At 41.8% G+C, this 185,717-nt stretch carries 167 protein-coding genes, 1 tRNA gene and 2 pseudogenes; 91 read left to right on the top strand and 79 right to left on the bottom strand.

The genetic code is table 11. From position 1 onward, the window contains the following. Positions 1–375: 375 nt before the first annotated feature. From BW976_RS22480 to BW976_RS30100, 7 genes are all read right to left on the bottom strand, one after another. A complete protein-coding gene (locus BW976_RS22480) occupies positions 376–1,230 on the bottom strand; it encodes a BadF/BadG/BcrA/BcrD ATPase family protein (protein WP_076376724.1) in 855 nt (284 codons plus the stop codon). Beyond that, positions 1,227–1,607 carry a response regulator gene (locus BW976_RS22475; RefSeq protein WP_076376722.1) on the bottom strand — a complete coding sequence of 127 codons (381 nt, stop codon included), beginning with the start codon at positions 1,605–1,607 and terminating at the stop codon, positions 1,227–1,229. The genes BW976_RS22480 and BW976_RS22475 overlap by 4 nt, the downstream gene beginning before the upstream one ends. A 66-nt stretch (positions 1,608–1,673) precedes the next feature. Then, positions 1,674–2,990, bottom strand: coding sequence for a TolC family protein (locus BW976_RS22470; RefSeq protein WP_076376720.1), 1,317 nt, complete (start codon positions 2,988–2,990; stop codon positions 1,674–1,676). A 122-nt stretch (positions 2,991–3,112) separates the two neighbouring features. After that, positions 3,113–6,238, bottom strand: a complete 3,126-nt coding sequence (locus BW976_RS22465) for an efflux RND transporter permease subunit (RefSeq protein ID WP_076376718.1) — start codon at positions 6,236–6,238, stop codon at positions 3,113–3,115. 200 nt (positions 6,239–6,438) lie between these two features. Continuing rightward, positions 6,439–7,521 carry an efflux RND transporter periplasmic adaptor subunit gene (locus BW976_RS22460; RefSeq protein WP_076376716.1) on the bottom strand — a complete coding sequence of 361 codons (1,083 nt, stop codon included), beginning with the start codon at positions 7,519–7,521 and terminating at the stop codon, positions 6,439–6,441. A 34-nt stretch (positions 7,522–7,555) separates the two neighbouring features. Further along, positions 7,556–7,990, bottom strand: a complete 435-nt coding sequence (locus tag BW976_RS22455) for a MarR family winged helix-turn-helix transcriptional regulator (protein WP_076376714.1) — start codon at positions 7,988–7,990, stop codon at positions 7,556–7,558. 280 nt (positions 7,991–8,270) lie between these two features. Further along, the gene (locus BW976_RS30100; protein ID WP_084192311.1) at positions 8,271–8,684 is read right to left on the bottom strand and encodes an endonuclease domain-containing protein; all 414 of its coding nucleotides are present in this window, start codon (positions 8,682–8,684) and stop codon (positions 8,271–8,273) included. Between BW976_RS30100 and BW976_RS22445 the strand changes: the two genes are divergently transcribed. Beyond that, a complete protein-coding gene (locus BW976_RS22445) occupies positions 8,675–10,480 on the top strand; it encodes a M61 family metallopeptidase (RefSeq protein WP_076376712.1) in 1,806 nt (601 codons plus the stop codon). The genes BW976_RS30100 and BW976_RS22445 overlap by 10 nt on opposite strands. A 487-nt stretch (positions 10,481–10,967) precedes the next feature. Then, entirely contained in the window at positions 10,968–12,293 is a 1,326-nt protein-coding gene (locus BW976_RS22440) for an APC family permease (RefSeq protein WP_076376710.1), read from the top strand. Between the two features lie 11 nt (positions 12,294–12,304). On the opposite strand, the gene BW976_RS22435 is transcribed toward BW976_RS22440, so the two are convergent. The 3 genes from BW976_RS22435 to gltX all read right to left on the bottom strand — a co-directional run bounded on the left by BW976_RS22435 (position 12,305) and on the right by gltX (position 15,918). Beyond that, entirely contained in the window at positions 12,305–12,718 is a 414-nt protein-coding gene (locus BW976_RS22435) for a hypothetical protein (protein ID WP_076376708.1), read from the bottom strand. Between the two features lie 294 nt (positions 12,719–13,012). Next, positions 13,013–14,323 (bottom strand): Xaa-Pro dipeptidase, encoded by a 1,311-nt coding sequence (locus BW976_RS22430; RefSeq protein WP_084192313.1) that lies wholly within the window; start codon positions 14,321–14,323, stop codon positions 13,013–13,015. A gap of 71 nt (positions 14,324–14,394) precedes the next feature. Continuing rightward, positions 14,395–15,918 carry a glutamate--tRNA ligase gene (gene gltX / locus BW976_RS22425; protein WP_076376706.1) on the bottom strand — a complete coding sequence of 508 codons (1,524 nt, stop codon included), beginning with the start codon at positions 15,916–15,918 and terminating at the stop codon, positions 14,395–14,397. A 165-nt stretch (positions 15,919–16,083) separates the two neighbouring features. Here gltX and BW976_RS22420 point away from each other — a divergent pair, with 165 nt between their 5' ends. Together BW976_RS22420 and BW976_RS22415 are read left to right on the top strand one after the other, a co-directional pair. After that, positions 16,084–17,304 (top strand): sensor histidine kinase, encoded by a 1,221-nt coding sequence (locus BW976_RS22420; RefSeq protein WP_076376704.1) that lies wholly within the window; start codon positions 16,084–16,086, stop codon positions 17,302–17,304. Then, entirely contained in the window at positions 17,282–17,800 is a 519-nt protein-coding gene (locus BW976_RS22415; RefSeq protein WP_076376702.1) for a DinB family protein, read from the top strand. The genes BW976_RS22420 and BW976_RS22415 overlap by 23 nt, the downstream gene beginning before the upstream one ends. A 65-nt stretch (positions 17,801–17,865) precedes the next feature. Here the strand turns inward: BW976_RS22415 and BW976_RS22410 are convergent, their stop codons facing one another. Next, positions 17,866–18,240, bottom strand: coding sequence for a DUF6249 domain-containing protein (locus BW976_RS22410; protein ID WP_084192310.1), 375 nt, complete (start codon positions 18,238–18,240; stop codon positions 17,866–17,868). A gap of 234 nt (positions 18,241–18,474) precedes the next feature. Then, on the bottom strand, positions 18,475–19,164 hold the full coding sequence (locus BW976_RS22405; protein WP_076376700.1) for an SIMPL domain-containing protein: 690 nt from the start codon (positions 19,162–19,164) through the stop codon (positions 18,475–18,477). A gap of 317 nt (positions 19,165–19,481) precedes the next feature. On the opposite strand from BW976_RS22405, the gene BW976_RS22400 reads away from it, so the two are divergent. Continuing rightward, positions 19,482–20,063, top strand: a complete 582-nt coding sequence (locus BW976_RS22400; protein ID WP_076376698.1) for an RNA polymerase sigma factor — start codon at positions 19,482–19,484, stop codon at positions 20,061–20,063. Then, entirely contained in the window at positions 20,060–20,566 is a 507-nt protein-coding gene (locus tag BW976_RS22395; RefSeq protein WP_076376696.1) for an anti-sigma factor family protein, read from the top strand. The genes BW976_RS22400 and BW976_RS22395 overlap by 4 nt, the downstream gene beginning before the upstream one ends. A 255-nt stretch (positions 20,567–20,821) precedes the next feature. Here the strand turns inward: BW976_RS22395 and BW976_RS22390 are convergent, their stop codons facing one another. The 3 genes from BW976_RS22390 to dapF form a co-directional block, all read right to left on the bottom strand. Next, the gene (locus BW976_RS22390) at positions 20,822–22,201 is read right to left on the bottom strand and encodes a serine hydrolase domain-containing protein (protein WP_175614158.1); all 1,380 of its coding nucleotides are present in this window, start codon (positions 22,199–22,201) and stop codon (positions 20,822–20,824) included. A gap of 95 nt (positions 22,202–22,296) precedes the next feature. Next, positions 22,297–23,418, bottom strand: coding sequence for a helix-turn-helix domain-containing protein (locus BW976_RS22385; RefSeq protein ID WP_076376692.1), 1,122 nt, complete (start codon positions 23,416–23,418; stop codon positions 22,297–22,299). A 65-nt stretch (positions 23,419–23,483) separates the two neighbouring features. Beyond that, positions 23,484–24,269: a diaminopimelate epimerase gene (gene dapF / locus BW976_RS22380; RefSeq protein ID WP_076376690.1), complete on the bottom strand. Its 786-nt coding sequence runs from the start codon at positions 24,267–24,269 to the stop codon at positions 23,484–23,486. Positions 24,270–24,455: 186 nt separating this feature from the next. Here dapF and BW976_RS22375 point away from each other — a divergent pair, with 186 nt between their 5' ends. Continuing rightward, a complete protein-coding gene (locus BW976_RS22375) occupies positions 24,456–25,994 on the top strand; it encodes a Do family serine endopeptidase (RefSeq protein WP_076376688.1) in 1,539 nt (512 codons plus the stop codon). Between the two features lie 539 nt (positions 25,995–26,533). Here BW976_RS22375 and BW976_RS22370 read toward each other — a convergent pair. From BW976_RS22370 to BW976_RS22355, 4 genes are all read right to left on the bottom strand, one after another. Further along, positions 26,534–28,231: a peptidase associated/transthyretin-like domain-containing protein gene (locus tag BW976_RS22370; protein ID WP_076376686.1), complete on the bottom strand. Its 1,698-nt coding sequence runs from the start codon at positions 28,229–28,231 to the stop codon at positions 26,534–26,536. 147 nt (positions 28,232–28,378) lie between these two features. After that, positions 28,379–29,362, bottom strand: a complete 984-nt coding sequence (locus tag BW976_RS22365; protein WP_076376684.1) for a FecR domain-containing protein — start codon at positions 29,360–29,362, stop codon at positions 28,379–28,381. Beyond that, positions 29,355–29,996 carry an RNA polymerase sigma-70 factor gene (locus BW976_RS22360; RefSeq protein WP_245834766.1) on the bottom strand — a complete coding sequence of 214 codons (642 nt, stop codon included), beginning with the start codon at positions 29,994–29,996 and terminating at the stop codon, positions 29,355–29,357. The genes BW976_RS22365 and BW976_RS22360 overlap by 8 nt, the downstream gene beginning before the upstream one ends. A 25-nt stretch (positions 29,997–30,021) precedes the next feature. Then, positions 30,022–30,702 carry a DUF6134 family protein gene (locus BW976_RS22355; RefSeq protein WP_076376682.1) on the bottom strand — a complete coding sequence of 227 codons (681 nt, stop codon included), beginning with the start codon at positions 30,700–30,702 and terminating at the stop codon, positions 30,022–30,024. 285 nt (positions 30,703–30,987) lie between these two features. On the opposite strand from BW976_RS22355, the gene BW976_RS22350 reads away from it, so the two are divergent. Continuing rightward, positions 30,988–31,815 (top strand): N-acetylmuramoyl-L-alanine amidase, encoded by an 828-nt coding sequence (locus tag BW976_RS22350; protein WP_076376680.1) that lies wholly within the window; start codon positions 30,988–30,990, stop codon positions 31,813–31,815. A gap of 34 nt (positions 31,816–31,849) precedes the next feature. On the opposite strand, the gene BW976_RS22345 is transcribed toward BW976_RS22350, so the two are convergent. The 6 genes from BW976_RS22345 to BW976_RS22320 all read right to left on the bottom strand — a co-directional run bounded on the left by BW976_RS22345 (position 31,850) and on the right by BW976_RS22320 (position 36,900). After that, the gene (locus BW976_RS22345; RefSeq protein ID WP_139332387.1) at positions 31,850–32,107 is read right to left on the bottom strand and encodes a hypothetical protein; all 258 of its coding nucleotides are present in this window, start codon (positions 32,105–32,107) and stop codon (positions 31,850–31,852) included. Positions 32,108–32,222: 115 nt separating this feature from the next. Further along, positions 32,223–33,881, bottom strand: coding sequence for a glutamine--tRNA ligase/YqeY domain fusion protein (locus tag BW976_RS22340; protein ID WP_076376676.1), 1,659 nt, complete (start codon positions 33,879–33,881; stop codon positions 32,223–32,225). A gap of 159 nt (positions 33,882–34,040) precedes the next feature. Next, on the bottom strand, positions 34,041–34,316 hold the full coding sequence (locus BW976_RS22335) for a hypothetical protein (RefSeq protein WP_076376674.1): 276 nt from the start codon (positions 34,314–34,316) through the stop codon (positions 34,041–34,043). Positions 34,317–34,323: 7 nt separating this feature from the next. After that, positions 34,324–35,115, bottom strand: a complete 792-nt coding sequence (locus BW976_RS22330) for an SDR family NAD(P)-dependent oxidoreductase (protein WP_076376672.1) — start codon at positions 35,113–35,115, stop codon at positions 34,324–34,326. Further along, positions 35,103–36,173, bottom strand: a complete 1,071-nt coding sequence (locus BW976_RS22325; protein WP_076376670.1) for an NAD-dependent epimerase/dehydratase family protein — start codon at positions 36,171–36,173, stop codon at positions 35,103–35,105. The genes BW976_RS22330 and BW976_RS22325 overlap by 13 nt, the downstream gene beginning before the upstream one ends. 55 nt (positions 36,174–36,228) lie before the next feature. Continuing rightward, the gene (locus tag BW976_RS22320) at positions 36,229–36,900 is read right to left on the bottom strand and encodes a 3-keto-alpha-glucoside-1,2-lyase-like domain-containing protein (protein WP_076376668.1); all 672 of its coding nucleotides are present in this window, start codon (positions 36,898–36,900) and stop codon (positions 36,229–36,231) included. Between the two features lie 194 nt (positions 36,901–37,094). Between BW976_RS22320 and BW976_RS22315 the strand changes: the two genes are divergently transcribed. The 5 genes from BW976_RS22315 to BW976_RS22295 all read left to right on the top strand — a co-directional run bounded on the left by BW976_RS22315 (position 37,095) and on the right by BW976_RS22295 (position 40,284). Then, positions 37,095–37,457, top strand: coding sequence for a TM2 domain-containing protein (locus BW976_RS22315; protein ID WP_076376666.1), 363 nt, complete (start codon positions 37,095–37,097; stop codon positions 37,455–37,457). Between the two features lie 36 nt (positions 37,458–37,493). Next, the gene (locus tag BW976_RS22310) at positions 37,494–38,591 is read left to right on the top strand and encodes a Nif3-like dinuclear metal center hexameric protein (RefSeq protein WP_076376664.1); all 1,098 of its coding nucleotides are present in this window, start codon (positions 37,494–37,496) and stop codon (positions 38,589–38,591) included. Beyond that, positions 38,591–39,334, top strand: a complete 744-nt coding sequence (locus BW976_RS22305) for a zinc ribbon domain-containing protein (RefSeq protein WP_076376662.1) — start codon at positions 38,591–38,593, stop codon at positions 39,332–39,334. Before BW976_RS22310 ends, BW976_RS22305 begins: the two co-directional genes overlap by 1 nt. Before the next feature lie 98 nt (positions 39,335–39,432). After that, positions 39,433–39,879 (top strand): DinB family protein, encoded by a 447-nt coding sequence (locus BW976_RS22300; RefSeq protein ID WP_076376660.1) that lies wholly within the window; start codon positions 39,433–39,435, stop codon positions 39,877–39,879. A 21-nt stretch (positions 39,880–39,900) separates the two neighbouring features. Continuing rightward, a complete protein-coding gene (locus BW976_RS22295; protein WP_076376658.1) occupies positions 39,901–40,284 on the top strand; it encodes a hypothetical protein in 384 nt (127 codons plus the stop codon). A gap of 51 nt (positions 40,285–40,335) precedes the next feature. Here the strand turns inward: BW976_RS22295 and BW976_RS22290 are convergent, their stop codons facing one another. The 10 genes from BW976_RS22290 to rsfS form a co-directional block, all read right to left on the bottom strand. Further along, positions 40,336–41,406: a PA0069 family radical SAM protein gene (locus tag BW976_RS22290; RefSeq protein ID WP_076376656.1), complete on the bottom strand. Its 1,071-nt coding sequence runs from the start codon at positions 41,404–41,406 to the stop codon at positions 40,336–40,338. Positions 41,407–41,435: 29 nt separating this feature from the next. Further along, positions 41,436–42,080, bottom strand: a complete 645-nt coding sequence (locus BW976_RS22285; protein ID WP_076376654.1) for a response regulator transcription factor — start codon at positions 42,078–42,080, stop codon at positions 41,436–41,438. Then, positions 42,046–42,876 carry a sensor histidine kinase gene (locus BW976_RS22280; protein ID WP_084192309.1) on the bottom strand — a complete coding sequence of 277 codons (831 nt, stop codon included), beginning with the start codon at positions 42,874–42,876 and terminating at the stop codon, positions 42,046–42,048. The genes BW976_RS22285 and BW976_RS22280 overlap by 35 nt, the downstream gene beginning before the upstream one ends. A gap of 53 nt (positions 42,877–42,929) precedes the next feature. Further along, positions 42,930–43,289 (bottom strand): hypothetical protein, encoded by a 360-nt coding sequence (locus BW976_RS29120; RefSeq protein WP_139332386.1) that lies wholly within the window; start codon positions 43,287–43,289, stop codon positions 42,930–42,932. A gap of 398 nt (positions 43,290–43,687) precedes the next feature. Then, positions 43,688–44,050 (bottom strand): hypothetical protein, encoded by a 363-nt coding sequence (locus BW976_RS22270; RefSeq protein WP_076376650.1) that lies wholly within the window; start codon positions 44,048–44,050, stop codon positions 43,688–43,690. Between the two features lie 230 nt (positions 44,051–44,280). Beyond that, positions 44,281–44,934 carry a hypothetical protein gene (locus BW976_RS22265; protein ID WP_076376648.1) on the bottom strand — a complete coding sequence of 218 codons (654 nt, stop codon included), beginning with the start codon at positions 44,932–44,934 and terminating at the stop codon, positions 44,281–44,283. A 203-nt stretch (positions 44,935–45,137) separates the two neighbouring features. Next, a complete protein-coding gene (locus BW976_RS22260) occupies positions 45,138–45,656 on the bottom strand; it encodes a hypothetical protein (RefSeq protein WP_139332385.1) in 519 nt (172 codons plus the stop codon). 353 nt (positions 45,657–46,009) lie between these two features. Then, positions 46,010–46,660, bottom strand: coding sequence for a LutC/YkgG family protein (locus BW976_RS22255; protein ID WP_076376644.1), 651 nt, complete (start codon positions 46,658–46,660; stop codon positions 46,010–46,012). Between the two features lie 55 nt (positions 46,661–46,715). Further along, a complete protein-coding gene (gene ftsH, locus BW976_RS22250) occupies positions 46,716–48,818 on the bottom strand; it encodes an ATP-dependent zinc metalloprotease FtsH (protein ID WP_139332384.1) in 2,103 nt (700 codons plus the stop codon). A 93-nt stretch (positions 48,819–48,911) separates the two neighbouring features. After that, positions 48,912–49,286, bottom strand: a complete 375-nt coding sequence (rsfS, locus tag BW976_RS22245) for a ribosome silencing factor (protein WP_076376642.1) — start codon at positions 49,284–49,286, stop codon at positions 48,912–48,914. Between the two features lie 47 nt (positions 49,287–49,333). On the opposite strand from rsfS, the gene BW976_RS22240 reads away from it, so the two are divergent. The 4 genes from BW976_RS22240 (at position 49,334) to pfkA (ending at position 53,462) form a co-directional block, all read left to right on the top strand. Further along, positions 49,334–50,104, top strand: a complete 771-nt coding sequence (locus tag BW976_RS22240; protein ID WP_076376640.1) for a biotin--[acetyl-CoA-carboxylase] ligase — start codon at positions 49,334–49,336, stop codon at positions 50,102–50,104. Positions 50,105–50,108: 4 nt separating this feature from the next. Then, the gene (locus tag BW976_RS22235) at positions 50,109–50,561 is read left to right on the top strand and encodes a protein-disulfide reductase DsbD domain-containing protein (protein ID WP_076376638.1); all 453 of its coding nucleotides are present in this window, start codon (positions 50,109–50,111) and stop codon (positions 50,559–50,561) included. Between the two features lie 22 nt (positions 50,562–50,583). Continuing rightward, positions 50,584–52,338 (top strand): protein-disulfide reductase DsbD family protein, encoded by a 1,755-nt coding sequence (locus tag BW976_RS22230; RefSeq protein ID WP_084192308.1) that lies wholly within the window; start codon positions 50,584–50,586, stop codon positions 52,336–52,338. Positions 52,339–52,484: 146 nt separating this feature from the next. Beyond that, entirely contained in the window at positions 52,485–53,462 is a 978-nt protein-coding gene (gene pfkA / locus BW976_RS22225; RefSeq protein WP_076376636.1) for a 6-phosphofructokinase, read from the top strand. Positions 53,463–53,466: 4 nt separating this feature from the next. On the opposite strand, the gene BW976_RS22220 is transcribed toward pfkA, so the two are convergent. Further along, positions 53,467–55,197, bottom strand: a complete 1,731-nt coding sequence (locus BW976_RS22220; protein ID WP_076376634.1) for a PAS domain-containing protein — start codon at positions 55,195–55,197, stop codon at positions 53,467–53,469. Positions 55,198–55,263: 66 nt separating this feature from the next. Continuing rightward, positions 55,264–55,806 (bottom strand): 5' nucleotidase, NT5C type, encoded by a 543-nt coding sequence (locus BW976_RS22215; protein ID WP_245834765.1) that lies wholly within the window; start codon positions 55,804–55,806, stop codon positions 55,264–55,266. 155 nt (positions 55,807–55,961) lie between these two features. On the opposite strand from BW976_RS22215, the gene BW976_RS22210 reads away from it, so the two are divergent. The 7 genes from BW976_RS22210 (at position 55,962) to rplS (ending at position 59,769) form a co-directional block, all read left to right on the top strand. Further along, the gene (locus tag BW976_RS22210; RefSeq protein ID WP_076376630.1) at positions 55,962–56,501 is read left to right on the top strand and encodes a 30S ribosomal protein S16; all 540 of its coding nucleotides are present in this window, start codon (positions 55,962–55,964) and stop codon (positions 56,499–56,501) included. A gap of 98 nt (positions 56,502–56,599) precedes the next feature. Then, the gene (gene rimM, locus BW976_RS22205) at positions 56,600–57,127 is read left to right on the top strand and encodes a ribosome maturation factor RimM (protein WP_076376628.1); all 528 of its coding nucleotides are present in this window, start codon (positions 56,600–56,602) and stop codon (positions 57,125–57,127) included. A gap of 174 nt (positions 57,128–57,301) precedes the next feature. Further along, positions 57,302–57,790: a hypothetical protein gene (locus tag BW976_RS22200; protein ID WP_139332383.1), complete on the top strand. Its 489-nt coding sequence runs from the start codon at positions 57,302–57,304 to the stop codon at positions 57,788–57,790. Between the two features lie 8 nt (positions 57,791–57,798). Beyond that, positions 57,799–57,999, top strand: coding sequence for a helix-turn-helix transcriptional regulator (locus BW976_RS22195; protein WP_076376626.1), 201 nt, complete (start codon positions 57,799–57,801; stop codon positions 57,997–57,999). A 13-nt stretch (positions 58,000–58,012) separates the two neighbouring features. After that, a complete protein-coding gene (locus BW976_RS22190; RefSeq protein WP_076376624.1) occupies positions 58,013–58,402 on the top strand; it encodes a VOC family protein in 390 nt (129 codons plus the stop codon). Between the two features lie 95 nt (positions 58,403–58,497). After that, positions 58,498–59,172, top strand: coding sequence for a tRNA (guanosine(37)-N1)-methyltransferase TrmD (gene trmD / locus BW976_RS22185; RefSeq protein ID WP_076376622.1), 675 nt, complete (start codon positions 58,498–58,500; stop codon positions 59,170–59,172). Positions 59,173–59,421: 249 nt separating this feature from the next. After that, a complete protein-coding gene (gene rplS, locus BW976_RS22180) occupies positions 59,422–59,769 on the top strand; it encodes a 50S ribosomal protein L19 (protein WP_076376620.1) in 348 nt (115 codons plus the stop codon). 610 nt (positions 59,770–60,379) lie between these two features. Here rplS and BW976_RS22175 read toward each other — a convergent pair. From BW976_RS22175 to BW976_RS22160, 3 genes and pseudogenes are all read right to left on the bottom strand, one after another. Continuing rightward, a pseudogene (locus BW976_RS22175) lies at positions 60,380–61,033 on the bottom strand (phosphatidylserine decarboxylase family protein); the annotation flags it as partial. A 27-nt stretch (positions 61,034–61,060) separates the two neighbouring features. Further along, entirely contained in the window at positions 61,061–61,861 is an 801-nt protein-coding gene (locus BW976_RS22170; protein WP_076376618.1) for a phosphatidate cytidylyltransferase, read from the bottom strand. A 208-nt stretch (positions 61,862–62,069) separates the two neighbouring features. Then, on the bottom strand, positions 62,070–63,014 hold the full coding sequence (locus BW976_RS22160; protein WP_175614157.1) for a CPBP family intramembrane glutamic endopeptidase: 945 nt from the start codon (positions 63,012–63,014) through the stop codon (positions 62,070–62,072). 40 nt (positions 63,015–63,054) lie between these two features. Here BW976_RS22160 and dusB point away from each other — a divergent pair, with 40 nt between their 5' ends. Then, positions 63,055–64,047: a tRNA dihydrouridine synthase DusB gene (dusB, locus tag BW976_RS22155; protein WP_076376612.1), complete on the top strand. Its 993-nt coding sequence runs from the start codon at positions 63,055–63,057 to the stop codon at positions 64,045–64,047. 46 nt (positions 64,048–64,093) lie between these two features. Beyond that, positions 64,094–64,480, top strand: a complete 387-nt coding sequence (apaG, locus tag BW976_RS22150) for a Co2+/Mg2+ efflux protein ApaG (RefSeq protein ID WP_076376610.1) — start codon at positions 64,094–64,096, stop codon at positions 64,478–64,480. Positions 64,481–64,586: 106 nt separating this feature from the next. Here the strand turns inward: apaG and BW976_RS22145 are convergent, their stop codons facing one another. After that, the gene (locus BW976_RS22145) at positions 64,587–65,606 is read right to left on the bottom strand and encodes a YXWGXW repeat-containing protein (protein WP_084192305.1); all 1,020 of its coding nucleotides are present in this window, start codon (positions 65,604–65,606) and stop codon (positions 64,587–64,589) included. Positions 65,607–65,886: 280 nt separating this feature from the next. Here BW976_RS22145 and BW976_RS22140 point away from each other — a divergent pair, with 280 nt between their 5' ends. Continuing rightward, positions 65,887–67,563: a GMC oxidoreductase gene (locus BW976_RS22140; RefSeq protein ID WP_076376606.1), complete on the top strand. Its 1,677-nt coding sequence runs from the start codon at positions 65,887–65,889 to the stop codon at positions 67,561–67,563. Positions 67,564–67,826: 263 nt separating this feature from the next. On the opposite strand, the gene BW976_RS22135 is transcribed toward BW976_RS22140, so the two are convergent. Further along, positions 67,827–68,555, bottom strand: a complete 729-nt coding sequence (locus BW976_RS22135; protein WP_076376604.1) for a zinc metallopeptidase — start codon at positions 68,553–68,555, stop codon at positions 67,827–67,829. Between the two features lie 204 nt (positions 68,556–68,759). Here BW976_RS22135 and BW976_RS22130 point away from each other — a divergent pair, with 204 nt between their 5' ends. Further along, positions 68,760–69,899, top strand: a complete 1,140-nt coding sequence (locus BW976_RS22130; protein ID WP_076376602.1) for an NAD(P)/FAD-dependent oxidoreductase — start codon at positions 68,760–68,762, stop codon at positions 69,897–69,899. A 392-nt stretch (positions 69,900–70,291) separates the two neighbouring features. Here the strand turns inward: BW976_RS22130 and BW976_RS22120 are convergent, their stop codons facing one another. Then, a complete protein-coding gene (locus tag BW976_RS22120) occupies positions 70,292–70,684 on the bottom strand; it encodes a winged helix-turn-helix transcriptional regulator (RefSeq protein WP_076376598.1) in 393 nt (130 codons plus the stop codon). Between the two features lie 90 nt (positions 70,685–70,774). On the opposite strand from BW976_RS22120, the gene BW976_RS22115 reads away from it, so the two are divergent. Further along, positions 70,775–71,515, top strand: coding sequence for an SDR family NAD(P)-dependent oxidoreductase (locus BW976_RS22115; protein ID WP_076376596.1), 741 nt, complete (start codon positions 70,775–70,777; stop codon positions 71,513–71,515). 58 nt (positions 71,516–71,573) lie between these two features. Here the strand turns inward: BW976_RS22115 and BW976_RS22110 are convergent, their stop codons facing one another. Then, on the bottom strand, positions 71,574–72,935 hold the full coding sequence (locus BW976_RS22110) for a UDP-N-acetylmuramoyl-tripeptide--D-alanyl-D-alanine ligase (RefSeq protein WP_455429727.1): 1,362 nt from the start codon (positions 72,933–72,935) through the stop codon (positions 71,574–71,576). 127 nt (positions 72,936–73,062) lie between these two features. Continuing rightward, positions 73,063–75,219, bottom strand: a complete 2,157-nt coding sequence (gene recQ / locus BW976_RS22105; RefSeq protein WP_076376592.1) for a DNA helicase RecQ — start codon at positions 75,217–75,219, stop codon at positions 73,063–73,065. A 40-nt stretch (positions 75,220–75,259) separates the two neighbouring features. On the opposite strand from recQ, the gene BW976_RS22100 reads away from it, so the two are divergent. Beyond that, positions 75,260–77,896, top strand: coding sequence for a M14 metallopeptidase family protein (locus BW976_RS22100; RefSeq protein WP_245834764.1), 2,637 nt, complete (start codon positions 75,260–75,262; stop codon positions 77,894–77,896). A 223-nt stretch (positions 77,897–78,119) separates the two neighbouring features. Here the strand turns inward: BW976_RS22100 and BW976_RS22095 are convergent, their stop codons facing one another. The 4 genes from BW976_RS22095 to BW976_RS22080 all read right to left on the bottom strand — a co-directional run bounded on the left by BW976_RS22095 (position 78,120) and on the right by BW976_RS22080 (position 84,478). Then, positions 78,120–80,570, bottom strand: a complete 2,451-nt coding sequence (locus tag BW976_RS22095; protein WP_076376590.1) for an outer membrane beta-barrel family protein — start codon at positions 80,568–80,570, stop codon at positions 78,120–78,122. 413 nt (positions 80,571–80,983) lie between these two features. Beyond that, a complete protein-coding gene (locus BW976_RS22090; RefSeq protein WP_076376588.1) occupies positions 80,984–82,213 on the bottom strand; it encodes an alpha/beta hydrolase in 1,230 nt (409 codons plus the stop codon). 231 nt (positions 82,214–82,444) lie between these two features. Next, positions 82,445–84,121 carry a PspC domain-containing protein gene (locus BW976_RS22085; protein WP_076376586.1) on the bottom strand — a complete coding sequence of 559 codons (1,677 nt, stop codon included), beginning with the start codon at positions 84,119–84,121 and terminating at the stop codon, positions 82,445–82,447. Between the two features lie 24 nt (positions 84,122–84,145). Next, complete coding sequence (locus BW976_RS22080) at positions 84,146–84,478, bottom strand: PadR family transcriptional regulator (RefSeq protein WP_076376584.1); 333 nt, start codon at positions 84,476–84,478, stop codon at positions 84,146–84,148. A 184-nt stretch (positions 84,479–84,662) separates the two neighbouring features. Here BW976_RS22080 and BW976_RS22075 point away from each other — a divergent pair, with 184 nt between their 5' ends. From BW976_RS22075 to BW976_RS22060, 4 genes are all read left to right on the top strand, one after another. Next, complete coding sequence (locus BW976_RS22075; RefSeq protein ID WP_076376582.1) at positions 84,663–87,947, top strand: SusC/RagA family TonB-linked outer membrane protein; 3,285 nt, start codon at positions 84,663–84,665, stop codon at positions 87,945–87,947. A gap of 11 nt (positions 87,948–87,958) precedes the next feature. Then, positions 87,959–89,440 carry a SusD/RagB family nutrient-binding outer membrane lipoprotein gene (locus tag BW976_RS22070; RefSeq protein WP_076376580.1) on the top strand — a complete coding sequence of 494 codons (1,482 nt, stop codon included), beginning with the start codon at positions 87,959–87,961 and terminating at the stop codon, positions 89,438–89,440. A gap of 16 nt (positions 89,441–89,456) precedes the next feature. Continuing rightward, positions 89,457–90,365: a DUF1735 domain-containing protein gene (locus BW976_RS22065; RefSeq protein WP_076376578.1), complete on the top strand. Its 909-nt coding sequence runs from the start codon at positions 89,457–89,459 to the stop codon at positions 90,363–90,365. Positions 90,366–90,527: 162 nt separating this feature from the next. Continuing rightward, positions 90,528–91,490: a carboxypeptidase-like regulatory domain-containing protein gene (locus tag BW976_RS22060; RefSeq protein ID WP_076376576.1), complete on the top strand. Its 963-nt coding sequence runs from the start codon at positions 90,528–90,530 to the stop codon at positions 91,488–91,490. A 239-nt stretch (positions 91,491–91,729) separates the two neighbouring features. Here BW976_RS22060 and BW976_RS22055 read toward each other — a convergent pair whose 3' ends face one another. Continuing rightward, positions 91,730–92,599, bottom strand: coding sequence for a hypothetical protein (locus tag BW976_RS22055; protein ID WP_139332382.1), 870 nt, complete (start codon positions 92,597–92,599; stop codon positions 91,730–91,732). A 372-nt stretch (positions 92,600–92,971) separates the two neighbouring features. Between BW976_RS22055 and BW976_RS22050 the strand changes: the two genes are divergently transcribed. Then, complete coding sequence (locus tag BW976_RS22050; RefSeq protein ID WP_076376572.1) at positions 92,972–96,310, top strand: SusC/RagA family TonB-linked outer membrane protein; 3,339 nt, start codon at positions 92,972–92,974, stop codon at positions 96,308–96,310. Positions 96,311–96,315: 5 nt separating this feature from the next. After that, positions 96,316–97,752, top strand: a complete 1,437-nt coding sequence (locus BW976_RS22045) for a SusD/RagB family nutrient-binding outer membrane lipoprotein (protein ID WP_076376570.1) — start codon at positions 96,316–96,318, stop codon at positions 97,750–97,752. Between the two features lie 82 nt (positions 97,753–97,834). Here the strand turns inward: BW976_RS22045 and BW976_RS22040 are convergent, their stop codons facing one another. After that, positions 97,835–98,242: a DoxX family protein gene (locus BW976_RS22040; RefSeq protein ID WP_076376568.1), complete on the bottom strand. Its 408-nt coding sequence runs from the start codon at positions 98,240–98,242 to the stop codon at positions 97,835–97,837. Between the two features lie 765 nt (positions 98,243–99,007). Then, positions 99,008–99,958 carry a S66 peptidase family protein gene (locus BW976_RS22035; protein WP_076376566.1) on the bottom strand — a complete coding sequence of 317 codons (951 nt, stop codon included), beginning with the start codon at positions 99,956–99,958 and terminating at the stop codon, positions 99,008–99,010. 561 nt (positions 99,959–100,519) lie between these two features. On the opposite strand from BW976_RS22035, the gene metG reads away from it, so the two are divergent. The 4 genes and pseudogenes from metG (at position 100,520) to BW976_RS22015 (ending at position 105,275) form a co-directional block, all read left to right on the top strand. Then, the gene (gene metG, locus BW976_RS22030) at positions 100,520–102,589 is read left to right on the top strand and encodes a methionine--tRNA ligase (RefSeq protein WP_076376564.1); all 2,070 of its coding nucleotides are present in this window, start codon (positions 100,520–100,522) and stop codon (positions 102,587–102,589) included. Between the two features lie 99 nt (positions 102,590–102,688). Continuing rightward, positions 102,689–102,760, top strand: a tRNA-Arg gene (locus tag BW976_RS22025). A gap of 333 nt (positions 102,761–103,093) precedes the next feature. Continuing rightward, positions 103,094–103,281 (top strand): annotated as a pseudogene (locus tag BW976_RS29835) (hypothetical protein). A 464-nt stretch (positions 103,282–103,745) separates the two neighbouring features. Continuing rightward, positions 103,746–105,275 (top strand): glycosyltransferase family protein, encoded by a 1,530-nt coding sequence (locus tag BW976_RS22015; protein WP_076376562.1) that lies wholly within the window; start codon positions 103,746–103,748, stop codon positions 105,273–105,275. Here BW976_RS22015 and BW976_RS22010 read toward each other — a convergent pair whose 3' ends face one another. After that, the gene (locus BW976_RS22010; RefSeq protein ID WP_076376560.1) at positions 105,276–106,820 is read right to left on the bottom strand and encodes a hypothetical protein; all 1,545 of its coding nucleotides are present in this window, start codon (positions 106,818–106,820) and stop codon (positions 105,276–105,278) included. Positions 106,821–106,906: 86 nt separating this feature from the next. On the opposite strand from BW976_RS22010, the gene BW976_RS22005 reads away from it, so the two are divergent. The 5 genes from BW976_RS22005 to BW976_RS21985 all read left to right on the top strand — a co-directional run bounded on the left by BW976_RS22005 (position 106,907) and on the right by BW976_RS21985 (position 113,378). Continuing rightward, positions 106,907–108,199 (top strand): hypothetical protein, encoded by a 1,293-nt coding sequence (locus tag BW976_RS22005; RefSeq protein WP_076376558.1) that lies wholly within the window; start codon positions 106,907–106,909, stop codon positions 108,197–108,199. A gap of 364 nt (positions 108,200–108,563) precedes the next feature. Further along, positions 108,564–109,913 (top strand): hypothetical protein, encoded by a 1,350-nt coding sequence (locus tag BW976_RS22000; RefSeq protein WP_076376556.1) that lies wholly within the window; start codon positions 108,564–108,566, stop codon positions 109,911–109,913. A gap of 59 nt (positions 109,914–109,972) precedes the next feature. Further along, positions 109,973–110,446 (top strand): hypothetical protein, encoded by a 474-nt coding sequence (locus tag BW976_RS21995; RefSeq protein ID WP_139332381.1) that lies wholly within the window; start codon positions 109,973–109,975, stop codon positions 110,444–110,446. A gap of 304 nt (positions 110,447–110,750) precedes the next feature. Continuing rightward, positions 110,751–111,284, top strand: a complete 534-nt coding sequence (locus tag BW976_RS21990; RefSeq protein WP_076376552.1) for a hypothetical protein — start codon at positions 110,751–110,753, stop codon at positions 111,282–111,284. A gap of 798 nt (positions 111,285–112,082) precedes the next feature. Then, positions 112,083–113,378 (top strand): leucine-rich repeat-containing protein kinase family protein, encoded by a 1,296-nt coding sequence (locus BW976_RS21985; protein WP_076376730.1) that lies wholly within the window; start codon positions 112,083–112,085, stop codon positions 113,376–113,378. A gap of 401 nt (positions 113,379–113,779) precedes the next feature. On the opposite strand, the gene BW976_RS21980 is transcribed toward BW976_RS21985, so the two are convergent. Then, positions 113,780–114,148, bottom strand: coding sequence for a hypothetical protein (locus BW976_RS21980; RefSeq protein ID WP_076376550.1), 369 nt, complete (start codon positions 114,146–114,148; stop codon positions 113,780–113,782). A 71-nt stretch (positions 114,149–114,219) separates the two neighbouring features. Further along, entirely contained in the window at positions 114,220–114,735 is a 516-nt protein-coding gene (locus BW976_RS21975) for a Crp/Fnr family transcriptional regulator (protein WP_076376548.1), read from the bottom strand. Positions 114,736–114,845: 110 nt separating this feature from the next. On the opposite strand from BW976_RS21975, the gene bla reads away from it, so the two are divergent. Continuing rightward, positions 114,846–115,724, top strand: coding sequence for a subclass B3 metallo-beta-lactamase (gene bla / locus BW976_RS21970; RefSeq protein ID WP_076376546.1), 879 nt, complete (start codon positions 114,846–114,848; stop codon positions 115,722–115,724). Between the two features lie 261 nt (positions 115,725–115,985). Here bla and BW976_RS21965 read toward each other — a convergent pair whose 3' ends face one another. Then, positions 115,986–117,125, bottom strand: coding sequence for a hypothetical protein (locus tag BW976_RS21965; protein ID WP_076376544.1), 1,140 nt, complete (start codon positions 117,123–117,125; stop codon positions 115,986–115,988). 33 nt (positions 117,126–117,158) lie between these two features. After that, positions 117,159–118,052: a TssN family type VI secretion system protein gene (locus tag BW976_RS21960; RefSeq protein ID WP_076376542.1), complete on the bottom strand. Its 894-nt coding sequence runs from the start codon at positions 118,050–118,052 to the stop codon at positions 117,159–117,161. A 118-nt stretch (positions 118,053–118,170) separates the two neighbouring features. On the opposite strand from BW976_RS21960, the gene BW976_RS21955 reads away from it, so the two are divergent. Beyond that, complete coding sequence (locus tag BW976_RS21955) at positions 118,171–119,106, top strand: type VI secretion system baseplate subunit TssG (RefSeq protein ID WP_076376540.1); 936 nt, start codon at positions 118,171–118,173, stop codon at positions 119,104–119,106. A 6-nt stretch (positions 119,107–119,112) separates the two neighbouring features. On the opposite strand, the gene BW976_RS21950 is transcribed toward BW976_RS21955, so the two are convergent. Both BW976_RS21950 and BW976_RS21945 read right to left on the bottom strand, forming a co-directional pair. Continuing rightward, positions 119,113–120,966 (bottom strand): type VI secretion system baseplate subunit TssF, encoded by a 1,854-nt coding sequence (locus tag BW976_RS21950; protein ID WP_076376538.1) that lies wholly within the window; start codon positions 120,964–120,966, stop codon positions 119,113–119,115. Between the two features lie 10 nt (positions 120,967–120,976). Continuing rightward, positions 120,977–121,411, bottom strand: a complete 435-nt coding sequence (locus BW976_RS21945) for a GPW/gp25 family protein (RefSeq protein WP_076376536.1) — start codon at positions 121,409–121,411, stop codon at positions 120,977–120,979. 199 nt (positions 121,412–121,610) lie between these two features. Between BW976_RS21945 and BW976_RS21940 the strand changes: the two genes are divergently transcribed. The 24 genes from BW976_RS21940 (at position 121,611) to BW976_RS21820 (ending at position 146,366) form a co-directional block, all read left to right on the top strand. Continuing rightward, positions 121,611–122,132, top strand: a complete 522-nt coding sequence (locus BW976_RS21940; protein ID WP_076376534.1) for a hypothetical protein — start codon at positions 121,611–121,613, stop codon at positions 122,130–122,132. Between the two features lie 5 nt (positions 122,133–122,137). Then, entirely contained in the window at positions 122,138–122,626 is a 489-nt protein-coding gene (locus BW976_RS21935) for a type VI secretion system transmembrane protein TssO (protein ID WP_076376532.1), read from the top strand. Between the two features lie 44 nt (positions 122,627–122,670). Further along, complete coding sequence (locus BW976_RS21930; protein WP_076376530.1) at positions 122,671–123,630, top strand: PKD domain-containing protein; 960 nt, start codon at positions 122,671–122,673, stop codon at positions 123,628–123,630. 40 nt (positions 123,631–123,670) lie between these two features. Further along, complete coding sequence (gene tssR, locus BW976_RS21925) at positions 123,671–126,037, top strand: type VI secretion system protein TssR domain-containing protein (RefSeq protein WP_076376728.1); 2,367 nt, start codon at positions 123,671–123,673, stop codon at positions 126,035–126,037. A gap of 1 nt (position 126,038) precedes the next feature. Continuing rightward, positions 126,039–128,522 carry an ATP-dependent Clp protease ATP-binding subunit gene (locus BW976_RS21920; protein ID WP_076376528.1) on the top strand — a complete coding sequence of 828 codons (2,484 nt, stop codon included), beginning with the start codon at positions 126,039–126,041 and terminating at the stop codon, positions 128,520–128,522. 95 nt (positions 128,523–128,617) lie between these two features. Further along, a complete protein-coding gene (locus BW976_RS21915; protein ID WP_076376527.1) occupies positions 128,618–129,058 on the top strand; it encodes a type VI secretion system contractile sheath small subunit in 441 nt (146 codons plus the stop codon). Between the two features lie 26 nt (positions 129,059–129,084). Then, the gene (locus BW976_RS21910; RefSeq protein ID WP_076376525.1) at positions 129,085–130,464 is read left to right on the top strand and encodes a DUF5458 family protein; all 1,380 of its coding nucleotides are present in this window, start codon (positions 129,085–129,087) and stop codon (positions 130,462–130,464) included. Between the two features lie 111 nt (positions 130,465–130,575). Further along, positions 130,576–131,145: an NAD(P)H-dependent oxidoreductase gene (locus BW976_RS21905; protein WP_076376523.1), complete on the top strand. Its 570-nt coding sequence runs from the start codon at positions 130,576–130,578 to the stop codon at positions 131,143–131,145. 104 nt (positions 131,146–131,249) lie between these two features. After that, positions 131,250–131,648, top strand: a complete 399-nt coding sequence (gene tssD / locus BW976_RS21900) for a type VI secretion system tube protein TssD (protein WP_076376521.1) — start codon at positions 131,250–131,252, stop codon at positions 131,646–131,648. A 79-nt stretch (positions 131,649–131,727) separates the two neighbouring features. Then, a complete protein-coding gene (tssD, locus tag BW976_RS21895; protein WP_076376519.1) occupies positions 131,728–132,123 on the top strand; it encodes a type VI secretion system tube protein TssD in 396 nt (131 codons plus the stop codon). Positions 132,124–132,221: 98 nt separating this feature from the next. Next, entirely contained in the window at positions 132,222–133,115 is an 894-nt protein-coding gene (locus BW976_RS21890) for a hypothetical protein (protein ID WP_076376517.1), read from the top strand. Between the two features lie 2 nt (positions 133,116–133,117). Further along, on the top strand, positions 133,118–133,735 hold the full coding sequence (locus BW976_RS21885; protein ID WP_139332380.1) for a hypothetical protein: 618 nt from the start codon (positions 133,118–133,120) through the stop codon (positions 133,733–133,735). A gap of 18 nt (positions 133,736–133,753) precedes the next feature. After that, positions 133,754–135,514: a type VI secretion system Vgr family protein gene (locus BW976_RS21880; protein WP_076376512.1), complete on the top strand. Its 1,761-nt coding sequence runs from the start codon at positions 133,754–133,756 to the stop codon at positions 135,512–135,514. 5 nt (positions 135,515–135,519) lie between these two features. Continuing rightward, positions 135,520–136,425 (top strand): hypothetical protein, encoded by a 906-nt coding sequence (locus BW976_RS21875; protein ID WP_076376510.1) that lies wholly within the window; start codon positions 135,520–135,522, stop codon positions 136,423–136,425. A gap of 1 nt (position 136,426) precedes the next feature. Further along, entirely contained in the window at positions 136,427–137,770 is a 1,344-nt protein-coding gene (locus BW976_RS21870; RefSeq protein ID WP_076376508.1) for a PAAR-like protein, read from the top strand. 70 nt (positions 137,771–137,840) lie between these two features. Next, entirely contained in the window at positions 137,841–138,383 is a 543-nt protein-coding gene (locus BW976_RS21865; RefSeq protein ID WP_139332379.1) for a hypothetical protein, read from the top strand. Positions 138,384–138,393: 10 nt separating this feature from the next. Then, a complete protein-coding gene (locus tag BW976_RS21860) occupies positions 138,394–138,903 on the top strand; it encodes a hypothetical protein (protein ID WP_076376504.1) in 510 nt (169 codons plus the stop codon). A gap of 207 nt (positions 138,904–139,110) precedes the next feature. Further along, positions 139,111–139,506 (top strand): tetratricopeptide repeat protein, encoded by a 396-nt coding sequence (locus BW976_RS21855; RefSeq protein ID WP_076376502.1) that lies wholly within the window; start codon positions 139,111–139,113, stop codon positions 139,504–139,506. Between the two features lie 128 nt (positions 139,507–139,634). Continuing rightward, the gene (locus tag BW976_RS21850) at positions 139,635–141,506 is read left to right on the top strand and encodes a type VI secretion system Vgr family protein (RefSeq protein WP_076376500.1); all 1,872 of its coding nucleotides are present in this window, start codon (positions 139,635–139,637) and stop codon (positions 141,504–141,506) included. 2 nt (positions 141,507–141,508) lie between these two features. Continuing rightward, positions 141,509–142,387: a hypothetical protein gene (locus tag BW976_RS21845; protein ID WP_076376498.1), complete on the top strand. Its 879-nt coding sequence runs from the start codon at positions 141,509–141,511 to the stop codon at positions 142,385–142,387. A 38-nt stretch (positions 142,388–142,425) separates the two neighbouring features. Next, positions 142,426–143,784, top strand: coding sequence for a PAAR-like protein (locus BW976_RS28925; RefSeq protein ID WP_084192302.1), 1,359 nt, complete (start codon positions 142,426–142,428; stop codon positions 143,782–143,784). A gap of 20 nt (positions 143,785–143,804) precedes the next feature. Then, a complete protein-coding gene (locus tag BW976_RS21830; protein WP_076376496.1) occupies positions 143,805–144,572 on the top strand; it encodes a PoNe immunity protein domain-containing protein in 768 nt (255 codons plus the stop codon). A gap of 307 nt (positions 144,573–144,879) precedes the next feature. Further along, complete coding sequence (locus tag BW976_RS21825; protein ID WP_076376494.1) at positions 144,880–145,629, top strand: SDR family NAD(P)-dependent oxidoreductase; 750 nt, start codon at positions 144,880–144,882, stop codon at positions 145,627–145,629. Positions 145,630–145,784: 155 nt separating this feature from the next. Then, positions 145,785–146,366, top strand: coding sequence for a TetR/AcrR family transcriptional regulator (locus BW976_RS21820; RefSeq protein ID WP_076376492.1), 582 nt, complete (start codon positions 145,785–145,787; stop codon positions 146,364–146,366). 31 nt (positions 146,367–146,397) lie between these two features. On the opposite strand, the gene BW976_RS21815 is transcribed toward BW976_RS21820, so the two are convergent. From BW976_RS21815 to BW976_RS21805, 3 genes are all read right to left on the bottom strand, one after another. Then, on the bottom strand, positions 146,398–147,486 hold the full coding sequence (locus BW976_RS21815) for a hypothetical protein (RefSeq protein ID WP_076376490.1): 1,089 nt from the start codon (positions 147,484–147,486) through the stop codon (positions 146,398–146,400). Positions 147,487–147,566: 80 nt separating this feature from the next. Next, on the bottom strand, positions 147,567–148,457 hold the full coding sequence (locus BW976_RS21810) for a helix-turn-helix domain-containing protein (RefSeq protein ID WP_076376488.1): 891 nt from the start codon (positions 148,455–148,457) through the stop codon (positions 147,567–147,569). 89 nt (positions 148,458–148,546) lie between these two features. Continuing rightward, positions 148,547–149,368, bottom strand: coding sequence for an SDR family oxidoreductase (locus BW976_RS21805; RefSeq protein ID WP_076376486.1), 822 nt, complete (start codon positions 149,366–149,368; stop codon positions 148,547–148,549). A gap of 265 nt (positions 149,369–149,633) precedes the next feature. Between BW976_RS21805 and BW976_RS21800 the strand changes: the two genes are divergently transcribed. From BW976_RS21800 to BW976_RS21790, 3 genes are all read left to right on the top strand, one after another. Continuing rightward, positions 149,634–150,230 (top strand): Crp/Fnr family transcriptional regulator, encoded by a 597-nt coding sequence (locus BW976_RS21800; RefSeq protein ID WP_084192301.1) that lies wholly within the window; start codon positions 149,634–149,636, stop codon positions 150,228–150,230. A gap of 83 nt (positions 150,231–150,313) precedes the next feature. After that, positions 150,314–150,778, top strand: coding sequence for a DoxX family protein (locus BW976_RS21795; protein ID WP_076376482.1), 465 nt, complete (start codon positions 150,314–150,316; stop codon positions 150,776–150,778). 286 nt (positions 150,779–151,064) lie between these two features. Continuing rightward, positions 151,065–151,958 (top strand): DMT family transporter, encoded by an 894-nt coding sequence (locus BW976_RS21790; protein WP_076376480.1) that lies wholly within the window; start codon positions 151,065–151,067, stop codon positions 151,956–151,958. Here the strand turns inward: BW976_RS21790 and BW976_RS21785 are convergent. Continuing rightward, the gene (locus BW976_RS21785) at positions 151,933–152,688 is read right to left on the bottom strand and encodes a hypothetical protein (RefSeq protein WP_076376478.1); all 756 of its coding nucleotides are present in this window, start codon (positions 152,686–152,688) and stop codon (positions 151,933–151,935) included. The genes BW976_RS21790 and BW976_RS21785 overlap by 26 nt on opposite strands. A 405-nt stretch (positions 152,689–153,093) precedes the next feature. Between BW976_RS21785 and BW976_RS21780 the strand changes: the two genes are divergently transcribed. Beyond that, positions 153,094–153,996 (top strand): M57 family metalloprotease, encoded by a 903-nt coding sequence (locus BW976_RS21780; RefSeq protein ID WP_076376476.1) that lies wholly within the window; start codon positions 153,094–153,096, stop codon positions 153,994–153,996. Positions 153,997–154,159: 163 nt separating this feature from the next. Here the strand turns inward: BW976_RS21780 and BW976_RS21775 are convergent, their stop codons facing one another. From BW976_RS21775 to BW976_RS21755, 5 genes are all read right to left on the bottom strand, one after another. Beyond that, positions 154,160–155,005 carry an NAD(P)H-binding protein gene (locus BW976_RS21775; protein WP_076376474.1) on the bottom strand — a complete coding sequence of 282 codons (846 nt, stop codon included), beginning with the start codon at positions 155,003–155,005 and terminating at the stop codon, positions 154,160–154,162. Between the two features lie 620 nt (positions 155,006–155,625). After that, complete coding sequence (trpC, locus tag BW976_RS21770) at positions 155,626–156,408, bottom strand: indole-3-glycerol phosphate synthase TrpC (RefSeq protein ID WP_076376472.1); 783 nt, start codon at positions 156,406–156,408, stop codon at positions 155,626–155,628. A 183-nt stretch (positions 156,409–156,591) separates the two neighbouring features. Further along, positions 156,592–157,161 carry an anthranilate synthase component II gene (locus BW976_RS21765; RefSeq protein WP_076376470.1) on the bottom strand — a complete coding sequence of 190 codons (570 nt, stop codon included), beginning with the start codon at positions 157,159–157,161 and terminating at the stop codon, positions 156,592–156,594. 111 nt (positions 157,162–157,272) lie between these two features. Beyond that, on the bottom strand, positions 157,273–158,682 hold the full coding sequence (locus BW976_RS21760; RefSeq protein WP_076376468.1) for an anthranilate synthase component I family protein: 1,410 nt from the start codon (positions 158,680–158,682) through the stop codon (positions 157,273–157,275). A gap of 232 nt (positions 158,683–158,914) precedes the next feature. After that, the gene (locus BW976_RS21755) at positions 158,915–159,343 is read right to left on the bottom strand and encodes a cytochrome B (RefSeq protein ID WP_076376466.1); all 429 of its coding nucleotides are present in this window, start codon (positions 159,341–159,343) and stop codon (positions 158,915–158,917) included. Between the two features lie 744 nt (positions 159,344–160,087). Here BW976_RS21755 and BW976_RS21750 point away from each other — a divergent pair. Then, positions 160,088–160,615, top strand: a complete 528-nt coding sequence (locus BW976_RS21750) for a DinB family protein (protein WP_076376464.1) — start codon at positions 160,088–160,090, stop codon at positions 160,613–160,615. 476 nt (positions 160,616–161,091) lie between these two features. Here the strand turns inward: BW976_RS21750 and BW976_RS21740 are convergent, their stop codons facing one another. Together BW976_RS21740 and pdhA are read right to left on the bottom strand one after the other, a co-directional pair. Further along, positions 161,092–162,765: a pyruvate dehydrogenase complex dihydrolipoamide acetyltransferase gene (locus tag BW976_RS21740; RefSeq protein ID WP_076376460.1), complete on the bottom strand. Its 1,674-nt coding sequence runs from the start codon at positions 162,763–162,765 to the stop codon at positions 161,092–161,094. Positions 162,766–162,803: 38 nt separating this feature from the next. Next, positions 162,804–163,799, bottom strand: a complete 996-nt coding sequence (pdhA, locus tag BW976_RS21735) for a pyruvate dehydrogenase (acetyl-transferring) E1 component subunit alpha (RefSeq protein ID WP_076376458.1) — start codon at positions 163,797–163,799, stop codon at positions 162,804–162,806. Between the two features lie 497 nt (positions 163,800–164,296). Between pdhA and BW976_RS21725 the strand changes: the two genes are divergently transcribed. From BW976_RS21725 to BW976_RS21705, 5 genes are all read left to right on the top strand, one after another. Beyond that, positions 164,297–164,884, top strand: coding sequence for a C40 family peptidase (locus BW976_RS21725; RefSeq protein ID WP_076376454.1), 588 nt, complete (start codon positions 164,297–164,299; stop codon positions 164,882–164,884). 169 nt (positions 164,885–165,053) lie between these two features. Further along, positions 165,054–166,184: a CapA family protein gene (locus BW976_RS21720; RefSeq protein WP_175614156.1), complete on the top strand. Its 1,131-nt coding sequence runs from the start codon at positions 165,054–165,056 to the stop codon at positions 166,182–166,184. A 69-nt stretch (positions 166,185–166,253) separates the two neighbouring features. Next, positions 166,254–168,599 carry a S9 family peptidase gene (locus BW976_RS21715; protein ID WP_076376450.1) on the top strand — a complete coding sequence of 782 codons (2,346 nt, stop codon included), beginning with the start codon at positions 166,254–166,256 and terminating at the stop codon, positions 168,597–168,599. Positions 168,600–168,982: 383 nt separating this feature from the next. Continuing rightward, complete coding sequence (locus BW976_RS21710; RefSeq protein ID WP_076376448.1) at positions 168,983–169,354, top strand: ArsR/SmtB family transcription factor; 372 nt, start codon at positions 168,983–168,985, stop codon at positions 169,352–169,354. Continuing rightward, on the top strand, positions 169,308–169,754 hold the full coding sequence (locus tag BW976_RS21705; protein ID WP_076376446.1) for an SRPBCC family protein: 447 nt from the start codon (positions 169,308–169,310) through the stop codon (positions 169,752–169,754). Before BW976_RS21710 ends, BW976_RS21705 begins: the two co-directional genes overlap by 47 nt. Before the next feature lie 122 nt (positions 169,755–169,876). Here BW976_RS21705 and BW976_RS21700 read toward each other — a convergent pair whose 3' ends face one another. Beyond that, the gene (locus BW976_RS21700) at positions 169,877–170,062 is read right to left on the bottom strand and encodes a hypothetical protein (RefSeq protein ID WP_076376444.1); all 186 of its coding nucleotides are present in this window, start codon (positions 170,060–170,062) and stop codon (positions 169,877–169,879) included. 93 nt (positions 170,063–170,155) lie between these two features. Here BW976_RS21700 and BW976_RS21695 point away from each other — a divergent pair, with 93 nt between their 5' ends. Beyond that, complete coding sequence (locus tag BW976_RS21695) at positions 170,156–171,106, top strand: SPFH domain-containing protein (RefSeq protein WP_076376442.1); 951 nt, start codon at positions 170,156–170,158, stop codon at positions 171,104–171,106. Positions 171,107–171,127: 21 nt separating this feature from the next. Beyond that, positions 171,128–171,688: a DUF922 domain-containing protein gene (locus BW976_RS21690; RefSeq protein ID WP_076376440.1), complete on the top strand. Its 561-nt coding sequence runs from the start codon at positions 171,128–171,130 to the stop codon at positions 171,686–171,688. 67 nt (positions 171,689–171,755) lie between these two features. Here the strand turns inward: BW976_RS21690 and BW976_RS21685 are convergent, their stop codons facing one another. Together BW976_RS21685 and pepT are read right to left on the bottom strand one after the other, a co-directional pair. Continuing rightward, a complete protein-coding gene (locus BW976_RS21685; protein WP_076376438.1) occupies positions 171,756–172,250 on the bottom strand; it encodes a GNAT family N-acetyltransferase in 495 nt (164 codons plus the stop codon). Between the two features lie 12 nt (positions 172,251–172,262). Further along, on the bottom strand, positions 172,263–173,513 hold the full coding sequence (gene pepT, locus BW976_RS21680) for a peptidase T (protein WP_076376436.1): 1,251 nt from the start codon (positions 173,511–173,513) through the stop codon (positions 172,263–172,265). 77 nt (positions 173,514–173,590) lie between these two features. Here pepT and BW976_RS21675 point away from each other — a divergent pair, with 77 nt between their 5' ends. The 4 genes from BW976_RS21675 to BW976_RS29530 all read left to right on the top strand — a co-directional run bounded on the left by BW976_RS21675 (position 173,591) and on the right by BW976_RS29530 (position 177,189). Then, positions 173,591–174,361, top strand: coding sequence for a hypothetical protein (locus tag BW976_RS21675; protein WP_076376434.1), 771 nt, complete (start codon positions 173,591–173,593; stop codon positions 174,359–174,361). Continuing rightward, positions 174,358–174,732 (top strand): MmcQ/YjbR family DNA-binding protein, encoded by a 375-nt coding sequence (locus BW976_RS21670; RefSeq protein WP_076376432.1) that lies wholly within the window; start codon positions 174,358–174,360, stop codon positions 174,730–174,732. The genes BW976_RS21675 and BW976_RS21670 overlap by 4 nt, the downstream gene beginning before the upstream one ends. Before the next feature lie 81 nt (positions 174,733–174,813). Next, entirely contained in the window at positions 174,814–176,559 is a 1,746-nt protein-coding gene (locus tag BW976_RS21665) for a M14 family zinc carboxypeptidase (RefSeq protein ID WP_076376430.1), read from the top strand. Next, positions 176,560–177,189: a rhomboid family intramembrane serine protease gene (locus BW976_RS29530; RefSeq protein WP_076376427.1), complete on the top strand. Its 630-nt coding sequence runs from the start codon at positions 176,560–176,562 to the stop codon at positions 177,187–177,189. Here BW976_RS29530 and BW976_RS21655 read toward each other — a convergent pair. Continuing rightward, entirely contained in the window at positions 177,158–178,147 is a 990-nt protein-coding gene (locus BW976_RS21655) for a hypothetical protein (RefSeq protein WP_076376425.1), read from the bottom strand. The genes BW976_RS29530 and BW976_RS21655 overlap by 32 nt on opposite strands. Positions 178,148–178,326: 179 nt before the next feature. On the opposite strand from BW976_RS21655, the gene BW976_RS21650 reads away from it, so the two are divergent. Continuing rightward, the gene (locus tag BW976_RS21650; RefSeq protein ID WP_076376423.1) at positions 178,327–179,337 is read left to right on the top strand and encodes a dipeptide epimerase; all 1,011 of its coding nucleotides are present in this window, start codon (positions 178,327–178,329) and stop codon (positions 179,335–179,337) included. Positions 179,338–179,462: 125 nt separating this feature from the next. Further along, positions 179,463–180,179 carry a DUF3108 domain-containing protein gene (locus BW976_RS21645; protein WP_076376421.1) on the top strand — a complete coding sequence of 239 codons (717 nt, stop codon included), beginning with the start codon at positions 179,463–179,465 and terminating at the stop codon, positions 180,177–180,179. 125 nt (positions 180,180–180,304) lie between these two features. Here the strand turns inward: BW976_RS21645 and BW976_RS21640 are convergent, their stop codons facing one another. The 5 genes from BW976_RS21640 to BW976_RS21620 form a co-directional block, all read right to left on the bottom strand. Continuing rightward, positions 180,305–181,099, bottom strand: coding sequence for an alpha/beta hydrolase (locus BW976_RS21640; RefSeq protein ID WP_076376419.1), 795 nt, complete (start codon positions 181,097–181,099; stop codon positions 180,305–180,307). 104 nt (positions 181,100–181,203) lie between these two features. Next, the gene (locus BW976_RS21635) at positions 181,204–182,055 is read right to left on the bottom strand and encodes a helix-turn-helix domain-containing protein (protein ID WP_076376417.1); all 852 of its coding nucleotides are present in this window, start codon (positions 182,053–182,055) and stop codon (positions 181,204–181,206) included. A gap of 229 nt (positions 182,056–182,284) precedes the next feature. Next, the gene (locus BW976_RS21630) at positions 182,285–183,187 is read right to left on the bottom strand and encodes a prohibitin family protein (protein ID WP_076376415.1); all 903 of its coding nucleotides are present in this window, start codon (positions 183,185–183,187) and stop codon (positions 182,285–182,287) included. Positions 183,188–183,196: 9 nt separating this feature from the next. Then, a complete protein-coding gene (locus BW976_RS21625; protein ID WP_076376413.1) occupies positions 183,197–183,385 on the bottom strand; it encodes a DUF6358 family protein in 189 nt (62 codons plus the stop codon). A gap of 2 nt (positions 183,386–183,387) precedes the next feature. Continuing rightward, a complete protein-coding gene (locus BW976_RS21620; RefSeq protein ID WP_076376411.1) occupies positions 183,388–183,702 on the bottom strand; it encodes a rhodanese-like domain-containing protein in 315 nt (104 codons plus the stop codon). A 210-nt stretch (positions 183,703–183,912) separates the two neighbouring features. On the opposite strand from BW976_RS21620, the gene BW976_RS21615 reads away from it, so the two are divergent. Both BW976_RS21615 and BW976_RS21610 read left to right on the top strand, forming a co-directional pair. Next, on the top strand, positions 183,913–185,031 hold the full coding sequence (locus BW976_RS21615) for a DUF4407 domain-containing protein (RefSeq protein WP_076376409.1): 1,119 nt from the start codon (positions 183,913–183,915) through the stop codon (positions 185,029–185,031). Between the two features lie 100 nt (positions 185,032–185,131). Beyond that, on the top strand, positions 185,132–185,560 hold the full coding sequence (locus tag BW976_RS21610) for a PepSY-like domain-containing protein (protein WP_076376407.1): 429 nt from the start codon (positions 185,132–185,134) through the stop codon (positions 185,558–185,560). The last annotated feature ends 157 nt before the right edge of the window (positions 185,561–185,717 follow it).

Raw genomic sequence — 185,717 nt, 5'->3', positions numbered from 1 at the left:
ATAATCCTTAAGCGATTCCAAATCACTGGTAAAGGTCTCAAACCAGCGTACCGGACTGTTTTCCAATCCTACAAATACCTTACGCGAGCCGATATCTATACCGGCTGCATGATGATGCATCTTTTCCATCCTGTTGACTTATCGTTAATAAGCCGTGCCCGAAGGAGTGTAAAGAAAAAGACAGGCTACCCATCGGACAAACACAGTTAGTGTTGTACCATACCCTTAGACTCATTGCTTCAGAACCATACTCAGGGACAGGCAAAAATGCACTATAACTTAGACGGCCACACTGCACGGCTTTGCAAAGATAATGTCATTGAACCCTTAAAGGCCCCCGGATTTTAAAACTCAGAATGACAATATTTAAACCAATCACTCCTCGTTCCTGTTCAAAATAAAGGCCATCAAATCATTGATCGGTTGCTTGATCACTTTTCCGGTTTTTACACCTTGCTGATGGCAAAGAGCGGTTAACTCTTCGGCAAAAAAGTAAGCGATGGAGCCTACAAAGTGACATTTATAGCGATGATATTCGGGGTACGATTTGACGTTGGTGTCAATAAATTCCAGTAGGCCCCTTTCCAGCAGTTCCTGTCCGTAGGGAGTGGTTTTTATTTCGCTTACAAAACGCGAGAATGAGGCCAGGTAGGTATTGGCATTCGGCCGCTGATATACGTTCTTGATCACGATCTCTTTATTCAGTCCGTACGCTTTATTAAACGCCTCATTGATATCGGCAGGCATATTGCCATACAGAAAATCGGTGATGAGGGCCTTACCAAACCAGGTGCCGGAGCCTTCGTCGCCTAAAACAAAACCCAGGCCATGCTGACCGTCGTGTATGTTTTCGCCATCGAAATAAGAAATGTTTGAGCCTGTGCCCATTACACAACAAATGCCTTTTTCGTGCCCGCAGGTAGCATAAGCGCAACCCAAAAGGTCGCTATCCACACTAATAAAGGCTTTGTTGAACAGCTGGCTAATGGCGTTTGAAACAATCTCGTGCCTATCCGGACTGGAGCAGCCGGCCCCGAAAAAATATATTTCGGAAATATCATGGGCATGTGCCACCATATCGGGCGCCTGGTCCTGTATTATTTTGGCTATTTCTTTTTCGGTTAAAAAGTATGGGTTTAATCCGGCGGTTTTGAATGATACCGGCTCCTGCTGTGGGAGGCTGAGCAGCCAGTCTGTTTTCGAGGATCCGCTATCGGCAACTAAGATCATGGACAAATTTCTTCGAGCGCTTTAACTGTTAATGGCTTATGTATAAATTGGGTAATATACTTGTTTCCTGATGACTCCTTCATATCTGTTGGGTCAAGGGAAGAAGAAAGCATAAATATTTTAATATCTTTTTTATCGATCAAAAGTTTATCGTATTCCTCTAAAAACTCAAATCCGCTCATCAGGGGCATGCGAACATCTAAAAAGATAACATCCGGTTTTATAGTGGCCTCCCGGAGCAAATTGATGGCTTCGGCAGGCGATTGTCTTACAATGATTTGTTCTGCAAAATTACTGTTTTCCAAAACTCTGCGCGTAACAAAGTTGTCGATGTAGTTATCATCAATCAACAGGCAGGTTTTGTAGGGGGCTAACATCGTTCCAAAAATAGCTTTTTAAAGCAATTTAAGAAACATACGCTATAAATTAATACTTATTAGTACTTAATTAATATTAATACTGCTGGTGATCTGTTTTAAAGTAACTTCTGCAAGTTTTGATTGATACTGAGCCGCAAAGAACTTGGATTGCGCATCCAGGTAATTACGCTGTGCTTCCCTTATTTCTAAAGGTGTAATATTACCCAGCTTATATTTTTCTAATGATATATCCAGGTTCTTTTTAGCTATGGTTACATTGGCTTGTCCCAGTTTAATCAGATCAAGCCCGGATAAATAGCTCACAAAAAAGTTATTGATCTGTGCTTCTACATTCAGCCGGGTTTGTTTGGCGCTGATATTGGCGTTATCGATCTGGATTTTCGCATTCTTTTCGCGCCTGTTCTGGTTAAAGCCGTTAAAAATATTGATGGAGGCTGTTAGTCCGTAGTTTAAACCATGTACGTTTTGCGATAGCGTAAAACCAGCCGGTGTTTTGCTGTTGGAGAAAACATAGCCCGAAGTTAAACCTACCTGTGGGTACCGGGTTGAACGTACCTGTTTCAGATTAATCTCAGCCAAACGTTTATTGATCTGTGCCGATAAAATGGCAGGGTTTTGTAACTGGGCGCTGTTAAGAATTTCGGCAAGGGTTAGTTTATCATCAATCAGGATGTTATCGGCTACCGTGAAATCGGTTTGCAGATCGCGGATTAATAATTGGTTAAGCTGTATCTTGATGGCTTTGAATTGCTGGTATTGTGTAACCAGGTTAGCTGTATCGGTATTGAGGTTAACCTGCGCATTCAATACATCCAAACCTGATGCACGGCCAACCTTGTACTTGTCATTAGCATAGCGCAATTGTGTGCGTGAAATATCTATGGCCCCTTTGAGCGCTTTGATTAACTCATTTTGATTAATGAGGTCATAATAGGTTGTGATCACATTAGCAACGGTAGTTTGGATGGTATCCTTTAACCGGATAGCGCTTAAAGTATCAACAGTTTTTAACTGATCGTAGTTGGCAAACATATTAAAGCCGTCAAAAATGGTCCAGTTAAGGTTTACGCCATAGCTGTTGTTGGAGTTATGGGCATTGATATCATTCACGGTACCGTCATTACGTGTTTGCTTGGTATTTTGCCGGCTGTTGTTGGTGGCAAAATTGCCGGTAACCTGTGGCAGCACACCCGCGTTGCCCAGGGTAACATTATTAGCCGCTATGGCAGAATTATTTTGCGACAGCTTGATATTATAGTTGTTTTTAAGCGCAATCTCTACAGCATCTTTCAGCGTTAGCAAAGGGGCATCCTGTGCCCGGGCCGTTATGCTGAAAATCAGGTAGCAAAAAATAAAGAAAACTATTTTTTTGATGATCATATTTTTTTTATTTCGGAATTCGGATGTTCGAATTCGGATTTATCTTTTGTTTTAGATTTAAAATTTGTCCTCAAAGGATTTTAATCATTCGCTTTTGGCTTTGTGCCTTCTGCTTTTAGCTTTCAAAGGTTTTCAATCAATAGTGGTGTTTTAGGTTCGTTTGCTTCCGCATCTTCCGGTTCATGATCCGGGTCGCGGCGGGTTTTGGAGGCGAAGATCACATACATCAGTGGGATAATATAAAGTGTAAGCACCAGCGAGAACAGCATACCACCCATAATGACAATACCCAGCGATACACGGCTTTTGGCACCCGCACCCAAAGCAAACGCGATAGGGACAGAGCCTAGCACTACAGCTAAGCTGGTCATTAATATGGGGCGTAAACGTGCTGTTGCCGCCTCTATGGCTGCCTCATATTTAGCCACGCCATGTTCCATACGCTGGTTGGCAAACTCCACAATGAGGATACCGTTTTTGGTTACTAGTCCCACTAGGGTAATGATTCCGATTTCGCTGAAAATATTGAGCGTTTGATTAAACAGCCACAGGGATAAAAACGCGCCCGAAATAGCCAGTGGTACCGTTAGCATCACAATAAAAGGATCCATAAAACTCTCAAACTGGGCTGCCAACACCAGGTATATCAGCAATAGTGCAAAACCAAAGGCAAACAAAATGTTTGATGAACCTTCAGCATAATCCCGGGATGGGCCGCTCAGTGCGGTGCTGAAAGTATCATCCAGTATTTCTTTGGAGATACGGTCCATTTCTTTGATACCGTCGCCTACTGTACGACCGGGCGCTAAACCCGCCGATACCGTGGCCGATTTATAACGGTTAAAGTGATAAATAGCCGGTGGTGTTGCACCTTCGGTAACTTTTACCACGTTATCCAGCTGTACCAGGCCGCCTTTGGTGCTGCGCATATAAACAGATTTCAGATCGAGTGGCTGATCGCGGTTAGCACGGTCAACCTGGGCAATTACCTGGTATTGTTTACCGTTGATCAGGAAATAATCCAAACGACCGGCACTGTAATACAGTTGCAGGGTTTGTGCAATATCATCAACGGACACCCCCAGGTCACGGGCCCGGTCACGATCTGTTATTACCCGTAGCTCTGGCTTGGTGAATTTAAGATTGACGTCAGTTCCCTGGAATACCGGGCTTTTTGATACTTCAGCAAAGAACTTGGGCAGAGCCGCGCGTATTTTTTCAAAATCCTGATTCTGAATGACGTATTGTACCGGTAGCGAAGTACGGGCGCCGCTACCGCCACCGCTAATGGTTTGTTCCTGTATCACAATAGCCCGGGCATCGGGCATACGGGTAAGCTTTTTGCTGAGCCAATCGGCCAGTTGCTGTTGAGAGCGACCACGCTCATCAGGAGCAACCAAACCGATACGCCCAAAGCCCGAGTTGGCCGAGCCTCCGCCAAATGACGGCGAAACGATCTCGAAATTAACCTTGGCCTCCGGAATAGAATCTTCTACCAGTTGCGAAACCTTGTCCATGTATTTGGTCATGTACTCATAGGTAGCACCCTCAGATCCGGTAACGCTGTAACGCAGCAAGCTGCGGTCATCTAGTGGAGCCAGCTCAGATGGGATGATCTGCACCAAAACTCCAATGATGATGAGGGATACTCCCAGGATCACAAAGGATACCCACTTTACCTTCATAAACTTAACCAATGTCTTGGTATAGGAGTTGGTCATGTTCACGAAGAAAGGCTCGGTACGCTCGTAAAACTTCGATTTTTTGTTGCTCTTGCGGATCAGTTTTACGTTCAGCATCGGGGTTAACGACAGGGACACAAATGCCGATATCAATACCGCGCCGGCCACCACCACCGCAAATTCGCGGAACAAACGGCCCGTAAAACCCTGTAAAAACACAATAGGTAAAAACACCGCTGCCAGCGTAACTGAGGTAGATACTACCGCGAAGAATATCTCGGCAGAGCCCTGGAAAGCTGCCTGGCGAATGGCCATGCCTGCCTCCACCTTTTTATAAATATTCTCGGTTACCACAATACCGTCATCTACCACCAAACCTGTGGCCAGCACAATGCCAAGCAGGGTTAATATATTAATGGAGAAACCAAAAATATACATGATGAAAAATGCACCAATGAGCGATACCGGGATATCGATCAATGGACGGAAAGCGATGAGCCAATCGCGAAAGAAGAGGTAAATGATAATGACCACCAGTACAAAGGATACGATGAGTGTTTCCTGCACTTCGGATATGGATTGATTGATGAACCTGGTATTATCCAACGCCACGTTTACCTTAATATCCGGCGGAAGATCCTTTTTGATCTGCTCCAGGCGTTTGTAAAAATCTTTAGCTATCTGTACATAATTGGCGCCTGGCTGCGGCACAATGGCCAAACCGATCATCGGCACGCCCGATTCCTTAAAAATGGTTTCCTCATTGGCAGATCCTAAAACGGCATAACCCACATCGCGCAAACGTACTACGCGGTTACTGTCTGATCGGATAATGAGGTCGTTAAAATCCTTTTCGGTTGATAATTTACCCAGGGCCCTGATGGTAACCTCGGTATTATTACCTTCAATTTTACCGGCTGGCAGCTCCACGTTCTCTTTGGATAGTGCCGCGCCAATATCGGTTGCGGTAACACCTTGTGCGGTTAATTTATTAGGGTCAATCCATAAACGCATGGCGTACTGGCGCTGCCCCTGTATGTTAATGGTACTTACACCGGGAATGGTTTGCAGGCCTTCCTGTAATACGTTTTCGGCATAGTCATCCAGCTGATTAATGTTACGGGTATTACTTTGAACCTCCAGGGTAATAATCTGGTCGGCGCTGGCATCGGCCTTGGTAACAACCGGCGGGGCGTCAATATCCTGAGGCAACTGGCGTTGTGCCTGGCCCACCTTGTCGCGCACGTCGTTCGCGGCAGTTTCCAGATCGGCATCCAGGTCAAACTCCACGGTAATGTTACTGGAACCCACCGAACTGGTTGATGATAAGTTGCGAATACCCGGAACACCGTTGATCGCCTTCTCCAGCGGCTCCGTAATCTGCGATTCAATTACATCGGCATTGGCGCCGGCATAACTGGTAGATACGGAGATAATAGGCGGATCGACCGAAGGGAAATCCCGTACCCCTAAAAATTTATAGCCGATAATACCAAACACAACAATAACTACAGACATTACTGTTGCCAACACCGGCCGCTTTATACTGACTGAGGATAAACTCATATGGGTTTTATTAAGAGTTGTTGTTAAGAATCAAGAGATAAGAGTCAAGAATCAAGAAAAAAATAACAGGTTGATCCTTGCTGTTAAAGGTTTCTTGTTGTCAACCAATTTTTTTTGTTCTCATTTCGGCTCTTGATTCTATTTAATTAAATTTTTTGTTCTCATTCCAGTTCCTGATTCTTGACTCTCGGTTCTTGATTCTATTTTATCACTTTAGCAATTTTCAAAGGAACCTTCGGGCGCATTTGTATAATGCCCGATACTACTACACTATCGCCGGGTTTCAGGCCGTCAATGATCTGTATTTTGGTATCGGTGCGCATATCGGTTTTTACCGGTTTGCTCTCCGCCAGGCCATTGTGGTAAACATAAACCATGCTGCTTTTCAAGTCGGGAATAACGGCCTGGGTGGGCAGCAAAATGGTTTTAGGTATCTGATCGAGCGTTAAATTAATTTTGGCAAAGCCGCCGGCTGTAAGCAAGCCTTTCGGGTTTGGCGCTTTGGCCCGTACGGTAAGCGTGCGCGAGTTCACGTCAATAGCTGGGTCAATAGCATACACGGTAGCCGTGAAATTTTCCCTCGAGCTTGCGGTAGTGAACCTGATCTTACTACCCGGTCCAATTATAGACAGGTACCTTTCCGGAACAGAGAAGGTAACCTTTGCCGGATCGATATTGACCAGCTGCGCGATAGATGTTTGCGGCGACAGGTAACCACCCGGACTCACATTCCGTAAGCCGATAGTACCCGAAAACGGCGCCCTGATCTCGGTGCGGGTTATTTGCGCTTTGATCATATCGCCCTGGGCTTTCAGCGAGTTTAGGGAAGTTAGGGAAGTATCATACTCTTGCTGGCTGATGGCTTCTTTTTCCAATAATACTTTGTTGCGGTATTCATTTTGCTTGGCCAGCGCTACCTGGTAACTCACCTGTTTAAGCGATGCTTCCAGGTCCTGGTTGTAAACTTTAACCAGCAATTGTCCTTTTTGCACTTTGCTGCCCTCGTTAAAATAGATGCCGGTAATATTGCCCGCGGTTTGGCTCACCAGGTTTACCTTTTCGTTGGCATCAATGGAACCGGTTACATCTATGATATTGTTGATAGCGGTATCCTTTACAATCATAATGTTTACGGAAACAGGACCATTCTTTTTCTTACCGCCTTTGCCTCCGGCAGCTATAGCAGCAGCAGATTCCTTGGCGCTTTTGCTAAAGAATTTGTTGTAAATTAAGTAGGCAACCAGCAAAGCCAGCGCGGTGTAAATGATATACCTTGTTCTCATATTAAATGGAGCATTTTTGTGATTTAGTTTTTGATCAGGTTGTTGTTATCGGGTTGATGTTGTTTTGCATACGCAGTAATACACTTTCAAATATTTTCATATCAGCCTCCGAGATTCCCCTGGTGATATCGGCATTAATGCTTTTAAAGGTGGCCACGATATGCGGAACAGCGCGCTTTGCTTTTTCGGTAACTTTCAACAATTGTTCACGACGGTCGTTCGGATTGTTTTCCCGGTAAACAAATCCTTTGGCACTGAGTAGATTAATAATGCTTACCATGGCCGATTTATCCTTGCCCAGTATTTCGGCCAGCGCTTTTTGTGATAGCTGCCCGTCATGATAATAAATGAGCGATAACACGTAATGATATCGGTTTACATCCAGGTGTTCTGTACTTTTAGCCAACAGGTTTTGGTATAGTTTACCAAGGCGTATCAGTTTGCGGGATATGGGTTCAATTAACGGCATTGTGATGTGGGTGCAAACTTAAACGGTGTACATCATAAATAGTTGCATGTATCAACCATTTTACAAGATTAATTCTAGGTTACCGAATGTGATGGGGAGCTGCATTGAGCGAAGTATGGCGACGACGATCCACCCCGGCCACGCTCCGCTTACCGACCCTCTCTTCGCCTTGCGGCGGAAAGAGGGTGGAGGAAAAGAGTTGGTATGATAAAGGAAAAAAATAAAATTCTCTAACCCTCTTTCCAGCGAAGCGTAGGCGGGGTGAGTCGTCTGCGGCAGGTTACAACATTTCCATGATCTTCGCCAAAACCTCTTGAGTATTATTTAATATATCCTCGTTTTTAAACCGCAGAATATTAAGATTTAAAGACGATAGCACCTCATCTCTATTTTTGTCATATTCTCTTTTAAGTAGGTGTATTGGTCCATCAACTTCTATTACCAGACTGGCCTCGTGACAATAAAAATCTGGAATGTAATATAAATTTCTTCCAAAGGTAGATTTAACACAGATGGGATATTGCCTTAAGAACTTCTTATCAAACAAGGTCCTGTTCCGGAGATGTTGCCACAGGACTTTCTCGGCAGGTGTTTCCCTTTGCCTTAATTCTCTGAACAAATCAGTGATGGTCGGGTGAGTCGACTCGCCAGTTTTTTGAATACATAATTTTTTTAACTTGCACCATGAAACCATTTAAACATATCATTACATTTTTATTAATCATATTTTTTATGAATCTGTCTGTCAGTGAGGCGCAAACTACTGCTAATATATCCTATACGGTGTCTTTTCCGGAGGCACAGGCGCATTATGCTGACATTGAAATGCATATTTCGGGCCTGAAACAAAACACGCTCGACCTTAAAATGCCCGTATGGACACCCGGCTCGTACCTGGTACGGGAGTTCGCCAAAAACATTGACTCTTTTAGTGCCGATGCCGGCGGAAAAACGGTGCCATCGCCCAAGATCAATAAAAACACCTGGCGTATTGCTACCAAAGGCGTAGCCACAGTAAATATTAAATACCGGGTTTATGCCAATGAAATCTCGGTACGAACCAGCTATATCGATATATCGCATGGCTTCCTGTCAACCTCGGGCATCTTTATTTACCCGGCCAATATGCTGCATCAACCATCCACCATCCACATTAAGCCTTATAAGGACTGGGCCAAGGTTTCAACCAGTCTGGAAATGGTGAATAATGATCCGTTTACCCGTGTATCGCCCAATTATGATATTCTTTTTGATTCACCGATAGAAGTGGGTAATCAGGATGTTTTTGGTTTTGATGCATCAGGCGTAAAATATGAGGTATGTATGTATGGCGGCGGTAATTATGATAAAGAGCGCCTGAAAAAAGATCTGCATAGCATTGTAGAACAGGAAACGGCGATTTATGGCGAAAACCCTAACAAGCATTACGTTTTCATTGTGCACAATCATTTACGTGGCGGCGGCGGACTGGAGCATTTAAGCTCGACGGTTTTAGGCGCATCGCGCGATGCTTATGGAACCGAAAAAGGGTACCAAAACTTTTTAGGCCTGGCGGCGCATGAGCATTTCCATTTATGGAATGTAAAACGCCTGCGCCCGATAGTATTAGGACCGTTTGATTATGATACTGAAAACTATACTACCAATTTATGGATAGCCGAAGGCTTTACCGAATATTACCAGGAAATAGCGGTTCGCCGTACCAACCTGTATCCACCAGAAAACTACCTGGATGTATTGGTGGGAGAGTTTAACATATTGGAAAACCTGCCGGGTAAAAATGTGCAGACCGTTGCCGAATCGAGCTTCGACGCCTGGATAAAAGCTTACCGCCCGAACGAGAACTCCAACAATACTACTATATCCTACTACAACAAAGGCGCAATCATCGGCATGATGCTCGACCTCGAGATCATCAACAGCAGCAACGGTAAATATTCGTTAGATAATGTGATGAGGTATATGTATACCGAATATTATAAAACCAAAAAACGGGGTTATACTGATGCGGAGTTTAAACAGGGCTTTGAAAAGTTTGCCGGTAAAAAGCTGGATGATTTCTATAAAAAATATATCAATGGCTTAACCCCGGTTGACTATAACAAATACCTGGGCTATGCGGGCTATAAAATAAACGACGAACTGGCTGATAACAATGATCCGGCATTGGGCGTTACTACCGCTGCCACCGCTAATAAGAAACTGATTGTAACCAGCGTTGCACGCGGAACATCAGCTTATATTGATGGTATTAATGTTAATGATGAACTGGCTGCTATTGATGATGCCCCGGTTACCGATGCGGCTACCCTGCTAAACGGCAAAAAGGCAGGCGATAAAATAAAAGTGGGTGTGATCCGTGATGGATTGCCATTTACACTGGAAGTTACCTTGTTGAAAAACGCAAGGGTTAAATACAAAATTGTACCAGTTGATAATGCCACGGCGCAGCAATTGCTGGTGCGTAAAAAATGGCTGAGTTTACAATAGTCTGAATCAGAATTTTTCACCTATTATTTTTTTACAGGTGTTCAAGAAGGCTAAAGCCGTTTACAGAATTTGAAAATTAACAGAATGGGCCTTTATTATTCTGGGCATTCTTGAATTCTGTAAATTCTGATTCAGACAAATTGAAAATAATTCCGTATATTTAAGTGTATAAACACCATGGCCCTGCTTACTTGAAAAACGTAAGCAGGGCCATTTGTTTAAAGGGATAAAAAGACCAAAAAACCGACCGTTTGGTATGTAGTGTATTGAAATTCAATCCTGTAAATCCTTTTAAAGCATATAAAACCTGTCTAAAATTTGTTAAAAAGTGTTAAAATCGATGGTTTTGACTCAGTTTTGAAAGGTTTTTGAGCTGGTTTTACTCGATTTTAGAGTCGAAAAGTGTTAAAATAAAGCTTTAAAAAGTATTTTAAAAATATACGCTGTTTGATTTTTGTAATAAAGCTGAATTGTATTTTTGTAACGTATGCCATCTGCCGCAGCCTTAAAAAAAATCAGACCGATACAGCTCATCGCTGTCATCTTCTTTACGGTATCCGGCGGGCCCTATGGCCTGGAGCCGCTACTGAGTTATGCCGGCGATCATGGCGCAATTTTGATCCTGTTAATAACCCCCTTGCTGTGGGATGTGCCTGCCATATTCACCGTGCTGGAACTCAATAGCATGATGCCCATCACCGGCGGTTATTACAAATGGGTTAAATATGCGCTGGGAACCCGCTGGGGTTTCTACGAGGGCTGGTGGACCTGGTTGTACACCTTTGTGGATCTGGCTATATATCCTGTGCTGTTTGTGCAATACGCGGCTTTCTTTTTCCCGGTTTTGCAGCATTACCAGGTACCTGTATGTTTGCTCATCATCTGGGCATCGGCAGGGTTAAATATACTGGGTATTGTGCCTGTGGGCAAGGTTTCCCTGTTTTTGAGCGGTGCCGTGTTGGCGCCGGTTATTGTTTTAATTGTGCTGGCTATTCATCGTCATACGGGCAGCTTAGGTATGCCTTCACCCTCCTTAAAAGGAATCACTTTCCCTTCGTTTGGGATGGCGTTATACACCGTCATGTGGAATTGCCTGGGCTGGGATAATATCACCACCTATGCCGAAGAGGTTGAAAAACCTGTAAAATCATACCTGGTATCCATGATCATCGCTTTTTTACTGGTGATGGTGGTTTACTTTTTTATCACCTGGGTAGCCCAGCAATCGGGCATTAACCACGATACTTTAACCAACGACGGTTTCCCGGCACTGGGGGTATTGATTGCCGGCAGATGGCTGGGGATTGCTATAGCAGCAGGAGGGATGGCCAGTACACTGGGTATCTACGCGGCGGTATTGTTATCGGTATCCCGGGTACCACAGGTAATGTCTGAGGATAATTTGCTGCCCGCCGGATTAAACAAGTTGCATAGCCGCTTTAAAACGCCCTATATCTCTATCATTATTTGTTCGCTGGTGGTTAGCTTTATGGTGCTATGGACCTTTGCCGATCTGCTGATTATTGATGTAACGGTTTATGGAGCAGGCTTATCCCTGGAATATATAGCGCTGGTAAAGCTTAGATTAAAAGAGCCGCTTAAAACCCGGCCATTCCGGATACCGTTAAACATAACTGGACTGTGTCTGATATTGATTTTTCCTTTTCTGGTTTACGCGGTAGCTCTGGGTGGAGCGCTATCCTCAACTCCCGAGGCCCTTAAGGCCGCGGTGTTTGCCGTAGCGGCATTGCTAAGTGCCGAAGTAGTATGGCGCATTATTTTGCTAAGCAAACCACATTTAAAAACAAGTTGATCAGGATCGATTTAGTTAGAAGCTTTAGCTAGTCTGTTAATAATGGGAGCTTCAAAAATGGCTGATAAAACGCTGTGCGTATTTTTGCTTTCCGCTGGTTTTTTAAAGTCTTCTGGATAGAGGATATGATCAACCCCAAGTGCTTTTAACAGGCTGTCGGTTTTGGTATGGGCCGTGGTTTTATAGCAGCATATTTTTATTTTGCTGTAAGCAGGGTTGGTACCTATGCGGCGTAATATTTTTTCTATATCCTTAACCAGGTGGTCATAGTCAAATATCACCACGTTGGGTTTGGTTTCATGTATGGTTGGGAAAATACTGTTTACCGCGGAAATATGCCTGAACATTTTATTGTCAGACAGTAAATCAACCGAAAAAGTATCGGCTGCAACCAATAGTACATTTTTAGATCGTATGCGGATCATAACCAATTAATTAAGGGGGCTCATAAAATTAAATTTTAAATATCATTCCAACAAAATATTATTGCGGATTGTAATAATATTGATACAAAAAAAGCACTCCCCTTGCTATTATTAAAAACCTGACAGCCAGTATTTTCCAATGCGATAAATAAATTTCTTTGAAGGTAAAACCCGAGCTGCTATTCCAAATATTGATAAAAGGACTATATATAGTCACCCTCAACACTTTGGCTTTATTACGATGTGTTGATCTCGTTTGTTTCGATATTTTCTGACTATTGTAAAGTAATTAGATTAGGGATGTAATTCATCCTTATATACCTCGCCGCCCTTCATAACAAAGGACACATTTTCCAGGCTGGTAATATCAGTTAGGGGATCGGTTTTAACTGCTATCAGGTCGGCATATTTTCCTTTAGCTATAGAACCAACCTTGGCTTGCCAGCCTAACAGATCGGCAGCGTTATAAGTGGCCGACTGGATAGCCTGCATGGGAGTTAGGCCATATTTTACCATGTATTTGAACTGTTTGCCATTCCAGCCGTGCGGATAAACGCCGGCATCGGTGCCAAAGGCTATCTTAACTCCGGCTTTAACCGCTTTCTGAAAACTTAAGCGTTGTGTTTTTCCAACAAGGCGTTCCTTATTGATGATCTTTTCGGGGGTGCCATGCTTGGCATAATCGCTCAGTATATAATCATCATTATAAATATCGGCAACCAGGTAAGTGCCATGTTGTTTCATGAGAGCAATGGCTTCATCGTCCAGGAAACTGCCGTGCTCAATAGAGGCTACACCGGCCTTTACGGCCATCTTGATAGCTATTGTTCCATGCGCATGGGCGCAAGCTTTAAGGCCCCAAAGATGGGCCTCATCAACAATGGCGTTCATTTCTTCCTGTGTAAATTGAGGCGCGCCTACGCTTTCTTCTTCCGAGAGCACACCGGCACTTGCGCCAAATTTGATTACCTCGGCACCATATTTAATATTGTAACGCACCTGTTTACGTACCTCATCAACACCGTTGGCCACACCGCTCATTTGCTTGGGTCCAACCCAGTCTAAATATGGCGAAAAACCGTTGAGGTCACCATGACTACCTGTACTGCCGATAAATAAAGTAGCGCAAAGCATACGCGGCCCTGGAATATCGCCATGATTGATAGCATTGCGAAGGGCGATATCAATAAAAGCGGCAGCGCCTACATCGCGACAAGTGGTAAAGCCGGCAAGCAGGGTCCGTTTGGTATAAATGGGTGCAATTACTGCATAGTCAACAGCCGATTTACGGAAAATATCGTCATAATAATTATCGCCGGGTTGTTGGCTTAAATGGGTATGGCAATCAATTAAACCGGGCAAAACCGTGGCATTGCTGAGGTCAATAACTTTTGCACCTGTTGGTATGCTAATGTTATCGCCAACCGCTTTAATGGTATCGTGGTCAACCACAATGATCTGATTGGTTAATATCCTGCCTTTTTCGGTATCAATGAACCGACCGGCCTTAATATATTTAACGGAATCAGTCTGTTGTGCAAAGGCGCTTATAACGCAAAAAAGCATCAGGATAATGCTGATGCTTTTAAAGTAAATTTTATTCATGTGATTATAGGATTGTGTTATCCCAATAATACGCATTTTTTATTTGTTAATATGTAGAATGGCGAGTATGCTTAAGCAGTAAACGCTTCCAAAGCCCCGGCAATCCGGCTAATGGTTTCTTGCCTGCCCAGTAATGAAGCTATGTCAAACACATGCGGGCCAAACTTACCGCCAACCAGCATAATGCGGAAAGGCAGCATAACATCGCCAGCTTTTAAGGCTTTTTCGTCCATTAAAGCTTTAAAAGCCTCTTCAAAACTATGGGCTTCTAAAGCGGCTTGATCGCTGTTTAATAGAGCGGTAAGCGCATTAAAAAAATCAGTTTTGGTGTCGGTCCACTTGGGTTTTACAGCGTTGAGGTCGTACTCTTTGGGTTGCTCAAAAAAGTATCCGGCCTGTTGATAAAAATCGGGTATTAAAACACAGCGGTCTTTGATGAGGTTGATTACGGTTAGCAGATAATCTTCATTCGTTACCACTATACCTTTATCAGCCAAAACAGCGCTCACTGCCGACTGTAAACTGCTGGCATCAGACTTTTTAATCCACTCGGCATTGAACCATTTGGCTTTTTCAAAATCAAACTTAGCCCCGGCTTTGCTTACGCGTTCCAGTGAGAATTTTTCAATCAGTTCATCCAGTGTAAACAATTCCTGGTCGGTACCATCATTCCAACCCAGGGTAGCCAGCAGGTTTAAAAATGCTTCTGGCAAAAAGCCCAATTCGCGGAAACCTGGGGTAAGTTCGCCTGTTTTGGCATCAAACCAAGTCATGGCGTATACCGGGAAACCCAGGCGGGCGCCATCGCGTTTGCTTAGCTTGCCATGTCCGTCGGGTTTTAATATTAAGGGTAGATGCGCCCATTGCGGCATGTCTGATTTCCAGCCCAGGTAGTCCCATAACAGCAAGTGTACAGGGGCCGATGGTAGCCATTCCTCGCCACGAAAAGCGTGCGAAATTTTCATCAGGTAATCATCAACCACTACGGCTAAGTGATAGGTGGGCATACCGTCGGCTTTGAGCAACACCTTATCATCAACCTGGTTGGTTTCGAAACTCACATGCCCACGAATCAAATCATGAAAGCTGATCGTTTCATCTTCAGGTATTTTTATGCGGATTACGTGTGGTGTACCGGCATCCAGCAAGGCATCAACCTCGTGCTGCGGTAATGAAAGCGAATTGCGCAAACTATCACGATAGGCCAGGCCGTATTGAAAATTAGGGATCTCTTTCCGGTTCTTATCCAGTTCTTCGGCCGTATCAAAGGCGTAATAGGCGTGCCCTTGCATCACCAGGCGTTCGGCATATTCGCGGTAAAGCGCTTTGCGCTCACTCTGACGATAGGGAGCGTAAGGGCCGCCAACTACCGGACTTTCGTCTGGCTGCAGGCCACACCACTTCAAACAATCTAAAATATATTCTTCGGCACCTTCTACATAACGGCTCTGGTCCGTGTCTTCAATTCTTAAAATAAAATCGCCATGGTGTTTTTTGGCGAATAAATAGTTGAATAATACCGTGCGTACGCCACCCAGGTGCAGACCACCGGTGGGGCTTGGCGCAAAACGAACTCTTACTTTTTTATCGGTCATGATGGGGCAAAGATAAGTTTTTTACTATGTGCAGATATGCAGATTTTAGATGTGCAGATGAAAAATGACGGGCAATCGATTATCTGCATATCTACACATTTGAAATCTGCATACCTGTAACCATCACAATTCAAATAATTTTACGTTATTTGGACTGTGCCCAGTATGAACCCATACCAACAAAAAAAGCGCTGGAAATATTTTCTGCTCGCGTTTGCCGTAGTTATTGCCTTTGGCTCTCTATTTTATACACGCTACCTGGTTAAAAATATAGCCCGCTCCGAGCGTACCCGTGCGCAGGTTTGGGCCATGAGTATGCGACAGTTATTTAATTCGGACGATGACGACTTTTTGCAGTTTACAACCGCTGTACGCGATAGCTTAACGGTGCCGGCCATTGTTATTGATGAAAAGGGCGATATTAAATATGTACGCGGGTTAGATACCACCAAAGCCTTTATGAAGCTACAGGCCGAAGGAAGTAAGACAAAAAAATACGATCCGGAATATTTTAAGTCAGAACTGGATTATATGAAAAAACAGCATGCGCCCATTAATATGAAGCTGAAAATGCTGGGCGAGCAATGGTTTGTCTATTACAAAGACTCGCCTTTGCTGCAACAATTGCGCTTGTTCCCTTATGTTCAGCTTACGATAATCGCAATATTTTTGCTGATGGCTTATACGGCATTCAGTTCATCGCGCAAATCGGAACAGGATCAGGTTTGGGTTGGTTTGGCCAAAGAAACAGCCCATCAGCTGGGTACTCCTATATCGTCATTAATGGCCTGGATTGAGCTGATGAAGGAAAAGTTTAATGCCCAGGATGATACGCTGATAGCGGAAATGGAGAACGATGTACAGCGGCTGGAAATAGTGGCCGACCGTTTTTCAAAAATAGGATCGAAACCCGTATTGGAAGAGCATGCCGTTTATGCTGTGGTTAAAGATTTTGTTGATTATTTTAAAGTTAGGGTAAGTAAGAATATTGGCTTTGAAATGACGGGCAATCCACATCTCAAAGCCGGACTTAACATTCCCTTGTTTGATTGGGTATTGGAAAACTTACTGAAAAACGCGGTAAACGCTATCGACGGTAAGGGGAGCATCCATATAGAAATAGGCGGTAACAAGGTGAAGAACCAGGTTTTTATTGATGTAACCGATACCGGTAAAGGGATTCAACGATCTAAATTTGACACTGTTTTTCAACCAGGTTACACCACACGAAAACGGGGTTGGGGTCTGGGACTGTCACTAACCAAACGTATGGTAGAGAACTACCATAACGGGCAGATATTTGTAAAAGACTCCGAAGTGGGTAAGGGGACAACCTTTAGAATCGTATTAAAAAATACACGTAATGATAAGCAAGCCATCTCCTGAAGAATATTCGCCATTTGCAGCTGGGTATGTAAGCCTGGTTCCTGATGCTCATGTTATTGAACTGTTGGAACGTTCAATGGAATCGAGCTATCAACGGTTAAGCAAACTTACCAATGAGCAGGCCTCGTACGCCTACGCGCCAGGTAAATGGACAGTGAAGCAGGTGCTTGGACACATGATAGATACCGAACGTACGTTTGCCTACCGCGCCCTTGTTTTTTCGAGAAACCATATCGAACTGCCAGGCTTTGATCAGGATATATACGTAAACAACACTGATTTTAATGCCCAAAGTATACAGGACCTGGCATCGGAGTTTAAAGCCACCCGGTTATCAAATATTTACATGGTCAGGGGATTTAGCGAAGAGCAGTTACTGCGTACAGGTATTGCCAGTGATCACCTGTTTTCGGTAAGGGCATTTGTTTATATGATGGCCGGGCATGAGTTACATCACTTGCAGTCTTTTAAAGAGAAGTATCATATTTCGAACTAAATACACTAAACGCCGAAAAGCCCCTGTTGAAACAGACGCTTTAAGTCGACAGTGATATCTCTAGATTATTTCTGCAGGGTAACATCATCTTTATCCAACACTTCCTTTTTTTCTATCCGGTAAGAGAGGATCAATCCGGCTCCGCCGAATATCGCAATCAGGGCCACATAAAGGAAAAAAGCCTCATCATCCATATAGCGGAAGATCGTATGATCTAAAATAAAGGCCAGGAACAAACCGATACCTGAACCGATGAGCAATAGCCCCCATTTTAAGTTCTGATAAGGCGCTGATTGTGGTTTGTAACTACGAGGATCCATACCTCGTTCAATCATTGATAGTTTTTCGCGTTTGTTCAGATAAACGATCCCGAAGATCATGGTGAAGAAGCCGAGGGGTACTAAAATTCCAGCTAATACACCCAGTTGAGCAGTTTCCATACTATTTAAGTTTTAATAAGTTAATTTAATTTTTCTTGTTTCTAAATCACCAATGTGGTGTATTTGTAGGTTATGACTACACTGTTTTTAAACAGGTTACACCATTTGTAAAAAAAAGTGAGGTAAAGGGTTAAAGGCCAAAGGTGAAGGGTTTTTCTGCGAAAAAAACTCAACAAAAAAGGCGAAAGATTTATAACCTTTCGCCTTTTACCTTTCGGCTTTTACCTTAAAAGCCTACTTTATCTCAAATACAGCTTGTATCTGGAAGCTCAGTTTTATCTTTTTAAAGTCGATGTCTGATTCGGCAGGACCTGCAGAATCGGCTGCGGCTGCTTTATACATCATCATGACACGTGGCTGAGGAAAGCTGCTGTTATCGCTTTCGGTAATGCTCAAGGCAGATCCTAATTTATCGCCAAGGCCATTTACCAGGAAAGCGGCTTTATCACGGGCTGATAATAATGCCTTTAATTTCAGCGCATTTTTCAAATCGTTGATCTTTGAATAATCATAGCTCTGAATGTTGGTTGATTGGATCCCTTTTGGATCAACCTTAGCTAGTATCTGGTTGTATTTATTCAGGTCGGTAACTTTAACCAGGTATTGTTTGCCGGCCAAAAAATCGGGAGTTTTTTTCTTTTGATAGGTGTTGTTCCAGGCCGAAACATCGTTTATCGTAAAATCTTCGCGTGGAATGCCGGCATCTTTTACACCTTTTTCCAGTTGATTTTCTAAAACATCAATAGTAACCCGGTTTTTACCGTTCATATATTCCTGTAAGGAAATGGAAACGTATATAATGTCGGGTGTAACTTCCTGTTCGGCAATGCCTGTAACTTCAATTTTTCGGCGCAGGTCAACCGTTTGTGCAAAGGCTCCATAAGTTGTCATAAGTAATGCTGCAAGGATAAATAGCTTTTTCATGGGGTAAATTGTTTTTAGATGGTGAAACTATCACGAACTGTGTTTGTGTTTGTTTAGCAGTTCGAAGATGGTTTCATGTGATAGTTATTTTATAAATATAATATGTTATGTGACTATGATAACGTACCAAAAGTTTAATATGTAACAGGTGTTATAATTTATTTGTGTTTGGGTCCGGTTATTATGGCTGTATAAAGCTACAGCTTTGTTTTGAATTTTAAGCCGATAGAAGACGGGTGCCCAAGTTAAATTTTCACTAAATTTACGTCAACACTGTAACCTGATTTAAAACTGCGGCGTCAGAGAGGTTGTAACACATGCAGAGCAAGCTTTCAGATATCGAACTCATAGAACAAACCCTGGCGGGTAACCAATCGGCCTATGCCGATCTGGTTAAGCGGCACCAGCGTTTTGTATTTACCCTGGCCATGCGTTTTGCCAAGGGGCGTGAAGATGCTGAAGAGATTGCCCAGGATTGTTTTATAAAAGCGTACCGCTCGCTGGCATCGTTCCAGGGGCAGTCGAAATTCAGTACATGGCTGTATAGTATAGTTTATACCACGGCGATGACATTTTTAAGAAAAAAGAGGGTAGCAACAGATTCCATTGACGATGAAAATACTTTTATACAGGTGGAAAGCCGGGAGTCGGGCTATGATACCAACAATATAGAAAATAAATCGAGGTCGTTTTATCTTAACCAGGCCATCGCACAACTGCTGCCAGATGATGCTACCATCATTACCCTTTTTTATAAGGGGGAGCAGTCTCTGGAAGAAATTGCCCAGGCATTGGGGATGGAAACAAATACGGTTAAGGTTAAACTATTTAGGGCGCGCCAGCGTTTGAAAGAGAAGCTGGAGCACAATTTAAAACAAGAGGTGAAAGAACTGATATGAACACGATTGAGGAAAAACTCTGGAATTATATTGATGGAACCTGCAGCCCGGCTGAACAGGACGCCATAGCCAGGCTTATTGAGCAGGACGGCGCATATGCACAAAAATATCAGGAGCTGCTGGCGCTTAACCAGGAGTTTGCAGCAATAGAATTGGATGAGCCGCCGATGGCCTTTACTTATAAAGTGATGAAGGCTATTCGCACAGAAAATGCTATGCAGCCGCTGAAGGCCAATATTGATAAGCGCATTATCCTGGGTATAGCTATTTTCTTTGTATTTACCATATTAGCCCTGCTTACATTCACTTTTGCTAATATTCATATTTCCGGGATTAATATCAGCGCTGCAGATATTAAACTACCTGCTGGTGTAAAGCTACCCAGCACTAACAGCATTTTTAGCGGCCCGCTTGTAAAGTGGTTTTTGATATTTGATGTGGTGCTTGCTTTGTTTTTAACAGATGCCTATCTGCGTAGAAAAAAGACTGCCAAGCAGTTATAGTTATGCTGGGCGATGTGTCTGCGAAAACCGACAAGTGACCATACAATTAGTCAGTTGTGTAATCTGTGTATCAGATTTTGAACATTGTTGAGGTATCCCAATTACATAATTGTAAAATTTACAACCAATGAGGTTTTTGGTATAGTAATTGTATTACCCTATATGAACTGGTAAACTTACCGGTTTAATTGTGATAAGGTTTAGGTTGAAAGTCCCCCGGAGCAAGTCTGGGGGGCTTTTATTTTTTTTAGGCCTTCACTGTTTCCACTCTGCATCTTTCCCATGCGCGTTATAGGTAACCAGCATAAATTTTTTAGAAGAAGGATCGGGTACAAACTCAAAATCTATTGGCGCCTCCTTAATGTAAAACCTGTTGTTGTTTTTAGCATATAGTTTAATGGCGTGTAAATTATCTTTCTGATAAGTATCGTCCACAAATAACTGATGATTTTTAAAAGTTACTACCATTTGGTGTTCTGAGTTATAGGTATAAGTACCTGTATATTGTTTCAAGCTGTCATCGGTAAGTTTCAGTTCGGGGCGTAAGGGTTTACCTGCTGCTAATCTCGCTATGTCATTGGGTAGCATAATAAAATCCATATCATACTCAAACCCGTTAAATAAAGCGACAATAAAAACGTCTTCTTGTGGCAAATAGATCTCATCGGTTTGGTACCCATCGGTTGATCCGCTGTGTTCAATAGTAGTGCTGCCATCCAAATCCCTGATAAACCACCCATAGGCATACTCTGATAATGATCCATCAGCAAGCCTGAATGGTGTATAAGCCTTTTTCAACATTTGAGTTGATATCAGTTTGCCTGCCGATAAAGCCTGATGCCATTTAAATAGATCATCGACGTTTGACATCAGGCCGCCGGTCGCGTACATAACCGTTGGATCCTGAAGCTCGGCTGGTTCCCAGTTTTTACCGTCGGGCCGGGAATAGCCCGGAGTTAGGTTGGGGACGTTTTCTCCTTTATGAAGATAATAGGTATGTTCCAGCCCTGCGGGTTTAAGTAAATGCTCTTTAATGTAGCTTTCATAACTTTGGCCGGTTACCAGTTCAATAATATAGCCTAATAGATAAAAATTGGAATTGCTATATTCAAATTTGCTGCCAGGTGTAAAGTTCAGCGGTGCGTCTTTAAAATAATCAACTCCTTGCGCTGGTGTATATTCATCTCGCTCCTTCGCCGGGTCATGGTTTTGAAGGGTCATATAATCCTGAATGCCAGAGGTTTGTGTGAGAAAATTTTCAATTTTGATCGGATAGCCTTTGTATGGAAATTCCTTTACATATTTCTGGATGGTATCTTGTAATGATATTTTGCCCAGCTCTACCAGTTGCAGCGTAGCTATCGCGGTATATTGTTTGGTCATGGAGCCGATCCGGAAGATCATGTCGGCTCGCATCGGTTTTTTGGACGGAAGATCAGATAGTCCGAAAGCTTTTTTATAAATGATCTGTCCCTTTTTTGCAACCAGAACCACACATCCCGGACCGACGGATGGTAACCGTTGTTTAATTAATTCATCCAGTTTTCTTGTTAACGATGTATCCTGTTGGGATTGGGCGGTGCTGTTTAGCGGTATAAGAAAGAAAATTAATAGTGTAAATAAATAGTTTTTCATGGCAAATAATTTTTCGTGTAAAATTGCCCTTTGATACATAACTATTTAAATGAAACACTTCTCAGATCTGGTTTTGAGAGCTATTTACCTCGGGATCATGAGGTGACAGAATCCCGGTACTCAGAGGGAACCATACCTGTAAGCTGTTTAAAAACGCGTTGAAAGGAGGCCTGGGAGTTAAACCCGCATTCTAAGGCCACACCGGCCAAAGTAAGATGACCGCAATTAGCCTGTACAACCCTTTGTTTAAATGCGGCTACCCGGTAACCATTTACCCATTGATTAAAACTTAACTGTAATTGATTGTTTAATACCGCCGAAACAGTTTTGGGGGGTAATTGGATATGTTTTGACACCATTTCCAGATTGAGGTCGGGTTTTAGATACAAATGCTCTTCTTCCATAAGTCGGGTTAATAAAACGAGGGTTTGGCTGACTTCGTCTGAAGTTATTCGAGCTAGGGTCCTTTTATACGCATTCTTATCACCGGTCTTGAATACCAGGAACCCTTTAATACCCATCCAATATATGAGCACAACCATTGGAATCATAACCGGATACCAGCCTACCTGTTCTAAAAGTGGAGTGTTGTACCGGGGTATAAGGTAAGGTATCATGAAACAAAGCCAGACGAATTGAAAAAGAGCAAATGCCAGGATAAATGACCGCAGCCATTTATAGGTTGAGTTTTGCCCGGAATTTACTTGGATCAGTCTATAAGAAGCATACAGATAAACAGAAATGGAAAGCCAGCGAGGGATATCGGCATAGGTATTGTAATTATCTATGAACAATGCCCATGGCGCTGGATTGGGGGTTATCATTTTTAGAAAATAACCAATAAGGTAAATAATTGCCGCAAGATAAGGCACAAGATCTATAATAGTAGGGTAGAAGTGCCGCCGATGTGTTTTATCTATTCGCCAGCCGGGAGTTATTATAGCGCGTGTATAAAAGAAAATAAGAGGTCCAACAGGCATGATGATTACTAAAGGAACAACAGCGCCAAGCAGCCGGCATAATTGACTTGCCTGAAACCACGGGGCCTGGAAAAAGTAACTATTTAAACAGGCCAGGCTAACCAGCAGTACAATTGCACCTAAAAAACGGTTTATGTAATGGGTTCCAGGTGTTGAAAAAAGCATCCCGCACAGGATTAATCCCTGAATCACACCCAATAGCAGAATAACCTGTAAAAAGTAGTTTGTAAAATACACGATGTGCTTTTGAAGACTACAATTTCAGCATATTCGGGCAGTTGTCAAAATAAATAATGAAGATATTAAACGGTAACTTCACCACTAAACACCTGGACAGCAGGTCCCTCCAAAAAGATATCGCTAAATACTTTTCCATCATAGTTAAAACGGATGTTCAAATCGCCGCCTAAAACTTTAATGGGGGTGGTGATGTGCCCGGTTTTTTGGTTATGGCTGGCCATGGCCAGGGCTACGGCGGTAACGCCGGTTCCGCAGGCAAAGGTTTCGTCTTCAACGCCCCGTTCAAAGGTGCGTACAAAATAGCCGTCGCTGGTGGGTTCCACAAAATTTACGTTGATTCCTTTTTCGCGATAGGTAGCATTATTGCGGATAGCTTTACCTTCGTGGTACACATCGCGATGTTCCAGATCCTCTACCTGTTTTACATAGTGAGGAGAGCCGGTATTGAGCACGTAAGCATCTTTATCGGTATTGATCTGGTCGACATTGATCATTTGCAGGCTTACCCAATCACCACTTTCGGAAATTTTGGCATGGTGTGGGCCGTCAACCGCCAAAAAATCAGTCTCGGAGCCAATGATTCCCAGGAACTTAGCGAAAGCAACAATACAACGACCGCCATTACCGCACATGCTGCTTGGGGCTCCATCGGCATTATAATAAACCATTTCAAAATCAAAGCCTTCCTTACTTTGAAGAAACATCATGCCATCGCCCCCGATACCAAAACGGCGGTCGCACAGAGTTGATATGAGCTTGGGGTTCGAATGATCTATCTTGTTTTCCCGGTTATCAACCAGTATAAAATCATTGCCGGCGCCCTGGTATTTATAAAATCGTATATTCACAATAATGTCATTTAATATCAGCTACTTAAGGTAGCCCAAACTTTAGGCCATAAAAAATAGCCGGAGTATTTTAATTTAACAAAATTTAACAAAAAACTCTTTAACTAATGGTTGACTATGTAGTCTATATGGTATTAAATTTGAGTTGTTAAATTATATAAACAAAATAAAGAAAGGCAAATATAAATGAAAAAGATAGGTTTAACGCTATTAACCGCTTTTGTAGGAGGTGCACTTGCTTTAGGCGCATATAAGGTGATCGAGAACAAATACTCGGATAACATGAGCTTTGAAGAAAAGCAAAAAGTGTATTTTACCAGTAATAAATCAACACCGGTAGTATCATCAACCGGATCGCTTGATTTTACGGAAGCGGCAGCCGCGGCAACCCCGGCGGTAGTATATATTCGTACCACATATAGCAGCGAGTCGGGTGGGAAACAGGATCAATTGGAGCAAATGTTTGGCGACATGTTTGGCCAGCGTGCACCGCAGCGTGGTCCGCAGATGGCATCTGGCTCTGGTGTGATCATTTCGCCCGATGGTTATATTGTTACCAATAACCACGTGGTTGAAAAGGCCGATAAAATCACAGTAGCTACTAATGATCACCGTACTTTTCAGGCTAAGGTGATTGGTACAGATCCAAGTACAGACCTTGCCCTGATCAAGATCAGCGCAAACGACCTGCCTATCATCAAATTGGGTAACTCCGACGAAACCCGGGTAGGCGAATGGGTATTGGCTGTTGGTAACCCATTTAACTTAACTTCAACCGTAACAGCGGGTATTATAAGCGCCAAAGGCCGTAACATAGGCATTATCGGCAGCGAAGATAATGGCGACGATGATAGTCCGTTTGGACGTACCCGCAATCAGCAGAGCGGGCCAAAATTAAACAAGGCTATTGAGTCATTCATTCAAACAGATGCGGCTATTAACCCGGGTAACAGCGGCGGCGCTTTGGTAAACACTAAAGGTGAATTGGTTGGTATTAATGCGGCTATTGCTTCGCACACCGGTTCATACGAGGGTTATGGTTTTGCCATTCCGGTTAACCTGGCTAAAAAGGTGTTGAACGACATTAAAAAATACGGTACTGTAAAACGCGGCTTTGTAGGCGTAAGCTTTACCGAGCTTAACCCCGATGTTGCCCAGAAGTTGAACATCACCAATAACAACGGTTTATATGTGAATGATGTGGTACCTGGTGGCGGTGCCGAACAAGCCGGTATCAAAAAAGGCGATATCATAGCCAAAGTGGAAGGAACACCGGTTTATGAATCATCAGATCTGCAAGAGCATGTTGGCCGTATGCAGCCAGGTGATAAATTGAACGTAACCGTATTGCGCGATGGTAAAGAGAAAACATTTGCCGTAACACTTAAAGCAGATGCTACCCCAACTAACCGTACCGCTGTAGTTTCTAAATCTGCAGAAGAATTGTTTAACAAACTGGGTGCAAGTTTCCAACCATTGAGCGGTGCCGAAAAAGCTAAGTTCCATGTAAACTCAGGTGTAAAGGTAACCCAGGTGCGTCCGGGTCGAGTGTTTGATAACTTTGAGATCCCCGTAGGATCGGTGATCACCAGCATCAATAAACAACCCATCAACAGTGTGGCTGATATTGACAAAGCCATCACCAACCTGCGAAATGGCAACCTGGTTATCTCGGGCTACTATCCAGATGGAACAAACTTTAACAATATGTTCCAGGTGCAATAAGAAAATTTAAATAAAGTGATTGTGTAAGAAGACCCGGCTATAATGGCCGGGTTTTTTGTTGAGGACTTTGACAAGATAAGGTCTGCAAATTTTTATAGCCCCCTCGAGGTCTCTTCCAGGTTTAAATTAACCCACAAAATTCACTAGGAGGCACCTACGGAGCCAAATAACGCGCGCTTTTAGCTATAAACACGTGGCCTCTCCGAGGCCAAATGGCAGGCCGGGTATATTGATTATAGTATAAAGTATTGCGAGCCCCAGTGGGGCTCCGTGTTTATAGTGTCCCAAAATAGCACGTCCCCTGGCTCCGTAGGTGCCTCCTGTTAAAATTCAGATTGGTGAATTTTGTGGGTTAATTTAAACCTGAAAGGGATCCTGAGGGGACTAAAAATGACAAAAAAGTGGGTTTACACTATTTGGCTTAGTATTTTGAGTAATTATCTGATTGTCAATAAAATAGCTTCATGTTAACCGTGAAAAGTGTAAACCATGTAAACCCACTTTTTAACAAAATGACCCGCCTGATCAGGGTAAGTTCATCAAAAGAAACTTACACCAACGGTCCATCCAACCCAGCCGGTCCAGTTGTTGCTGTTGTTGATAAAGCTATGGTGCAGATCCCGGACATACGCGTATCCATTAACTGCGTTGCGCTGGTCTGAATAAAAAAGGTTGAGCGATGGTCCGGCATTGATGGAAAATGCTTTGGCAACACGATAGGTGAGTGCCGCATCAAGCTTGGCCAGCAGATTGGTACGTGCCCAGTTACCCTGGTAAACATATTGCTCGCTTATTTCGGGATTAAAAGCCAGGTGCTTGCCCATGCCCAATTCGCGGCCAAAACCAAAGCCAAAGGCATACAATTTACTGTTATCATTTACCCGGAGGCCACCCATCCACATAGTGTACAGGTTTTTACTACCGGTTTTAAGGGCAATGTTGGCATTCAAGGTTTCGTTGGATGACAGAGCCAGTTTATGATAGCCATAACGTACAATGTTGATGAGCCCGATGCTGTAGCCCGATGAGGTGTCGGCTATGTTGATCAATCCAAGCTGCACGCCGCGCAGGTTGCGGGCATAGTTAAAAAGCCCGGCCACTTGCATGCCACTATATTTTTGCCCTGTAATATTGCCTAAAGCCGCCAGTTGGATACCTCTTACCTGTCCCCAGGTATGATTGTATAAGCCGGCTATTTGTATGCCGTTCATGTCTCGTTTTACGCTGTTATGCAACAAGGAAAGCTGTATCCCCCGAACACTCCCCAGTACATTATTATACAAGCCGCCAACTTGTATACCGTTTACATTGCCGCCAACTACGTTAAATATACCGGCAATTTGTACGGCCCCTACATCGCCCTTATCCAGGTTAAAAATAAGGCCCAGTTCAAAACCATCAACCCCGGCATTATAACCGCCTACCGCGTTCAGGGAAACCGCGTTAACCACCTGCCCGCTAAACTCAGCATGCGTACTTACCCCCGGTATGGCTGATGCCTGGAATGGGGCTTGCGCAATAAGGCCATGCAGATTGGCCGCGCGTATCTTTTGCCTGGTCGAAGTGAAAAGGCCCCCCAGAACGGTGTGCTCAATGCCATCATCATTATTACTGACCATGTAGCCGTCTTCGTCAAGCTGAGATTGATTAGAGTTTACCGTAACACCCGAAAGAAAGGTGACGGTGGTATCTCTATAATACTCCTTACTTACGGTGAGCATTACAGGTTTTCCATTGTTTTGTAAACGAAGCTCAAAGCGCCCGTCTTTACCGGTAAGGGTGGATTGCAGCAGGGAGCGATCATATACACTGGCATTCTCCAATTTCTTACCGCTGCGGTCGTCGGTTACAAAACCGCTGATGGTGTATTCCCCGTCTTCGGTAATTGCTTTTTCGGTAGTTAAGGATAGTTGCAATGGAGCATAGCGCAGGATCACAAAATTGCGCGTTTCCTTATACTCAAAGTGATTCAGAAGCATACGGTCGAGCACTTCCTTAATGGTCCAGTTATCGGCATTGAGGGTTACCAGGCTATCGGTTTTTACAATATTGCTGTTGTACGAAAAAGTGAAATTTCCCTTTTGCTCGATAGTTTTTAACACCGTGCCTAAACGCATATTACTGACGTGAACAGATATGTTTTTGGCGAGGATAGATTCACCTTCTGTGCCCCGGCTAACTACCGGGAGGGCTAAAATGATCAGGAAGAAAAGGATATATCTGCGTAAGCTATACATAAGGTAATTTCGGAGTTCGGATGTTCGATTTCGGATTTTTCTGAACTCGAACATCCCAAATTTTTGATTAATTTATTTATCCTCTTACTCTTCGCTATTTTAATCTAAATCCGAAATCGAACATCCGAATTCCGAAATCAAAATATATTATTTAAAAAGTATCTGCTGGTTTTTACGAACCACCGTGATCTTAAATGTGCTGCTAATAACGTCCAGTACTTCATCAAGCGACTGGCCTTTAAATGTAGTAGTGATCGGTAAACTCTCCAATGACTTATTGGCTATCGAAATGTGCGCACCATACGCTTCATTCAATGCTTGTACTACCTCGCTCAACGGGGTTTTATCACAAACCAGTTGCCCGGTAAGGTAATAGTTATACAATTTGCCCTTGCTCTGTTGTTTAGCTAATAAGTCCTGGTCTTTGATCACGGTTACCTGTTCGCCAGGGTTTAGGTCAACGCTGTTTTGCTTTTTGCTTACCTGTACAATGCCGGTTTCTACAATTACTTCGGTCTTACCTTCACGGCTCTTGATATTGAATGACGTTCCAACAACCCTAACCGTTACATCATTCACCTTAATTATAAAAGGTTTTGTTTTATCGGGACTTACTTTAAAGAAAGCTTCGCCCCTTAAACTCACCGGCCGGATGTTGCCTGTAAACCTGCCCGGGTACACCAAAGTTGAACGGGTATTTAGGGTGATCACCGATCCATCTGGTAGGGATTGGGTCTGCACCTTATCTTTACTATCTATCCGCACAAAGGAAACCGAACCGTTATCGTAAATATGGTTAAAGGTTAGCCACAGCACTGTGCATATTAAAACTACCGAAGCCGCAATACCGATCCACTGCTTGCGGCTCAGTTTTTTAATCATAGGCCCACGCGGGGGAGCGACATTACTGTTGATGCGGTTTTGCAGACGGATAAAAGCATCGTCTTTGTTTACATCCCGCTCTGTTACGGGGCTCTGATCCCAGATCAGCTTAAAATCATCAAAAAGTTTTTTGTTGGTTTCATCAGCTGCCACCCAATCCTCTACCTGTTGGTGCTCGGCAGGCGTAGCTTCGCCCGCCAGGTATTTCACCAGCAGATCATCATCCATATGTATATTGGCACTACTCATTGTGCAGCCATCGGGTTAATAAAAATAAAATAATTGGTAAAAACTCCGCCAGTTTCTGGCGCATTATTCGCAGCGCCTTACCCATTTGGTTCTCTATTGTTTTAATAGAAAGCCCCATATGATCGGCAATTTGCTGATACTTGAGCTGCTCAAAACGGCTGAGCTGAAAAATAGTACGGCATTGCTGCGGCAACTCGCTCATGGCCGTATCGATCCGTTGTTGCAGTTCGGCGGTCATTACTTTGCCTGAGGCCTGTTCTTCCTCGTCCTGTTGTAACTGTCCGGCATAATATAGGCCGAAATTGGCCTTTACCTTTTGGTGTTTTATATAGTTCAAACTTTCGTTATGTACAGCGCGATACAGGTATGATTTGAGCGAGCCATCGGTTTTAAGGTTATCGCGTTTTTCCCAGATGCGGCAAAATACATTTTGTACAATTTCTTCGGCCATTTCGTCATCCTTTAAAAATGTATACGCATAGGCATGCAGGCTTTTAAAGTGTTCTTTAAATAACCATTCAAAGGCCCTTTGACTGCCCTGCTTAAGTAAATTGATGACCGAGCTATCGCTATATTCCACTTTAAAAGGGTGAAAGTTTGCGTTAAAGATAGCTTGTTTGGCGGTCAGATTCACGGGCGAAGGGCTTAATTACAAAATTTCAGGCCAGTTGTATTTGAATGGTATATAACGAGTGGTGAATATCAACTTTGCTGCATACTCCGTTGGTGTAGGAATAAAAATTGTAATTACCATCGGGCAGGTCGATACGGTACACATGTGGAGATACCTGCTTTACCTGCAAAAACTGCTGAAAGTTATCGCAATAGATTTGTGCGTTGTTATCGGGCTCGCGGCAATACAGCAGCATGAGGTTGGTGCCGATGAATTTTTGATCGAGCTGTTTACTTTTACCGTCGGTTATAGCCTGGTAGCAATCGCCGCAAGCCCTGGTTTGGCGATTGGCTTTCTCTTTGCCATTCACTTTGCGGTAGATGCTGGAGCTGATAAGCTTACCTTTCTGAAAAACAGATTCCTCATGAATATCTACCTGGATGCTCATAATGAAACGCATTTTTACCTGCGATATCATTCTCAACGACAGATCATCACCCTCGCGTTTTTGGTACAGATCCATATGGCCTACCACATTTCCGCTATGCAGCACATTATATTTGGTGATTTGCTCCTGTGCCATCAGTGCCGATGAAAAGTAAAGCAGCGCCAGCAAGGTCGCCGCTTTTTTTAAGGGCATGATAAAAGCTAACGGGGTAATATGTTTATCCTTTAAGGCCGGGGCCAGGTATTTTTTGAAGAGCCAGATGAGCAGGGCAGGTATCATGATGGTAAAATTTAATAGAAATGAAACAACTGTTAGTGATGTTAACTACAGCTATTACAACATATTAAAGATTTACCCCTACTTGATTTCATAATATTTCTACGAATATAGAAAAAGACTATTAATTTAGTAGTTTTATTTTTTTCTATTCGATGCAAAATAACAAGAGGGATTAACCAAGGTGATACTTTTGGGAATGGGGATTTGGAATAGGGGGGATTGTTGTGGTTATCAATTAAAACGCTTTTCTCCCTCGTGTGTTATTTGCTTACATTAGCAACATACATGAAAAACTACCATTACGCCATATTCTCCATAGTCGCACTGGCGGCTTTGAGTTCCTGCTCCCCGAAGGGGCCGTATGCCCTAACCAACAAGGTGTATACCAGCAAAACCGATTCGGTGGTGCGGGTGATTGAGCAAACGCAGCCGCCTATGTTGGTAGATAGTGCAGGTGCTAATATTCCCGGTGAATGGGTAGGTACGGTGAACTTTAATCTGCGTAAACCCAACTATGTGATTATCCACTTTACCGCGCAGGACTCGATACAGCAAACGCTTAAAACTTTCACCCTGGTAAAACCGCAGGTGAGTGCCCATTATGTGGTGGCTAAGGATGGCAAAGTTTACCACATGCTGAACGACTATTTGCGGGCCTGGCACGCAGGCATTAGCCGCTGGGGCAGTATCAGCGACATGAACAGTTGTTCTATCGGCATCGAGATTGACAATAACGGGCACGAGCCTTTTAACGATACCCAAGTAAAAAGCTTGCTGGCGCTGTTAACGCAACTCAAAAAGGCCTATGGCATTCCGACAAGTAACTTTATTGGTCACCAGGATATTGCCCCGCTGCGCAAGCCCGACCCGGGACCTTTCTTTCCCTGGAAATTATTGGCCGAAAAAGGATTCGGCTACTGGCGAGATTATTTGCTGGAACTTCCACCCGATAGTTTCGACTATGCCACAGCGCTCAAGCTTATGGGCTATGATACCCGCGACCTGACCGCCGCCGTCGTAGCCTTTAAACGCCACTTCGTTCAAACCGACGAAACCCCAACCATGACGCAATTCGATCTGAACATCTTGTATAACGTGTATAAAAAGTATTAGCCCCCTGAAGGGGGAACTCTTTATATAACGAATCTTAACGTGTAGGCTGCGGTTTTGTGGCCCCATAGGGTGTAAATCCATGGTCCATTTTGTATAGCTTGCTGTCTTTAAAATAATAAAATTCAGTAGTCTGATTATCCAGGTAAACGGTTCTATACACAGAGAGTTCCATCCGGGTGGCATAATGGTGCTCTCTGGTAAATTTCTGCTCAGACAACCCCAAGGATATTTGCTGGGTTTTACAGCTCATCAAGAATACGAGCAGTAGAATGGATAGCGTTAACTTTTTCATAAAAATAGAACACCTTAATAGGCATATACCCTTACTCCAGAGATAAGAAAAGCCCGATTCATCAGAATCGGGCCAAATATGCTAATCAAAAACTCCCCCTTCAGGGGGCAGGGGGTTACTTCTTCACCCAGCCATCCTTCAAAGTCACCGTACGGTTAAACACCAGGTGATCGGGAGTGGAGTATTTATCTAAGGTAAAGTAGCCTTTGCGCATAAACTGTATGGCTTTGCCTGGTGTGGCGTTGGCCAGATCAGGTTCGATATAGGCCTTTGGCAGAATTTGCAGGCTGTTCGGGTTTAGGTAATCTTTAAAGTCGCCATCTTCGTTGGATGGATCTTCTACCTGGAACAGACGATCATAAAGCCTCACCTCGGCAGTTTTGGCATGCGGTACACTTACCCAATGTATAGTGCCTTTTACGTTGATACCGCTGGTATCATTACCCGATTTTGACTCAGGCAGGTAAGTACAGTGAATCTCGGTTACGTTGCCATCAGCATCTTTTACAAAGCTGTCACAGCGGATGATGTAGGCATTTTTTAAACGCACCATCAGGCCTACCCCCAAACGGAAAAATTTCTTTGGCGGCTCTTCCATAAAGTCTTCACGCTCTATCCACAGTTCGCGGCTAAAGGGAAATTCACGACTGCCATCGCCACCTTCAACCTCTGGGTTGTTTTCGCCGTGCATAATTTCGGTTTCACTTTCCGGGTAGTTGGTCAGGATGCACTTGATCGGGTCAAGTACAGCCATACGGCGCCAGGCGGTTTTGTTCAGATCCTCGCGGATACAGAACTCCAGCAAACCCACATCGATCATGTTTTCGCGTTTGGCTACGCCGATGCGTTCGCAAAACTCACGGATACTGGCAGGCGTATAACCACGACGACGCAGACCACTAATGGTAGGCATCCGCGGATCGTCCCAGCCCTCTACGTGTTTATCCTCTACCAATTGCAGCAGCTTGCGCTTGCTCATTACAGTATAGTTGAGGTTTAACCTCGCAAATTCGTATTGTTTTGACGGGAAAAGATCAAGCTTTTCAATAAACCAATCATATAAGGGACGGTGCGGCACAAACTCCAGTGTACAAACGGAATGGGTGATCTTTTCAATCGCGTCTGATTCGCCATGGGCGAAATCGTACATCGGATAGATACACCATTTGTCGCCTGTACGGTGATGGTGGGCGTGTTTAATGCGGTACATCAATGGATCGCGTAGGTGCATATTTGGCGATGCCAGGTCGACTTTTGCCCGCAGTACTTTGGCGCCGTCAGGGTATTTACCGGCTTTCATATCGGCAAATAACTGTAGGTTTTCTTCAACGGAACGGCTGCGGTATTGGTTAGGAGTGCCGGGTTCGGTCGGCGTACCTTTTTGTTTGGCTATCTCCTCGGCAGTACTGTCGTCAATATAGGCCAGGTCATTTTTGATCAGGGTTACAGCAAACTCATACAGTTGATCAAAATAATCAGAAGCATAAAGCTCCTCGGCCCATTCAAAGCCCAGCCATTTGATATCCTCCTTGATGCTGTCAACATACTCCGTCTCTTCTTTAGTAGGGTTGGTATCATCAAAACGCAAATTGGTTTTGCCGTTATATTTTTGTGCCAGTCCAAAGTTCAAGCAAATGGATTTGGAGTGCCCGATGTGTAAATATCCATTAGGTTCGGGCGGAAAACGGGTTAATACCCTGCCGCCGTTTTTGCCAGCAGCTATATCTTCTTCAACAATTTCTTCTAAAAAGTTCAGTGATCTCTCTTCGCTCATAAATAAAATAGCAATAGTTACAAAAGTAACAAACTTTTTGATGTGCAGATTAACTTCGTTGAGGGCTTCGCCGTTTCAGATGTGTAAATATGCAAATGATAGATTATAGGGACTATAAAGCATCTGCACATTTGAAATCCGCACATCTGCACATTTTTTTCAGGGGGCCGGGGGGCTCGAAATGATATTATGACTTGCCAATATCCGCATGAGTACATCAACGGAAACGTCACGGGTGATATCAATACAGAGGTTTAGCCGTCCACGAATCTTTACCTGACAGAAGTTGTAATGGAATTCCAGGATCAACCCGCGCAGGCTGCCCGAATTAACAATGATGATTTCATCGTCAATTACCTCACAGGTATTGCTGGTGCGGTTAAAGTAGCTGCGCAAATTTTTGATAAGCCTGTATATGGGTAACGATAGGATCATATTCAATTCAGGATACTAAAATAGTGTTTAATCTTCGTTTGATGATATTATCTTTTATATATGCCGGTAACAAACTGTTCAATAAAACCAGGAAACGGTTAACTGCGCCGGGAATGATCTCTTTTTTGCCTTTCAGCAATCCGTCAATAGCTATTCTGGCTACTTGTTCGGGTTCCAGTATAGTAGCTTTAGAAATGCCTTTCAATGTATTGTTCATTACCAGCAGCTCGGGTTTGGTATTGATGCCGCCGGGACTCAGCAAGCTGAGTTTTACGTTTGAGCCATATAATTCCAGCTGCAAACATTTGGTAAAGTACCGGATAAATGATTTGGTAGCGCCGTAAACCTGTTTTTTAGGTACCAGGAACAATCCTCCTAAACTACCCACATTTAAAATATAAGAAGTAACGGATGCATCAGCCTGAGCCAGGAATAATCGGGTAAGTAGCACTGGGGTAATTACATTCAGTTCTATCTGCATTTTATAAAAAGCGATATTTTTATCCTCAAACCACGACCAATTGCCCAGCCCTGCATTGTTGATAAGTAGATGCGCCGTGATGCGCTGTTCCTTCAACCATGCAAAAATTTCAGTATAGCTTTCGGTATGTGTTAGGTCAATTTCCAAATGATAAACTGTTACCGCGAAGTTTTTACGGATAAAGGATGCCAGTTCAGGTAATCCCGATGCGGGTAAGGCCACCAACATCAGGTTCATGTTTCGGCCTGCTAGTTCAATGGCGAATGATTTTCCAAGACCCTCACTGGCCCCGGTTACAATGGCGGTTAGTTGCTGCATAATTGATTGGTTTTATGGTCGCCCAAAAGACTCTCGTTGTCCTCATTTCTCCTGTCCTTGATCTCAAAAACATTATTCTTAGATTCTTTTAAATAATTAACCGTTTTTTGCAGACCCTCTACAAAGGGAGTTATTGTATATCCTAGGTGGGTTACAGCTTTACTGCTGCAATATTTTTGATCATACTTAAGGCGCTCAGCAAACTCCGGTAAAAACACCGGCGATAAGCCTGTAAGTCGGGTTTTTAACCATTCCAGTCTGCTGTAAATCTCAATAGCTTTTAGTGGTATTCTGATCATGCTTAATTGCTTACCCGATACCTGTTGCAAGGTTTTGAAAAAGTCATTAAAGCTGATGTCATGACCGCCTAAAATGTAGCGCTCGCCGGTAATTCCTTTATCCATAGCGGCGATATGTCCGGCCACCACATCATCTAAAAAAGCGTAATTAGCCACCTGTTCGCCATTACCTGGAATAATACGCCACTTTCCTTTTAAATAACCCGATACCATTTTGCCAACCGTATTACTATCTGTGATGGGACCTTCGCCATACACTCGTGATGGGTTCACAATCACTACAGGCAAGCCTTGTTTTACAAAACTCTGTACTTCCAGTTCAGCCAGGTATTTGGTACGCTCATAGGCAATGGGGAAACCAGTAATCCGCGGATCGGTTTCGGTCATGGGGTGTTTGATGGTTGGCCCCCAAACCCCGCAGGTGGAAGTGTATACAAGTTTCTGCACCTTACATGTTTTCGCTACCTCCAGTACATTTTGGGTACCGGTAACATTGGTTTCATGGTAATCGTCGGTGTTGCGGCACCACATTTTGGCCATGGCGGCGGTATGATAAACCTGTTCGCAGCTATCCATTGCCCTGGCCAGGCTTTGTTTATACAGGATATTGCCCAAAACTGGTTCAATGTTCGGGTGTTTGATAAGGTAAGGATGATCGGTATTGCGGCATAAAGCTTTTACCTCATGGCCGGCGTTAGCCAAAGCCAGGGTTAACTGTCTGCCAATAAAGCCCGTTGCTCCAGTAACTAATACTTTCATACCGGTATTACACCCGGGTGATTATTTACCCCTACGTCTTCACAGAAAATTTTATCTATTTTAAAAAAGTAACCTTCAGGTTGGCAAATGCGCCACCTGATCCGTTGCCTACCCATAAGCCAAGTTTTCCGCTTTTACGATCATTGAGCTGTTTAACACTTAAGCACGGCGTTTTCCGGCCGTTGATAAAAACAGTTATTTGCGGGTATTGTACCTCTATCCGAACATGGAACCATTGGTTGGGATCTGGTGGGGAGGTGATCTCTTTTTCGTATTGCGCGTTAAATTTATCCCTCAAAACAAACCATGGATACTGAGGGTGAGAAACGTATTGAACCATATGTATCCTGTGAACCGAGTCGGCCGATAGGAAATTAAAGGGACGGAAATACACCGCATCAAGGGTTTTGGCATTCACCAAATGAAAAGCTACGCCTAAAAAACTTTGCTGGTCCACATTTTTCCCGCGGATATCCAGTTCAATAATGCCATTGGTAAAAGTAATTCCGTTGATCCAGGCTACACCGTCGTCATCTTCGGCCGATAGCATAATGCCGTTTTTTTCATGGCCGGGCAATACTGTTGCCTCCCGGTTACTAATGCTAAGCAGATGTGCTGAAAGTAACTTCGACAGATCATAACTAACGACATGTTGCTGAGAAAAGGCATTCGTAGACCCCAATAAAAAGACTAAAATGGTAGTGCTTATGAATATTTTACTTTTCATATTAATCGTGCATTATTTTAAGATTCCGTGAATATGATGTAGACGCTTTTTATCTGGTAAAAGTGACGCAGGCGTTATTATAAATTCTGTAATGTACCGTTTCATGGGTAGCAAACAAATTACCTTGCATCCCCTATAGGTTTATAGCATAAAATATTTATTTTTGAAAAAGCACTCACCACAAGCCTTACAATATGAATATGTACCAGGACCCTTATATGAACTTTGCCGATATGGGCCCCGAAGAAATGGGTTTCTTACAGCAAGCCACCGGGGAACTTAGCGAAAGCCAAAAGAAATATTTTTACATGGTTTACGGGAGTAAGCGTAAAAACGCTAACGAAATACTCATTTTTACCTTGCTGGGTTTTGTTGGCTTCGCGGGGATACAACGGTTTGTTTTAGGGCAAATAGGTATGGGGATTCTTTATTTTTTTACCGGAGGGCTTTGTATTATCGGTACAATTGTTGACTTGGTGAACAATAAATCGCTCACTTTAAAGTATAATAAAGAAATGGCTTATGAAAGCCACCGGATGGCTATTTTGAGTAATTAAATATACCCGGTAAATGCTTTATATCCATATTTGCTCATGAAATTAGCTGTACTTACCGCATACCTGGAAAGCCTGGCGCCACTGGTGTACCAGGAAGATTATGATAATGCCGGCCTTATTGTGGGCAATCCCGAACAGGAAATTACCCAGGCGCTGTTATCTTTAGATTGTACCGAGGCGGTGGTTGATGAAGCTATTGCTACAGGTTGCCAGGTGATTATATCGCATCATCCCATAGTTTTTAAAGGACTTAAAAAATTTAACAGTAAAACTTACGTTGAAAGGGTGGTTGAGAAGGCCATTCGCTGCCGTATCGCTATTTATGCTATACATACCAACTTGGATAATATTATGGGCGGCGTAAACCAACGCATTTGCGATACGCTGGGCCTGAAAAACTGCCGGATATTAGTGCCTAAACATAATTTGTTGAAAAAACTGGTGACTTTTGTACCCGGTAGTCATGCTGATGCTGTACGTGATGCTTTATTTGCTGCAGGGGCAGGAAACATTGGTAACTATAGTGAAACGAGTTTTAATACCGAGGGCACGGGCTCCTTTAAGGGGAATGAGGCTACAAATCCTTATGTTGGTGAGCCAGGAACCCGTCACCTGGAAAATGAGGTGAGAATCGAGACCGTTTATCCAGCCAACCTGGAGAGTAAAATACTGATGGCACTGGTTTTGGCCCATCCTTATGAAGAGGTGGCTTATGATTTGTTTGCTTTAACTAACCAACATCAACAAGTGGGAGCGGGTATGATCGGCGAGTTGGAAATACCGCAGAACGAAGAATCATTCCTGTTTCATGTAAAGGATAAGATGCGCACACACGTGATCAGACATACGGCGTTAGCTGGTAAACATGTTAAAAGAGTAGCTGTTTGCGGTGGTGCCGGGGGCTTTTTATTAAAACATGCCATATCGGCAGGTGCCGACGTTTTTATCACCGCAGATTACAAGTATCATGAGTTTTTTGATGCCGACGGAAAAATAGTGATCGCGGATATCGGACACTTTGAGAGTGAACAATTTACGGCGCAATTATTGTATGAAATAATACGGAAAAAATTTCCTATCTTTGCCGTCCGTTTAACAGAAGTAAATACAAACCCCGTCAAATATTTTATTTAATGGAACAAACCGTAGAACAAAAGCTTAAAGCTTTATACGAACTACAAACCATCCACACCAAAATTGATAGGATTCGCCAGGTAAGAGGTGAATTGCCAATGGAAGTTGCCGATCTGGAAGATGATGTTGCTGGTCTTGAAACCCGCATTCAAAAGATCAAAGCCGAGTTGGATGATGTAGAAGATGAGATTGTAACCCGCAAAAACCTGATCAAAGATGCTCAGGCCAATATCAAAAAATACGAAACGCAACTTAACGAAGTTAAGAACAACCGTGAGTATGATGCCATTTCAAAAGAAATTGAGATACAGGGATTAGATATTCAGGTAAGCGAGAAAAAAATACGTGAGTATGGTTTCGAGATTACTTCAAAAACCCAGATCTACGAAAAAGCCTTAGCTGATTTGGATGCACGCAAGAGCGATCTTGATGCTAAAAAAGAAGAGTTAGGTACCATTACTGCCGAAACTGAAAAGGAAGAAACAGAGTTGGTTTCACAAGCCGAAAAAGCTACCGGAAATATCGAAGAGCGTTTATTAACCGCCTATAACCGTTTACGTCAAAATGCAAAAAATGGTTTAGCCGTAGTAACTATTCAACGCGATTCATGTTCAGGTTGCTTTAACCAGATCCCGCCTCAACGCCAGTCTGATATTCGTCAGCGTAAAAAGATCATCGTTTGCGAGCATTGCGGACGTATTCTTGTTGATGAGCAAATGGCTCTGGAAGCAGAAGAAGCATAAGTTTAACTTATATATATTAAAAAGGGCGCCCCAATCAGGCGCCCTTTTTTGTTGCTTGAATAATTGATTATCTTGCCGTCAGTAATAAACCAATACCGATGTTAATAGCAATACTAAAGAAATTATTTCTTCGCGATCTAGAAAAGCTTAAAACAGAACTGGAACTGTACCAACGTGAGCAAAACATTTGGCTTGTTGATAGGCAGATCACTAACACGGCTGGTAACCTTTGCCTGCACCTGATCGGTAACCTGAATACCTATATTGGCACAGAGTTAGGTAAAACGGGTTATATCAGAAACAGACCGCTGGAGTTTTCATCCGGACCCGTGCCCAGAACTGACCTTTTGAAAAGCGTAGATGAAACAATCCAAGTGATAGCTTCAACACTTGATCAACTAAGCGATGAACAAATGGCCGAAGAATATCCGCAGGAGGTAACCGGTGGTAAAGTAAGTATCGGATACTTTTTGGCCCACCTGGCTACCCATTTGTCATATCATTTGGGACAGATCAATTACCACAGACGATTATTGGATAATTAAAGTATCATAAACAGTTTTATTATGAAACAAGCAGTGATATATAGCTTAAAAGTTTGGTTTACCGGAGTATTTATCTCTCCTGTTCTTGTAAAGTTATTTTGGATGATCATCGGTGAATCATCTGGATCTAACGCCATCGGGGCATTAATGCTTTTTGGCGGCATACTGTCTATACCCAGCGTATTGCTTCTGTTTCTGAGCGTTCTGATCCTCGCCAAGCAGGCTATTGCTATCAACTTGATGAAGCTGATTTTATCCCTGATAGGAATTATTCTTACCTATCTTCCAATCTGGTTTCTAAATGGCCGGCAATTTGGATTGGACAGTTTTATGATGAATTTTTTTGTTGCCTATACGGTTATAATTATAGCGGGAATATGGTTTTATAAACTAAAACCCTTGTAGTGTTTAAATCGAAACTGGTATAAGATTAGGCTAGTTAAAATCATCAACATCTCAAAACAGGCTCGTCTGTTTCCCTTTCCTGGGTACAAATAGGCTGTAATCATATTCGGGCATCTCCCGGCCCGCCATGAAGCGATTACAGGCCATCCGGAACATTTGGTGGATTGACTGTGCTATTTTACCTTCGCCGCTCATACGACGGCCGAAATCGCTGTCGTTTAGCTTACCGTCGTGACAGGAGCGTATCATGTTCAGCACCTTTTCGGCTCGATCCGGGAAAGCCTTGTATATCCAATCGCTAAATATCTCGGCTATACTGCCGTTGAGCCTTACAATGGTAAACCCTGCGGCCAACGCACCCCTGTCGGCAGCAGCCTTGATAATATTGGGCACCTCGTTGCTGTTGAGTCCTGGAATAATGGGGGCGGCCATCACTCTTACAGGGATACCTTTTTCAGATAGTTTTTGTACTACAGCAAGCCTGCCCGTGGCCGTTACAGTCCGCGGTTCCAGTTTTTGACGTAATTGTTCGTTTAGTGATGTGATAGACACGTTTACATGTACCAGGTTCATGGAAGCCAGCTCGGTGAGGATGTCCATATCGCGCAGAATCAGATTGTTTTTGGTGATGATGCTTACCGGATTCTTATATTTAAAAAAAACCTCCAATAATCTACGTGTGATCTTTAAACGGCGTTCTACCGGCTGATAACAATCCGTATTGCCCGATAGCATGATACACACCGGCTGGTAGTTTTTCTTATTAAAGTATTGTTCTAACAACTCTGGAGCATTGGGTTTGATGATGATCTTGCGTTCAAAATCAAGCCCGGCACTAAATCCATAATATTCGTGGCTGTTGCGGGCATAGCAATAAATACAGCCATGCTCACAACCTTGGTAAGGGTTTATAGAATACATGTGGCTCAAATCGGGACTGTTTGATTCGCTTACTATCTTTTTGGGTGTTTCTTCAAAAAGCTGTGTGGCGGTATTTTCCAGCAATGGCTCGTCAATGCCTTCGATGTGCTCGGCAACGTACTTGTTTTTTAAAAATTTGTTGTGGGTGTTTAGCTGCGCTCCGCGTCCTTTAAAAAAGCCGGAATTATCATCCTGTTCCATTCAACAAATTTGCTAATATTTTTAGCAAATTACAAGTCAATCAGTTTGTTTTTTATGCTGTATAATACCAGGCCTACGCGACTTTTGATGCCCAGTTTTTCAAAAAGCTGATCGCGGTAGCTGTCAACAGTGCGTACGCTGATGCACATGGTATCGGCAATTTCCTTGTAAGTAAGCTCGGTGCCGGTTAAACGTAAAAATTCAATTTCACGCGGATTTAGTTTTACTATAGCCGTTTTATCGTTGTTGAAATTGTTTAATAAGTGCTTGGTTACAAAATCAGGGTAGTAAAGATCTCCTTCGGTTACTTTGAGCAGGGCAGCCTCAAACTCATGCGGTTCGGCATCTTTAAGCAGGTAGCCTTTTACACCCATTTTAACCATGGTGAGTACCTTTTCGGCATCCTCAAACATAGACAGGATAATGGTACGGATAGAGGGTTGGAACTTTTTAAGCCATTGCGCTGTTGAAATGCCATCCATTACAGGCATGTTGATATCCAGAATAACAATATCAGGAACCATTCCTGAAGCTATTTTGTCAACCATTTCTTTGCCGTGTGCCGCTTCAAACAGTACGTTGTATCGGTTAAAGCTATCCACCATAGAAGCAATGCCGCTTCGGAAAAGGCGATGATCATCAACCAGGGCTATTTGAATAGGTTCCGTTAACATAAGTTTCTTGTACGAGAGGGTTGAGCGAAAGGTTAATGCTGCAGCCATTGCCTGGCGAACTGTTTATAATTGCTTCGGCTCCAATTAAGGCGGCCCTGTTCACAATGTTACGCAAACCCGAACCTCCATTATTTTTAAGCAGTTCAGGCTCAAAACCAACACCATCGTCTTCGATGGTTAAATTAAACATTTGTGCCTTATAATACAAACTCATTTTAAAGTTATCCGCATGTGCATATTTTAAGGCATTGTTTAAGGCTTCCTGAAATATCCTGAATAGTACCAATTCCCGCTGCTCGCCAAGTGTGTAATAATCACCCTCAACCAGTAACGATATGGTGATAATGCCGCTTCTGTTAACACGCTCCACCTCTATTTTCAGGGTTTTTACTAACCCCATAACGCTGATATGTTCAAAACTGAGGCTTTTTGATAAGTTACGAAGGTCACTGATGGACTGGGCAATAAGCTCGCGGTTGTCATTCACCCTCATCTTTTCATGTTCACCCAGGTTTCTGCCCAATACGCCCAGGTTAAGCTTAACAAATGACAATACCTGGGTAATATTATCATGCAACTCACGGCTAATATGATTAAGCGTTTCCTCCTGGATCTCCATCCGGGTTTTTAGTAGCTCTTGTTGAAAGGAGGATTTCAGGAGCTCTTTCTCCAGCGCGTTTTTATTTTGTTTTTTTTGATAGACCAATAAAAAGCTAATAATAAAAACACCCAATAGCATGACTACAGCAGTGCCGGCAATTATTAATAAAATAATTTCTTCATCCTTAAACAGCATACCTGAATGGGCTAATCATATTATCAATTGTTAGATAAATTAAAAAACACATGTTACAATGTTTTTATAGCATTAATGGAATTAGCCTTTTTATACTGATATATAAACGCAACAGACAGTAACGAATATAAAATAAGACAGGCAATATCCGGTATTACCTGGGCCAATATAAAAAAGTGATAGTTTTGTTTATAAGCCATATAGCTGTAAGCTATATGGAAAAACATAAAAGCAAGCGCGTAGAATAATATCCCAGCCGTGGCCCAAAATGGCGGATAGCGAACAATATCCAGGTTCTCATCGACATTATTGATCAAATTAAAATAATATAAACATACCAGCACTGTAAGCATACTGTTTTGCAAAACCATGGCAATGGTGTTCAGCATAAAAAAGCCCTGAATAAAAACCATATCAATAAAAGAAAAGAGCACTATTATAAAAAGCACGATGTGGACCTTCTTTCTATATTGCTTTCTTTTATCAAAAGCGCTTATAAAGCGGGTATAAATAATTGTTTCGAGAATTGATTCTAGGTTGTAACACCATACATTGGTATGGTGCCATAGCATCCAAAATTTAAGGTTGGCAAACTCATAAATTACAATGAACGCCAAAAAAGGGAGGAATATCTTAAAATTGCGGTCAAGCTTTTTGTAAGTGTATAAACAAACAAAAAACGCGAAAAGCTCAAAATAAAAAAAGATATACCGAAGCATAAGATCATATTAGGGTAAATGCTAAGTTAAATACTTTAATTAAAGCATTTACCTTTAGATGAATATTGCCTTACAAAAATAGTTACGATAGGTCAGTTGCATACAGGTGGACATAGCGGGCCTTGATTAAAAGGCCCCATAGGGTCTTCAGAATCCAATGGACCTACGCCATCTTCTAATGCATCGGCATGTTCAGTAAGATTTTCAACAGTACCTATCAATACAACCGTAGTTTGATTGGGATAATGTTCGTTTTTATGATCGTAGGCGGCAAAATGAATTCTTACCCCTGTAGCATGTTCGGGTAGATTGTTGATGAAGGATTTCAATTTATCAAGCGACATCCAGACAGACTGTGTATCGTTGATATTGTGTTCCTTATCAATTAATTTTTTTCGGGTGGCAGCGTAATGGTCCACCATTTTTTGGGCAATAGATAAATCGATAGGTTTCATTATTGTGGTTTTTATTCAATTAAGCGGTCTGTTTCCTGGATAAAGTATAGCTAAATTTATCAGAGGTATAATTTATCAGCAAGAAATTATCGGCTTAAGTTGGTTGGTGAAAAAACGTAAACAAGATCAGTACAAAACCCGCAAATATTACAGATTAATCAAAAATAGGTTTTTTTTAGAAATTATCCTTATGCAAGCATAAATCAAAATAAGGTGAGAGGTAATGGATCTCAGTATAACTTTTTGAACCTTGTAAAGCATAAAAATGCCAAGCCTAAAAATACATATATAAACAGACAACCCATTTCGTGGATTAGATATGCTATTGGATAAAAATGATAGTTGTTTTTAACCAGCAGGTTGTCAAACGACGCAAAGAAAAAATAACTGGCCAATGAATACAATAATAAGCCTATGGCGGCTAAAAATGGAGGGAAACGGAGCAAGTAGGGGTATTCGTCTGCATGGCTAAATAAATTATATAAGTAAACAAAGGCCATGGTGGCTAATATAATGCTTTGTGATGAAAAGGCTATGGTAGCCACAGTCCAGAAAGTATGTATAAAAAAAATGTCAATGAGGGATATAACTAGACCAATAGCAACAGCCATATAAACCCTCTTTTTGTGCCTTTTTCGTTCATCTAAAGATGCCATAAATTGTCCATACACCAATAGTTCAATAATGCCTTCCAGGTTATTGCACCATGCATTTGAATGATGCAATAAAAGTAACTTTATAAAGAACAGGTTCATAAACTCATAAACAACAACAAATGCCAGAAAAGGGAGAAATATTTTAAAGTTGTTATCCAGTTTTTTATAGGCATATACACAACATATAAATGCAAATAATTCAAAAAGGAAATATAATGGATAGAGCATTAATATTATTTTGCGACCAGCAAAGATAAATGCTGGAATTAATATATTATTTGAAATCGTATTTAACGATTGAAAAACTCTGAAAAAATAAATTAAAGCGCACATTGTACAACATTCTTTACGAATGTCATATTTAAAACAGAAGACAATTTATAATAGCTAAATAATACTTGAATTATAAAATATTAGATCACGATCAATTGTTATTGAATCTTAGTATCGCTTTTAACTCTTGTAAAGCGTAAAAACGCAAGGCCTAAAAATGTATATATGAATGCGCAACCCATTTCGTTGACTAAATACGCGATCATGAAAAAATGGTAGTTGTTTTTAGCCAACAGGTTATCAAATGTTACAGAATGAAAAAAGCAGGTCAGTGAATATAATAGCAATCCGGTAGCCACTAAAAATGGGGGGAAACGGAACAAATTGGGGTATTTATCTGAATGACTTAATAAATTAGATAAATAAACGAGCGCCATGTTGGCTAATATGATGTTTTGGGATAAAAATGCTACAGTAGTTGAAGTCCAAAAGCTATGTATAAAAAGAATGTCAATAATGGTTATAGTTATGCCAGTAGCAATGGCAATGTATACTCTCCTTTTGTACGCTTTTCGCTTATCTAAAGAGGCCATAAATTGCCCATATACCACCAGTTCAACAACGCCTTCCATGTTACCACACCAGGCATTTGAATGATGTAATAAAATCAATTTCATAAAGAAGATATTGATAAACTCATAAATGACAACAAATGTTAGAAATGGGAGGAATATTTTAAAATTACTATCCAGCTTTCTGTAAGCGTACGCACAGCATATAAATGCAAATAATTCAAAAAAGAAATATATGGGATAAAACATGAATGTTATGAATGATAACAAAGATAATGTCACGGTTGAAATACTATATTTAAACGTGAGTAGCGATTAAATAGTGATGGGAAAGATGAAACTAAAACATAATTAATACAATATGTTGCTCGAGAAAGAAGTTTAGCTGGTCGCATTTAGAACAAACTTTATAAAGCTTCTAATCGATAATTATGGTATTTTAAATATAAAATATTATTTTAAGACAAGTTACTGTCATCCAGCAAAAAAACAAAAAGTTCTTTGGGGCCATGGGCGCCCAGTACCAGGGTTTTTTCGATGTCGGCGGTGCGGCTTGGGCCGGTAACATTACTGATCATTGATGGCAGCTGGTTGTCATATTTCTTTTTGATGAGTTTAAAGCCATCTTTAAGATCAAGCACCATTTGAGAGGTATAGGCCAGCACAATATGCACAGGGGGGTATATGCTTAAGCGCCTGCCCGCCATATTACCGTTTGACAGGAGTATACTGCCATTGCGGGCTATCAGCGCTTCGCAAAAGGTAAAACCAACGTCGGCCTGTTCAAAATCTTTGTCGGTTTCGTAAAAGGGGTATTCAAAACGGGTGAGTATTTCCTGTAGCCCCGGTTCCCAGCAATATATTTTACGCCAATTTCGCTCTTCGGCCAGGGTGAGCAACGTTTCAATAAATTGCACTTCATCCTCACAAAAAACAAATTGCCCGTTAACAGCAGTAAACTGTTCGGCAAATATTACCTCGGGAATCTCCTCATTAGATGCGTAAAGTGGCAGGTCCTCTAATTGGGGGTAGGGGTTATCCCTTTTTTCGAGGAGGGCCTTACGGATTTTTTTAAGCAGCTTTTCTTTTGATGTGGTAATATCCCTCATGGTAAAAATAGCAAAGCCATCAGCGGGGCTGATGGCTTTATATTATTAGTGTTTATTATAATTTCGGATCTTCGCTGTCAATTCTTGAAAGCTCGGGGTTGGTTAAGCTATCGGGAATGGCGTTGTTGTCAACATCAGGGTTTAAAGCAGCCTCGCCGTTCACAAATTTATCATAAGTGGTACGTTCGTCAAATGGACGTTTGCCCAATATTTCTTCCAGATCTGATTGAAACAGTACTTCCTTCTCTAATAATTTCTGAGCTATATTTTCCAAACCTTCGCGTTTTTCGTTCAGCAATACTTTGGTTTTCTGATAAACATCGTCAACCAGTTTGCGTACCTCGTTATCGATCATCTCGGCAGTGGTATCCGAATAAGGTTTATTAAACTGGTATTCACCCTGCGGATCATAGAAGGACACATTACCTACGTTGCCGTTCATGCCATAAATTTTGGTCATGGCATAGGCCAGTTTGGTGATACGTTCCAAATCGCTCAGGGCTCCGGTTGATATCCGGCCAAAAACAATATCCTCAGCAACACGACCGCCCATTGAAACGCTCATTTCATCAAGCAATTGTTCGGTAGTGTATAAAAACTGCTCTTTTGGCAGATATTGAGCATAGCCTAATGCTGCCACACCACGCGGAACAATAGATACTTTAACTAAAGGATCGGCATGTTCCAGGAACCAACCAGCAATGGCGTGACCAGCTTCGTGGTAAGCCACAATGCGTTTTTCTTCGGGAGATATGATCTTGTTTTTCTTTTCCAAACCACCAATAACACGGTCAATGGCATCCTGAAAATCGGTCATATCAACCGACTCTTTATTTTTACGGGCGGCAATCAGAGCCGCTTCGTTACAAACGTTGGCTATCTCCGCACCGGCAAAACCCGGGGTTTGTGCCGATAACTTTTTCGCGTCCACACCATCTGATAGTTTAATAGGTTTCAAGTGAACTTTGAAGATCTGCTCACGACCAATCAAATCGGGTTTATCAATAGATACTTGTCTGTCGAAACGGCCAGGGCGTAATAATGCAGAATCCAGTACGTCCGGGCGGTTTGTGGCCGCCAGGATAATAATGCCTGAATCGGTGCCGAAGCCATCCATTTCCACCAATAACTGGTTCAGCGTATTTTCGCGCTCATCATTACCACCAACAATATTGTTTTTACCACGGGCACGGCCAATGGCATCAATCTCGTCAATAAATATGATACATGGAGCTTTGTCTTTTGCCTGGCGGAACAAATCACGTACACGTGACGCACCCACACCAACAAACATCTCCACAAAATCGGATCCTGACAGCGAGAAGAACGGTACCTGCGCCTCGCCAGCTACGGCTTTGGCCAATAGTGTTTTACCGGTACCCGGTGAGCCTACCAACAGGGCTCCTTTGGGTATTTTACCACCCAGATTAGTATATTTTTTGGGGTTTTTAAGGAAATCTACAATTTCCATTACCTCTTGCTTGGCTTCTTCTAAACCAGCAACATCGTTAAAAGTTACAGATACCTGCGCTTCTTTATCAAAAAGGGTAGCTTTTGATTTACCAATATTAAATATCTGTCCACCGGGGCCGCCACCAGAACCGCCAGACATGCGGCGCATGATAAATATCCAAACACCCGCAAACAGGATAACCATGATAACTCCCTGTACTAACCAGTTTGATAAAAAGCTTTCATGCCCTTGTTCGTACTGCAAGGTTACTTTTTGATCCTCCGGCATGTCTTTCTGTGCATTTGCTACAGATTGTTTCAGGCTTTCATATGACGCATCGGTAAAAGTGTATTGAGGGCCATTGTTTGTAGTATTAAACAATCGCTGATCTTTGCCGGCCTTAGCATATTGGGGTTTGGTTAAGCTTTCTTTTTTGATGTAAACTTCAGCTGTCACCAGGTCGCCGCTTTTATAGGCTATCAGTTTTTCAACGTCATTTTGTTTAAGCATCACTTCAACATCCTTGAAGGTAGTTTGCGTACCCGAGCCGCCGCTTAAAAGGGTAGGTACCAGTAAAAATGCTAAAATAACAATGCCGTAAAGCCACATGATATTAAACTTGGGCGGTTTAGGCGGTGTTTTTTTATTAAGTATTTTCCTGATAGGTTTCGGACTTTCTGATTTATTATCTTTAATATCTTTCATTTCTTTGTTACGAGCTCAAACTTACAATCTATAATTTAAAATTTACAAAGGTTTAGTACATGACTCAACCCGGAGGGTAATTGTGACGAAAGTTTAAGCACTTTTGTAATATTTAATTTCAGCATCACCCCACAGTTCTTCTACGCCGTAAAACTCACGTTTGTCGGTTCTGAAAACGTGAACTACAACATCCACGTAATCAAGTAGTATCCATTCTCCGTATTCCAAACCTTCTTTGCGCCAGGGTTCCTGTTGGGTAGCTTTAAAAACTTCTTCTTCAATGCTATTGGCAATAGCTTTTACCTGTGTTGTTGAATCGGCATGGCAGATCACAAAATAATCCGATACCGAACCCAATAAATTCCGGAGGTCTAACCTTATAATATCATTCCCCTTTTTTTCCTGTATGCCATGTATGGCCAGTTCAGAAATATAGGCCGATTGATTTAACACTTTGTTTTTTACCATCAAAAAGAATTAGTTTTGAACGTTCTTGGGTTAAAAATTATTATACTTTGCAAAATAACATATTTTCGGGATTATTTGTTGGTCAAAATTTAGTAACAATTCAACAAGTTGACTCAACCAACACATTCCTCAAAACATTACTGTCAAATTCCAAGCCATTGCCCGAAGGTACGGTCATTATGGCAGAAAGCCAATATGCAGGCAGGGGCCAGCAGCAAAACAAATGGCATAGCGAGCCCGGAAAAAACCTTACTTTCAGTATTTTACTGACACCAGCGTTCTTAGCCATAAGCGATCAGTTTGATTTGAACCGCGTAGTAAGCCTGGGGGTTTATGATGCTTTGCATCCTTACCTGAGCGATAATCTTAAAATAAAATGGCCCAATGATATTTATTATGGCGACAGAAAGCTCGGTGGTATATTGATAGAAACGCATGTTCAGGGCGCCAATATCAAGGATGCTATCATTGGTATTGGCCTTAACATTAACCAGGAAAGTTTTGAACCTGGAGCAGGCAATGCTATATCCCTTAGGCAAATCTTACACAGGGATTATGATTTAAAAACAATATTGTCAGAAATTTGCGGTCATATTGAAGCATATTATCTTAATTTAAGGGCCGGTAAATTTTTGTTTGTAAGGAATACGTACTTATCCCGACTATATTGGTTAAACGAGGTAAAGCGTTTCAAGTCAAACGACCAGGTTTTTGATGGCGTTATAAAAAACGTAAAAGAAAATGGAATGCTGGTTGTTGAAAATAATAACGGGCAGCAAGAGTTTAGTTTAAAACAAATTGAATTTTTAAATAAATAATTAAATGAAGAAAGTACTGTTGGTAATTGTTGCATTAGTGATGTGCGCAGGGGCCTATGCCCAAATCGAAACGCCGGTAAGATGGTCATACGCGGCAAAAAAGTTGAATGATAAAGAAGCCATTGTGTTTTTAAAGGCTACTATTCAACCCAGCTGGCATATTTACTCGCTTAATGTTAAGGATGGCGGACCAATAAAAACTTCATTTGAATTTACACCATCAAAATTATACGTGCCGATTGGCAAAACCTCAGAGCCAACCCCGGTAACCAAATACGAGAAGGCTTTTAGCATGAATGTAAGCTACTTTGAAAAAGAAGTGGTTTTTCAACAAAAAATAAGTCTTAAATCTGCATCTGCCACCAGTGTTACCGGTAAGCTTACTTATATGACCTGTAACGACAAAAAGTGTCTTCCACCAGAAGATGTTGATTTCACTATTCCTTTAGGCAAATAATTTTACCTCAAGGACAACAGCAATGAAACTATTAAAAAAGGGCGTTTATTTACGCATTGTACTGGCCACATTAATGGTATTGGCCATTTTTTGTTCCGTTGGTGTTACACCTGCATTGGCCGTACAAAAAACTAAAGCCGATACGGTATCAACTGCAGGCGTGCAGTTTACTGACATACCTACCGCTGCTGATAGCATAGCTATCAGGAAAAAGGCAGCCGATTCCGCAGCAAAAGCTCAGGCCTCGGTTAAGCAAAAAGCGGAACAGCAAAAGGCGCCATCAACGGAAAAGCCTAAAACACTTTGGCAGATATTTATATTCGGGCTTTTGGGTGGTTTTACTGCAGTGATACTGCCTTGTATATATCCATTATTGCCGCTAACGGTGAGTTTCTTTACCAAAAAGAGTGGCAGCCGTAAAAAGGCCATCGGTCAATCGCTTATTTATGGAGTGTCTATTATCATTATCTATGTAACCCTGGGTTTGTTAATCTCCATTATTTTTGGTTCTGATGCCCTCAATCAACTGGCTACAAACGGTATATTCAATATATTTTTCTTCTTACTGCTTGTTGTATTTGGCATATCATTCCTGGGGGCATTTGAAATCACATTGCCGAGTTCATTGGCTAACAAGCTGGATGCAAATGCGGATAAAGGGGGCCTTGCTGGCATATTCTTTATGGCATCAACCCTGGTAGTAGTGTCTTTTTCATGCACCGGGCCAATTATTGGCACCCTGCTGGTTGACGCAGCTTCCAAAGGCGATCGTTTGGGCCCCGCTGTGGGTATGTTTGGTTTTGCATTAGCATTGGCACTGCCGTTCACCATATTTGCGCTGTTTCCTTCAGCATTAAAAAGTCTTCCAAAATCAGGTGGGTGGTTAAACAGTGTGAAAGTTATTTTGGGATTCCTGGAACTGGCTTTTGCGCTTAAGTTTTTATCAAATGTTGATTTAGCCTATCATTGGAACTGGTTTGACAGGGAGATATTCTTATCACTTTGGATAGCTATTGGTTTATTAATGGGACTTTACCTCATTGGTAAGGTAAAGTTTTCGCATGATAGCGATGTAAAGTATCTTTCTATCCCACGTACCTTTTTAGCCATCATCGTATTTGCGTTTGTGGTTTATATGATCCCCGGTTTGTGGGGTGCCCCTTTAAAATCCATCAGCGCGTTTTTGCCTCCTGAGGCAACACAGGATTTTAATTTGTCGAGTATTCCGGGAGGGTTAGCGGCACCTTCGTCAACACCAACCGTTGTAGTTCCCGCGAGTATTGGCGAAAAGAAGTATGCTGGCAACTATACCCGCATAAAAACCCGTGGGCTTGATTCGTGGTATGATTATGATCAGGCTTTACAGGTTTCAAAGGCTACACATAAACCCATATTGATTGACTTTACTGGGTTTAACTGTGTAAACTGCCGTAAAATGGAAGCCAACGTTTGGTCGGATCCCGAAGTTTTCAGGCGCTTGCGCGATGATTTTGTGCTGCTTCAGCTGGTTGTTGATGATAAAGCAGCCCTGGATACTAAAGAGCAGTTTGTATCAACGTATAGTGGTAAAAAAATAACCACCCTGGGAGGCAAATGGAGCGATCTGGAAGCCAGTCGTTTTAACTCCAACTCTCAACCCTTATATGTGATGCTGGACAGTGAAGGTAGCTTTTTAAAAGATGCTACAGGAAAAGATATTCCAACTTCACCAGCTGATTATGATATAGCCAGCTACATTAAATTTTTAGATAGCGGTATAGCGGCTTTCAAAAAGTAGGCTCAGCCTTAAAAAATAAAATGTAAATTCGCGGCAAGTTTTAAAGCTTAGCCGCGTTTTTAATTTAAGGGCTACTTTAAAAACACTTAATTAAATTATTCAATTTTTTAAAGGTAGAGCCCCTAATGCTCATATCAGGATAAAAAATGACGCAGATTAAAAATATCGGACTTTTTACTTCAGGTGGCGACGCGCCGGGAATGAACGCTGCCATAAGGGCGGTTGTTCGTACGGCTATATACTATGATATTGCAGTTACTGGTATACGCCGCGGTTATGACGGCATGACCAAAGGCGATTTTATACCCATGAACCGTAAATCGGTTTCAAATATTATACAAAGAGGCGGTACTATTTTAAAAACAGCTCGCTGCGATAACTTCAGAACACCCGAAGGTCGCAAACAAGCATACGATCAATTAAAAAAACACAACGTTGATGCCCTGGTAGCTATTGGCGGCGACGGTACTTTTACCGGTGCCAAAGTATTTGGCAGTGAGTATGACATTCCTGTAATTGGCCTGCCCGGCACTATTGACAATGATTTGATGGGTACCGACTTTACCATAGGTTATGATACCGCCATCAATACAGTTGTTGAGGCCGTGGATAAGATCAGGGATACGGCCGAATCGCACGACAGGTTGTTTATTGTTGAAGTAATGGGCCGCGACTCTGGGCTGATCGCTTTACGCACAGGTATTGCTGCCGGTGCCGAAGCTATATTGATACCCGAAAGCAAAGGAGGCATGGAAGGTTTATTTAACCGCCTGGAACATGGCCGTAAAGATAAAACCTCCCGGATTGTTATCGTAGCCGAAGGTGAAGAAGCCGGAGGGGCGTTTGAAGTTGGTCGTCTGGTTCAGGAAAAATTTCCTCACTATGATACCCGTATCTCTATATTAGGACATATACAACGCGGCGGAGCGCCAAGCTGTATGGACAGGGTATTGGCAAGCCGTGTAGGCGCTGCCGCTGTAGAGGCTTTAAGAGATGGTCACCGTAACGAAATGATAGGTATTATTCATAACGAGATTGCTTATACACCGTTTGAGCACGCTATTAAGCATCACATCGAGATCAACCCTAATCTGTTAAAACTAGTTGAAATACTATCGATGTAAATTTTTAGCCTTCATGGTTGTTTCCCGTGAAGGTGTGATCAACAATGAGGCGAATTACATCGTCAATCTCAGTACTCACAATTTGCAGGTAATCAATAATTTGTTTGTTTTCGGGGTTATTGGGGTTTTCCCTGTCCATAATATTGATGAGGCCCAGCATACTTGCAACGGGTCTTCTTAATTCATGTGAACTCAGCGAGGCAATATTGCGCATACGTTTATTTTGACTCAGGAGCTCCTGTTCGGTTTTAAGCCTCTCTGATATATCATGGGCAAAACAACCAACGCCCTTGATCTCACCATTGGAGGCAAAAATGGGGTTAAAGCTTACCTCGTAAAACGCAGGATTTTTGGCCTCGTCATCAACACTTTCTAAAACAATTGTATAATTTTCGCCATTTAATGCACGCCTGTAATAGGCACTCCATTCATCAATAACTTCCTGTGGAAAGCCCACGTCTTTATAAGAATACTCCCCTTTTTGAGGAGATACGCCGGTCATGGCTTTTATTTGCGCTATATAAGCGTTGTTCATATAAACATAACGGTTATCCGTGTCTACCGACCATATTTTATCATTGGTGTTGTTGATCAAGGCCTCCAGGTTGTTTTTAGTCCATAGCGCTTCCTCCTGCGCGCGCATCTCATAAGTAACATTTTTGGCAAATACAGTTATGCCTTCTGTAGATGGATAAACTGCCGTGCGGAACCATTTATTCAATGGAGCAAAATATACCATGAACTTTACGCTTTCCTGTTTGGCTTGCGCTTCACGATACGCAATCTCAAAAGGTGTATTAATAAGTTGGGGGAATAGGTCCCATATTACTTTACCCAATAACTGGGCACGGGGTTTTCCCCATATTTTTTCAAAAGCGGCATTTACCCGCACAAAACGCCAATTGTTATCAATAATAAAAAACGAATCGGTTATGCTTTCAATAAAGGTATCCAGCTTTTGAGCGGTGTCCCTGACCTTGGCTTCAATTTTGATCCTGGCTGTTACGTCGTGGCCAATGCCCTGGATCTCACATACCTCACCATTCTCGTTAACAATGGATATCAACTCCCATTCGGTATCATGCAGGTTGCCATGTACATCAGGTTTTTTATGCAATAGCGGAACGACCTTGCCTGGGTTGTTTAAACATTCCATAAAGGCATTTTCGCACAAATGAGCTTCTTCCGATAAGCTTGTTACCGAAAAATGCTTACCTAAAATATCTTTAGCCTTATACCCCAGTGTTTTTAAATATTGCCGGTTAACAAATGTGTAGTTACCACTGGTATCTATACGGATTAGAAAACTGGTTTGTGAGTCAATAAGTGAGTTTAAAAACTGCTGACTATGCTCTGCACCCGTTGATGAGGCGGTGGTGCAGTTTGTTTTAGCGTGAGTTGCCTTGATAGTGCTTAATAATACCTTGTGTCCGGTGGCCGCATCGGTAATGAGGCTTTTTTTGTCGGTAATGTTCTTTGTGGTTTGCTGAGGAGTGGTTATTTGGTAGCTTAATTCAACGCTACTGTTTTCGGCAAGGGTATTAATAAGGGATTTTATACCAGCAAGGTTCTCTTTGTGGATCAATTTATCCCACAGGCGGTTGTCCCGATAGAGCTCGCGGGCGGTAATTCCCAAAACAGCATCAATGCCCTGACCGATAAACAGGTACTTTTGCTCATGAATATCAAAAGCAAGTACACAATCGATAGAATCAATAGTGGTATGGCTTAACATCCTTTAAATTAGTGATAGGGGGGCTACCACTTAAATATAGGATATTTATTTCAAAGGTTGTTCATCTTATTCATGTAATAATTTAGTTGCAACATCATCCCAGGTGTTAACACGCTCAAAATCGTTGATTAAAAGGTTATGTGGAGAGGTGAATAATAGCTTGCGGCCCTTGAAAGTCACAAAATTCTTGATTCGGTCATCAATCATCACGTCAACATCTAAAATCTTGTGTCCGCAAAAAATAATGTTGGTCCAGGAGATAAAAGGGAAGTGCTCATTAAGCCAATCCAGCTTATCTTCTAAAGAATACTTGAACTCCATTGCGGACGAGGCTATGTAAACATCATATTTTTCATGCAGGGCCTTTACCACGTCCTGGCAGCCCGGCATCACTGGCAAATCGCGAAAAAAGCCCCTTTCATTGATGTACTCTCTTAGACTGTTACTGAGGTGAGGAGGAAGTATTTCCCTGAACTCCTTACCATGCATATCGCCGAGCGATATTTTGGTTTGATGGCGTTCGTCATATAAGGTAATAAATTTAGCGATGGTATCAGCCATTACCTCGTCCATATCAATGGCTATGCGTAGTTTTCTATTTAAACTCATGGCCCTGAAATTGCGATTTTTTTCAGTTACCCCATAGCGCGTTCAGATTAATTAAATAATTAATTACAAGCGTTTTAAATTATTACAAATAATTTATACCTTTGCATCCCCGCAGAAAGTACTCCGGGGACATGTTGAATACATAAAAAGAAAAAATGGCAACTAAGATCAGACTGCAAAGACACGGTAAAAAAGGCAAACCTTTTTACTACATCGTAGTAGCAGATGCCCGCGCTCCACGCGACGGTCGTTTCATTGAGCGTTTAGGTTCATACAACCCAAACACCAATCCTGCAACTATCGACATTAACTTCGACAAAACATTAGAGTGGGTTAACACAGGTGCCCAACCGACTGATACTTGTCGCGCTATCCTTTCATACAAAGGTGTGCTTTACAAAAAACACTTAGAAGGTGGTGTTAAAAAAGGTGCCTTAACCGAAGAACAAGCTGCAGCTAAATTTGCAGAGTGGACTGAGCAAAAAGACGGTAAGATCACTGGCAAAAAAACAAACTTATTATCGGCAAAAGACGAAGCGCGTAAAGCTGCTTTGGCTGCTGAAGCTAAAAAGAAAGAAGAAAAAGCTGCTGCTATTGCTGCTAAAAATGCTCCTGTTGCTGAAGAAGTTGCAGAAGAGGAAGCTCCGGCTGAAGAAGCTGCTGCTGAAACAGACGCTGCTGAAAGCGCCGAATAATTTTTTTATAGAAGCAAGAGATCAAAACTCTAACTTCTTAATTCTCATCAAAGGCGAAGCAAACCAGCTTCGCCTTTGTTTTTAAAAGCTGTTTTTTTATGAAAACCGAAGATTGTTTCCGGGTAGGTAGTATATTAAAAACCAAGGGCCTGAAAGGCGAAATGCAGATATATGTTGATTTTGATGGTCTGGACGCCATTAAGTTCGATGCTTTATTTGTGGATATAGCCGGCAAACTGATCCCATATTTTGTAGCCTCCATCAAGTATCTGCAAAAAAACAATGCCTATTTATATCTGGAGGATGTAGACGCTATTGAAAAAGCAGCCATGCTGGTAAAAAAAGACATTTACCTGCCTAATAAGCTAAAGCCCAAAAAGAAAAAAAGCGAATTTACACTGAACGATGTCAAAGGCTTTATTGCCGTTGACGAAACTCACGGCGAACTGGGCGAAATACTGGAGGTACAGGAATACCCGCAACAACTGATAGCCGTTGTTCAATACAAAAACAAGGAAGTAATGTTCCCGCTGAACCTGGATATTATAAAAGGCATTGATGTAGAAGGCGGCGAGATCTATGTTGACCTGCCCGAAGGTTTATTGGATGTTTATTTGTCTGAATAGTTCTTTTTGAAGCAAAGATTTTTGGAATAAGGATAAAGGACCATCTAATAGTCTAAAAACGCCGGTCATATCGAACTTGTTTCGGCATCTCACAAAACAATTAAAACATTATACTTAACCAATGCCTGTGTCCTCACAGGCATTTTGCGTTTAAGGAAGAAGCTTTAAAATAAAATGTCAAATATGTTTGACATTTGTAAGGTTTGTTTTACATTTGGTAAATCAAACTTTACAAATATGAAATCACGATTTTTAATTCCGCGTAAGTTCCGCATCGTAGGCTTTATTTTATTTATAGTTGGCATTACCTCATTTTTTATGGTGTATACAGCTCCTTCTTATGCTAATAATATTTATGAAATAAATGGTGTGGCTAAAGTAGCGGGGGCATACGGGGGCTGTATTCGGGCAATAATAATGGGATTGCTGATTATTGGTTTTTCAAAAGAAAAAGTGGAAGATGAACAAATAGCGCAATTGCGGCTCGAAAGTTTGCAATGGTCAGTTTATATAAATTATATTATCCTTGTATTGTGCTTTTTTTTAATAGGAGGGATAGGTCTTTTACCGGTCATTATATTAAATATGCTAACTCCTGTAGTTTTCTTTATCATCCGTTTCAGGTGGAAGATCTTCCAGAATAATCGTTTAATAAAAGAATAATTACGGGTATGAAAAATAACATTCGCATAGAACGCGCCATCAAAAATATTACCCAGGCTGATTTGGCCGATCAGGTAGGGGTATCGCGCCAAACCATCAATACCATCGAGAGTAATAAATACGTACCCTCAACTGTGCTGGCCTTAAAAATTGCCCGCATATTTGGAAAATGTGTTGAAGAAGTGTTTATATTAGAGGAAGAAGATTAAAAAGCAGCCCATTATGCAAAGTAAGCCAACCTTCGCCCCGCAATTGGTTATCCCTAACGGAGTAACCGATATCAGTTTTTATATCAAAGCGTTTGGCGCTGTTGAGTTGCGGCGCTTTAGTGATGATGACGGTACTATCCATGTGTCGGAATTAAGTATAAATGGGGCTTTGTTTCATCTGCACGAGCAAACGCAGCATTCAACAGCCGTAAGTCCGGACAAATACCACGCTACCACGGTAACCATCGGTCTTTTTGTGGACGATGTGCACGAGGTGGTAGCACAGGCCGAAGCTGCGGGAGCCAGCGTAAGATCGCCAGTGCAGGATTATGATTATGGCTACCGGCAAGGGGAAGTGATAGATCCTTTTGGGCATCACTGGCTAATTGAAAAAGCTATTTGATTTTTGAAGATCAAAAAGAACAGTACTTCCTGGGTCTTGATTCTTGACTCTTATTTCTATCGAGTCATCTGCACATTGATTTACTATCTTTGCACATGCGTTTTGATATCATATCTGTTTTGCCCGATCTGTTGGTAAGTCCGTTTGCACACTCCATTTTACAGCGTGCCCAAAAAAAGGGCATCGCCAAAATTTATGTGCATAACCTGCGCGATTACTCCACCAGCAAACAAAAAAGCGTTGACGACTATCCCTATGGCGGCGGCAGTGGTATGGTGATGACTATTCCTCCGTTTGCGGCTTGCATTGAAAAACTGAAAGCCGAGCGGGAGTATGACGAGATCATCTTCATGTCGCCGGATGGTGAGTCTCTGAACCAGGCTATCGCTAATCAGCTTTCTATAAAGAGCAACATCATTATTTTATGCGGACACTATAAAGGTATCGATCAGCGTATCCGCGATATCTATGTTACCCGCGAAATTTCCATTGGCGATTATGTGTTATCGGGTGGTGAGTTACCTGCCGCCGTACTGGTGGATGCCGTAGTGCGCCTGATCCCGGGCGTGCTGAGCGATGAAACCTCGGCCCTGAGCGACTCGTTCCAGGATGATATGCTCGATGCCCCGGTGTACACCCGCCCGGCCGACTGGAATGGCCACAAAGTGCCCGGCATCCTGCTGAGTGGCAATACGCCCGAAATTGAAAAATGGCGTTTTGAACAGGCGCTCGAGCGCACCAAAAACCGCCGGCCCGATTTGCTGGAGTAGGTGAGCATAATTGGGTGAAGTTAGATTAAGCTGATTGAGCAGCTTAGGTTAATTTAAAAATATTTCTTTTGACTTGTATAATTCCTAACTACTCACTCCATCAACTAAATCAACCAAAATCCAACTATGTTTTGTTAGTAAAATACAAAATGTGGAAATTTTTAAAATAGACTTTTATATATTAAAAAAAATCCCTATAATTGCAATCCGATTTTTACGGGCTAAAAATCGCTTTAAGAGCTAAAAATCATGGATTTAGTAAAATTTGTTGAAGAGCAATCAGTAGAAAAAAAGCAGTTTCCTTCCTTTAAGGCTGGTGATACTGTAAGTGTACATTATAAAATCAGAGAAGGAAATAAAGAACGTGTTCAGCTTTATCAAGGTGTTGTTATTCAACGTAACAGTACTGGAAATAATGAAACATTTACCGTTCGTAAAGTTTCAAACGGCATAGGTGTAGAGCGTATCTTCCCTATCAACTCTCCAAACATTGATAAAATTGAAGTGAACAGCGTAGGTAAAGTGCGTCGTTCTAAACTTTACTATCTGCGTGCCCTTACTGGTAAAGCAGCTCGTATCAAATCAAAAAGAGTTTAATTCCCTTCTCCGTTTATAACGGAAAAGTATTTGATATTGCAAAAGGCCTTTCTGGATTTTTATTCGGGAAGGCCTTTTTTATGGGAAAAATTTCAACTTCAAAGTTTGTCATACTGAACGATTGACGCATTTGTTGTGCAACAAATCCACTGAAGAAGCCCCTTTGCTATTGTTCAGGATGACAACGTAAAGCCTACCACCATGTCATTGCAAACGAAGTGTGGCAATCTCATCATACTGATCACTCACGTCAACTCAATATGACAGACCTTGTGTGTGTATTCTGATGAGATTGCTTCGTCGTTCCTCGCAATGATATGGTTTGAGTATTGCGATATGTAGCAATAAGTGATTACTCTTTTTTGCCTTTTTGCTTAGCGGCAGCAGGTTTTTTAGGCGCCGCTTTCTTTACTGTTTTTTTCGGCTCCTCGGTTTTGGGATGATCTATCACCAGCGGTAATTCACCCTGGTGAGCCTCGTTTTCAATAATGGTTGGTTCTTCTTCGGCTATTTGTTCTGCCACATGTGCAGAAGCGGTTAATGATTCTATAGATACCGGTTTGATGGTGGCATGCCCTTCCGTTGCAGTAACAGCCGTTAACGCGCTGGGTAGTTCGGCCAATACAGTACGACCACCTTTAACCACATCACCAATGTTTACCAGTATTTTGGAGCCTAGGGGTAAAAATACGTCAACTCTCGAACCAAACTTAATAAAGCCAAATTGCTGACCTTGTTCAACAATATCGCCCTCTTTTACATACCATACAATACGGCGGGCCAATGCGCCGGCTATTTGCCTGAATAATACCGATACCCCTTCACTATTTTGAACAACAACGGTAGTACGCTCGTTTTCGGTTGATGATTTGGGGTGCCAGGCCACAAGGTATTTACCTTTGTGGTATTTAAAATAACTTACTACACCCGCTATAGGGTTGCGGTTGACGTGTACATTTACCGGCGACATAAAAACCGATAACTGGATGCGTCTGTCTTTCAGATACTCAGTTTCGTCAGCTTCCTCTATCACTACCACCTTGCCATCGGCTGGGCAAAGTACAGTGGTTTCGTCGGTGCTGATATCAAAAAACGGACTGCGGAAGAATTGTACAATCACAGCCAGAAACATAAACGATAAAATATAGATTATCCACTTTAAGGTATGTGCTTGCGGTAGATAAAATTGGATAGCAGCGTTTAAAACCAATAAAAACAATATAGTTAGCGCCAATGAGGTATATCCTTCTTTATGAAAAGTCATAGTATGGGGTTATTTATTACAAAACTACTAATTTGAAATGAAGTACAGGTATGTGTAAACAATTGGGGCGGCTAATAAAAGTCCGTCGAACCTGTCGAGTAAGCCGCCGTGGCCAGGCAATATTCCACCGCTGTCCTTCACGTTGATACTTCGTTTAAACATGGACTCTACCAGGTCGCCCATGGTGCCGAAGCATGATATTAAAACGGCTATGCTTACCCATTGTTTCCAGGAAAGCTCCACATAAAAATGGCTCATGATTAATGCTGCTACCGCACTGATCACCACACCGCCAAAAAATCCCTCCCAGGTTTTCTTAGGCGAGTGTCGCTCAAACAGCTTGGTACGGCCAAACGCGCGACCGGCCAAATAGGCTCCGGTATCGTTGCTCCACAACATGATCAAAAAGCCCATGGGGATATGGAAATTAAAACTCCCCTTCATAAAAGCCATGGCATGGAAAAACAAAAATGGGACAACCGCCAAAAGGATCCCCAAAAAGGTAAAACCCAAATTAGGGAATGGCGCCGGTGATTTTTTATATAACTCCTGTATATATACCGCACTTAAGGTTGCCGGCAACAAAAAGATAAACTTCCAGGCCGGAAAATAGCACTGGGCTGCAAAAAACAGGAATACCAGGAAACCATTGATGAGACCGCTTTCGCGGCTGGGCTTAAAACCACCTTCGCGCACCAGTTTGTAAAACTCAAACAGGCAAAACGAGGTAAGAATAAGGTAAAACGCACTGAATACATAAGAGCCCAACAAAACGGAGCCCAGCATTACAATAACAAAAAAGAAGCCGGTAATGGCGCGTACTTTCATAAACTAATTTGGTTGAGGATCATGATCTCAATGGCTTTGCTAAAATCCTTCTGGTGAATGTATACTTCAATATTGCCAAAGGCCTTATGTGATGAATCTTGCTTGTTGATTAAAACCGTATCAATATGGTGGCCCGTAAGTACTTGCTTAACAATTTCTGATTGATAAAAATTGGATGAAGTAAAAATTTTGATCCAGCCTTTTTCCATTAAAAATCAAACATGGGCTTTTTGAGCGCTATATTCCTGTATATGTAAAGCAAAATTAAAATAAATATTAAGCTAAATGCATAGGCGCCATAATTAAATACATGCTGATCATCAGGATTAAGGCTGATACTTTTATGCTGGTACAGGTAAGTAATGACCACAGCTGATGCGTTGTTTAAAAAATGCGCCCAAACACTTGTCCATATACTGCCGCTCCAGGCTACAAAATAACCAAAGAAAACCCCCAACGCAACACGTGGTAAAAACGAAAAGAATTCTAAATGAAAGGCACTGAAGGCGATGGCGGTGATCCAGATGGCGGCATGCGTGTTCCCGGTCCATTTAATAAATATGGTTTGGATGCATCCACGGAATAAAAACTCTTCGGCAATGGCGGTTAATAGGCCAACAGTCAGTATAGCAAAAAAGAGGTCGCCGATGTTTTTCATGCTCAACATGGCTTCGGTAGCTTTTTGGGCCTGCTGCTCCATGGCGCGCATCAGATCTTCTAACCCTTTAAGCGGAGCCGGTAAGGTTAATTTTTGATTGATGTTGGTCAATACCTCCATAATTGCCGGCGAAAACAGCATAATAAAGAATATTAGTGCAAATAAAACCGGAGGAAAATGAAGGCTTGGTTTTAGATAGGATTGCGTATCGCGAACAAGAAAGCGTGCAAAAAGTACAGGAATGACAAATAAGGGGATGGTCATACTTGAAATCTGTAGTATCCAAAGCCCGCTTTTGAGGTTCGGGTTTGCAATATTAAAAGTACCTACATCGGTCCAGGTTTGTGCCCCATAAAGCAGCGTAATGATCCCTTTGGCTATGAGCAAACCGATGATAGGGACAAAAAACAAGAAAAACAGAATGACCATGAGTTGCAGTATCGGATGTATATCAGTTTGATAAGGTTTTATATCCTTAATGGGGTCTTTTATCATTTGGTGTAAAATTCGTATTTTTGCAAGGTTAAAGATAAGCATGTCTGTACAAATAGGAAATATTGATTTAGGTGAGTTCCCGCTGTTGCTGGCGCCGATGGAAGATGTGAGTGATCCTCCCTTCCGTTACGTGTGCAAACAAAACGGCGCGGATATGATGTATACGGAGTTTATCTCGTCTGAAGGGTTGATTCGTGATGCAGCCAAGAGTCGTCAAAAACTGGATATATTTGAGTATGAACGCCCAATAGGCATCCAGATATTTGGCAGTGATATTGACCACATGCGTGAGGCTACTGAGATTGCTTCGCTTGCGGGGCCCGATCTGATGGATATTAATTATGGCTGTCCGGTAAAACAGGTGGCCTGCCGTGGTGCCGGTGCCAGTTTATTACAGGATATTGACAAAATGGTAGCCATGACCAAGGCTGTGGTTGAAGCCACGCATCTGCCCGTGACCGTAAAAACGCGCCTGGGTTGGGATGATAATACCAAAAACGTATATGAGGTTGCCGAACGACTGCAGGATGTGGGGATAAAAGCCCTTACTATTCATGGCCGTACAAGGGCACAGATGTATAAAGGGGTGGCCGATTGGGCCTTGATACGCGATATCAAGAAAAACCCCCGCATTAAGATCCCGATATTTGGAAATGGCGATATCGATTCGCCAGAGAAAGCCGCTAACTGGCGCATGGAATTTGGTGTTGATGGTATGATGATAGGGCGTGCCGCTATTGGTTATCCCTGGATTTTTCGCGAGATCAAGCATTTCTTTGCGACCGGCGAGCACCTGGATAAGCCAACCATTACCGAGCGTATTGCGGCCTGTACTACTCATTTACAAAAATCAATTGAGTGGAAAGGGCCTAAAACAGGCGTTTTTGAGATGCGCAGACACTACTCCAACTACTTTAAAGGCATCGAAAACTTTAAAGAATATCGAATGAAACTGGTAACCGCCGGTACTTTAGAGGAGCTCTACGAAATTTTAGCAGAAATTGACGAAAAATATGCTGTTGAGATGGCGTAATATTTGTTTAGATGTTTATATTTGGAACTAAACAGAATTAATTCACATGGTTACCACTATTACTGAGGGTGTTAAGGTTTCCATCGAAACCGTATATCAGCCCGAATATTCAAATCCGGCTAATGACCATTTTATGTTTGCCTACAAGGTGAATATCGAAAATATGAGTAACTATGCCATACAGCTCATCAGCAGGCATTGGTATATTTTTGATTCAAACGGCGCAAAACGTGAAGTGGAAGGCGAAGGTGTAGTGGGTCAGCAACCCGTTATTGAGCCAGGTCATGCCCACGAATATGTGTCGGGCTGTAATCTCAAAACCGATATGGGCAGCATGAAAGGCGAGTACCAGATGAACCGCCTGATGGATAATACTTCCTTTAATGTGCAAATACCGGAATTTTATTTGATCGCTCCCTACAGGATGAATTAGGTTTCGTAATCAAGAGATTAGAATCAAGAATTAAGACATAAAAAAGCCCGGTTGATTAATCAACCGGGCTTTTGCGTATATATAGTATTGAAGTTTGGGGAAACGCTTATCGATGCTTTTCGTGCTCCTGCGGTTTGGGGTTGTTGTGTGGCCTTCCTGGTGCGGGGTGCCTCACTAATTGCCTTGGTGCACGGGCCATGTTATTATGTTGTTGATTTTGACCCGGCTGACCATTAGGATTATTAACCGCCTGATGCTGATGAGGGGCTCTTGGAGCCTGGTCGCCAGGCGATGCATTTTTATTGGCATTATCGGGATTGGCATGATTATCAGCAGCGTTGTTAGCTTGCGGACGATTGTTTCTGTCGACATTGTTATTTGTTCCATCGGGATTTGAAGCCCTGGCCTTACGGCCTTCTGTATTAAAACGATTACCGTCCACCTTATTCATGGCTGCTGTAGCAGGGCGTCCGTTATTAGCTGACGCAAATTGATTATGATCCTTACCGGCTACCTGCTGATGGTTCATCTGGTCATTAGTAGGTTGTACATGTTGTTCGCGTTCGGCAGCACGTTCATCGGGCCGTGGGGTAGCGCTTACGCCCCCTGGTCCATTAAAGCTGGTGTGATTGTTATTTACAGTTACGTTGTTATTGATAACTGTCTTATTAATATAAGTATTATGTACCACAGTATTGTTTACATTAACCACGGCAGTATTATACTGAAAGGAATTGCCTGCCCATCTGCCGCCCACATAACCGGCGCCACCATAGCCGTAACCATAGTTTACGCCGCCATAAAAACCAATATGCCTGCCCCAATAACCCTGGTGGAAAGCGTAAATGGAGCCGTCATAACCCCAATAACCGGGTGTCCATAAAAAACCAACACGGGGAGGGGCTATCCAAACACCCGGCACCCAGTAATATCCGCCATCTGCGGCGTATGCCCAGTAACCCGGGGTCCATAAATAGCCGTCAACGGGGCATGCTGGTTGTGTGTAAACCGGCAGAGCAGGAGGAGCTATCCGTACCGATACGCCTATACTTATCTGAGCGTAGGTTTTAACAGTAGCTAATGAGGTAACCAAAAGCACCATTAATATTCTAAATGTCTTTTTCATGTCAATAAATTTTAATCAAACCTATCGGGGTAACATGAATATTACATTAAGATTTGCCAAAGGGCTAATCCCTCTTCATCAAAGCTTCATGAAAGTATAAGTTATTGATAAATAAGCAGGTATGCTGTGGCGCGTTTAGCTAAGCAGTAGTCAGACTTGTGAAATTTTCTAAATTTCGTAAGCTTTTAAATATATGTCTTAAATACATGTAACATGCAAAAGATACAAACCGTATTTTTATTTTAGCAAAAAGACCAGTTAAAACTATCATCAACTGTTTATGGACAATTATCATTATGATGCCATTGTTGTAGGCTCCGGAATTTCAGGGGGATGGGCGGCAAAAGAGCTCAGTGAACAGGGTTTAAAAGTACTGATGTTGGAGCGGGGACAAAATATTGAGCATATAAAAGGATATACCAATGCTACTAAAGCTCCATGGGAATTGCCGCACCGGGATGTTCCTCCGCAATCAAAAGTAAAAGATTATCCTGTACAGGATAAAGCTCATGGGCTTATTGAAGCCAATATAGATTATTGGGTAAATGAACGGGAAAATCCATACACCCAGGTTAAGCCCTATAATTGGAGAAGGGGGTACCACGTAGGCGGGCGCTCATTGATGTGGGGTAGGCAAAGTTACCGCTGGAGCGATTTTGATTTTGAAGCCAATGTCAAAGAGGGCATAGCTATCGACTGGCCGGTTCGCTACAAAGATATAGCGCCCTGGTATGATCATGTGGAACGTTTTGCCGGTATCAGTGGTTCTATCGAAAGGTTGCCACACTTGCCTGATGGGCAGTTTCAGCCGGCTATGGAGCTGAATTGTGTAGAAAAGGAAGTATCAGCCCGTATAAAAAAACAATACGGAGGGCAGCGCCATATGATCATTGGCCGTACAGCCAATATTACCAAACCTTTACCCGGGCGTACCAACTGTCAGTACCGCAATAAGTGCGCGCTGGGTTGTCCATTTGGCGGATATTTCAGCACACAATCATCCACACTGCCTGCGGCAATGGCCACCGGAAATCTTACAGTTCGTCCATGGTCGATAGTTACCCGGGTATTATACAATAAGGATACTCAAAAAGCTACCGGCGTAGAAGTGTTGGATGCAGAAAATAATAAAACGTATACCTATACCGCGAAGATCATTTTTTTAAATGCCTCCACCTTTAATAGTGCCTGGATATTGATGAACTCCGCAACGGATATCTGGCCCGATGGTTTGGGCAGCAGCAGTGGCGAGTTGGGTCATAATGTGATGGATCACCACGTAGGTGGGGCGGCCAGTGGTTTGATGGAGGGCTATGAGGATAAATACTATTTTGGCCGAAGGGCCAATGGTATATACATACCACGTTACCGCAACTTGTTTGGCGATAAACGCGATTATCTGCGCGGATTTGGTTACCAGGGTTCGGCAGGTCGCGAAGGATGGAGCCGGGAAATTGCAGAATTGAGCATTGGTGCTGATTTTAAGGACGCGCTGACAGAGCCCGGAAGCTGGACGATGTCTATGGCAAGCTTTGGTGAAGTATTGCCTTATCATGAAAACAAACTGAGTCTTAATAAACAGGTTAAAGATAAATGGGGACTCAATACTTTATCTGTCGACATAGAGCTGAAGGAAAACGAACGCCAGATGGAAGTCGATTCGATCAATGATGCCGTAGAAATGTTTGAAAAAGCCGGCCTTAAAAATGTAAAAGGTTTTATAGCTCGCAAAAATATAGGCGCTATACATGAAATGGGCGCGGCACGTATGGGGAACGATCCTAAAACATCGGTACTTAATAAATGGAACCAGGTTTGGGATGCTAAAAACGTGTTTGTTACCGATGGATCATTCATGGTATCCTCATCCTGCGTAAACCCGTCACTTTCCTACATGGCCTTTACCGCAAGGGCGGCTCATTTTGCTGTAAACGAGTTAAAGTTGGGGAATTTGTAAATTCCACTCAATTTGTCATTTCAAACGAAGAGAGAAATCTTTTGCATTTGGTATATCCCTCGTAAAAGATCTCTCCTCGTACCTCGTTCGAGATGACAATTTTTTTCTGTTACGTTTTGTCATTCTGAGCGATAGCGAAGAATCTATTTTATAGCATGCACAGTTCACGAATAGATCCTTCGTTCCTCAGGATGACAAGTTTATAATGAATTGGCTACACAGGAGCTCTTATTTCTTGCCTCTCACCTCTTACTTCTCTTTCCTCAATTTCTCCTGTTAAACAAAAACGAGGCGTAATAAACCAGCGTAGCCAGTGCGCTCAATGCGGCAACCACATAGGTCATGGCTGCCCACCAAAGGGCATCCTTGGCCTGCTCATGTTCTTGCGCGGTTTGCATAATGCTGTAATTATTATCGAGCCAGGCCAATGCCCGTCTGCTGGCATCAAATTCAACCGGCAGGGTTATGAAACTAAAAAAGGTAACCAGCGCCAACGCGGCAACGCCTATCGCCAATACATATGGGCTATGGGCGAAAAAAAGCAGCATAATGCCAATAAACAAGGTCCACTGAGTTAGGGTTGAGGCTACATTGATAATGGGTACCATAGCCGAGCGGAAACTTAACCAGCTATAAGCCTGGGCATGTTGAACGGCGTGCCCGCACTCATGGGCGGCAACAGCGGCTGCGGCAATACTTCGACCATAAAAAACGTCCTGGCTTAAATTCACCGTTTTGGTTTCGGGATTATAATGATCGGTGAGCTGTCCTTCAACAGATATTACCTGTACATCAAATATGCCATGGGCGCGCAGCATTTTTACCGCTACCTCTTGGCCCGACAGACCAGAGAGTAACGCGACCTCTGAATACTGTTTAAATTTGCTTCTAAACCGCCACTGTACAATAAAGCTTATCAGGGCGATGGCGATCATCAGGAACCAAGCCGAATTGTAGCCGATATATCCAATAATTAATGATAAATGATTCATTTTTTAATTCAAAAGTTAAAATTCAAAATTCAAAATCCCGAAACGTTCCTGAACTTCTTAAAGAATCAACGCTTCAGAAAAATAAAAAGGCTCATAGCATGATATTCAAAAAGTATTCCGAACAAGTGCAACAAGGCATCAAAAAATCAAAATACATTTAAGGAAGGATCTTTTTGAATTTTGAATTTTTACTTTTGACTTAATTTGGAACCTTCATTTTCATACTGGGAGCGCACCGCGTTTATTGATCAGGCTGATGTGATCATCATTGGCAGTGGCCTGGTTGGCCTGAGCGCCGCGCTGCATTTAAAAAAACAGCAGCCCAATTTAAAAGTGCTGGTTCTGGAGCGTGGCTTTTTACCATCAGGAGCCAGTACTAAAAACGCTGGTTTTGCCTGTTTTGGTACAATTTCCGAGCAAATTTCTGTTATCAATCAATCGTCGGAGGCGGAAGCCATGCGTTTGGTGGACTATAAATGGCGTGGGCTTCAGCGTTTACGGGAAAACCTGGGCGATGCTCATATGGATTATTATCAGCATGGCGGTCATGAACTTTTTATGAGCCATGAAAAAGATATCGCCCAAAGCTGTATAGAGCAGATTGGTCATCTGAATAAATTATTACAACAAGCTATTGGCCAACCTGACATTTATGCAGTGGCCGATGCTAAAATTGCAGATTTTGGCTTCGGCAATGTTAGTCACGTCATATACAACCCTTTTGAGGGCCAACTACATACCGGTAAAATGATGCGTACCCTATTAGATAAGGTATATAGCTTAGGCGTGCTGGTATTAAACAATTGTGAAATAATAGCTATCGATCATGAAGACAAGCATATCAGGCTCACTACTACGCAGGGGAGTTTTAAGGCAGGTAAAGTAATCCTGGCTACCAACGCTTTTGCCGGTCAGTTGTACCCTGAGCTTAACGTAATACCAGGTAGGGGGCAGGTGCTGATTACCAAGCCCGTGCCCGGCTTAAAGCTAAAAGGCACTTACCACTTTAATGAGGGTTATTATTACTTCCGCAATATTGATAACCGGATATTATTTGGAGGTGGCCGTAACCTGGATTATAAAGCCGAAGAAACCTGGGATTTTGGGCATACCGATACCGTAAAGGAAAAACTGATCAGCTATCTGCATAAAGTGATACTGCCTAATCAGGATGTTGAAATTGATTATTGGTGGAGCGGGATCATGGGTTTTGGCGAAGAAATTACCCCAATAGTAAAGCAAATACAACCCAATGTGTTTTGCGCAGTACGGTGCAATGGTATGGGTGTGGCCATGGGTAGTTTGGTTGGGGAAGAAGTAGCGGAATTAACTTTGAGAGAATAAGCCATTTCACCCGTGCGTCATTGCGAGGCATGAAGCAATCTCTAAGCTGTACAGAGTCGATTTGTTTCGCGTATACCCGCTCTTGGCCGCGGGAGGCCTTTACTTTTGTCGCCACAAACCAAAAAGGCTTCAGCAGAAATGCTTCTTTGCGCACATGGCCTTTGCCAGGCAAATCAAACAGAACCACGGACTGCAATTATTTGCCCTGCTTCACTCATTCAATACCCCCTGCTTCAGCAAAACCTGCTATGTCCCTGCCGCCAAGCCATCATTGCTCTGCCCGCTTTTACCCGAAGCTTATATGCTGACGGGGAAGAAAAAAGGCCGTCGCCATACATCTACGGAGTATCTCTGAACTTATGGCTTTAGATTTAGGACTCAAGACTTAGGACTCACAACTCCTCACTCAAAACTTCCGAATCTGAACTTACAACTCTATTTGGCCGATTAGCATCGCCCCATTGAGATAAGCAGCAAAGCACAGGTTTCAGGCTCAGGCCTAATTCGGTTAAGCGGTATTCAACTTTTGGTGGTACTTCGGGATAAACCTGTCTGCTGATGAGCATATCCTGCTCCAGCTCGCGCAGTTGTAATATCAGTATCCGCTCAGAAACATTAGGCATCGAGTTTTTAAGCTGACTATAGCGCATACAACCCTGCAATAATAATCGCCATAGAATTTGAGGTTTCCAACGACCGCCTATCAGGTCGAGCGTATAGGAGGTGCCGCAACTTGCAAGAATCAGCTTTTCATTTTCCAGGTTAGTGGAGGTTTCTTTTCTCATACTTACATTGATGTTAGTACTATACAAATTTATCAGTATATACAAACGTATGGGTTATGGTTTAGTTTTGCAACAACATAAAATACAGCAATGCAAAAATTAAAAAATAAAATAGCTCTGGTTACCGGTGGCAGCCGGGGTATGGGCGCAGCAATAGTAAAACAATTAGCTCAGGACGGCGCCACCGTGGTTTTTACTTATGTAAACGGAAAAGAAAAAGCACAGAGCCTTGTAAATGAATTAACCGGCGAAGGATTAAATGTATCGGCTGTTAAAGCAGATAATGCGGTGGAGGGTGAAATAACCTCGGCTTTAACACAAACGGTTGAAAAGTTTGGCAAGCTCGATATTCTGGTCAACAATGCCGGGATTTATGCTGGCAAGCCGATGGAAGAACATACACTGCAAGATTACAATCTAACGATGGATGTGAATGTGAAAGCGATTTTTGAGGCTGCCATTTTCGCGGCGCAAAAGCTGGAAAAGGCGGGCAGGTTTATTACGATAGGCAGTAATATGGCCGATAGAGTTGTTGCTGCGCAGGGAACGCTGTATTCGATGAGCAAATCGGCATTGAGTGGTCTTACCCGTGGCCTGGCCCGCGACCTTGGACCGAAAGGTATTACAGTGAACCTGGTACAACCCGGACCTGTAAATACCGACATGAACCCGGCTGATGGCAGCCACGCCGATCATTTGCGCAGCTTAATGGCTATACCACAATACGGTGATCCGCAGCAGATAGCAGAGGTGGTAACCTACCTGGCTAGTCCATCGGCAAGCTACACCACTGGCTCTATTATTACTATTGATGGCGGGTTTAATTGTTAAGCCCCAAGTCTGGGGTCTTAACTCCTGAGTCCGAAATAGTCTTAAGACTTTTCGGACTTCAAAACAACTCCACCAATCTTTCCAAAGCCATCCCTCGTGAACCCTTGATCAGGATGGTGGAGTTTTTTATAGGATTTTTTTTCAGCCCGGCAATGGCATCTTCTGCGGTAAGATAGAAATGGTCGATGGCAGATGGCTGATGGTTCATGGACTTAGCCGCTGCAGGAAAATCCTTCCCAATAAATATCCGTTCATCAACGGGGGTATCCAACGCTTTCTGAATAACAATAAGGTGTTCGGCCGGCGATTCATCACCCAGCTCAAACATATCGCCCAGAATAAGCACTTTACGCTTAGCATCTATCTTGCCAATGTTTTCAATAGCTACCATCATACTGCTGGGGTTGGCGTTATAGTAATCGCAAATGAGCGTATTGGTGGCCGTTTGTACAATTTGCGAGCGGTTGTTTTTGGGTTGATAACCCTCAATACCGGCGTTTATTTCTTTGGCACTCAACTTAAAATAAGTACCAATGCTGATAGCCGCTAAAATATTGTTCAGATTATAGGCCCCGGTGAGTTGGGTTTTAACTGTATATGTTTGGCCGGTTGTGTTGTTGGTCCATTGAATAGTAAGCAAAGGAGCATTCTCGATGATCTCGCCGCTGATCAGGTTATCAATGTCTTGTGTGCCATAATAAACAACATGGTGTAAATGCCTGGCATCAGCCATTTCCATTAACACAGCATCGTCGCTGTTGATAAAAGCAATGCGATCTTGCTTTTCAAAAGCTCCCCCTTTAGGGGGCTGGGGGGCTAAGAAATCATACAATTCCCCTTTTCCCTTTTTAACACCTTCAACGCCACCAAAACCTTCCAGGTGTGCCTTACCCACATTAGTGATCATTCCGTGCGATGGCTGCGCGATGCTGCAAAGCAGTTCGATTTCTTTCTGGTGATTGGCGCCCATTTCAATTACTGCTGCCTCATGCGTGGCATCAATAGTTAATATAGTAAGTGGTACACCGATATGGTTGTTCAGGTTGCCCTGTGTGGCCTGGGTTTTAAAATGCTGGGATAGTACCGCGTTGATGAGTTCTTTGGTAGTGGTTTTACCATTGGTGCCGGTTAACCCAACAACAGGTATTTGTAATTGCCTGCGATGATGACGAGCCAAATCTTGCAAGGTGGTTAATACATCGTCAACCAATAAATACCGTTCACCTAACTGATACTCCGGATTATCTATAATAGCATAAGCCGCGCCGGCCTCTATTGCTTGCTTAGCAAAGGTGTTGGCATCAAATTTATCGCCTTTCAGGGCAAAGAATAAACTACCGCTGCCAATTTTCCGGGTATCGGTACTGATCACAGAATGCTGCAGGTATAGCTGGTAAAGTTGTTCGGTAGTGGTCATCATATTTTAGTATCAAGTAGCGAGTATCAAGTATCAAGACTTTTCTTAAATGTTGAGACTTATTAAAACGCCTTAAAATTATGCATTTTTTTGTCTTGATACTTGATACTCCCTACTTGATACCAATGTACTAACTTTTGTTCATCCAGCTTATCACGGCTTTAATTTCGCCGTAGGTGTAGGCATCGCCTAAAATTTCTTTCAGGGGCGCCAAACGTTCGGCACCGTAGTTTTCTACAGCCTCTATAATTACGGGCAGCTTGGTTTCGGGAACCAGTTCTTTAACATCCAGGTCGCCGGTTTGTACAAAATGACTTAAATGGCTTTCAATAGTTACCTGCGACAAGCCACGGGCAGCCGCTATTTCTATAGCGCTTTTCCCTTGACGGTATAAGTTAAAAGTTTCGGTACGGGTGTCTGTTCCGCTGCGCGGAGCTCGCGCCGGGCGTTCTGTTTTGGCTTTGCGCTCCCGCTTGGGCGATTTATAGGCAATTTTTGATTCCAGTCCTTTGGCTTTACAATAGTCCTTAACCGGTTGTAAAAGCTCCCGGCCGTAACGGGCCAGTTTAACATCGCCAAAACCGGATATCAACCTTAACTCATCTAAATTTTGTGGTAGGTAAGTAGCCATTTCGAGCAGGGTGGCGTCGGATACAATGATATATGCCGGCACGTTTTCCAGCTCGGCAATATCGCGACGGGTGTTTTTTAAGCGGCTCAGTAATTCGGCCTCATGTGGCGGTGCTGCTTCGGTATGGTGCTCTTCGGTGGTTTGGGTTTCAATAAATTCAACCTTTTGTATGCCCTTGAGCACCAGCGAGCTTTGATTGGTTAGTTTCAATACCGGGTAGCCATCGCCAGTCACCAGCAGATAGTCTAGGGTAACGAGCTCCCGGATATAACGCTGCCAGTCTACCTTGCTGATATCGGCGCCAATGCCGTAAGTTTTGAGCTGCTTATGTTCCTCGCGGATTTTTTCGTTCTTTGAGCCCCGTAAAAAGTCGATCACATAGTTAACCCCAAACCGTTCATTTAACCTCGATACGGCTGACAATGCCTTTTGAGCGATCAACGTACCATCAAAACGTTTAAACTCAGTTAAACAAACATCGCAGGAACCGCAGTTTGGAGGGAAAGCCTCATCAAAATAGTTCATTAAGTATTGTCTGCGGCAGGACTGCAGCTGGCAATACTTCACCATATCGTTCAGCTTGTTGAGCATAATGCGACTTTGTTCTTCGTTACCTTCAATGCGGGCGAAGTGTTGCAATTTACCGGCATCACCCGGCGAATAAAGCAGCAGCGCTTCCGAGGCCAAACCATCCCTGCCGGCGCGACCAGTTTCCTGGTAATAGCCTTCTATGTTCTTAGGCAAATCTACGTGCACCACGTAGCGTACGTTTGATTTATTGATACCCATGCCAAAGGCAATGGTGGCTACAATGATCTTAACATCATCGCGCAGAAAAGCTTCCTGGTTTTTGGCTTTAACTTCGTTGTTGAGGCCAGCGTGATAAGCTTCGGCGGCAAAGCCTTCGTCTTTAAGGTCGGCCGCGAGGTCTTCGGTTGATTTGCGCGAAAGACAATAAATGATACCCGATTCATCCGGGCGCTCCTTTAAAAAACTGATGAGCTGTTTAAAACTGCTCTTTTTGGGAATAACCCTGTAAGTGATATTGGCCCGGTTAAATGAGGATACAAACACCGCCGGCCGGTGCAGATTCAGCTTTTCCAGAATGTCCTTTTGGGTAAGCTTATCGGCTGTAGCAGTCAAGGCAATGACCGGCACGTTCGGGAATTCGTTTTTTAGCTGCGCCAGCATCAGGTATTCTGGCCTGAAATCGTGCCCCCACTGCGATATGCAATGTGCCTCGTCAATAGCTATCTGTACTACGTTGAGCGTTTTTAAAAAAGGTACCAGCTTATTTTCCTGGCCAAACAAACGCTCCGGTGCTAGGTATAACAATTTGACCTGGTTGTGTTTTAGTTTTTCGACCAAGTGGCGCTGTTCTTCAGGTGTTTGCGCCGAGTTCAAAAACGCCGCCGGGATACCGCTTACATTCAGACTGTCGACCTGGTCTTTCATCAAAGCGATCAGGGGTGATATCACAATGGTGAGCCCGTTGAGCAATACCGCGGGCAGCTGATAGCACAATGATTTGCCGCCACCGGTAGGCATCAGCGCCATCACATCTTGCTTGTTTAAAACATGCTGTATAATAGCCTCTTGCTGGTGCCTGAATTTGCTGTAACCGAAATATTTTTGAAGGGCCTCTTGAGGGGTCATATTCTTTAGATGTGCAGATTTCAGATGTGCAGATATGCAAATGTGCAAATTTCAGATGATGCTTGAATCAACGTTAACAGATTTTTCATCTGCACATCTGAAATTTGCACATCTGCATATCGGGTTTTATCTGCATATTAGCGTATCTCTTAACCGTTTCTTTACTATGATCAAAAAGCTATTCCTTATTTTAATGGCTGTTGTTTCGGCATCAGCTGCTTTTGCTCAAAAAATACAATCGCCCGATGAGTTTTTGGGATATAAGCTGGGCGACCAGTTTACACCGCATTATCGCATTGTTGATTACTTTAAATACATTGCCCAGGTATCCAAAAATGTAAAGCTGCAACAGTTTGGCAGCACCAATGAGGGGCGCCCGCTGCTGGCTATGTTCATCGCATCCGACGAGAACATTGGCCGTCTGGAAGAGATACGGCATAACAACCTGCGCCTTGCCGGTATAGAAGGCGGCAACGCTATCGCTAATGCTCCTGTAATTACCTGGCTAAGTTATAACGTACATGGTAACGAACCTGCATCAAGCGAAGCGGCTATGTGGACCTTGTATGATCTTGTCGATCCGGCTAATACCGCCACGAAAGCCTGGCTCAAAAACTCATTGGTGGTTATCGACCCTTGTTTAAACCCTGATGGGCGCGACCGTTATGTACATTTTTATAATTCGGTAAGGGGTGCGGTGCCCGATGCCAGTCCAACAGCCCGTGAGCACGTAGAGCCGTGGCCCGGCGGACGTATCAACCACTACTATTTCGACCTTAACCGCGATTGGGCCTGGCAGGCACAAAAAGAAACGCAGGCACGCGTGGGTCTGTTTAACCAATGGCTGCCCGAAGTTCATGTAGATTATCATGAACAGGGATACAATGCCCCTTATTATTTTGCACCTGCTGCCGAGCCTTACCACAAGGATATCACCAAATGGCAGCGCGATTTCCAGGTGACCATTGGTAAAAACAACGCTAAATATTTTGATCAGAATGGCTGGATGTATTTTACCAAGCAGGAGTTCGATCTGCTTTACCCGTCTTATGGCGATACCTATCCTTTATATAATGGCTCCATCGGCATGACCTATGAGCAGGGCGGTATCAGCGGTGGTTTGGCGGTACTTACCCGCAGTGGCGATACACTTACTTTTGCTCAACGGATTGCGCATCATCATGCCACGGGTTTAAGTACGATTGAAATAGCATCGGCCAATGTCCAAAAACTGCTGGATGAGTTTAAAAAATTCTATGATAATAATCGTAACAACCCTCCGGGCGAGTATAAAACCTATGTTATTAAAAACGATAATAACAATAACATCAATACCCTGGCCAAAATGCTGGGTCGTAATGGTATCCAATATGGCTTTGGCTTAGGCAATAAAACCGTTATTGGGTATGATTACTTTACCGGCAAAACCGAGCAATATAAAGCAGGCCCTAATGATATGGTGATCAATGCGCATCAGCCAAAGGCTATATTGCTGCATGTATTGCTGGAGCCCAAAACATTTATAGCCGACTCCAATACCTATGATATTACCGCCTGGGCGCTTCCTTATGCTTATGGCTTAAAAACCTATGGAGTAAAAGAATCGCTAAAACCGGCCAGCACAACCTCTGGTATTGTTGAGCCGCAGCCACTGGCCAATACTCATGCCTATGCCTACGTGGCCAATTGGCAATCAGTTAATGATGTGCGGTTTTTAGCCGCCTTGCTCAAAAAACACATCAAAGTACGTTATTCCGAAAAACCTTTTGAAGCGGCCGGTAAAAAATTCATGGCCGGTTCATTGCTCATCACCAGAGCCAGTAACGACAGGTCTGATTTTGACCAGGTAGTTACTCAAACAGCCGCGGCATTAAATGAAGGATTAACGCCTTTGGCATCAGGCTTTGTTGATAAAGGATCAGACCTGGGCTCGGATGCCGTGCGGTATATTCGCCAGCCACGGGTAATGCTGATATCTGGCGAAGGTGTAAATGCTGAAGCCATGGGCGAAGTATGGCATTTATTTGAACAGCAATTAGGTTATCCTATTACGCTGGTGAACTACCAGAGCCTTGGCCGTACCCGTCTTGCCGATTTTGATGTAGCTATTTTTCCTGATGGTAATTATGATGATTTTCCGTCAGAAAAGCTGCAGGGTTGGATCCGCGATGGCGGTAAATTGATTGCATTGGATAATGCGGTAGCGCAACTGGCCGATAAAAAAGGTTTCGCCCTGAAAAAGAAAGAGGAGAAGAAGGATGAGAAAGCAGAGGCCAAAGAAAAGGAAAACATTAACATTAAAATATATGGTGACCGCGACCGTGATGCCATCCGCTCCATGATCCCTGGCGCAATATTTAAACTAACGCTGGACAATACGCATCCGCTTGGTTTTGGTTTGCCCAACTACTATTACTCCCTAAAACTGAATGACGATATCTATGATTATTTAGGCAGCGAAGATGGCTGGAACGTAGGCACAGTGAAAAAGAACAGCTATGTATCGGGTTTTGTAGGTGTACAATCCAAACAAAAGATTGTTAATGGTACGTTGCTGGGTGTACAATCGCTAGGCCGGGGTTCGGTGATCTATATGGTTGATGATCCCTTGTTCCGCAGTTTCTGGGAAAACGGCAAGCTGCTGTTCAGCAACGCGGTATTTATGGTGGGGCAATAAAAGATGTGCAGATGGATTTCAGATGTGCAGATGATAGAATGATACAATCGTTTTGAAACAGATAAAAAAGAGGTTGTCTCATAAGTAAAATGGAGGCTCTGAGAATCATCTATACAAAAACGTTCTCCACCACCTACCCGAATAAACCAAAGAAAAAGAGGCTGTTCTCATACTTATGAGACAGCCTCTTTTGTTTATGTGGTTTTCATCTGCACATCTGTTTTTAATTCGCTCCTTTCACCCTTCCTTTTTCATCATCGGCACCGCTTTTGTGTTCGCGGGTTTTTATTTTGTTGTTACCAAAGTTGTAGGTAAAGGTTAAGCGACCAACCCGTGAATCGTTGATCTGACGGATGTCAAAGTCGTTGCCTAGTGTATGGCTGCTTACGTTATTACGACGGATGAAGAATATATCATCAAGCGCCAGTTTAATATTAGCCTTTTTGTTGGCGAAAGAGTGGCTTACACCAGCGTCGACACCATAACGTGGTTTTATTTTGTAAATACCATAAGTAAGCGGTGACTGATAATCGCCCCTGATCTCAAAACGGTAGCTGCCAAATGTTAATGTTTGTGTGGCTTTAACTTGTACGGTTACCTGGCCTGAGCTTAGTTTACCGGTTCCAACAGAATCTGATTTAAAGCCCAGGTAAAAGCTGTTCACGTCAACGTTACCGGTCCACCATTTGGTAATGGTATATGGCGCGTTGATATTAAGGCTGTAAGAGTTTTGGGTTTGCAGGTTCAGGTTGGTCTGGAAGGATTTTTGTCCTTCGGTTAGTATGATCTCGGTAATTACATCAGTTGTACGGCTATAACCTAAACTTACGTTGATGCTTTTATTATAGGTATAGTTAAACTCAAAGTTATTGGTGTACTGTGGTTTCAGGAAAGCATTGCCTTTTGAAAAGGTGTACGGGTCAAGATAATATACAAATGGATTCAGATCATCATAACCCGGACGGTCGATACGACGGCTGTAGGAAAAACTGATTTCGTTTTTATCATTCAATGTATGGTTGATAAACGCGCTTGGGAAAAGGTTAAAGTAGCTGCGGTCAACAGGAGTGCTGCCCAAAAGGTTACCATTTGATTGGGTATACTCACCGCGCAAACCTAATTGTATGGATGTTTTTTTGAACTGTTTATTCAGGTTAAGATAGCCAGCGCTTATTTTTTCGGTATAAATAAAGCGGTTGGTACGGGTAGTATCGTTCACATAGCTATTGCCGTTAAATATTTGTGCCTGCAGGTTGTTATCTGTTTTAACACTGCTGAATTTGGCACCTGTTTCCAGTTTTATGGTTTTAGATATCGGTTTGGTATAATCAACCTTGGCGGTATATATAGTGATGTTTGATGGTGTTTGGTTACGCAGCAATTGAGGTGCGTGTGGTGTGCTGCCATCGGGCAGGAAATAATTAGTATTATATTGAGCTATAGAGTTGTTTTTAAATTTAGAGTAATCCAGATCGACACTTAATTCCTGGCCGCTGGTATCGATTTTAAACCTGTCGTTCAGGTTGGCAGCAAAATTTTTGTAAGATTGATCGATGGTTGATACGGTGGTTAAGGATGAGTCAACCCGGTTAGGCGTTGCGCCAATTTTAGTGCTGCCGTTGTTATTATCCAGTTCGGAGTTGGAGTATCCGCTTACTACAAAGCCAATAGTGTTTTTGGAGGTCACATCATAATCAGCACCTATGCGATAATTATTATAATGATAAACATGCGGCATACGGGTAAGCTGGTTAAAATAAGTAGGCTTGCCTGCGCTGTCGCGGGTAATACGATCGATCGATATATCGCGGGTATTTTTGTTGTCGCCACGGCTAAAAGTACCAAATACGTTCAGATTGCCTTCTTTGTGATTTAAGTTCAGGCTGGTGTTATCTCTCCAAAACGCGCCACGGGCAGCACCAACAGTAATACTGCCGTTTGTGCCGGATTGGCTGTTTTTCTTCAATTTGATATTGATGATACCTGAGTTACCGGCAGCATCGTATTTGGCCGATGGGTTGGTAATGATCTCGATAGATTTAATGGTATTGCCATCTGTTGAACGCAGCAGGGTAGCTAGCTCGGCGGCGCTTAAATAGGTTAACTTATCATTGATCATAACGGTAACGCCCTGTTTGCCTTTCAGGCTGATGTTATCATCTTTATCAACCGTAACACCAGGAGCTTTGGCCAGTATTTCCAACGCGGTATTGCCGGCTGCCAATACGCTGTTTTCAACATTCATAACGGTGCGGTCAATTTTACGCTCGATGAGTGGTTTGGTTGCTGTAATAGTTACGCCTTTCAGTTCGGTGCTGCCAGCATGCATGCTCAGGGCCGGGGCAGTAACAGTTGTGGCACTTTCAGGAACGGTGAAAGGAGTGGTTACTGCTTTTTGGTAACCCACCACAGAAGCTTTAATCAGGTATTTTCCTGAGCGGATGTTTTCAAAGGTGTAAACGCCGTTATCATTACTTAAAGCCCCTTTAACTACGGTTGAATCCGTGGCCCTGATCAAGCTTACGGTGGCATAATCCATCGGTTTGCCCTGCTCATTCAGTAAGGAACCGGATACTTTGGCACCTCCTGATTTACCGCCCTGGGCAAAGGACGCGCTCCAGCTGATAGCCACAAGCAGGAGGGTGCAAAATATGTTGTTTGTAAGAGTTTTCATGTTTTTGGTGTTAAAATGTTTAGGCAATAGTGAGCCATCAAAGAATTTGCTTCTTTTTAAATTGGATGAATAAGTTTTTGGTTGATCCGGCTGTTAACCGGTAATGGTTTTAGTATATTATTTTATGTAGGCGATTTTTTTCATTGTGCTGTTTTTATAGTTCAAATGTGCTAAGAGATTGGTTTTTTTAGTAATGCTTTTAGGCGAAAACGGCTAAACTTCCGGTAAACAACCTGAAAATACCGATGAATATTTACAACTCTTTTACTTTATGTCATCCAACCAGGTTAAACCCCGGCTTTGTGTGGATTTTACATTAAGATGCTAAAAGTGGGAATAAGGTTACAGTCAATTGAAAATTTTAATACTGGGCGTGTTTAGGGAATTGGTAGCCGAAAATATACTGGCGTATGCTAGTTTTTTTCTAAGTTATCCAGCTTGTCTTTTATTTCTTTCCGGTATTTAATGGCCAGGGCCTTTTTAAAGTATGCTGCGGCTTTAGCCTTGTTGTTATTGGCGAGGTAATAATCGCCCATGCTGTCATATACATTAAAGCTTTTAGGATAGTAGCTGATGTTCATATCAAAAAACATATACGCTTTTTCATTATCCTTTTGCTGCAGAAGAGCATAACCAAACATGTTCATCAAAGCTTCCGAGGGGAGTACCTGGTACCCCATTTCTTCCGACATCATGTTATAATGGCCAATGATAAGGCCTTTTAGATCATTTGCTGTGTAGGCCTTATCAAAAAATTGATTCATAGGCTGGTTGCGCGGGAACCTGTTTTTAGCAAATACAAATCGTAAACCATCATATCCGGCAGCAAGTGGTACTGAGGCATGATCATCATCTGGGTAATATTTGTAAGCCCATTTTAAGTTGTTGGATGAATTCTTTTTTAAACTATCGGTCAGTTTCAGAATAGAACGGATGTGGTGGGTGATTTCGGTGGTGTCACTTCTTACTTGCGCAGTATCCATTCCAGGGTTCATCGTATTGGCTATCCCCAGGAACAATTTACTGCCTTTAAGATCCTTTTGCTTTAAGGCTATTTCGGTTTGTTTTAAAAGGTCATCGTTATTGTAAAACATACTTGGTTCAATGGCTATATAAGCATTAAACAAATTAGTATGATTTATCAGGGTATTGATAACCATTAATCCCCCGAAGGAATGTCCCATCAGGGTTCTGTAAGGAGCCGTAGCATAATTTTTATCAATGTAAGGTATCAGCTCTGTTTGTAAAAAGCGGGTAAATTGCTCTCCGCCGCCCGAGGTTTTATCAGCGGAGCTATTGCTTGGTGTAAGGTCGCGGGTACGGTGACCACGGGTATTGGGAATGCCTACAATGATCATTTGGGGCAATACAGTGTTGCCGTTAACCGCGCTTAGCTGTTGTATCAGGGTTGCCAATGAAGCAAAATAGCCATCTCCATCAAATACGTAAAGAACAGGATACGCAGGTTTAGAAAAGTAACTGGTATCAAATGATGGTGTATAAATCCAAACGGGTCTTTTTTCTTTTAAAATATCAGAATATAAAGTGTCAATATGAACCGGAAGTATAGCTGTAGTATGCGATTGACCTTTTACCCAAAGTGAAAGACACAAGAAAGCCATGATCAGGATATTTCTTTTCATTTTTTTGATAGATTTAGTTTGATGCCAATTATGAAGTTACCTGTTGGTTTTTAATGAGTCCGGGCTATTTACTTTAAATAAGATATTAAGGGGTAGCGTATACTTTTTTGATATTAATTTGTCGGTAATATGAGTATTACAAAAGGGAACAATAAGCCCGCTAAACAATAGCAGGCTTATGTATTTTATCAGAGATCTCATTATATAATAAATGATAGGTTTAGGTTGAACTTACTGTTGAGACGCTTTTGCTGTAGTATCAGGCAGCAAATGATTTTTTATACTATCCGCTTTTGCCGCGGCAGCTCTGGCTGCGGTGTCTATTTTACATTGTAAACCATCAGTAGCCATAATGTATACAGAGCCAGCCGGATTTTTTGGTGTATTATCCTGCCCGCAATTATATAAGTTAAGATCCAGGTTGCGATCAAGTTTGCCATCAATAACCAATTTGGCGTTCAGTGGAACTTTTAAGGTCATGTGTACTTCTTGTCCGCGCCACATAGAGCGCCCAAGTCTTTCCAGGTGGCGGTCAAATTTTAATACCGAGTCTTTTTGTATAAAACGATAGCTGATGTTACGGGCGTTGGTTAGCGCGTCTTCATCATTACGACCCCTTGCTGTAAATGATTGAACAAGGACAGGTTGGGGTACATCACTTTTTTCTATATCAATGCGTACGCGATCCGGGCTGTCGAAATCATCGCCATTATAATCATCATCAAGAATGATCATGCCGTTAAACCTTTCTTTGATGCGGAGGCGGGTACTGTCCTCGTTGGTTAAATACTTGGCATCATTCAACTGTAAATAATAGGTATTGTTGGGTGTTGCTTTAATGTTAATGGTTTTGCTCAGTTTAGCCCCTTGCTTAAAGTCGGCCGAGGCTCTTGCTCCATAATACACAACTGCCCCCAGCGAAGCCAGCCATATACATAATAAAGTAGTGCCGATAGAGCGGTTAAAGGTGGCATTTTTGAATAAAAAGCCAATGGTAACCAAAATCAATGTTAATAAAGGGATAGCTAAAAGCAGGAAACCACCAGTAAGGAATATCAGGTTGGTATCCTCGTTAACAATATTGAACGGGAATATATGGTAGATATCTGTTTTGCCGAAAGCGATAAAGCCTACAAACACAACAATAAGGGCAATAGCTAATCCGAAGGAGGCCAGTAAAATAGCAAGCCCGATGAGTTTAACCAGGAAACTTCCGGTACCTCTTAAAAAAGTACCCAAATGTTCAAAAAAATCACCTAAAAAATCGCGCACTTTATAAACAAATGGGCGGGCCTCCTGGCGGAAATTGGAAAGGTTTTCTTTTACCATGCTCATCTCGTCCTCAAAGTTCTTTTTAAAGCCTTTCAGGTCTTGTTTTTCGCCTTTCATGGCCATGCGGTCGGCCCGTGAGGTGGCTTTAGGTATAACTATCCATAATATAACATATAATATAAGTCCGCTGCCTGCAAAAATTAACGAGAGGGCAAAGGCCAGCCTGATCCATACGGCGGGGATATCAAAATAATTGGCAATACCCGCGGCAACTCCGCTCACCAGGTGATCGTCCGGGTCACGGAAAAGCCGGCGTCGTTCTGTATTATAACCAACGGTGCTGCTGCCGGCTGGTTTGGCATCATCTTCGGCAGATTCAAAATCTTCAACCGAACCCATTTGCTCAACAACTAGTTTAACATCAGCTTCTACAATAACCTGTTTGTTTTGGTTGGCCAATATTTCATTAAACATTTCGGCAATACGGTTTTCGATGTCGGTAGTTATCTCCAGACTGTCGGCCGATGACGAAAAGTGACGTTTTACGTCGGTCATATAAGCTTTAAGTACCTCGTAAGCATCCTCTTCTATGTGAAATACGATGCCATTTATATTTATGATGATAGTTTTGTTCATGATCTGTGATTTTTTTATAGGTTTTTATTTTCTCTCGCCAATGGCCATTTGCACGGCATAAACGAGCTCCTGCCAGGTTTTATCCAGCTGTTCCAGTACAATTTTTCCTTCTTCCGATAGCACATAATACTTTCGCGGCGGGCCCGAAACAGACTCCACCCAGTTGTAAGTGAGCAGGCCATTATTTTTTAAACGAGTTAGCAGAGGGTACAGAGTTCCCTCAACTACAAGTAGTTGGGCTTTTTTTAGTTCAGCAATGATGTCTGATGCATATATTTCGCCCTTCGCTATGATGGAAAGAATGCAGTACTCCAGTATGCCTTTCCTCATTTGGGTTTGTGTGTTTTCTACAATCATAATACAAAGATATATGTTTTAAATTGTATTATGCAATACATAGTACTATAATTATTAATATTGTTACCAAAAATTAAGTTTTTTAAAAAAAAGTCATGCATTTATCAGATTTAACTTGACTTTTTGATAATGTAACATTACTTTTATGATTAATTAACTATTAACTGATCTTATTATTAACGAAATGAAAAAACTTCTACTAGCAAGTTTGTGCATTCTGTTGTTGTCTATTACACAGATATTTGCACAAAACCGTACAGTTACTGGTACGGTTACGGCCAAAGATGACGGCCTACCCCTCCCAGGAGTATCAGTAAAGGTAAAAGGCTCAACAGTTGGTACCCAGACGGGCTCCAATGGAAAGTTTACCTTATCTGTTCCAAAAGGCTCAACGCTTATTTTTAGTTTTATTGGTTACGCCCCGCTAGAAAGGCCTGTTGGTCTTGGAGCTGTTAACGTAGCCTTGGAAACATCCAGCAAATCTTTGGGTGAGGTTGTGGTGACCGGAGCGTTGGGTATCAAACGCCAGGCTAAAGAGCAAGGTGCAGCAGCAACTACTATTAGTAATAAAACACTTACTGAAGCTCATGCAACTAACTTTACCAATGGTTTAACTGCAAAGGTTGCAGGTTTGGTTGTAAGTACCCTTGATAATGGTATTAACCCTCAAACACGTTTTACACTACGTGGTAACCGCCACATTTTGGGTAACAACTATGCCTTGGTTGTTTTAAACGGAACTCCAATTTCTCCTAACGAGGTTAATACCATCAATCCAGATGATATAGAATCTGTAAACGTTTTGAATGGTGCAGGTGCTGCGGCGTTATACGGTTCGGATGCCTCGAACGGTGCATTGATCATTACTACCAGAAGAGGTAGTTCAACAGGAGCGCCACAGGTTAGCTACACTAATACTTTCCTGTTAGAGAAAGTCGCTTATTTTCCGGATCTCCAAACTAAATTTGGTAGCTACGGAGGTGAAGGGCCACCATTCCAAGATCCGGTTACGGGTTTTATTACAACCCCGGCACCTTTTGAAAACCAATCATACGGACCTGCTTATGACGGACACCTGCAACAACTGGGTATCCCTTTGCAAGATGGAACCGTTCAGAAATATCCATATTCGACCCCTTCAACAGACCCAAGAAAAGCTTTTTTTGTTACCGGCCATAGTGAAGAAAATAACCTTTCTTATGCGCAAGGCGACGCCAGCAACAGCTTTAACTTAACTGCCAATAATTTATTCAAAACAGGAGTGCTGCCTGACGATAAATTCAAAAGAAGCAGCGTTCGTATATCAGCTTCTAAAACTTACTCAAAATTTAAAGCCGATTTCACCGCCAGTTATGTTCAATCTTATACTAACACGGTAGGCAACGGTGGTTACGACGGATCTACATTAGATGGTGGCCGTTCATTATACAGCGCTATATTCAATACCCCATCATGGGTACCGTTGACCAAGTTTAAAGATATCAACGCCCCTTTCGCTGACGTAAATACTTACTTTAACTCTTATGGTGTAAACCCATACTGGATCATTAAAAATGACCGTGTTGATACCCGCAGCGATCACTTTAATGGTAGCTTTGGTGGTATGTTTTCACCAACCAACTGGTTTGATGCCAGTTATCGTTTGTCTGGAAACTTTGGTACCGCACAACAACAATATAGACGCAGTCAGGTTAATTTTAGCCCTTACGCATTGGGTAAGCTGGGTGATCCTACCGGTGGCAATTACGGCACACAAGCGCAGTCATACGGTGGTTCAACTGGTGTTATACCTGGCCAGGTACAAAATGTTACTCAATTTGGTGATGGCTCAATAACATCGATTGGTGCTCCTTTAGCAGGTCCTTTTGCAGGTGGTGGCACCGCCGGACCTCAAGGTTATTCACGTTTACAACAGGATTTCTTCTTAAACTTTCATAAAACCTTCTTTAGCGACTTTAAAACAAGCTTGTTGTTAGGTAGCAGTATCTGGCAAATGTATCTTAACCAGATATCAAACAGCAGCACCAACTTATTGGTTAACAATTTTTACAGTATCGGAAGTATCTTAGGTACTCCTACAACTGCGCAGTTAACCTATAAAATACGCCAAATTGGTTATTTCGGTGACTTTAATATTGGCTATAAGGATTATGCATTTTTAGAAGCTACTATACGTAATGACCATGATTCCAGGCTTGGAAATGGTATCCGTTCATTCTGGTACCCATCTGTAAAAGGCTCATTTATTTTCACTGATGCTATTCCGGCATTGAAAGGCAACAGCATTATCAATTACGGAAAGTTAAGGGCTTCATTTAGCCAGGTTGGTGATATTAACGTAGCTCCTTACAGCACGGTGAATACATTTAGCCCAACAACAGGCTTCCCTTATGGTAATACAGGTGGTTTAACTTTAGGTACAACCTTAAACAACCCACTGATTAAACCCGAAAAAACCAAAGAAATTGAGTTTGGTACAGATTTGAGCTTCTTTAACAGTCGCATTAATGTAAGTGCTACTTATTACAAGAGTAATACAACCAACCAAACCCTATCAATTGTTACTGCTCCGGAAACAGGATATTCAAATGCTTCTGTGAATATTGGAGAGGTACAAAATACAGGTACTGAGTTTAAATTAGATGTAGCTGTACTTACTAAAGAGTCAAACGGATTTGGTTTAAATTTAGGTGGTAACCTGGCTATCCAAAATTCAAAAGTAATATCATTGATCAACGGTTCCCCTTCTGTTACAGTTGGATCACAAGGATCAGCGTTTATACAGGCAAGAGTAGGGCAGCCATTCCCTGCATTATACGGTACCGATGTTCAGCGCGACCCGCAAGGCCATGTTATTGTTGACCCAGTAACCGGTTACCCTGAAAGCAAATCAGACCTGGTGTATCTTGGCCGTACCGCACCAAAATATATATTAGGTTTAACCCAAACATTCAGCTATAAATTTATAACCCTTACAACAGTAAGTGAGTTCCGTAGCGGTTATGTTATTTACAACCAGGGCTTAGCTTCGGCTACTGCAGCGGGCGTATCTCAATTCTCGGCTTCTGCAGATCGTCAGGCATTTATATTCCCTAATTCAGTACTTCAAACCGGTCCAAATTCCTATGTTCCAAATACCAGCACAACTGTTGTTGATGGTAACCAGGGTTTCTGGAATGCCGGCGCCTTTTATAACTCTGTTGCCGCTTATACAACAAGCGGAGCTTTCTGGAAATTGCGTGAGGCTAACTTAAGCTTTGATATTTCTCAGTTTACCAGGAAAACCAAGTTCATTAAAAGGGCTTCATTTGCGATTATTGGAAGAAACCTGGTTATGTTAAGACCAAAATCAAATAAATTTACCGATCCGGAATATTCAGCAACGGCTGGTAACGCCACAGGTATCATCAATACATATCAGCTTCCTCCAACACGTTTTTTCGGAGCATCTCTTAATGTTACATTTTAATAACTCATAAAATGAAAAAATATCTTTCAATTATATTCACGGTTCTTGCAATTGCTGGCAGCAGTTGTAAGAAAGATTATCTGGGCGAATTAACCAATAATCCCAATACGCCATCTGTAGCATCTCCGAGTTTGCTTTTATCAGGCTCCTTAAAAACTACAGCTGGTATTATAAACGGCTCACTTTTCAGGCAATATGGCGGGTATATGGGCTTTATAAGCAGAAGTACCGGTTACCAGGTTTTTGCGAATTTTGACCAGTATGCTTTTACCACCGCCGATTTTGATGTGTGGTCACCAACATACGCCAACCTTTCAAACTATAATACCATTATCAATGCTAATGCCGGCGCTAATTATACAGCTATTGCTAAAATTATGACGGTGTATGATTACCAGATATTGGTTGATAGTTACAATAATGTACCTTATACCCAGGCTTTACAGGGTACCAAGAACCTGACACCGGCTTTTGATACCGGAACATCAATATATGACGATCTGTTGAAACAGCTGGATGCTGCTTTAGGTTTAATTAAAGGCGCACCTGCCAGTGACGCAAACCCCGGTATTGCCGATATTATGTTTGCTGGTGATATGACCAAATGGTCAAAATTTGCCAATACCCTTAAATTAAGGCTGGCTCTGCGTCAAACAAATCTTACCGCAAAAACAAGCGCTTTAAAAACTGCGGTTGCTGCTACCCAATCAACCGGGTACTTAGGTACAGGTTTGGCTGCAAAAGTTAACCCGGGCTATACTAACTCTGATGCCTTTGGCGGACAACAAAGCCCTTTTTACATCAACTTTGGTTATACCCAAAGTGGTTCAGGTCAGTTGGGTCAGCAACAATACCAGGCTAATACTTATGGTATTAACTTTTATAACAACAATAATGACCCACGTGTATCACGGGTTTATGCTTTAAATAAAGACGGTAATGTTATAGGCAGCGCTTTTGGCGGTACCGCAACTATACCAGCACAGAAAGATCCAAGTAAACTGGGTCCGGGCGCTATACCTGCAGCCACTATGGATGCTGTGATCCTGGCATCGCCAGAGGCTTTGTTTTTACAAGCAGAGGCTGTTGAAAGGGGTTATATTACAGGTGATGCACAAGCTTTATACAATGCAGGTATTGCCGCGTCATTTGCAGATAATGGTGTGCCTAATGCTGCAACAGCTGCCAGTACATACTATGCCCAATCATCAGTTGCTTACCCTGTGAACGGTACTCCAGATGCGCAGATAAAAGCTATCATTGTTCAAAAGTGGGCGGCTTTGAACCCATATGGTATGCTCGAAGCATTTAACGAGTTTCGCAGAACCGGCTATCCAAATGATATTCCATTATCTATTTACCCGGGTGTAAACGCACCAAACCAGGTAACCCGTATATTTTACCCGGTTGTGGTTTACTCAACCAATGCTACTAACGTAGGCGCTCAGGGAACCATCAATCAGTTCACTTCAAAAATATTCTGGGCTAAATAATTTAAAATAAATCAAGATGAAAAAAATTAACTATATAAAATGTGTTCTGCTTGGTTTTACGGCAATTGCTTTTAGCTCATGCCTTAAAGACAAAACGTACGTTGATTTCTCCCAGGGAGGTCAATCCGCAGAGCTTACCCTGAGCGGTTTAAATAGCTTTCCGCAGGATGCCATTACTTCCGATACCGCGCTGATCCAGTTTGGTGTTAATATAGCATCGTCAAGCACACCAACTACCGATCATAAGATCACGGTAGATGTTGTGCCGGATAAATTGACCTCTTACCTTGCCAGTAATAATACAATAGCATACGAACTGATGCCAACAAATGCGTATTCTTTCAGAACTACCGTGGTTGATATCCCTTCTGGCCAGCGCTTGAAAATTTTAACTTTTACCGTGTTAAAAAACCTGCTTGATCCCTCTAAAAGTTATATGTTACCTATAGGTATTACCAGCGCACCTGGTTTAACTATATCGGCAAATAACTCTACTCACTACTACCACGTAATAGGTAATGATTTTGCAGGTGCCTATTTTGCACAATTTATTAGAACGCCAGCTGGTGGAGATTATCCTCATAAGCCAGTTACTTTGACACCTGTTTCGCCTACACTGTTTCAGGCAGTATCTGGCTACGCAGCTTTAAATGTACACTACGATGTTAGTTTTACAAAAACAGGAAATGGTGCAACTGCAACCTATTCTAAGTTTGCAGTAACCTTAAATGCGGATGATGTTAAGAATATTTTTGGAACTGCTAATGGTATATCAGTAACTACTCCGGCATCTTTTGTACACCCACCCGATCCGAGCAAGCAATATACTTATGCTGAGGCGTTGACACTATTTGATTTTCAATACGATGTTGTTAACTCAGCAGGCGCCGGTAGGCACGTAGAAGATATATTTACTAAACAATAATTAATTAAAATAAAAAAAGGGCACCTAGTAGGTGCCCTTTTTTTATTTGTGGATATTTTAAAACACTACTATATAAACTGATATTGTAAAAGCTTTGATACCTATTATTATTGGTTGCTTGATTTTTATATTTTATATTAGAGAAAAATCAAAAAATACTTTATGAAAAGAATATTATTGTGCTTAGTACCGGTGTTCATAAGCGCCTTTGCTTTTGCTCAAACGGTTACCGTAAGCGGTACGGTGAATGATCTGCAAGGTAAACCGGTTCCTTTTGTTTTTATACGCGATTCGCAACATAGCTATGCAACCTATACCGATCAATCAGGAGGTTACACCCTGAATGTCGACCCGGCCTCCAGGTTAGTAGCCTCGGCCACCAGCTTTAAGGATACTGCCGTGGCTATCAATAATAAAACAGAAATCAATATTGTTATGGCTCCCGGTATTTCTGTACGTACCAGCGGAAAGCCTTTAACCACCAATACTTCTACCGACATTTTTAAGCCTCAAACCGGGCCTGCGGTTACCCGGGTGTCGGATTATATACGGCAAGAAGGCGATTTACATGGCAGTCGTTTCCTGTCAGAAAAATGGATGCATGGTTTTGGCATAAGTTATGCCGACTCATTGATACAAAACAACAGCTATTTTTTTAATTACGATAAAACCATGAGCGATGTGCTGTTCTCCAGAGATCAGCGCGCTGTTTTTACTGCCGATAAACAGGAAGTAAAAGCGTTTACACTTATTGATGATGCTTTTCAAACGTACTCGTTCGAAGCGGTACCGGCTATTGATCCCAAGCACTACAGTATGGTATTGGCCACCGGTAATAAATATAAAATATACCGGTTGTTGACCTGCAAGCTGGTAAAAGCCAATTTTACTACCAATGGCATAACCTCATCGGGCAATAATTACGATGAATATGTTGACGAAAACCACTATTTTATATGGAACGTAAAAACCAAACAATTGCAACCGGTGGAGTTAAAGAGCAAATCAATAAAAACAGCATTGGCCACCGACGCAGATAAACTTAAAGCTTTTAATAAAGAGCACGGCGATGACGATATTAACGAAGCTTATCTGAAGGATCTGGGAGATTATTTGAATAAATAATTGTTCTCTGAAACAGACAAGGCTGGCTTATTTTTAATAAGCCAGCCTTGTCTGTTTATTCCATATTTTTCCTATGCTATCCTGCTTCTGCGCGATCCGAAAGTCCGCGGGAGCAGATCAAAAAATCACGTCATTGCGAGGTACGAAGCAATCCCCGATTAGCAGAGACGCCCTGTACTGCATAGATATTATTTAGTACCTCACAATGACAATACTTTCATTTACTTATTGATAACTAATTATCTTGGATCTTCGATTACATCAAAAGAAAAAGTTGTATTATCTACTCTCGTAATAACTCCTGTAGCATGATATTCAGAATTACCTACAGGAGTGTAACTCCCAGTTACTGTAATTGCTACTCCTGTACCACCTGATATATATCCCGATTTTAGGATGCCCTCTATACCCTGTAAGGCATAAACAATATTAGAGTTTAAAGGGTCGGTAACAAATATAGCAGTGTTGATCGAGGGGGCAGTCGCAGTTGACTTTGGATATGGGTATTTGATCTCCCCGATAGCAATATGCGATCCTGTGCTTACCCATATCAATTTTCCCGAAGTAACCACTATTTTAGACGAGCCAGCGTAGTTGCTCCCCACAAAGTTGCCCACATTTGGTCTTGTTACAATGCCAGGATTAGCTTCAAAAGCATCAAGTGCGGAGCGGAATTGTGAAAAATCGCCAAAAAATGCCGTGTAATTAAAAGAACCAAGCTCACCCACTGCTACAGCAAATGCATTATCATAAATACCAACTGTTTCTGTTGTTGGAGGGGTAATTATATTGGCATTATATCCCGGGGCAGCAGAAATAGATAAGCCAACCAGTGGCATCCCTACCGCAGGAGTTGGAAATTCATTTAAATTCCAGGCAGGTGTACCCTGAACTATTATTTTTGCCGCACCATAAAACCCGCTATAAGTATCCGTAACATCTCCCGGATTACGTGGCTGTAGGGTAAGATCAACATAGGCGTATGTTATAGCGCCTGTTTTTTGCCTGGCCTTAGCCGGTGTGGCATCCGGTGTTTTCACCATATCTTTTTTGCAGGCAGTAAAGCCCGCCATCATGGCCATGAGGCCCAACAGTATTTGTTTTTTCATATCAATATATTTCATAAAAAATACATGAATACTGTGGGGATAACAATAGGTGTTTACACGGTATTTATGAAGCTATGCCACCAGAAAAAAATTGTAAATGCCGGGGTATCCGGGATGGTTTGCAGGCCTGCCAAAGTGTTTCTTTTACACAAAAATACTATCGCCCAAAACGATTGAATAAAATATATATAAGGTAGACATTATAGATGATATATACAATAAATAAAGGCAAATAATTTTAAAAAATAATCAGGCTTTTATAATATTTTACGTAATATAGCCCCACGTTGTGTTATAGTTTTCTGCAAAATATATTATAATACAGCCCTGCAATTCACATAGTATTAACTATTAACAGATCTTATCACAAAAATGAAAAAACTTCTACTAGTAAGTTTGTGTTTCCTGCTGTTATCAATTACACAAACATTTGCACAAAATCGTGCAGTTACCGGTACGGTTACAGGCCTGGAAGACGGCCTGCCTATCCCGGGAGTTACCATCAAGGTAAAAGGAACAACAACCGGTACCCAAACCGGCACCAACGGAAAATACACGTTAAGTGTTCCGGATGGTTCAACACTGGTCATTAGCTTTATTGGCTATGCCACACAAGAGGTACAGGTAAAAGGGCCTGTTGTAAACGTCAGGCTTACCATGTCGAGCAAGCAACTGGGCGAAGTTGTGGTAACCGGCGCCTTAGGCTTAAGCCGAACGCGTAATCAGCAGGCCTATGCAGCTCAGCAGGTTACCGGCGATGAGGTGAGCAAGCAGCGTGGTTCTAACTTTGTAAGCGGCCTTTCGGGTAAAGTTGCCGGTTTAGAGATCAGGCAAAACAACGCCTTAGGTGGTTCAACCAACGTGGTTTTAAGGGGTACAAAATCATTATTAGGTAATAACCAGGCACTATTTGTTGTTGATGGTGTACCCATGAATAATGGCGGCCCGGGTTCTGGCAATGGCGGAAGCAACAATGCCGGCGCCGGTGGTACAGGAACTAATACATCTGGTAACGGTGGTTCCGTTGAAACAGGCAAAGGTGGTTACGACTACGGGTCGCCCATTTCAGATATCAACCCGGATGACATTGAATCGGTTACCGTACTTAAAGGTGCGGCAGGTAGCGCCTTATATGGTTCTATAGGAGCCAACGGCGTTATCTTAATTACCACTAAAAAGCCAGGCAAGGGTTTAGGTATTACTTTTAACAGTAGTGTTGGCTTTGGTGCTGTTGATAAATCAACCTTACCAACTTACCAGCATGAGTATGGCGCTGGTTATGGCCCTATTTATAATAAAAAAGATGGAATTGACCCGAGCGGTTATTTCCTGACACAGGACGTTAATGGCGATGGCGTTATTGACCTGGTTGCTCCAATGCACGAAGATGCCTCATACGGCCATCGGTTTGATCCTAATTTAAAGGTTTACCAATGGGATTCCTTCGTGTCCACTTCTCCAAATTTTGGAAAAGCAACACCATGGGTTGCCGCGGCAAATGATCCGCTTACTTTCTTTGTTCACCCGGTAACCAATAACCAGAGTTTATTTATTACCAATGGCGGCGAAAACGGTACTTTCAAATTAGGTTATACCCGTAACAATCAAACTGGCTTTTTACCCAACAGTAATGAATTAAAAAACAGCGTTGATTTTGCAAGTACCTACAAAATTACCAATAAGTTAACGGCGGGTGGAAGCATTAATTACACCCGTACCGACGGTCTTGGCCGCTATGGCAGTGGTTATTCGAACGATAATATTGTGCGCAACTTTAGGCAATGGTGGCAAATGAATACCGATATTAAGGGACAAAAAGATGCCTATTTTGCATCGGGCGGAAAAAATATCACCTGGAACTGGAAAAGCCCAACCAATCTGGTTCCTAACTTTCAGGATAACCCATACTTTACCCGTTACCAAAATTATGAAACAGACAGGCGCCATCACTATTTTGGCAATGTGAACTTAAATTACAAGGTGAACGATTGGTTGAATTTATTAGGGCGTGTGACTGTTGATAATTCAAGCATGATTCAGGAAGAAAGACGTGCTTTTGGTTCACAGGGCGTATCCAGTTATACCAGGAGGAATATCAACTTTAACGAAACCAATTTAGATTTCCTGGCAACGGTTGACAAAAACATCAATAATGATTTGAATTTTAAAGGTTTGTTAGGTGTTAACATCCGCAAAAATCGTTACGAGTTAATTTCATCAGCCACTAACGGCGGTTTAATTATCCCGAATGTTTATGCTTTGGCAAATTCTAAAAATGCACCGGCTGCTCCTACCGAAAATGATATCAGGCAGGAGATAGATGGTTTATTTACAGGCGCCACCTTTACCTGGAAAAAAATGTTGGTTTTAGACGGAACCTTACGTCGTGATGCTTCATCGGCTTTACCATCATACAGTAATAAATACTATTATCCATCCGTAAATTTAGGTTTTACCTTTTCTGAACTGCTTAAACAATATGAGTGGTTGTCATATGGTAAAGTAAGGGTTAACTACGCCGAAGTGGGTAATGGCGGTCAGCCTTTCCTTACTAAAAACTTTTATTCTTTTGGTACACCGTTTGGCTCAAACCCGCAATCTTATATCGGCGTTGTTCAAAACAATGCTACCTTAAAACCAGAGCGTTCAAAATCAAAAGAGGCAGGTTTAGAAATGCAGTTTTTTAACAGCCGTTTAGGTTTTGATTTCACTTATTATGAGTCTAAAACCAGCGATCAGCTTTTGCCTGTGGCTTTGTCAAGAGCTACCGGTTATGATGCTACCTATATTAACTCCGGTACCCTGCAAAACAAAGGTATTGAGGTTTCCTTAAATGGTACCCCGGTAAGCAGCAAACTGGTAACCTGGAAAGTTGGCGTTAACTTCACCAAAAACAACAATAAGGTTTTATCGCTTTATGTAGATCCAACCGGTCAGCAGGCAACAAACCTGTTGCTGGCGTCATTCCAGGGTGGTGTATCATTGAACGCTACGCTAGGTCGTCCTTATGGCGATATTCGCGGTACTGCATATACCGATATTAACGGGAAACCATACGTGAATAAAGATGGTGGCCGGGTGGTTGACCAAACCGGTGATAATGCAGGTTATTATAAACAATCGTCAAGCACCAGCACCTTAGGTAATATTAACCCGGATTGGATTGGTGGTATCACCAACTCTGTACGTGTTCAAAACTTTACTTTATCCTTCCTGATTGATATCCGTAAAGGTGGCAGCGTATTCTCGTTAGATAACTATTACGGCATGGATACAGGTTTATATCCTGAAACCGTTGGTAACAATGACCTGGGTAACCCATCAAGAAACTCGCTTGCTACAGGTGGCGGGGTAATTATACAGGGTATTGCAGCAGATGGCAGCAAAAATAAAATCAGGGTACGGAATGATGCTACCGGCTTATATGGCTATGAGCACAACCCGGCTGCTGGTTTTGTTTATGATGCGAGTTATGTGAAGCTGCGCGAAGCGTCGTTGAATTATTCGTTCCCTCAAAGCGTGACATCTAAATGGGGCCCAATTAAAGGTGTAGATCTGGCAGTAAGCGGCAGAAACTTATGGATCATCCATAAAAACCTTCCATACGCAGATCCTGAAGAAACCCTGAGCGCAGGTAACCTTCAAGGTTATCAAAGTGGCGCTTTCCCAACTGCCAGAATGTTTACCTTAAACCTAAAAGTAAGATTTTAACCAACATGAAAAAATATATATGGGCATTGCTTCCACTGGTTATGCTGGGAGCATGCAAAAAGGATTTTGAAAATCTGAATACCAACCCTAAGCTTTTCCCTACCGTACCAGCGCCAACATTAATTACACAGGCCGAGCGGCAACTGTCAAATGCCCTTACATCAGCCAACGTAAATAATAATGTTTTCAGGCTGGTAGAGCAGCAATGGCAGGAAACTACTTATAATGACGAAAGTTTGTACAATTTTGATACCCGTAACATCAACAGGCAAATGTGGGGTAGCTTATTCCGTGATGTGCTGAATAATTTAAAATTAGCTAAAGACATCATTCCCGGCGATCCTACCGTAGTGGGAGATGTTGTAAAAAAGAATGATATTGCCATTGCGGATATTTTACAGGTTTATTCTTTTTATTATTTGGTTACCACATTTGGCGATGTGCCTTATTCACAGGCATTTGATTCTAAAAATAACTTCCCCAAATATGACGATGCGGCAACCATTTATAAAGACTTACTAAAACGCCTCGATGCTGATGTGGCCGCGTTAAGCGGTACTGCCAGTTTGGGTAGCGCTGATATTATTTACGGCGGTGATATTGCCAAGTGGAAAAAGTTTGCCAACTCATTTAAATTAAAAATGGGCATGACCATTGCTGATTATGATGCGGCTTTAGCTCAAACAACAGTGAAAGCAGCATTTGATGCAGGCGTTTTTACCGACAATGCAGATAATGCTACATTGGTATACCAGGCTGCAACACCAAATACCAACCCAATTTGGGTTGACCTTGTTCAAAGCGGCAGAAATGATTTTGTGGCCAATGCTACATTGGTAAACCAGTTAAATAACAGTAACGGGATTCTGGATCCTCGCGCAGCAGTATTTTTTACCCTTTATAAAGCAAAACCCACCGATGCGGGAATATATTTAGGTGCTGATCCTGGTGTAAAAGCAAACTACGAAAGCTTTTCGCACGTGGGGCCTACTTTAACAACAACTACAGCACCTGGTTTATTACTTGATAACGCCGAAGTTCAATTTTATTTAGCTGAGGCTGCGGCCAAAGGATTTATTAGCGGAAGAGTCGCTGCCGCTTATTATAATACAGGTGTTCAGCAATCATTTGCTTATTGGAAAGCTGGAGATTCATCTCCTTATTTAGCGCTTAATCCGTATAGTCTTAACAACCTGGCTATTCAAAAATGGATTGCCAATTACAACAGGGGCTGGGACGCGTGGATCGAAACCCGCAGGCTCGATTTTCCTGTACTTCATAAACCGGCAACAGGTGCATTTAGCGATTTCCCGGTTAGGTTCAAATACCCGGTTGATGAAGCCAACGTAAACCCTGCTAATTATAAAGCAGCATCGGCGGCTATTGGCGGCGATGTGGTAACAACCAGGCTGTTTTTTGATAAAAATGCTATGCCTAAATAATTAGCCATAACATGTAGATAATAAAAAAGGGATCGGCTATTATAGCTGGTCCCTTTTTTATTGCAGATTAAAATTTAACCGCCTATTTCTTATCTACACTGTATTTGCCCGGGCCAACAAATAATAGGCCTGCAAATATCAGGGCGTCTTCAATAGCATGTAAGGCGCCATCAAAACCTTCACCTTTGCCCAAATGGGTGCTTGCGGCCACAATAAGGGTAAGTACCATGAGTATACACACCGGCCGAAAGGCAAAGCCAATAAGGAGCAAAAAGCCGCCAAACGCTTCTGTTGCCGCCGCGAGGAACCCCCAGATTACCGGCCAAAAATGTATACCGATATACCTGGTGGAGTGGCCAAGGTCTTTCCAGCCGCTTACGCCGCCCATCAACATAGGATATCCGTATGTAATAAAAGTGATGCCCAAACCCACACGGATGACCAGCAGGCCAAAATTTTTGTAATTGCTTAAATTGCTCAGTATCGCCATAAATTATAAGAATGTTTTGTTTAATAGGGTTGAAATTTGGTTTTAATATATAAAAAATACTTTCAGGACGGAAATGGGTATGACGAGCAAAAGCCCGAGCCCGTGCGATTCCTTCCCTCGGGAAGGGAAGGAAGGGGTTTCTGCATCATTGCCGGTTTATGCCGCTTGTATAAACCCCTCCCTGCTTTTGCACTCATGTCGGCCGCACCCCTCCCGTGGGGCTACCGTGTGGACACATCTTTTTGAAAAATGTCATTTCGAACGAACAAGCGTGGGCTCGCGCCTGGAGTGAGGAGAAATCTTCTACGCTATACGTGTTTGGCATGCAATGTTCGTATCAGTCGCAGAAGATTTCTCCTCGTTCCTCGTTCGAAATGACATCTCTTTTTGTTTATTTTAACTATAATGAGGACTTTTTAATCAAAAAAAGATGTGTCCACACAGTAGCCCGTGGGGAGGGAACCGGGAAGTTAATATCGCTTGTTTGTAACCGCAGATGTTTAGAAGACCGCATTTTTATAAAAGTTGTCATTTCGAACGAGGTACGAGGAGAAATCTTATACGTAGAGATAAGCAAATCGTACAAGATTTCTCTTCACCCTCCTTCCCAGGCCCCAGCTTCCGCTCATCGAAATGACAGTGGGTTATGTCTTCCCAACACTTGAGGTTACAAACGAGCGCAAGACAAAATTTTGAATATCCAACATCGATTTTTCCATTCATCATCCGATATTGGAAATTCAGTGTTCGATATTAAAAAACGCGTCAAACAAACTTCAAGCTTACTTCTTGATTCCGGACAGATAACCGAGCTTCTTTACCAAATATTAAACTGCAATTATCGGGGATATGCCCGGCCGGGAAATCAAAACATACGGGGTAATCGTACTCCTGTACAATGTCCATGATAATTTCGGGTACGGTTTGCCCAAAAGGGATGTCATTATCCTTCATATCGGTAAAACCACCTACGATGAGGCCCGCGAGCTGGGCAAGCTTGCCAGCCCGTTTCAGGTTGCGCAACATCCTGTCAACCGAGTAAAGATATTCACCAACATCCTCTATAAATAATATTTTACCGCTATAGTCGATGTCGGATACAGAGCCGGATACCGTTATCAGCAAAGATAAATTACCGCCTACCAAGATGCCTAAGCCTTCGCCGCTGCGATTTAAGCCGTGGGCATGATAGTTATAGTTTAAAGCTTCACCAAACAGGGCCATTCGCAATGTATCCAATGAATGTTTGGAAGCATCGGGAATATTAACCGGCATTTGTCCGTGTATGGTTTGGGCCCTGTAATTGGCAAACAGATGAGTATGCAACACGGTAATATCGCTAAACCCGATCAACCACTTGGGGTTTTGAGCAAAACGGCCAAAATCAACCTTGTCAATCATCCGGATAGTACCATAGCCGCCGCGTGCTGCTATAATGGCCTTGATGTTGTCATCGTCAATAAAACGTTGTAAGTCATGGGCGCGCAGGTCGTCGTCGCCGGCAAACTGGTGGTATGAAGCGGTTACGGTATCGCCTAAAACCACTTCTAATCCCCATGATTGTAACAGAGCTACGGCATCTGTCATAGGGTGGGGCAATTTCTTGGCTGGGCAGGTGATCGCTATCTTATCGCCTTTTTTCAAATAGGGTGGAAGGAGTCCGGAAGCGGGGAAGTCCGAAAGTCCGGAAGAAGCGGTGTCAGCTGGGTTATGCATAAGCAATTATAATAAAAGTTTTGGTTTAGTTTTCTAAATCAATGTTGGAGAGTCGACTCTCCCGGTCCAGCGCAGCGATGTTGGGGTGAGTCTTCTTCGCTTTTTGGGGATTCTCTCTCTCTTGCACAAACCAAACATTTTTCGTATCTTTAAGTAGACCAAACGAACGGCCCCGATTACTTGAAAAGTGTAATCGGGGCCGTTCGCATAAAGGGAAAAGCAGGGCTAAAAACCGAGCGTTTGGTATATAGTTATTTGAATGTCAATTATATAAATCTTTTTAAATCATATAAATCCCGTCAAAAATTTGTTAAAAAGTGTTAAAATAGATAGTTATAAATAGGTTTTCAACAGTTTTTGATGTGTTTTTGCCCTATTTTCGGGCAGAAAAGTGTTAAAATTAGGGTTTAAAAAGTTTTAGACTGTTTGAATTTCATAATAAGGATCTTAAGACAATCCCTAAAGTCTGATAAAAGAATTTAGGACAAAGAAATCCGCACCTCCGGACTTTCCGACTTAAATGAATTATCTTTGCGGCTTATTTACATTGCCGCATATTTCATGTCACAACTCAACAAATACAAACGCTTCACTATAACATCTGCCTTGCCTTATGCTAATGGCCCGCTGCATATTGGTCACCTGGCCGGGGCATATATCCCGGGCGATATTTTTGTTCGGTATCTGAGGCTCAAAAAAAAGGATGTAGTATACGTTTGCGGGTCTGATGAGCATGGCGCTGCCATTACCATCAAGGCCAAAAAAGAAGGGACTACGCCACAGGCTATTATTGATAAGTACCATGAGCAGATAAAAGATAGCTTTGAGCAGTTTGGGATAGCTTTTGACATTTATCACCGCACCTCATCGCCTATACATCATGAGCTGTCGCAGGAGTTTTTCCTGAACCTGTATGAAAAGGATGAGTTTATTGAAAAAGTAAGCGAGCAGTATTACGACGAAGATTTTAACCAGTTTTTAGCCGATAGATATATCATAGGTACCTGTCCTAATTGTCATAATGAAAATGCCTATGGCGATCAATGCGAAAAATGCGGCACTTCACTGAGCCCGACCGACCTGATCAACCCGGTATCAACCCTGAGCGGAAAACCGCCGGTTTTGAAGTTAACCAAACATTGGTATTTGCCATTGGATAAATATCAGCCCTGGCTGGAGCAATGGATAGATACCAAAGAGGGCAGCTGGAAGGTAAACGTATTTGGGCAATGCAAATCATGGCTTAAACAGGGCTTGCAACCACGTTCTATGACCCGCGATCTGGATTGGGGTATTGATGTGCCGCTGGCCGATGCCAAAGGCAAAAAACTATACGTTTGGATGGATGCGCCTATCGGCTATATATCGGCCACCAAACAATGGGCTATCGACCATAATAAAGACTGGAAGCTATACTGGAAAAAGCAGGCCGATGAGCAGGATAATGCCTGTTTGATCCATTTTATTGGTAAGGATAATATCGTGTTCCACTGTATCACTTTCCCGTCCATACTACATGCCCACGGGGAATATATTTTACCGCAAAATGTGCCTGCCAACGAGTTCCTGAACCTGGAAGGTGATAAGCTGTCCACCTCGCGCAATCATGCTGTTTGGCTGCATGAATACCTGGAGGAGCTGCCAAACAAGCAGGATGAGTTGCGCTATGTGCTCACCTCGATACTCCCAGAAACCAGCGATAGCGAATTTACCTGGAAAGATTATCAGGCACGTATCAATAACGAACTGGTGGCCATCTTAGGTAACTTTGTGAACCGGGTGATGATACTGATGCACAAGTTTTACGAAGGTAAAGTAGAAGCCGAAACCGACCGCATTGAACTAACAGATGCCGCTCTGAAGGCCGAGTTGGGAGGTTATTATGATGAGATAGAAAAGAACCTCGAGGCTTACCGCTATCGTCAGGCGCTACAGGCTGTGATGGATGTAGCTCGCCTGGGTAATCGCTACCTGACCGAAAAAGAGCCCTGGAAAACCATTAAAACGGATCCTGAAGGAGCTAAGCAGGCCCTGCATAATTGCCTGGTGCTGATAGGGCATCTGGCAACCTGCGCACAGCCATTTTTACCGGCTACCGCCAAAAAGATCATTGGCATGCTCAACTGGCCTAATGAAGTTATACCTTACGATCAGGAGATCTATTTTAACAATGGGCACCAGCTAAACCCTTCGGCATTGTTATTTGAAAAGATAGAGGACGAAGTAATTGAGCGCCAATTGCAAAAACTGCAGGCTAAAAAAGAAGCTGCCGCACCCAAATCGGCCGATGTACTGCCCGCGAAGGAAAACATCAATTACGAAACATTTACAACGATGGATATCCGCACGGGTATCATTTTAACCGCCGAAAAGATAGCCAAAACAAAAAAACTGCTGAAACTAACCATTGATACAGGTATTGACGAGCGTACCATTGTATCAGGTATTGCGGAGTATTACGAACCGGAAGCCATTGTGGGCCAAAAGGTGAGTGTACTGGTAAACCTGGAACCGCGCGAGATCAAAGGGATACTGTCACAAGGAATGATCCTGATGGCCGAAGATAGCCAAGGAAAGCTAAGCTTTGTAGCCCCGGTAGATGATTTCCATAACGGATCAGTTATCAGGTAGATACACAGCTAAAATTTTGCCCTACAGGGTGTGATTTTTCAATGAAAAGTTGCACCTTTGCAAACTGTTTGCGGATGTGCGCATCAGGCAAAGCATAAAGGTCCCGTAGTTCAACGGATAGAATAGGAGTTTCCTAAACTCTAGATATGAGTTCGATTCTCGTCGGGACCACTACGAAGCCAGTAATTCCTCATAATTACTGGCTTTTTTGCGTTATGGGGAAAACTATCGGGGAAATTTATTTGAGCGGAATTGACTCTATTTGAACTCAAATGACCTCTTTTGATATACCTAATTGAACTTCATTTGAGTGATTATAGGTAGGGAAATTATATTGAGCTAAGACAGTAAATTCGTTGGTATATTGACGAAAATTACTATAAATGAACGAAAGCCTTGTTCCCATTACGGTCTTAGATAACTTTGTAAGAATTCATCTATTTATATTTAATAACCAGTAACTGAACCCAATATGCCTGATACGCATTCTAAGTAAGTTATAATATGTCCCGTATAAAGGGCAAGAACACAAAGCCTGAACAGATGGTCAGAAAATATTTATTTTCACAAGGCTTCAGATTCAGATTACATCCCAAAAATCTTCCGGGTAAGCCCGATATAGTTTGCCAAAATACAAAACGGTTATTCTTATTCATAGATGTTTTTGGCATAATCATGATAGCTGTAAATAGGCTACCATACCAAAAACGAATGCCGACTTCTGGATTACTAAACTTCAATATAATCGGCAAAATGATATGCGTGTCAATGAGGCACTAAGGCAATTAAAATGGAATATCATTGAAATATGGGGGTGTAAATTAAAAAAGAACACCATTCAAAATACATTTTCAAAACTACCTGACCTTATAAAATCCGTGCTTCATCAATCCGATTAAGTATATTAGCCATTTGTAATTCCCCTATAGTTTCCCCCTTCAAATAAAAAAGCACGAAAATCTTGTTCTATTTTGAAATTTACCATTTTCGTTCGATTCCTAATACGAATAGATCTCACTTAAAATCAAAATAAATCGTTTTTCCTAGATTTTTGAGTTTCTTTCAAAACAACATCTACTATAAAAGGTATAAACGCCTCTTCTGTATATAAAAAGGATAAAAATATTTAGTATTATTGATTGAAGACACTTAAGTAATGAAAGGAATATCTTCAAATATGTTTATACCCCAAACAAAAAAAACAAATTTTTTCGTTTTTATAGTATTGCTATTCTATTTGTTTGTAGCTTTCAAAAGTTCTGGTTACATCCAGCCAGATGAACACTATCAAATTATTGAATTTGCAAATTATAAACTTGGCTTACTGCCAGTTGACAGACTGGCCTGGGAATTTAGATCAGAAATACGGTCTGGATTACAGCCAATGATCTGTTACGTGTTGTTTAAGTTGTTTGGGTATTTAAAAATAACTGATGGTTATGACCTCGCGTTTTTACTTCGAGCTGTTACTGCTATATTTTCAGTAATTGTAATAAGGCAGTTTGTTGAGGCTTATAGGCCATGTGTTGCCAAATCTTTACAGGTATACTTTATCTTTTTGTCTTACCTGTTATGGTTTTTACCTTATATAAATATTCGTTTTTCGTCCGAGACTTGGTCAGGACTATTCTTAATGCTGACTTTAACAGCCATACAAAAATATCGTTATCGGAAATACAAGAAATCATATTTCATTATTGGCTTACTTCTTGGCATTTCAATAATTTTCAGATACCAATCCGCTCTTTTTGTTATAGGCATTCTCTTTTGGTTTGTTTTTGTCAAAAAGATCAAAATTCAGAACTTCTTAACAATCCTGCTTGCCGTTTTATTGGTAATGGCTACAGGGTTGGTTATAGACTATTGGCTGTATGGTAAATTCACATTTTCTATTTATAATTATTTTCATGTAAATTTAATTCAGGGTGTCTCTAATAAGTTCGGAACCTCTCCATTCTATCAATATGCTCTTTACATTCTAAATGCTCCTAGCATATTGTTCGGTATATTAATTATTATTGCCTTTTTTACGCTTTTGTATTACGATGCTAAAAACTTGCTATTTTGGGTTATTATACCATTTATAATTATTCATTCAATAATTCCCCACAAGGAGTTAAGATTTTTATTCCCCTTAGTTAATCTCTCCCCCTTATTATTAATCTTGTCCTACCAAAAGCTTTATAAAAATATAATCCGGATAAAACTCAAGCCGGCTCATGAAAAATATGTAATCGGCTTTATCTGGAGCTTGTTTTTCGTTATTAACGTTGTCGGTCTTTTCGCAATAGCATCTACAGGTGCTGGATTAAACGAAACGGTAGTTACTGAATATATTCACAGAAATTATAAAGAGGATAAGACTAATCTAATAATGAATGGAGATATTAACCCATATGTTGATTGGGTAATACCAAAAAATTCCTACTATAGTAGTTCGGGGCTACACATCGACCGGATAACTAATATTTGGCAATCCGACCTTTTAGAACATAAAAAGCGGCAATACAAAAACCTCTTAATAATTTATAAAAACGATATTACAGGCCCCCAGTCGCTTAGATTTATGAAAAGTATAGGTCTGATAAAAGTTTATCAAAACATCCCTGAGTTGACTACAATGATTTATAATTTCTATAAACCTTCGCTAAATAATTCACAGATCTTTGTTTATGAGTTTAAATAGTTAATGCTCTAAATAGTAAATATATCCATTCCTATAATTGACATAATCATAATCAATAGATATTTTGTTATTTATATCTTCCTTCCAATCCCGGTTCAATTTATAAAATTCAATAGGCAAAACCAGAAAATATGGATTATCATTAAGATAATTAATATAACCAACCCTGTTATTTCGAAGGAAATGTAGCAGAGGTTCTTTGGGTAAAAAATGGGCGGAGGTTTCAATCTGACCATTCCCTATTCTGAAATTAACTGCTCGTATCTGCGTTTCTTTGCTTGTAAAAACCTCTAATTGAATAGTATTCATTACACCAAAAGATAAAACCAGCGTGACGATTAACGGGATTGCCCCTTTAACATTAACACTCAACTTAAACGCCATATAAATACCAACAAGAGCATAAATCACGAGATAATATCTGAAAGATGTTTTTATTGTGTACAGATTGATTACGCCTAAATATATAATTATCAAAAATGCACATAGGGACGACCTACTATTTTGAAGATCTTGCCATAGGTATTTAAAAAGGTAAAAGACAAATACGACTGCACATACAATAAGCAAAGCACGGAAAAGGAAGGAGCTTTCGTACGAATAGTTTTGGAGAAAAATTTTATATCCTGTTAGAACTTCAAAAAAAGCTTTTCCATGGAATATAAAAAAAAGCAATATGGAGGTCAGGAGTAAAACTTTGATTGAAAATTGAAAGTAGTCAGGTGGCGGAAGTTTTAAAGAAATATCAGAAAGCTTGTTTAATAGCCAATACTCAGCAATTAGCACTCCACCAACGACAAATGGGATAAAACTAATGAATAATAAGATTGGGAATTGGAAAAACTTCATCAAAAAAAATAATGTAATTATATTTCCAATACTGATACCAAACACAATTATCAGGTTTTTAACACTAGAATCACCTCCGTATAAGGTCCATAAACATAACCCAATAAAAATGGATATAGGAACAGCCGAAAAAATAATATGGTTATAAGCGCCCAAGATATTAGTAAGTAACAGGATGAATACCCAAAATATCCTATGAGGACTGTTTTTATAAATATTGATTGCTGAAACAAGCAACAATGAGAGAAAAAATAACGTGAATGTATTGACCTCCCAGGCTACCCTCGGCGATGTTAAGTAAAGTGCAGATTGACTAAAAATTGCTAAAAAAGCTAAAGCACTGTAATAATGCTTATGGCGTAGCAAGGTGCTGCATATAATGATTAATCCCAAAAGGTTAAATAAAGCGCCGCCTATCCTGAGATAAAATACTTTCATGGGAAAAAAACTAAAGACGGCTTGGGTCAAGCTTGCCTGTAAAATTCCTGAATAATGATTCATCCCGCTGATTTGGTCGAAGGAATGTTTGATAAAGTGATCCGCTTTCAATCCTGACCATGCCTCATCACCATGTAAACCGGGTAATATATCTAACTTATAAGTCCAGGAACACCAAAAAAACAATATAAAAACACCGATCAAGAGAAGTACAAAAGTCTTTTTTCGATTGTGAAGGATATATCTCAAATTGAACATTGATATTAGATTTGGTATTAAATAATAAATTTATTTGTACTAATATCGAAAAAAACTAACTTCATATTATAAACCTTTCACCGTTAATGGCTTACTCTTCTAAATTTTTTGAGTTATACACAAAGCATTTTAACTGGCTTCATTTACTGGTTATCACCATCCTTTTAATGGCGATATTTTGGCCGGTTCATAACTTCAGCTTTGTTATAGGATGGGATGATCAAACTTTCGTAACTAATCATTATACTGAAGATGGACTAGCCAGAAAAAACTTAAATGCTATAATAACAGAATTCTATCATGGCCAATATGCCCCGGTAAATCAATTATATTATTCCTTAATCTTTGAAATTTTTGATTATAATCCAATTTATTACCACATTGGTGGGTTTGTTATACATTTAATAAACGCCGCACTTGTTTACAAATTTGTTGGTAAAATCAGTATGGCCTTGTTTTCATATACTGCAATAAAAAATGCACAAGTTGCGTTTTTTACAACTATTTTTTTTGCATGTGCACCGGTAAACCTGGAGCCTGTTGCATGGGTTTCTGCATCAAAAGTACTCTTATATGCTATGTTTTATCTGATGTCGTTGATCAGCTACATTAAATATATCAATACGAAGAAAAACATTTACTTCTATCTGGTTATTATTGGTTTTATAATATCCTTTGGAGCAAAAGAACAGGCTGTGACTATGCCGGTATGTATGCTGCTAATTGATTTTGCATACAAACGGGATTTCAAGGAAGGTATTGTCTGGTATGAAAAGCTGCCCTTTGTGGTATTATCTTTACTTTTCGCATTGGCTAGTTTGCAATCACAGGGTATGGTTGTATTCGGGGGCGGAAAATTTTATCCGATTACCGACAGAATGTTTTTATTTTTTTACACCATTTCTGAATATTTTACCAAAATATTTATCCCGGTAAATTTATCATATGTCTATCCATATCCTTTTCAAATAGGAGAAAAATCCCCTATGTGGCTTTGGGTATATCCGTTTTTCATCCCTGTGGCATTGTTTTGTTTGAAACGCTTTCTATTAAGAAAATGGATGTTTTTTGGTGCTTTATTTTTTTTGATACACATACTAGTCGTAAGCAATCTATTTTCTCTGGCAAGATATTCGGCTATAGCCGATAGGTATGCTTATCTGTCGTCCATTGGCATTTATTTTATATTAGCATCTATAATTGTTAAAGCTAATTCGATATTATCCTTTAGGAGCTATGTTTTGGGAATGTCGGTTATTTATACCTGTTTTTTTGCTTTCTACACTCATAATCATTCATTCGTATGGGAAAATTCGATTACATTAAAAAGGAAAATCAAAACAGTAATGGAGCATAGAAGCGATTACAAAAAACCTTAAAAATAAAACAAATCAAAAAAAATGAGCAAATATTTAAACAAGGAACGGATAGGAATAATCTTATTGTTGATTGTTATCATTACTAATTTAATCGTTGCGATTAGATTTTATAATCTAGATTCAATGCGATTAAATGATTTCTTTTTAGGGCAGGGGCAAAACAACGAATTGTTTAATCCTAATATTAGATATTAATTTTTTTAATATTTGTACTTAATAAAATAAACTATAACTTAGTCATAACCAATAACCTGCATCTTATGAAATTTTATTACTCCTGCTACTCATTATGTCGATAACGGCATTCTCAAAACAATAACACCTGCATATCCTGTAATTAATTAAAAATTTAACGCAATCTTAGATGAAAAAGCGAACCTTATCCTTTATCACCGTTCTTTTCAGCTTATGTTTATTGATTTTTGCTTGTCGAAAAGAGATCAATAATTTAGTAGTAAATGACCACCCTAACGTTTCAGCAGATCTTTTAGAATCTGCAAAGATTTGGAATGAAAAAATAGTTGCCCAAAGTGCAGCTATTAACCAAAAGACCGAAAATTTTGTTACCCTAAAGCCTCAATGGAAGGATTCCTGGACTATTGATTCTAAGCCCGGCACTAAATTTATTGCTGTGCCGACGATTGAAGATCATGTGAGCAACAGATCAATAAATATAAGACGATTATATGTATTTGAAGCTAATAATAACCAGATCACCGATGGCAAAATTATAGAATTTGTTGGTTTTAATTACCCCGTCGACCATGAACTAGATAATCTGATTAAAAACTTCCATAGTAACACCATTGTAGGTTTCAATGGAGCGATTATACAGTGTGATTTAAACTTCAGATGGACTGAAGGAGCTGTATACGAAAACGGAAACATTAAACAGAATGATATAACCATTGCAAAATCAACCCACAGCAAGGATATTTATCTAAGTAAATATAGCTTAGATGCGAATGGAATTGCAGTATATCAAGAAATCACTTATTTATATACCCCGGATGGAAGACTAAGAGTTCAGGATGCCAGTGGTAGCGGCCTTGCAAGCGGCAGTGGCTTTGGTGGCACGCTTTCTGAGGTAGTTATTTCAGGAACTCCGACAGGCGGTAATCCGGGCGGCGGCGGTGGATTTCCACCCAATCCTCCTACTAACCCTCCACCGAGCGGTGGAGGATCGGGAGGAGGAACTGGCGGTCCATCAGCACCTGATCCAGCCCCGAATCCAACGCCATCTACTGAGGATACAGATGGTAATGGAAAACCAGTATCAACTGATTGTAGTTCTTTCGCTTTTACTAAAACCTCCACCGCTAATTGGCAAGAAGCAGGTGTACGAAATATTAGATTAAAATGGGTTTGGATTGGTGGGGGCAGTGCTGTTCGTGAATTATATGTACCTTCCGTTGTTTTTGGTTTGCCAACTCAATATCAAAATAGTAATGGCTCCATCACTACACTTTCTGCGAGTCAAGCGGCGGTTGTAGCTGCAAAAATAACAGAATCTGTAAAATTGTTAACTTACATGGAATTCAGGAATAGTCCCTATAGTCCAAGCGATGCAACTGTTATAAGCTATTTTAAAACACAGCTTCAAATCGGTATGGCCACACAACGGGGAACAGCTGGAGCTACAGGAAGTGGAAGTAATCAAATTATCTTCAAAGATGAACAACGAAGCTCGTTTTTCCCTTTCAGTTGTAATTAATGGAAAAGGTTATTTTTACATTAATATTTTTCATGATATTTAAACATTCATATTCACAAATGAATTTATCATCAACTATTGAGGTGAATAATATATTTTTAAAGGAGGGTTACCTGAAAGAATTAATAAAAAGTGATTTTATTTCTTTTAAAATCGATCAGGAAGATGCGTTAAAACACACAATTGGTCATTATAAGATTAATTTAAGACTTAAATATCCTCAAAGGTTATATAGTTTATTTAATAAACCAATAATGCAGATGTACGGTTATTTAAAAAACAATGATCAATTCTGTTTATACATACTTATTGAAATGGATTCAATGAGCGATATCAATGGCTTAATAGATTTATTGGGAATGCCTTGGAATGTTTCGGAAAAGGATTATAATTTGGGTGATTTTGATATGCTACTTTGGGAAAAGAATAAATATGATATTTCTTTAATGCGACATTTCGAGGAGTATAATCAAAATACAAAATTATTGAGGATATCTAACATTCCTGCTAATGAGCTTTTATATTCTCCTTAACGGTGAAAATAGTGGCCTTTTTATGAAAAGATAGTCAATTTCTATAATACGTCAATCATTTTATAACAAGTCAGGTAAATAATTACCTGATTTGTTTATTAGATTCAGAACTTGAAAATTATTCTTTTATTAAAGCTCGAGTAGAAGAAGCTTTTGATGGATATCTGGAATTACCACCATCAGATGCTCTCATAACAATTGATAATATAACATCAAACGGTGTTGGAGTTTTAGATTATTATGGAAATAAAGCCGAGCTGGCAAAGATGACGGTGTTTAATGCTTTTTTTTCTACCTCATTCCTATGAGAAATTTTATAGTGTGCTTGTTTCTTTTAGCTTGTACTACCCAATCAAAGGCGCAAGTATTTGATGCTGTTACTGTAAATTTCAGGAGCAATCAATTACACTTAGGCCAATCAATTGATAGTTTATTAAAACATGATTTGAACATAAGGAAAACGAATGGTTCAGATGATTTTGATCCATTTACAGTTACATGCCAACTTACGATTAATAATAAACAACTTTATGAAAAGAATCTAATTATAGAAAAGGTTGGCTTTACTGTAGATGACTTCAAATTGATTGATTGTATTTTCTTTTCTTTAAAATACACTCCTGTTTTATTAAATTTCTTAAAGGACAAGTATGGAATATTTGATAACGCAAGCTATTTCGGAATTAAACAAGGTATTGAACCAGTAGATCCAAGCGCCTATAATTGGGTTAAGGAAAAATTCATTGTCACACTTTATATTAACAAAAGTATATCACAAAAGCAAAGCGATAATGCCTTCATAATTTTTAAAAGGCCGGAGTTCATAAAACAACAATAGGTTATTTATAGCATTGGCCAAAAATTGAGTAGTTACACAGAACTATAGGTGAATCATATATAAAAGATCTCCCTTCAAGCGAATATGGGTAATGACGGGTAAAATTGGTACAACGTTTACATTTGAAACGCCGTACTCCAAGTACCAAAATAATATGCATTATTATTTTAATGCTGATTCTTTAATGGGCCGATTTGAAGGCTATAGGGAAATTTATTTGAGCGAAATTGACACTATTTGAACTCAAATGACCTCTTTTGATATACCTAATTGAACGTCATTTGAATGATTATAGGTAGGGGAATTATATTGAGCTAAGACAGTAAATTCGTTGGTATATTGACGAAAGTTTCCCCTATAGTTTCCCCCTTTAAATAAAAAGACACAAAAATCTTGTCCTATTTTGAAATTTGTCACTTTCGTTCGATTCCTAATAAGCCTTTGATGTTGCGTAGTTTAAGCCTCTGTTAGAGGCTTTTCTTTTTTCCAGGTATTTTATCAGGTTTAGACCCCTTATACAATCCTCCTATTGATAAGAATAAACAATTTTCTTGACCTATTTGCTAATTCGCCGATCTGCTTTTAGTCCGGATAGGACCACATTTAAAGCCAGTGATTGACCATAATTACAGGCTTTTTTGCGCTAGAGGGAAAAATATAGCGAATGATAAAAGAGACGAATTGCATCTGCATGCTGTTTTAGCTAACAAAATTGGCCGAAACAGTTACTTTTGCGATATAAATGAATTTCGGCGAGAGATCAATAATTTCGGCCGGGTACTTGATCTCTATACGCTCATGCAAACACTTGAACAACTAAAGAACGGAGAGCTTAAAGGCGCAGTTTCATTAAAGCTTACCGAAGGGCTTTCGCACTTTCCGCAGGAAATATTCGAATTGGCGGATACGCTGGAGATGCTTGATCTTTCTGGCAATGCTTTAAGTGAATTACCTGCGGATTTTGGCCGGTTAAAAAAGCTGAAGATTTTATTTTGTTCGGAAAATTTGTTTACCGTTTTGTCAGAGGTACTGGCTGATTGTCCTCTGTTGGATATTGTTGGTTTTAAATCAAACAGGATAGAAAAAGTACCCGCTAAAGCGCTTAATCCAAATATTCGCTGGCTGATACTAACAAACAATAAGATAACAGAACTACCCGCTCAAATAGGGAGTTGCAGCCGTATGCAAAAGCTGATGCTTGCCGGTAACAGATTAAAGGAGTTGCCTGTTGAACTTGAAAATTGTCGCCAGTTGTCGCTTTTGCGTATCTCTGCCAATAGGTTAAGTCGGTTTCCGCAATGGTTGTTGAGTATGCCTAAGCTTTCCTGGCTGGCATTTTCTGGTAATCCGTTTAACGTAAAGCCCACTATAGCCGCTATTTCTTTGATTGATCACCAGGAACTGGAAGTGAGTCACCGGCTTGGCGAAGGTGCGTCGGGCATTATTTCCAAAGCTCGCTGGCGCAATAGTGATGAAGAAAGGGAAGTGGCCATCAAGATATTTAAAGGCGCAGTAACCAGCGATGGGCTTCCTGAAGACGAGATGTTCACCTATATAGCCGCGGGTAACCACTATGGACTGGTAAAATTACTCGGGCAGATATTGGCGCATCCGGAAGGGAAAGAAGGATTGGTAATGGAGCTGATACCAGAACGTTTTTTTAATTTGGGTAACCCGCCTAGCTTTGCCACTTGTACCCGGGATGTTTTTAAGGAGGGCATGAGTCTTTCTGCGCAGCAGGTGATGAAAATTGCTTCAACCATAGCATCTTTGGCAGCACAGTTGCATTATAATGGTGTGATGCATGGCGATCTTTATGCCCACAATACATTGATAGATGAGGAGGGAAATACGCTCTTCGGCGATTTTGGCGCTGCGGGTTTTTATGACAGGTCTGATACCGAAATGGCCTATGCACTGGAACGGTTAGAAGTAAGCGCCTATGGTCATTTACTGGATGACCTGCTAAGTTTATGTAAAGAGGCTGATACGGATGAGTCTTTATTGAAATTAGCAGTCTTAAGAGATAACTGTACAAACCAACATGTATCAACCCGCCCTGGTTTTCAGGATTTAGTGAACAAACTGCTCTAAGTCATTTAAAGAAATTTATAAGGATCAGAAGATTACCGTATCCATAACAACAGTTATATGTAGCGCTCATTCTGCCTATGTTTGGTGTCATCACCATAAGTGTTCGGAAGATTCTTATTTTGGCTAAAGCCATCAAATACTTCTATTATCCGTCCCATAAATGGGACGGCAATGAATGGAAAACTTATTGATTTACCATTTATTGCCGTTGGTTTTAACCAACAGATTACAAGTAAATCGCTATTGGCTTTAGCCAAATCTGATATCTAGTACTTATGTTGATTCTTCCGAACATCTGTGGTGTTATCACCGCACCATAACACTCGCTCAACTTGCCTCACAATGCAAAGCAACGATAAAAGAGTCGGGTTTGGCTTAAAGTGTGTTTTTTAATAGTTAATTTAATCATTGCGCCTGCCTGCCAGGTAAATGGCAACAAACTGTACCGTTGCGATGAAAAACGGACCAGCAGCTTTAGATACATCGTGCTGGTAAATGCCTATAAAACCATCAAGAAATTGTATGATGCCAGCCAGCACCGCAAGGGTAATAAAAGCATCCCATTGTTTGCCGAATATGGAAATAATGGCCAGGGTCGCTATTGGGATAGTTCGTGCGCCCGCGTAAAGGGTTGTGATGGCTATTGCTTTATCGGTAGTTATATGGGCTGGTAAAATTGAAAATGGATTGAATATTCCTGCTACCGAAAAACCTGTTGAAATCAATACGTTTAAAACGGTGATGATCTTTAAAAATGTTAACGCTTTCATATCTTATAATTTGTAACAACAAATTTCAGGAATAAGGAATGAGTGCAACGATAACAATTGTTAAGAACGGATCATTTCCTGTTTCTTATTCGGCTTAATGAAACCGGTGTGACGCCCAGATACGAGGCAATATAATGTTGTGGGATTCTTTGAAAGATACCCGGGTTTTCGGCTAACAATTGCTGATATCGAAGGAAGGGCTTATCCTTTAATAAAGAAAGCAATCTGTTGCTGTATATAAACAGTTTATCAATGGCTGTTTCATAAAACAATTCCCTGATCTTCGGGTCGGTTTTTAGGAGATCTGAAAAATCGGCCTTTTTCAAAATTCCAACCTCGCATTCTTCCAGGGTCTCGATATTTATGGTGCTTGGGGTATTTTTCAAAAAGCTTTCCAGTGATGTAGCGGGGTCGCCTTCAAAAAAAAACTGTAAGGTGATATCCTGCCCGTCGGCATTGTACCAGGCCCTGATACAGCCCTTAATAATAAAGAACATCTCGTTCGGAATACTTCCTTCGTTCACCAAAATGGTTTTTGGCTCGAAGCGCTTTATCGTAAGTAACTTTTCATCAAATAATGCAATCATTTTTGTTTAGTGTATGATCCCTGTTAAATATACCATATAAAAGGGAATAGCTGGAACCGTGTTTTAACTTCTGGGAACAACCTGTATATTTAGCACTCATTTATCGGTATATGCTTGTACAACAACTTAAAAGGATCCCGCTATTAATCAGTTTTATATGTTTGAGCTTAGGAGTATTTGCTCAAAAAGTAGTTCAGCCGGCAAGCACCGATCCCAATTGGTCCAAGCCTTATCCGCCGTTTCAAATAGCAGGTAATCTTTATTACGTGGGTACTTATGATTTGGCTTGCTACCTTATTACCACTCCTCAGGGCAATATACTCATCAATACAGGTCTTGAAGATTCGGCACCTGTTATAAAATCCAATATGGAAGCATTGGGGTTTAAGTTTAAGGATATCAAGATACTTTTAACTACCCAGGCACATTTTGATCATATGGGCGCCATGGCAGCTATAAAAAAAATGACTGGTGCTAAAATGATGGTAGACGCGGGCGATGTGGGAGTGGTAACTGATGGAGGCCGCTCTGATTATTCATTAAGTGGCGATGTAAGCACCTATGCCCCGGTAAAGGTTGACCGGGTATTAAATAATGGCGATACTATAAAGTTAGGGAACATGCGCTTAGTTATGCTTCATCACCCGGGGCATACTAAAGGTTCCTGCAGCTTTTTATTTGATGTAAAAGATCAAAAGCGATCATACCGGGTATTGATAGCTAATATGCCAACCATTGTTACAGATAAAAGTTTCTCTGATATACCTGCCTATCCTAATATTACGCACGACTATGCCTATACATTGAATGCAATGAAAAAACTATCATTTGATATTTGGTTAGCATCACATGCTAGTCAGTTTGAGCTTCAACGCAAGCACAAACCCGGAGCTGGTTATAACCCCGATGCTTTTATAGATGAGAAGGGATACGACTCGCAAATCAACTATCTGCAGGATCAGTTTTCAAAGAAAGTAAAAGGCAAATAATGTATTATATCAACAAAGAGAGAGTCTCTACTCACACCTCCACATTGTCCGTTGCTGTTCGCCGAAATGACATGGAGGGGCCTAAACTTGACAAAATAATGGGTTTACATTATTTTGCGATAAACTTATGCAATTGTCTGATTGTCAATTAAATATACCAATGTTAACCATGAATTGTGTAAACCATGTAAACCCACTTTTATAACAAAACGACCCGCTTGTTAAGGGGGCCGTTTGATATGAGTTAATCATTTTAACTGCTTAATCAAGCAGTGTCCAGGTGCGTTTGGATTGTACGGTTTGTATCACTTGTTGTTCAGCAACCACTATGTTCTCTTTACGCTGACCAATATATTCCAGCGAGCTCAGTTTATTCCACAAAGCTACTATTACACGCAGAAACTCATCAACGGTTATCATAGATGCGCTAATGTCATGATGATTATAAACAACCTCTATGAGGCGTGCAAGCAGCTCCTCAAAGTTGCCGGGAGTAACGTCCTTCCATTCATAAAAATATTTAAGCAGCTCTTCACGCTCGGCGCCGGGTATGCTTTTTACGGTGCTGAAAAATATATGCGCCATTTCCGAAAAACAGGATACCAGATATACCGGCGGTTGTTGGTAAACTATGTTACGATAAGAAAAATAGATACGGGCAATATACTCCAGCATCTTTTCGCACAATATTTTTACGTTTTTGCCAATGGTCGAAACAGATTCCTTAGAAGTTATTTTATCCAGAATACGGAACGATAGCAGTTGCAGATTATTCAGCTGATTACTGAAGCTTTCATAATATTTAACCAGTTCCGGATGACTTAATACAGATGTGCACGGAGGTATAAAACTGATATCTGTTTGCAGATTATTACCATTTTTAATGAATTTACCCACCTCCAAAAAATGTGAACTTCGAACGTTTATTTGCGATGCGGGTATAATGGTGATATTATACTGCTTATCAACTTCGGGATATCTTAAAGGAATCTCTTCAGGGTCGGGATTGCCGCTCGCCACGCGTTCAAACGGATTAACAGTAAGCAGTACGTAATAGGTTTCTGAGTTTTCTGTGGTGTTATCCTGGCCAAAGTAATGGGTAAACAGTAATTCAGGGCCGGTTCGCGATATATCAATGCGATGACCATCAGCTGTTACAGCATTACAATGGTTTATTTTAATCTGTACCTGATTTGAAGCCCTTTCTGTGATCTGTATATCCAGTGCGACAGACTCGTTAACAACAGGAGGTAATAAACCAAAGTTGTGGTTATTGAGTGGCAGGGAATTAGAATCCCTGACAATATCATGTACAAAATTATCTGTGCTGATAAAATGATCGCTGGAAATTTTCATTCCATCTATCCAGTTTACGGGCTTGTTTTTTAACGGACTAAGCATATCATGTTTTAATAGGTAGTTGTTTTTATAATATTATAGGTAAACTGCCTGATCGCCGGTGCGTTCGGGCTCGCTTATAATCTCAGAAACACGTTTGGCATATATTGTGTTTGCTTCCGTGATCTTATTCTCTACAATGTTCAGGTCGGGATCAATAAATTGCCTCCGTTTCCAAAAAGATGGTTTAACATAAAATATCCATCTATAGCTGTCGGTTTTATTGACTTTGTACTGTACCGGTGCATTGGGAAATTTTAAATTATAATCATCTATAAACTTCTGGAACCATTGACCAAAATTCATATTTGGTGGCGCTTTGGCCTTAACCTTCAAGGGCTCGGGATCATCGGTATTTTTATACAGATCAAGCTCCAGCACCATCAGTTTATCAAAATTGAGGTGCTCCATACTGATATCCTCGGGAGTACGGGGGTACTGCCATACTTTGTATATTTCCAGAGGGATACTCATAAAAGCAATATATGCCCACCAGAAAATGGGGGGTAATAAAAATATGAATATACTGGTGGCAGCCCACAAACCATACCGCAGGTTATTTAGCCAATCAAACCCCAGTTTAAAAAGATATACACCCAACAGGCAGGATATCAGCGTGCAAAAAATAAAGAATCCCTTTTTGTTGAGTAGCTCATTCTCCTGATATTTACCTGCCAGCCATACGTAAACAGAGCCTAGGGCTAAGTAAATAAGCTGGCAAAACAAGTAGCCCCAAGGCATAAACTGCAGGTCAAGAAAACCCAATAAGCCAGGAATTCCTAAAATAACAGCGGTTAACAGAATAATAACTATGAGGCGTTTATTGCTTAGGAGTTTATTCTTTTTGTTAATTATGGTCATAATTGCCGCAGCAATCACGAAGATGAGAGGGAAGATAAGATAACGTATAAAAAATGATTTAACGTCCATGATATAATTGTATGTTCAGGTCTATAACGGGATCAAAAAAATAAATTTGACATAAGTCTAATCAATTACCAATAATTGTGGTTATTGTTTTAAATATTATTAGTAAAAATATTGAAAAATGAAGATCAAAAACCCTAATCTTATCGATACAGATTTTAAAGCAACGGTTATTGCTGCGGAAATTGTTGAGAATGAATTGGTTGACGCTGATGGTATTGTGATATTACCGGTTGGCCCTCAACAGCGTGCATTTGCAAAAGAAATTGCGGGTATTACTGTAAGCCAAACCGATATTACCAACAAAAAGATACTTCAGGTTCAGGTAAACCGCGATGGCTTGTATGATATGTTGCCTGAAGGCCTCTTCCATAAGCCTCCTGCTTCTAGTTTAATGATTACCGAAGAAGAGATGGTTAAGGATATTGTGGACAGGAGAGATGAGGAGAAACAGACGCGTCGGTTTTTTGCACCATTTGAAGCAGAGGTTAATCACCTGAAAATGATCCTCGAGCTTTATGAGAATCGTCTTGACAAGAAAAATGAGTACGACGATCTGATTAACATATTTTTAAAGGAATGGAAAGAGTTTAGCTGTTTTACCAATAAGCAAATGCTTATTTTAATACATGTTTTACCCGTTATACATGAGCAGCGCAATAATCTTGTTTTTATAGGCAAAATACTAACTATGCTGTTCAAAACGCCCATATCACTCAGCTATAAACTGGTTACCAGGTCAGGGAAAAAAGATTTGACAGGTATGCAAACCTCATTGAGCAAAGCTGCTCTGGGAATAGATTTTATAGCAGGGCAGTTAATTGAGCCTGAAGAAGAATTGCACGTTGCTGTTGGGCCTTTAAGCGCTTCAAAAATGATTGACTTTTTACCCGGCGAGCGATCTGCCATTTGTATTGATGTGTTATTATCATACTTTATACCAATGCAGACTGGGGTAAAGGTTAATTTGCTGTCCACGGCTGCTTCGAAAAAAATAATAATCGGAGCGCAGCAGGATAATGCCAGGCTGGGTTATACCACGTATCTGGGTGATTAAATGGTTTTAATTTTCAATAAAAAGACGATAATTATAATTGATGATGCTCCGCGATTCCAGCTTTGACTGTAGCAGACTTAGTAACGTGTCCCATTCGTTTGTCGATAGCTTACTTTCTTCGTGAGGTTTTAAGTATATGTCTGTTGTTTTTTTAAAGCCTTCTTTTGGATTGGGGGAAATGCTTACGCCCTTACTGATACGGATACTTTTTAATTTGGTACCCAGTTCATATTGACAAAAACTAGTCAGATCGGCCTGGGTAACAATTCTGTCCTTAGTAGTAAGTCCATATTTATAAGCTTGTATACGTTCGGTGGCCCCAAGGCTATTTCTGCCTCCGATAGAGGTAGTCATCAAACGTAAATTATCTGCTTTTAGCTTTGTTGTTTCAAACTGCTGTAACCTGGAGCCTTTTCTGATATTATTGGCGGTGTCTGCAAGAGTGGTCCAAAATTGAAGGTATAACATACCAGCCTTATTGGCTGGTTTTAAAATAAGATAATTGATGAGTTCGTGATTGTCTTTAGCCTGGTTTGATTTTTTTTCAATAAGCGAAATGTTTTGCTCAAGCGTTTTTAATGTTGAGTTTAAAAAGTCGTTGCCATAGGCGGCGAAAGCAGCCTTTTCGTCCCTGAGCAATTCAAAAAGGTACTCTATGATCTGTTGTGCATTCCGGGAGTCAAAACGTTCGGCTCCACCGTTCCTGACAGAATAACTTCCTTCAAAATTTTGATCAGCCTGGCTATAAGGGATTTCATTATAATGGATATCCAGATCGTCATGCAGGTCTTGAACCGATAAAAAATGATCATAAGCCGAAGGCTTAATAGGGATAATGTTATTCATCTCTTTTACCCTGAATTTCTGCTCATGCAGTTTACGGCTCATAACCGGGAAACAGTTCAGGTGCAGCTGTAATTCGCTGATCACATCGGGCCTTATCACTGCCGGGAAAACCATTTTTATCCATACACAAGGTTTAAGCCGTTTCAGATCCGTTGGCTCAAACCATCTTTCAAATGATAGAGGATAGCTTTTCTTAAGCGGTTCAAGATCATTTAAGCTATCGTCTGTAAGCGATATAAAACGGGTCTGGTAGTATGATTTTACATCCCGGGTAATTAGGTTAATAATGTTTTGATCATAAAATACCGGTTTGCTCTCAATTGCTTCTTCCTCTTCATATATTAATCCACTTGTTGTATGCAGCTCTTGCTCGTCGGTGTACAAACGGGTAACAGGCAACAGGTTATAAAAATCGTTATTGGTAGTATAGCCGGGCCATTCAAAATATACACCGGCGTTTTGGAGTGTATTAAGTTTCGGGTCGGTTTCAATTCCTACCCATAAGGTGTTATTTTCGGTAAAAGATTGTGGTAATGAACTGGCAACCGGCGTTTTTTGCATATCCGGCGTGTGCTCCCAAAGCTGCCTGCCACTAAACGTGTACTTAATTTCGGCTTTAAAAACTTTGTTTTCGCCGATAGGTGTAAAAAAAATATCTAAAGGATCCAATGCTGTTTTACCTGCATCGGGCGAAACTGTTTTTCGATAAATGAAATGATTTTTGATGCTCAAAGTTTCCGTGTTTTCAACCGGTATACCCTTAAGCAGGGCATGGGCAGGGAGCGGAGCGGTGAGGTAATCTGAAGCAAGTATCCTGGAGATTTTATTTAATACCCGGTTCTCCAGATTTTTAACATCATTGGAAAGGTTGAATAGCTCAGTACTGAGTGCGTCGATCAATAATTTAACCAGCGGGTCAATGTCATTAATATTGGTGGTGTTCCAGAAATCCATCGCATTCCGGAGCATCCTGCCCTTTATCTCTTCTTTTGATGTGAAAAATAATTTGTTCATGTTTAGGTTTTTATGCAGATAAAGGACTCAAAAATAATGATGTGGTGAAAGTATAATGCTCGCCGGTTTTATTAAGCTTCCCTTTTATAACAATCTCTACCCGTTTCTTTATTTCACTTACATTTCTTAACGGATAAAATTTATTGATCTCGCTAATGTGTACATCAATATCAATGTCGTATATCCTTTTTTCAAATTTTTTGATGGATCGGAGGAGTGATTGCCGTAGTTTCTCTTCCCAAATAGTTTCACTTTGTATCAACTCAAAATCCATATCCCATATCTCGCATCCAAACTCGGGGTTATAGCGATGTTCGCCATACCTGGTAAAAATGATCAACTCTATATATTGTGAAATAGAGCCCCCCAGATCCTGGGTTTGCATGTCTCGACCCAAACCAATGCTTTCGAATCTTAATGGCTTGAAATATAGAGGGTTTGGCATATTAAATATTTTATTTATAACTAAGTAATAAAAAAAATCACTTTTTCATAAACATTTCTTTTGCAAAATAGTTGTAGAAATGTTTTAAAGGTTAAGAATATTTTTATTACGCCCTTTATCCTGAATGGTTTATAGTGATAACTAATCAGAATAATTAAAAATTATTATAGCCTCTTAACAATAATATTACATATATTTAATGAAGCCCGTCAATATAACCGACCTAAATCGTGCCTACAGGATTTTTATAATTTACCTGACCGGGCTATTAGCATTTGCCGTTGTAACCGTTTATTTCTTTTTCTTCACCTCGAGCCGCGAAATGGTATTGCTTAATGCCAAAGTGAAGCAAACCGACCAGTTAGTAGCTATCCGTAATGATATCAACAATAATTTCGAGCTGATTCTGATGCGCATGCAACAGTTGTCGCAATATTCAAAAATGAATTCAGAGGAACTAAACAATCAAAATATCCTGCTTAATGATATTCAGGAGAGTAATCAACATATTCTTGATAAGCTCCAGAACAACCCTTATCCGCTTAAAAGTTTCGATCTGTATAAAAAATTAAGCAATCATATTGCCACTATAGCCAGTATTAAAGATTCGTTATTTACCACCCGTTTCCAGATAGAAAGTCTTCGTTCGCAATTGGAGTCGTGTAATAAAATAAATAAATCGGCTGTCAGCAAGCTTAGTGGCCGGTTTTCACATTATTAAATTATATGCTAAAGTTCAATTTAAAAGAGCGGAGAGAAAAGTTCCTTTTGTTTTTAGGAATGTTTCTGATAACATCATCCATATTGTGTACGGCCATATTTTATAACTATGACGATGGTGCAACTATATCAAAAGATGAGTTTTCCAAACGGATAGCCGAAGAGGATGAGTTTGAAACCCTGGTTACACAAGCTATACCTACGGTTGATACTACCTATACGCATATTGTAAAGTTTAACCCCAATGTACAGGCACTTTTTTTGGAAAACGATATCAGAAACTCCATAGGTGCCATACGTTCGTATTATAACCGCCGCCCGTATGATAGCCGGTATAAATGTTTTATTCATGCTTCAAAATTGTTTGAGAACCTGTTTTATGATAAACGCGAACTCACCGGCAATTACGGCGACATCAACCGGCTTAGTAAACTGCTTGACGATTGTAAACTATCAACCCGGCAATTGCAGCAAAGCCTTGGATCCAGCAGATAAACGCAAAACATCACATCACTATAAAAACACAAACCTTTAAACCAATGAAAGACGATTACAACAGCGGCCGAGCCGTGGATACCAACAGGCAAACCTATGCCTTCCTATATATTATAGTTGGTATACTCATTATTGCCGCATTGATCTTTTTATTTAAAAGCTCATTATTTGATAAAAGAACAGTTAATGCCCGGCTGTTAAAAGACGAGATATTTTTAAACGAAAACCTGGTATACTCAGACAATACAGCGAATGCTAAAAGCTGGGTATGGGAGTTTGGCAACGGCGATAAATCAAACCTTCAAAACGGGAGTTATAAATTTAAACGCCCCGGCGATTACATTGTACGAATTACTATTGACGGTACTTTAAAGCAGCAGTTTCCGGTAAATGTTAAAGATACCATTGTGCAATCTGTTGATACCCTAATGGTTATTAACGGGCCTACGCAGGGTATTGTTAATGAACAGATCAGGCTGGAAGCACAGGGAAATGCCAGGATATATGAATGGTCATTTGGCGAAACCGGCAGGGTTGACGTTAAGGGATCTACTGCTTTATATACCTATCATAACCCCGGAACCTACTTTATAAAGCTCAGTACCGATAAAAGTAAACACCCTGTTTATCATCGTATGCTGATAACAAACCCGGATTCGACAGTTAACGCCATTGTAACACCCGGCGAAGGCGAGCGTAAAGTGATTGACGATATCCGGGCACACTTGCAAGCCATTGCCAACGGAGCCGATTTTAATACCAATTACTATTACCTCGTTAACAAATATTTCTGCGGTGATGAAAAAGTAACCGTTAACCTGGAAGCCAATGGGGATAGTAAACAAACCGACTTTTACTCGTATTGTATGCGCCTCACTTTTGGCGGGGGCATTAATATTGATGAAGCTCAGGTAACCTTGAGAGCCAAATCAAGCTGTTCAAGTATGCTTACTGTTAAACAGCATTCATCTACCTCGAATGGCGCTCCAAGACGGGCCAAATAATAAACCATTATCAATGAACCTAATATATGCACCTATCAAAATGAAAAATATTTTAATAATGTTACTGCTGCTTTCCTGTTTTTCGGTGAACGCGCAGTCGCCGGTTTCCATCAGTAAGAAGGTAGTAACACTGCCTGCGGCATTTGAAAAGCCGAATGAAAATACCAATATCTATAACAGCGATGATAAGACTGGTTTGCCATGGATAGTTTTTTCTGATCGCGACGAGAATTATACCTACACCTCACCGGGAGGTACGCTGATCATGAAAAAATTAAAGTTCATGGATCCGTTTTATGTAAGCGAAGAAAGAAATGGTTATATAAAACTCATCAAATATCAGCCTGGAATGGTACAGGGCCGCAAGCTCACCAATAAAAAATCAAGTCAGAGTTATGGTTGGATCAGTAAGTCGAAAGTTTTATTATGGCAATCGGCATTTATTAATCACGGTACCTATCCCAGTAAATATATAGCGGTTATCAGTGGTAAAAATCCGCTCTTGATGCCCGATTTTTATTATGACAAAACAGATTCATTGTATGTATTCACCTCGCCGGAGTTAGAGCGTAAAAAAGCAAAACTTGCGTTAAATAACATCGTGTATGTATTCAAGAAATCAGACGATGGTAAGAAAATGCTGGTAGGTTCTGAAGGGCAGCTTGTAGCCGACAGCGCATCCCGTAGCGTTTATGGATGGGTAGCGGCCGATGCTTTACATAACTGGGGTAACCGTTTATACATTGGTTCGGCTAAAAATAATATTACCGATGCTGATGATTCGGCTGCAACAGCTATTAATCAGGCCATATTGGTGGGCGCTCCGCCAGCTACCAGTACCTACTTTAAATTTGATCCTTTGATAACGTCGGATGAGCCGGTGCTGCGGAGTTTACCGGTAATTACAGGGAACGCACTAAGCCCTGGTGATAAATTAGGAACCGGATTGGCTGTAGATGTATATGATAAATCAAACAATAGCATTCTTAATGTTAAGGGTGGGCATCTCAAATACCTGGATTACCTGAACATCCGCAAAAATATCCATCACATTAATGTTGTTTTTGTGGTTGATGGCGGCAGTACTATGCGCAGCTATTTCTCGGGAATAACCAGTACCATCCAATCATTTGAAAACATATTTAATGCCCATGCAAAAGGGAATCACATGATGTACGGTGGCGTGGTATACCGAAATGCGCAGGATTGCCCGTCAGGAGGTATCAATAAAATGAACTTTACAACTGATTACCGGGAGCTTGTAAAATATTTTGACAAACAGGCATCCGTAACCAATGGTTGCGGTACTACCTTGCAAAACCAGCCGGTGTTTGAAGGAATAAATACGGCCTTAAGCCTGTTTAAAGGGCATACCAACGAAACCAACCTGATTGTGCTGATAGGTACCACGGGGTCTGCCGATTATACTGCGGATGATATAGCTAATGAAGCTGATCAGGTAGCTGCCGCAGATGCCCGCTTGCTGGCCATACAGGTATTTAGTGATTATAACCCTATCTATAATGATTTTGTAATACAGGCAAGGCGAATTGTTTCTCAATCAGCTATAAAACTGGCCGATCTTAAAAAACAACGCATGATTACCGGCGAGGGCTTGAGCAATGTACAGCAGTTTAATACCTCGCTTTCTGATTCCATCTCCTTTTACCTCGATTATCCTAAAAACAGTATGATACAGGGCGCTGTGGTTTTCCCGCCCAAAGGTGTTGTAAAAACCAACCAGGCTATGCGCTTATCGGTTGATCGTTTGATGCGGGAGACAGATTATGACATCAATACCCAGGTGCACGCGCTGGATAGCGCCTTTAGACTTACCGGGCGCGAAAACCGTTATGTACAACCAGGCGTAATTGCACAGGTAAGCCCGGCTGCGAACGACCTCGGCAATGATATGCCGCATAACGCCTTTAAGTATTTTATTAATGCGCAGTTGCCGGCAAATGTAGTAAGCCAGCATCCGGGGCAATTACAGTACCTGTTGATATTAAACGAGCAGGAGTATAACCAGTTAACCGATATCCTTTCCTTAATGATCGGTGAAAACCTGCAGCAGGATGCTTCAGATTATCGTAAAAAATTGTTCAGAAATTATGTTGATATCATCAGGAAACGATTAAATCAAAAGATGTCAAAGGGCGATATTAAAAACATGTCACTGGGCACCTACTTTAAAACAGTTACCGGTTTGCCTTTACCGGGTAAAAATAGTTTCCTGAATACCAAAGTGGCCGATTTAAGAGGGGATATGCCACAGGCGCAGTTTGAAGGATACATTAAATTTTTGGTGCACAGCAGCGAACAGGTTAAACGTTCGGTGTTGGTTAACCAGCATTTTACATCAAACGGCAAAACTTATTTTTACGTAACCCAGGCCAACCTGCAATAGCATGAACGTAGTTAATCTCAGTGAATCAGTAAAAACGGCCGTTAGGGTGGCGCAATCTCTTGCAAAGGAGTATCACCATAAAGAGTTTGGTCCGGCGCACTTGTTAAAGGGGCTAATGCACCAGGAAGTAGGCTTGCGTGGCATGTTACAATCTTTGGGTAAAGATGCTGCTTATGTGCAGGATTGGGCCGATGTGAGGATTGAAGAGTATGCACCGGCCATTACCGTGCCCGACGAAATGCTGGGAAATAACGCCGTTAGGCAGGTGTTTGAAGAGGCCGATAATGTGCGTATTAAGCTTGGGGTTGATCTGATAACCCCGGTTTGTGTACTTATTGCATTGGTTAAACCCAACGTAGGCTTTGATGTGAACCAGCTCAAATCGTTTCCGGTAAAAGAGAAGGAACTGCTGGATATTTACCTGAGCAATGAGGAGATACAGCAAGCGGTACAAACAACAGGGAATGAAAAAGATGGCGGCGGTCATACTCCAACAAAATCAAACAGCGCTTTGCTGAAATATTGCATCGACCGTACCGAGCTGGCCCGGCGTGATAAGATAGATCCCATTATTGGCCGTGAGCGGGAAACCCGCATGGTCATGGAAATATTGAGTCGCCGTACCAAACCTAATGTCATGATAACCGGTGATGCCGGAGTGGGTAAAACCGCGCTGGTTGACGGTTTTGCTTTGGATATTGTAAATAACCAGGTGCCTGATTCCCTAAAAAATGTACAACTGTATGAGTTGGATCTGGGCTCATTAATAGCCGGGGCTTCTTATAAAGGAGAAATCGAAGATAGGCTCAAGAACATTCTGCGGGAGTTAAAACAGTTGGATAAAGCCATCCTGTTTATTGATGAGATACATACCTTATTAGACAATAAGGGCCCGATTGGCGGTGGCGTAGGCAATCTGCTTAAACCCGAATTGGCCCGTGGCGAAATAACGGTGATAGGTGCTACTACTATAGATGAGTACCGAAAGGTTATTGAGCCAGAACAAGCCTTTAGTCGGCGCTTTGAAGTATTGCAGGTAAATGAGCCAGATACGGCCACAGCCATAAAAATGCTAAAAAAGCTGGTACCCCGCTATGAAGCGCATCATAACCTGAAAGTGGATGACAATGCGGCGGAAGAATGTGTGCGCCTGGCGCAGCGCTACCTGAAAGACAGGCGCCTGCCCGATGCCGCCTTTGATTTGCTTGACCGAACTATGGCCGCTATCCGCTTAATGAACGATACTTCGGTAACCTCACTGGCCGAACTGCGCACCCGCTTTGAGGAACTTAAAAACAGCAAGGATGATCCCGAGCTGATAGTATCCTACAAATGGTTATATTCCTTACTTCGTAATAAGATTAGCGCGGTGTTACTGGGGCAGCTGGACGATGAAACCCAGGTGGAAAGCCTGGAAACGCCCGAAGAGTACAATGCGTATTTCGAACGGAATATAGGACAGCTGGAAACTTTGGCCGGCAATAAAACCGAAATTGTTGATAAACAGGATATCGCGGCTATTATATCCTATAAAACAGGTATCCCTTTAGGCAAGATACAAGCGCAGGAAAAAGAAAGGCTTTTAAACATGGAAGGCTTTTTAAAGAAACGTGTAGTGGGGCAGGATCAGGCGTTGAAAGCCGTATCAGATGCTATCCTGGAATCACGCAGCGGGTTAAATAAAAAGGGGCAGCCCATCGGTTCGTTCTTTTTACTGGGCCCAACAGGTACGGGTAAAACCGAGCTGGCTAAGTCAATCGCTGAGTTTTTGTTCAACGATGAAAAAGCTATGATCCGCTTTGATATGTCGGAGTTTAAGGAAGAGCATTCCGCGGCTTTATTATACGGAGCGCCCCCGGGATATGTAGGGTATGAAGAAGGTGGCCTTTTAGTAAATAAGATCCGCCAGCAGCCTTACTCGGTGGTGTTGTTCGATGAGATCGAGAAGGCGCATCCATCGGTGTTCGACATCTTTTTACAGATACTGGATGAAGGTCATATGCATGACAGGCTGGGGAAAGAAGGTGATTTTTCCAACGCGCTGATCCTGTTTACCTCCAACATTGGTAGCGAATGGGTTGCAGGGGAGATACAAAAAGGCAACATGCCAACATCATCACAATTAATGGAAGTGATGGGTAAAAATTTCCGACCGGAGTTTTTGGCCCGCTTGTCTGAAATTGTACCATTTGCACCGATATCCGAAGAAAATGTAGTCCGGATATTTGATATTCAACTCAAAAGCCTGGTTCAGGCGCTCGACAAAATGGGCATCGGTATGCAGATCAGCGATGAAGCCAAGAGTATGCTGGCGTTGAAAGGTTTTACACCTAAATATGGCGCAAGGCAATTATCGGGCGTGATCCGTAATCAGCTGCGGAGGCCTATTTCACGATATATTATTTCCGGGGAGTTAAAAAAGGGGAATAGCGTCATCATAACTAAAAATACAGACAGCGATGAGCTGTTATGGGATATTAAGTAACTCTTTTTGAAAGAATTAAGACACAGTAAAACAATTTGCAAGTAATTACATTATTAATATTTACAATTCTATACTTATCATTTAATTAAGAAACTATGTTTAACTACGAAATAGGAGGAAACGAGAAGAAAGTCGATACCTCAGAAGCATTTAATGATATAGCCCCTAATAAAACATTATTTATCCAAAAACTAACAGATAACGAGCCGCTTAGACCCGAAAAGGTAGAAGGATTGAAAAATGTGGAAGAGGTATTTGGACACTACAAGCCCAAAGTTAACGTAGCGTTTGATAAAATAGACGGATCAAACCTTAACGAAACTTTTCATTTTGCCAACCTGGGCGATTTTGCTCCGAAAAGATTGGTTCAGCAAAGTAATTATCTGCGTAAGCTCAATATTCAGCGCGAAATGTATCAGAATATTATTAAGCAGTTAAAAACAAACAAAACGTTAAAAACAACCCTTGATAATGCCGAAACCAAACAGGCTTTTATTGACGCGCTACGGGGCATAGTTAAAGAGTTGGAGCAATAATAACCTAAACAAATAAAAATACGATCATGGCAACACCCAACGAGCAGATACTTAATGATCAGTCATCTGGTCAGGCTTATAAACCCAAAGAAAAAGAGGAGCTATCGCTATCATCAAGTCTTGAAAAACTTTCACGTGTAGGTGGTTTCGACCTGCTGGAAGCTACTATTGAAGGTTTGCAGAACCTTAATCCCGAGCGTAAAGCCCGTAAACAGATATTTTTAACCGATGATGAAAAGAAAACAGAGCGCGAAGAGTTAAAATTAAAGCTTAACCAGTGGATTGATGCCCTGGAAAACGGCGATTCGGTAAGTGGTATTGTTGAAAAAAGTACCGAAAACCTGCAAAGTACCGAAGAGAATTTAAACAAGAATTTGCTGAATACCCTGCAAGCCACACGTGAGCTGGAGCAGGCTTATCGCTCGGTTCACTTGTTTTATAAAAATACCGAGGCTGATAAATTGAAAAATTTGGTGGTGATGAATGCCTCGCTTGATCAATTAAAAGAATTGGATAATCCAAGGTTCATTGAATTTACTGCTAATGAACTAAAGCAAAATTACGATCGTTTGGATCTGCGCCAAAACTATTCCATACTGGTTATCCCGGGTTACCTGGGTTCCAATAAAGTGGTAGAGCGCTGGTCAAAAATTGCTTATGACAATAAGGTAATGTTAGTTACCGATTTTGCCGATCTGGAACAACCGGATGACGTAGTGGATCTGTTTACCGCGGCTAACTTAACCGGAGGTGATGCCTTTAAGTCAAATACCATCATGACTTGTAACTGGCTGGTGGGCCGTGGCAAGGTGTCTGAAGCCGGTGAAGAAGAAGATCTGTACATACCAGGATCAGCGGCGTTAGCCGGTAAAATGTATTATACCTTAATGTCGCAGGTTACCGCCGGTAAAAAACATGGTGCCGTAAATGAAGTTGATGGTGTGCGGTTTGACCTGAAAAAAAGCGAAATATCACACCTCGAGCGCGTAGGTTTAGTACCTATGGTTAATGAATATGGTAAGGTGATGGCATTTTCGGCCAAAACACTGTTCAATGGCGATAATATCGGCCTTCAAACCTACTCTGTAGTCCGGGTATTTGACTATATCACTAAAGTACTGTTCGACTTTTTGAACCGTCGCGCTTTTGAAAACTGGAACTCCAAAACCGAACAGGATCTGCGCTCGCAGATTGTGAAATTTTTGGATAATATTCAGGGGCCCGACAGGCTGATAGAGCGATTTAAGATAGTACGTTTTGAACGTGATGAGCAGCAGAAAGACCGCATCCATCTGGATATTAATATTACACCATACTTCCCGGCTAAAAGTTTCGTGGTGAAACTTGACGGCCACAAGGGTGAGGATGCCAGCACCACCTGGGATACCGAGTATAAACAACAATAGTAAAAAACAAAAGAGTCATTTAGCACTCGTTAAATGGCTCTTTTGTTTTATGTTAATTTAAGTTCGCCATCAGCTTTATTTATTGTTAAATACTGGCTATGTTTGTAGCCAATGAGGCAACTATTGATTATTAATGCAGACATTAATAAAGGCGAGAATACAGCCGCATTGATCGGCGCTTATAAAGATGGGGCCGAGGCTGCAGGGAGTGTTGTAAGGGAGCTGGTTATTGCCGATCTGAAATTTAACCCCAATAAACAATTTGCCCTGCCCAATACCGATACAGAGCCCGATCTTATTCAATCTATTAACATGTTAAAATGGGCCACGCATATCGCTATTTTTTGCCCTGTTTACAAAGACTCCATCAATACTCGCATTAAAGGTTTTTTTGACCGCATATTTATGCCCGACCAGGTATTTATAAGCCCTGCCGGGCGCATGGATATTAACTTTAGTGGAAAATCTGCCAGAATAATATCTATATTGGATGAGCCGGCCTGGGAAGATTGGCAAAAAAATCAACATCCTACTTACCTGGCTATCAAAAAGGGAATCCTCGAAAAACGCCAGATAAAACCTGTGCATACCAGCACGATAGGACATTTATACTCCCTGCAAAACGAATACAGCAAAAAATGGCTGCAAAAGTTATATTCGTTCGGGCTAAAACTTATTTGATAAAAAAATAATATTCATAAAACAATAATAATTCTTATTTGTAGTTATAGAGGATACAGAAAAACTGTATTCTTTTAAATTATTAACCTTTAAAATTTATCGTTATGGCTTTCAAAGCAAGATTAAATTTTTCGGGCAAGGATTACGATGTTCTTACTTGCTCGTATGCGCTTAACCGCGATGTTGATTCAAAAGGACGCCCATCTTCCGGCGTTTATGGTGGTACGATCGATATCGAGATCGAATCAACCGAAGACACTTCCATCATCGAGTCGATGGTAAACAACCAGTACAAACCTATTGCAGGTACTTTGCTGATCAAAAAATCTGAAGAAGATGCTAAAATGAAAGAGCTTTCTTTTGAAGATGGTTACATTGTAAAGTATTCTGAAGGGATTGACATTACTGGATCCACTCCAATGAGCCTAAAATTTGTGATCTCCGCACGCAAGCTTAAATTAGGCAGTGCCGAGCATGTAAATGACTGGCCGGGCAAAAATTAAATTAATTAATTTTTTTTGACCAAATTGTACCGGTGCTTTAGGCACCCTGTTATTTTTTTAATTTAAAATTTTTAAAATCATGGCTTTCAAAGCAAGAATTAGTCTCGGATCATCAAAGGAATTTGATGTGCTGCAGTGCAGCTTTTCATTAAACAGGGATGTGGACGCAAAAGGTCGTCCGTCATCTGGTGTTTACGGTGGTACCATACAAGTTGAGGTTGAGTCAACTGAGGATACATCGGTTATCGAATCAATGGTTAATAATCAATACAAACCAATTAACGGAACCATTACCTTCAAAAAATCTGACGAAGATGCCAAAATGAAGGAGTTGACTTTTGAAGAAGGTTACATTATCCAGTATAACGAAGGCATATCTATCATTGGCAACAATCCAATGTCATTAAGCTTTGTTATATCGGCACGTAAGCTAAAAATGGGTAATGCCCAGCACGAAAACGATTGGCCTAAATAAGCCATTGTTTTATATGAACTGAAAATACGGAGAAAGTAAGTAAAAGTATTTTCTCCGTATTTTTTTAGTTTGTTCTTATTTATTTCTTTGATACACCTATGAAAAAGAAGAAAAGAATAACGCGTGCACCTGTACCTACCACTAAAAAAAAGGTAAAAAAGTCATCCATCCCAACGGCTATGGAATACCTGTTGCTTTTTAATACCTGTGTAATTGCCAAAGAAAAAATGGCCCAGGTTGATAAAGTGATTGATGAACATGTAACCGTAAACCGTACCCGGTATGAAAGCATATCAAGCCTGGTTCGTTTAGGTAATGGCATGTTATTTCCGCCGGCAAACAAAAACCTGTTTGCGTCCAGCTATACTTCCTATTTTGACAGGTTTAGTGCAGGTTCGCTCAACTTGTCAACAATTGGCGCATCGCAACCAAATAGTTTGTTAAATATTGGAGCCCAGCCGCAAACTAATACTGTTTTTGGAAATAATTTTTTTGACAGCACCAGTTTACTGGGCGGCGATGTTTATTCGCCGGTTAATTTTTTCGGCGGTGGATCTTCCATCCCCTGGTATTTTATTGCCTGTGTACATTACCTCGAATGCTCATTCAGCTTTAAAAAACATTTACATAACGGCGATCCATTAACTGGTTACACAGTACAGGTACCGGCCCACCGCCCTAAAGTTGGGCATGGTCCACCGTTTACTTTCGAAGAGAGTGCGGTTGATGCCCTTAAGCTCATGAAATACGATAAGGTAAACAATTGGAGCCTGCCTTTCATACTGCAAAAGCTAGAAGGCTATAATGGTTTTGGCTATGCAGGCAAGGGGATACATACCCCATACCTATGGAGTTTCTCTAACCATTATACCAAAGGTAAATATGTTAAGGATCGTGTTTTTGACGTCAACGCCGTATCCCAACAACTGGGTGCCGCGGTAATACTAAAAAGAATGGAAGACAGGGCCATTATCAGCATACCAAGAAGTTGATCATGATAAAAAAGATCACATATGTTTTGACTTGTCAGCTTATTATGCTGGCTTGTGCTACCATGGGTTGCAAGGGTAATACGCCTGTGCAAATCAAAGATAGTACAGCACTTAATAAACCGCAAGCTGATCGGGCGGTTAAAACCAGTGTCCCAACTAAAAGTAATGATGAGCAACAATTTCGGGCATTTCTTAAGAAGTTTAAAGCCTCGGTAAAAAATGTAGATAAAGAACAGCTAAAAAACATGTTTTATTTTCCGCTGCAAACACAGCCTCAATGGACTGCCGAAGATATGAAGGCAACCACCATAAATCCGGCAGAGGGTCTGGTGAGTGTTGCGGAATATCCGAAATACGAAGGAACTATTTTCAGTAAAGACGCCTTGCGGCTGATACCCCAAAGCCGGGAGGATGATCTGTCTGAAATTGATAACACAACAACAGAAAATTACTACATCACACTAAAAAAGGCAACTGACAAAGGCAGTACCTTATATGAACTGCAGCAGCAGTACGAACAAAAGAATGGCAAAGAAACTTCATATGGTTTTGTGTTTGGGAGGGTAAAGGGCCAGTATAAAGTTATAAGTTATTTCTGCCCCTGGCCGCTTAAAGACTAAGGGATTATTTACCAAATTATGGAAAAGAAATTAATAGTTGATATCAACATAGAAGGGACGGCCATAACACACTTTTCAACGTTTAACCTTGATCAGCGTTTTAACGAGCACCACACGTTTCAGTTACGGTTTAACCACGACCAGGTTGAAGAATACAACCAGGTAACGCTACAAAACTCCAAAGACTTTATAGGGAAAAACATAACGGTACAATTTGGGGTAGCCAGCGGGAGTGAAAACATATTTAGCGGTATAGTAACCAAAGTAGAGCTATCGCAGAGCCATGGTTTTCATGGGGATATACTGGTAAGTGGTTTTAGTCCAGGCATACTGATAGACCGTGGCCCCGACCTGGGCTCGTACCTGAACAAGGATCTGAAAACGATCATCCAGCTGGCCACACAAGATGCACCGCAAAACGATCTGAAGTTTAATATCAAACCTACCAATACCTCACCGATAGATTATCTCATCCAATACCGGGAAAGCGATTACGATTTTATTAACCGGTTATCGGCGGAGTATTATGAATGGTTTTATTACGATGGACAAAAACTAAACTTTGGTAAACCGGATAAACTGGAAGAAGTAAGCCTGATTTATGGTCGCGACCTGCATAGCCTGCAATATGCCATGCAGATAGCCCCGCTAAAACAAAACAAATTTGCGTATAACCCCAAGCAGGATACATTGCTAAAAGCCGAACCACAGGGAGCCGCAGGAGGTAACCCGGACGTATCCCATGCGATAGATGCCTCTAATAAGGTATTCAGCAAGGTTTTCAATGGCCCGATGGAGGTGCGGGTGAACTCGCAGAAAGAGATCAGTGATTTTGTAAACAATGAGCAAAAAGCGCAGATAGCGGAGCTGGTGAACATTATAGGCAATGGGGATAACCCGCAGGTAGGCCTGGGTAAGGTATTAAATGTGAGCACCAGCATGAAGGGCGCCACGAGTTTTGAGTTGCAGGATTTTGGCAAGTTCCTGGTAACGGCGGTTTATCACCAGATAGATGGGGTGGGCCACTACCAGAATACCTTTGAAGGTGTAACAGCCGATACGGAACGCCTGCCGGTGAATGATGCTGCAAAGCCAAATCCGGATATGCAGCTGGCTAATGTAACTGACAATAACGACCCGGATAAACAAGGACGCATCAAGGTGAAATTCAAATGGCAGTGCCAATCCAATGATGATACCGAGTGGCTGCGTGTAATGAGCCCAAATGCAGGTCATGGGGATACTGGCAAAAACAGGGGCTTCTTAGTAGTGCCTGAAAAAGGCGATCAGGTTATTATTGCTTTTGAAGAAGGTAATATTGCCCGGCCAGTGGTTATGGGCAGTGTTTATCATAGCAATAACGTAGATAGCGGTGGTTTTACCAATAGTGGTATAAAAGGGATGACATCAAACAAGGGGAGTAGCCTGAAGTTTTTTGATGATGCAGAACACGCTTTAACATTGGCCACATCGCTTTCCAATATGATACATGTTGATGAACTTACAGGGATGATTAACGTACAATCAGCAGTTGGTATCAAAATAGTAACAGGGGATAGTTCAATAACGCTAAATAAAGACGGAACAATAGATCTTGTTGGTAAAACAATTAATATACAAGGAACAGATGCTATTAATGCCAATGCAGATAAAAACACTGGTAGTACAGTAAAAATTGGCACACTGGCCCAAACGGGCGTTATTATTAACGCAAGCACGATAGATTCAACTTCAAAAGATAAGCATACAATTCACGGATCAGAGGTAGATATAAATTAATTATTATGAGTGTTTTTAAGTTTTTTGAAGAATCTAAATCTGAAAAAGTTGGCCCCCCTTCGGGCGATATTAGATCAATTGCACTTATGTTGCAACCCAACAAAAATCAGCGTTTTGAAATCAGCTATAATATCAGATTCTTCGCAATGGGGCAAATGGTGGTGGATGTACGTACATCCACTATCTGGTTGCTGAAAGTAATTGATTCTTTTGAAAATGGCACTTTGGTTGATGTAGAAGTTGAAGACCAGCAAACATTTAATAGTAACCCTATAATGAATGAAATGCAGGATTTTGCGAAGGCCTTTAACTATCCTACTAAAATGCTGGTAATAAAACTAATGTCTTTAGGTAAAATTGAGCGTGTACTAAATCAGGAAGAAATATTTTCGCGTTGGGAAGAAATAAAAGAAGAGGCACTTAAGCCTTTGGAAAAAGCGGATACGGACAAAGAAATTCTTCAAAAAGGTGACATTCAATTTAGTGATACATTGCCAGCATTAAAAGAAACATTGCTTTACAGTATATTTTTTGGTGCATTTTATGGTACAAAGACCGTTGGAGATAATAATATAGTTGATACAGGGGAATATAATTCACAGCTTTTCCAAACCAAATCAATTCCTTTTGAGTTAAAAGAAAAAGTTACAGATATAAAACCTGGTAGCATTAACATTACGCAGAGTGCTTCGCTAATTAATGATTTGCAAGTTCAAGAAGAGTTTGGTAAACTTTATGATGAAATGTATAAGCAAATATGTGGACCTGATTTTAACTATCAATATAAGTTGCTGGTTGATTATAATATAGATTCAACCAGTGGATTAATAAATGAGTGTAATGCCTCGCTCCGGGAAAAGGCTAATGATATGTTATACTATCAAGCAGATTATACAATTAAACGTATTTAATATGACACAGCTATATGTTCCGGACAAAGCGTATTTGGTTTGTTCAGATGGAATGCACACGCAGCAAATAAAGGTAAATAGCCAAAGTACAATAAAAATTGCCAATGGTAGGTTAGCCGCAACTATAAAAGACCGTACGGGCGCCAATTTTGTTTGTGGCAAAATGGTTTTGGCGTTTGCCATTATCGGAGTACTTGTGGCTGCTTTTATAGCTGCTGCTGTGGTTTTATCGGGCGGTACTTTAGCCGTTGGACTGGGTGTAATGCTGGCAGCAGGTGCCGTTGGTGGTGCCGGAGCGGGGTTAGGCTTAGCAATGATGCCCTGTACTTGCGCGCTTTTGACTATGCCACATGATTGGCAGCCAGTTCATCCTAAAGTATTGATTGAAAAGAAAAAGGCACTCATAGAAAAATCTATTGTGCCCTGCATATTAGGCGGCAATATTAAAGTGTTGTATTCAAAAGAAGCAGCTGAAGCAGAAGCTTCATTAAACCGTGGTAAAACAATAGCCGGCGTTGCTGCTATTGCATCCATTGCATTTATTGCGGGTACGGCGGCGGCAGCAGCAGGTAATGCATTTGTTGCCGTAAAAAGTTCTTTTTTAACTTATGGATTTGTATCGGGTATGTTACATATCGGTGGCATCGTTGGTGTAGGTGGAGCTTCATATGGTGCAAATTCTTTATATGATTGGACCAAGAAAAAAACGGGGGCTGATGGATATATCACCGGGGAAGCTTATAAAGAACATGACGAAGATCATAAAAAATTAGATGACGTAGTTGATTTTGCAACAGATAAGAGGGTAGGTGCGCCAATTGATGCCCTTGGTAGTGCTGGTGAAATCTCAGAACATCAAACCTCTGCTTTAAACACCACTACGCAAACAACCCAAACTTTAAGCAGAAATAGTGTTTTTGTAGCATCGTCTGATGGAACATTAAGAGCACCAGGAACAGTTTCTGCAACACAAACAACAACAGTATCATCTAATGCTATCCCTTCTGCCTCCGCCTCTCGTATCCCTTCCAACCTTTCATCAGTACAAGAAGCAACTACTATAAGAAGTACTCCAAGTACGTTAGAGATGTCACGTATAAATAGCGTTACTGAATACTCTACCCAATTCAATAACAAAACTATATTGGCGGGATCTTTTAAAGCATTTAGTGGTAAATATGGGTTAGGTGTTGCAAAAGGAATGGGTACAAATATGTTGATCGATGCTATTAGGGCAGGTGGCAACTGGCTGGTTGCTTCTGATATTAAGGAATTAATGGATGCAATGGCCAATGCCGAAGTAGCATCCAGGAAATCTATTACAGTGGTCGAGGATGAAGTATAATCTTTTTTTGATGGGAACTATATTGATCCCACTATTATTTTTTTTCTATATTATTTACCATGTTATACAGATGGATAGATCAATTGTAAAGCAGGAGGGTACAATAGCGGAATTTAAAAAAGAATCGGCTGGTGCCCGTTCTGATCGTGTTGATGTTTTTCAGTTAGAGGAGTACCCAGCTCTTTTTAGTCGTTCTTATTCCGGTATAAACAGACTTATAGCACCCAACTTACGGGAATTTATTTACCAGCCACCACCACCAAGTGAGATAGAAGATGTTTATTACCAACATCCGATTCTTAAATCTAAAAAAGAAAGATTGGTTACATTTTATATTCCCGCGAAAGATCTGGCTAATTTAAATAGTACAGATGATAAGATACCTTATTTGTATTTAAAATTCAAATCGGAGCCTGTTTCTTCAGTAGGATACTATCTTGATACATATGTATATGTGTATAAAACATACTTTGGTGTATTGGCTACATTTATATCACTTTTACTCTTCATTGCCTGTTGTGTTGGGGCAGCTGGAAGATATCAACATAATAATCTTTTTTTGGGATATGTTGCCTTTATAATAATCGTGCATGTCTTAATTTTTATATTTTAATAATATTCAAATGGAAACACCTACCGCGTCTATAAGGTTACGTTTACCTATTCCTATTGGAAAAACCTTAACGATTGGTTTTATATTTATCTTTTCTTATTTGATTGTATTAGTATTAATTTTTGCTTTTCAGAATAGTATAGCATCCGTTTTAGGTATTAATCCGGCGCACATATCAATTATTTTATTAATGTTTATTGTGTTTTTACCCTGGGCATTCGTCGCTTGGCAAATGTTGCGCAGACTTACCAAAACAGGTACACTTAGTTTATATTCAGATTATCTTACTATTACTAATCAGCAAAATGAAGTAATAAAGGATTACCCGGCCAATTTTATTTCATCAGTAAAAATGCAAAATCTTATTTTTCATTTTGAATTTAAAGATGGTTATCGTTTCAATGTGATAAACCTGGCTATGGATAAAAACTATCCACAGGAGTTAGCTGAATTTAATCCTTTGCTTTTAGTGTTTTTAAGCAACAATAATATTCCATTTCAGAAAGGAAGAATTTTATAAGTAACTTAATTGTTTTGGGTAGCCATAATTGGAGAAATAATAAGCAATCTTATTACAGAACACATGCAAAGAGAATTACTACTCGATTCAATTGAACCGGAGGAGGTGGCAAAAGAAAAAATTGGACTGTTTGCTCAAAGATAAAACGATATAAAACTAAATTTTTAATATTATATTATTACTGGCAACATTAATAATGATATTTATATGAAAAGGATAATTGTAATTGTAGCGAGTATTTTTATACTTATTCTTATTGGCCGGTTATTCTATTCCATTTTGTTTAATAATGATAGTACAACTAATATTCAAAATATCAAAAACGATGTAGAATCTGGGCAGTATGATTATAATAAGGGTACCCAGCAAATGAATAGTCGAAATTTCCCGGAAGCGGAGAAGCATTTTTTAGAAGCCTTAAAATATAAAGATCATTTAAGTAAAGAAACCTATGTTAATACACTTGTTAATTTAGGGATATGCTGTGTGAATCAAGAAAAACCTGACCAAGCCAAAGAGTATTGGCAGCAGGCCGCTGATCTGGGGGATAAAGATGCCGCCAATAATTTAAAAGTATTAAATGAACGGTTGAAACATAAATAGTTAATCTAAAAAATGCTATAAAAAACCTCAATGTAATATTGCTTTGAGGGAGGTAACAAGGTGATATAAAGTTATAAATTATTTCTGCCGCTGCCGGTTAGGGGGCGTGGCTTACATACCTAAGAATTATGGAAAAGAAATTAATAGTTGATATCAACATAGAAGGGACTTCGATAACGCACTTTTCAACATTTAACCTTGATCAGCGTTTTAACGAGCACCATACGTTCCAGCTACGGTTTAACCACGACCAGGTTGAAGAATACAACCAGGTAACGCTACAAAACTCCAAAGACTTTATCGGAAAAAACATAACGGTACAGTTTGGGGTAGCCAGCGGGAGCGAAAACATATTTAGCGGTATAGTAACCAAAGTAGAACTATCGCAGAGCCATGGTTTTCATGGGGATATACTGGTAAGTGGTTTTAGTCCGGGTATACTGATAGACCGTGGCCCCGACCTGGGCTCTTATCTGAATAAAGATCTGAAAACGATCATCCAACTGGCCACACAGGATGCACCGCAAAACGATCTGAAGTTTAATATCAAACCTACCAATACCTCACCGATAGATTATCTCATCCAATACCGGGAAAGCGATTATGATTTTATTAACCGGTTATCGGCGGAGTATTATGAATGGTTTTATTACGATGGACAAAAACTAAACTTTGGTAAACCGGATAAACTGGAAGAAGTAAGCCTGATTTATGGTCGCGACCTGCATAGCCTGCAATATGCCATGCAGATAGCCCCGCTAAAACAAAACAAATTTGCCTATAACCCCAAACAGGACACATTGCTAAAAGCCGAACCACAGGGAGCCGCAGGAGGTAACCCGGACGTATCCCATGCGATAGATGCCTCTAATAAGGTATTCAGCAAGGTTTTCAATGGCCCGATGGAAGTACGGGTGAACTCGCAGAAAGAGATCAGTGATTTTGTAAACAATGAGCAAAAAGCGCAGATAGCGGAGCTGGTGAACATTATAGGCAATGGGGATAACCCGCAGGTAGGCCTGGGTAAGGTATTAAATGTGAGCACCAGCATGAAGGGCGCCACGAGTTTCGAATTGCAGGATTTTGGCAAGTTCCTGGTAACAGCGGTTTACCACCAGATAGATGGCGTGGGGCACTACCAGAATACCTTTGAAGGCGTAACAGCCGACACGGAACGCCTGCCGGTGAATGAAGCCGTTAAGCCTAACCCGGATATGCAATTGGCTGATGTAGTTGATAATGCAGATCCGGATGGGCATGGACGCGTCAAAGTAAAGTTCAAATGGCAATGTCAATCCAATGATGTGACAGAATGGTTAAGGGTAGTTACCCCGGATGCCGGCAGTTCTGATAAAGTAAGTAAGAACCGGGGTTTTGTTTTTATTCCGGAAGTTGGCGACCAGGTTTTGGTAGCGTTTGAAGAGGGTAACATCGCGCGGCCCATTATTATAGGCAGTATGTTTAGCGGCAAAACGGGTAGCGGCGGAAACCAAAACAATAAAGTAAAAGCGCTTACTACCCGCAGTGGTAATACGGTGATATTGGATGATAGTAATGGCAGTGTTAATGTTAAAGATCCGAGCGGTAATGTGGTTACCCTTAACGGCGATGGAACAGTGACCATCTCTGCCCCGAACACCATTACCCTGGTATCAAAAGATATTAATATAAACGCTGGCAATAGCATAAACATAACGGCTGCACCAGCTAAAGAAGGCGGCGGAGAGGGTGTTATTAGCATGACAGCCAAAAAATCTATCGGGGTTACTGCTCAGGATGAAGGAATTACGACAAATGCCAAAAAGGATATTTCGTTTACCAGCGAAACAGAGAGTATAAAACTATCGGCTACAGCAAAAGATGTAACCATAGATGCACCCGCGGGTAAAATTTCAGCTTCGGGCAAAACAGCCGAGATCAGCTCATCCGATAAAATGCATATCGATGGTGGTAACCTGGCACATATCATCGCGGCTGATGTGGAAATTAATCAATCCTGATCATGAAGCTGTCATTTGGAACCGATTTTGAAAATGCCTGGTACCAGGTTACATCGTCTAACCGTACCATTGCCGGTACAAAAGTATTAGAGTTTGTACAGGACAGGTGGGTACAGATACAACTGATCAACGAGGATGAGAAGCAGCGGATTTTTGAATATACTTTGCTTGATCAAACCATGGAAGGATCGGCACTGATTCATGAATGGGCGGCCGATATGGAATGGCTGCAATCGCCGGTACAGATCATTACCGATCTGGAAGGGAAATTTATTGGTATTGATAATTTTAGCCAATTTATAATGCAATGGAATAAGGGCTACCGGGCAAAAATCGCCAATAAATACCAAAATCAAGAAGGTATTCAGGTAATGCTTGCCGAAACCGAAAAGTTGCTAAAAGACCCTAAACGCTTTTTGCAAAACTTTATGGGTTATAGTCATTACCGGTGCTTTTTTCAACCTTTTTATAAAGAGCTGGAGAGTACCGAAGAATATCCGCTATTGCTTAAAGGCTTTTTTGGTTTGGTTGATCTCCCCTTGATCATTAACGCTCATAACGAGCAGACCGGGGAATGGATAAAAATAACCAATAGCGCAGAGATCGATAACGAAAAGTTTGACCGGAAATCTTTTGTGCGGATGATGAAGGATCTCACCAATATGTATAATCTAAAAGTTGATCTTCAAAGCGAAATGGAGGAGATATATCTATTTAAAAATAATGTATTACAAAGCGCCGATCTGTATTTACAGTTACACGTGCCGTCATTTTACACCGTAGTAAACGCGCATCAATGTAAGCGGATAGCGCAAGCCGAATTACCCAAATCAAGTAGCAAAAAAGCCAATATTTTTAAAAATAATGTGCTAATGGTATAATATAAAGGAAGTGTTTCACCGCCTTAAAGTTATATAAGATGTCAAAGAAATATATCCCGGATAATAGCTGCCTTACCTGCGATAAAGGCTCAAGCCCCTGCAGGCTCAAGGTTACCCATCATAACAATACCAAAATATATGGTGAGTACTTAGCCAGTGAAATGGATATGATTCCTGGCGAAAATATCCAACCAATGGGCAGGTGCTCAGCTACAGGCGGCGCTTGCCAGTTTGAGCCTATTTATTGGGATAAAACCAATAAAGGGGTAAAGGTTAATGGCTATAAACTGTTGTTTGAAGATGCCAACCTGCTTTGCAAAAAGGGAGGAAAAATAAAGGTAGACTTTAATGCTCCCAGCGGAAGCAGCAATGGAGCTCTCACTGGCGCCGGCGCCGGTGTATTTACTTACGGCGATTACACCAATACTTTAGATATTTTACAAAGAGGTACCATTTATGATGTAGAGAATGGCAAAATAAGCCTGGTACGCCCCAACAGCCCAACCGATTACCGCAGGCATGGTAATTACGGGGAGATGAAAGATAATGTTTACCACAGGCAGGAAGGTTATCGGGATATAAGAAGCGAACACCCTGTAATTAACATTGATAAACCTACGGCCTCTGGCATAGATGGCGCTTATGCAAGACGAACCACGCTTAAAGGGACTGACACAAAGTATAATACCGCTTCTATAGCAAATACAAATAATGGGCGCGAATTAGATACCAGGTGGACAAGAAACCATATTGATAATGGAGCCATTAATCCTGCCGATGAAGAGGCATTTGCAAGGGCCAATAATAACGGAACACTTGTCCGCGAAGTAACCCGGGTAAAGCCTGATGGTACTATGACTTCCGAAACCTTAAACGACAGGGGTTTTAAAGCTACCCGCGGGCAAAGCGAAGCATTGGAGATCCAAACATCAAGGGCCGGTGGTATGATGAACAGTGTACGGTCGTCTTTGCGAAATTCAAAGGCGTTAACCGCACTTTCAGAGTCAAATTTCTCCCAGGCTGTTCGCAGTAGTAAATATGCCACCGGGGCTAATGATGGCTTGTTTAAAGCTAGCCAGGCAATTGCCAGGTCGCCGGCACTAAGCGTTGCCGGTAAAGTTGCAGGGAGGGGCCTTATTGTTGTTGGTGTAGCAATTGATGCTTATAACATATATTCGGCCTACGAAGAGGAAGGTGGCTTTGGCGAAAAAACAAAAGAAGCTGTTGGGGGCGCTGCCGGAGGGCTTGCTGGCGGAATAGCCGGGGCAGAGTTAGGCGCCATCATAGGTACAGCTATATGTCCGGGTGTTGGCACAGTTGTAGGAGGGATAGTTGGCGGTGTGATAGGCGGGATTGCCGGTAGTGGTTTGGGTAAAACAATTGCAAGTTGGTTTTAAACATAAATTAATATATAACAATGGGGTTTTTTAACAGCATATTCGGAAATTCTAAGGCCGAACCCAACAAACAGATCAGGGCTCAGTTTAAGGACGAGGCTTTTTTTGATTCAATGATCAAAAAGAAACAGCGTAACCTGGAGATATATTCGGAAGATAATGAGAAGCTAAAAAGCGAAGGCAAACTTAAGCCTTATAATCAATGGGCAATTGCAATGGAATACCTTGATCTGGTGTACATCAATTACTCGATGAATAACGACATTAGCACATGTTATGATAATTTTTTAAAAGGTACTGATTATTACGGGATTGGCTGGGACGCCGATGCGTTTTATGCCGATATGATTGATATGGTTTCTTTGGGTTATCTGTTAAACATTCCGGATGAAGAGTTTAAAAAAATTGTCAATTATGTTTCCCAGTCTGATGAAGGATCGAGCTTTGACGATTGGCAGCCCGACGGCTTGCTTTGGTATATTATCAACGCTAAAAACGCAACCGGGAAAATCCCCGAAGATGTAATTTATAAAAAGCTGTACGGTGAAATATTTGCGTTAACCAAACTGCCCAAGAACGAAGCCGAAAGGGCGATGAAAACTTATTTAGAAAATTGGTACGCACTGCATAAAGATGATCCCTGGTACGATGCCCATAAAAAAGAACGGGCATATCGGGGGTACTGGTGCTGGGAAGCCGGTGCGATAACCAAAATAATGGGACTTGATGATAGCAGCTATAAAGATAATCCATATTACCCTTATGATATGGTGCATTGGAAAGACTAGTTACTGAGTATACTCTTAACAGATTTATTGTCAGTTTTTAAAAGCTGGTCTTGATTTGGAACATTTCAAATCAGGATCGGCTTTTATTATTTAGGAGTAAGATCAACTAACTTCGGAACAATATTTTCCTTCTATGAATATTGGGGCTTTTGGTAGCTACCGCGATGTTATCAACACCAAAAATGATTAAGAACAATCTCCATTTGTCATGACAGCATAATATTGTAATTGAATCGGAACGATTGTTCCGTTATGGTATATATTTGCGGAACGATTATTCCAAATAAGAAAATTAATCATTCCAAAAATGAAAAAATTAGAAAATAAAGTAGCGGTTATCACCGGAGCATCAAAAGGTATTGGTGCAGGCATAGCTAAAAGCCTGGCAGCAGCAGGGGCTTCGGTAGTAGTGAATTATGCTTCGGCAAAAGCCGGTGCTGATAAGGTGGTAGAAGAAATTGTGAGTAATGGCGGCAAAGCTATAGCCGTTCAGGGCGATGTTTCAAAAGCCGCAGATATCAGTCGTTTGTTTGAAGAAACCACCAAAGCTTTTGGCGCGGTTGATATCCTGGTGAACAATGCCGGGGTTTATAAATTTGGCGCTATTGAAGAAATTAGCGCCGAAGATTTTCACAATCAGTTTGATACTAATGTGCTGGGCTTATTACTTACCACACAAGGCGCATTGAAAAGCTTTAATGCCGATGGTGGCAGCATCATCAATATCGGTTCGGTAGTGAGTAATATCGCCCCTGTTGGCAGCTCTATTTATACAGCTACCAAAGGTGCGGTTGATGCCATTACCCATGTATTGTCAAAAGAGCTGGGCCCTAAAAAAATCCGTGTTAACTCTATCAACCCCGGTATGGTAGAAACTGAAGGTACGCACACCGCAGGCTTCATCGGCAGCGATTTTCAGGCCGAAACCGAGCGTACCGCACCACTGGGCCGTATCGGGCAGCCAGAAGATATTGCGCTGGTAGCCGTATTCCTGGCTTCAGAAGAGTCTCGCTGGTTAACCGGCGAAACCCTGCTGGCTGGCGGCGGTGTACGGTAAAGATTAGAGCCAGGGTACAAGAGTCAAAAACCAGGAATTCATTTCCCGATGATCTATTTTAAAGGTAAAGCAGGTTTTTTCTTGATTCTTGTCTCTTGTTTCCTGACGTTCAATTAATAGCTTTGCTTAATTATTAGGCAAAGCTATTTGCAGTTATGGCAAGGACTAAAGAGTTTGATGAAAATGAGGTGCTGAACAAGGCAGTGGACCTTTTTTGGTTAAAGGGGTACAATGGTACGTCTATGCAGGACCTTGTAGACGGGCTGGGCATCAGCCGTTCAAGCTTGTATGATACCTATGGCGACAAGTATAACCTGTTTATCAAAGCGCTGGAATGCTATCGATGTACAGCTTCCACTAAAATAACCCACATCATTAGTCGTAATCAGCCTGCCAAAGAAACCATCAAACAGATATTGGAGTTTATTACCGATGAGCTATTAGGCGATAGTAACCGCAAAGGCTGTTTCATGGTGAATGCAGAAGTGGAAGTTGCCCCCCATGATCCCTTGGTGAAGGAAATGGTTTGCCAGAACGACCAGCAGGTGGAAGATATGTTTTACCAGGTTATTAAAAAAGGCCAGGACGATAAAGAAATTGCTTATACGCAGGATGCACGGGCGCTTGCCCGCTCCATCTCCAACACAGTAAAGGGGATGCAGGTAACTGCGAAATCAACCAGTGAGAAAGCTGTTTTTAACGATATTATCAGGCTGACCATGAACATGTTAGGTTAAGTCCCAGTGCTTGAACGCCAGGTTTTAAAGGCTATTTGCAATACCTGCTGATGGCATCGGTTATCATGGATTTATGGTCGCCTAATTGATAACCCAGGTTCAGGTCGGCACAAATTTTATCCTGATCTTCCTTAGGTATGGGTACCTTGTCTTTAGCAGCAAGGATGGTTACTTCTTTTGTTTTTCTCAATGTCCGGCTGTCTTTAAATTCATATTTCCTCAACCTGGCGAAAGCCCGGTTACTGATAGCTTCCATATATAAGGGCTCAATTTCAATGGCCTTATCCAGATCAGCTATGGAGTTATCAAAATCAAAGTTGTCTAATTTCGCTGTCCCGCGGTAAAAATAGAGATCGGAATAACCCGGATTTATTTTTGCCGCATCATCCAGCTTTTTAATCGCGGCAGTATAATCCTCATCTTTCATTAAGGCTAAAGCTTTATCCAAAAGGGCATAAAACTTCGTATCCTCTTTGGGTACCTCCTGTTTGTTATTTACAAATGTTGATTGTCTTTTTAGTTTTCCAGTAGAATAAAAATCCTGCCACAGGCCAATTTCTTTTTCATTGGCAAAGGTTCCTTTTTGCTTGAGCTTGCCATTTAAAAAATACTCCTCCGAGTCGCCATTTTCCAGTCCCCTCGTGTAGGTGTAAGAATACCGCTTGTTGCCATTGGGGTAATAAACCGTTCTGATCCCTTCAACAAAGCCATCCTTCAGGATGCCCTCGCCCTGTTTACGGCCATTCATAAAATAATCAATAAAGGGGCCTGTATATGGTGTAGCGGCATCTTTTAAGTACCACGCCCCATTTTTTCTGACCATTGCTTTGGTTGATACAATAAGTTTTTCCTGGGGTGTACGGGTGAGATATGCTTTTGTAGTGATATAAATGATCTTGTTTGCTTTACCGGCATAACCGGCTGTTTTTATTTTTGATATATCGGTAACCACCTCCAATTTATCAACATCACTATTGAGCATTTGATCATCATCGCTGGGAGTTTCAATAATCGGGCTGCCATCAACAATATATATAACGCTATCTTGACTGGTTTGCGCAAATGATATGGATAGGCTTGAACAAAAAAGTAGCAGAAAGCAGAAAATGATTTTATTCATGAGTGAAAATAAAAAACTTATCTCATGTTTTCATGAAAAATCATTACGCAGGAGCGTTTACTGCGTGACCAGCCTGCAGATTAATTCAGGATCTGTTTCCTGAATTGAACAGGACTGATGCCCACCTCTTTTTTAAACAAACGCGAAAAATAAGGAAGATTATCAAAGCCCAGGGTATAAGCGGTTTCGGCAATGTTATGGTCCGATCCTTTGAGCAGGTTTTTCGCTTCGGATATAAGGTAGATGTGTATCAGTTCCATAGCCGTTTTGCCGGTTTCCTGTTTCAACAGATCGCTTAGGTAGCTTGGCGACAGATTAAGTTCGGCAGCCATTGATTTAACAGTAGGCAAACCTTTCTCCAGCAAATAACCTTTTTCAAAATATACCGAAAGCGCGTCATTGAAGCGCGAAGCCATTTTGCCGGCTACGGTGATTCGGTTGATGAACTGCCTTTTATAAAAACGCTGTGAGTATTTCAGTATAGATTCTATGTGGCCCAGGATAATGTCGCGGCTGTACTCATCTGGGTTGTTGTTGTATTCGGTTTCAATTTCATTGAACAAACCCCAGATGATCTGTTCCTCCTTAGGCGAAAGATGCAGGGCCTCATTGGTTTCGTATTCAAAATAACCATACTTTTTGATCTCGTTATACAAGGGGTGCCCGTTCAGAAAATCTTCGTGAATCAAGATCAGGAAACCGTTTTCCTCAAACTTCATGTTCTTAAACTCAATGATCTGTCGTGGTTTTACAAAAGACATAGAGCCATTCTCATGATCGTATGTGGTACGGCCATATAAAAACATACCCGATATTAGCTTTTTAAACCCGATCAAATAAAAATCGCTGGTAAATTCCTGCTCCACAATATGGCAGTTTTTATCACAATGTATCAGGTTAAGCAGCGGGTTTTCTGGTGGCGGAAAGCCATTGTCGAAGCTCAATTGGGCCAGGCTTTTATAATGTTTCATGATGGGCAATAATTAAAGCATAATTCACACTATTAAAAGTATGAATTATGCCGGGTTATTTAGTTTAGTTAAAGTAAAATTAACAGGGCTTATTTGCCGTGTGCGGCGGCTGCTACAGGCTGCCATTCTTCCCATGATGCCAAGCGTTGTTCATAAACTTGTTTTACCCATGGTAAAGCTACTTTACCCAGGAACAGGCGCAACGGCGGGTTAGCACTATCAACCAGCTTCAACACGGCTTCTGATGTTGCTTCGGGTACACCAAATGCATCGGTGTTTGTCATTCCTGCCTGGAAGGCCGCTCTTACTCCCTCATATTCTGGTAAAACCTGGGTATGAGTAGCCGAGGCACCTGCCCAGTCGGTCGCAAAGCCGTTTGGCTCAATTAAAGACACTTTGATGCCAAAACCGGCAACCTCGGTAGCCAAGGTTTCGCTCAGACCTTCTACCGCGAATTTAGAGGCATTGTATAAGCCTAAAACAGGCAAAGTAGCCAGGCCCAACACGCTTGATACTTGTATAATATGACCATGACCTTGTGCACGCATTACCGGTAATACGGCTTGGGTAAGCCATAACAAACCAAACACGTTGGTTTCTATCTGCTCGCGGGCCTCTTGTTCATTGGTTTCTTCAATGGTGCCAAACAGGCCGTAACCGGCATTGTTAATCAACACGTCGATGGTGCCGAAATGTTGTTTAGCCTGCTCAACAGCGGCAAAGTCGGCTTTGCGGTCGTTCACATCAAGCTGTATAGGCAATATGGCATCGCCATAAGTGCTTACCAGGTCGGCAAGGGTATCCAGGTTACGTGCGGTGGCTACTACTTTATCACCACGTTTTAAAAATGCTTCGGCCCAAAGTTTTCCAAATCCACGGGAAGCTCCGGTTATAAAAATTGTCTTTGACATTGTTTTCGTTTTTTGAATTAATTTATAGTACAAAGGTATTTGGGCCCTTGCGGGATAATTTATACAGAACCGGGTAATACTGATACAGATTAGGGAAGAAGGGGGAGAAGAGCAAGGATTTGGAGAGCAAGGACAAGAGGAACAAAGAATAAAATAGCCCCTAACTTTTCAAATCCTTATTCCTTGCTCTCCAAATCCTTACTTCAATAAACAATCCTTGTTCCCAAAATCCTTGATCCTTTAATTACCTTTACAAAACCTATACATGGTTCACCATATGTTTGATGTTATTGTTGAAAAGATGCGGGAGCACATCACTTTATCTGATGATGATATAGCTTTATTATCCACCTGCCTTGAAGTGAGGAAAACCCGTAAAAGCCAGTTGCTTGTGGAACCTCCATACCCGGCCAACGCCGAATTTTTTGTTACGAAGGGTTGTTTGCGACACTATTTTTTAGACGAGAACGGTGTTGAACATACCACTGCCTTTGCGATAGAAGGCTGGTGGATGACCGATCTGCAAAGTTTTTTTACCGGTGCGCCCTCCAAGTATCATGTAGAAGCCATGGAAGAGGGCGAAGTAATAAAACTCCGGAAGGAAGGCAGGGAAGAGCTGTTTACAAAAATACCAGCGCTGAATATTTACTTCAGGATTTTATATCAGAATGCCATCATCTCCCAAAACGAACGTATTTTAAATGTACTGAGCACAACGGCCGATGAGCGCTACCTGCGTTTTATAAAAAAATATCCGGCCCTGGAAAACCGGGTACCTCAATACCTTATCGCCTCCTACCTGGGTATTACGCCCGAGTTTTTGAGTAAGGTGAAAACCCGTATAGCCGCCAAAAAATCTTAAACTAAGTTAAGATGCTTACTTAATATAGTTCATTGGACGTTGCCGATTGCACAGGTAAATTTGCATTCATAAAAATTAAAGATATGAAAGCATTATTGCAGCAAACGTTAGCAACCGAAATAAATATTACTTCAGTGGTTTTAAGACTCACCCTGGCTATTGTACTTTGGCCGCACGGTGCACAACTGTTGTTAGGTTCATTTGGCGGGCATGGTTTCCAGGGTTCTATGGGTTATTTTACCAGCACCGGACTTCCGTGGATAGTAGCCTTCCTGGTTATTTTTCTTTTGTTCTTCGGCACCATATTCATTTTGCTGGGCCTGGGTACACGCCTGTTCGCCATAGCTTTTGTACTTCTTTTTCTGGGCATGATTGTAAATGTGCACCTTCCCAATGGGTTTTTTATGAACTGGTTTGGCAATCAAAAAGGCGAAGGCTTTGAATACCACCTGCTGTTGATAGGCGTAGCTACGGGCCTCATCATCAGCGGCGGCGGAAAATTCAGCCTGGATCTGCTCATCCACCGAAGCCTTAAAAAAGGGAACTGATAAACGAAAAGAAACCCCTGTTTAAATAAATCGCAACCAATTGTTTTGGTCTTCGTAAAGTAAGTCTTTGGTATAAATGCCGAAGGCTTTTTTTATTGAGTTCACCGATTCAAGCTCAACTCCAACAGTGCCTCGCAATGACGCGCGTATAATTTTCCATCAGCTTCAAAAGCAAGCCCATAGAATAGTTGCCCATTTCATTAAAAAGCAATATTCCCAAAATATCAACATTTGTAAACGTTTTTTGTGGCGACTTTGGCTGACCTTTGCGCCACGATAACATACTATGGAAAAGATAAGAGGGATACTGTTGGTGGCGCTGGGAGCAGCAAGTTATGGAGTATTGGCCACTTTTGTAAAAATTGCTCACGACCAGGGTTATCATACCGGCGAGATCACCTTTTCGCAATTTTTTATCGGCTTTGTGGTTTTGCTCATCATGGGCTTGTTTGGCAAAAAGCAAAAGACAGTAGCACCTGCCGGCGATAAAAATCCACAGCTAAAAATGTTGCTGGCCGGCACTTCCCTTGGGCTTACCAGTACTTTTTATTACTTGTCTGTTCAATACCTGCCGGTATCTGTCTGTATTATTTTATTGATGCAAACCGTTTGGATGGGCATCATCCTGGAGTGGGTGCTTACCCGGCAGGTGCCCGAAGCCAAAAAGATCATCGCCGCACTCATCGTGATAGCTGGTACCTTACTGGCCACCAATATTTTTGATGCCCGGGTAGCCTTTAACGTTCGCGGCTTAATGTTCGGTCTTTTATCGGCTGTGAGCTATACGGTGGCTATGTATTCGTCAAACAAAGTTGCCCTGCATTTACCCGGTGTAAAACGGAGTATGTACCTGGTTTTGGGTGGATTATTAGCCATCGTTATTTTCTGGAACGTGGAGCTTATCCGGCACTTTAATTTGTCGGTGATCTGGAAATGGGGTGCTTTCCTGGCCCTGTTTGGTACCATATTGCCGCCCCTGCTGTTTACCAAAGGTTTGCCTAAAACGGGTATCGGCCTGGGCAGCATCGTATCTTCGGTAGAGATACCCGTATCCATCTTATTTGCGCACTTCATTCTCAACGAAATAGTAATGCCCATACAATGGGCGGGTGTAGCGCTCATTATTGTGGCCATTGCCGCTATGAATCTGCGTTTTAAAACTGACTCTCAGGGCCAGTAAAAGAACCGGTAATAGCCTTGATCTTGCCCTGGCTTTCGTCGGGGTCATACTCATCAAAATAGATGATCCTCGCACCACCGATTGATCTTAATTTACTGTATATAGCATTGCTATCAGTACCATTGTAATAATAAGTGATCAAATTGCTGCCGATGGATTTAAGCTTGCCTATATAATCATTATTAAATCTGCCGTAATAAGTAAATACCGTATTACCAATGGACCTTATCCGGCCAGTATTTTCCCGGCCATCCAATGCATCATAGTAGGTTACTGGCATATCTCCCACTGATTTAAGCTTACCCAAAAGCTCAGTACGGTCAAACCTGTCGTACCAGGATATCTGGATGCCGCCTACGGTTTTAAGCTTGCCTATATTGTCCATGTCAAAGCGATCGTAATAGGTAAACTGTATTTGGCCGATGGATTTGATCTTACCGAAATTCTCCTCCCAGCTAAAGCGGTCGTAATAGGTAAAAGTGGTGTTGCCGATAGATTTTAATTTGCCGGTATTATCAAAACCATCAAACTGATCGCGGTAAAGTGCTTTGCCGTTTAAATTATTATCAACCGGGATATTGCCGTTGAGAAAAAGGAACAGCATGATCTGTTCGTTAGTAACATCGATAGGTTTTGTGCTCAATTGCTGGCCACCGCTAAAGATCTGGGCTTTGCAAAATGGGGCGGGACCTAATAAAATAAGTAATAAAAAAAGTGATTTGAGTTTCATGGTGCAGGATTTTGGGGTATATAAAAATGGATATTAATAGGGCATCCATTATATCATTAGGATGATAAATCGCGAAGATAGTTTAAGCCTTCGGAATTTATTCTTTTAGAGTAATCTAACATTATGAGCGAGGGTAAACATAGTTATAACAAGAGGCGGTGTGATTCCCCTCTTTAGAGGGAGGAGGGGTGTGTTCTCCGCTTCATGAAACACACCCCTGCTTCTACACAATCTCACGCGCCCTCTCTCAAGAGGGGATTAATCTTATGTTTTTTTATTAACTATTGGTTATTAATATTTATTCAAGTTGTGCATTTTTAAAGTTGTGTAATAAAAATTGTTATGTTTATTGCTCTATAAGTAATTGTCTATTTATTATAACGAATTATTATTTACCGACTAAAAATGAAAAACAAATCATTACTACATCAAAAAACAATTATTCTGGCGGCTTTATTAGCCATCATGGCAGCAGCTGGCTGTAAAAAGAATAGTACCCCGGCCGGGCCGCAGGTTGCAAGCAAAGCACTTACCCAGGACGAGCAATTAAGTATTGCTAAAGCCGGATTTTCGCCGGTTAACGCCGTGAGGGTTAACGGGGGCTTTATTGTGGAAGGGGATATTTTATTGAAACAGGCCGATCTGGATTTTCAGAGCCAGCATGTGAACGAGGTAATATTCAAAAAGCCCGTAACAGAACAATATCGCACCCTGTTTATTGTTACGGGGTTAACTAATGCCATCAAGGTGAAGGTGAGCGCGGGTGAATCGCTGCAGGTATTTACCACGGCAGCTAAGAATGCCATCAAACGGTATAATGACTTGGGTTTAACGCTTACTTTTACGTTATTGGATTCGGCTTCAACCGATAAGGAGGATATATTGATCCAGGGGCAACAGTTTGGCGATCCTAACATTCTGGGCCAATCATCAGGGTTTCCGGGGGCCGACGGCAGACCGGCAACGCCTATTGCATTGAATAGTTCCCGGTATACTAAAAATTTTCAGGATAAGGGCGAGCTCACCACCGTTATTGCGCACGAAATAGGACATGCTATAGGTTTCAGGCATACCGATTTTCAAAACAGGGCCTATAGCTGCGGTTATGATACTTCTTCGTGGATAGGGATATTACAGGCTTTCTTTAAATTACCTGTTGACGAAGGCGGCCTTGCTTTTTATATACCGGGCACCCCTATAGGCGGCGAACCCGGATCATGGATGCTAGCCTGCAGCGATGGCACCGACCGTCCGTTTACGGTGAGCGATGTAGTAGCTATCGAATCGCTTTACCCGGTGAAAAAATAGAACCGAGCACAACTTAAAAAAAGTGTGTCATTTTGACAAACAGCGATGGGCAAAACGGTGGAGTGAGGAGAAATCTTCTGCGTAAAGCAAGGCTTCAATTGCATGTCTCAGAAGATTTCTCCTTGTTCCTCGTCGAAATGACACACTTTTTATTTTGTTTGAATTATGCCGTAACCTGCCACATCCCTGCAGCTATAGCCTTCCGGATATATTCAGAAAAATCGGTGGGTTTGCGGCCCAATGCACGCTGCACGCCATCTGCCAGGCTGGCATTTCGGCCATCCAGCACCTCGGTGAACAGGTAACTGATGAGCCACATATAATCATCAGGGATCTGGTACTCCCGCATCATAGCCTTATAATCATCCATCGAAATTTGTTGATATTGAACAGGCTGTTTAAGCGCGGCCGCTATTTCCTGTACGGCATCGCGGAAGGTCAACAAGCGGGGACCTGTTAGTTCATATAATTGCCCGGCATGCCCGTCAGTGGTCAAAGCTGCCACGGCTACATCGGCAATATCATCCACATCAATAAAAGGTTCGGGTACCTTGCCTACGGGCAGGGACACATATCCGGCCAGGATAGGATCCAGTAGATAGCCTTCGCTAAAATTCTGGCAAAACCAGCTGGCGCGTAAAATGGTCCAGTCGGCACCGGCATCCATCACGATCTTTTCGCAGGCCTGTGCTTCTTCTTCGCCTCGGCCCGATAGCAGTACCAGGTAGGTAACCCCACTTTTAACGGCCAATTGAGTCAGGTTGCGGATAGTATCCGTAGCTCCAGGAACGGCCAGGTCGGGCTGGTAAGCGATATAAACGGAATCGATGCCCTGTAGCACGGCAGCCCAGGTGTTCTGATCGTTCCAGTCAAAAGGGATGGCTGCGTTACGGCTGCCGATACGTACGGGCCAGTTCATTTGCTGTAGCTTACTAACAATACGACTACCGGTTTTTCCGGTACCACCAAGTACCAATATTTGTTTTTTAGTGTTTTCCTGATTGTTCATGATCTTTATTTTTTATCAAAATTAAATGCCCATGGAATGGGAAAATAGAACAAAACCGACAGGTGAGGATTGATGGGAAGAGGGTGATTTACTATGATTTCTCATCCTGAGGAACGAAGGATCTATTATTGAACTATGTATTGTGCTCCCACGAGATTAGTGCAGCGTATCTCGTGGGTGGCATGGTTAAAGCTTCCAGCTTTAGTTTTGGCTGAAAGCTGAAGCCATGATCACCACGGGCTGAAAGCCCGCGGCAGCGGAGCTTCGCTCTGTATAGCATGCGATTGCCACGCTACGCTCAATGACATATTGAAGAATATGCTTGTACGAGCTCTCAATTTTTCGTATATTTATATACATCAAAGAGCCCGGCTTTCTACTCAGAAAACCGGGCTCTTTGGTTAAAGAAACAAGGGCACAAACGGATCGTTTGGTACGCTGTTATTTGATAATCAATAAATTAATACTTTTTAAAGCTTTCAAAAGGCTTCAAAATCGTGTTGAAGTTTGTTAAAAAGTGTTAAAATGAAGGTTTCTGAGGTGGTTTTCGACCCATTTTACCCTGTTTTTGAGCCAGAATTTGTTAAAATTTAAGGTTTAAAAAGTTTTTCCGGGCCTGTTTATAACTGGGCTACAAAATCGCGCATGGCCTGCGCGGGGTCGGCTTGTTTCATAAAAGTTTCACCGATCAGGAACCCATTGAAGCCCGCCAGTTTCAAATGGCGGATAGTTTCCGGATCGCTGATGGCGCTCTCAGATATTTTCATAAACTCTGCCGGGATATGTTTGGCCAGTTCATATGAGGTTTCTACAGATACGGTAAAATCAGCCAGGTTGCGGTTATTTACGCCAATAGCATCCAGTTTAGGGTGGATGCTGCGTTCCAGCTCTTCCAGGTTATGTACTTCCAGCAGCACATTCAGGCCTATGCTTTTAGCCAGTGTGGCCATGGTATCAATTTCGGCAGGGGTAAGTATGGCGGCTATCAGCAAAATAATGTCGGCACCTAATGCTTTGGCTTCAATCACCTGGTACTCGTCTATCATAAAATCCTTACGCAGGATAGGGATATTATTGACTGATCGGGCTTTTACCAGGTCGGCCTTACGACCCATAAAAAAGTTGCGATCGGTTAAAACCGACAGGGCGGAGGCACCCGCGCCGGCATAGCCATTGGTAACGGCGCTGACCCTTACCTTATCATTAATAATGCCTTTGGAGGGCGATTTGCGCTTAAATTCGGCAATAATGCCACTGCGTTCCGGATCCAGTAAAAACTCTTTGAAGGAATAGGTTTCGCGATGAAAATATTCCGACTCTTCCAGTTCAACATAGGAAACGCGTTTTTTTGCAGATGCTACTTCCTTTTTTTTATGGGCAACTATTTTATCAAGTATGTTCATGAGGTCAAAAACTAAAAATCGTCATTGCGAGGCACGAAAGCCCCCTCTAAATCTCCCCCGGAAGGGGAGACTTTGGAAAATATTTTAGGGCCCTCCCTTCCGGGGAGGGTTGGGTGGGGCTTTCGTGCCTCGCAATGACGCATGGATTTGTGTTAACGCAAAGTTATCATTTTTGCGCTTGTATTAACTCAACCAGTTGTACATCATTTCTTTGCCGTACTCGGTAAGTATAGATTCCGGATGGAATTGTACCCCCCGTACATCATATTCACGATGAGCCAGGGCCATGATGGAGTTATCCTCCTCGTCAATAGCAGTTATTTGCAGCGTCTCTGGCAGATCTTTGTTGCTCACTACCCATGAATGATAACGACCAACCTTAAAGCTGTCTGGAAGGCCCTTAAAAAGCTCCTCTTGTGGGTTGGTTACCTTGATGGGAGTGGCTACCCCGTGCATCGGCTGACTCAGGTTGTACAAACTGCCGCCAAATACTTCGGCAATGGCTTGTTGCCCCAGGCACACGCCAAATATGCTTTTGGTAGGGGCGTATTTTTCGATTACCTCCAGTAACAAGCCTGCTTCTGAGGGTATACCAGGTCCCGGCGACAGGATGATCTTGTCAAAAGCGTCCACATCGCTCAGGGCAAATTTATCGTTCCTCCAAACTTCGCATTGCAGGCCAAGCTCATTAACCAAATGCACCAGGTTATAGGTAAAGGAATCGTAATTGTCAATTATTAATATCTTGCTCATTTTTTAATCCTTAAAAGGAAGTTCTAAATCCTAATTTCTAAATTCTAACAACGGAATGCTCACTGCGTTGCTTATTCATGCAAGCTCCGGCAACCGGCATCCCGCAACCGTTCAAAGTTCCTCCGCCAGTTCTACAGCTCTTCTGAGCGCCGATATTTTGGTATCCACTTCCCTGAGTTCACTTTCGGCTATGGAACCGGCTACAATGCCCGCACCGGCCTGGTAATGCAGCGTGTTATTTTTGCTGAGGAACGAGCGGATCATGATGGCATGGTTAAAATCGCCGTTGAAACCCAGGTAACCAATGGCTCCGCTGTAAAAACTGCGTTTGGCTTTCTCATTTTCGTCGATAATTTCCATGGCCCGGTATTTTGGCGCGCCGCTCAGCGTGCCCGCAGGGTAGGTGTCGCCTACAATTTTAAAGGATGATACGCCCGGCAGTAATTTGCCGCTTACATGCGATACCAGGTGTATGAGGTGTGAATAGTATTGGACCTCTTTAAAAGCCTTAACATGTACCTGTTCGCAATGTCGGCTCAAATCGTTGCGGGCCAGGTCGACCAGCATTACATGCTCGGCCGATTCCTTGGGATCGTTCTCGAGGTTACGGGCTATTTCGGCGTCTTTTATATCATCGCCGCTGCGTTTAAAGGTGCCGGCGATAGGGAATATGCTAGCTACGTTATTCTTGATGGTGATCTGCGCCTCGGGCGATGAACCAAAAATGCGGAAATCGCCAAAGTCAAAATAAAACAGGTATGGCGATGGGTTGATAGACCGCAGGGCGCGGTATACATTAAATTCATCACCCTGAAAGGTACGTGAAAATGCCCTTGAAGGTACTATCTGGAACACATCACCCCGGTAAATATGCTGCTTCATTTTTTCAACAATGGCAATAAACTCTTCGTTGGTGAGGTTTGATTGCTCGGCATCCTTGCTCTTAAAGCTATACTCGGGGAAGTTTTTGTTTTTGATGAGGTATTCCAGTTTTTCGATACCGCCGTTGGTAGGACCGTTTTCTGCCTGGTTATGGAAAATATAGAGTTCGTTTTTAAAATGGTCAATAGCGATGATGTAGCGGTAAACATGATACTGCATCACCGGGATCTGCCTGGCGGTATCGCTGCTTTTTTTGAGCTTGATGGTTTCAAAGTGCTCCACCGCCTCATGGGTAAAATAACCAAATAACCCGTTTGAAATGATCTTACCCGGATTGGCATCAGTATCAAAACTGGCTATAAACTGGTTAATCTGGTCGATCAGATCAAAGGAGCCTGCTTCGTGGGTTTCCTGGCTGCCGTCGGGATATGTTTTTTTGAGGATGCCATTATTTAATACCAGGCCGGCAATAGGTTCGCAACATATATAGCTTAAGCTGTTTTCGCGGCTGTGATAGTCCGAGCTCTCCAGCAGCAGCGAATTCGGGAATACATCGCGCAGACGCAGATAAATGCTTACCGGCGTGGTGGTATCGGCAAGTAGCTTTTTATGGGTAGTAGTTATTTTAAATTTGTTCATGTTATTTTCAAAAAGTGTATTAAACAAAAAAACCCGGCGAATTGGGGTCGCCGGGTTTCCTATTTAGGTTTACAATTGATTAGTTATCTCTGACTAAAAACGCAACCGGCTGCCAAACTTAATTGGTGCCACCAGCTGTTTTTATGAGTGCTTTTAATCATCGTGGTCACAAATTTAGAAAGAAATTTGAATTGTCAAATTTTTTCTGAAATTATTTATTTGCTAAATCCTATTAGCCTCGTGGAATTAATAGGATACCGCTTGAAATAATGATCAAGCCTAGTATATAAAACACAAAAATAGCTTTGTGCTTTTCTTCGGGAGTAGCTGCTTTTTTTGATTTGCTGTGGCCAATGGTGATCAACACAATGGCAATAACCATCATAACCCAGTGCTCTACAGTAAAATAGCGGGTCGCCGGGTTTTTCATGGTGTCTTTACTAAACTGTACCAGCGGGCTTACAAAATACAGCACAATACCAATAAGCAATTGTGTATGCACCGAGATCATGGCAAACAGGTTAAGCTTGCGGTTTCCATCGATATAAGGTTTTTTACCTGTAAGACCAAGAAGCGCCAACAGGGCTGCCACAATAACAAGCACAACTACAATGTACCTGAAACCAGAATGAAGATGCTGAAGAAAGCTATAAAGCGTCATAACATAAATTTTTTGTGAATATACAATAAAAGCAAAAGGTGTAAAAGGAGGATGGTTATTTGACAATTGGTTAACGGATTTATTACCATTCCACCGTGATTGCTGGGTAAAATAAATAACAAGCCGAAAGAAGGGTAAAGCGTAGAGGCCTTACCCACCATGCTTCGACGGGCTCAGCATGACAGCTGATAAAAAAGCCAAAGCCTTGTGCGATTCCTTCCCTCGGGAAGGGCCAATGTCATTAAGTTAAGGGGAAACGCAAAAGCAATTCCGCAAAAGCCCCCTCTAAACGGCGAAGCCCTCATGTAATAATCTCCCCCGGACGGGGAGACTTAGCTTCGATTCTTTAAAGTCCTCCCTACCGGGGAGGATTTAGGTGAGGCTATATGTGCTTAACTTAATGACATTGCGGGAAGGGGAGGAAGGGGCTTATCGAATAGGCTAATCCGCACGTAGAAACCCCTCCTGCCATTACACCCGCCCATCGCGCTCCTCTCGTGGGGAGGGAATTAAAAATGACACTTTTTTATCTCAAAAACATGGTTTACACTTTTTTGATGGAATAGAATATAAATAATTGATTTGCAATTGTTTATGTGTATGTTAACCATAAAAAGTGTAAACCATGTAAACCCACTTTAGAAGGGATTATTGTCGTAAATCACCCTGAATTTGTCTTTATTGCCACCTACGTGTTTAAGTTGATGTACCGAACTTAGAGGTATCAAAGAACATCATAAAATCATGGAACAACAAAAAAATGCTTTGGTACAACCCCTGCCGGTCCTGATAGGATCTGTAGCACAGGCACAACTGAATTTATTTGAAGCCGTTAAACAAAGTGAAGTTAACCGCATCCCTTTTGAGGGAAGCTGGACAGCCGCCGAACTGATAGAACACATGGTATTGTCGATTTCAAGCTCTATAAGCTTGTTCAATGGGCCGATCCGGGATACCAACCGGGTGCCCGATCAATATGTACAGTATGTAAAAGACATGTTTTTGAATTTTGACCTGAAGTTTAAATCGGCGCCTTCTATAGCGCCGGCAGCTAAACTGTATGACAGGGATATCCTGATTAAAAAACTCAGAACGGCATATAATAGCTTGATTTACCTGGTAGAAACAAAGGACCTCACCGATACCTGTGAGCTTTGGGAGTTTCCTACCATCGGTTACCTCACCCGCCTGGAATGGGCCTACCAGGCTGTTTATCATGCGCAAAGGCATACGCAACAGCTTAAGAACATTATAGAGCATCTGGGGGTTTGAAAGAAGGCAACGCACACGCGTCATTGCGAAATACGAAGACAACCGACCGGAGGGAGCTCATTAATACTTATAAAAAAACAATCATAAATATTAATAATCTCTATGCTGTACAGGGCCGCTTGACTTGGTGTAGACCCGCTCTTGGCCGCGGGAGGGCCAGTTACTTTTGTCGCCACAAAAGTAACCAAAAAGGCTGTCAGCAGAGAGGCTTCTTTGCCGCACATAGCCTTTGCCCTGCAAAGCAGACAGAACCACGGGCTACAATTATTTTGCTCCACTTTGTTCGCTCGGTTCTTCGCTTCAGCAAAAACTTGCGATGCCCCTCCAAACGCACAAAGCCACCATGTTCTGCCCTCTTTCACCCGAAGCTGTTCTGCTGACGGGGTAGAAAACATAGACACCGACTGCTTTTAAAACAAAAAAGCGATGAAGTTTATGCTTCACCGCTTTTTCTTATGATAAATCCGAAATCCGAATTATATTAATAGTCTTACCGGTTCTTCCAGTAATGATTTCAGGGTTTGCAGGAACGCGGCACCTGTTGCGCCATCAACCACACGGTGGTCGCAGCTTAAGGTAACTTTCATCACGTTGCCTGGTACTACAGCTCCGTTTTTAACAACCGGAACCTGTTGTATACCACTTACTGCAAGAATACAAGAATCAGGTGAGTTGATAATGGCTGTGAACTCATCAACACCAAACATGCCTAAGTTTGATATGGTAAAGGTTGAGCCTTCCCAATCAGACGGTTGCAGTTTTTTTGCTTTTGCACGTTGCGCAAAGTCTTTTACTTCAACTGATATGTGGCTTAGTGATTTTCCGTCGGCAAAACGTATCACCGGTACCAGTAAACCTTCGTCAACTGCTACGGCAACACCAATGTTAACATGCTCATTATAGCGGATCTTATCGCCCAGCCATGATGAATTTATATTGGGGTGTTGTTTTAATGCTAGGGCGCAAGCCTTCACAACAAAATCATTAAATGATATTTTAACCGGTGCAACCTCGTTGATCTTGGCACGGGCCTCAACAGCCTGATCCATATCAATGCTCATGGTTACATAGAAATGCGGAGCGGTAAATAAGCTTTCGCTTAAGCGCTTAGCAATTACCTTACGCATCTGACTAACCGGTTTCTCGGTAAATTTCTCTTCGCCAATAAAGGTTGGGATAGTAACCGGTGCTTTAGTCGGGGCTGCAGATGCCGGGGCGCCTGGGGCGGCTTCGGTACTTGCGGGGGCAGCGGCTGTTTTAGCCGGAGCTACAAATCCTTCCACATCTTTCCTGATAATGCGGCCGCCTTCGGCACTGCCTTTTACATCATTCAGGTTGATGCCTTTATCTTTTGCTATTTTACGGGCAAGCGGTGATGCTTTAACGCGGCTGTCATCAGTGGTTGATGAAGCTGGAGCATCATCAGCAGTTGCAGTTGTTTCTGCTTTAGCGGCAGGAGCAGCCTCTTCTGCTGGTGCAGCGGGTGCGCTTGCGGCATCCTGTAATAAAGGTGTAATATCGGTGCCTTCTTTACCAACAATGGCAATAATGCCATTAACCGGTGCGGCTTCGCCTTCTTTAGGGCCTATATATAAAAGTGTACCTGCTTCGTAACCCACTACTTCCATCGTAGCCTTATCGGTTGCTACGTCGGCCAGTGAATCATCAGATTTTACTTTGTCACCAACTTTAAAGTTCCATTTTTCAATAATACCCTCGGTCATGGTATCGCTAAGGGCGGGCATGCGTATTACCGTAGCTGGTATGCTTGACAGATCAACCTTTGGTGCAGCAGCAGCAACTGGTGCAGGCTGTTTGTCTTCGGCTTTTGCAGGGGCAGTGGCTTCGGCAGGTTTCTCTTCTTTCTTTTGAGCGCCACCATCCTGAGCAAGTACAGCTTTGTAATCTTCGCCTTCTTTACCTAAAACGGCAATAACAGCATCAACCGGAACAGCGCTGCCTTCCTCAACACCTATGTATAAAAGGGTGCCGTCCTGGTACGATTCAAAATCCATGGTAGCTTTATCAGTTTCAATCTCGGCCAATACATCGCCGGATTTTACCTTATCGCCAACTTTCTTATGCCATTTCGCCAATACCCCTTCGGTCATGGTATCGCTCATTTTAGGCATTTTAACTACTTCGGCCATATACTATTTAATAGAATAAGTTTAATATAAATATAGGATTAGTCTCTGATGTATGGATAGTCTGCCTGAACATAAACATCGGTATATAGTTCAGAAGCTTCCGGCCATGGTGATTCTTCAGAAAACTTAACTGATTCGTCAACAATGTCTTTTATCTTGGCATCAATCTCTTCAAACCATTTCTCATCAGCATAACCTTTTTCCAATATTACATGTTTGGTGGCTTCTATCGGATCTTTGGCTTTGTAGCTTTCCAGCTCTTCTTTAGTACGGTATTTTTGAGGATCAGACATCGAGTGACCTTTGTAGCGATAGGTACGCATTTCTAAAAAGGTTGGTCCTTCACCACGGCGTGCACGCTGAACCGCTTCGTCCATAGCCACGTGTACCGCGGCAGGGTCCATACCGTCAACAGCTGATGATGGTATACCGTAAGGCAAGCCTAATTTATAGATATCTGTTTGGATAGTAGTACGTTCAACAGAAGTACCCATGGCGTAACCGTTGTTTTCGCAAACAAAAATTACAGGCAATTGCCATAAAGCGGCCATGTTAAAGGTTTCGGTTAAGGCACCCTGACGTACAGCACCATCGCCCATATAGGCAATGTTCACAAACTCGGTACCTTTATATTTTTCGGCGAAAGCGATACCGGCACCCAGTGGTACCTGACCGCCTACAATACCGTGGCCACCATAAAAGTGTTTTTCCTTGTCAAACATGTGCATAGAGCCACCTTTGCCTTTTGAGCATCCGGTAGCTTTGCCATATAATTCGGCCATAACCGCGTTGGGGGTTACACCTTTGGCAAGCGCATGAGCGTGGTCGCGGTAAGCGGTGATCATGCTGTCTTCCTGTTTAATTACAGACATGGCTCCGGCCAGTACAGCCTCCTGCCCAATATACAGGTGGCAAAAGCCCCTGATTTTTTGTTGTCCGTATAACTGTCCTGCTTTTTCTTCGAACTTACGCATTAACAGCATTTGTTCGTACCACATCAGGTAAGTGTCTTTATTAATTTCGATTGAACTCATGTAATTAAAACAATCAATAATCTTGGAGTAAAGCGCAAATCTAAATATATCCTTGAAAATATCGAAACCGGAGCGAATTTGTTGTGATGTTTTATCTTTTATTTTAAGAAAGGGCTATAAATGAGCAGCCTTAACCGCGTTTTATAAGTTTAACCAAACATTATATGGTTATATGCTCGTATTGCCGAAGCGTTTTTCGCCTGATAATACGTTTTAACGGTACTTTTAATTGTTTTCGGTGTTTTTATGACACACTATTTTTACAAAAAACGAAAAAAACAAGACAAAAAGATAACCATAAAAGTATCATAAGCGTAATAGTGATCGGCTTTGATTGATAAGATTTTTAATACAAATAATATATTTATATTTTTTGAAAATAAAGTGCCATTTATTTGCAATTTTAAAAAATATAGATAGTTTTGTAGCCACTGGTGGACAGAAGTGTCTGATTTAATAAACAATTTGTTGCCCCTAACAGCAAACTAACGCGTTAAATGAAGAAAATTACTCTTGCTATAGTACTACTTTTCAGCGTTTTAGCCTCACAGGCTCAAACTGCAAGTACTCCGAACACCACTGCCGATAAGGCTCCTGATGAGCAGGAAAGTTTAGCTAAAACTTATTTATCTCAGATCATGGGTGTAGCGTTATCCGCCACCTCAAACATGAAACTTTTTCACTTTGTATACGATTGGATAGGTACCCCTTACCACTTCGGCGGTGAATCAAGAAGAGGGATCGATTGCTCGGCATTCACAAAAGAATTATACAGCGAGGTTTTTAACCTGGATATTAAAAGAAGTTCACGCGATATTTTCAGCATGGTAAACCCTGTTGGTAAAGATGATCTGAAAGAAGGCGACCTGGTTTTCTTTAAGATACACAGCCGCAGAATTTCGCATGTAGGTATTTACCTTGGGAATGGCCGTTTTGCGCATGCTTCATCAAAAGGTGTGGCTATCAGCAGTCTTGATGACAATTACTACAGCCGTTATTTTTACAAAGGCGGTCGTTTATTGGCATCGTTCAAAAATGAATTTACCGGTTCGGCGACCGAAACTGATGACGATAAGAATAATTAGTTCGGATTTCGGAATTCGAATGTTCGATTTCGGATTTTTAGCCACTTAGCTGGTAAAAATCAATTAGTAACATCCGAAATAAAAAATTTAATTTAGTCCCTTCAAAAATATGAGGGGATTTTTTTTTGTCGGAAGGTTACAGTTTTTGCTTTTAACAGCGTGCTTATTAATGTTTTTGCAGGCCTGCGAAAGCCCTGCCCAAAACAGGCAGCCGGTTGTTAAACACAAAAAACATCACGCTGCTGAAGTTTTACCACCCCAAACAACACCCGTACAGCACGACTCACTTTGTATTGCCGCCGTTGGCGATATTATGCTGGGTACTTCATACCCCGACAGTACCACCCTGCCCCCCGATAGTGGCCGCAATAGTTTTAAAGCAGCAGTTGCTGAATTAAAAAATACCGATGTGGCATTTGGCAACCTGGAGGGTGCGCTTGTTGATACAGGCGGTCCCGCTCATTTTAAACTTCACCAAAAAAGTAAAGCCTATCTATTCCGGATGCCTACGCGGTATGCATCGGTTTTAAAAAATGCGGGGTTTAATTTATTGAGCCTGGCCAATAACCACATTAATGATTTTGATGCTCACGGACGTAAAAGCACTACAGAAACACTCGATAGCCTCGGTATAAACTACGCCGGGTTGCTCATTAAGCCCTCAACGGTGTTTGAGGTGAATGGCGTGCGCTATGGTTTTTGCTCTTTTGCTCCCAATGCCAATACGGTATCTATACATGACCTCAAAGGTGCGGCGCGCATCATCAGCGATTTGAAACAACGTTGTGATGTTGTCATTGTATCATTTCACGGTGGTGGGGAGGGAGTTGATTATGAACATGTGCCTTTCGCGGTAGAGTCCTTCATCGGCGAAAAACGTGGTGATGTGCATGCCTTTGCCCATAATGCCATTGACGCCGGCGCCGACCTGATATTTGGTAACGGCCCACATGTAAACCGGGCCATGGAAATGTATAAGAATCGGTTGATAGCTTATAGTCTTGGCAATTTTTGCACTTATAAATGTGTAAGTGTAAGCGGTATTTGCGGTATGGCGCCCCTACTTAAAGTATATGTAAATAAAAAAGGCGAATTTTTAAGCGGTCGTATTATTTCGTTTAAGCAGGCACATGATAAAGGACTGGTACTGGATACCCTGAACCAGGCCATGCGCCGCATCCGGATGCTGACCGAAACTGACTTTCCCGATGCCGGTTTGAGCATTGCCGACAGCGGGGAAATAACCGCGACAACCCGGTTTGATAATTCGCTCACAAAAGTTACAGAGCCAAGCCAATAGCTCCGGTAAAAAGCATTAATTTGCAAATCGTTTAAAAAAATAACCCTTTAAACACACGTTAAACAGCGTATGAATAAATATGTATTATCATTAACCGCTATGGCATTTGTTTGGACAGCAAATGCACAGCAAAAAAACACTTTAACCGATAAGGATTATGCCCATGCCGAAAGCTTCCTGGGTTATAATACCGAGCAATTGGTTGATCACGGCAGAGTGATGCCCAACTGGCTACCGGGCGATAAATTCTGGTACCGGACATTAACACCCCAAGGAAGTGAATTTATTTTGGTTGATCCCGCTAAAAAAACACGCGGACAGGCTTTTGATCAACAAAAACTGGCGGCAGCCATATCAACGGCTACCGGCAAAACCTATCAAGCTAACCAATTGCCTTTCCGCACCTTCAGTTTTTTGGATGATCTGAAATCGATCTCTTTTGCTGCTGATGGCAAATCATGGAAATGTGATCTGCAAACTTATCAGTGCACGCAGGATAATGCCATGGTTGGCCAAAGTAAAGCGTACACCCGTAGAAGAGGTGGCGATGACGAGGTTGCATCGCCCGATGGTAGCCAGGTTGCCTATATTAAAGATTATAACCTATGGGTGCGTAATATAAAAACAGGGAAGGAAACCCAATTAACTACCGATGGGATAAAGGATTTTGGTTATGCTACCGATAATGCTGGCTGGAAATCATCAGACGGAGCCATCGTTCGCTGGTCGCCCAATTCCAAAAAAATAGCCACTTTTAAACAGGATCAGCGTAATGTGGGTGATATGTATTTGGTTACTACCAATGTTGGCCATCCCACACTAAAAGCATGGAAATATCCATTGCCGGGCGATAAGGAAATTGCGATGATACACCGGGTGATCATTAATGTGGATGAGCCTAAAGTGATCAATATACAGGTTGCTCCTGATCCGCACCGCGCTACGCTGAGCGATGATATTGCCAGCAGCGGTACTTTTGATGATGTAGACTGGACCGACGACGCTTCTAAACTAGCTTTTGTATCCACTTCCCGAGATCATAAACAGGAAAAATTCCGTATTGCCAATGCTGCTACGGGTGCCGTAAAAGAGGTTTTTGAAGAAACCGTAGCTACGCAATATGAGTCGGGTCAGGGTACTATTAACTGGCGGTACCTGGCAAAAACTAATGAGATTATCTGGTTTTCGGAGCGCGACAATTGGGGGCATCTGTATTTATATGACGCGCTTACCGGCAAAGTTAGAAACCAAATTACCAAAGGCGATTGGGCGGTAACCGAACTATTGAAGGTAGATGAAAAGAACCGCGTGCTCTATTTCCTGGCTGATGGCCGCGAGCCGGGCAATCCATACTTTAGCCACCTGTACAAAGTTGGCTTTAATGGTAAAGGGCTTACCCTGCTGAGCCCAGGAGAAGGGAACCATCAAATTACGCTGTCGCCAAGCGAGAATTATTTTATAGATAGCTATTCCAAAGCCGATGCGCCACCGGTAACCGTTCTGCGTGACCTGAATGGCAAGCTGGTCAGTACATTAGAGAAAACAGACATCAGCAGGCTGCTGGCTTCGGGTTGGAAAGCGCCTGTTCCGGTTACTGTTAAAGCGCATGACGGCCAAACCGATATTTATGGTTTAATGTATGTGCCCACACGGCTTGATCCTAGCAAAAAATATCCGATCATCAATAATCTGTATCCAGGTCCGCAAGGCGGTAGTGTGGGCAGCTGGTCATTTGCATCGGCCCATGGCGATTGCCAGGCACTGGCCGAGCTAGGTTTTGTGGTAGTACAGATTGAAGGTACCAGCAATCCGCTGCGTTCCAAAAGCTATCATGATATGAATTATGGTCATATGTCTGAAAATACACTGCCAGATCAGATTACTGCTATGCAGCAACTGGCTCAAAAATATCCTTACATCGATATCAATAAGGCGGGTATCTGGGGCCATTCGGGTGGTGGTTTCGCTACTGCCGCGGCTATGTTCCGTTTTCCTGATTTTTTCAAAGTGGGGATATCTGAATCAGGAAACCATGACAATCGTGAGTATGAGGATGATTGGGGCGAGCGTTACATTGGTTTGTTAACCCCACAGGCAGATGGGGTATCCAACTACGAAGCCCAGGCCAATCAAAACTATGCTAAAAACCTGAAAGGTAAATTGATGCTGGCCCACGGTTTAATGGATGACAACGTGCCGCCATACAATACCTTGCTGGTTATTGAAGCTTTAGAAAAAGCCAACAAGGATTATGACCTGGTGGTATTCCCTAATAATGCTCACGGCTATGGTCAGAACTCGTACTACATGATGCGCCGCCGCTGGGATTATTTTGTAAAGAACCTGGCTGGTGCCGAAACGCCAAAAGAATATGTATTAAAAAGCAAGACTGATCCGCGAAATAGTGCGCAGTAAAGATTGAAGAGGTAAAACGAAAAGGCGGATCAATTGATCCGCCTTTTTTGTTGGCTATATCCAGAAAGTGGGTTTACATGGTTTACACAATTCATAGTTAACATTGTTTTATTTAATTGATAATCAAATAGTTAGTTATATTTTATTATCATGTATCGGGTTTAAGTGTAAACCCAGATTTATCCGGAAGGAATTCTGAGAGAGCAGGAGATCCAGAGGAAGCTAAAAGTGGATTTGAATTGATGTATGTAATTGATATATAATTAATTATGGTATTTTATGAATAATAAAATGGGTTACGTTAATCAACTTTTATAAAAAAATGCAATAAAATTTGCGTCGTCATTTGGCGTTATATATATTTGTCGTCAAATGACGACGAGATGATATTAAGACGAGACATTTTTCAAGCCGTAGCCGATCCCACAAGAAGGGCTATCCTCGCGCTTTTAGCTTCACAGACGATTACTGCCGGTGCCATAGCCGATAATTTTAATGGGGCACGGTCTACCATTTCCAAACATATTCAGATACTGACAGAATGCGGTCTTGTAGAATCAAATCAACGGGGGCGGGAGATCTATTACCAGATCAAGATGGATAAAATGACGGAGATTGATGTTTGGCTGGATCAGATACGTGTGATTTGGGAAGCCCGCTTTGATAATCTTGAAAACTATATAACAAAAATTCAAAAAGATAAAAACCATGGAAAAAACAGAAACCCGCGAGATGCGGATAACCAGAACGTTTAAGGCTCCCGTTGAATTGATGTGGGAAGTTTGGACAGATCCAGCGCATATAATCAACTGGTGGGGGCCAAATGGGTTCACCTCTATCATTCACAAAATGGATTTTAAAGAAGGTGGAGAGTGGAACCTGACCATGCACGGTCCGGATGGTACCGACTATCCCAACAAAAGTATTTACAAGGAAATCATCCCGCTCAAGAAAATCGTGTTTGAACACTTCAACCCTCATTTCTTTACGACAGTCCTTTTTGAATCCAAAGGCGAAGAAACAGAAATGAACTGGACGATGGTATTCGATACCGCGGAGATACGTGAAACTGTAGTCAAAGTACACAAAGCAGATGAAGGATTAAAACAAAATGTTGAAAAACTGGATGAATACCTTTCAAAGCTAGGGAATTGATCGGACGCTAAATAGATATGTGTGCAATGGATAGCGGGAGGCGCAATTATGCGTCTCTACGTTTTATATTTTTGTAGAGACGCATAATTGCGTCTCCTCATGGAAAATTTAAAGACGAAGCCTTAAGCTTCGTCTTTTGTGTTACGGATAAGACTGATCCCCGTAAAGAAAAATATGATGGCTATAATGCCTACAACAACCAATGTTGTGGTTTGGTTGCTGTGGTTAATGACACCCAGCCCGGTATAAATTAAGCCAATGATACCAAGTACGGTTAATATGGCTCCAAAAGTTCGTTTTAGGTTCATGATAGTTTATTGCTGTTTTATAAAGCATTTTTATAAAAACAAATAACACACCAATAATTTGTACTACATTTATTTATCTAAATATTATCAATCATGGGAACCGGACAGATCACTTTTTTTATTATTGCGTTCATCGTACTGATTATCATATTTACTTCCTTTGTGTCTGTAAAACAGGGCACAATAGTGGTAATTACCGTATTTGGGAAGTATCGGCGCATACTTACCCCGGGCTTAAACTTTAAACTGCCATTTATCGAAAATGTGTACTCTAAAATATCTATCCAGAACCGTTCGGTGGAGCTGGAGTTCCAGGCGGTAACCTTTGACCAGGCCAATGTTTATTTTAAGGCCATGTTGCTTTACTCGGTGCTTGATCAGCAGGAAGAAACCATTAAAAACGTAGCCTTTAAGTTTGTTGATGAGCGTAACCTCATGCAAGCGCTTATTCGTACGGTTGAAGGTTCCATCCGCGCCTTTGTAGCTACCAAACGCCAGAGCGAGGTGCTTATATTACGACGTGATATTGTGGAGCATGTAAAAGAACAGCTTGACCAGATACTGGAAAGCTGGGGATATCACTTGCAGGATTTGCAATTGAACGATATTACATTTGATGATGTGATCATGAAATCCATGAGCCAGGTAGTGGCTTCTAACAACCTGAAAGCCGCCGCCGAAAATGAAGGCCAGGCATTACTGATCACCAAAACAAAAGCTGCTGAGGCCGAAGGTAACGCCATCAAAATATCGGCACAGGCCGAACGTGAGGCCGCACAGTTGCGTGGTCAGGGTATTGCCCTGTTCCGTGAGGAAGTGGCCCGGGGTATGACTGTGGCTGCTAAAGAAATGGCTGAGGCCAATATGGATACTTCGGTGATCATGTTTACCATGTGGACAGAGTCAATCAAGCACTTTGCCGAAAACTCACAAGGTAACGTGATCTTCCTCGATGGATCAACCGATCAGATGCAGCATACTTTAAAAGAAATGATGAGTTTAAACCTTTTGCAGAATGACGTCGTCAAAGGTGTTAAAAAGTAAAAGTTTTAACCTGCGTATTTCATGAATGTAAGATGGCTGAAGGGGGTGTTCATCATAGCCCTGTTTTTAATAACGATAACCAGGGCACAGGCCCAACAATTCCATCAACTAACCATTAACGATTTTGGCGGCGCGCCGCGTGTAAATGCACTTGGCGTAGTTGCTTATACCAACTGCACCATTGATTTTAAGTATCAGGCTAACCGTGTAAATGGCGGATATATGCTTAATGCTTTTGTAAAGCTGGTGCTGAATACCGAAAGATCATGGCTCGACAGGAGCAGGGTAACATCCAACCAGGTACTGGTCGAGGTGTTAAAGCACGAACAGGGCCATTATACCATTGCTTACCTGGAGCAGCAGGAATTGCTGCGCGAAATTGGTAAAACCCGTTTTAGTCGTAATTATCAATACGAGGCCATGAACCTGTTTAATCGTATCGATAACAAATACAAACAAATGAATACCGATTATGATGAGGATACTCAACACATGACCAACCAGGTGCAGCAGCACAGCTGGGATGTGTATTTTCAAAAACAACTACAGTTTATGCCGGTGGAAGGCAGGGAGAGCCGATAAACTCAACATGCCAGTCTTTATTTATAATTCAACCAACACATTATTGTTGTAAGGCTTAGTAATGTAGTTACAATTCCTTCCGCATTACATAGTCATTCATCCAATACGGGCCAATGGCTATGTCCTCCTCATACGCAACAGCGAATCCCATTTTTTCATAAAAGGCCTTGGCGTTATTGTAGCGGTTTACATTCAATTCCAGTACCTTTTTGCCTACATCTGTAGTCCGTTGGATCACTTCATTGATGAGCACTTTACCATATCCTTTGCCCTGTGTTTTAGGCAGGCAGTATAGCTTATGCAATTTATAAATATCAGCGTTTTCTTCGCGTGGCGAATAGGCGGCAAATGCTACCGGTTCTTCCGCTTCCGATAACAGGATAAAAGTTTGCGCACAGGTTTCAATCTGTTTGCTGATTTTATCCGTTGAATAGATCTCATTCAGCATAAACGAGATTTGTTCTTTTTCCAGTATCGGACTGTAAGTAACCCACCAGGTTTGGTCGGCTATTTGGATGATGGTTTCCACATCATTTACGGTCGCTGTTCTTATTGTATACATATTCAAATCTTATTAGCTTTTTTCCTCCCATATCATGCAGAGGTGCAGTATGGTTTCTACGGCTTTTTGCATATCCTGAACCGACACCCATTCCTGTTTACTGTGAAAAGCATGCTCGCCCGCAAATATATTGGGGCAAGGCAAACCCATAAAGGATAGTCTTGATCCATCGGTGCCTCCCCTGATGCTGCAAAGCTTAGCCGCAATACCTGTACGATTGATGGCTTCCATAGCGTATTCCACGATCTCTGGATGCTCATCCAGCACATTTTTCATATTGCGGTATTGCTCGCTTACCGCTAAGTTATACGTTGATGCAGGATATTTTTTCAATACTTCATCTGCCGTTTTGCAGATTACATCAGCATGGTCACTTAGTTTCTTCGCATCGAAATCACGGATGATAAAATCAATGCCAACGGTTTCTACATGCCCTTCAATGGCTACGGGGTGTACAAAACCCTGCATGCCTTCGGTATGCTCGGGCGATAGGCTATCAGGCAAAGCGGCGATGATCTCTCCGGCAATTTTGATGGCGCTTTCCATTTTACCTTTGGCAAAACCAGGGTGCGAGCTTACGCCGTTAATGGTCAATCTTGCCCCATCGGCAGAGAAGGTTTCGTTTTCCATATTACCCGCACTTTCGCCATCCATGGTATAACCGGCATAGGCACCCAGCTTGGTAATATCCACGTGTTCAACACCATGACCTACCTCTTCATCGGGGGTAAACAGTATCCGGATATCACCGTGTTTTATTTCGGGACGGTTCATCAGTTGGTAGCAAGCATCCATGATTTCGGCAACACCAGCTTTATTATCGGCTCCTAATAAGGTGGTACCACTGGCGGTTATCACATCGTTACCTATCTGGTTTTTCAGATCAGGATGCTCCGCCTGTTTTATGATTTGAGAGGCATCATCCGGTAATATAATATCCTGTCCCTGGTAATTTTTATGAACAATAGGTTTTACATTTTTTCCGCTACAGTCGGGCGCGGTATCCATGTGCGAGCAAAAACAAATTACAGGCACCTGTTTGTTTGTATTTGAAGGTATAGTAGCGTATACATAGCCGTATTCGTCCATGTGGGCATCGGCAACTCCTATGTCCAAAAGCTCATCAACCAGCAGCCTTGCCAAATCTTTTTGCTTTTCTGTTGACGGAAATGAAACAGAAGAGGGGTCTGATTGCGTATCAATGGTAACGTAACGTAAAAAGCGTTCGGTTACGGTGAAGTTTAGTGATGAAGTGAAATTCATAGGGCTAAATATTAGTAAAATTTACCGGCAACCGTACCCGGCATGTTCCATTTGTAAATATTGATTAAAATTTAGCTTTGAAAAAATTTATTCTGTTTTTTGTTTTAGCAGCTGCGGGGTTTACGGTAAAGGCACAGGAAGGATATAACTATTATGAATGGGGGGTAGGCGGCGGCATTGGCTATGGCAGGGCTTATGCCGATACCAAAAGGCAGGATTATCATCCTCTTTATAACCTTAATATAGCCTACAATTTTAATCCCTATGTACCTGTAGCCCTGGAATACCAGTTCGGTACACTTTCGGGTGGTGGCCTTACTCCCGATAAAGATGCTTACGGGCGCATGTACAAAAATGCTTATAAAGCTTTATTGCTCCATGCCGATGCTCAGTTTGGAAGTTTTATTGACTATTCCAACAACGGGTTTTTAAACGTGATTAAAAACTTTTATGTAGGTACAGGGATCGGTGCTATATCCAACAATATGAAATTTATACAGCGTGGTAACCCACCGGCGTTCTCCGATCCCAGTAATTCTTATTATCATGGTCCGCTGGGTACTAAAGAAGGCTTCCAGGGTAAAGACAAAAGTATTAACCTGGTTTTACCGCTACGCTTTGGCTATGAGTTTAAAATTTATGATTCGTATGATCAGGTTGGCTATACCATTACCCTGGGTTATGAGCACAATTATACCTTTGGCGAAGGGCTTGATGGATACGATGACCCGCCGGCTAAGTTTAAAAACAATGCTCCCGACCAGTATGCACACTTCACCATAGGTTTTCGGTACAATTTTGGTAATACAGTATCTTATAATAAACTGATAAGAGATTTCGGATTTTGAATATAGAAGAATTACGTGACTATTGCCTGCAAAAGCCAGGAGTAACAGAAGGCTTTCCTTTTGGCGAGGACACCCTTGTTTTTAAAGTTAGCGGTAAACTATTTTTACTGATCGGGCTGGAAAGCGGCAACCGGTTTAATGTTAAATGCGAGCCCGAGCTTGCCGTTGATCTGCGAGAGCGTTATACGGAAGTACAGCCAGGCTACCACATGAACAAAAAAATGTGGAACACCGTTTATATGGATGGTTCACTAACCCATAGGCAACTTTGTGAAATGATTGATCATTCCTATGATCAGGTGATTCTTGGCTTACCCAAGAAATTACAGGCCGAGCTGAAGGAAGAGCAGAGATATAGGGATGAGGATTAATTACAGTATTTGAGGTTCTCTTAGCCCTTGTATCTTATCTCTTGGCTCTCAAATACTATATTTGAGCAATAATACATCCCGATGAAGAAAACATTGTCTGCTTTATTTATTTGCTTAATATCCTTGTCGGCCAGAGCTCAATTAACGCCGTTTGAGCAACATCAGGACCACAATTATACAGCTACCTACGCTGAAGTGATCGCTTATTATCAAAACCTCAATAAGCTGTACCCTCAACAAATGAGGCTGATTAATTATGGCACTACCGATGTGGGTAAACCACTTACCCTCATTGTATTGTCGCGCGACAAAATTTTTGATCCGGCGCTGATTAAAAAGCAAAACAAACGAATATTGCTCATTAACAATGGCATACACCCCGGTGAGCCCGAAGGCATAGACGCCAGCATGATGCTGGTTCGTGATCTGCTTAAAAAGGATCAGTTGCCAAAAGATGTAGTGATATGCCTTATTGCTTTATATAATATTGATGGCAACCTGAACCGCGGTTTGAGCAGGGTTAGCCAAAATGGGCCTTTAGCTTATGGCTTCAGGGGGAATTACCGCAATCTGGATCTGAACCGTGATTTTATCAAAGCCGATAGCCGCAATGCCCAGGCGTTTACACAAATACTGACTACTTGGAAACCGGAGATCTTCCTGGATAACCACACCAGTGATGGTGCCGATTATCAGTACGTGATGACGCTGATTGAAACCCAAAAGGATAAACAAACCCCCATCCTGGCTAATTATACTGCCAAAACGCTTACGCCTTATCTATATAGGAGCATGAAATGGGCTGGCTTTGAGATGATCCCCTATGGTGCCGGTGAAGAAGGTTTACCCGACTCGGGTATTGTAAGTTTTTTGGAAACACCGCGTTTTGCGACAGGTTTTGCCGCTCAGCATAACATCATCAGCTATATAACAGAAACGCATATGCTTAAGGAATTTGATAAAAGGGTATATGCTACTTATTTGTTTATGCAATTTCTTATTCAGATCAATCAGCGCGATGCCAAATTGATTGGTGAACTCAAACAAAAGGCGGATGAACAGGTATCCCAACAAAAAACCTTCGCGCTAAACTGGACGGTCGACCGCCAGGCTGTGGATACAATTACCTTTAAAGGCTATAAGGCAGATTATAAAACCAGCGAAGTAAGCGGCTTAAACCGCTTGTATTATGACCGGGACAAGCCCTACACCAAAACCATTAACTTTTGGAACACCTATAAAGTTACCGCCACAGCTGATAAACCAGTGGCCTATGTAATACCACAAGCCTGGGGCAAGGTGATCGACCTGTTTAAACTGAATGGCGTTAAAATGCAGCAACTGGCGCATGATACCACACTGGGTTTACAGATGTATTATATTGAAGATTATAAAACCCCGCAGAAACCCTATGAAGGACATTACCTGCACTCGGCTGTTAAACTAAACCCAGTGGATATGCGGGTTAAATTTTATGCCGGCGATTATGTGGTATATACTAACCAGCCCATTAACCGTTATATTGTGGAAACTTTGGAACCGCAGGGTGTCGATTCCTTTTTTGCCTGGAACTTTTTTGATTCGGTGCTTGGCGAAAAAGAATATTTTTCGGATTATGTATTTGAAGATATCGCTGCCAACTTATTGAAAAAAGACCCCGAACTGAAAAAGAAACTCGATGAAGCGAAAAGTAAAGATCCTAAACTGGCTGGCAGTGCACAGGCGCAATTATTCTTTGTTTACCGCAATTCACCCTATTTTGAAAAAACTTTTATGCGCTACCCAGTGGGCAGGCTGCTAACCGATACCAAACTCGATCTTAAATAAATGGAATATCTTATATTAACTCCTGTAGCGTCTGTCATTTTCGTTATTACACTTATCACATCGTTATATGCCTTTTACAACCAAAACGTGTTAGGCAAAATGATGCTGCATCCCTATACGGTTTCGCGGGGTAAAGATCTGTATACGCTCATCACCAGCGGCCTCATCCATCGCGATACTATGCACCTGCTGTTCAATATGATGTCGTATTACTTTTTCGCCTTCCAGCTGGAACAGGTTATCGGGCACTGGCAGTTCGGGTTGCTGTATGTAGTAAGTTTAGTATTGAGCGATATGCCTTCGGTGCTTAAAAACCGGGAGAATTATAACTACTACAGTCTTGGTGCATCTGGCGCCATAAGCGCGGTAATATTTGGAGCAATACTATATTTTCCGCTGGCCAAAATGGGCCTGATATTTTTACCCATCCTGATACCGGCTTATGTATTTGGCATCCTGTATTTAATTTATTGTACATACGCCTCCAAATACAGCCGTGACAGTATCAACCATGATGCCCACTTGTACGGCGCTTTAAGTGGCTTATTGATCACCATTTTGCTTAACCCTCCGGTTTTACCGGCCTTTATTCAACAGATCAGCGGGGCAATTCAATCGATGCTGCACTAATAGTGTTGCCATCGGCATCAAAAAGAAAACTCATGGGCTCTTCGGGCTTTTTGATGATCTCAAACAGCAGGAAGCCCCAGTTTTTCCAGAAATTTTCCAGCACCTGGCCGTAAACCTTGGGTACCCAATCATCAAACAAGGGTTTGGTGCTGGTACCGCGCAGGGGCATAGCTTCTATATAAATGATATCTTCAACGGGTAAAATATTATACTCGGGCAGGCGGTTAAACAGGTATGCTGAATAAAAAAAACGGGCGTTAACCTCTTCAAACTGTACAGGATGCAGGGTTTGACTCTTTATTTTGTCCAAAGCTGCCTGGTGATAGCTGGCATTGGCACCGTTATCCTGCAGGCAAATGATCAGGCCAAAATCCTTGATCCGAAGCGAGAATGTCAGGGTATTGATCTCATCGCGGTAGCCAAAAATGTCTTCTGAGTTATCCACTTTAAATAGAACCAGGCTGAAAGGCTTAAAACCATCCAGTTCAATAGGCAGGTTGAGGCTTTGCAGCATCAAATGCAGGTGGCTGAACTTATGGATAATAGCCTGCGACATGTTAAACTCCTCTCCTTGGGAATGCTGCAGCTTAATACCTGATTGTATTTCGTTAAAGATGATGCCATACAACAGCTTACCGGCCCATTGAAATAGCTTCAGCTCGTCCAGTTGTTTTACGGCCTCGTAACCTGCATCAAAAGCGGCGGCAATTTCAATTTCCAGGGGCTCCAGGAATTGCTCGTTGATGGCGGCGGTGCAGGGCAGCTTCAGATCTTTGTAGGTGGCCATGCTTTCGTCGAGCAGTTTAAAAGGCTTATCTTCCAAACTATAGCGGCTCATGAGCCATTGCGGAAAAACCTGTATCTTTTCTTCCTCAGAATTTAAGGGCTCCCCGCTCAGGAAACACTTATTATTACTGAAATTAAAACGCTCGAACGGTGAATAAATTTGTGCCCACATGGGCGCAAAGATAAGGATGAATGCAGATGATTTTAGATGTGCGGATGTGCAAATATGCAGATGTGCGGATTTTTTGACATAACTTGCACATCATTTTTCATCTGCACATTTAAAATTTGCACATCCGCACATCGTTTTTCATCTGCATATTTGCACATCCGCACATTTGAAGTTTTCGCATGGAACTGACATATCACCCCTTTGAACTGCAATTAAAGCACGCTTTTACCATAGCCAAGTTTTCGCGCACCTCTACCCCAATTATGCTGGTGCAAATTAAGCATGAAGGCTATACCGGTTATGGCGAAGCATCCATGGTGCCCTATATGGGCGAGAGCCATGAAAGCGCCACTGTTTTCCTGAGCAAGGTTGATATCAGCAGATTCAGCTACCCGATTGATTTTGGTGCGGTGATCAATTACCTGGATAGCATTGCTCCGGGCAATCCCGCTATTAAAGCAGCCATTGATATTGCCCTGCATGATCTGGATGGAAAGATCAAACAAGAACCCTGCTGGCAACTGCTGGGCAGCGATCCCGCAAAAATGCCGGTGACCAGTTTTACCATTGGTATTGATACACCCGAAATGATCATCAAAAAGGTAAAAGAAGCCGAAGGTTTTAAAGTGATCAAAGTAAAGCTGGGCAAGGATAACGACAAAGAACTCATCACCACTATCCGCTCCATTACCGATGTCCCTCTTTATGTGGATGCCAACCAGGGCTGGACAGACCTCCAACAGAGTCTGGATATGACCTACTGGCTACAGGAACAGGGTGTACAACTGATAGAACAACCCATGCTCAAAACTGATCCCGACAGCAATGCCTGGCTCACCGAGCGCAGCCCAATTCCTATTATTGGCGATGAGGCCGTACAGCGTTTTGAGGATGTAGATAAAGCCAATGGCGTTTATACCGGGATCAATATCAAACTGATGAAATCGGCAGGTATATATGAAGCAACCCGTATGATCAAACGAGCCCATGAACTTGATTTGAAGATTATGATAGGCTGCATGACCGAAACCAGCTGCGCCGCCCTTGCTGGACTGACGATTGCCCCGCAAAGTGACTGGGTTGACCTGGACGGCCCGTTTTTAGTAAGCAATAATCCCTACCAGATGCCTGATTTTGCTGATGGTAAATATATACTGAACAATGACGCGGGTTTGGGGATACGGCGTTAGCCCGCATTTCTGATTAATGCAGCAAGTGCTGATCTAGCCTATTTATTGAGTATTTATATGTAATGGTTGAATAAATTAGTAAAACAGTGTCCACTGTGATAACTTATTTACTTAATCACTTATTTATGAAGGCTATAATACCAATATTGCTCATGGCAGCTATCACTACATTGGGTCATGCACAAAACTTTATTAAACCCGGCGACAGGATCATCCGGAATGACTGGATCAAACCTTCGCATGACTTTTATAAAAATGTGATCCGGGATACCTCCGGGAAGATCATTTACGAGTTTATGATGGATGATGTAACGACCATTGATCAGGCTCACAAACAGATCACCTTTATACGGTCGCGCCAGGTACCTATTGGTAGTTTTTCAGCAGATACTTCTATAACCGATCTGTCATTTAAACCCCTTAGCATGCACGAAACATTGAGGCAAAAAGTACATTATGATATGCTATTTACCGATAACCAAGCCACTGTAAAAGCGATACGTAATGCCGTATCATCGGTTAAAACCTATCCGATGATGAGCGGTTATTTTGAGGATAATATGATCGAATACATATTTGGCTACCTGGAACTTAAAAAAGGAATCACCTACACGCTTGATAATTTTAATAAGGACACCCCTTCCCCATCAGATCCGTACGCCCTCACCTACTTGTTTGATGATGTATGGCCCCTGGCCGCAGACCATCAGTTAACCTACAGTGTTATCCGTTTTACCCATGGTGATACCGAAGGTTATATCTGGATTGATCAAGGCACCCATCAGGTGATCAAACAGCAAGGAAATTTTAAAGGAGGGTCGTATTTGATTACGAAGTTGTAAGGTTAGTAGTACAATGGATGCTTCACTCCGTTCAGCATGACAACTTATTGTAAACGGGTACAATACAAATAAAAACGCCGCATACCCCTACAGGTATGCGGCGTTAAATTCACAAGGCCTAAAAATTATTTCCCGGCAGCGTTATTTGCTGCATCGATAATTACTTTGGCAACAGCATCCGGGTGTGAGATGAATACTACGTGGCTTGCTTTTATTTCGGTTACTTTCGCACCGGCACGTTTGTACATGTTGCGTTCAATGTCGGGATTAATGGCTTTGTCTTCAGTGGCAACAATACCATAGCTGGGTTTAGTTTTCCAGGCGGCTTCGGTAATTGGGGCTACAAAACCTTGTGCGGCGATAGGGCCTTGTGAAGCGTACATAAAGTCGGCTAATTCTTTGCTCAGATCGGCAGCAAAACCGGCGTGGAATTTTTCTTTGCTAAAATAAACAAAGCCTTTTTCGTCCGGAGGCAATATGCCGTTTTCTGGAGCAGCTGGTAATGATTGAACCAGTTTTAAAGTAGTTTCGCCATTATCGGGTGCAAAGGCAGCGATATAAACCAATGCTTTTACTTTAGGATTTGTACCGGCTTCGGTAATTACGGTACCGCCCCATGAGTGACCTACCAGTATCACCGGTCCATCTTGTTTGTCGATAACGCGGTTAGTGGCATCCACATCGTCTTTAAGTGATGTTAAAGGATTTTGAACAACGGTTACATTATAACCTTTTTTAGTCAGGATATCATAAACGCCTTTATAGCCAGAACCATCGGCAAAGGCGCCATGCACCAATACTATATTTTTTACGGGAGCCTGAGCTTCTGCTTTAGGAGCTGAACCAATAATAGTTGATAAAATAATAGCGGAGGCAGCTAAGCCTGTTTTGAATGTGTTTTTCAGAGTTTGAGTTTTCATTGTCGTGTATGTTGATATTTCTTGTTTGAATCAACGATACAAAGGTGCAGCAACGATTACACCTGCGGAATGGGCATACTTCCCGACTACTTGTAATTATTTCCCTAGGCTACCAGTTTCTTACTATTTCTGAATTCCGATGGTGACAAGGCTGTATGTTTTTTAAAGAAATTACTGAAATAAGCGGCATCATCAAAACCCAGCTCATAGGTAATTTGCTTAGCCGATTTATCTGTATAGAACAACAGGCGCTTGGCTTCGATCAATATTCTTTCCTGGATGATCTGGATGGGCGTTTTATGATTATACAGCGCAAACAGGTTGGATAAGGTCTTTGGCGACTTATTTAACCTGCCCGCATAATAACTCACACTGTGCTGTTCGCGGAAATTCATTTCAACCAGTAAATTAAATTTGCGCAGAATATGGAAGCGATCGTCAGTAAGTTTTACTTCGGGGAAACTGCTGGCCCTTGCTAACTTGGTGATCATGATAATGAGCCGTTTCAAAAGCATCATGAGCAATTCGGTCTGGATACCATCTTTGGTATTGAGTTCTTCAATAAATACATCCAGCAGCACCTTTAATTTTCGCTGCGTATCCGGGTCCAGGTCGATGAATACATTATCATTCATTCCAAACAAAAAGCCAACGCAGCTTACTTCGGTATCGTGGTCAACAATACAGTAAAACTCGCGGTTAAACTGCCAGGCCACCACATCGCCGGGGTACTCAAAATAAAACGACTGGTTAAACATGAGCGGCAGTACGGTATTCGGCATAAAATCATAAGCCGAGCCATCAATGGTTACGGTTTGTTTATTGCCCCTGTTCCAGGCTATGGTAAAGTATTTATAGTCGTAATCACGTGTGTAGAACAAACGGTCAAGCTGCGGTTCATTATGGTGCAGCAACAGATCGCCGCCGGTGTTCTGGTCTGATACTGATAATTTCATGCCCGAAGATATTATAAAATCAAAACAATATACTGAGGAAAATAACATTGAATACTTTGCGTTGAACGGTTTACATGGTTTACACTTTTCATGGTTTACACTTTTGCAATTGACTATTAATCAGCTTATTGTAATTTAAAATGATCAAATATTACGGTTATAGTGTAAACCATAAATTATGTACCATGTAAACCCAATTTGCACCAAAAATGACCCGCCTGTTCAGGTATTACTTATCGCTCAGCATAATAGGATTACCCTTACCGCCAATAATAATCACTTTGGCATTGGGCGATAAGGCAATTTCTTTTTGAGCTTTGATAGCTTCGTATTGGAGTTGTTTATCTGAAAGCCCGGTTGAAAGAATTTTCTGATAATCGGCAATACCCTGGGCTTCTACACGTTTACGTTCGGCTTCCTGACGCTCTTTTTGCAGCACAAATTGCATTTTTTGAGCGTCCTGTTCGGCATTGATCTTTGATTCGATGCTGGCCCTTACCGAGGCTGGCAGGGTAATATTGCGTACCAGGATCTGTTGTAGCTCCAGTCCGCGTTTAGCAAAATTGGCCGTTATATAACGGTTTATTTTGTCCTGAAACTCCTGTCGTTTGGTGGAGTACAGATCAACAGCGGCATAATTAACCGCATTGTCACGTATAGCAGTCCGGGATACCGGGCGAACAATCTTATCCAAATAATTTTCGCCAATATTCTGCAAAATAAAAGGGGCCTTGTCCGGGCTTACTTTATACAACACCGAAAGATCAATGGTAACTTCCAGCCCATCGCTTGATAGCACCCGGATAGCATCGTCACCCTCCTTTTGACCCTCGTTACTTACGGCGCTCATGGTGTATGTTTGGGTTTGTATATCAAAGGTGGTGATATCAACCAATGGGTTAATGATGTGCAAACCACTTTCGAGCACATTATCCTGTACCTTACCAAAAAGGGTTTGCACACCTACTTTACCGGGCTCAATTACTTTAAATATGGATAGTAACAGACCAACGGCTACTATGACTAATCCAACGGCGGTTGCCGTACCGCTAAAGCGGCCGGCAGGCTCAGGTGAGCGTTTGAGCACTATACCCACAACGAGTACAATAACTCCCAAAATTGCTATAAACATGCAATGAAGTTACTGCTTTTTTTGCGAGTTCCTTACGTCTTTTAACAGTCTTATTTTTAATACAATAACTACCCCGGCAACCAGTATAGCAGCACCCAGTAAAGTAAAGTTTTTATTGGAGTTTGCCTGGTAGGCTACAAACAGGCATAATACAATACCTACAGTGTACAGCACATTAAGCACTAACTTTAAACCCATAATTAATATACGTTAAGTGTAGGATCAACTTCGGCAGCCCAGGCCAGAATACCACCTTTTAAATTGGTGAGGTTGCTATAGCCTAATTGCTGTAGCTGCATAATGGCCGCTGCACTGCGTTTACCGCTGCGGCACATCACCACTACGGGTTTATCTTTACTTACTTTATCGGCTTCAATTAAAATGCCGCCAAGCGGTATTAATTGTCCGCCCAGGTTTGAGGTTTCATATTCAAACTCTTCCCTTACGTCAATTAGTTGAAAATCTTCGCCTTTGTCCAGTTTTTCTTTTAGTTCCTGTACGGTTATCTCATTCATGTTAAATAAAATTATAATCCAAAGGTAGCTTTTTTTCTATATCAAATAATTAAGCCCGATTTTTGTAACAATCAATGCTTAAGTGCGTTTTATGTATAATATTGCACAATATTTGTGTTTTGTTACGTTTACGTGCACTAAAAAAGGAGATGAGCGTTGAAAAGGTTTACATTAACCCAACACGATCGTCTATAAAATGAATCATAATAGATGAAAAAAGTTACACGCTTTTTCTGGTTTTGTTCGGGAGCGCATATTGATACCCTAAAAAAATATCCTATTGAACATAATAAATATGTAGGCATCGGTGCCACCATATTTTTCACCGCATTGTTTGCCTCCTTATCCGGCGGTTATGCCATGTACTTTGTTTTTAACGGAGACGCCTTTGCCGTAGGCTTTGCCATTTTATTTGGCTTGATCTGGGGAACCGCCATTTTTAACATGGATAGATACATTGTATCGAGCATTAATAAGGAAGGCAGCACCAATCAGCAGATATTGCAGGCTTCGCCACGTATTTTACTGGCCATTATGATAGGTATAGTTATTTCGCGCCCGTTGGAACTTAAGATCTTTGATAAAGAGATACGCCAGAAGCTAAAAACAGCCTATCTGAAGGGTCAGCATCGCAAAATTGATACCCTCGAAAAAACCTATCAGCAAAAATACGCGATGGAGATGGGCAAGAACGGCGATCTGAAGAAAGAAAAAGACTCGTTGGAAAGAGATATCAACCGCTCTCGTTTTCAGCTTAACCAGGAGGTTTTTGGCGATAAAACTAACCAAACATCGGGCATAACCGGCTATGGTACCTATGCTAAGCAAAAACAGGCTGTACTGGAAGCAAAAGAAAGTCGCCTGAAGGAAGTAACCCAGAATTTAGGGCAGATGGATCAATACCTGGCCGCCCGAAAGGACTACGAAGGCTTGAATAGTACCCGCCTTTTCTCTGAACATCAATTGGATAGCCTCACCAATATTGCCGGCTTTAGTGATCGTAATTGGGCCCTGGGACAGCTAACTTATAACGAGAACGGCACCCGTGATCTGGATACTTACCTGGCGATATCTTTTATAGGCTATCTGTTCATCTTGTTTGAGTGCTTGCCGGTATTTGTAAAGCTGATGTCGCCAAAAGGGCCATACGATGTGGCTATAGGCAAAACGGCAGAGGCCAATATTCATTTTGCGGAGCGGGATAAGGAACGGGAAAATACCGTTACTGACAATATTTATGACCATTCCGTTGGCACCGATATTGAACGGCGAAAGAAGATCATTACCTCACAATCAGATTACGACTTTGAGCGGCACAGTTATGAGTAAGATCATTTAACTACCTCTTATACATTCTACAGATTTCCCACAAAAAGCGGTCAGTATTTCTACAGGTTGATATTTTATACTTGTGTAAAGTAAAACTATCATGAAAAAGACATTATCACTGCTAATAGGCTTTGGCTTTATAGCTAATGCCGCATTGGCCCAGGACCTGAAACCAAAGGATGTACCTGCAGTTGTTAAATCTGCATTAGCAACAAAGTATCCTTCGGTAAGCAAAGTAAACTGGGAAAAAGAAAAAGGTAATTATGAAGCCAACTGGGGCGGCAAGTCGGGCGAAGACAATTCTGCCGTTTTTACACCCTCAGGGACCTTTGTAGAAATTGTAAAGGCCATACCCCTTACCGATCTCCCCAAAAGTATTGCGCCTTATGTGAGGATACATTATAATGGAGCAAAGATCAAAGAGGCCGGTAAAGTTACCGATGCCGTCGGAAAAACTTTTTACGAAGCAGAGATCAAAGGCGGCGACCTGATTTTTGATGAAAACGGTGTATTTGTAAAAAAGGATTAACTAGCTTGTTTGTCACCGAAGGTGTCATTGCGCAGCATGGAAATGAGCCCCACCCAACCCTCCCCGTTGGGCTACTGTGTGTACACAATTGTGAGAAAAAAGGTAGAGTTTTGAGAGATGGATGAATTAGTGAATTCTAACCCGGATTTTGCGGGTT

The organism is Mucilaginibacter lappiensis, from assembly GCF_900155965.1.
Classification (GTDB): Bacteria; Bacteroidota; Bacteroidia; order Sphingobacteriales; family Sphingobacteriaceae; genus Mucilaginibacter; species Mucilaginibacter lappiensis.
This window is presented reverse-complemented; position numbering and strand designations above follow the sequence as displayed.

Coding starts and splice junctions, on each gene's coding strand:
- BW976_RS22480 (WP_076376724.1), bottom strand. CDS start 1,230: ATGATCTTAGTTGCCGATAGCGGATCCTCGAAAACAGACTGGCTGCTC.
- BW976_RS22475 (WP_076376722.1), bottom strand. CDS start 1,607: ATGTTAGCCCCCTACAAAACCTGCCTGTTGATTGATGATAACTACATC.
- BW976_RS22470 (WP_076376720.1), bottom strand. CDS start 2,990: ATGATCATCAAAAAAATAGTTTTCTTTATTTTTTGCTACCTGATTTTC.
- BW976_RS22465 (WP_076376718.1), bottom strand. CDS start 6,238: ATGAGTTTATCCTCAGTCAGTATAAAGCGGCCGGTGTTGGCAACAGTA.
- BW976_RS22460 (WP_076376716.1), bottom strand. CDS start 7,521: ATGAGAACAAGGTATATCATTTACACCGCGCTGGCTTTGCTGGTTGCC.
- BW976_RS22455 (WP_076376714.1), bottom strand. CDS start 7,990: ATGCCGTTAATTGAACCCATATCCCGCAAACTGATACGCCTTGGTAAA.
- BW976_RS22445 (WP_076376712.1), top strand. CDS start 8,675: ATGAAACCATTTAAACATATCATTACATTTTTATTAATCATATTTTTT.
- BW976_RS30100 (WP_084192311.1), bottom strand. CDS start 8,684: ATGGTTTCATGGTGCAAGTTAAAAAAATTATGTATTCAAAAAACTGGC.
- BW976_RS22440 (WP_076376710.1), top strand. CDS start 10,968: ATGCCATCTGCCGCAGCCTTAAAAAAAATCAGACCGATACAGCTCATC.
- BW976_RS22435 (WP_076376708.1), bottom strand. CDS start 12,718: ATGATCCGCATACGATCTAAAAATGTACTATTGGTTGCAGCCGATACT.
- BW976_RS22430 (WP_084192313.1), bottom strand. CDS start 14,323: ATGAATAAAATTTACTTTAAAAGCATCAGCATTATCCTGATGCTTTTT.
- gltX (WP_076376706.1), bottom strand. CDS start 15,918: ATGACCGATAAAAAAGTAAGAGTTCGTTTTGCGCCAAGCCCCACCGGT.
- BW976_RS22420 (WP_076376704.1), top strand. CDS start 16,084: ATGAACCCATACCAACAAAAAAAGCGCTGGAAATATTTTCTGCTCGCG.
- BW976_RS22415 (WP_076376702.1), top strand. CDS start 17,282: ATGATAAGCAAGCCATCTCCTGAAGAATATTCGCCATTTGCAGCTGGG.
- BW976_RS22410 (WP_084192310.1), bottom strand. CDS start 18,240: ATGGAAACTGCTCAACTGGGTGTATTAGCTGGAATTTTAGTACCCCTC.
- BW976_RS22405 (WP_076376700.1), bottom strand. CDS start 19,164: ATGAAAAAGCTATTTATCCTTGCAGCATTACTTATGACAACTTATGGA.
- BW976_RS22400 (WP_076376698.1), top strand. CDS start 19,482: ATGCAGAGCAAGCTTTCAGATATCGAACTCATAGAACAAACCCTGGCG.
- BW976_RS22395 (WP_076376696.1), top strand. CDS start 20,060: ATGAACACGATTGAGGAAAAACTCTGGAATTATATTGATGGAACCTGC.
- BW976_RS22390 (WP_175614158.1), bottom strand. CDS start 22,201: ATGAAAAACTATTTATTTACACTATTAATTTTCTTTCTTATACCGCTA.
- BW976_RS22375 (WP_076376688.1), top strand. CDS start 24,456: ATGAAAAAGATAGGTTTAACGCTATTAACCGCTTTTGTAGGAGGTGCA.
- BW976_RS22370 (WP_076376686.1), bottom strand. CDS start 28,231: ATGTATAGCTTACGCAGATATATCCTTTTCTTCCTGATCATTTTAGCC.
- BW976_RS22365 (WP_076376684.1), bottom strand. CDS start 29,362: ATGAGTAGTGCCAATATACATATGGATGATGATCTGCTGGTGAAATAC.
- BW976_RS22355 (WP_076376682.1), bottom strand. CDS start 30,702: ATGATACCTGCCCTGCTCATCTGGCTCTTCAAAAAATACCTGGCCCCG.
- BW976_RS22350 (WP_076376680.1), top strand. CDS start 30,988: ATGAAAAACTACCATTACGCCATATTCTCCATAGTCGCACTGGCGGCT.
- BW976_RS22345 (WP_139332387.1), bottom strand. CDS start 32,107: ATGAAAAAGTTAACGCTATCCATTCTACTGCTCGTATTCTTGATGAGC.
- BW976_RS22340 (WP_076376676.1), bottom strand. CDS start 33,881: ATGAGCGAAGAGAGATCACTGAACTTTTTAGAAGAAATTGTTGAAGAA.
- BW976_RS22335 (WP_076376674.1), bottom strand. CDS start 34,316: ATGATCCTATCGTTACCCATATACAGGCTTATCAAAAATTTGCGCAGC.
- BW976_RS22330 (WP_076376672.1), bottom strand. CDS start 35,115: ATGCAGCAACTAACCGCCATTGTAACCGGGGCCAGTGAGGGTCTTGGA.
- BW976_RS22325 (WP_076376670.1), bottom strand. CDS start 36,173: ATGAAAGTATTAGTTACTGGAGCAACGGGCTTTATTGGCAGACAGTTA.
- BW976_RS22320 (WP_076376668.1), bottom strand. CDS start 36,900: ATGAAAAGTAAAATATTCATAAGCACTACCATTTTAGTCTTTTTATTG.
- BW976_RS22315 (WP_076376666.1), top strand. CDS start 37,095: ATGAATATGTACCAGGACCCTTATATGAACTTTGCCGATATGGGCCCC.
- BW976_RS22310 (WP_076376664.1), top strand. CDS start 37,494: ATGAAATTAGCTGTACTTACCGCATACCTGGAAAGCCTGGCGCCACTG.
- BW976_RS22305 (WP_076376662.1), top strand. CDS start 38,591: ATGGAACAAACCGTAGAACAAAAGCTTAAAGCTTTATACGAACTACAA.
- BW976_RS22300 (WP_076376660.1), top strand. CDS start 39,433: ATGTTAATAGCAATACTAAAGAAATTATTTCTTCGCGATCTAGAAAAG.
- BW976_RS22295 (WP_076376658.1), top strand. CDS start 39,901: ATGAAACAAGCAGTGATATATAGCTTAAAAGTTTGGTTTACCGGAGTA.
- BW976_RS22290 (WP_076376656.1), bottom strand. CDS start 41,406: ATGGAACAGGATGATAATTCCGGCTTTTTTAAAGGACGCGGAGCGCAG.
- BW976_RS22285 (WP_076376654.1), bottom strand. CDS start 42,080: ATGTTAACGGAACCTATTCAAATAGCCCTGGTTGATGATCATCGCCTT.
- BW976_RS22280 (WP_084192309.1), bottom strand. CDS start 42,876: ATGCTGTTTAAGGATGAAGAAATTATTTTATTAATAATTGCCGGCACT.
- BW976_RS29120 (WP_139332386.1), bottom strand. CDS start 43,289: ATGGTTTTTATTCAGGGCTTTTTTATGCTGAACACCATTGCCATGGTT.
- BW976_RS22270 (WP_076376650.1), bottom strand. CDS start 44,050: ATGAAACCTATCGATTTATCTATTGCCCAAAAAATGGTGGACCATTAC.
- BW976_RS22265 (WP_076376648.1), bottom strand. CDS start 44,934: ATGCTCTATCCATTATATTTCCTTTTTGAATTATTTGCATTTATATGT.
- BW976_RS22260 (WP_139332385.1), bottom strand. CDS start 45,656: ATGAAATTGATTTTATTACATCATTCAAATGCCTGGTGTGGTAACATG.
- BW976_RS22255 (WP_076376644.1), bottom strand. CDS start 46,660: ATGAGGGATATTACCACATCAAAAGAAAAGCTGCTTAAAAAAATCCGT.
- ftsH (WP_139332384.1), bottom strand. CDS start 48,818: ATGAAAGATATTAAAGATAATAAATCAGAAAGTCCGAAACCTATCAGG.
- rsfS (WP_076376642.1), bottom strand. CDS start 49,286: ATGGTAAAAAACAAAGTGTTAAATCAATCGGCCTATATTTCTGAACTG.
- BW976_RS22235 (WP_076376638.1), top strand. CDS start 50,109: ATGAAGAAAGTACTGTTGGTAATTGTTGCATTAGTGATGTGCGCAGGG.
- BW976_RS22230 (WP_084192308.1), top strand. CDS start 50,584: ATGAAACTATTAAAAAAGGGCGTTTATTTACGCATTGTACTGGCCACA.
- pfkA (WP_076376636.1), top strand. CDS start 52,485: ATGACGCAGATTAAAAATATCGGACTTTTTACTTCAGGTGGCGACGCG.
- BW976_RS22220 (WP_076376634.1), bottom strand. CDS start 55,197: ATGTTAAGCCATACCACTATTGATTCTATCGATTGTGTACTTGCTTTT.
- BW976_RS22215 (WP_245834765.1), bottom strand. CDS start 55,806: ATGAGTTTAAATAGAAAACTACGCATAGCCATTGATATGGACGAGGTA.
- BW976_RS22210 (WP_076376630.1), top strand. CDS start 55,962: ATGGCAACTAAGATCAGACTGCAAAGACACGGTAAAAAAGGCAAACCT.
- rimM (WP_076376628.1), top strand. CDS start 56,600: ATGAAAACCGAAGATTGTTTCCGGGTAGGTAGTATATTAAAAACCAAG.
- BW976_RS22200 (WP_139332383.1), top strand. CDS start 57,302: ATGTCAAATATGTTTGACATTTGTAAGGTTTGTTTTACATTTGGTAAA.
- BW976_RS22195 (WP_076376626.1), top strand. CDS start 57,799: ATGAAAAATAACATTCGCATAGAACGCGCCATCAAAAATATTACCCAG.
- BW976_RS22190 (WP_076376624.1), top strand. CDS start 58,013: ATGCAAAGTAAGCCAACCTTCGCCCCGCAATTGGTTATCCCTAACGGA.
- trmD (WP_076376622.1), top strand. CDS start 58,498: ATGCGTTTTGATATCATATCTGTTTTGCCCGATCTGTTGGTAAGTCCG.
- rplS (WP_076376620.1), top strand. CDS start 59,422: ATGGATTTAGTAAAATTTGTTGAAGAGCAATCAGTAGAAAAAAAGCAG.
- BW976_RS22170 (WP_076376618.1), bottom strand. CDS start 61,861: ATGAAAGTACGCGCCATTACCGGCTTCTTTTTTGTTATTGTAATGCTG.
- BW976_RS22160 (WP_175614157.1), bottom strand. CDS start 63,014: ATGATAAAAGACCCCATTAAGGATATAAAACCTTATCAAACTGATATA.
- dusB (WP_076376612.1), top strand. CDS start 63,055: ATGTCTGTACAAATAGGAAATATTGATTTAGGTGAGTTCCCGCTGTTG.
- apaG (WP_076376610.1), top strand. CDS start 64,094: ATGGTTACCACTATTACTGAGGGTGTTAAGGTTTCCATCGAAACCGTA.
- BW976_RS22145 (WP_084192305.1), bottom strand. CDS start 65,606: ATGAAAAAGACATTTAGAATATTAATGGTGCTTTTGGTTACCTCATTA.
- BW976_RS22140 (WP_076376606.1), top strand. CDS start 65,887: ATGGACAATTATCATTATGATGCCATTGTTGTAGGCTCCGGAATTTCA.
- BW976_RS22135 (WP_076376604.1), bottom strand. CDS start 68,555: ATGAATCATTTATCATTAATTATTGGATATATCGGCTACAATTCGGCT.
- BW976_RS22120 (WP_076376598.1), bottom strand. CDS start 70,684: ATGAGAAAAGAAACCTCCACTAACCTGGAAAATGAAAAGCTGATTCTT.
- BW976_RS22115 (WP_076376596.1), top strand. CDS start 70,775: ATGCAAAAATTAAAAAATAAAATAGCTCTGGTTACCGGTGGCAGCCGG.
- BW976_RS22110 (WP_455429727.1), bottom strand. CDS start 72,935: ATGATGACCACTACCGAACAACTTTACCAGCTATACCTGCAGCATTCT.
- recQ (WP_076376592.1), bottom strand. CDS start 75,219: ATGACCCCTCAAGAGGCCCTTCAAAAATATTTCGGTTACAGCAAATTC.
- BW976_RS22100 (WP_245834764.1), top strand. CDS start 75,260: ATGTGCAAATTTCAGATGATGCTTGAATCAACGTTAACAGATTTTTCA.
- BW976_RS22095 (WP_076376590.1), bottom strand. CDS start 80,570: ATGAAAACTCTTACAAACAACATATTTTGCACCCTCCTGCTTGTGGCT.
- BW976_RS22090 (WP_076376588.1), bottom strand. CDS start 82,213: ATGAAAAGAAATATCCTGATCATGGCTTTCTTGTGTCTTTCACTTTGG.
- BW976_RS22085 (WP_076376586.1), bottom strand. CDS start 84,121: ATGAACAAAACTATCATCATAAATATAAATGGCATCGTATTTCACATA.
- BW976_RS22080 (WP_076376584.1), bottom strand. CDS start 84,478: ATGATTGTAGAAAACACACAAACCCAAATGAGGAAAGGCATACTGGAG.
- BW976_RS22075 (WP_076376582.1), top strand. CDS start 84,663: ATGAAAAAACTTCTACTAGCAAGTTTGTGCATTCTGTTGTTGTCTATT.
- BW976_RS22070 (WP_076376580.1), top strand. CDS start 87,959: ATGAAAAAATATCTTTCAATTATATTCACGGTTCTTGCAATTGCTGGC.
- BW976_RS22065 (WP_076376578.1), top strand. CDS start 89,457: ATGAAAAAAATTAACTATATAAAATGTGTTCTGCTTGGTTTTACGGCA.
- BW976_RS22060 (WP_076376576.1), top strand. CDS start 90,528: ATGAAAAGAATATTATTGTGCTTAGTACCGGTGTTCATAAGCGCCTTT.
- BW976_RS22055 (WP_139332382.1), bottom strand. CDS start 92,599: ATGAAAAAACAAATACTGTTGGGCCTCATGGCCATGATGGCGGGCTTT.
- BW976_RS22050 (WP_076376572.1), top strand. CDS start 92,972: ATGAAAAAACTTCTACTAGTAAGTTTGTGTTTCCTGCTGTTATCAATT.
- BW976_RS22045 (WP_076376570.1), top strand. CDS start 96,316: ATGAAAAAATATATATGGGCATTGCTTCCACTGGTTATGCTGGGAGCA.
- BW976_RS22040 (WP_076376568.1), bottom strand. CDS start 98,242: ATGGCGATACTGAGCAATTTAAGCAATTACAAAAATTTTGGCCTGCTG.
- BW976_RS22035 (WP_076376566.1), bottom strand. CDS start 99,958: ATGCATAACCCAGCTGACACCGCTTCTTCCGGACTTTCGGACTTCCCC.
- metG (WP_076376564.1), top strand. CDS start 100,520: ATGTCACAACTCAACAAATACAAACGCTTCACTATAACATCTGCCTTG.
- BW976_RS22015 (WP_076376562.1), top strand. CDS start 103,746: ATGAAAGGAATATCTTCAAATATGTTTATACCCCAAACAAAAAAAACA.
- BW976_RS22010 (WP_076376560.1), bottom strand. CDS start 106,820: ATGTTCAATTTGAGATATATCCTTCACAATCGAAAAAAGACTTTTGTA.
- BW976_RS22005 (WP_076376558.1), top strand. CDS start 106,907: ATGGCTTACTCTTCTAAATTTTTTGAGTTATACACAAAGCATTTTAAC.
- BW976_RS22000 (WP_076376556.1), top strand. CDS start 108,564: ATGAAAAAGCGAACCTTATCCTTTATCACCGTTCTTTTCAGCTTATGT.
- BW976_RS21995 (WP_139332381.1), top strand. CDS start 109,973: ATGAATTTATCATCAACTATTGAGGTGAATAATATATTTTTAAAGGAG.
- BW976_RS21990 (WP_076376552.1), top strand. CDS start 110,751: ATGAGAAATTTTATAGTGTGCTTGTTTCTTTTAGCTTGTACTACCCAA.
- BW976_RS21985 (WP_076376730.1), top strand. CDS start 112,083: ATGCAAACACTTGAACAACTAAAGAACGGAGAGCTTAAAGGCGCAGTT.
- BW976_RS21980 (WP_076376550.1), bottom strand. CDS start 114,148: ATGAAAGCGTTAACATTTTTAAAGATCATCACCGTTTTAAACGTATTG.
- BW976_RS21975 (WP_076376548.1), bottom strand. CDS start 114,735: ATGATTGCATTATTTGATGAAAAGTTACTTACGATAAAGCGCTTCGAG.
- bla (WP_076376546.1), top strand. CDS start 114,846: ATGCTTGTACAACAACTTAAAAGGATCCCGCTATTAATCAGTTTTATA.
- BW976_RS21965 (WP_076376544.1), bottom strand. CDS start 117,125: ATGCTTAGTCCGTTAAAAAACAAGCCCGTAAACTGGATAGATGGAATG.
- BW976_RS21960 (WP_076376542.1), bottom strand. CDS start 118,052: ATGGACGTTAAATCATTTTTTATACGTTATCTTATCTTCCCTCTCATC.
- BW976_RS21955 (WP_076376540.1), top strand. CDS start 118,171: ATGAAGATCAAAAACCCTAATCTTATCGATACAGATTTTAAAGCAACG.
- BW976_RS21950 (WP_076376538.1), bottom strand. CDS start 120,966: ATGAACAAATTATTTTTCACATCAAAAGAAGAGATAAAGGGCAGGATG.
- BW976_RS21945 (WP_076376536.1), bottom strand. CDS start 121,411: ATGCCAAACCCTCTATATTTCAAGCCATTAAGATTCGAAAGCATTGGT.
- BW976_RS21940 (WP_076376534.1), top strand. CDS start 121,611: ATGAAGCCCGTCAATATAACCGACCTAAATCGTGCCTACAGGATTTTT.
- BW976_RS21935 (WP_076376532.1), top strand. CDS start 122,138: ATGCTAAAGTTCAATTTAAAAGAGCGGAGAGAAAAGTTCCTTTTGTTT.
- BW976_RS21930 (WP_076376530.1), top strand. CDS start 122,671: ATGAAAGACGATTACAACAGCGGCCGAGCCGTGGATACCAACAGGCAA.
- tssR (WP_076376728.1), top strand. CDS start 123,671: ATGAAAAATATTTTAATAATGTTACTGCTGCTTTCCTGTTTTTCGGTG.
- BW976_RS21920 (WP_076376528.1), top strand. CDS start 126,039: ATGAACGTAGTTAATCTCAGTGAATCAGTAAAAACGGCCGTTAGGGTG.
- BW976_RS21915 (WP_076376527.1), top strand. CDS start 128,618: ATGTTTAACTACGAAATAGGAGGAAACGAGAAGAAAGTCGATACCTCA.
- BW976_RS21910 (WP_076376525.1), top strand. CDS start 129,085: ATGGCAACACCCAACGAGCAGATACTTAATGATCAGTCATCTGGTCAG.
- BW976_RS21905 (WP_076376523.1), top strand. CDS start 130,576: ATGAGGCAACTATTGATTATTAATGCAGACATTAATAAAGGCGAGAAT.
- tssD (WP_076376521.1), top strand. CDS start 131,250: ATGGCTTTCAAAGCAAGATTAAATTTTTCGGGCAAGGATTACGATGTT.
- tssD (WP_076376519.1), top strand. CDS start 131,728: ATGGCTTTCAAAGCAAGAATTAGTCTCGGATCATCAAAGGAATTTGAT.
- BW976_RS21890 (WP_076376517.1), top strand. CDS start 132,222: ATGAAAAAGAAGAAAAGAATAACGCGTGCACCTGTACCTACCACTAAA.
- BW976_RS21885 (WP_139332380.1), top strand. CDS start 133,118: ATGATAAAAAAGATCACATATGTTTTGACTTGTCAGCTTATTATGCTG.
- BW976_RS21880 (WP_076376512.1), top strand. CDS start 133,754: ATGGAAAAGAAATTAATAGTTGATATCAACATAGAAGGGACGGCCATA.
- BW976_RS21875 (WP_076376510.1), top strand. CDS start 135,520: ATGAGTGTTTTTAAGTTTTTTGAAGAATCTAAATCTGAAAAAGTTGGC.
- BW976_RS21870 (WP_076376508.1), top strand. CDS start 136,427: ATGACACAGCTATATGTTCCGGACAAAGCGTATTTGGTTTGTTCAGAT.
- BW976_RS21865 (WP_139332379.1), top strand. CDS start 137,841: ATGGATAGATCAATTGTAAAGCAGGAGGGTACAATAGCGGAATTTAAA.
- BW976_RS21860 (WP_076376504.1), top strand. CDS start 138,394: ATGGAAACACCTACCGCGTCTATAAGGTTACGTTTACCTATTCCTATT.
- BW976_RS21855 (WP_076376502.1), top strand. CDS start 139,111: ATGAAAAGGATAATTGTAATTGTAGCGAGTATTTTTATACTTATTCTT.
- BW976_RS21850 (WP_076376500.1), top strand. CDS start 139,635: ATGGAAAAGAAATTAATAGTTGATATCAACATAGAAGGGACTTCGATA.
- BW976_RS21845 (WP_076376498.1), top strand. CDS start 141,509: ATGAAGCTGTCATTTGGAACCGATTTTGAAAATGCCTGGTACCAGGTT.
- BW976_RS28925 (WP_084192302.1), top strand. CDS start 142,426: ATGTCAAAGAAATATATCCCGGATAATAGCTGCCTTACCTGCGATAAA.
- BW976_RS21830 (WP_076376496.1), top strand. CDS start 143,805: ATGGGGTTTTTTAACAGCATATTCGGAAATTCTAAGGCCGAACCCAAC.
- BW976_RS21825 (WP_076376494.1), top strand. CDS start 144,880: ATGAAAAAATTAGAAAATAAAGTAGCGGTTATCACCGGAGCATCAAAA.
- BW976_RS21820 (WP_076376492.1), top strand. CDS start 145,785: ATGGCAAGGACTAAAGAGTTTGATGAAAATGAGGTGCTGAACAAGGCA.
- BW976_RS21815 (WP_076376490.1), bottom strand. CDS start 147,486: ATGAATAAAATCATTTTCTGCTTTCTGCTACTTTTTTGTTCAAGCCTA.
- BW976_RS21810 (WP_076376488.1), bottom strand. CDS start 148,457: ATGAAACATTATAAAAGCCTGGCCCAATTGAGCTTCGACAATGGCTTT.
- BW976_RS21805 (WP_076376486.1), bottom strand. CDS start 149,368: ATGTCAAAGACAATTTTTATAACCGGAGCTTCCCGTGGATTTGGAAAA.
- BW976_RS21800 (WP_084192301.1), top strand. CDS start 149,634: ATGGTTCACCATATGTTTGATGTTATTGTTGAAAAGATGCGGGAGCAC.
- BW976_RS21795 (WP_076376482.1), top strand. CDS start 150,314: ATGAAAGCATTATTGCAGCAAACGTTAGCAACCGAAATAAATATTACT.
- BW976_RS21790 (WP_076376480.1), top strand. CDS start 151,065: ATGGAAAAGATAAGAGGGATACTGTTGGTGGCGCTGGGAGCAGCAAGT.
- BW976_RS21785 (WP_076376478.1), bottom strand. CDS start 152,688: ATGAAACTCAAATCACTTTTTTTATTACTTATTTTATTAGGTCCCGCC.
- BW976_RS21780 (WP_076376476.1), top strand. CDS start 153,094: ATGAAAAACAAATCATTACTACATCAAAAAACAATTATTCTGGCGGCT.
- BW976_RS21775 (WP_076376474.1), bottom strand. CDS start 155,005: ATGAACAATCAGGAAAACACTAAAAAACAAATATTGGTACTTGGTGGT.
- trpC (WP_076376472.1), bottom strand. CDS start 156,408: ATGAACATACTTGATAAAATAGTTGCCCATAAAAAAAAGGAAGTAGCA.
- BW976_RS21765 (WP_076376470.1), bottom strand. CDS start 157,161: ATGAGCAAGATATTAATAATTGACAATTACGATTCCTTTACCTATAAC.
- BW976_RS21760 (WP_076376468.1), bottom strand. CDS start 158,682: ATGAACAAATTTAAAATAACTACTACCCATAAAAAGCTACTTGCCGAT.
- BW976_RS21755 (WP_076376466.1), bottom strand. CDS start 159,343: ATGACGCTTTATAGCTTTCTTCAGCATCTTCATTCTGGTTTCAGGTAC.
- BW976_RS21750 (WP_076376464.1), top strand. CDS start 160,088: ATGGAACAACAAAAAAATGCTTTGGTACAACCCCTGCCGGTCCTGATA.
- BW976_RS21740 (WP_076376460.1), bottom strand. CDS start 162,765: ATGGCCGAAGTAGTTAAAATGCCTAAAATGAGCGATACCATGACCGAA.
- pdhA (WP_076376458.1), bottom strand. CDS start 163,799: ATGAGTTCAATCGAAATTAATAAAGACACTTACCTGATGTGGTACGAA.
- BW976_RS21725 (WP_076376454.1), top strand. CDS start 164,297: ATGAAGAAAATTACTCTTGCTATAGTACTACTTTTCAGCGTTTTAGCC.
- BW976_RS21720 (WP_175614156.1), top strand. CDS start 165,054: ATGTTTTTGCAGGCCTGCGAAAGCCCTGCCCAAAACAGGCAGCCGGTT.
- BW976_RS21715 (WP_076376450.1), top strand. CDS start 166,254: ATGAATAAATATGTATTATCATTAACCGCTATGGCATTTGTTTGGACA.
- BW976_RS21710 (WP_076376448.1), top strand. CDS start 168,983: ATGATATTAAGACGAGACATTTTTCAAGCCGTAGCCGATCCCACAAGA.
- BW976_RS21705 (WP_076376446.1), top strand. CDS start 169,308: ATGGAAAAAACAGAAACCCGCGAGATGCGGATAACCAGAACGTTTAAG.
- BW976_RS21700 (WP_076376444.1), bottom strand. CDS start 170,062: ATGAACCTAAAACGAACTTTTGGAGCCATATTAACCGTACTTGGTATC.
- BW976_RS21695 (WP_076376442.1), top strand. CDS start 170,156: ATGGGAACCGGACAGATCACTTTTTTTATTATTGCGTTCATCGTACTG.
- BW976_RS21690 (WP_076376440.1), top strand. CDS start 171,128: ATGAATGTAAGATGGCTGAAGGGGGTGTTCATCATAGCCCTGTTTTTA.
- BW976_RS21685 (WP_076376438.1), bottom strand. CDS start 172,250: ATGTATACAATAAGAACAGCGACCGTAAATGATGTGGAAACCATCATC.
- pepT (WP_076376436.1), bottom strand. CDS start 173,513: ATGAATTTCACTTCATCACTAAACTTCACCGTAACCGAACGCTTTTTA.
- BW976_RS21665 (WP_076376430.1), top strand. CDS start 174,814: ATGAAGAAAACATTGTCTGCTTTATTTATTTGCTTAATATCCTTGTCG.
- BW976_RS29530 (WP_076376427.1), top strand. CDS start 176,560: ATGGAATATCTTATATTAACTCCTGTAGCGTCTGTCATTTTCGTTATT.
- BW976_RS21655 (WP_076376425.1), bottom strand. CDS start 178,147: ATGTGGGCACAAATTTATTCACCGTTCGAGCGTTTTAATTTCAGTAAT.
- BW976_RS21650 (WP_076376423.1), top strand. CDS start 178,327: ATGGAACTGACATATCACCCCTTTGAACTGCAATTAAAGCACGCTTTT.
- BW976_RS21645 (WP_076376421.1), top strand. CDS start 179,463: ATGAAGGCTATAATACCAATATTGCTCATGGCAGCTATCACTACATTG.
- BW976_RS21640 (WP_076376419.1), bottom strand. CDS start 181,099: ATGAAAACTCAAACTCTGAAAAACACATTCAAAACAGGCTTAGCTGCC.
- BW976_RS21635 (WP_076376417.1), bottom strand. CDS start 182,055: ATGAAATTATCAGTATCAGACCAGAACACCGGCGGCGATCTGTTGCTG.
- BW976_RS21630 (WP_076376415.1), bottom strand. CDS start 183,187: ATGTTTATAGCAATTTTGGGAGTTATTGTACTCGTTGTGGGTATAGTG.
- BW976_RS21625 (WP_076376413.1), bottom strand. CDS start 183,385: ATGGGTTTAAAGTTAGTGCTTAATGTGCTGTACACTGTAGGTATTGTA.
- BW976_RS21620 (WP_076376411.1), bottom strand. CDS start 183,702: ATGAATGAGATAACCGTACAGGAACTAAAAGAAAAACTGGACAAAGGC.
- BW976_RS21615 (WP_076376409.1), top strand. CDS start 183,913: ATGAAAAAAGTTACACGCTTTTTCTGGTTTTGTTCGGGAGCGCATATT.
- BW976_RS21610 (WP_076376407.1), top strand. CDS start 185,132: ATGAAAAAGACATTATCACTGCTAATAGGCTTTGGCTTTATAGCTAAT.